Below are 227,121 nucleotides of genomic sequence, written 5' to 3' on the forward strand. Positions count from 1 at the left end.
AGCAGCTGTTTAAGCAGTCGATCATTCTTTCTCGCTTCCGGATCTAGCAACAGCTGTTCAAGCGCTAAAATCTCCAGACGAATATCCATTTCCCTCACCTACCAAGTGTGATTTATATATGTTTCACAGGGGACAATAGATCACATAAGCTAGATCTGTACCCACTGATGCGGCAGCAACTGGCTGATGTCTTTCGACCGTAACGTCGGCAGCCGCGTCAGCACCTCTTTGAGGTAGACATACGGATCATTGAGCAACAGCCCTGGTTGAGGCCTAGATCATGCTGTCACGATTGCCGGGGGAGTAAACGATAAGGCCGCGTTTGAGTCGGGGCACGGCCTCCAGGCCGGCGGTCACTACCCCATGATTTTCCGGTACTCCTGCGGCATGGGTTAGAGATCAATACACCGCCAGATGACCTGGCTCCTTTGGAAAGATTCTATCTGCGGCGTCTTAGCGTGAATCTCCTGATGGCCATGCCAAGCAGGCAGAAAATGGCGCCTGCTGCTGCTTTGGCCAGAAGGAGAGTAGTAGGGTTCTCGCTGGCTGGGATACTGCCTGAAAAGGCAAGCGTGATAGCGACATATACACAAGCAGAGATCAGTACCGAGATTCTGCTCTTGATGAAGAACCCGATAGCCGCGCAAAGGACGAACACCAATGGGTCCAAAAGGGAAGCTGCTAGGCAAGCGATAAACACAACCAAAGCGATCTCCTATCCAATGCCGCCTCCAATGCCATATGACCTTGCCTATGATGCGGTGCTTGTGAGCCTGTAACCCATATACGATGACGCTACGCTTCATCTAGATCAGGTTGAACATCGAGGCTTGCCAGTGCTTCTCGCTGATGATTGCGATGGGATGGCCTTCCTCGCGCAGCTCGACAGCTCGCTTGATCTTGGTTCCATACGTACTGTGTAGCCACTGCTCGTTGCCTATCTCGCCGACGACCAGGTAGTGCACCTTTTTGCTGATGCCTGAGGCTATTCCCCCGCCGCGGTTGACGACGATCTCTTCGCAATGCTTTCTGGGGCCGTAGACCATGACGCCAGTGAAAACGTAGAGATGGCCCGACCACTCAAGCTTGGGAGCTGGATTGTTGAGCGGAAGAGCATTCGATGGAGTAAAGGAATTGTCGCTTGGTTTCGGCTTGGAAGCAGAGAGGCCACCAAACCCTCTAAGAATCTCAAGCAGTTCGGCAGACTCATCAGCGTCTAACACGCCATCGGACAGCATGTCTGAGAGCCTCCGGTAGAGGAGGTTGGTCACTGGATCGTCAAGATGGATCAAGTTCGTAGCGATCCAATCCTGTAGGAACTCGGCCTCATGCTGATTGATATGCCCATCAGCAGTGATCCCAGCGGCCAGTCCTGAGAGCGCATCGACAGACCTTCGGTCTATGCGCTTCTCGTGGAAAATTCGACTTTTCCCAAATTCAGCGTGCCAGTCGACCATTGCTTCTCTCCTTGAACGTCAGGTGTCCATCACAACCTTTTCGCATTCCACACCAGCAGCACCTGGCATGTATGCTGGTCTTGGCCATGCTCGTCGCTTTACAAATCCCCACTCCGCCAGATTACCTTGCCTGTCAAAGCTTTCTGAAATTCCAGGCGCCCAGCACCTTGGCTTGGAAATGGACGTCTTCCATGCGTGCCTTCTGCGGCTCGAAGGACTTGTTGTCCGACACCAGCAGGTAGTGCTCGGCATCGTGGATCTGCACCCGCTTCACGAACAGGTGCTGCAGCCAGGTGAAGACGTAGACGCCTTCCTCGACGAAGTCGGTGATGCCCACGTCGACGAGGATCGGGGACTTGTCCTCGATGGTGCCCAGCATGCTCTGGCCCCACCCGGTGATGATCTTGAGGTTGGCCGGATCGGTGTACTTCAGACCAAGGTCATCCAGTTGGACCTTGTCGACCACCAGATTCCTGACGAACTCGCGGTACTCGGCCGGTACCTGGCCGCCACCCATGGCAGCGCGCACGTCGTACTGGGCGATCGAAATCGTATTTCCTTTCACCAGAGTGGTGCGGTTGAAGTCAGCGTGAATCACGTTCGATGTCGTCGATTGATCGCCATCGAGAGACTCGGCTACTGCCTGCGCGATTTTCTCCTTAGCTTCGCCGCTCAGCCCTTTACCGTGGCGCTGGAGCATCTCCATCACCTTTTCCGCGGCCGATGAGCCAGGGCGCTGAGGCGAACTACCTGGCGCAATAAGCTCCGCCTCCTTTTCGCTCAACCCCCAGTGTTCTGCGCCAACGACGCCTGAGAAGAACGATATCAACTCGATCAGTTTCGCTTTATCGATCCTGCCGGTGTTGATCCATCCCTGGACAGAAGGGGGCTTCACGCCGAACTGCTCTGCGAGAGCCTTTTTCGACATGTTTTTGGCGAGTCTGGCGGCCTCGATAGCGGCGCCGAGTTGGGGTCCGGTAAGCATTGCCTAATTTAACGTCAGTTGTGGTATTGTTAGGCAATGGCTTGCCTGTGATTAGCTATTGACTTACTGTTTTCTCCAACATTCCCCGGAGAAGAGGCATGACTCCAGCAGAAGCAGTGCGCCAGGCCGCCGAGATGTTGGGCAGTAGGGCCGAGTTGGCGCGAAAGCTCAATGTGAGAGCACCCACCGTAAGTCAATGGTGTTCAGGCGTTCGACCAATCCCGGCGAAGCGCGCAGTTGAGATTGAGGCGCTCACCGCAGGTCGGGTCCTTCGAAGTGAACTTTGCCCGTCGTTCCCATGGGGTGCGGCTGCCTGAGCACACCTTACTGGCCAGGAGCCGCCACGTCATGCGAAGCGAATCGCACACCCTGATCTCCACGCTGCTCGGCGTGGTGAACCAATGGCGCCGCCGAGAGGGGTGGAGCCGAGAGACCGTCGTCCAGCACATCGTGGAGGCGCACGAGCGCATCCAGGGAGCGCTGGTCACCGGCATCGTCTTCGACCCGCCAACGCGCGATACAACTGAGCGGATGAAGGTCAACGCTGACCGCGTGTTCCGCTGGCTCGACGACGGAACCAAGGACACCAACCTGGTGCCGGCGAACTTCGTTCCCAGCATCCTCGCGGCGCTGCCGACTGACCTGAAGGTCCAGGCCCTGGGCGACATCCTGACGCCGCTGGGCGTGTCGGTGCGCTTGATCGGCGGCGATGCCGGCCAGCGGCCGGAGGTGCTCTGCATGCTCCGGACACTCATCAAGGAGAACGGTGAGGCGCAGCAGGCCGTGGCCAACCTCGTCGATGGCGCTGATGACCAGGAACTGCAGGAGGCCCACCGGGAGCTCTCCGAATCCAGGGCGGCGGCAGATGAGGCGCTGCGGATGATCGACCAGATGCGCCGGCCGCGCCTTGTTCAGGGGTAGCCGTGCCGTCCTTCCAGATCAACGACGAGGAGTGGGATGCGCTCTTCGACGAGCCGCATCAGCTTCTGAAGGTGTACTGCGCGATCCGGATGTTCATGGACTACAGGACCGGCATCGCTGGCGAAACCCGCCGCCTGAGCGAGCAGATGCTGATTGAGGTTTTGAGCATCCCGGCATCACCTGGGCGTCCTGCGCACAAGGCGACCCGCAAGGAGGCCCGCTACACCATCGATGCGCTGGTGCGCCGTGGCATGGTCGAGCCTATGCCCAGCATCGGTCCTTTCGTTTTCCACCTGCCGAAGGCTTCGCGGGATCAATCCGTCTCGGAGAGGTGGGGCCAGAGGTTTGACCAAGGTGGGGCCAGACCTGGGGCCCTAGGTGGGGCCAAGGATTTAGAGCCAGAAGCCCCGGAACTACTGGGCTACAGCGAAGAGGTTGGAGCAGGTGGGGCCAGAGGTGGGGCCGGAGGTTATCCCGAGGTGGGGCCAGAGGTGGGGCATACATCCGGTCTTCCTCCGATACCTCCTCCGTCACGTAACGCGCGCGAGGCAGAGCCGGTATCTGGTGCTGACCGATTCCCGATGCATGAGGCCTGGGTGCCGAGTGCGAAGGGGTGGGCGGCAACGCTGGTCCGCAACGGAATTGGGAGCTACCAGCTACGCGACGACGAGCTTCTCGAATTCCGCAGTTACTGGATCAACCGCCCCGAGAAATTCCAGTCCCAAGGCCAGTGGGAGCACGAACTGGCACAGAAAATCCGCCGCAACCAGCGCTTCGACCAGAACAGGAGCAGCTATGGAAACCAAGCAGGAAACGCCGAAGGCCAAGCCGGCCATCGTGCCGCAAAGCGCGGCCTCCCACATCGACAGGGCCCTCGCTCAGCCGTCGACCGCGTCAACGCAATCGTCGCCGCCAACGAGGCTGCCCGACAGGCTGCTGGAACGGCTCTGGGTGAAGATGACCGAGATGTACGGGCACCGCTGGACGTCGAGTTTTGGCGACAACCCGAATCCTGACGGCGCCTGGGCTACGGTGCTCCAGGGGCTGACCGGCCAGCAATTGGCCCACGGGCTCAACATGCTGACGTTCATGGGCAGCCGGTTCGACTGGCCGCTGGCGGCGCCGACATTCCGAGAACTCTGCCTGAGCGTCCAACCGGAGTCGCTCGGTCTGCCGGACCACGACACCGCGTTCCACCAAGCTCTGGCGTGCCGCTACCGCCACCAGGTGGTCAAGGCCGCCGCCGAGGCGACCGGCGTTTTCGATCTGCGAGAGCAACCGACGGGACGCTTCGTGCTGCATCGCCGGTCGTGCGTATCGCCAACGTTGATGGGAGCTTGAGACCGGACCTCAACGAACTGGACTTCGAGACTGCGGGGGCTTGGGGTGTAGCCAACGCAGAGGCCCGCGGCGTTACTGTTCAACGGCTCGCCGTTGGCGTCTACAAGGTCTCTGGTAGCCTGGGGCTAGCGAAAGAGGGCTGGCGCGTGATCGACCCTGCGTCTCCCGACGGCGGTCGCCCACTCGGTATCACTGACAGCGAACAGGCTGAGGATGGGACGGTCACCATCCGGCTCTTCAAACAGCGCTGGACACTCAGTGACGACGGCGAAATGGTGCTCGGGAAGGGCGCCCCACTGGATGTCCCGCTCAACAGTTGGATCGATGTCCGATTGTCGATGCCGGCACCTCCCGAGATGCAGCCCGAGACTCTATGACCAGCCCGCACTCTGCGGGCTTTTTTGTGCCTGGAGATCAGCATGCCTATCACTGAGCAGCAACTGCTGCAAATCCTCCCGAACGCCGGCCCTCGCGCCGGCGTTTTTGTTGGTGCGCTGAACCGCGGGATGACGCGCTTCGGTATCACGTCGCCTGTGCGAGTCGCCGCGTTTCTGGCCCAGATCGGCCATGAAAGCGGCCAGTTGACCCGCCTGGTGGAGAACCTCAACTACAGCGCGCGCGGCCTGGCTGCGATCTGGCCGATTCGCTACCTCGGCGCCGACGGGCAGCCCAACGCGTTGGCGCAGCGCCTGGCGCGCAATCCTCGGGCCATCGCCAACAACGCCTACGCCTCGCGCAACGGCAATGGCGACGAGGCCTCCGGCGACGGCTGGCGGTATCGCGGGCGCGGCCTGCTGCAGATCACCGGCCGGTCGAACTACCGCGCCGCCGGCGCCGGGCTGGGCCAGCCGCTGGAGCAGGAACCAGAGCTGCTCGAGCAGCCGGAGTTCGCTGCGCTGTCGGCGGCCTGGTGGTGGGCCAGTCACGGCTTGAACGACCTGGCCGACCGCGGCGAGTTCGCCGCCATCACTCGGCGCATCAACGGCGGCACGAACGGCCAGGCGGAGCGCCTGGCGCTGTGGGAGCGGGCGAAGAGGGTGCTGTCGTGATCTCCGCCCGTGCTTTATCGGTCGCGCTGGCCTGCCTGCTACTGCTTGGCCTCGGCGCCGCCGGCGGTGTCTGGCTCGGCGCGCGGCACTACCGGCCGCAGCTTGATGCTGCGCTGGCGGATCTGGTCGCCTGCCGCGCCGCCAGGGGAGGCCTGGAGGACGCAGTGGCGGAGCAGGTCCGGCAGGTTGCCGCGCTGCGTCAGGCTGGCGAGCAGCGCGCCCGGGATGCCGCGCAGGCTGTGGATCGGGGACGGCAGCAGGCCGCGGAGCAGTATGCCGAAGCCCAGCGCCTGGTACGTGAGCGAACCGCCGGCGGGCAGTGTGCGGCCGCCGAGGCGGTCATTGATCAGGAGTTGGGTCTATGAGGGTGGTGCTAATGCTGGTGATGGGCGCGCTGGCGGGATGCGCCGGCCAGGTCGAGCCTGAGCCGCGCACGGTGCGCGTAGAAGTGCCTGTTGCGGTGCCGTGCCGAGTGCCGGCGGTAGAAGTGCCGGCCTGGGCAGCGGCTGGGCTGAAGAAGAGCGACGACCTACAGACCAAGGTCCGTGCGCTGCTGGCCGAGCGGCGGCAGCGGATTGGTTACGAGGCGCAACTCCTGGCTGCGAACCAGGCCTGTCAGAATTAGGAGTAGACTACGGCCTTTTCCTACGGAGCAGGGCGATGCTGGTCATTCGATTCAAGGGCTGGTCGGTGAAACTCGACCACCAGGTGGGTGGAGCAGGGAAGTTCGGCATCTGGTCATTCCACGGCTCGGAGAGCAGCTACGTCCCAGACATGCAGACGATTCTCCGGCATGCAGCGATCCGGCCGGCGGAGCCGAAGGAAAGCGGCGAAGTCGAGGTATTCATCTGCGACGCGCGCATGCCGCAGAATGAGTGGCGTGCCATAGGGACGGGCGTTGCTGCCTATGAGGCGGAGCGCTGAGTCTAACTCCGTCTGGGTGTGGATGTTGAGAGCTAGCTGTTTTGCTAGTGGTTGCGGTGTTGTTGGCTACCGAAACTGCGCGCTCGAAGCACGGAAGGAACGCCATGGATATCGAACGGACGCATATTCACAGCCAGCACGGCATCAACTTCAGCTTGGCGATCATTCGCCTCGCATGGGCGGAGCGCAGCCGGCTGCTTCACATGAAGTACTGTCCGTCAGTGAAAGCCAGTCACGCGACTGCTGATCTTGCGGTTGAGGTTTTCGACCGGATGCAGGCAAAGGACCGACCTTGCATACTGAGGGTTTTTGTCTCGCTGCCCCTGACCCGAGCTCAGGCTGACTCTCTGAACCAGCAGCGTGTCACCGTTGCTGGCATGGTCGGTATGCTTGCGGGTGTAGCCGGTAAACGCATCAACACTTTTGTTGGAGTTGGCAGCGGCCTTGCAGTTCGTTGGGCGACCCAAGAGAGTCTGCCGACTTACCACTCCGGTGATGTCGTAATCAGCGTTGAAGGGGAGGTGTCCGGCGGGATCGGGCCTCAGCATTCGGTCAAGTCGGAGATCGTCCAGAGCGCGGGAGAGCCCGCATGAATGATGTCATCCAGTTCGCCATCTGGACTGTAGTCATTGTTGCGGTCGGTCACCTAGTGCGCAACAGGGAGGTCCGTAAGTGGCTTGGGATCGCTGTGTTTGTTGCGGCTTGGGTGCTTATTCTTCGATTCTCCTCGGTCAAGTTGGCAGGCTTTGGTCTTGATATCTTGGGGATTTGCCTTGGCATCCTCGGGGTTGACCTTTTTTTTCGACGGGACAAGTTCTCAAAAGCAGATGAATGATGGCGCGCAGGCCGACCGGAGGCTCTAGGGCGGGCCACCGCCACGGTCGGAAATCCGCGGGTATTTGCTCGACGAGTTGCAGCGTGCCGCCGGCGTCGAGTTCGATCAGCAGGCCGCGCACGACGCCCGAGCGCTCAAGCGCCTGTCCCAGGCGCAGATAGGTCATTCCATCCAGCGAATCCCGGCTGATGTAGCCCAGCCGCTGCCGTCCCGGGGCAGGCGCATGGTAGATCCCCTCGCTGTTCACTGTCCCCACCACATGGTCGCCGTCGAGCACGTCGTAGCAGCAGTCCGCGCAGTAGTGCGTCTCGCGTGTGATGCCGTGCTCGATCGCCCAGCCGTACATCCCCAAGGCGTCGGTGACCATGTCGTGGCGGTCCTGCAGGCCCACGATTCCGCACTGGTATAGCTCGTTAGCCTCGGCCACAAGGTACAGGTACTGCTCATCCGCGGCGTACAGCCAGGCGGCATGCTGCCGTATCGCGGCGAGCCATTGGGTGACGCGCTGGTGGTGGCAGATGCGGGGGTCGGAGCAGGACATAGGAAATCTCCGGCGGGCGAGTGGGCCGGAAATTATTCTGTATGAATATCCAGTATACGAGAGCGACCGACGAGCGGAGAGTGGCGCATGGGAATGCCATGGAAGGGGCTGAAATCATTTCCGCAATTTATGCATCGCCCCAGGCAGCAAGCGGCATCCAGAGAATGAGAAATGGCTAAATTGCGGAAACGAAATCCAGCCGAAACCCGCGTAAACCTTGAATTCAGCGATAGACTTGAAAACCGTCGAAGGGGAGACTCTTCCGTGAGTTCGAATCTCACCGCCTCCGCCATATCCGCGTACTGAAAAGCCCCGCTGAGCGGGGCTTTTGCATTTTCGGGGCGCCGCTCTTCCGCACTTCCGGGTCGTTTCCGCAGCCTGCCCGGCGTCGATTCGATGACTCTCCGATTTCGTCGGGTAATGGCTTCAGATCACGAAGAAGCCGTGAGTTCCGTCGCGACCGAGTTGCTCCACCAGGCCGAACTCCCAGTCCAGGTAGCCCTGCATCGCTTCGCGCGGATTGTCGGTACCTTCGTAGGGGCGGCGGTAGCGGTCGATGCGCGGCGACGCCAACAGGCTTTCGCCGTCTTCCGTCGGCAGGCCCGCGGCGACCCAGGCGCTGGTGCCGCCGTCGAGAAGGAACACCGGCTTGCCGCTGAGTGCCTGGACTTCCGCCACGGCGAAGCGCGCCAGCAGGCTGCTGCCGCAGGTGAGTACGTAGCGCTCGGCCGTGCCCAGCCGTTCCAGTGCCTGCTTCAACTGGCTGCGCAATACCCAGGCGGCGCCGGGGATGTGGCGTTTCGCATAGTTGGCGCTGGTGGTGAAGTCGAGCACCCGGGTGCCCGGTTCGCCCAGCCAGTCGGCGAGGGTGGTCGGGTCGATGGTGTCGGCCCGGGGTTGCCTCGGCAGCGGCGCGCTCCAGGCGCCCCTCTCGCTGAAGTCGGCCTCGGAGAGTCCGTCCAGTACCGCGACCTGCCAGCCCATCTGGGCCAGCCAGGAGGCGCTCATGTTGGCGCGTACGCCATCGTCGTCCACCAGTACCAGGCGCGCGCCGCGCACGCTGGCGACATGGTCGGTTTCCTGAACCAGCTGGCCTCCGGGCGTGGAGCGGGAGCCAGGCAGGTGACCGGCTTCGTATTCCTCGGGCGTGCGTACGTCGAGCAGGTAGGTGGTGCGGTCGTGCTCGTCCTGCCATTGGGCCAGACCGGCCAGGTCGAGGCGTTCGACGCCGGCGCGGTCGGCGACGGCACGGGCGCGCTGGGCGGCGGCCTTGCGAGTGTCCTGGGAGATCGCACCGAAGCGTCGCGTCTGGCCGTGTTCCAGTTGCTGACCGGCCAGCGTCCAGCCGATGGTGCCGTTGCGTAATGCCGCCACCGGGTTGGGGATGCCGGCGTTGAGCAGCGACTGGGTACCGATGATGCTACGAGTGCGCCCGGCACAGTTGACTATCACCCGGGTGCGCGGGTCCGGCGCCAGTTCGGCGACGCGCAGCACCAGTTCGGCGCCGGGCACGCTGATGCCGCCGGGGATACTCATGGTCTGGTATTCGTCGAAACGACGGGCATCCAGGATCACCGCCTCGGCCCTGGCGTCGAGCAAAGCCTGTACTTCCTCCGCGGCCAGCGATGGCGTGTGGCGCTCGGCCTCCACCAGTTCGCCGAAGGCCTTGCTCGGCACGTTCACATCCCTGAACAGCTCGCCGCCGGCGTTGCGCCAACCGGACAGGCCGCCATCGAGCAAGGCCACGTCGCTGTAGCCGAGGTCGTGGAGGCGTTGCGCGGCGACCGGCGCCAGGCCTTCGCCGTCGTCGTAGACGGTAATCGGCGTGTCGCGGCGCGGCACCCGGGCATGGATCTCCAGTTCCAGCCTGGACAGCGGCAGGTTGGCGGCGAACAGGGGATGGGCCTGGGCGAACGGGTCCTCCTCGCGCACGTCGAGCAGCGCCAGCTCCCGGCGGGCGAGGAGAGCGGCGCGGATATCGTGGAAGGTGCGTACGGCGATCTGGCTCATGCGGGGTTCTCTTTCGACAGGTCCCAGATATTGGGCAAGCGGCTGTTGGAATAGCCGGAAATGAAGGGTTTTTCCTCACCTTCGGCGCTGAACACGGCACGCCGTACCGCACCGATATTGGCGCCGTAGACGTGGATACTGATGGATGTGCGGTCGCTGAAGGCGTTGCTCACCTGGTGCACGTCGCCAATGCGTGGCGACAGCGCTTCGACCTCGCCGGGCTCCAGGCGTCGACGGGCTCCGCTGGGATGCGGACGCCCCCCCGCATCGAAGGCGTACGGCTGCGAGTATTCGGCCCCGCGGAGCATGCCGATCAGGCCCCAGACCCGATGATCGTGTACCGGTGTGATCTGGCCCGGCCCCCAGACGAAGCTGACCACCGAGAAGCGCTGCCGTGAGTCGACATGCAGCAGGTACTGTTGGTAGCGCTGTGGATCGGGGCGGGCGCAGTCTTCCGGCAGCCAGTCGTCCTGGCGCACCAGCTCGGCCAGCAGGGGGTGGGCTTGGGCGAGCAGGGTGGATTCGTCGGGACGGCTGTCGAGCAGTGTCGCCAGCTCGCCGATGAACTGGCGCAGGCGGTCGAGGCGCAGGATGGATGACATGCGGGGATTCACTCCGGGAAGTTCTGGCGGTACGGTAGCAAACGCTTTTTTATTCCTGAAATGCATTTTGAATCTAAGCTAATATGCGAGAAATGCAATTGGTGCCGGCCCCATGAAAATCGATGACATCGACGCCTTCGTCGCGGTGATCCGCAACGCTTCCCTGAGCCAGGCCGCCGAGAGCCTGGGCCTGACCCAGTCTGCGATCACCCGGCGGGTACAGAGCCTGGAGGAGTCCCTCGGAGTGGCATTGCTGGACCGCAATACCAAGCCGCTCAAACCCACCGCCAGCGGACTGCGGGTCTACGAACAGTGCCGGCGGGTGCTCCGCGAGGTGGATGGCCTGCGTGAACTGGTGGCCGGTGACGCCACACCAAGTGGCGTGCTGCGCCTGGGCGTGCCGCAGAGTATCGGCGAGGTGGTGTTGCTGGATGCCCTTCGGCGGCTGGCCGACGAGTACCCGGAGCTGCGCGCGCAGGTCGGCACTGGCTGGGGCAGCCATTTGCTGGCGCGCCTGGAGAATGCCGAACTGGACGCGGCAGTGGTGTTGTTTCCGCCAAGCAAGGTGTTCCCCGAAGAACTCGGCGCCACGCCCCTAGGGCGCATGGAACTCTGCGTGGTGGTCGCCCGCGACAGTGCCATCCAGGCGCGACGCCTGCTCGATTGCTACCACCATGGCTGGGTGCTCAACCCCGATGGCTGCGGCTTCCGTGCCGGCCTGCAACGGGCCCTGGCCGATCAGGGCCTGGGCCTGCAACTGAACCTCGAGACTTTCGGCAGCGAGCTGCAACTGGGCCTGGTCGCCGCGGGTCGGGGTCTCGGCCTGGTGCCGGCGCCGGCCCTGGCGCGTAGCCGCTACCGCGATCAGTTGCAGGTGCTGCAACTGGAGGATTTCCAGCCGCTGATCCAGCTCTGGCTGGTGCGTCCGCGCCTGCTGGGCAATCTGGAGACGCCGGCACGGCTGTTCGGCAGGGCGGTGGCCGAGGGGTTGGATATGCAAGCCGGTTGAGTAGCGGCGCCGGGAGATCCCCGGGAGACGGGAGCGTGAATGAGAAGGGGCTGCAGTCGGGATCAACATTCCCCTGCGAGCCCCTTTTCGCTTCAGAGGGAAGAGGGAGCGAGGGCTGCTATGCATAGTGTCCGCCTTGGGAAACGCAAAGACGGAAAAGCTAAATATGCGTGTTTAGCATATTAAGATATGACAAAAATGAATTTCCATCATGTAATTTCAGCCTGTAGCTTCTAAGAAAAGCACCCATGCAGATGTTTTTCTTATAACGACAGCCGCCAACCTTATCAGTCGAGCGGCCCAGGCGAGGGCAACAGCGTGAGCGTGGAAATTCTCGGCATGATCACCGCCACACCGAGTTCCGAGGTGGACCAGCCGTTGGGGGAGGCTGTGGACGCCGGTTTCGTCCGGCGTTTCGCCCAGGCCCATGAGGACGCCGGCTTCGACCGGGTGCTGGTGGGGTATTTCAGCAATGCCGCCGAGGGCGCGGTGGTCAGTTCCTTCGTCGCCGCTGCCACCCGGCGCCTTGGCGTTCTCCTGGCCTATCGCCCGGGGGTGATTGCAGCGCCGCTGGCGGCACGCCAACTGGCTACCCTGGATCAGTTCAGCGAGGGCCGCCTGGCCCTGAACGTAGTCAGTGGTGGTAACGACGAGGACCTCGCGCGCGATGGCGACTACCTCGACCATGACCGCCGCTACGCCCGTACCGACGAATACCTGCAAGCCCTGCGTGCTATCTGGACCGCCACGGGACCGGTGGATTTCGACGGCGAGTTCTACCGCTTCCAGGGCGCCTCGCCAGCGGTGCGCCCGCGCCAGTCGCCGCACATACCGATCTATTTCAGTGGCTCCTCCGACGCAGCCATCGAGGTCGCCGCCAGGCACGCCGACACCTACATGCTCTGGGGCGAGCCGCTGGCCGCGGTCGACGGGCATATCCGCCGAGTGCGCGCCGCCGCCAAGGCCCAGGGACGCGATCCGCGCTTCTCGGTGTCATTCCGGCCGATCGTCGCGGATACCGAGGAAGCCGCCTGGAAGCGTGCCGCCGAGGTGCTCGAACAGGTCCGCGAGAACCGTGCGCGCCTCGGTCTGCCGCTGCGCGACCACCAGCCGCAGAACGTCGGTTCGCAGCGCCTGCTGGCCGCCGCCGAGCAGGGCGAGGTGCTCGACAGCCGTTTGTGGACCGGCGTGGCCCGGCTGACCGGGGCGCGCTGGAACTCCACCGCCCTGGTAGGCACCCCCGAGCAGGTTGCCGCTGCGCTTGGCGAGTACTACCGGCTGGGCGTCTCGACCTTCCTGATTCGAGGCTTCGATCCGCTCGGCGACGCCGTGCGCTACGGCCAGGGCCTGATTCCCGCCATACATGACCATATCGCCCGCCTGCCGCTGTTGCGGCACGCCGGTTGAGGAACTCCGATGAAACTCAAGCAATACCTGCTAACCAGCTTCGCCACGCTTCTGCTCGGTGCCTCCCTGGCCCAGGCCGCAGAGCTGCCGACGTTGCGTGTGGGCGACCAGAACTACTACAACGTGCGGGCTTCCATGGAGGCCTCGGGAGTTCTCGAAGGCGCGCCTTACCAGGTCGAATGGAAGCATTTCCAGTCCGCCGCGCCGGTGGCCGAAGGGTTGCAGGCCGGAGCGCTGGACCTGGGTTTCCTCGGCGACTCGGGCTTCATCTTCCTCGCCGCCAAGGGTGCGCCGGTGAAGCTGGTCGGCGTCTCGCGGCAGAACCCCGATACCATAGCCCTGCTGGTGCCGAAGGATTCTCCGGTGCGCAGCATTGCCGATCTCAAGGGCAGGAAAGTCGCCTACTGGCCCGGTGCCTGGAGCCAGCAACTGACCTTGCGCGCGCTGGAGAAAGCCGGCCTGCCGAAGGACTACGTGGAGTTCGTCAAGCTGATGCCGATCGACGCCGCCGCCGCCTTGCCGCGCGGCAGCATCGATGCCTTTCCGGTGTGGGAGCCGTATATCTCGCAGCAGATCGTGGTTTCCGGCGCACGGCCGATTCTCACCGCCCGCGACCTGATGCCGGGGCTGTCCAGCATCGCCGCCAACGCTGCTTCCATCGAGCCCAGGCGCGCGCAGATCGCCGACTTCCTCGGCCGCCTGCGCAAGGCACGGGCCTGGGTCGAGGCACACAAGGAGCAGTACGCCGACCTCTGGGCGCAGAAGGCCAATCTCGACCGGGCAGTCTCCCGCCATTGGATCGGCCAGGCCGGCATGAGCGTCGGCCCGGTAGACGCCCAGGCCGCCACCGACTACCAGGAGACCGCGGATTTCCTGCTGCAGACCGGTGCCTTGCCCAAGCCGTTCGACACTTCCACGGTGATCGACACGTCCTTCAACGAAGCCTTCCACTGAGTACGGACCATGAGCATCCAGTTTCTCGGCATGATCGGCCATCGCCTGGCCTCGGAGACCCTCGCGCCGGTCGGACCTATCCTCGACAAGCCTTACATCGCCGCTTTCGCACGCGCCCACGAAGAGGCCGGCTTCGATCGAATCCTGGTCGGCTACTGGTCGGACCAGCCGGATGGATTCCTGGTGGCCGCCGCCGCAGGCCTGGCCACTTCCCGGATCGGTCTGCTGCTGGCGCACCGCCCCGGTTTCGTCGCCCCGACCCTGGCCGCGCGCAAGCTGGCGACCCTCGAACACCTCCTCGACGGGCGCCTGGCGGTGCATATCATCAGCGGCGGCAGCGACGCCGACCAGCGCAAGGACGGCGATTATCTCGACCACGACCAGCGCTATGCCCGCAGCGACGAATTCATCGAACTGCTCAAGCGCACCTGGACCAGCACCGAACCCTTCGATTTCCACGGCGCGCACTACCGCGTGGAGCACGCCTTCTCGGCCATCCGTCCGCAGCAGAAACCGCACATTCCGGTGTATTTCGGCGGCTCCTCGGAAGCCGCGCTGAAGGTCGCCGGCAAGCAGGCCGATGTGTTCATGCTCTGGGGCGAACCCCTGGCACAGGCCGCCGAAACCATCTCCGCTGTGCGCGAACAGGCGCGCTCGAATGGTCGCGAAGTGGAATTCAGCCTGTCGTTCCGGCCCATCCTCGGGCGCACGGAGGACGAGGCCTGGGCCAAGGCCGAGGCGATACGCGCAAGCGCCGGCGCGCGCCTGGGCGAGGCCGGCTTCCCCAAGGGCAAGCCGCAGAGCGTCGGCGCCCAGCGTCTGCTCAAGGCGGTGGAGCAGGGCGAGCGCCTCGACGAGCGCCTTTGGACCGGAATCGCCAGGCTGGTCGGTGGCGGGCACAACTCCACAGCCCTGGTTGGTACCGCGGAACAGGTGGCCGATGCCCTGCTCGCCTACTACGACCTGGGCGTGCGCAATATCCTCATTCGCGGTTTCGATCCCCTCGCCGATGCCGTGGAATATGGCCGCGAGCTGATCCCGCTGACCCGCGCCAAAGTCGCCGAGCGCGAGCGCCGGCGCGCCACGGCCTGATCCCATGGCCGTCCTGCAGACTCCCTCGGCGGCGTTCGATGAACGGCTGCCAGAACTGACCCGGCAACTGGCGGAAAGCGCCGATGCCCATGACCGCAGCGGAGATTTTCCCCATGCCAACCTGGCCCTGCTGCGACACCACGGGCTGCTCGCCCTGGCCTTGCCGCCTGCGCTCGGCGGTCCCGGCGCCAGCCTCGGCGAGCTGCGCCGGGTAATCGGCGCGGTGGCTCGCGGCGAACCCTCCACGGCCCTGGTGCTGTGCATGCAGTACCTGCATTTGCGGCGCCTGGCCGATAACCCCGATTGGCCCGGCGCGCTCAAGCGGCGCGTGGCGCGCGAGGTGCTGGAGCAGGGGGCGTTGATCAATAGCCTGCGCGTGGAGCCCGAGCTGGGTTCGCCGTCACGCGGCGGTCTGCCGGGTACGCTGGCGCGGCGTGTCGGCGACGGCTGGCAGCTGTCCGGGCACAAGCTCTACACCACCGGCATTCCCGGCCTGACCTGGCTGGCGGTATGGGCGCGCAGCGACGAGCCGACCCCCCGCGTGGGTACCTGGCTGGTGCGCCGCGACAGCCCAGGCATCCGTATCGTGGAGAGCTGGGACCATCTGGGCATGCGCGCCAGCGGCAGCCACGAGGTGCTCTTCGAAGAGGTGGCGGTGCCTCTGGAAAACGCCATCGGCCTGCATCCCCACGACCAGCCTCCGGCGCCGGACCAGGCCGTGCTGCGCGACTTCGCCCAGGCTAGCGCGGTGTTGCTTGGCGCTCTCTACGACGGTATCGCCGGGAGCGCCCGCGAGTGGCTCGTCGGCTGGCTGCGCGAGCGCGTGCCGGCCAGTCTCGGCGCGCCGTTGGCGAGCCTGCCGAGGATGCAGGAGGCGCTCGGCGGGATCGACGGCCTGCTCCTGCAGAACCGCCTGCTGCTCGATGCCGCGTGCTGCGGACAGTTGCCCGCCGGCGACTCCGGGCTGCTCAAGGTCGCGGTCATCGACAACGCGTTGGCGGTGGTCGAGAAGGCCCTGGAACTGAGCGGCAACCACGGCCTCAGCCGGCACAATCCGCTACAGCGGCACTACCGCGACGTGCTTTGCGGACGTGTCCACACGCCACAGAAAGATAGCGTCTGGAGCGCGGCGGGGAGGGCGGCGCTGAGTCTTTGAAACGTACCTCCCACGATTCTCGACCCTGGCCTTGTCGGCGACCGCACCGGCGGAACGGATAGCCCAGGATAGCCCCGGCTCCGTGCGGAGCTGCCTGGAGATTGCCCATGAAACGACCCCTGTGTGTGCTTGCCGGCCTGCTGGCCGCGACCCTGCTGGCTGGAGCCGCCAGCGCCGCCGACCTCATCAGCCTGCGCCTGGGCGATGTGAAGGGCGACCGCTACGCCGCCCTGCGCGCGTCCGGCGAGCTCGACGACCTGCCGTACAAGCTGGAAATGTCGGCGTTCCCCTCCGGTGCACCGGTGCTCGAGGCGCTCAACGCCGGGGCCCTGGACATAGGCTTTACCGGCGACATCCCGTTCCTCTTCGTCTACGCTGCCGGCGCGCCGCTCAAGGCGGTGGGCGCCTGGCACTTCAACCCGGCGACCGTGGCGCTGGTGGTCGGCAAGGACTCGCCGATCCGTTCGGTGGCCGGCCTCAAGGGCAAGCGCATTGCCGTCAATCGCGGCGGCTGGGGGCATTTCCTCGCCCTTGGCGCGTTGCGTCGCGCCGGCCTCGGACCGCAGGACGTAAGCTTTTCCTTCCTTGGTCCGGTGGACGGCCGCGCCGCCCTGGTGCGTGGCTCGGTAGACGCCTGGGTGCCCTGGGAGCCCTATACCTCCAGCGCCGTGCTGCTCGATCAGGCGCGGGTCATCGACAACGGTGCCGGGATCATGACCGGCTACTCCTATGCCCTGGCCAGCGACGCTGCGATCGCCCGCAAGAAGGCCGCGATCAGCGACCTGCTGACCCGCCTGGCGCGTGCCCAGGCCTGGGCCCTGAGGCATCCGGAGGCGTTCGCCGAGGCCCTGGCCAAGGATCTGAACATGCCGCGCGAAGTCACTCGGCGCTGGGTTGGCGAGGCGCGCATCAGTCCTGTGGTCTTCGGTCCGGAGGTTGCCGCCACCTTGCAGACCGCCGCCGATTTCTTCCATGCCGAAGGCGTGCTGCCGAAGTCGCTGGAGGTCGCCCCGGCGTTCGACTTCAGCCTGTCCGCCGGTGCCGCCGAAGTGGCCCGCCAGTTGCCCGCCGACCTCCGCGTCGGCCAGCGTTGAGGAGTTACGGAATGCGTCAGACCCTGAGCCTGTTCCTGCTTCTCTGCCTGCTCGTCGGCCAGGCCTGTGCCGACGAGCGCGTGACCCTGCGCCTGGCCGACCAGAAGGGCAACATGCGCGCCCAGTTGGAGGCTGCCGGCGCGCTGGACGACCTGACCTACGACATCCGCTGGTTCGAATTCCCCGCCGCCGCCCCCCTCGCCGAAGCACTCAATGCCGGTGCGGTGGATGCCGGCATCATCGGCGACGCGCCATTGCTCTTCGCCCTGGCCGCCGGTGCCCGGCTGAAGGCCATCGCCGTCGACAAATCCGATCCCTACGGTACCGCCGTGCTGGTGAGAGGGGATTCGCCGCTGCGCTCGGCCAACGACCTGAAAGGTCAGCGCATTGCCACCGGGCGCGGTTCCATCGGCCACTTCGTCGCGCTCAAGGCCTTGGCCTCGGTCGGGCTGGGCGAGAAGGACGTCGAATTCCGCTTCCTCGGCCCGGTGGACGCGAAAATGGCCCTCGCCAATGGTTCCGTGGATGCCTGGGCGACCTGGGAGCCCTACACCGCGTTCGCGGAGACCGCCGACAAGGCTCGGGTACTGGTCGACGGGCGCGGCCTGTGGGCTGGCAACAGCTTCCTCGCTGCTACCGATAGCGCACTGGCCGACCCGGCGAAACGCGCCGTGCTGCAGGACTACCTGCAACGCCTGGCCAGCGCCCAGCGCTGGGCGTACCTGCACCTGGACGAGTATTCGCGAAGCCTGGCGCAGATCATCGGCTTCCCCGAGGACGCCGCGCGCTTGCAGTTCGAACGCCGGCGCTTGCGTTGGCAGGCGCTGGATGAGCGAACGCTCGGCCAGCAGCAGGAGACCGCCGATTTCTACCAGGCCCATGGATTGATTCCGCAGCGCCTCGATGTGCGGCCGACCTTCGCCAGCGGCTTTGCGGTCAGGCAGGCGTCGGATGCGGATATCCGGTAGGCGCTGCCCGGGCATTAATTGATAACTATAAGTTATTTATCGATTGTTTTTTATTCCAATAATCTATCCGTTCCGTCGCCGGCAGCTGGAACTCCCGTCCCTGCGGGCGCTCGCACCTATCCCAGGAGTCATCGCATGTCTCGTCCGTTCCTGCGTCGCTTGGCCATCGTGTTTGCCGCTTCCGTCGTCCTGTCGGGCATTGGTGGCGCACAGGCCGAGGAGGTCTTGCGCATCGGCTTCCAGAAATCCTCGACTCTGCTGACCCTGATCCGCAGCCAGGGCACCTTCGAGCGCGAGTTGGCCAGGCAGGGCATCCGGGTGTCCTGGCATGAGTTCCCCAGCGGCCTGCCGTTGCTCGAATCGCTCAATGTCGGCAACGTCGATCTCTCCGCCGACGTCGCCGACACCGTGCCGGTGTTCGCCCAGGCGGCGGGTGCTCGCCTGACCTACTTCGCCCGCGAAACACCTTCGCCCGCGGCGCAGGCGATACTGGTCGGCGAACATTCGCCGCTGAAGTCCCTGGCCGAGCTGAAGGGCAAGCGCATCGCCGTGACCAAGGCCGCCGGCAGCCACTACCTGCTGATCGCCGCGCTGGCCAGCGCCGGGCTTGAGTTCTCCGACATCCAGCCAGCCTACCTGACGCCAGCCGACGGCCGCGCCGCCTTCGAGAACGGCAAGGTCGACGCCTGGGTGACCTGGGACCCCTACGTGGCAAGCGCCCAGCGCCAGCAACGCGCGCGGGTACTGGCCGACGGCCAGGGCCTGGCCAGCTACCAGCGCTACTACCTCGCCTCCAGCGACTACGCCAGGAAACATCCTGAAGTGCTCCAGCAGGTCTTCGCCGAACTGCAGCGCACCGGGCGCTGGCTCAAGAGCCACCCGGCCGACGCGGCCAAGGTGCTGGGGCCGCTGTGGGGCAATCTCGATGCCGCTACCGTCGAGCAGGCGAATGCGCGGCGCAGCTACGACGTACAACCGGTGAGCGCAGATGGTCTCGACGAGCAACAGCGCATCGCCGACGCCTTCCACGCCCAGGGACTGCTACCCAAACCGGTGGATGCGCGCGCCGTGGAGGTATGGCAGCCGCGGCACTGAGCGGCGCGGCTGCCCTGTGATGCGCGGCACCGGCGGCCAGCGTAGCTTGCCGCTGGCGCGCGTCCTTCAGGCCAGCCCATAGCTGATCTGCTCGGCCTTGACGTGGAACGCCTGCTCACGGCTCGGAAGATGCTGGTTGGCATCGGCGTTGCCCTGGCGCAGGCGTTCGGACCTCAGCGTCGGCAGGCGGAACACATCCTGCCGCTCGGTCTGCAACGCATTGCCGCGCATCAGTTCCATCAACGGAACCTGCATGGCCGGGGTGCTCTGGCCGAGGAAGTAGTTGGGCACCTCGTCGCACCACAGCAGCATGTAGTCGCTCACCGCATCGTGCTCGGCGTCGAGCACCACGTACTCGACGCGGTGGCGCAGGACCACTTCGGCGTCGATGCTCCAGCGGGTGTCCACGGTGAACAGCGGAACGTGCTTTTCCACGTCCACCAGCAGGCCATTCACCGCCTTGCAGCCGGACTTGCGGCAGGCCACGTGGTAGCGCTTGTCGGGGAGGGGGTGACGCGCCACCACGTCGCGCCCGCCAAGCAGGTGCAGGTCGAACTCCTTGATGCGGATGTCGATCAACTCGCACGGCAGGTCGAACCCCGCAGGCGTCAGCAGCCTGGGGCAGAAATGGATAAGCATGGTTTTCTCCATCAGGCATGCCCGGGGCTTTCCCGCCCTGGGGGAGAGGTATCTCTATCGGTCGCAGGTCAGCCGGCAAGCCGCATCCTGACGGACGAGGCAGAGCCTCGCCCGGTGAAAGACGCGAACGCCGGTCCTGGCGGACCTCGCTGGATTTTTCTGGCTCCGGGCGCTCCCGCGCTTCCAGGGGGCGTCTCGGGCGGGTGTCAGCTCCCGGTCTTGACCCGGCTCCAGACACGGGTACGGATTCTCTCGACCTTCAGTGGCAGGGTTTCCAGCGGGAAGAGGGTCGCCATGGTTTCCTTGCTCAGGTAAACCGCCGGGTTTTCCCGCAGCTTCCGCTCTACCAGCGGCAGCGCCGCCTGGTTGCCATTCGGATAGCCCACGTAGTTGGAGGTCCTGGCGATGACCTCCGGACGCAGCAGGTAGTCGATCAGCGCATAACCCTGCTGCGGATGCGGTGCATCCTTGAGCAGCACCATGTTCTCGGCCCAGACCAGCGAGCCTTCCCGGGGAATGCTGTAGGCGATATGGCGACCGTTCCCGGCCTGTTCGTTGTTGACCTGGGCCATGTAGGCCGTACCCTGCCAGCCGACCACCACGCAGACGTTGCCGTTGGAGAGATCGGTGTCGACTCTGGAGGAGTCGAAATAGCGAATGTAGGGGCGAACCTTCAGCAACAGTTCCTGGGCTTTCTGGTAGTCCTCGGGATTCTGGCTGTTGTGCGGCAGGCCCAGGTAGTTGAGGGCGATGGACACCAGCTCGGTGGAGGAGTCCAGCGTGGCCACGCCGCACTGGCTGAGGCGGGAGATGTTCTCCTCCTTGAAGACCAGGTCCCAGGAGTCGACCGGCGCGTCGGGGCCGAGCAGCTTGCGGACCTTGTCCACGTCGTAGGCGATCCCGGTGGTTCCCCAGAGATAAGGTACGGCATAGCGATTGCCGGGATCGTTGGCCTGAAGCTTCCCGAGGATGTCCGCGTCGAGGTTCTTCCAGTGGGGGAGCCGGTCGCGGTCGAGTTCCTGGAGGACGCCCGCCTTGATCAGCCCGGGCAGGATGTTGGAGGTGATCACCACCACGTCGTAGCCGGAGCGGCCGACCATCAGCTTGCCCTGCGCGGTCTCGGCGCTGTCGAAGGTGTCGAGGACGACACGGGTGCCGGTTTCCTTCTGGAAAGCCTTGGGCGTTTCCGGGGCGATGAAGTCATACCAGTTGTAAAGATGGACGCTGGTTTGCGCAGCCCATGCACTGTCCGCCGCTGTCGCACCGATCGTCGTCAGGATCGATAACGCCAGTGCACAAACTTTTTTCATTGGATTTCCTTTCCGAAACGAAACAAGTTGGATTTTGCACCTACCAGAACTGGTAGTTCTGACCTGTGGCTATCTTCGAAGGCATCGATATTATGCACATTGGAACTCTTCATGACATAACGCCGAGTGACTAATCCCAGAGGAGTAGTTGTGTGGATATCGCATTGCACGGCGGCGCCTGGCACGAGTCACTGGGAAAGTTGCTCGAAGCGCTGGACCGGCCGTTCTTCTGGCGGATCCTGGCGCAGACCCTCGGCCAGTTCGCCCCCGTCGACAACTGGGCGGCCCTGATATTCAGCGATTCCAGTCCCTTGATTCTTTCCTTCATGGAGGAGGAGAGAGAAGAAGTCGAGCCGGACCCGCTGATCAGTCGATATATAACCGGACTTTATCTGCAAGATCCTTTCTACCAGGTATCCAGGAACTGTCGGCGCGGCGGGCTTTTTCATCTTGCGGATATCGTCTCCGAAGATTTCGAAACGACCGAATATTACAATACGTACTTTGCGCATTATGTGGTGACGGACGAAGTTCAATATAACGTCCCGCTGGATGGTGAAAGAACCCTATGCCTGTCGTTGGGCAGCGAGAGCCGCTTCGGTGCCGAGCAGATCGCGCTGTTCGAGCTGCTTCGCCCGTGGGTCATCGCGCTGATGAAAAAACGCATCCACTTCGAGGATGCGGTCAGGGAGGAGGCGAAACCGATCGCAGCGGCGGAGGTGGAAGTCCAGCCCTGGAGAGGGTTGATATCGCCGCTGACTGCGCGGGAGTCGGATGTCATCCGGCTGATGCTGGATGGATACTCGAACAAGGAAATAGCGGATCGGCTGACGCTGTCGATCGCCACTATCAAGGTGCATCGCCGGCACATCTACGCGAAGCTGAACGTGAAGTCCCACTCCGAGATATTCGCGCTGTTGATCAACCCGCCCGCGCCGCGGCTCGCCGACGCACGCTAGTGCGCCGCCTGCGGAGGAACCCGGGCGCATAAGGTTATGCGAAATTCATATTGCCCGACGCTGAAAAAGCCGGCGTCGGATTGCACTCATGGGCGAATTCCATCCAGGACGATTCGACCATGCCCGATGTACGTCTTTCCTCTCGTTCGTTGACCCCCGTGCTCTGTGCGGTGGGGCTCGCCTGCGCGCTGCAGGGCGAGGTGCAGGCCGCCGACGGTGGGCCGCGCGACGCGGCCACGGCGCCCCGGGTATTCGACATAGCGCCCGGCGAACTGGCCGAGGTGTTGTTGAACATCGTGCGCCAGGGACACGTGCCGATCGCCTTCGACCAGCGCCTGGTGGCGGGGTTGCGCGGACCGGATATCCGCGGCCGGCTCAGTGTCGAGGACGCCTTGCGGCGTGCCCTGGCCGGCAGCGGGCTGGCATACGCGCAGGACGAAAGCGGTGCCTTCGTCCTGCGCCGCGGACAGGCGCCTGTGCAGGAGACGCGAGGTGCGGCGGTGGCACCGACCTTGTCCACCGTGGTGGTCACCGGCACGCGCAAGAGCGATGTGAGGGCGCAGGACAGCCTGAGCCCGATCGACGTGGTCAGCGCTACCCAGCTACGTAGCAGCGGCGCGGTCGACCTGCGCGATGCACTGGTCAAACTGCTGCCCTCGCTGACCCGCCAGGCCCAGCCGTTCAACGCCTCGGCGTTGACCCACACGCAGTCGCTGCGCGGGCTGAGCCCCAACCATGTGCTGGTGCTGGTGAACGGCAAGCGTCGCCACGAAACGGCCAATCTCAATATCAGCGGGGGGCTGGAGAAGGGCTCCACCGGCGTCGATCTGGACACCATCCCGATCAACGCCATCGAGCGGGTCGAGGTGCTGCGCGACGGCGCCTCGGCGCAGTACGGTTCGGACGCCATCGCCGGGGTGATCAACGTCATCCTCAAGTCCGCCGACAGCGGCGGGTCGGCGGCCGCTGACGTCGGGCAGACCGGCGACGGCGACGGCTTCACCCATGGCGGCGGGGGGAACATCGGGCTGGCCTTCGGCGATAGCGGCTTCGTCAACCTCACCGCCGAATATCGCGAGCAGGAGCGCACGATGCGCAGCGGCATCGATGAGCGCACCGGTCGGCGCGACAACATTTCCATGGGCGATCCCGCGTTCCACCGGCAATCGTTGGCGCTCAACTCGGGTTTCGGGTTGGGCGACGATATCGAGGTGTACGGCTTCGGCACCTATACCCGGCGCAAGGCCTCCTCGGCGGCCAACTATCGCCTGGCTTCGGTGGCGCCGACGCTGTATCCGGACGGCTTCACGCCGCGCCCGAACAGCGACGAGGACGACTATGCGTTCCTCGCCGGGGTGCGCGGCGAGCGTCTGCTGGATGCCTGGCACTGGGACCTGAGCAGTGGCTACGGCGCCGACCGTCCCGATATCGGCATGACCCAGTCGGTGAACGCGGCGATCTACCGTGAAACCGGCAACAGCCCGAGAAGCTTCGACCTGGCGCGCTACCGCAACAGCCAATGGACCAGCAACCTGGACCTGGGGCGGGAATTCGAACTGGATTTCCTCGCTGCTCCGCTGGCGTTGTCGCTGGGTGCGGAATACCGGCGGGAAAGCTACCGCATCGACGCCGGCGACCCGGCGTCCTACTACAGCGGCGGGGCGGAATCCCTGGCTGGCCTCTCGCCGCTCAGCGAGGGGCAATGGTCGCGGCACGCCTGGGCGTCCTACCTGGACCTGGGTACCTCCCTGACCCCAGCCTGGGAGGTCGACGTGGCGGTGCGCCACGAGAAATTCAGCGACTTCGGCAGCACCACCAACGGCAAGTTCGCCACCCGTTACCAGTTCGATCCGCGGGTGGCGCTGCGCGCCAGCGTAAGCAGCGGGTTCCGCGCGCCGTCCCTGGTCCAGGAGCACTACACCGGCCTCAGCGTCGGCCCGACCATCGCCCTTGGCCTGCTGGCGGCCAACTCGCCGGCGGCGAAGATGCTCGGCGCCGACGAACTGCAACCGGAGAAGTCGACCAGCTTCAACCTTGGCCTGGTACTCAGCCCGTGGGAAAACGTCGGGCTGAACATCGACGCCTACCAGATCAGCATCCGCGACCGCATCGTCGACAGCGCCACCTATTCCGGCCAGGAAGCCATCGATGCCCTGGCCGCGGCGGGGATCTCGTTGCCGGCCAGTGCCAGTACGGTCAGTACCCACTACCTGGCCAACGGTGCCGACACCCGCACCCGCGGTGTCGACATCACCGGTCACTACCTCGTCGCGCTTGGCGAGTACGGGCAGGTCGACTGGGAACTGTCGGCCAACTTCAACCGCACCACCTTGCGCAAGAACCATCGAGGCGCCAACGGCGAGCCGCTGCTCAATGCCCAGCAGGTCGCCTGGATCACCAGCTCCACCCCGCGCAGCCAGGTTTCCCTCGGCGGCACCTGGAGCCGCCAGGACTGGGAGGTCAGCCTGCGCCTGACGCGCTACGGCCGGACCAGCTCGGAACTCGACTACACGGTAGGGCCGGACGCCTGGTCGACGGAGAAATTCAACCATTTCGTCAACGACCCGAAGTACATCACCGACATCGCCGCGCGCTACCGGCTCAGCGCCGACCTGACGCTGACCGCCGGCGCCGACAACCTGTTCGACGTCCGTCCGGACAAGCTGCCCGCGCAGAACACCACCTATGGCGACGTGCTGCGCTACGACACCTATGCCTCGCAGATCGGCTTCAACGGCGCCTTCTACTACCTACGCGCGGCATACCGCTTCTAGAGGGCCAGGCGTGGCGCAACGAGAATTTTCCGCGACCAGCGGCGGTGTGCTGCTGGCGTCGGTGGTGGCGATCATGCTCGGGCCCACCGGCATCCTGCTGAACACCTTCAGTCTGTTCATCGCACCGATGAGCGCCGAGTACGCCTGGGACCGCGCCGAGGTGTCGTTGCTGGTGACGCTGTTCGGACTGGCGGTCGCCATCACCAGCCCGCTCAAGGGCTGGCTGATCGATCGTTGGGGCGCGCGGCGGACAATGCTCGGGCTGACCGCCGCCCTGTCGCTGCCGCTGCTCGGCCTGGCGGCGGTGAATGCCGTCTGGCAACTCTACGCGCTGTTCCTGCTGATCGGCCTGCTGGCGCCAGGCAACCTGCCTTACGGACGTATCCTCGGACTCTGGTTCCGCCAACGCCTGGGCGTGGCCTACGGCCTGCTAGGCCTGGGCTTCGGGGTGGGCGGGCCGCTGGGCCTGCTGGTCGGCCACCAGAGCCTCGAAGCGTGGGGCTGGCGCGGCGCTTTCCTGGTCTACGGCGTGCTCGAACTGGGCCTGGCGCTGCCGCTGCTGGCCTGGCTGTTCCGCGAGCCAGCGCCGGATGCTGGCGTGGCCGCCGGCACGGCCGTAGCGGAAACCGCGCTGAGCGGATCGACGGCGCCCCAGGCCTGGCGCAGCGCCAGTTTCTGGCTGGTGCTGGGCAACCAGGTACTGGCGGTGTTCGTGATGTCCGGGATCATGACCCATGGCGTGCCGATGCTGGTGGAGCGCGGTTTGTCCCGGGGCGAGGCGGGCACCGCGCTGTCGGCGTTGTGGGTCGGCATGATGCTGTCGCAGCCGCTGATGGGCTGGCTTCTCGACCGCGTGGCGACGCCTCGGGTGGCGTTGCCCTTCGCCCTGGCGGCGGTGCTCGGCATGGCCTGGTTCCTGGTGGGCGACACACCGAGCGGTCTATGGCTGGCGGTGTTCCTGGTCGGCCTGGGTGGAGGAGGGGAAAGCGGCACCACCAAGTACCTATTGATGCGCTACTTCGGCCTGCGCAGCTTCGGTGTGATCTACGGTTCGATCCAGCCGTTCACCTTCGCCCTGTCGATCAGTCTCGGCGCTTACCTGCTGGGCTGGCTGTACGACCGCGCCGAAGGCTACGGGACGGCCGAATGGGTGCTGCTCGCGGCTTTTTCCCTGGCTGCGTGCAGCCTGTTCGCCTTTCGCCCCTATCCGCAGAAATTGCCCTGAAGGGAATCATGCCGGCTAGCGTTCGCCCTGGCGCCGCGCGGTCTTGCCGGCGAGGCGGGCCTGGCGATAGTCGTTGGCGCACTGTCCCGTCCAGCGACGGAAGGCGTGGCGAAAACTGGAGGTATCCATGTAGCCCAGCCTCTCGGCGACTTCCTCGATGCGCAGTCGCTCGTCCCGCAGCAGTTGGCGCGCCCTGTCGTGGCGGACCAGATCGAGCACTTCCCGGTAGTTGGTGCCCTCGTCGGCGAGCCGTCGGCGCAGCGTCCGCTCGGTGACCTTCAACTGCCGGGCGACCCAGGCGATGCTCGGGTAGCGGTCCTGTAGCACCTCCAGCAGTGCCACGATGCGTTGGCGGTAGCCGCCCATCTCGCGGGTGACGCGGGTGTTGAAGGCCTTGCTGCCGAGCGCCAGCGAGGCCTGGAACACGGCGGAGTTGGCAGTGGCGATCTCGGCCTCGAGCAATTCCTCGGGGAGGGTGAAGGTGATGCCTGCGCCGGCGAAATACACCGGCACCCGGAAATACTCCTCGTATGCCCGCACGTCGCCGTTCCTTTCCGGGAGGCGCAGGCGGACCAGTTCCAGCTCGCCCAGCAGCAGGTCGCGGAACACCGCGTAGGCGGCCGACGCCAGGACGTTGGCGTGATACAGCCGGGCCGACTGCGGCCAGTCCGGCTTGTCCTGCAGGTCGATATCCACATCCACGGTGTCGCAACTGGAACGTCGCACCGCGATCCCGCGGATATCCTTGCGGAACAGCAGCATGTTGGTCTTGATCAGTTGCAAGGCTTCGCCCACGGTGCCGGCACTCTGCAATGCCAGCCCGGCGACGCCGTAGTCGGAAAGGCGGTAGTGCTCCCCCAGGCTCAGGCCTTCCAGGGGGGAGCGTCCGTTCAGCACGATCCACTCGTAGAGCGCTTCGCTGGGCAGGCGCGGCTCGGCAGCCGAACCCTGACGCATGTCCGGAGGCGTGATGCGTTGCACGGCGAGGTAGTTGTTGAGTGGTCGCCACTCGAAATCGTACTGGATGTTTTCGGACGGGCTCATCGGTTACCTCTTGCACGCGATGCTATCGCCCTGAAGGCGTCAGGGCTTCGTTATTCCATGCGGATGTCGTTTCGGTTGATTTTCGTACGCTGGGCTTCCGGCAATCACTACCTTGCGTAAGGGGTTGACAGGAGCGGGGTCTGCGTATAGCCGCGCCTCCGCGACGCCGTGCCGATCGGTCGTGCATGCTTGCCGTGGCCCGGCTGAGCACTGCCGTCCCGGCCACTCTCGCCGGGGTGGCTGCGCCTGGATGATCGTCGTGGGCGGTGGTGGCGCGGGCCGGTCGCCCTGAGCTTCAGGCGCCATCGCCGCTTGCCGGCGCTCGGGAGGCCGCTGGCCAAGGAAAACCGTAGCGCCGCGGCGGGCGGCGGCTAGCGGGGATTTCCGGCCACGCGTGCCGTGCCCGGGCCACGCTTGCCTTCCCGGCGCGCCGGACTCCCGGTGGCCTGGAGGACAGGAAAAGCGAGCGGCGAGGTGTCGGCGAGCAGGGTCAACTCGATCTTCTGATAGGGTCGGTGGGCTGTCCGGGGCGGCTAGGATGGACATTTTCATCGTCTCGGGCAGGCCTGTCGCGACCGCACGAAGTGGCGACGGATGCCGCTGCTAAGGAGCAACGGATGACCGTTCTTATCCAGGGGGCCGGGATCGCCGGCCTGGCGCTGGCGCGCGAATTCACCAAGGCAGGCATCGACTGGCTGCTGGTCGAGCGGGCCAGCGAGATCAGGCCCATCGGTACCGGCATCACCCTGGCGAGCAATGCGTTGACGGCGTTGTCCAGCACCCTGGATCTCGACCGGCTGTTCCGCCGTGGCATGCCGTTGGCCGGCATCAACGTATACGCCCACGACGGTTCGATGCTGATGTCGATGCCTTCCAGTCTGGGTGGGAATTCCCGCGGCGGCCTGGCGTTACAGCGCCACGAACTGCATGCGGCGCTGCTGGAGGGGCTGGATGAGTCGCGCATTCGGGTCGGGGTCTCCATCGTGCAGATCCTCGACGGACTCGACCACGAACGCGTGACCCTGAGCGACGGCACTGTCCACGACTGTTCGCTGGTGGTCGGTGCGGATGGCATTCGTTCGAGCGTGCGACGTTATGTCTGGCCGGAGGCGACCTTGCGTCATTCCGGCGAAACCTGCTGGCGCCTGGTCGTTCCCCATCGGCTGGAGGACGCCGAGCTGGCGGGAGAGGTCTGGGGGCACGGCAAGCGCCTCGGCTTCATCCAGATCAGCCCGCGCGAGATGTATGTCTACGCGACCCTGAAGGTGCGCCGGGAGGAGCCCGAGGACGAGGAGGGCTTCGTCACCCCGCAACGGCTGGCCGCCCACTACGCGGACTTCGACGGCATCGGCGCGAGCATCGCCCGGCTCATACCGAGCGCCACCACGCTGGTGCACAACGACCTCGAGGAGTTGGCCGGCGCCTCCTGGTGCCGCGGACGGGTAGTGCTGATCGGTGACGCCGCACACGCCATGACGCCGAACCTGGGGCAGGGCGCGGCCATGGCCCTGGAGGACGCCTTCCTGCTGGCGCGCCTGTGGTGCCTGGCGCCGCGCGCCGAGACGCTGATCCTGTTCCAGCAGCAACGCGAGGCGCGGATCGAGTTCATCAGGAAGCAATCCTGGATCGTCGGCCGCCTTGGTCAGTGGGAATCGCCCTGGAGCGTCTGGCTGAGGAATACCCTCGTTCGCCTGGTGCCGAATGCCAGTCGCAGGCGCCTCCACCAGCGTCTTTTCACCGGTGTCGGTGAGATGGCCGCGCAGTAGCCGCCGGTGCCAGTGGCGTCTTGGTCGCCTGTTTTCGACTTCGGCGATGGTCGCTATGGAGAAGTCCCGGGCAACCAGGGCGCTTGCGCTTTACCAGGCCCGGCGTCGCTGGGCTCTCCACAGGTTCGCCGGTTTTTGCTGCGATCCGGTCTGCCGCTCGCCGGGGGCTGGCGGTATACTTCGCAGCGCCCGTTCGATGCCGTCGAATGATGTTTCCATGACGCTTGATTTATGACGCCTTTGCGCCAAGCTAGGTCATGGGATGGCTTTCTGTTAAGGTTGCCGAAATCTCCTGGGGGCCCGTGTGGGCGGTTGTCTGCTAATGCGCGACGAGGTGCAGCGTGATTAAGGTGCTGGTGGTCGACGACCACGATCTGGTACGCACCGGTATTACCCGCATGCTGGCCGACATCGAAGGCTTGCAAGTGGTCGGCCAGGCCGACTGCGGTGAAGACTGTCTGAAACTGGCCCGCGAACTGAAGCCGGATGTCGTCCTGATGGACGTGAAGATGCCCGGTATCGGCGGCCTGGAGGCAACCCGCAAGCTGCTGCGCAGCCAGCCCGACATCAAGGTCGTGGTAGTCACCGTCTGCGAAGAGGATCCGTTCCCCACCCGCCTCATGCAGGCCGGCGCCGCCGGCTACATGACCAAGGGCGCGGGGCTGGAGGAAATGGTCCAGGCGATTCGCCAGGTCTTCGCCGGCCAGCGCTATATCAGCCCGCAGATCGCCCAGCAACTGGCGCTGAAGTCCTTCCAGCCGCAGCAGCACGATTCCCCCTTCGATTCGCTGTCCGAGCGCGAGATCCAGATCGCCCTGATGATCGCCAACTGCCACAAGGTGCAGAGCATCTCCGACAAGCTGTGCCTGTCGCCGAAGACCGTGAATACCTATCGCTACCGCATCTTCGAGAAGCTCTCGATCACCAGCGACGTGGAGCTGGCGCTGCTCGCCGTCCGCCACGGCATGGTCGATGCCGCCAGCTAGATGAGCGCCGTTTTCGACGCAAGCGCTTTCCTCGCTACCTGCAGCAATCGTCCGGGCGTCTACCGCATGTTCGATGCGGACGCCAAGCTTCTCTACGTGGGCAAGGCGAAGAGCCTGAAGAAGCGCCTGGCCAGCTATTTCCGCAAGTCCGGCCTGGCGCCGAAGACCGCTGCGCTGGTGGCGCGGATCGCCCAGGTGGAAACCACCATCACCGCCAATGAAACCGAGGCGTTGCTGCTGGAGCAGACGCTGATCAAGGAGTGGCGGCCGCCCTACAACATCCTGCTGCGGGACGACAAGTCCTATCCCTTCGTGTTCCTCTCCAGCGAGGACGAGTATCCGCGGCTGTCCCTGCACCGTGGCGCGAAGAAGCGCAAGGGGCGTTACTTCGGTCCCTATCCGAGCGCGGGAGCGATCCGCGAGAGCCTCAACCTGCTGCAGAAGGCGTTTCTCGTCCGCCAGTGCGAGGACAGCTATTTCCGCAACCGTACGCGGCCCTGCCTGCAATACCAGATCAAGCGCTGCAAGGGGCCCTGCGTGGGGCTGGTCAGTCCTGAGGAGTACGCCGAGGACGTGCGCCACTCGGTGATGTTCCTCGAAGGAAGGAGCAACGCGCTGGCCGACGAGCTGAACGTCGGCATGGAGCAGGCGGCGATGCGCCTGGACTTCGAGAAGGCGGCGGAGTTGCGCGACCAGGTGGCGATCCTGCGGCGGGTCCAGGACCAGCAGAGCATGGAAGGTGGCAACGGCGACGTCGACATCGTCGCCGCCATCGTCACCCCTGGCGGCGCTTGCGTACACCTGATCAGCGTACGCGGCGGGCGGGTGCTGGGCAGCAAGAACTTCTTCCCGCAGGTCGCGATCGAGGAGGAGGTGGGCGAAGTGCTGCTGGCGTTCCTTGGCCAGTACTATCTCAGCCACCAGGAGCGCGACCTGCCGGCGGAGTTGATCGTCAACGTGACGCACGAGGATTTCCCGGTGCTGGTTTCGGCGATCGCCGAAGCGCGAGGCCGCGAACTGGAGATCAGCTACCGGGTGCGTGGTACCCGCGCCCGCTGGCAGCAACTGGCGGTGACCAACGCCGAACAGGCCCTGGGCGCACGCCTGGCCAACCGCCAGCATGTGGCGGCACGCTTCGAAGCCCTTGCCGAGGCGCTCGATCTGGCGGAGCCGCCGCAACGCCTGGAGTGCTTCGATATCAGTCACTCCAGCGGCGAGGCTACCGTGGCTTCCTGCGTGGTGTTCGGCCCGGAAGGGCCGCTGAAGTCGGACTATCGCCGCTACAACATCGAAGGCGTCACGGCCGGCGACGACTACGCGGCGATGCACCAGGCGCTGACCCGCCGCTTCAGTCGCCTGAAGGACGGCGAGGGGAAGATGCCCGACATTCTCCTGGTGGATGGCGGCAAGGGGCAATTGGCCATGGCCCAGGAGGTGCTCCAGGAACTGGCGGTCGCCGGTCTGATCCTGCTCGGCGTGGCCAAGGGCGTGACCCGCAAGCCGGGGCTGGAAACCCTCTACCTGAACGATGCCTCCCACGAGTTCACCCTGCCGGCCGATTCGCCGGCGCTGCACCTGATCCAGCAGATACGTGACGAAGCGCACCGTTTCGCCATCACCGGCCACCGTGCGCGGCGCGGCAAGGCACGGCGGACGTCGACGCTGGAGGACGTCCCTGGCGTCGGCCCGAAACGTCGGCGCGATCTGCTCAAGCATTTCGGCGGGTTGCAGGAATTGTCGCGGGCGAGTATCGATGAACTGGCCAAAGCCCCCGGTATCAGTAAAAAGCTTGCCGAGCAGATTTATGCCGTCCTGCACAGCGAGTAGAATGCCGGCTCACCTCGCAGCCTAGATGGTCCGATGAATATCCCCAATCTGCTCACGTTACTGCGCGTCCTGCTCATTCCGATCTTCATTCTGCTGTTCTATCTGCCGACGTCCTGGAGCTACCTGACCGCCAGTGCCGTGTTCGCCCTGGCCGCCGCCACCGACTGGCTGGACGGCTACCTCGCCCGGCGCCTCGGCCAGAGCACGCCGTTCGGCGCCTTCCTCGACCCGGTCGCGGACAAGCTGATGGTGGCGGTTGCGCTGGTCTTGCTGGTGGAAGAGCACGCCAACCTGTGGCTGACCCTGCCGGCGGTGATCATCATCGGCCGCGAGATCGTGGTTTCCGCCTTGCGTGAGTGGATGGCCGAACTGGGGGCGAGGGCGCAGGTCGCGGTGTCCAACCTGGGCAAGTGGAAGACCGCGGCGCAGATGCTGGCGCTGGTCATTCTCCTGGCGAATCCGCCGCTGATGACCTTCTGGGTGATTCTCGGCTACGTGCTGCTGATCATCTCCGCGGCGCTGACCCTGTGGTCCATGGTGCACTACCTGCTGGCCGCGTGGCCGCATCTGTCGACCACCCCGAAAGAGAAATAAACTTTTTTGAATCAAGGAGTTGACACGGCGCCGCGATGCTATAGAATGGCGCCCGTCACCAAGACGATGCGGGAATAGCTCAGTTGGTAGAGCACGACCTTGCCAAGGTCGGGGTCGCGAGTTCGAGTCTCGTTTCCCGCTCCAAATATAGATCTATAGAGTTCCAATGAAGTCTGTAGATCATTGAGAAAGGGCCTTCGGGCCCTTTTTTCGTTCCGCCTCCAAGTCCCGTACCCGTTCGTGGAACGTCCGCGCCGAGGGGCGGTTCTCCTTGCCGCTTTCCCGGCGACCGGGGCCGTACGTTTCGCGAAGCCCTTCGTCTCGCCAGCGAGGCGGCTTGCCGCAAGATGCTGCCTCGGCACATCAGAAGTGTGGCTGTCGCACTCCAGGGGGGGGGCTCGATTCATTGCACCTTGGACCGCCTTCGTGCGCCTGTTGCTTTGGCTGCCACGTTCGACCGAGCCGTCCCAAGGCCAGCGCTTCGACGACCACTGAGAAGGTCGGCGAAGGTTGCCTCTGACTTGGGTGATGGAGGTAATAGCCCGGGAATGGATCGCACCAGCCTTCCAGCACGCTACCAGGTTGCCCTCGGCGATGTGCGGCTCGAACTGGGCTTTCGAGTGCAGGCATGCCACGGCCAGTGCGCACGTCATCGCAAGCGGCTTCATCGATCTAGCCGGCGACGCGAAAGAGTCGAGGGTTTTCGCGAGCCGGGCATAAGGCGGCTGCCAGAGCGAGTGTCGACAGGCGTGGGTTCCTGGGAAAAGTATCCATCTACCTGCTAACATGGCGGCATCGTTGCCGATGTATCCGCAGGCTCCGGGTCGCGGATGCGCTGCTTTCTGTCCGGCCGGAGAACTTTGCCATCGTAGACTCGACATGCTGACAAGGTCGTTGCTGTCCGCGGTCTTTTGCCTGTTGCTGATCGCTCTGCAGCCGCTGCCCGTCGAAGCCGAATCCATCCTGCCGGATGGGCGTACGACGACAACGATGCGTCCCTGGCTCGATAAACGAGCCAGGCAGTGGCTGGATGCACGGGAGCCGCTGACGGTAGGCGTGGTTTCCCCCGACTATCCGCCGTTGTCCATCTTCTACGCAGGCTCCTACAAGGGCTTCACGGCCGATTACCTGGCCCTGGTGTTCGAGCGGCCGTTGCGCGTCAGGGACTTTCCGTCGCGGCAGGCGGCAATCGACGCGTTGTCGCAAGGGGAGATCGACCTGCTTGGCGTCGGTAGCGAGGTCGAGGCCCGACAACACGGCTTGCTGGCATCCGCTGCGTATCTTTCCGACCGGCCGGTACTGGTGTCTTCCAGCGGTGCCCCGTTCGATTCGCAGGCGGAGTCCTGGCTGGCCACGGTCAAGGGCTATCTTCCCGCCGAACGTATCAAGGCTGCCTATCCGCACAGCAGGATCATCTGGTTCGACTCGCCGCAGCTTGCCCTGGAAGCGCTGAGCATGGGGGATGTCGATGGCGTGCTGGGGGACGCAGTTTCCACGCACTACCTCATCCAGACCCATTACCTGCTGAACTTGCGCATCGAGAACTTCGCACCCATCGACAGCCAGGGTTTCCGTTTCCTGCTCCGGCCAGGTGACGAACCTCTGCTCGCGCTCATCGATCGCGCCCTGCCGCATATTAGCGGGCGCTACGGCGACGAACTGTTGCGCAGCTGGAGCGCCGGGCGGCGCCTGCGCTTCGACGAGCCCCGGGTGACGCTGTCGCCGGCGGAGCAGCGTTGGCTCTCCGCGCACCCGGTCGTGCCGGTGGTGATCAACCATTCCCTTGGCGCGCTCGGGCAACTGGATAACGAGGGGAGGCTGAGTGGTATCGGGCGTGACTATCTGGACCTGATCGGCAAGCGCAGTGGCCTGCAGTTTTCCTTCACTGGAGCACGCAACTTCGTCGAGACGAAAAGCCGACTGGATGCGGGGGAGGCATTGGTTACGCCGACCATGCCTTCGTCGGAGCGCTTCGATTCCGGCCTCGAAGTGCTGACGCCCTATCTACGCAGCACCACGGTGCTGATGGGCGCCCGCCAGGGTGGCCGGGATGAAAGGGTGGGGCGTGTCCATGGCCTCGCGGACCTGGCGGGCAAGCGATTGGCGACGACGATTGGCTACTTTCTCAACGACTTCATTCGACGCGAGCACCCGGAGATCAAGCTCCAGGTCTATCCGACCTTCCTCGCCGCCATGCGCAGCGTAGACGCCGGCCAGAGCGAGGCCGCCATCAGCAGCGACTATACCGGTCGCTATCTGTCCGCCCAGCATTTCGACAACCGGATCCAGGTCGTCGGTATCCTCGATGACCTCTCCATCCCGATCAGCATCGGCGTGGCGAGGAACCAGCCGGAGCTGCAGGGCATCCTGGAGAAGGCGCAGCTGGCGATCGCTCCGGAAGAAGTGGCGGAAATCCTCCACCGCTGGGAGCCTCGCTTCGCCAAGGGAGGGGCGGACTTCTGGCGCGATCACCGGAGCAAGATTCTGCAGATCGGCGGATTGTTCGGCGTACTGATTTCCATCTCCCTCATCTGGGGTTTCTACCTGATGCGCCAGGTGCGCAAGACCCGCCAGGCAGAAGAGCAAGCCGACGCTGCCAACCGTGCCAAGAGCGTGTTTCTTTCGACGATGAGTCACGAGATCCGCACGCCATTGAATGCGGTCATCGGCCTGCAGGAACTGGTGCTGAAAAAGGGCGAGAAGGGCGTGTTGGACCTAGATTCGCTGAGCATTGCCCAGGAGGCCGCCCAAGGGTTGCTGCTTCTGCTGGGCAATATTCTCGATTTGTCGCGGATCGAATCCGGTCGGTTCGATTCAGCTCCCGAACCAGTGCTTCCTGGCGAGTTGATCAGAGGAATCCTGCCGTTGGTTGGTGGGCTGACGCGGCAGAAGAATCTTTCCCTGGCACTGGAACTCGACGGGGATCTCGAGCACTGGGTGCTGGTGGATCCCCTGCATTTCAAGCAGGTGTTGTTCAACCTGCTGGGCAATGCCATCAAGTTCACCGAGCGCGGAGGGGTAACGGTGCGGGCGGTGGGGCGGCGCGAGGCGGAGAGGCTTCATTTGCTGCTCGAGGTAAGCGACACCGGCCTCGGTATTTCGGAGGAGGACCAGGCCAGGCTGTTCCGGCCATTCTCGCAGGTCGGCTCGCCTGCGCTTGGCCAGGCGTCCGGCAGCGGCCTGGGGTTGTATATCAGCCGACGCCTGGTGCACCTGATGGGCGGCCAGATCAGCCTGCGCAGCGAACTGGGCAACGGCTCCTGCTTCTCGGTCGAGTTCGATCTTCCGCTGACCGGGCCTCCGCCCAGCGAGTCCAGCGAAGCGCGTTCCGGAGTTGCCGAGGTCGAGGAGCGGAAAGAGGCAAGGGCGCTCTCGATATTGCTTGCGGAAGACCATCCGTTCAATCGGCTGACCCTGACCATGCAATTGGAAAGCCTTGGGCACCGGGTGACCTCCACGGAAGATGGCGAGGAAGCATTCGAACGTTGGCAGGGCGAAGACTTCGACGTCGTGATTAGCGACGGCATGATGCCGCGGATGGATGGCTACGAGCTGGCGCGACGGATCCGGTCGCAAGAAGCCCTTGGCGGTCGGCGTCGCTGCTTGGTGATAGCGCTTACCGCCAGCGCCGAGAAGGATGCGCTGGAGCGTTGCCTGGCTGCCGGCATGGACCGGGTCCTGTTCAAGCCGACTACGCTCGATGAGCTCGCTCGGGCGCTGAACGGGGGAGAGCCGCTCATGCCTACGAGCGTCGATTCGCAATGAAAGTGCCCGACTGGTTGCCGTTTTGCGTGCCGCGAGCGGATGTATCGGGTAATCTCTCGCAGAAATGAACCAGCACTAGTGAAGCGAACGATGGGTTTTGAACAACTTGCCGAGCTGAGAGACCGTCTGCGCGCACAGGCGGCGCAGGCTAAACCGGCTCAAACCAAAAGCTCCGCGGGACGCGCGAAGAAACGTGAAGCCGTCGAGCCGGGAGTCGAGGCTATCTGGAGGCTGCAACGGCATTTTCCGCTGGCGTTTCCGAAAAGTCCCGCGGCCAAGGTTCCGCTCAAGCAGGGCATCCTCCAGGATGCGCAGCAGCACCTCGAACTACTGGGAATCACCGCCGAACAACTGAAACAGGCCATCGCCACCTGGTGCCAGGGCAGCCGCTACTGGAGTTGTATGGTGGAAGATGCGCCGCGACTGGATCTGCAAGGCCAGGTTGCCGGCAAGGTAACCGCCGAGCAGGCGGTGTATGCGCGGCGGCAGGCGTCTCGCCGGCAGCGCGAGCAGATGCGCGAGAAGCGCGCCAAGCGTGCACAGGCGGGTGGCGAAGCGCCGGCCGCCACGGAGGCGCCGACGCCTGAAGCGCCCGCAACCGAAGCGAGCCCCGAGGCGAACTGATCGCCGGGGCAGGGCGCGTCGGATCCTGGCGCGCTCCTCGGTTGCCGGTCGCTGCGGGCCCATTTCGCGGACGTCTGGGCCCGTTTCTCCCGGCTTGTGCTACGCAATAGCCTGATCTGCAAAGTTTTTTTCGTAGAGCGCTTGCCAAGCTCGGCGAATCCGTCCATAATTGCGTCCATTCCAGCGATGAGTGAGCTAAAAATCTTTTGAAATCAAAGGGTTATAAGTTCAAAATCGCGCCAGGAAAGAAATTTCAGCGATATGCCAAACGCATGTCGCTTCGCTCAAAGGCTGAGTAGCAGAGTGGTTATGCACCGGATTGCAAATCCGTGAACGCCGGTTCGATTCCGACCTCAGCCTCCAACAGGAAAGCCCCGTAGCTCAGTGAGTTACGGGGCTTTTTTCTTTCCTGTCCGGTATTGCTGAAGCAAGTTCCTTGGGGTGCCCCCATAACGCTTTCATACTTTTACGGTCTCGCAACCGCCTCCCTTTCCCGATAACCGCTCCGTAATTGCTACTTTCCCGGAGTGTCCGAGGAGTACCCCAGCACCTGTCACGTTTTCGGCCGTTGCCTGCAATCCAGCCCCGTGCGCGGCTTTCATCTGGACGCAAGATCCGGTCTGGGTCGGTCATCGGCTGGTCGTCATCGAACATGACCAGCCGAGCCGGTCTGTCCTGCCGCCTGCCTTCCGGGCCTCTATCGATCAACCGTTGTGGCGACCGCGAGCGGAAGGCGCTCGGCGGAGGGCCCGTTTCATCTTGCCTTGCGTTTCAAGGAAACCGGCAGGCCCCAGGTCAGGTCTTCCATGCCTGCTTCGCCGAGTATCTCGGTTTTCATCGGCTGGATGCGCGCGAGCACCTGGCGGCCCGTTTCATCAAGCCTTGGCTGCTCGCGATCGATGAACCTTTTCGTCAGCTCCATGGGCGCTGGCCTCATGAAGACCTGGATATCCTGCAAGGCGCACTTGATGTTTTGCGTGTCCACGGCCTTGCAGGTCTTCCTGTCATAGCTCACGGCCGGGGTCTTCAAGTGGAATCGATCGCTGAGCAGGATCTGCCCAGGCTGAATGGTGAAGGACAGCGGGGCATAGGCGTCGGGTATCTGCGCTTGCAGCTTGATGGAGGGAACATCCTCGATCTTCGTGCCTTCGGCCCAACCGGCATCCGAGACCATTTCCCGCTGGCTGTATTGCTGCTCGGTCCAGCCCACGCATTGGCCGGAGGCCATGTGCACGGCGCTGCAGACATTCTGTGTGTAGGTTTTGTCTGCATAGGAGGCGTCGCGCCAGTAGTTCTCCTTCACGAACCGGCGATACAGCACGGCGGACAGGTTCACCGAACCAAGTGGGCTGGCAGCCGGCTGCCCCTTTGGCGCCTTGATCTGGGCAAGGGTGCTGTCGATCTTGTAGTCGATCCCTCCGGACAGCAGGTAGGTTCCCGGCGGGACGATGTTGACCTCGAGGAAGTCCCACAGATAGACGGCTTCCTTGATCTTCTCCAGGTCGTTGTTGGCAAAGGCCTGCATGTAGGCGATCCCGGGCACGTCCTTGTTCTTGAATATGACCCGATGCGAGTAGCTGGAGAGGTCCGTCACGCTCTTGTTGGGCATGAGTGCCGGTACCAGCACCACGGACATGCCTTCGCGGGTAGCCTCATCGATCATGTTCAGGAGCTGGTTGGTGGGGTTCTGCTGGGAGCCGCCGAGTCCGGCGTTGCCTAGGGAGGCGCAGGCTGACAACAGGCTTGCCGGGAGCAGGATCGCGAAGGGGCTCAGACGCCGAGCGATGGTTTTCATGAGATATCCTTATCTATACGGGCCAATGACTTAAGGCGAGTGCGGGAAGAATCCTAATCTACTCCTTGCGGATTCCCAAGGAGCGTTCGTCCCGCGCGTAGGAAGGAGCGTTTGAGTCGAGCGCGTCACAGCCTGTTGCTGCAATCCTGGGTACTCACATGCGTTCGAATGCTGGCGAGCCAGTGCGTACTGCGTTGGTGATGGCTCGCTGCGGGTAGAGTTCGTGCCGGTCATCGAGGGCTGGCTGCGTGGGGGCGCAATGAAGACGCGCATCCCAGCTCTTCTGGCGATTCGTGAGTGCGGATCAAATCTGTTTTACCGCCGTACGACTTTTTCCGTTCCCTGCGCCTATCTAACCTGCCGCTCTCTTCAACCCGGGATCGGCAGGCATCTCCGCTGCGGTTCCAGCATGTACGGAACACCATGAAAAACATTCTCCTGCTCAACGGCGGAAAGCGTTTCGCACATTCCGACGGTCGCCTCAACCAGACCCTGCACGAAACCGCCCTGGCCCATCTGGACCGCCGTGGCTTCGACCTGCGCCAGACCTTCATCGACGGTGGCTATGACATCCCGACGGAGGTGGACAAGTTCCTCTGGGCCGACGTGGTGATCTACCAGATGCCCGGCTGGTGGATGGGCGCCCCGTGGACGGTGAAGCGCTACATCGACGAAGTCTTCACGGCCGGTCATGGCAGCCTCTATGCCAACGACGGTCGTACCCGCTCCGACAGCACGCAGAAATATGGCAGCGGCGGTCTGGTGCAGGGCAAGCGCTACATGATCTCGGCGACCTGGAATGCACCACGGCAGGCGTTCGACGATTCGAGCGACTTCTTCGAAGGGAAAGGCGTGGATGCGGTGTATTTCCCCTTCCACAAGGCCAACCAGTTCCTCGGCATGTCCGGCCTGCCGACGTTCCTCGCGGTGGATGTGATGAAGCGCCCGGACGTCCCGGCTACCGTCGCTGCCTACCAGGCGCACCTGGACAGGGTGTTCGGGCGCGCCGGCTGAGTTCGACGGCGGGCCTCGTGTCGCTTCGCTGGATGGAGTGGCGGGTCGAAATCCAGGCTCTCGGGACGAGGCCTAATGGTCACGGATCCGCTATCCGGGCTTTTCTCGGCCACGACCCGCGAGTGATCCGAAATTCGATTTTTCCATCGATCCGTCGAATTAGATTTCATCGGGGACGGGCAGGAAAGGATGCTTTGCACGAATATTCGAATGGGCGCATCGTAAAATGAGCGCGCTTCGACCGTGTCGAAGCCACCCCCGACAACGTTGCCGGCAGGTCGCTCATCGATTTCCGACGCCTGCCGCCGAATTCAGGAGATTCACATGTGTCCTTGCCCTCACTCCCAGGCCCAGGGAGAAACGGACGGAGAGGCTGAGTGGCATAACGCCGCCCTGGACTTCACCCATGCGATGAGCTACGGCGATTACCTGAAGCTGGACAAGGTTCTGGACGCCCAGTTCCCGCTTTCGCCCGACCACAACGAAATGCTGTTCATCATCCAGCACCAGACCTCGGAGCTATGGATGAAGCTGATGCTCCACGAACTGCGGGCCGCCCGGGAGCACGTCAAGTCAGGCAAGCTCGGTCCGGCGCTGAAAATGCTCGCCAGGGTTTCGCGGATCTTCGACCAACTGGTACACGCCTGGGCGGTGCTGGCCACCATGACGCCGACCGAGTACAACACCATCCGCCCGTACCTGGGCCAGTCTTCCGGTTTCCAGTCCTACCAGTACCGCGAGATCGAATTCATCCTCGGCAACAAGAACGCCACCCTGCTCAAGCCCCATGCTCACCGTGCCGAGCTGCTGACGGCCCTGGAGCAGGCCCTGCATACGCCGTCGCTATACGACGAAGCGATCCGCCTGATGGCCGCCCAGGGGTTGCCGGTAAGCCAGGAGCGGCTCGCCCGGGACGCGGCGGCCGGCACCTGTTACGAGGCCTCGGTGGAGGCGGCGTGGCGACAGGTCTACCAGGCGCCGGAACGCTACTGGGACCTGTATCAGCTGGCGGAGAAACTGATCGACCTGGAGGACTCGTTCCGCCAGTGGCGCTTCCGTCACGTGACCACGGTGGAGCGCATCATCGGTTTCAAACCCGGCACGGGCGGAACCGAGGGAGTGGGGTATCTGCGCAGCATGCTCGATACCATCCTCTTCCCCGAACTGTGGCGGCTCCGTTCCAACCTGTAGTACCGGATGAGGTGCAGCATCCGCCTGCGCCTCAGTCGTTGCCGGCGCCTCCCGCCGCCCACTCTTGCCGCAAAAGCCCCATGAGAACGACATTCCAGCGTTCCCGGCCGACCCGGGTGGCGGAGCGGCGCAAGCCTTCTTCGCGGAACCCCGCGCGTCGATAGAGATGACGGGCGGCAGCGTTCCAGTCGTACACGTTCAATTCAACGCGCTCGATGTCGGCGTCGGCGAAGGCCTCGGCGAGCAGCGCCTCCAGCATCGGTAGCCCCAGGCCCTGGCCGCGCGCGCTTGGCGCCAGGACTATGCGAGCCAGGCGGACGACGCCGTTGCGGCGGTCGAACAGCAACTGGCAATGGCCGATGACCTGGTCATCCCGGCAAGCGCTCCAGAGCAGGCGCAGCGGCGGTCGCCGGCGGCTTTCCGCGAGGTCTTCATGCATCTGCTCGAGGCTCAGCGGATGCCGCAGGGCGGGGCCGGCCCATTGCACCAGCTCCTTTTCCGTGGCGAACCAGCGTTGCAGGATTGGGAAGTGTTCCAGCTGGAACGGGACGAGTTGCAATTCCGGGACGGAACCCGTGCCGGGTGTGGGCATGCGGAGTGCCTCGCTCAGGTCATCGGGGGGAGCCGGCGTTTAACCGGGGACTTCTTGACGATGGCGGTGTTGGTTTCCGCGTAGCCGTTGATCCTGTCCAGCAGCGTGTCGAGCTGTTCCATCGAACGAACCTGGAGGCGGGCGATGAAGCAGTCGTCACCGGTGACCTTGTCGCACTCGGTGAACTCGGCGATGTCCTGGATCTGTCGCTCGACCTCGTGCAGCCTGCCGGGCAGGGGGCGGATGCGAACGATCGCCTGGAACTGGTAGCCGAAACAGCGGGGGTCGACATCCAGGGTGTAGCCGCGGATCACGCCGCGTTCTTCCAGCTTGCGCAGGCGTTCGGCGACGCTCGGGGCCGATAGCCCGCTGATCTGGGCGAGAGCCTTGAGGGACAGTCGCGAGTCAGCCATGAGGGCGTTGATCAGGCGTTGGTCGATGTCGTCGGTCATGTCGGCCTCGAAAGTTTTTTTTCAAAATAGCCCTGATAAAAAAGGTCGTCACGGGTTTTTGCCTGAGTAGTGCGATGGAGGGCTGGAAGACGACTTTGGATAATCATAGGCCTGTCTTGCGGGAGAGCGCCCATGAACGATCCGATCCGTCGCGGTACGCTGGAAATGACTTCGGCCATGCTGATCTGCGGCACCATTGGCTGGCTGGTGCTGCTCTCCGGGCAGCCCGTGCTGGACGTGGTGTTCTGGCGCTGCGTATTCGGTTTCGCCACGCTGCTGGTCGCCTGTGCCGCGCTGGGTTTCCTGCGCCGCGGCAGCCTGGGGCGCGAGGCGTTCCTGCTGGCGCTCCTCAGCGGGGTGTTCATCGTCGGCAACTGGGTATTGCTGTTCGCATCCTACTCACGGGCTTCGATCGCCATCGGTACCGCGGTCTACAACGTCCAGCCGTTCATGCTGGTGGGGCTAGGCGCGGTGTTTCTCGGCGAGAAGGTCACGGCGCGCAAGCTGGGCTGGCTGGGGCTTTCGTTCGCCGGCATGCTGGCGATCGTCAGCGCCCACGGCGACAGCGACGCCCCGCGCGGGGACTACCTGTTCGGTATCCTCCTGGCGCTCGCTGCCGCGCTGCTGTATGCCTTTGCCGCGCTGATCGTGAAGCGCCTGCAAGGCACGCCGCCGCATCTTATCGCCTTGATCCAGGTGGGCACCGGCGTGCTGATGCTCGCACCGCTGGCGAACCTTGCCGAACTGCCCCGGCACGTTGCTCCCTGGGCCAGCCTGGCGACCCTGGGAATCGTCCATACCGGGCTGATGTACGTACTGCTCTACGGCGCCATTCAGAAATTGCCGACGGCGCTGACCGGTGCCTTGTCCTTCATCTATCCGGTCGCGGCGATCCTGGTGGACTGGCTGGTCTTCGAACATCGCCTGAGCCTGGCCCAGTGGCTTGGCGTGGCTGCCATCCTGCTCGCCGCGGCGGGCATGCAGCAGGGTTGGAGCGTGCGCCTGCCGAGGCCGGCGGTGCGTCGCGGCTGAGGCGCGGGGGAAAGAAAAAGCCCCGCGACGAGGCGGGGCTTTTCTACGGCGATCTCGGCCGATCAGTTGCCGAAGACCTTGAAGCGTTCGCTTTCGGCGATGAAGGCTTTCTCGCCCGCCGGAGCGGCGATGGCGCCGAAAGGCATCTGTGCGCGCAGCTTCCAGCTTTCCGGCAGGTTCCAGGTCTTGTGGGTCTGCGCATCTACCAGCGGGTTGTAGTGCTGCAGGCTGGCGCCGACCTTGTGCTCGGCGAGGGCGGTCCAGACCGCGAACTGGGCCATGCCGCTGGCCTGCTCCGACCACACCGGGAAGTTGTCGGCGTAGAGGGCGAACTGCTCCTGAAGCTGGCGCACTACCGTCTGGTCTTCGAAGAACAGTACGGTGCCGGCACCGGCGGCGAAGGAATTGAGCTTGGTTTCGGTGGCGGCGAAAGCGTCGGCGGGAACGATCTTCTTCAACTCGTCCTTGGCGATGTTCCAGAACTGCTCGTGCTCGGCGCCGAACAGGACGACCACCCGCGAGCTCTGCGAGTTGAACGCGGAAGGGCTGTGCGAGACGGCCTCCTTGACCAGTTCGACGATTTTCTCCTGGGAGACGGGCAGTTGCTTGTCCAGGGCGTAGATGGTGCGGCGGTTCTTGATGGAGGAGAGGAATGCGTCAGACATCGTGAGGCTCCTTGTTTGGAAATTGGATTCGATATTAGCGACGGCCTCGATGAGATCAATGGGAAATAACCGGTGATTCCTATCGGCTGATGCGATGGATACCCGGCTTCCCCAGGAAAGCCGGGTATCCACGGTCCAGCGCGGCCGGCAGCGAGAGACGGCCAGTACGGATGAAAATGGAATATCGAGAAAGTCGATGGGCATAAAACCGCGAGGACTTGGCCTTTGATTCAGGTCAAGCAGGGTGAAGGCGGGGGGGGGGGCGGCCAACCTTTAGTGATGGTGACCTGGCAGCCCGGCTCGGTGATGGTTCGATTGTAGGATTGTCGGACAAAAACTGGAGCGCACGATGTTTGAAAATTTCTCTCCCAGCACCATGCTGGCCATCAAGAAGTACGCCTATTGGCTCTGGTTGCTGCTGGCGTTGTCCATGCCGTTCAACTACTGGATGGCCCAGGACAGCGCACATCCGGCCTTCTGGGCATTTTCCCTGGTGATTGCGGTATTCGGCATCGGGCCGCTGCTGGACATGCTGTTCGGCCGCGACCCGGCCAACCCCGACGAGGAAACCCAGACGCCGCAGTTGCTCGGCCAGGGCTATTACGTATTGCTGACCCTGGCCACGGTGCCGGTGCTCATCGGTACGCTGGTGTGGGCCGCTGGCGTGTTCGTCGCTTTCCAGGGGTGGGGCTGGCTCGGCCGGTTGGGCTGGATCCTCTCGATGGGCACGGTGATGGGAGCGGTGGGGATCGTCGTCGCCCATGAGCTGATCCACAAGGACTCGGCGCTGGAGCAGGCTGCCGGCGGCATCCTGCTGGCCGCCGTGTGCTACGCGGGGTTCAAGGTCGAGCATGTGCGCGGCCACCATGTGCATGTGTCTACGCCGGAGGACGCTTCGTCGGCGCGTTTCGGCCAGTCGGTCTACCAGTTCCTGCCGCATGCCTACAAGTACAACTTCCTCAACGCCTGGCGCCTTGAAGCGGTGCGGCTGCGCAAGAAGGGCCTGCCGGTGTTCGGCTGGCAGAACGAACTGATCTGGTGGTACCTGCTGAGCCTGGCGTTGCTGGTCGGTTTCGGTTGGGCGTTCGGCTGGCTGGGGATGGTTTTCTTCCTTGGCCAAGCGTTCGTCGCGGTGACCCTGCTGGAGATCATCAACTACGTCGAGCACTACGGCCTGCATCGGCGAAAGGGCGAGGACGGGCGCTACGAGCGGACCAACCATACCCACTCCTGGAACAGCAACTTCGTCTTCACCAACCTGGTCCTGTTCCATCTGCAACGGCATTCCGACCATCATGCCTTCGCCAAACGCCCCTATCAGGTCCTCCGTCATTATGACGATAGCCCGCAGATGCCCAGCGGTTATGCCGGGATGGTGGTGCTGGCGCTGATCCCGCCGCTGTGGCGGGCGGTCATGGACCCCAAGGTGCGGGCCTACTATGCGGGCGAAGAGTTCCAGTTGACGGCCGAACAGAGCGAGCGGCCGGCAGCTTCCTGAGAATGGCCGGCGTCCCCGCTCCGTGCCCGAATAGCTCTTCGTTCGGGCAATCCCGCCTTGCCTGGGGTTGACTATCCTTAGCGATATCTCGGCACGGAAAGGAGCCCAGGGATGAACATTCGGCAGAGAATCCTCGCTTCGGGCGCCATCGGCATCGTGGCTGTGGTGCTGCTAGGCGGGGTCGGCTTCTGGGGGCAATTGCGGTTGGGCAAGGCGCTGTCGGAGAACGAGCTGAGCGTCAATGCGCTGCGCAACCACATGGAAGGCGACATGATGCACGACGCCTTGCGCGCCGACGTCCTCGCGGCGTTCGTGGTCCAGCCCGGCGACGGCGCGGCGGCCGAGCAGGTCCGCCAGGACCTGCAGGAGCACAGCCAGTGGTTTCGCAAGGTGGTCGAGCAGAACCAGGGGCTGCCTCTCAACGACGCCATCCACCAGGCGCTGGTCGAGTTGCGGCCCGACCTGGAAGCCTACATCGGCGCCGCCGAGAGCATCGTCGGCAAGGCGTTGCTCGATCCCGTGGCGGCACGGGCCGAGCTGCCGCAGTTCGTCCAGGCCTTCAAGGAGCTGGAAGGGCGCAACGAAGCGCTCAGCAGCCTGATCGAGAAACACGTCGAGCAGACCAACCGGGCGCGCGAAGACAGCATGCGCTATTCCGCCTGGATGCTCGCGGGCGGCATCCTGGTCGCCTGCCTGGTCCTCGGGCAGCTTTGTCGCCAGTTGCTGGGTGCCGTCCTCAAGCCTCTGCGCAAGCTGGTCGCCTCGGCCCGGGTGATCGCCCAGGGCAACCTGCAGGAGCCGATCGGTGTCGACAGCGACGATGAGGCCGGACAGTTGCAGCGGGCCTTGGGCGAGATGCAGGAGAACCTGCGGCAGATGATCACCATCATCCGCCAGGAAAGCGAAGAGCTCCATGACACCTCCCAATCCATCGGCCAGACCTCGCAGTCGATCGTCGACGGTGCCAGCCAACAGGCCGACAGCGCCACCAGCATGGCCGCGAGCATGGAAGAGATGATCACCAATATCTCGCAGATTTCCGACCACGCCGACAACGCCAGGGTGATCTCGGCCAAGTCCGAGGAGCTGGCCAGCAGTGGCGGGCAGGTGATCCTCAACGTGGTGGAAGGGATGAGCCGCATCGCCGACGTGGTCAACCAGTCCTCCACCAGCATCACCGCTCTCGGCCAGTCGTCGGACGAGATCCATTCGATCATCCAGGTGATCAAGGGGATCGCCGAGCAGACCAACCTGCTGGCGTTGAACGCCGCCATCGAGGCGGCGCGGGCCGGAGAGGCCGGGCGCGGTTTCGCCGTGGTCGCCGACGAGGTACGCGGGCTGGCGGCGCGGACCACCCAGTCGACCCAGGAGATCACCGCGATGATCGAGCGCATCCGCGCCAGCACAGGGCAAGCGATCAACAGCATGGAGGCCGGCGTGAGCCGGGTCAACGAGGGGGTGTCGTTCGCCCGCCAGGCAGGGGTGTCGATCAACGAGATCCTCGATGGAACCCGTCATGCCGCGTCGGTGGTCGATGAGATTTCCCAGACCATCCGCGAGCAGTCGCGCGCCAGTGATGAAATCGCCCAGCGCGTGGAACTCATCGCCCAGCGTTCGCAGCAGAACACCCAGGCGATGCACGAGATGGCCGCCACCGCCAGGCGCCTGAACGAGGTTGCAGCGACCATGCGCTCGTCGGTGGAGCGCTTCAAGATCTGACGGGAGCCGCCTAGGTCGTCGACTCCGGGAGGCGCACGAACAGCGTGTAGCGTGCGCCTTCGATCGCTTCGAAGGCGATCAGCTTCTCGATCAGCGCCAGGTTCAGGACCTTGCCCGCGTTGAGCAGCAGCATGCCGTTGTTGGCGGTGAGGTTGCGCGCCAGCACCATGCCCGGAACCAGGTCGCGGGTGCCATGGGCACGGACTTGCGGATCGGCCAGGGTGACATCGGCAAGGGTCGTCGCGCAGACCTGGATGAACGGTTCGATCAGCTCGGGGTCGTACAGCCGGCCGGCGTATTTGCGGATGTACATCAGTGCTTCGTCGCGATTCATGCGCCGTTCGAGGATCAGTCCGCGCTGCAGCTCGACGAAATCCACCGCCAGCTTCAAGAGGCGCGAGCCCAGGGGAATGGCCTCGCCCTTGAGGTGGTCCGGATAGCCGCTGCCGTCCCAGTGCTCCTGGTGATGGCGAATCAGGCGGGCGGCGTCCTGCATCGGTTCCAGCGACATCAGCAGCGACTCGCTGAGTTCCGGGTAGCCGCGGAAACGATCGCGGTCGTGGTGATAGAGCAGGTCCGAGGGCGAGCTGAGCAGGGTGTCGTTCCAGCTCAGCTTGCCGATGTTGTAGAGCGCCGCGGCCATCGCCAGGTCGCGACCATCCGATTCGTCGACGAGGCCGCTGGCACAGCAGGCGCGGACCAGTTCGATGATTTGCTGGTTGGTCTGCTTGTCCTTGGGCAGGCGCTGGTTGACCAGCAGCGAGAAGACTTCGGTGCCGACCACGTAGCTGCGCTTTAGCTCCTCATAGGCGAGGTCGAGCATGTCGGCGGTCTGCTGCAGTTCGGCGGTGCGCGCCTGAACGCGCTTTTCCAGCGTGGCGTTGAGTTGCTGGAGGCGGTCGTTCTGCTCCTGGGTAAGTCGCTCCAGGCGCCGCCGCTCGCGCTCGGAATGCAGGTATTCGAGCGACTGGCGCAGGGTCAGCAGCAACTCGTCGTCGTTCCACGGCTTGCTCAGGTAATGGTGGATGCGCCCTTCATTGATGGCCTTGGCGATGGTTGGCAGGTCGGCATGGCCGGTGAGCAGGATGCGAATGGTTTCCGGGGAGCGGCGATGGATTTCCGCGAGCAGGGCAGCGCCGTCCATGTTCGGCATGCGGGCGTCGGACACCACCAGGTCCACGGGCCGGCTTTCCAGCAGTTGCAGGGCCTGTTCGCCGCTCTCCGCCAGCAACAGGTCGTAGGGCTGGTTGCGTAGCAGCCGGCGCAGGCTGCTGAGGATCAGCGGCTCGTCGTCGACCAGCAGCACGCTGAAGCGGATCTCCGTCTCGTTGGAAGGAGGTGCGCTATCGTTCATGAGTGTCTGTCCACCGGGTGAGTTTTGCCTGAATGCTTCAGGCAAGCATAGTCCGAGTCTGGCCTGGACGAGGGCGCATGCACGCGGCGGCTGGGCGAGCGGAGGTGCGGATCATGGAGACGTTACCCATCAGGAACCGGCGCTTGCTGGTGATCGATGAGCGGCAGGCGGATCGAGACCGTGTATGCGGGTTGTTGCAGGGAACCCTAGGGGCCGAATCGCCTCCCGTGGCGCCTGAGTGGGGCTACCAGGTGGATACGGCGGGAAGCGCCGAGGAGGCATTGGGGCGGATACGCTCGGCCCTCCAGGCCGATGCGCCGTATGCCGTGGTGTTTCTCGGGATGCCGTCGGTAGGCGCGGATATTCCCGTTCTCGAGCGGTTCTGGCGTCTCGACTCCCGCTTGCAGGTCGTGGTGCATGCGCCTCCCGCCGATTTTCCGCTATTGGCGCCGTGGGCTGCGGAAGAGCGCCTGCTGCTCCTCGGCCTGCCTTTGCAGGGACAGGAGGTCCGCCAGATGGCCGGCAATCTCAGCGCCAAGTGGAACGTGACGGCTCACCTCCAGTTGCAGATGAGCCGGATGGAGGCTGCCATCCAGGAGATCACCCGGGAAGTCGGCCAGGCCAAGGAGGCGCTGGAGAAAGAGATCGGCGAGCGCAAGGAACTGGAAAGCCAACTGGTGCAGACGGAGAAGCTTGCCTCGATCGGCCACCTGGCCGCCGGCGTCGCCCATGAGATCAATAACCCCATCAGCTACGTTTCCTCCAACTACACCACCCTGGAGGAGCACGTCAGGCGTTTGCTGGAGGTACTTGAAGCCTATGAAGAGGCTCGCCCCGCGATCCGCGACGAGGCGCTGGCAAGACGCCTGGAGCAGCTCGGCGAGCGGGTCGAACTGGCCTTCGTCAAGGAGGATGTCGCCGTGTTGCTGCGCGAATCCAGGGAAGGTATAGGGCGGGTGCGCAAGATCGTCCAGGACCTGAAGAACTTCTCCCGCGTCGACGCCGAGGACGACTGGCAGTGGACCGATCTGCACCAGGGGATCGAGTCGACCCTCAATATCGTCGCCAGCGAACTGAAGTACCGGGCCGACGTGGTCCGCGAATACGGCGATCTACCCGAGGTGAAGTGCCTGCCGTCGCAGATCAACCAGGTGGTGATGAACCTGGTGATGAACGCGGCCCAGGCGATGGGGCCGGAGCGGGGTCGCATCGTGATTCGCACGGGGCATACCGTGGAGCATGCCTGGATCGAAGTGGAAGACTCGGGGCAGGGTATCTCCCCCGAGATCCTGCCGCGCATCTTCGATCCGTTCTTCACCACCAAGCCGGTAGGCAAGGGGACCGGCCTGGGGTTGTCGCTCTCCTACGGCATCGTCCAGAAACACGGCGGCACCATCGAGGTACGCAGCCAGCCGGGAGTCGGCAGCGCTTTCCGGATCGTGCTTCCCCTGGAATCACCCGGCAACCTGGGCGGAGCCCACGGAAATTAACTGTTGCGCCGGCTAGAGTAACGTAAGACAATGATTTATCTACCGTTTGGGGTGGGTCTCGGGTTGGGATGCCGGTTTGGTTCCCGTTGCCGGCTCACTTGAAGCGAGATCCTGCCCGGATGGCGAAATCGGTAGACGCAAGGGACTTAAAATCCCTCGGGGGTAACCCCGTGCCGGTTCGACCCCGGCTCCGGGCACCATTGTGTTTCCTGGCGTTCAGCCGACTTCTGCGCTCCTTCCCCGATTTTCTTCCGGCCCGCAATCGCGCGGCAGTCAACGAGTCGACGTTGCCTTCTTTCCCTTCTCGGCCTTGGAGGCGTTTCATTCTAGTACGGCTCCGTATAGGGTTCGCCCTGGCTGGTGTGCGGGAGTGTTTGTGCAGCTTGAAGTAGTTGTCTTTGGAAGTTTGATTTTTTGTCGTTATCTTCTGCTCCTGCTTTTTAATTTCCTTTCCGAATATATTCAATTCACTGGCGGAATTATCCTCTTTTCTCCTGCATGAATTGGTAGGCGGTACTTCCTCGTTGCTGTGCTTTGCTGACAGGGAAGGATCGCGAATCAGGGTTTTTCGCCTCTTTCGTTTATGAACAGGAATTCATATATCGGAGATCAATCATGGCTTGGAAAGGTGAGGTTCTGGCTAATAACGAAGCAGGGCAGGTAACGTCGATTATCTACAATCCGGGCGATGTCATTACCATCGTCGCCGCCGGTTGGGCCAGTTACGGACCTACCCAGAAATGGGGGCCGCAGGGCGATCGGGAGCATCCGGACCAAGGGCTGATCTGCCACGATGCGTTTTGTGGTGCGCTGGTCATGAAGATTGGCAACAGCGGAACCATTCCGGTCAATACCGGGTTGTTCCGTTGGGTTGCACCCAATAATGTCCAGGGTGCAATCACTCTTATCTACAACGACGTGCCCGGAACCTATGGCAATAACTCCGGCTCGTTCAGTGTCAATATTGGAAAGGATCAGTCCTGATAACTTGTCTCGGAAAAAAAAGGGCCCGAATGGGCTCTTTTTTTAAATGCAAATAAAGTGAAGTTGCCCGTGTGGCCGTTATGAACGGACAGGCAGCGCTTCGCAGTTGCGACTATCAATGACAAGAGTATCGAACTCCTGGAGCTGCCGCGGTCGTGGGAAACCGAGCGAGTGGGGGCGGGGAACTGCTTCAACACGCTTCGGTCTGAACGGGAATATCGATTCCTGACCCGATTCAGAATTCCGTCCACATAGTAGACAGTACCGAAGCCGATGCCCTGCCGACTTTCCCTGGTTGTATTTCCCGCTCTCTTCTCCATTGCCGCTGGCGCCGCGGAGGAACTCAAGGACATGGCAGGTTCGACCATCGTCGTTGCCGGAAGACTCGAGGCCGTCGAATGCCCTGGCGCAGGCCTGTACGATTGCACGGGGTGGCCTGCCAACCTGTACCGTTTCGAGGGACAGGACGTGTGCCTCAGCATCGAGGCTGGCTGCGATTACAGTTGCGATGGCATTCTCAGCGAGAAGGGCGGCACGCAATCGATCCTGGTTTCCGGCTCCTATCGCGATCACATCCGCAAGGTGGAAGGCACGCAGGTCTCCTGCCCGCGCTAGAGACGCTCGGCCGAGCGCTGGAAACATCGCGAGGTGCAACGGACGGTCTGCCGCCCGCTGAAGAAGGCGAGCGGCGCGGGATGTGCTAGGGTGCCCGTTTGCAGGGAGGTCCCAGGGCATGGAGCACCCATACAAGACCCCAGAGGCGGACCTGGCCGAGGAGAAGCTGACTGCGAGAGGTTTCCTTTCCGGCGGGCAGCCGCTGTGGAAGGCATTCTGGCTGTTCTTCGCTGCGGGTTTCTTATTGCTCAGCGTCGCCGCCAGGCAGGCGATGGTGGCCATTGTCGATCCGCTGATGCAGGAAGCTCCCGGCGAACATGCGGTGGCCCTGACCTTGTGGGGAATGGTCGGTGTCGAGCTGGTTAGGCTGGCCTACCTGTGCCTCAGCCTCGTCGTGGTCTGGCGCTGCGGGCGCAATTCCCGCTGGGTGGCTGCGCGCCATGCCAGCAGGGCGGTGCTGTTGGCACTGATACTCCTGACCCTTTACTCGATCTATCTGGTCTGGGCCTTGCTCGCCAGTCCCTGAGCGACGCGCTGAGGCTGGCGAGCATGCTGGTAGGGCCCATTCCACGTGCCTGCATTGGCTAACGCCGCAGCCAGTCCTCCAGTTGCTCCGGCAGCATCGGCTGGGCGATCAGATAGCCCTGGCCCTCGTGGCAGCCCCAGGCCTGCAGCAGGTGGAAGGTGTCGTGGGTCTCGATGCCTTCCGCGACCACCCGATAACCCAACTGGCTGGCCAGGCCGATCACCGCCTGGGTGACGCTCTGCGCCTTCGGCGAGCCGGCGAGGTCGCGGGTGAACGATTGGTCGAGCTTGATGGCGGTGATTGGCAGATCGCGCAGGTAGGTCCAGTTGCTGTAGCCGGTGCCGAAGTCGTCCACCGCGATGCCCATGCCAAGCTCCCGGGCACGCAGCAGCACCGAGCCGACCGCCGAGGCGTCGCGGATGAGTACGCTTTCGGTGAACTCCAGCTCGAGGGCGGAAAGGTCGATGTCGTAGGTTTTGGCGAGTCTGACGGCCTCTTCCAGGAAGCTGCTGTCTTCCATGTCCGATGCCGATACGTTGATCGCCAGCCTGAGCGGGATGTTCCGTGCGTTCCATTGCGCCAGCTGGGCCATGGCATGGCGCAGCACCCAGTCGCTGAGGGGGCGCATCAGTGCGGTTTTCTCCGCCAGGGGCACGAATTCGGCGGGGCTGACGAAGCCGAGTTGCGGGTGCCGCCAGCGCAGCAGCGCTTCCACGCCCGTACACCTGCCTGTCGGCAGGTCGATTTTCGGCTGATACACCAGATGGAAGCCTTCTTCGGTTCCGATCGCCTGGGACAGCGAGGTCAGCAATGTGAAGGCACGCTGCTGGGCCTGGTCCAGCGGCGGGTTGTAGCGGGCCCAGCCGACACCGCGGTCGCGGGCGTCGTCGGCCGCGCTGACCACCAGGCGCAGCCAGTCCTGATCGCCATCGAGGGGATCGTCGGCAAGCGGTAGTACGCCGAGGCCCACGTTGGCCTTGATCGGGATCCCGCGACATACGACGGGGCTTTCGAAGGCCCGCAGCAGGCGGAGGCAGACCGACTCGGTTTCTTCCTGTTGCTGCCGTGGCAGGAGCAGTCCGAAGCGCGTCGGGCTGATCTTGTAGAGAGTGAAATCCGGCAGTTCCGCGCGGATGCGGTCGCGCGCCTCGAGCATGAGGTCGTTGGAAAAGGGATAGCCCAGCGTACGGATGATGGTATTCAGCAGGGCGAGGGGCAGGAGGTCGGCGGCGATCACGGTGAGGGCGCCGTCGCGCTGCAGGCGCAGGGAAACGTCCTCCTGCAGGCGGAGACGGTTGTACAGGCCGGTTGGCTCGTCGATGTAGTTGGTCGAGCGGAGCGTATGGATACGGGCCATCACCAGCCGGGCGAAGTGCTCGAGCATGGCGACGTCCCGCTCGGCCAGCGGCCCGCGTGGTTCCCGGTCGATGACGCAGAGGCTGCCGAGGTTGAGACCTTCCGCGGTGGCCAGCGGAGCCCCGGCGTAGAAGCGGATGCGCGGTTCGCCTTGCACATAGGGATTGTCCCGGAAGCGCGGGTCGAGAGTGGCGTCGGCCACCTCGAAGACTCCCTTGCCCAGGATCGCATAGGCGCAGAACGAATCCCGTCGCGGCGTCTGCCGGATATCGAGGCCGATGCTCGCGCGAAACCACTGGCGCTGATGGTCGAGGATGGAAATGAGCGCGATGGGCGTCTGGAAGTAGGACGTAGCGGCGGCGAGGATTTCCTCGAATACCTCGTCCGCACCTTCTTCCAGCAGACCGAGTTGGTCGACGTAGGCCTGTCTCGAATGCTCGTCCTCGGGATAGGGTGGGGTTGCCATGCTGGACTCCTGGGCTACTGCGATGTCGGGCATCGGCAATCAATGATGTCATTGTGCCTTTATTTCGTGGAGCGCGGGCTCTTTTCCCAGATTGCAGCGATGAAAGGGCGTGGAGGTTGATCGCGGTCATGCCGGTACGGCCTTCGACGCCGACGCCAGCTCTGCGAAATCGATTACCTGGTAAACGGACTCTTCCTATATCGGCCAGCATCACCGCTCGCTAAAACGGTCGCACATGCTTCCACCGAGAAAAGACATGTCCGACACGCTCTCCTTCGCCTCGCGCCTCTGCAAGTTCGTCATCCTTCTCGTCATCCTGCTGATCGGCGGCGCCAGCCTCTTCCTGTGGTGGCTGGGGCGGCCTTACCAGGACGCCATGTCCGCCTTCGTCCCGTTGCTCATGCCGATGCTGTTTCTGGTGCTGGCGTTCGACACCTTTCGCGCCTTCTCCCGCCCCGGGCGCTAGGCCTCCGGGCGCGCAGGCACCGATGCAGCGCTGTATCCCCGTGCTGCCCCCTGTCAGCACTGATACGTGGAGAGTCTTCGCAGGCCAGCCACTGACCCGGAGGAAGCTTCCGAATCGCCGGATCGCTATAACGCGCCAGCCTGCATGTCGTCATCTTCGAACAGTTCTTCCGCGATTTACTGACGGAGCGGCGGGCTCTCCGCCACAGCGGAAGGGCCAGCCCATGCCTGCCCGCCGAGTGGCGCTTCGCTCAATGGCCGGGGAGAATGTCCACGGCGCCCGGCTTGTCGTAGGCGCCGAAGCGATCGACCAGGGTCGCGCTGGCGGCGTTCAGGCCCAGCACGTCGACCTGCACGCCGCGCTGGCGAAAGCCCAGGACCACCTTGTCCAGTGCCGCGACGGCGGTGACGTCCCACAGGTGGGCGTGGCGCAGGTCGATGAGCACATGCTCCAGCGTCTCTCTCAGGTCGAAGGCGGCGATGAACCTGCCGGACGACGCGAAGAACACCTGCCCGCTCACCTGGTAGTGGCGGCGGGTGCCGTCGGCGGAGCGTTCGCTGTCGATATCGAGGTAGTGCCCGATCTTGTTGGCGAAGAACAGCGAGGCCAGGAGAACGCCGGCGACCACGCCGAAGGCCAGGTTGTGGGTGGCGAGGACCACGCCGACTGTCACCAGCATGACCAGGTTGGTCGATAGCGGGTAGCGCTTCAGGTTGCGGATCGACTCCCAGCGGAAGGTGCCGATGGACACCATGATCATCACCGCCACCAGGGCCGCCATGGGAATCCGCCCGACCCAGTCGCTGAGGAACACCACCATCAGCAGCAGCGCGACGCCGGCCACCAGGGTCGAGAGCCGGCTGCGCCCGCCGGATTTAACATTGATCACCGACTGGCCGATCATCGCGCAGCCAGCCATGCCGCCGAGCAGGCCGGTGGCGATGTTCGCCAGGCCCTGGCCCTTGCATTCGCGGTTCTTGTCGCTGCCGGTGTCGGTCATCTCGTCGACGATGGTGGCGGTCATCAGCGACTCCAGAAGGCCGACCACCGCCAGGGCGGCGGAGTAGGGCAGGACGATCAGCAGGGTGTCGAGGTTCAGCGGCACGTCCGGCCAGAGGAACAGCGGCAGGCTGTCGGGCAACTGACCCATGTCGCCGACGGTGCGGATGTCCAGGCCCAGGTAGATGGATATGCCGGTGAGGACCAGGATGCATACCAGCGGAGAGGGCAGCAGCCGGCCGATCCGTGGCAGGTGCGGGAAGCCGTAGACGATCGCCAGGCCCGCGGCGGTCATCGCGTAGACCGGCCAGCCGACATCGGTGAGTTCGGGTAGCTGGGCCATGAAGATGAGGATCGCCAGGGCATTGACGAAACCGGTCACCACCGAGTGCGAGACGAAGCGCATCAGCGAACCCAGGCGCAGGTAGCCGGCGAGTATCTGCAGCACGCCGCAGAGCAGGGTCGCTGCCAGCAGGTATTGCAGGCCGTGGTCCTTCACCAGGTTGACCATCAGCAGCGCCATGGCGCCAGTCGCGGCGGAGATCATTCCCGGACGGCCGCCGGCGAAGGCGATCACCACCGCCATGCTGAAGGAGGCGTACAGGCCGATCTTCGGGGCGACCCCGGCGATGATGGAGAAGGCGATGGCCTCGGGGATCAGCGCCAGGGCGACGACCAGGCCGGCGAGCAGGTCGCCGCGGAGGTTGGAGAACCAGTTCTGTTTCAGCGTCTGTAGCATCGGGATACCCAGGGGCGAGGCACGGCCCGTGCAGTCGGTCGACAGCGCGGGCCGCGGGATGGCATTGGAAAAAACAAGGGATGACGACAGGCGTTCAGGCGAACGAACGCTGGCCACGGTCGTTCGGACCGTGGCCGGAAGGGGCAGGCATGGCTATGGCGGAGTGGGCAGCCAGGTCATCGGGGAGTAGCGGGTAGTCGCTTGCAGGGAGCGGCAGCATAGCTGATTCGACAGGTTCGACCAAGCCGGCAGCTCGGGCTTTCCCTGGGTTTCGTCGCGATCGACGGCATGGAACCAAACAAGCGAAACGGTTCTAAGCTATCGAGGGATCGTCCTCGCATGGAGAGAACATCATCATGTTCAACACTCGTTCTGTGCTCGCGCTGGTCGTGAGCCTGTCCCTGATCGGCGGTACGCCTGCCGTCCTGGCCGACCCGGGCAATGGCAAGGGCAACCCGCACGGTAACCAGATGGACGGCGGAAAGGGTAACAAGGGCAACAAAGGCAACCAGGGTGGCCACGACAACCATGGCGGCCCCGGCAACAAGGGCGGCGGCGCCGGCCAGAAGGGCAACGGCGGCGGCAACTGGGACTCGGGACCGCGTATCGACGTCGGCGGGGTACGGGTGATCCTCGGCGACAACCGCGGCTACTGGAACCCGGGGCCGGCCCTGCCGCCCGGCATCCAGAAGAACCTGGCGCGCGGCAAGCCGCTGCCGCCCGGCATCGCCAAGAAACTCGACGGCCGCCTGCTAGGCCGGCTGCCGCACTACGACGGCTACGAGTGGATGCAGGCCGGCACCGACCTGCTGCTGGTGGCGGTGGCGACCGGGCTGATCTACGAGGTGCTGGACAACGTCCTCGACTGATCGAACCCTGGCTGTGCATGGCGGATAGCGCCACAACGCTATCCGCCATGACCCCCCGTTGGAGCGGCGGATAATCGCGTTGCGGTTGTCCGCCTTACCTCATGGAAGTCGTTTCCTTACCCCAGGTCAGGCCCGCAGGCGTTGCAGGGCATCGCCCAGTTGCGCGGAGAGGCCGTGGAGATCGCGGCTGGCGGCTTCGGTCTGCTCCACCTGTTCCTGGTTGCTGGAGGCGATCGAGGCGATTTCCGTGAGGTTGCGGGAAATGTCCTCGGCCACGGCGGTCTGTTCCTCGGCGGCGGTAGCGATCTGGCGGTTCATGTCGCGGATCGATTCGACCGAGGCGGTGATCTGGCGCAGCATGGCGCCGGCGTTGGCAACCTGCTCGGCACCGGCCTCGCTGCGCGACTGCCCGCTTTCGATGGCGCGCGCGGCATTCACCGCACCGTTCTGCACGGTATCGATGATCTGGTGGATCTCGGCGATGGACTCGGCGGTGCGCTGCGCCAGGGTGCGGACCTCGTCGGCGACCACCGCGAAGCCACGGCCGGCATCGCCGGCGCGGGCGGCTTCGATGGCCGCGTTGAGAGCGAGCAGGTTGGTCTGCTCGGCGATGCCACGGATCACGTCGAGGACCTTGCCGATCCTGCCGCTATCGCTTTCCAATTGGCGGATGACCTCCACCGTATGGTCGATCTCCTTGCGCATCTCGCCGATGCTGCGAATCGTTTCTTCCATCACGTCTTCGCCGCGCTGGGCGGAATCGTCCGCCTCGTCGGCGGCCCTGGCCGCGTCGCCGGCGTAGCGCGCCACTTCCTGGGCGGTGGCGGACATTTCCTGCATCGCCGTGGCGACCTGGTCGGTGCGGCTGAACTGCTCGCGGGTACCGGCCGCCATCAGGCTGGCGATCGCGTTCAGCGAGCCGCTGGCGCTGTCCAGGTCGCGGGTACTGCGCCGCAGCCGGTCGAAGATGTCCACCAGGAAGTCGCGCAGGGTGTTGGCGGCCAGGGCCAGCTTGCCGAGTTCGTCCTTGCGCCGGATCTCGATGCGCTCGCCGAAGTCGCCATGGCTGAGCTGGGCGATGTGCTCGATCAGGCGTTGCACCGGACGGACCAGGTTGCGGTTGACCAGCCACAGGCTGAGCAGGGCGACGGCCAGGCTGGCGCCGATCAGCACCAGGCTGCCGAGCAGCATGGTGCGCCGGGCCTCCGCGCTGATGGAGGAGGAATGGAGATCACTGGCCTGGTGCAGTTCGTCGCGCAGGGCCTGCATCTGCGCGGTGGTGGCGCGGTCGATGCCGGTCACCGCCTGGTCGCCGGCGATGGGGTCGGCGCCCGCCTCGAGGAACCGTTGCCTGCCTTGTCGGTAAGCCGTACCGAGTCGCCGGTGCTCTTCGCGCAGGCGCTCGACACGATCCTTCAACTCGCCTTCGGCCACGCTGCCCAGGCGCCCGAGGATGTCCTGCACCGCTCGCTCCTGGGCTTCGAACTGGCTCCAGTATTTCGTCTGGGCCTCTGCCTGGCGTCCGCGCAGCAGGACGTTCTTCCATTCCTGGACCTGGCCGCGGAATTGCAGGTTGGCCTCGTCGATCAGTTGCGCCGCCCGCACGGGGCCGCCGAGCAGCTCGCGGTAGGCGCGTACGTCGCCGGTCAGCGAGCCGAAGCAGGCCAGGGCTATGAGTAGCAGCGCCGCCAGGCTGCCGCCGAGCAGGACAAGGATTTGCGCACGTAGGGATTGTTGCAGCATGGAACGCCTCGATGGATTGCCAGGTTGGACCGGCACGCAGGCTGCGACGAGGCAGCCGAGGACGTCCCTGTGGCCCGGCGAGGCGGGCATGGCGCGTGTTCCGGCACGCAGAGTATCGACAGCGGATCTGACAACTTGAGGACGACGCAGGGGCCGGGCCAGAGCCGACGAAGGGAAATAGCTGGCATGGATGTTCTGCGGGGCTTCGGTTAATCTCTGTGACGAATGTCACATTGTGCCAGTCGAAGGATCTGACTCATGGATGTCCCTCCCACCGTTCAGGATGAACAGGCCGTTTCCCGCCAGTTGCACTCGTTGAGTGTGCGCAATCTCGCTCACCTGGCCGCTGCCCTGACCCAGCTCGGCTTCGAGCTGTCGCGCAGCTCCGACCCTGGCACCCGCCAGGCGGCCAATGCCTTCATCGGCCAGTTGGCCAATATCAACCAGGACATTGATCGACAGATCGAGCTGCTCAGCGCGCTGGACGCCGACAACGTGGGGTTTCGCCTGCTGGACGAGGTGCAATACCCGGATGCGCCCGAATGAGCCGACGCCAGGAGCACGCAAAGAGTGGAGGGGGTGTGCGGGCCGAGAGCGGCAGTCTCCCGGCGTGGCGCTGATCAGTCTTCCTGGCGCAGGTCGCTGAGCATCTGCTCCCAGTACTGGTTGGCCTTGCGGTTGAGATCGAAGGCGGCTTGACGCAACTGGTCGTACTCGGCGCCGCTGTAGCCGCTTTCGCGCAGCTTCTGGCGAGCGGCGTCGGCTTCTTCGCGCAGACGGTTGTAGGTCGCCTGGTCGTCCGCCCAGGTCCTGCCTGTGCGCCGGGTGTACTTGTCCTGGGGTTCAGCCATGGGTTCTCCTTGCGGGCCGGATGGGACTTGGAAAAACGCTGCGCTGAACAGACTTTTTCCAATGGCAAAAATTCAAAAAAAACTGACGGATTGCGCGACTTCGCTATTGGTACCGATGTCCCATACCTGTACGCCAGCCGATGAAATTTGTGCGTTCCTCGCCAAGTCGGCTAGCTTGTTCAGGCTTGCGCCTTGGCGCTCGCCGTCTCTCCGGTAAGCTGGGAACGTTGTCGCCATGGGCTCGGAGACTGCGCGGACGGCGCCATGGCGACAGGTCCGACCTTTCCCTCCGATGGGTTTTGCGAGTAAGGAAATGCTATGAGAAGCAAGGCGTCCGGCTTGGCGCTGGTGGTAGTGGCGGGGCTTGTGGCGGGTTGCGCCAGCAGTGGCTATCAGCCCGAGGTCGACTGGCCGGCCGGCTGGCAGGTGATCACCGAGAGCATCCCACCCGAGGCCAGCGACGTGGAGCAACTGGGCTCCCGGCAACTGGCGACCAAGCTCGGGCCGGGAGGCGAGAAGGAAGCCAGCATCGAGTTGCTCAGCCTGAAGATGATGGAAGAGGAGTCGGTGGAGATCGACGGCCAGTTCCAGAGTGTCTTCGATGTCGTCCAATCGGGCTACCGCAAGGCCGGGCTGGGCTCGCGCTGCACCACACCGATCCGCTCGAACCTCGGCGGCCTGGCATCGCTGGAGACCCACTGCCGGATCAGCCAGGGCAACGAGGTGCTGCTGACCCAGATCGTGGCGATGGCCCTGGGACAGCGCGCGATGTACTCCCTGGTATATACCGCCAGTCCGGCCAACAGCGTGGTCTACCGGCAGAGCTACCTGCGCACCCGGGCCAGCCTGGTCCTGCGCTGAAGGGCCAGCCGCTCGACGCCTGGACGCGACCGGCGTCGCTCAGGCTTCCTCGGGCGGCGCCTCGACGCTGAGATAGCGATGGGCGCCGCAACGCCGGCAACGTTGGCGCAGCATCAGGTCGGGGCCTACCGTGACCAGGCTACCTTCGTCCCAGCGGCAACCTCGCAAGAAACAACGCAAGCGCATGACTCCTCCCCGCGGGGCGGCTCGCCCCGTCCACGAAACAGGCAGTGGTGGTGTGGTTCACTCCGGCTTGTTCTTGTCTGGAGGTGGGAAAAGCCTGCGGCGAAGCGTCTAGAATGGGCAACCTAAATTCGCCGGTTCATTCCGCGGCGGGATTCATCACCCAACTGGCGGCGGTGACCTGCGGTGCCAGGCACAGCTCGCCGACCATCTGTTCCACCAGCGAGTCCTCCTTGTGCAGGGTGAACACCACGGCGTTCACTTCCACGTTGCCGCTGCCTTTCAGCGCGTGGCTTTCCAGGCTCTGCAGGTTCAGGCGGTTGTCGCCCATGCGTTGCAGCAACTGCATGCGCACCAGCGCTTCGTTGCGCGCCTCGCAGGACACGCTGATCTGGTAGAAGCGCTCCTGCTCGGCCTCGCCCGAGGTGTGGCGGTCCACCACCCGGCCGAGAGCGGGCAGGAACAGGTTGGCGATGACGATCAGCGCGGTCGTCATGCAGGCCGCCAGGATGAAACCGCTGCCGGCCAGTACGCCGATCGCGCCGGTGCTCCAGATGCTCGCCGCAGTGCTCAGGCCGCGTACGCTGAGGCCGTCGCGCATGATCACGCCGGCGCCGAGAAAACCGATGCCGCTGACTACCTGGGCCGCCATGCGGGTCACGCTGACCTCGTTGTCGAGCAACAGCGGCAGGATCGAGAAGCTGGCCGCACCGAGTGCGACCATCGCGTGGGTGGCCATGCCGGAAGAGCGCTGTCGCCATTGTCGCTCGAGACCGACCAGCGCACCGAGGCCGAGGGCCGTCACCAGGCCGATGGCGATTTCCGGGGTCATGCTGTGCTCCTGTGAAAAACCGCCCATTCTACGCCGTTCCGTTGGGCCGCGCCGGGGCCGACGGCCCTGGGCGGATAAGCCTCTTGCGTTTACCTTTACGTTAACGTAAACATGCTCTTCGACTTCACCGACACCGCTCGCCGGTGTCCGTCGTAGCGCCCTGGCGGCGCAGGACGACGGTTCAGCGACATTCCCAGAACAACCACAACAAGGGAAAGCCATGAATCAGCCGAGCTATACCTCGGGTCGCCAGGATGTCGCCTTGCTGGCGACCACCGTCGGCGACGCCTTCGATGCCACCGTCGCGCGTCATGCCGAGCGCGAGGCGCTGGTGGTGCGGCATCAACGCCTGCGCTACAGCTGGCGGCAACTGGCGGAGCGGGTCGATGCCTACGCCCGCGCCTTCATCGCCCTGGGCCTGCGCCCCGGCGAACGCCTGGGGATCTGGGCGCCGAACTGCGCCGAATGGTGCATTACCCAGTTCGCCAGCGCCAAGGTCGGTGCGGTCCTGGTGAACATCAACCCGGCATACCGCAGCAGCGAGCTGGAATACGCTCTCAAGCAGTCCGGTTGCAGTTGGCTGATCTGCGCCGACGCCTTCAAGACCAGCGACTACCACGCGATGCTCGGCGACCTGCTGCCGGAGCTGGCGCGGGCGCGTCCGGGCGAACTGGCCAGCGAGCGCCTGCCGGAACTGCGCGGCGTGATCAGCCTGGCCGAGCGGGCGCCGGCGGGCTTCCTGCACTGGCAGGGCCTGCCGGGGCTGGCCGCCGCGGTAGGCGCCGAGGAACTGCGCCAGCGCCAGGCCTCGCTGCAGTTCGACGAGCCGATCAACATCCAGTACACCTCCGGTACCACCGGCTTCCCCAAGGGCGCCACCCTCAGCCACTACAACATCCTCAACAACGGCTACATGGTCGGCGAAAGCCTCGGACTCGGCGCGGAAGACCGCCTGGTGATCCCGGTGCCGCTGTATCACTGCTTCGGCATGGTGATGGGCAACCTCGGCTGCGTCACCCACGGCTCGACCATGATCTACCCGGCGCCCAGCTTTGACGCCGAGGCGACCCTGCTGGCCGTGGCCGAGGAGCGCGCCACCGCGCTGTACGGGGTACCGACCATGTTCATCGCCGAGCTGGATCATCCGCGCCGCCGCGAATTCGACCTTTCCAGCCTGCGCACCGGAATCATGGCCGGCGCCACCTGCCCGATCGAGGTGATGCGGCGGGTCATTGGCGACATGCACATGGCCGAGGTGCAGATCGCCTACGGCATGACCGAGACCAGTCCGGTGTCGCTGCAGACCGGTCCGGACGATGGCCTGGAGCTGCGCGTGACCACTGTCGGACGCACCCAGCCGAGGCTGGAGAGCAAGATCGTCGACCAGACGGGCAGGGTGGTGCCGCGCGGCGAGATCGGCGAGCTGTGCACCCGCGGCTACAGCGTGATGCTCGGCTACTGGAACGACCCCCAGGCCACCGCCGAGGCCATCGACCCGGCGCGCTGGATGCACACCGGCGACCTGGCGGTGATGGACGACGACGGCTACGTGCGGATCGTCGGGCGCAGCAAGGACATGATCATCCGCGGCGGCGAGAACATCTATCCGCGCGAACTGGAGGAGTTCTTCTTCACTCACCCGGCGGTGGCCGACGTGCAGGTGATCGGCATCCCCGACGAGCGCTATGGCGAGGAAATCGTCGCCTGGATCAAGCTGCATCCGGGCCACCACGCCGATGACGAACAGTTGCGGGCGTTCTGCAAGGCGCGTATCGCTCACTTCAAGATCCCGCGCCACTTCAAGTTCGTCGACGAGTTCCCGATGACCGTTACCGGCAAGATCCAGAAGTTCCGCATGCGCGAGATCAGCATCGAAGAGATTCGCCTACTCGCGCTGCGCCAGGGGCGCGATTGAGAGGATGGAGCCGCGCCCCGCTCCTGCGCTAAGGTGGCGGGCGGCGCGCAGCGAGGCGAGAGGGGCGGGTGAAGAACGACGGCGAGACTCAGGCGAGCACCAAGGGCACCATCTCGGTGCGCCTGGTCGGCGAGGCGCTGGTGGAGTGGCGCCGGCAGGGCGGCGAGGAGGGTGAGGTCCTCCAGGCCGCCGGTATCGATCCGCAGCTGCTCGGCAAACCCTACGCGCGGGTCACCTCGCACGCCTATTCGCGGCTCTGGCTGGATCTCGCTTGGCGCATGGACGACGAGTTCTTCGGCATGGACTCGCGGCGCCTGAAGAGTGGCAGCTTCGCTTTCATGAGCCGCTGTGCGATTCACGAGCAGACCCTGGAGCCGGCGCTGACCGGCATCCTGCGATTCCTCTGCCTGCAGTTCGACGACTTCCAGCCGCGCCTGCAGCGCCGTGGCGGCCTGGCGGAAATCGTCCTCGACGAGGCACCGGGCCGGTACGGGCGAGCGCTGTCCTACTTCACCCTATGGATGATCACCCATGGCCTGGCCTGCTGGCTGGTCGGCCGGCGCATCCCGATCCTGGCCATCGACCTGCGCTGTCCGCAGCCGGACTACATCGAGGACTACCGGGTGATGTTCAGCGACAACCTGCGTTTCTCCCGTCCCCTCAGCCGTCTGCTGTTCAATGCCGACTGCCTGGTCTTGCCGGTCCGCCGCGACAAGCGGGAGCTGCGGCGCTTCCTGCTCGGCGCGCCGGCCAACATCCTGGTCCGCTATCGCGATCCGCAGAGCCTGGCGGCGCGGATCAAGGCCTACCTGCGCAGCCTGCGGCCGGGACGCTGGCCGGACGCGGACGCGCTCGCCGGGCATTTTTTCATGGCGCCCTCGACCCTGCGCCGCAAGCTGTCCCTGGAAGGGCAGAGCTACCAGGCGCTGAAGGACCAGGTCCGCCGCGACCTGGCCATCGCGCGGCTGGACGCCGGCGCGGCGAATTTCGCCGAACTGGCGCTGGAGCTGGGCTTCGCCGATGGCAGCGCGTTCCACAAGGCGTTCAAGAAGTGGACCGGCTCGACCCCCGGGCGGTACCGGACGCAGGTCGCGGCGGAAACCGCGTCGGCCGAGTCGTCAGGCGTCTTGTCCGAAACGCTCGGCCATCGATAGGGTGAATGCCCGCGCAGCGTCATCCGCCGTATGTCGCGAACGGTTCGGCGGGGCAGGCGGCCAGCACGGATTGTCCAAACCGCTCAGGCAGATTGAAGCCTTTCGACATTGCCCCGCGTCGGCCATGGCGTGAAGATTCCGGCTACTCCATACAAAAACAAGCCGAGGAGTCCTGCAATGCGCGACTACGCCACCACTGCCGCCGGGTTCGACTTGCAGCGGACCGCCGCCGCCACGCTTTCCGGTACGCTCCAGGCGCTCAACGCCTGCGTCGAATGCTGCGACCGGCATGCCCTGCCGGGACGGATCGCGTTGTTCTGGGAGGGCAAGGATGGCAGTCGCGCCAGCTATACCTTCAGCGAGCTGAAAGCGCTCTCCGGACGTTTCGCCAATTTCCTCCAGGCCCAGGGCGTACGCCCGGGCGACTGCGTCGCCGGCCTGTTGCCGCGCACGCCCGAGCTTCTGGTCACCATCCTCGGCGCCTGGCGCCTGGGCGCGGTGTACCAGCCGCTGTTCACCGCCTTCGGCCCGAAGGCTATCGAACACCGCGTGGCGACCGCCGGCAGCAAGGTGCTGGTCACCGATGCGGCCAACCGCGACAAGCTCGACGAACTCGCCGATCCGCCTCTGGCCGTCACCGTCGGCGGACCGAAGGGGCAGGGCATCCGTCGCGGCGATTTCAGCTTCTGGGCCGAGCTGGAGCGCTATCCGGCCGAATTCGAGCCGGTTCCGCGCAGCGGCGAGGATCCGTTCCTGATGATGTTCACCTCCGGCACCACCGGCCTGGCCAAACCGGTGCCGGTGCCGCTCAAGGCGATCCTCGCCTTCGTCGGCTACCTGCGCGAGGCGGTGGACCTGCGCCCCGAGGACGCCTTCTGGAACCTCGCCGATCCGGGCTGGGCCTACGGCCTCTACTACGCTGTCGCCGGTCCCCTCGCCATGGGCCATCCGACCACCTTCTACGAAGGGCCGTTCAGCGTGGAAAGCACCTGCCGGATCATCCGTGACTACGGCATCACCAACCTTGCCGGATCGCCCACCGCCTATCGCCTGCTGATGGCCGCCGGCGCGGCCGCGGAAACTGCGCTGAAGGGGCGCCTGCGCGCGGTCAGCAGCGCCGGCGAGCCGTTGACGCCGGAGGTGATCCGCTGGTTCGCCGACAGGCTCGGCACCACCATCCACGATCATTACGGGCAGACCGAGCTGGGCATGGTGCTGTGCAACCACCATGCCCTGGCGCATCCGGTGCGGGTCGGCGCCGCCGGGTTCGCCTGTCCCGGGCACCGGGTAGTAGTGCTGGACGACGATCTCAACGAACTGCCGCCCGGCCAGCCAGGCATCCTCGCCCTCGACCGGCGGCGTTCGCCGCTGATGTGGTTTCCCGGCTACCAGGGCCTGGAAACCGCAGCCTTCGTCGGCGACTACTACCTGAGCGGCGATACCGTCGAACTCAACGAAGACGGCAGCATCAGCTTCGTCGGCCGCGCCGACGACGTCATTACCACCTCTGGCTACCGGGTCGGCCCGTTCGATGTGGAGAGCGCGCTGATCGAACACCCGGCAGTGATGGAGGCGGCGGTGATCGGCAAGCCCGACCCGGAGCGCACCGAACTGGTCAAGGCCTTCGTCGTGCTCTGCGCCGGCCACCGGCCGACGCCGGAACTGGCGGACGCATTGCAGCGATACGTGCGCCAGCGCCTGTCGGCGCACGCCTACCCGCGGGAGATCGAGTTCCTCGAGGAACTGCCGAAGACTCCCAGCGGCAAGATCCAGCGCTTTCTCCTGCGCAACCAGGAGATCGCCCGGCAACGCGAGGCGGCCCCACGGGCGGCCGCCGCGAACTGATTCAGCAGGAGAAAACGACGTGCGTATCGAAAATCGAGTGTTCCTGGTTACCGGCGGCAGCTCCGGCCTCGGCGCCGCCACCGCGAAGATGCTGGTGGAGCAGGGTGGCAAGGTGGTGCTGGCCGACATCAACGCCGAGGCCGGCGCGGCCAAGGCCGCCGAGCTTGGCGCCCAGGCGCGCTTCGTCAGGGCCGACATCGCCAGCGAGGCCGACGGCCGCCAGGCCGTGGCCGCTGCACTGGAGGCCTTCGGCGGCCTCCATGGCCTGGCCAATTGCGCGGGCGTGGCGCCGGCCGAGAAGGTCCTCGGACGCAATGGCATCCATGCCCTGGAGAGTTTCCGCCGGGTCATCGACATCAACCTGGTGGGTAGTTTCAACATGCTGCGCCTGGCCGCCGAGGCCATGTCCCAGGGCCAGCCGGACGAGGGCGGCGAGCGCGGGGTGATCGTCAATACCGCCTCGGTGGCGGCGTTCGACGGGCAGATCGGCCAGGCCGCCTATTCCGCCTCGAAGAGCGGGGTGGTCGGCATGACCCTGCCCATCGCCCGCGAGCTGGCGCGCTTCGGCATCCGGGTGATGACCATCGCCCCGGGCATCTTCGAGACACCGATGATGGCCGGCATGCCCCAGGAGGTGCGCGACTCCCTCGGCGCCAGCGTGCCGTTCCCGCCGCGCCTGGGGCGTCCGGACGAATACGCCGCGCTGGTCCGGCAGATCATCGAGAACAGCATGCTCAACGGCGAAGTGATTCGCCTCGACGGCGCCATCCGCATGGCCGCCCGCTAATACAGGAGGAAGATCCCATGACCCGCGAAGATCCGATCGTCATCGTCAGCGCCGTCCGCACCCCGATGGGCGGCTTCCTCGGCGACTTCAAGGACGTCAACGCCGCTACCCTCGGTGCCGCGGCGGTGCGCGCCGCGGTGGAGCGGGCGCGCCTGCAAGCCGACGAAGTGGACGAGGCCGTGCTCGGCTGCGTGCTCGCCGCCGGCCAGGGCCAGGCGCCGGCGCGCCAGGCGGTGCTTGGCGCCGGACTGGCGCGCGGCACGCCGTGCTCGACGCTGAACAAGATGTGCGGCTCGGGCATGAAGGCGCTGATGCTCGCCCATGACACGTTGCTCGCCGGCAGCGCCGGGGTCGCACTGGCCGGGGGCATGGAAAGCATGTCCAACGCGCCCTACCTGCTGGAGCGCGCCCGTAGCGGCTACCGCATGGGCCACGGCAAGGTGCTCGACCACATGTTCCTCGACGGCCTCGAAGACGCCTACGACAAGGGCCGCCTGATGGGCACCTTCGCCGAGGACTGTGCCAAGGCCTACGGCTTCACCCGCGAAGCACAGGACGAGTTCGCCGTGGCCTCGCTGACCCGCGCGCAGCAAGCCATGCGCGACGGGCGCTTCCAGGCCGAGATCGTGCCGCTGACGGTCACCGCCGGCAAGACCGAGCGCCTGGTGGATAGCGACGAGCAGCCGCCGAAGGCCCGGCTGGACAAGATCCCGACCCTGAAGCCGGCGTTCCGCGAAGGCGGCACGGTGACCGCGGCCAACTCCAGTTCGATTTCCGACGGCGCCGCCGCGCTGGTCCTGATGCGCCTTTCCGAGGCCGAGCGACGCGGGCTCGCGCCGTTGGCGGCGATTCGTGGGCATGCTTCGTTCGCCGACGCGCCGAACCTGTTCCCCACCGCGCCGGTCGGTGCGGTGAAGCGCCTGATGCAGCGTACCGGCTGGTCGCTGGGCGAGGTCGACCTGTTCGAGGTCAACGAAGCCTTCGCCGTGGTCGGCATGGCGGCAATGCGCGACCTCGACCTGTCCCACGAGCGCCTCAACGTCCACGGCGGCGCCTGTGCGCTGGGCCATCCGGTCGGCGCGTCCGGCGCGCGGATCGTCGTGACCCTGCTCAACGCCCTGCAGCAGTACGACCTGGAACGCGGCGTGGCGGCGGTCTGCATCGGCGGCGGCGAGGCGACCGCGATCGCCGTCGAGCGCTTGCGCTGATGCAGGCAGTGAAGAAGAGGAACCCGCGATGATTCCCTGCGAAGAAGAGATCCAGATCCGTGACATGGCGCGGCAGTTCGCCCAGGAACGGCTGAAACCGTTCGCCGCCGATTGGGACCGCGAGCACCGTTTCCCGGCCGAGGCGATCCGCGAGATGGCCGACCTCGGCTTCCTCGGCATGCTGGTGCCCGAGGAATGGGGCGGCGCGCAGACCGGGCACCTGGCCTACGCCATGGCCCTCGAGGAGATCGCCGCTGGCGACGGCGCCTGCTCGACCATCATGAGCGTGCACAACTCGGTCGGCTGCATGCCGATCCACAAGTTCGGCAGCGCCGAGCAGAAGGAGCGCTTCCTCCGTCCGCTGGCCCAGGGTTCGATGCTCGGCGCCTTCGCCCTGACCGAGCCGCAGGCCGGTTCCGACGCGAGCTTCCTGAAGACCCGCGCCCGCCGCGACGGTGACCACTACGTGCTGAACGGTGCCAAGCAGTTCATCACTTCGGGCAGCCACGCGGGGATGGTGATCGTCTTCGCGGTCACCGATCCGGATGCCGGAAAGCGCGGCATCAGCGCGTTCATCGTGCCCACCGACACGCCCGGCTACGAGGTGGTGCGGATCGAGGACAAGCTCGGCCAGCACGCCTCGGACACCTGCCAGTTGGCCTTCAACGACCTGCGTATCCCGGCCACGCTGCGCCTGGGCGAGGAGGGCGAGGGTTACCGCATCGCCCTGGCCAACCTCGAAGGCGGCCGCATCGGCATCGCCGCCCAGGCGGTCGGCATGGCGCGCGCGGCGTTCGAGGCGGCGCGCGACTACGCCCATGAGCGGGAAACCTTCGGCAAGCCGATCATCGAGCACCAGGCGGTGGCCTTCCGCCTGGCCGACATGGCCACCCGCATCGCCGTGGCGCGGCAGATGGTCCACCACGCCGCCAGCCTGCGCGAAGCCGGTCTGCCGTGCCTGACCGAAGCCTCGATGGCCAAGCTGTTCGCCTCGGAGATGGCCGAGGAAGTCTGCTCCGCGGCGATCCAGACCCTCGGTGGCTATGGCTACCTCAAGGACTTCCCGGTGGAACGCATCTATCGGGACGTGCGGGTCTGCCAGATCTACGAGGGCACCAGCGACGTGCAGCGCCTGGTGATCGCGCGCAGCCTGTAGCGGCGACTATCCGTCGTTTCCGCAACGGCGCCTTCTCCCTTCAGGGAGAGGGCGCACTGAGGCACCTCGGAAGCAAATGCCCGAGCCTCGTTCGCCCTACGCCCCTTGGCAGGCGCTCACGCCGGCTGCGCCGCCTTGTTCTCGCGCGCGGTGACCTGCTGGCACAGCTCGATGATCTGCTCGCGCATCCAGCGGTTGGCCGGGTCCTGATCGGTGCTCTCGTGCCAGTACAGGTGGGTTTCCAGCTTCGGCACGTCGCTCACCGGCAGCACCGCGTAGTGCAGGTCGTGGTGACGGGCGAAGCGTTCCGGCACGGTCATCGCCATGTCGGTCTGCTGGACCACCGTGGAGGCCATCAGGTAGTGCTGCGAGCGCAGCGCGATCTTGCGCTGGATGCCCATCTTGCCCAGCGCCAGGTCGATGTAGCCGAGGCCGCTGCGGCGGCTGGAAATATGGATGTGGGTCAGGCCCAGGTAATCGTCCAGGGCCAGCTTCGGCTTGCCCGCCAGTGGGTGGCCGCGGCGCATGGCGCAGACGTAGCGGTCCTCCATCAGCTTGACGTGGCGCACCTGGGGATCGGTGTTCAGCGGCGCGTCGACGGCGAAGTCGAGGCGGCCGGCGGCGAGTTCCTTGGTGGTCTCGCGGCGCTTGGCGAGGAAGCTCTCGATATGCACGTTCGGCGCCAGGCGGCGCAAGCGCTGGAACAGCGGGGGGAGGATGACCGCTTCGGTGAGGTCGGTCATGCTGATGCGGTAGGTCTTGTTCGCCTGCTGCGGATCGAAGCTGCGGCTCTCCTGCACCGAAACCCGCAGCAACTGCAGCGCGTTGCGCACCGGGCCGATGATGTTCTGCGCCATAGGGGTCGGCACCATGCCTTGGGCGGTGCGCACGAACAGCGGGTCGTTGAAGGTCTCGCGCAGCCGGGAAAGGGCGTTGGATACGGCTGGCTGGGTGATGCCGACGATCTGCCCGGCGCGGGTCAGGTTGGCTTCGGTATAGATCGCATCGAACACGATGAACAGGTTCAGGTCGACTTTGTTCAGGTTCATGGCACTGGCTCCGCGACTTTTCTTGTTATTGGGGGCTTGGATGACCCCCATATGGATCATGAATGTTCATGGACGGAAAAAATAGACTGGGCAAATCTTAAGCCCTGTTCCGGCATCGTTACCAGCGCCTTTGTCCGATGCCTCGCCTGCCAACCCGTCAGAAGGTATCCCCCATGGATTTCGCCTATTCCCCCAAGGTCCAGGAGCTGCGTGAACGCGTCAGCGCGTTCATGGAAGCGCATGTCTATCCCGCCGAAGCCGTGTTCGAGCGCCAGGTCGCCGAGGGCGACCGCTGGCAGCCGACGGCGATCATGGAAGAGCTTAAGGCCAAGGCCAAGGCCGAAGGGCTGTGGAACCTGTTCCTGCCCGAGTCCGAGTACGGTGCCGGGCTGGCCAACCACGAATACGCGCCGCTGGCGGAAATCATGGGCCGTTCGCTGATCGGGCCGGAACCCTTCAACTGCGCCGCGCCGGATACCGGCAACATGGAGGTGCTGGTGCGCTACGGCAGCGAGGAGCAGAAGCGCACCTGGCTGGAACCGCTGCTGAGCGGCGAGATCCGCTCGGCCTTCGCCATGACCGAACCGGGCGTGGCCTCGTCCGACGCCACCAATATGGAGGCGCGCGCCGAGCGCCAGGGCGACGACTGGGTGATCAACGGGCGCAAGTGGTGGACTTCCGGCGCCTGTGATCCGCGCTGCAAGATCCTGATCTTCATGGGCCTGACCAACCCGGACGCGCCGCGCCACCAGCAGCACTCGATGATCCTGGTACCGGTCGACACCCCCGGGGTGAAGATCCTCCGCCCGCTGCCGGTGTTCGGCTACGACGACGCGCCGCATGGCCATGCCGAAGTGCTGTTCGAGAACGTGCGGGTGCCCTACGAGAACGTCATCCTCGGCGAGGGCCGCGGTTTCGAGATCGCCCAGGGGCGCCTCGGCCCGGGCCGCATCCACCACTGCATGCGCTCCATCGGCATGGCCGAACGCGCCCTCGAACTGATGTGCAAGCGCGCGGTCAGCCGTACCGCGTTCGGCAAGCCGCTGGCGCGCCTGGGCGGCAACATCGACCACATCGCCGACTCGCGGATGGAGATCAACATGGCGCGCCTGCTGACCCTGCAGGCCGCCTACATGATGGATACCGTGGGCAACAAGATCGCCCAGAGCGAAATCGCCCAGATCAAGGTGGTGGCGCCCAACGTGGCGTTGAAGGTGATCGACCGGGCGATCCAGATGCATGGTGGCGCCGGGGTTTCCAACGACTTCCCGCTGGCCTACTGGTACGCCATGCAGCGCACCCTGCGCCTGGCCGACGGTCCGGACGAGGTGCACCGCGCGGCGATCGGCAAGTTCGAGCTGGGCAAGTACGTGCCCAGGGAGATGCTGCGCAGCAGCCGCTGACGGCTGTGGTATAGGGGAAAGGCCCGCGGATGCGGGCCTTTTTCATTCCGGGGACTCCGCCCCTTTTTCCTCGGCGTTGCGTTCCAGCTGCCACGCGCGACGGCTGTGCAGCAGGGCGGCGAACTCGCGGGCCGCCCGCTCGTTGCGGAAGCAGATCCCGCGCGTGCCGAGGCGGACCCGCCAGAAAGGTTCAGCGTGGGTGTCCAGACGTTCGATCCAGAGCGTGTTCGGCATTCGGTTCGGCCTTGTCCTCGACGGTGGCTTTCGGTGTGCGGGTCTTCAGCAGGGAGAGCAGGATGCCGCCCGCCAGCAGGCCGAAGGTTACGCCAAGCGAGAGGCCGGCGGGAATCTTGCCGATCACACCGTGGAGCATGATCTTCGCACCGATGAACACCAGCACCAGGGCCAGGGCGTATTTCAGGTAGACGAAGCGGTGGATCATCGCCGCCAGCGAGAAGTACAGGGCGCGCAGGCCGAGGATGGCGAAGATGTTCGAGGTGTAGACGATGAACGGGTCCTGGGTGATGGCGAAGATCGCCGGCACGCTGTCCACCGCGAACACCAGGTCGGCCAGCTCGATCAGCACCAGGGCGAAGAACAGCGGGGTGGCGTAGCGCACCAGCTTGCCGCTGGCGTCCGGCAGGCGGACGAAGAAGTGATGCTCGTGCAGTTCCTTGGTCACCCGCATGTGCTTGCGCAGGAAGCGCAGCACCGGGTTGTGCTCCAGGTCGGGTTCTTCCTCGTGCTTGTTGAACAGCATCTTCACGCCGCTGAACAGCAGGAAGGCGCCGAACACGTACATGATCCAGTCGAATTCCTTCACCAGCGCGGCGCCCAGGCCGATCATGATCGCCCGCAGGACGATGGCGCCGAGGATGCCCCAGAACAGCACCTGGTGCTGGTAGCGGCGGGGGATGCCGAAGAAACTGAAGATCATCGCCATGACGAACACGTTGTCCATCGATAGCGACTGTTCGACCAGGAAGCCGGTGTAGTACTCCACCGCGCTGGTGGGGCCGAAGGCGTACCAGACCCAGCCGCCGAAGGCCAGGCCGCAGGCGAAGTAGCCGGCGGACAGCAGCAGGCTTTCGCGCACGCCGATTTCGTGGTGGTCGCGTTGCAGCACGCCGAGGTCGAGGACCAGGAGAACGATGACGATGGCCAGGAAGGCCAGCCAGAACCAGGTAGCCGTACCGAGGAACGGTTCGGTGAGAAATGCATGCAGAGCTGCCATTGGGCCCCCTCGCTTCGAATTGTCGGATGGTCATGTGACTCCGACATGGCGGCAATTGCTTACCGTCAGAGGGGCCCGCAGTCACTCGGAAAAAATAAACCAGGCTCCGGGCGCCGGCAAAACGGCGAGGTTACAAAGTGCTACAGCGTTCAGTAGACCCAGACTTCCACCCGCCGGTTCTTCTGTCGGCCCAGTTCCTGGTCGTTGCTGGCGACCGGCAACTCGTCGCCGAAGCCGGCGATCTCGCGGAAACTCACGCCGCCGCGGGCCAGTTCGCGGCGCACGGCCATGGCGCGCAGGCGCGAAAGCAGGACCGAGCGCTCGGCGTCGGACTTGGGATCGCCGAAGCCCACCAGCACGGTGCGCTCCTGCAACTTCCGATTTTGCCGCAGGTAGTCCAGCAAACGCTGTACGTCGAGCAGTGCCTTGTTGTCGAGCAGCGCGCTGCCTTCCTGGAAGCGGAAGTTCACCGTCAGGCGCCGCGCCTGTTCCGCGAGCTTGCGGTATTCGGCGGGCATCTGCGGGCGCGGTGCGATCTGCACCGCCTGGATCTTCTGCGCGACGAAGCCGCTGCGGGTGACGATCGCCTGGCCGCGCGGGCCCTGGGCGAAACGTACCAGGGCCTGGGCCCAGGGGTTCTTCTCGCCGGGCTTCAGGTAGAGGAACAGGCGGCGCGACAGCGGGTAGTCCTCGGTGGCGATCAGGCTTTCCTGGGGCGCCATCGGCAGCGATTCGCCGTCGGCGATGGCCAAGGCGCGGGCCCGGCCCACCGACGCGATGCCGACGAAGCCGATGGCGTGCGGATCGGCGCTCACCGCGGCCGCCAGCCGATCGTTGGATTCGAAGCGGCGGGCGTCGCTGGCCAGGCTTTTGCCGTGACTGGCCAGCACCAGTTCCTTGAAGGTGTCGTAGGTGCCGGACTGCTCGTCGCGAGCGTACAGGCGGATGGCGCCGCCCTTGCCGCCCAGTTCTTCCCAGGTACGCACCTCGCCGGCGAACACCGCCGCCAGTTGCGCGGTGTCCAGCGAGGCCAGCGGGTTGTCCGGATGCAGGATGATCGCCAGTCCGTCGATGGCGATCACCTGCTCGGCATATGGGCTGCGCAGGTCGCCGAAGCCGGCCAGGGCGCGAACTTCGCTGTCCTTGACGGGACGCGAGGCCGCGGCGAGTTCGGCGTGGCGTTCGAGGAGGGCGGCGAAGCCGGTGCTCGAACCGTGGGCGGATAGCTCCACCCTCACCAGGCGGCCGTCGCGGCTCTTGCCGATCAGATGGAGTTCGTTTTCCCGTTCTCCGGGGGTACGGCGGATATCCTCCAGGCCTTCCTCTTCCATCAGGCCCTCGACCAGGGCCGGCAGGAGCTTCGCGCCGATGGTGTTGGAACCCTGGATGCGCAGCGCCGGCGTGTCGTCCGTGGGGATCGGCAAGGGGGCGGCGAATACCGACCAGGGGAAGGCGTAACAGAGGAATCCGAGGAAAACCAGGCTCAGGGTACGGCTCCAGAGGTCTTTGTCACTGGCGCGCTGGCGGTGTGGCATCGCGGGCATCGTCTTCTATGGGGGAAGGGATTTGCCGGCGAGATTAAGTCAGACGGGTGACGCTAAGGTTACAGCGTTGGGGAATCATGGCCCTGCGCCATTGTCTCGGTCAGGAAGTCGAGAAACACCCGGGTCTTGCCGGCCAGTTGGCGCGATGGATAGACCGCGTGGATCGCCGTCTCGTCGGCCTTCCAGTCAGCCAGCAATTCAACCAGGCGGCCTTCGGCCAGTTCCGCCTGTACGTACAGCTGTGGGATCAGGCTCAAGCCGAAGCCGGCGAGCAGGGCATCGCGCACCGCCAGGCTGGAGGACACCCGGTAACGGCCGGCGATAGGCACCGCTATGCACTCGCGGTCCTTGCGGAAGGTCCAGCGGTCGGCATGGCCAGAGAGGCTGAAGCGGATGCACTCGTGTTCGCGCAGGGCCTCCGGCCGCAGCGGCTGGCCATGCTGACTGAGGTAGGCCGGCGCCGCGCAGAGCACGTGCTCCAGGACCAGCAGCGGGCGGGCGACCAGGCCGGAGTCCGCAACCCGGTCGCTACCACGCAGGGCCAGGTCGATGCCTTCGGCGATCAGGTCCTGGCGGCCGTCCTGCAGGAGCAGTTCCAGGCGCAGGTCCGGATAACGCTGGAGAAAAGCCGGAATGGCCGGGGTCAGGCAAGTGAGGGCGAGGGTCAGCGGGGCGCTGACCCGCAGCAGGCCGCTGGGGCCCTGCTGCATCGAAGTGAGCGCGGCGTCGGCGGCCTCGAGGTCGTCGAGGATGCGCTCCAGGCGCTGCCGGTAGACTTCGCCGGCCTCGGTCAGGCTCATGCTGCGGGTGGTGCGATTGATCAGGCGCACCTTGAGGTGCGCTTCCAGCTCGGCGACGTTCTTGCTCACGGCGGCCGGCGAGAGATTCATCTGCCGGGCCGCGGCGGCGAAGCCGCCATTCGCGGCCACGGCGCGGAAGACCTTGAGAGCGGTGAGGTGATCCACGGGGATAATTCACTGTCAGTAATCAATGAATCAGGGATTAAACCATTATCAACCCGAGGTGTGCTGGCTAAAGTCTTGCCATAGTCCACGGTCCAAGAGGTGAATGACCATGCAACCCTTCGTCGTTGAACGTCTCGATCACATCGTCCTGCGGGTCCGTGACCTGGAACGCAGCATCGCGTTCTATCGCGATGTCCTCGGTTGCGTGGTGGTGAAGTGGCGCGACGACCTGGAGCTGGCCCATCTGCGCCTGGGCACGTCGATGCTCGATCTGGTCGCGGTGTCCGGGGCGCTCGGCCGGGAGGGCGGTGCGGCTCCGGGTGGGGAAGGGCGCAACGTCGACCATTTCTGCGTGCGCATCGAGCCGTTCGACGAGGCCGCGCTGGTCGCCCATCTCGAGGGGTTCGGCCTGGTCCCGCAGGTTCCCGCGGAAATCCGCTTCGGCGCCGAGGGCGACGGCTGGTCGCTGTACTTCTTCGACCCGGATGGCAATCGAGTGGAGCTGAAGGGGCCGCGGGTGGACAATCCTGCCTGAGGGAAAGGCCCCGCGCCGGATAGGGGGGCGGCGTCGGCGAGATCGCCCGGACCAGGTAGCGATCGCCTGAAGGCTCATCCGGGGGATGAGCCTTTTCCTTGGGCTGAGCCTCAGGCCAGTTCCAGCCAGATCGGGGCGTGATCGGAGGGCTTCTCCATGCCGCGCAGGTCGTAGTCGATGCCGGCGTCCTTGAAGCGCGACTGCAGCACCCGGCTGGCCAGGATCACATCGATGCGCAGGCCGCGCTTGGGGTTGTCCTCGAAGCCACGGCTGCGGTAGTCGAACCAGCTGAAGCGGTCGTTCACCTCCGGATTCAGGGCCCGGAAGCTGTCGACCAGGCCCCAGTTCTTCAAGGTAGCCAGCCATTCGCGCTCTTCCGGCAGGAAGCTGCACTTGCCGGTCTTCAGCCAGCGCTTGCGGTTTTCCTCGCCTATGCCGATGTCGCAGTCCTCCGGCGAGATATTGATGTCGCCCATCACCACCAGGGCCTGCTCGGGCTTGAAGCTGTTCTCCAGCAGCGACTGGAGATCGGCGTAGAAGCGCTGCTTGGCCGGGAACTTGGTCGGATGCTCGCGGTTCTCGCCTTGCGGGAAGTAACCGTTCATCACGGTGATCGGGTTGCCCTGGGCGTCGCTGAAGGTGCCCCAGATGAAGCGCCGCTGGGATTCCTCGCCGTCGCTCGGGAAGCCGCGATGCAGTTCCAGGGGCGCCTGGCGGGAGAGCAGGGCGACGCCGTAGTGGCCTTTCTGCCCGTGGTAGTGGACGTGGTAGCCGAGCGCCTCGATCTCGGCCTGGGGAAACTGGTCGTCGGCGACCTTGGTTTCCTGCAGCCCGATCACGTCGGGCTGGTGCCGCTCGATCAGCGCCGCCAACTGGTGCGGCCGGGCGCGCAGACCGTTGATATTGAAAGAGACGATTTTCATGGTGGGCGTCCTGGCAAAAACAGGAATGCTAGCCCAGCCGGGGGATGCCTGGCGACCCTGAAGGCGCTGTGCTAGTGTCCGCCGGGTACCCGATGGCTGTGTGGCTTGGCGCCTTGCCGGCCCTGTGGTCTGCCGCGGACGGGGATGGCCAGGCCATCCGCTCGACCAATCGCCGTGGCGAAGCGTGCGTGTCGCTGCGCCTGCGGCCGACAAGGAATGCGTTCCATGCCTGATCAGGTCTCCGATGTTCGTCTGCTCGACGACGGCTATAGCCGCGAAGTCCGCTCGCTTTTCTACCACGCCTACCGCCACGAACCGACCTTCGCCTACCTGATGGATGCGCAGCGCGCCGGCTACGACCAGCGCGTGCGTGCCTGCGTCCGGGAGATGGTCGAGCGCCATCTGGGCGAAGAGTTGCCGGCCATCGGCCTGTTCATCGACGATCGGCTGGTCGCGGCGGCCCTGATCACGCCGCCGCAGCGGCGCCTGGATATCACCGAGAGCTGGAGCTGGCGCCTGCGCATGCTGTTCAGCGTCGGCCTGGCCGCGACCCGGCGCTACCTGGATTACCACCGGGCGGTGCAGGCCTGCCTGCCGGTCGGCCCCCACCACCAGTTGCCGATGCTCGGCGTGCATCCCGAGTACCAGGGCAGGCAGATCGGCGAGCAGTTGCTGGCCGCCGTGCAGCGCTGGTGCGCCGAGGACTCCGCTTCGCAGGGGCTGGTCCTGGATACCGGCAATGCGCGCTACCTGGACTTCTACCAGCGGCACGGCTACCGCGAGATCGGCGAGGTGACGCTGGGAGCGGTGCGCGAGCACGTCCTCCTGCATCCTGGCGAGACGCCGGCGGCGACCTGAGCGTTCCCCCGGACGCGCGAGAAAAGCCATGCCTGTCAGGCGCTTGGCGTCATAAAACCCGAATGTCAGGAGGTGGTCGGCGGCGTCCGCGCAAATCTGGACGCGCGCCACCCGCCTGCGTAGCATCCGCGCCATGAGACTGACTCAAGGATTGTTCCGGTTCCCGCTGGCCGGGCTGCTGTGCCTGAGTACGGCCGCCTTCGCGGAGAGCCAGCTTAGCGTGCGCGTCACCCCCGCCAATGCCGCCCTGAAGGCCAATATCGAGGCCTATGTGGGTAGCCTCGGCGAGCGGGACGAGGCGGCGTTGCAACGTTTCCGCCGCAATGCCGAGGCGCAGGCGGAAAAGGCGGCCCAGGCGCTCGGCTACTTCCAGGCGCAGATCGACAGCGAGGTGAAGGACGGCAAGCCGCCGAAGCTCACGCTCAAGGTAGTGCCCGGCGAGCCCGTGCGCCTGCGCCAGGTGAATATCCAGGTGCTCGGCGAGGCCGCCAGCCTGGAGAGCTTCCGCTTGCCGTCGGGCAAGCAGCTGAAACCGGGCGCGAAGCTGAACCAGGGCGTCTACGAGGACGCCAAGCGGCTGATCCAGAACCAGGCCTCGCGCTACGGCTTCTTCCAGGGCCGCTTCAGCACCCAGCGCCTGAGCATCGATCCGCGCGCCGGCATCGCCGACATCGACCTGGTCTACGACAGCGGCCAGCGCTACACCTTCGGCAAGGTGAGCTTCGACGGCGACTCGATCATCGAGGAAGAACTGTTGCGCCGCATGGTGCCGTTCAAGGCCGGCCAACCCTATGACTCCGAACTGATCGCCGAACTCAACCAGAATCTGCAATCCAGCGGCTACTTCGAGGGCGTGCGGGTCGACGCCGCGCCGACCCAGGCGCAGGCCGACGGCGCGCGCCAGGCGATCCCGGTAGCGGTCCGGCTGGAGGCGCGCAAGCCCCGGACCATGGGCGTCGGCCTCGGTTTCTCGACCGACGTCGGGGCGCGCGCGAGGTTCAACTGGACCCGCCATTGGGTGAATGCCGAAGGACATAGCCTGGGATTCGAGTCGGAAATCTCCGCACCACGGCAGAACGTCGGCGCCTGGTACGAGATTCCCCTCGATCCGCCGCTCACCGACAAGCTGCGCTTCACCAGCGGCTACCAGTTCGAAGACCTGGTCGACACCGAGAGCAAGCTGCTGACCCTTGGCGGCGAATGGCACAGCAAGCGGCCCGATGGCTGGCAGCGGGTGGTTTCGCTGAACTGGATGCGCGAGGAGTACAAGCTGGGCGACGACTCCGGGCTGAGCAGCTTCCTGATGCCGGGGATCGGCTACTCGCTGCTGGAGACCGACAACAAGGTCGACCCCAGCCATGGCTACCGCCTGCAGTTCAACGTCAAGGGGGCGAAGGAAGGCCTGCTGGCCGACGCCGACGTCCTCCATGTCGACGCCATGGCCAAGGGCCTGACCAGCTTCGCCGGCGGCCATCGCCTGCTCGGCCGCCTGCAGGTAGGCGGAATCGCCACCAACGACTACAAGTCGATCCCGCCCTCGCTGCGCTTCTTCGCTGGCGGCGACCAGAGCGTGCGTGGCTACGACTACCGGACGCTGTCGCCGGAGAATTCCGATGGCGACAAGATCGGCGGCCGCTACATGATCGCCGGCAGCGTCGAGTATCAATATCCGCTGGCCGAGCGCTGGCGCCTGGCGACCTTCGTCGACCAGGGCAACGCCTTCAACTCGCTGGACTTCCCGTCGATCAAGACCGGGGTCGGCTTCGGCGTGCGCTGGGTCTCGCCGGTCGGCCCGTTGCGCCTCGACCTGGCCCATGCGCTCGACGACGACGGCGGTTTCCGCCTGCACTTCTCCATGGGGCCAGAACTGTGAAGGCGCTGAAGATCACCTTGCTGGCCATAGTCGGGCTGCTCCTCGCGCTGCTCCTGGGACTCGCTGCGCTGCTCGGCACCCAGACCGGCAGCGCCTGGCTGCTCGGCCGCGTGCCGGGCCTGCAGGTCAGCGGCTTCGAGGGTCGCCTCGGTGGCGCCTGGCAGGCACAGCGACTGTCCTGGGCGCAGGACGGTACGCAACTGGTCGTCGAGCGGCCGGAACTGCGCTGGTCGCCGGCCTGCCTGGCGGGGCTGCGCCTGTGCCTGCAGCGGGTGGCCGCCGAACGGGTCGCGCTGGACCTGCCGCCGAGCGGCGACAGCGCCGACAGCGGGCCGATCAGCCTGCCGACGCTGAAACTGCCGCTGAGCATCGAGCTCGGCGAAGTGGCGGTCGGCAGCTTCCTGCTCGACGGCAACCAGCAGGTCGCCGAACTCAAGCTGGCGGCCCATTGGCTGGCCGATGGCCTGCACATCGACTCGCTGACGGCGCGGGGCTTCGGCCTGGACCTGGCGCTCCAGGGGCGCTTGCAGCCGAGCGGCGACTGGCCCTTGCAGGCCGAAGCCACGCTCGGCCTGCCCGCTCCCGAAGGCAAGCCGTGGAAGCTGGCCGTCCAGGTCGGCGGTGAGCTGCAGCAGGCGCTGACCCTGAAAGGCCGCAGCAGCGGTTACCTGGACGGCAGCCTGGAAGGACAGTTGCAGGCGCTGGCGGAAAACCTGCCGGCACGATTGCTGATCCGCGCCGACGGTTTCAAGGGGGCGGCCGGACTACCGGACACCTTGACCCTGAATGCCATCCAGCTCGATGCCGGCGGCGATCTCAAGAGCGGTTACCTGATCCGCGGTGGCGCCAGCCTGCCGGGCGAGGGTGGGGCGGTGGCGTTGAGCCTGGACGGGCGGGTCGACGCCCAGGGCGCGGATATCCGCCAACTGCGCCTGGACGCTGGCGGCGAGCAGCGCCTGGAGCTGGTCGGACGCCTGGACTGGCGCGAAAGCCTGGCCGCCGACGCGACCCTGGACTGGAAGGATTTCCCCTGGCTGCGCCTGTATCCGCTGGCGGAGCCGCCGCCGGTGACGCTGAAGACCTTCAAGGCGGAAGTGCATTACCAGGACCAGCGCTACCTGGGCAATTTCAGCGCGGCGGCGAGCGGTCCGGCGGGCGACTTCACGCTGGCCAGCCCGGTGTCCGGCGACCTCGTCCAGCTCAACCTGCCGTCGCTGCAGCTCCGCGCCGGGCAAGGCCAGGCCGAGGGGCGGGTGACGTTGCGTTTCGACAATGGCGTGGCTTGGGATACCGCCCTGCAGCTCAGCGAACTGAACCCGGCTTACTGGGTCGCCGAGCTGCCGGGTTCACTGGCCGGTCCCTTGCGTAGCCAGGGAAGTGTTCGCGACGAGCGGCTGGCGTTGGGCGTGGATCTCGACGTCAAGGGCCGCCTGCGCGGCCAGCCGGCGCTAGTCCAGGCGCGCGCCGAAGGCGAGGGGCAGCGCTGGACGCTGGGCAACCTCGACCTGCGCCTGGGGGATAACAAGGTGCAGGGCAGCGGGGCGCTCGACCAGCGCCTGCAAGGCCGCCTGGACATCGCCCTGAACCGTCTCGGCCAGCTTTGGCCGCAACTCTTCGGTCGCCTCGACGGACGCCTCGACCTGGCTGGCAGCCTCGCGGCGCCGCAAGGCAGGCTGAACCTCAAGGGACAGCAGATCGCCTACGCCGAGCAGCGCATCGCCGGCCTCGACCTGCAGGCGAACCTCGATGCCCGGCAGAATGGCACCCTGGCGCTGGTCGCTTCCGGCCTGCGCAGCGGCGAAACCGATCTCGGCCTGTTCAAGGCCAATGCCCGCGGCGACCAACGCCGCCAGCAACTGGAACTGGACCTGCAAGGTGCCTTGCTCAAGCTCGGCCTGGCCTTCGACGGGCAACTGGAGCGCGGCAACTGGCGCGGTCGCCTGGCGCGCGGCGAGTTGAGCAGTGGCGGCCAGGACTGGAAGCTACAGCAGCCGGCGCGCCTGGAGCGGTTGGCCGACGGCAGGGTCAATTTCGGCGCACATTGCTGGGTATCCGGCGCCGCCAGCCTCTGCGGCGGCGAGCAGCGCCTGCTGCCCGAGCCGCGGCTGCGCTACACCCTGCGCGACTTCCCGCTGGACAGCCTGAAGCAATGGTTCCCCGAGGACTTCGCCTGGCAGGGCAAGCTGAACGGCGACCTGCAACTGGACGTTCCGGCCCGCGGCCCGAGCGGCGTGGTCAGCCTGGACGCCGGCAGCGGTACGCTGCGCCTGCGCGACCAGGGCCAGTGGGTCGACGTCGGCTACGACAGCCTGCGCCTGGAGAGCCGGTTGGCGCCCAACCGCGTCGATACCTCCCTCGACTTCCGCGGACCGAAGCTCGGCGAGTTGCGGGTGCAGGCGCAGATCGACCCGCGCCCGGCGAGCAAGCCGCTGAGCGGCGAGTTCAGCCTGGCCGGCCTCGACCTGTCGGTGGCGCGCCCGTTCGTGCCGATGGTGGAGAAACTGCAAGGCAGGCTGAACGGCAGCGGCCGGCTGTCCGGCGGCCTGCTGGCGCCGCGGGTCGACGGACGGGTGACGCTGAGCGACGGCAACATCGGCGGCGGCGAGCTGCCGACCAGCTTCGAGAACCTTTCCCTCGACGCTCGCATCGCTGGCGAAAGCCTGGAACTCGGCGGCGGCTGGCGCAGCGGCAGGTACGGCCAGGGCAGCCTGTCCGGCAACCTGAGCTGGGGCGAGGCGCTGAACGTCGCCCTGAACATTCGTGGCAACCGCCTGCCGGTGGTGGTCGATCCCTATGCGCAACTGGAGGTGGAACCGGACCTGAAGATCGGCATGGCCGGCCAGGAGCTGGCGATCTCCGGCAAGGTCCTGGTGCCGCGTGGCGACATCACCATCCGCCAGTTGCCGCCATCGACGGTCAAGGTCTCCGACGACGCGGTGATCGTCGGCTCCGAGCAGCCCGAGCAGCAGCCGCTGAAGATGAAGATGGACATCGATGTCGAGGTCGGCCAGGACAAGCTGGCGTTCTCCGGCTTCGGCCTCAGCGCCGAACTGGCCGGCCACCTGCACATCGGCGACAACCTGGATACCCGCGGCGAGCTGAACCTGAACAAGGGCCGCTATCGTGCCTACGGCCAGCGCCTGACGATTCGTAGGGCGCGGCTGTTCTTCGCCGGACCGATCGACCAGCCGTACCTGGATATCGAGGCGATCCGCCGGGTCGACGATGTGGTCGCCGGCCTGCGCCTGACCGGCAGCGCCGAGCAGCCGACCAGCGCGGTATTCTCCGAACCGGCGATGAGCCAGGAGCAGGCGCTGTCCTACCTGGTGCTGGGGCGGCCGATGAGCACCGGCGAAGACAGCAACATGCTCGGCGAGGCGGCCCTGGCCCTGGGCCTGGCGGGTAGCGCACCGCTCACCGGGGAAATCGCCAAGCAGCTCGGCATCCAGGACTTCCAGCTGGACACCGAGGGCACCGGCAACAGCACCAGCGTGGTCGCCAGCGGGAATATCACCGACAAGCTCAGCCTGCGCTATGGTGTTGGAGTGTTCGAACCGGCAAATACCATCGCCTTGCGCTACCAGTTGACCAAACGCCTCTATCTCGAAGCGGCGAGCGGCCTGGCCAGTTCGCTGGACCTGTTCTTCAAGCGCGATTTCTGACGGATGCGCTGATACGGACCATGCGTAACGCATAAAAGTGTGTCACTTTTAGCGGCGCATCGACGTCGTAGAATGGAGCGGGCGCCGACCGCCAGGTCGGTGCCCGAAGCAACTCGGCACAAGGACTGGCTGACATGATTTCCGTCTATCAACTCAAACCGCGCTTTCAGAATCTTCTTCGTCCCGGCGTGCAGCGCCTCTACCAGCGCGGCATCACTGCCAACCAGGTGACCCTGGCGGCCTGCCTGCTGTCGCTGCTGGTCGGCGCGCTGGTCGCCGGTTTCGCCAGCCATCTCTGGCTGTTCGCCCTCGTTCCGCTGTGGATGTTCCTGCGCATGGCGCTGAACGCGGTGGACGGCATGCTCGCCCGCGAGTTCGGCCAGAAATCCGACCTGGGCGCCTACCTCAACGAACTCACCGACGTGATCGCCGACAGCGGCCTGTACCTGCCGTTCGCCCTGTTGCCGGGAGTCAACCCGCTGTGGGTGGTGCTGGTGGTGCTGCTGGCGGTGATCAGCGAATATGCCGGCGCGCTGGGCACCATGGTCGGCGCTTCGCGCCGCTACGACGGCCCGATGGGCAAGAGCGACCGGGCGCTGTGTTTCGGCGTGATCGGCGCCGGGGTGGCCAGCGGCCTGTTGCCGCTGGCCTGGATCGACTGGCTGATGTTGCTGATCGCGGCCCTGCTGTTGCTGACCATCGGCAACCGCGTGCGCCAGGGCCTGGCCGAGCTGGCCGCGAGTCGACAGGGCAGCGACGGCCAGGCCTGAGAGGGAACGGGCGAACGCCATGGAGGTGGGCGCCCGCAGGAAGCAACCCCGCCGGGATCCCGGCCGGGGCAACGACATAGGGACATCACATGCGCGACGTACAGGAATTGCGTTTCACCACCCACGACGGGGTAGAGCTCTTCTACCGCCACTGGCCGGCCAGCCGCCCGGCGCCGGACGGCACGCGCCAGGCGGTGCTGCTGTTCCACCGCGGCCATGAGCACTCCGGGCGGATCGCCCACCTGGTCGACGAACTCGACCTGCCGGAACACGACTTCTTCGCCTGGGACGCCCGTGGCCACGGCCTCTCGCCAGGCGCCCGCGGCGACAGCCCGAGCTTTGCCACCAGCGTGCGCGACGTACAGACCTTCGTCGACCATATCCAGGCCGTCCACGGTATCGCCGAAGAGCGGATGGCGGTGGTGGCGCAGAGCGTCGGCGCGGTGCTGGTTTCCACCTGGGCCCACGACTACGCGCCGAAGGTGCGCGCACTGGTGCTGGCTTCGCCGGCGTTTCAGGTCAAGCTCTACGTGCCGTTCGCCCGCAGCGGGCTGAAACTGATGCGCTTGTGGCGCGGCAATTTCTTCGTCAACAGCTATGTCAAGGCACGCTTCCTCAGTCACGACCCGCAGCGGATCGCCTCCTACGACAGCGACCCGCTGATCGCCAAGGCGATCTCGGTGAACGTCCTGCTCGGCCTCTACGAAGCTGCCGAGCGGGTGGTAGCGGACGCACAGGCGATCCAGATTCCCACCCAACTGCTGATTTCCGGGGCCGACTTCGTCGTCCACCGTGCGCCGCAGGAGCGCTTCTTCGAGCGTCTCGGCAGCCTGCGCAAGGAAAAGCACATCCTGCCCGGCTTCTTCCACGACACCCTTGGCGAGCGCGATCGTCACCTGGCCGTCGGCCGTGCCCGGCGCTTCCTCCTCGAGGCATTCGCCACGGCCCCCGAACGACCGAGCCTGCTCGATGCCGACCGCCTGGGTCATACCTGCGCCGAGGCCGAGGCGCTGGCCGCGCCGTTGCCGAAGAACTCGCCGCGCGATCTCTACTGGCGCGCCACCCGTGCCGGCCTGCGCCTGGGCAGCCTGTGGTCGGACGGGGTCAAGCTGGGCTTCGACACCGGCTTCGATTCCGGCAGCACCCTCGACTATGTCTACCGCAACCAGCCCTGCGGCAGCGGCCCGCTGGGTCGCCTGATCGACCGCAACTACCTGGACTCCATCGGCTGGCGCGGCATCCGCCAGCGCAAGCTGCACGTCGAGGAACTGCTGCGCCTGGCCATGCAGCGGTTGCGCGAGGAGCAGCGCGAGGTGCGCATCGTCGACATCGCCGCCGGCCACGGCCGCTACATCCTCGAAGCCCTGCAAGGCGTCGAGCCGCTGCCGGAAAGCATCCTCCTGCGCGACTACAGCGAGATCAACGTGCGTGACGGCAGCGCCCTGATCGAAAGCAAGGGCCTCGCCGGCATCGCCCGCTTCGTCAAGGGCGATGCCTTCGATCGCGCCGACCTGGCGGCGCTGCAACCGAAGCCGAGCCTCGGGGTGGTTTCCGGGCTCTACGAGCTGTTCGCCGACAACCGCATGGTCGGCGACTCCCTCGCCGGCCTCGGCGAGGCGCTGGAGGAGGGCGGCTACCTGGTCTACACCGGACAGCCCTGGCACCCGCAGCTGGAACTGATCGCCCGCGCGCTGACCAGCCACCGCCAGGGCCAGGCCTGGGTGATGCGGCGCCGGACCCAGGCGGAAATGGACCAGCTGGTGGCCGCCGCCGGCTTCCGCAAGATCACCCAGCGGGTCGACCAGTGGGGCATCTTCAGCGTATCGCTGGCGCAGAAGGTCGCCCGCTGATGGCGCCGCGCGAGCCGGGGGTACTGAAGCGGGCGGTGCTCTGGCTGCTGTTCCTCGGCCCGTTCTTCTTCGCCAGCTATGGCCTGGCCAACTGGTTGACCAGCCAGCGCGGCGACGTCGGCAGCCTGGTCTTCGACTGGGAACGCGGGATGCCGCTGTGGCCCTGGACCATCCTGCCGTACTGGTCGATCGACCTGCTCTACGGCCTGTCGCTGTTGTTGCCGCGGGACAAGCGCGAGCTGGACACCCACTGCCTGCGCCTGCTCAGCGCCCAGGTGCTGTCGGTGACCTGCTTCCTGCTGTTCCCCCTGCGCTTCACCTTCGAACGGCCGGAACTGGGCGGCGTGTTCGGCTGGCTGTTCGACGTGCTGATGGGGTTCGACAAACCGTACAACCAGGCACCGTCGCTGCACATCGCCCTGCTGGTAGTGCTCTGGGTCTGCTACGCGCGCTACGCCAGCGGCGCCTGGCGCTGGCTGCTGCATGGCTGGTTCGCGCTGATCGGGCTGTCGGTGCTGACCACCTGGCAGCACCATTTCATCGACGTGCCCACCGGCGCGCTGGCCGGTTGGCTGTGCGTCTGGCTGTGGCCGCAGGCGCAGCCCGCGCCGTTCGCCCGCGCCAGTCTGAGCCGCGACCGGCAACGGCGGCGGCTGGCCGCTCGCTACGGCCTCGGCGCGCTGGCCTGCGCCGCCGTCGCCTTTGCCGTCGGCGGTGCGGCGTTGTGGCTGTGCTGGCCGGCGCTGGCGCTGGCGCTGGTGGCGCTGAACTACCTGCTGTTCGGCGCCGCCGGCTTCCAGAAGGGCAGCACTGGCCGCCTGAGCGCCGCCGCGCGCTGGCTGCTGGCGCCATATCTGCTTGCCGCGCGGATCAACGCCTGGCTCTGGACCCGTCGCCGGCCGCAGCCGGACGAGGTGCTGCCGGGCCTCTGGTTGGGGCGCCTGCCGTCGTCCGCGGAACTGGCCGACGGCCGCTTCCGCGCATTGCTCGACGCTACCGCCGAACTTTCCTGCGAGCCGCAGGGGCTGGCCTATCGCAGCCTGCCGTTGCTCGACCTGGTCGCGCCGGACGTCGAGGACTGCCGGCGCGCAGCGGTGCTGATCGACGAACTGCTGGCGCAAGGGCCGCTGCTGGTGGCCTGTGCCCTGGGCTATTCGCGCAGCGCCACGCTGGTCGCCGCCTGGCTGCTGCTCAGCGGCCGCGCGGCGGACGTCGAGTCGGCCGTGGCCGTGTTACGTCGGGCGCGACCGCAAGTGCTGCTGGGCGAGGCCCAGCGGCGGACCCTCGCGGCGCTGAGCGGGAGCGTGCCGGAGCCATCGGCGGAACTGGGCGAGGTGCGCCATGCCTGAGCAAACCCTGGCCCTGGTGGCGGCCCTGCTGCGCCGTGGCCGCGAGCTTGACCGGCTGTCCGCCGCACTGACCCTGCTGGCCATCGGGCTGGGCCTGTACCAGGCCGTGCAGGGCATCGGCTGGCGCTATTTCGCTGCGGCGATGCTGGCGATCGCCCTGCTCGGCCTGTGGCAGAAGTACTGGGCGCTGCGAGTGGCCCTGGACGCCGAACTGTTCGAACGTTTCAGCCGCGTCGGCGACAGGCTGGAAGCGCAGACCCAAGACCTGGACCGGGCCCTGGCCGATCTCGGCCTGGCCCGAGCGGACGCCGCAGGGCGCACCTGGCACCAGCGCAGCCGCGGCGCCCTGCGCCTGCTACGCTGGCAGGCGCTGGCCTGTGGCGCCCAGTTCCTGCTGGCCTTGTCGTGCCTGTTGTCGATCCCTCTATTCAACGCTCAAACCTGAAGAGTCTTCCCATGCTCGAATCAGTCGTCGCCTATGGCATCATCGCCGGCGCCCGCGCCATCACCGGCTTGCGCAGCCTCTGGCTGGGCACCACGCCGATCCCCAAGCAACGCATCTATTACGCCAACCACAGCAGCCATGGCGACTTCGTCCTGCTCTGGGCCTCGCTGCCGCCGGAGGTGCGGCGGCGTACCCGGCCGGTGGCGGGCGCCGACTACTGGAACAAGGCCGGCCTGCGCAGCTACGTGATCAACAAGGTGTTCAACGGCGTGCTGGTCGACCGCCAGCGCAGCGAGGCCAATGCCAATCCGCTCGAACCCCTCGACCGCGCCCTGGACGGCGGCGATTCGCTGATCATCTTCCCCGAGGGCACCCGCAACCTGGACGACGAGGTCAAGCTGTTGCCATTCAAGAGCGGTATCTACCACCTGTCCCTGGCCCACCCGGACGTCGAGCTGGTGCCGGTCTGGCTGGCCAACCTCAACCGGGTCATGCCCAAGGGCCGCATGCTGCCGTTGCCGCTGCTCTGCACCCTGAGCTTCGGCAAGCCGCTGGTCGCCACGGCGGAAGAAGGCAAGGAGGCGTTCCTCGAACGAGCGCGCATGGCCTTGCTGGACCTGGCGCCGGAAGAGGAGGCCTGAGATGAACGAACAGACCTGGATGCTCTTCGGCGGGATCGGCGCGCTGCTGCTGCTCGCCTCGCTGGTCGGCTTCGTCCTCAAGTGGCGCGCCGGTCCCGGCCCGAACGCGGTGATCGACAACCTGAACGCGCGGATCAACGCCTGGTGGGCGATGGTCCTGGTGATCGGTTTCGCCTTCTGGCTTGGCCAGGCGGCGGTGATCCTGCTGTTCTATGGCGTGTCGTTCTACGCCCTGCGCGAGTTCATCACCCTCACCCCGACCCGGCGCAGCGACTACCCGGCGCTGGTGGCGGCGTTCTACTTCGTGCTGCCGATGCAGTACCTGCTGATCTACATCGACTGGTACAGCATGTTCTCGATCTTCATCCCGGTGTACGTGTTCCTGCTGTTGCCGATCCTCGCCTCGCTGGGCGGCGACACCAAGCACTTCCTCGAGCGCGCCTCGAAAGTGCAGTGGGGCCTGATGCTGGCGGTGTTCTGTATCTCCTTCGTGCCGGCGCTGCTGACCCTCGACATCCCCGGCTTCGAGGGGCGCAACCTGCTGCTGATCGCCTACCTGGTGATCGTCGTGCAGCTCTCCGACGTGATGCAGTACATCTGCGGCAAGCTGTTCGGCAAGCGCAAGATCGCTCCCAACCTGTCGCCGTCGAAGACCGTCGAAGGCTTCGTCGGCGGCATCGCCCTGGCCACCGCCATCGGCGCCTCGCTGTGGTGGATCACCCCGTTCAACCTCTGGCAGGCGGCGTTGATCGCGCTGCTGATCAACCTGCTGGGCTTCTTCGGCGGCCTGGTGATGTCGGCGATCAAGCGCGACCGTGGGGTCAAGGACTGGGGGCACATGATCGAAGGCCACGGTGGCATGCTCGACCGCCTGGACTCGGTGTGCTTCGCCGCGCCGATCTTCTTCCACGTGGTGCGCTACTGGTGGACGCCCTGAGGTTCGCCTGGCGCCGAGGGGAGCGGGGCGGTTGCCGATGGCGGCCGCCCCGTCGTCGTTTTCCCGCCGTGTAGGCAGCCAGGAAATTGCGAGCGATAGAGACCCGTAGGGCGGATACCGCCACAGGCGGTATCCGCCGAAACCCCGGATAAGCGGCGGATAACCGCAAGCGGTGATTCGCCCTACAACCAGGCTCCGGCATACGGGGACGTGACCGCAGCTTCACTGTCTCAGAGATTGACCAGGCGCATGCCTTCCTCGCTATAGCGACTGCCGGCGACCGCCTCGGCGGGGAAGATCGCATCCAGCTCGGCCAGTTCCGCCGCGCTCAGGCGCAATTCCGTCGCGGCGACGTTCTCCTCCAGGTAGCGCCGCTGCTTGGTGCCGGGAATCGGGATCAGGTCATCGCCCTGCGCCAGCACCCAGGCCAGCGCCAGTTGCGAGGGTTTCACGCCCTTGGCTGCGGCCAGTTCGCCGACCTTGTCCACCAGCTTCAGGTTCTTCGCGAAGTTCTCGCCCTGGAAGCGCGGGCTGAAACGACGGTAGTCGTCGGCGGCGAAGTCTTCCGGGCGCTTCAGGGTGCCGGTAAGGAAGCCTCGACCCAGCGGGCTGTAGGGGACGAAGGCGATGCCCAGGCGACGGCAGGCGGCGAGCACCCCGGTGTCCTCCGGATCGCGGGTCCACAGCGAGTACTCGCTCTGCAACGCGCTGATCGGGTGCACCCGGTGGGCACGCTCGAGGGTTTCCGCCGAGGCTTCGCTGAGACCGATGTGGCGGATCTTGCCGGCCTTCACCAGGTCGGCGAGGGCGCCGACGCTGTCCTCGATGGGTACCTGCGGGTCCATGCGGTGCTGATAGTACAGGTCCAGGCGGTCGGTACCGAGGCGCTTCAGGCTGCCTTCGATGGCGCGGCGGATGTACGCCGGGCTGCCGTCGACGCCGCGCGCCCGGGGATTGGCAGGGTCGCGGACGATGCCGAACTTGCTGGCCAGGAACACCTGCTCGCGTTTGCCGCGCAGGACCTCGCCGAGCAGTTCCTCGTTACTGTGCGGGCCGTACATGTCGGCGGTATCGAAGAAGTTCAGCCCGAGTTCCACGGCGCGATGCAGGGTGGCGATGGCCTCCTGGCGGTCGCCGCCGGTGGTGTAGAAGTCGGTCATGCCCATGCAGCCGAGGCCAATGGCGGAGACGGAAGGGCCGTTGTGGCCGAGTTGACGGGTTTTCATGTGTCGAGCCTCGCGGGAGGGAAGGAAAACGTCGTCATTCTTCGCTCTGCATTGGTCTGGATAAAGCCCATAATTACGGTTTTACCATTCGTATTTTCCAAATAATCGAGGGTGTCCGATGGATCGTTTCCAGGCCATGCAGGCCTTCACCCGCATCGTCGAGCTGGGCGCCTTCGGCAAGGCCGCGGACAGCCTGGAGCTGCCGCGCGCCAGCGTGACCCAGGCGATCCAGCAACTGGAGGCGCACCTTGGCGTGCAGTTGCTGCAGCGCACCACCCGCCAGGTCAGCCTGACCCTCGACGGGCAGGCCTACTACGAGCGTTGCGTGCGCCTGCTGGCGGACCTGGAGGAGGCGGAAAGCTGCTTTCCACGCGTCCTGAACAACCCGCGCGGGCGCTTGCGGGTCGACCTGCCGGGCGCGCTGGGGCGGATGCGGGTGATTCCGTTCCTGCCGGAGTTCTGCGAGCGCTACCCGGAACTGGAGCTGCAGTTGAGCAGCAACGATCGCCTGGTCGACCTGCTGCGCGAGGGTGCGGACTGCGTGCTGCGGGTCGGCGAGCTGCACGATTCCAGCCTGGTCGGCCGGCACCTGGCCGACCTGCCGCAGGTGACCTGCGCCAGCGCCGCCTACCTGGAGCGTCATGGCCATCCGCGGCAGCTCGCCGAGCTCGGCGGGCACCTCGCGGTGAACTACCAGTCGCCTTCCAGCGGGCGTACCTTCGACTTCGAGTTCAGCGTCGACGGGCGTCTGCGCACGTTGCCGATGCGCAGCCGGGTCAGCGTCAACAACGCCGATGCCTACGTCGCCGCCTGCCGGGCCGGGCTCGGGCTGATCCAGGCGCCGCACTATCACGTCGCCGCCGGCCTGGCCGACGGTAGCCTCCGACAAGTGCTCGGAGAATGGTTGCCGCCATCGCTGCCGCTGCATGCCGTGTATCCCTCGCAGCGCCAGTTGTCGCCGCGGGTGAGGGTGTTCGTCGACTGGCTGGTGGAACTGTTCGGTCGCCAGGCGGCCGGCGAGACGCAATGAGACGCAGGCTTTCCGGGCGAAGATTTTTCTCGATTTCGCCGAGAGAACCTCGTTAGGATCGGCAGCCTTGGCCTGTCGAGCAGGGATGTTCGTCCGAGTTCCGGATGCCCGCTGCCGCCAGGCCGCATTCATTCGAACAAGAATAAGGATCGCTGATGGAAAGCTTGCAGAAGTGGGTGGTCGACCTGAACGGCGTGGTCTGGGGGCCGTTGATGCTGGTGCTGATTCTCGGCACCGGCCTGTACCTGATGCTGGGGTTGAAGTTCATGCCCCTGGTGCGCCTGGGAGTCGGCTTTCGCCTGCTCTGGCAGGGGCGTAGCAAGGATGACGAGAGCAGCGGCGAGATCAGCCCGTTCCAGGCGCTGATGACCTGCCTGGCGGCCACCGTCGGTACCGGCAACATCGCCGGGGTGGCCACGGCGATCTTCCTCGGCGGCCCGGGCGCGCTGTTCTGGATGTGGTGCACCGCGCTGGTGGGAATGGCCACCAAGTTCTCCGAAGTGGTGCTGGCGGTGCACTACCGCGAGAAGGATGAGCGCAACGAACACGTCGGCGGTCCGATGTATGCCATCAAGAACGGTCTGGGCAAGCGCTGGGCCTGGCTCGGCGCGGCCTTCGCGCTGTTCGGCGGGCTCGCCGGCTTCGGTATCGGCAACATGGTCCAGGTCAACAGCATGGCCGATGCCCTGGAGGTTTCCTTCGGCGTGCCCGACTGGGTCACCGGGGTCGCCACCATGCTCGTCACCGGGCTGGTGATCCTTGGTGGCATCCGCCGTATCGGCAAGGTCGCCGAAGCCCTGGTGCCCTTCATGTGCGTCGGCTACATCGTCGCCTCGGTGATCGTCCTGGTGGTCCATGCCGAGGCGATTCCCGGCGCGTTCCAACTGATCTTCACCCACGCCTTCACGCCGATCGCCGCCACCGGCGGCTTCGCCGGCGCAGCGGTGATGGCGGCAATCCGTTTCGGCGTCGCACGCGGGATCTTCTCCAACGAGGCCGGCCTCGGCACCGCCGGCATCGCCCAGGCCGCCGGCACGACCCATAGCGCGGTGCGTTCGGGCCTGATCGGTATGCTCGGCACCTTCATCGATACCCTGATCATCTGCAGCCTGACCGGCCTGGCGATCATCACCTCGGGCGTCTGGACCAGCGGCGCCAGCGGCGCGGCGCTGTCCTCGGCGGCGTTCGAGGCGGCGATGCCGGGCGTCGGCCACTACATCCTGTCGCTGGCCCTGGTGGTGTTCGCCTATACCACCATCCTCGGCTGGAGCTACTACGGCGAGCGCTGCTGGGAGTACCTGGCGGGCACCCGGGCGATCCTGCCGTTCCGGATCGTCTGGACCCTGGCGATTCCGTTCGGCGCCATGACCCAGCTGGACTTCGCCTGGCTGGTGGCGGATACCCTCAACGCGCTGATGGCGATTCCCAACCTGATCGCCTTGCTGCTGCTGAGTCCGGTGGTGTTCCGCCTGACCCGGGAGTATTTCGCCAAGGCCAGGAGTTGAGCCTCGGGGGACGGCGACGCTCAAACCCGAGGTTTTCGCTCGGGTAAAGCGTGCTAGCATCGTCGCCGGCCCCGAATGCTTCCGCCGCCGGCCACAGGGCCGGCGGCTTCTCACTGACTAGAAGGATCAACGCAATGGCTCAAGTGACTCTCAAGGGCAACCCGGTCAACGTCGATGGCCAGCTCCCGCAGAAAGGCGCCCAGGCTCCGGCCTTCAGCCTGGTCGGCGGCGACCTCGCCGACGTGACCCTGGAAAACTTCGCCGGCAAGCGCAAGGTGCTGAACATCTTCCCCAGCGTCGACACCCCGACCTGCGCCACCTCGGTGCGCAAGTTCAACGTCGAGGCCGGCAAGCTGGCCAACACCGTGGTGCTGTGCATCTCCGCCGACCTGCCGTTCGCGCAGAAGCGCTTCTGCGGCGCCGAAGGCCTGGAGAACGTAGTCAACCTGTCGACCCTGCGCGGTCGCGAGTTCCTCGAGAACTATGGCGTGGCCATCGCCAGCGGCCCGCTGGCCGGCCTGGCCGCGCGCGCCGTGGTGGTGCTCGACGAGCAGAACAAGGTGCTGCACAGCGAACTGGTCGGCGAAATCGCCGACGAGCCGAACTACGCGGCGGCCCTGGCGGCTCTCTGAGCCCCACGGCCAACCCGCTTCGTCCCATGACTGTCAGCCAGGCTGGCTGGTAACGGGCGAACCCGAATCCCTTGGCTGCTCGCTTCGGGCCATGAGCAGGGCGGATAATCGCGGCGCGGTCATCCGCCCTGCGTCGCAGAGACGCAGCGCTAGCGCATGGCGACCTGGTGGCGCCGGCTGACGCTGGCGAAGGCGCTCCGGAACGCCTGCATCTCTTCCTCGCTGCCTACCGTCACGCGGACCCAGTTGGGCCAGGAGGCCCACGGGCGGCCAACGTGCACCCGCTGTTTCTCCAGTTCGGCGATGACCAGCTCGGCGGGACGGCGCATATCCACCATGAAACAGTTGGACTGCGAGGCGGTGCAGCGGAAGCCCTGCTGGCGCAGCCAGGCGATGGTGCGCTCGCGGACCTCTGCGTTCTGCTGCTTGCGCCGTGGCACCAGATCGTCGTCACGCAGGCTTTCCAGCCCGGCGTGGGCGGTCGGCGAGGGCACCACGTTGTGGCCGCCGAAGCGCTCCAGCCGCGCCAGCAGCTGCGGATGCCCGATGGCCAGGCCGAGCCGGGCGCCGGCCATCCCGTAGAGTTTCGAGAAGGTACGCAGGACCAGCACATCCTGGCGCTGGACGGCCAGGCCGACGACGCTGGGTGCGTCGGAAAAATGGATATACGCCTCGTCGACCAGCACCACGCTGCGCTCGGGCTTGCGTTCGATCGCCCTGACGATCCGCTGGTGCGGGGTGAGGGTGCCGGTCGGGTTGTTCGGGTTGCAGATATAGATCAGCCCGGCGTCGCGTTGCGCGGCGGCGAGCATGCGCTCGATGTCGTGGGCCGCCTCGGCGTCCAGCGGCACGGCAGCGACCTTCGCCCCCTGGGCCTGGGCGGCGCCAACCACGGAGTCGTAGGAGGGATCGGCGATGACCAGGCCGCGCTCCTTGCCGGTGAACGCCGCGACGGCGTATTGCAGCGGCTGGCGCGAGCCGCAGTAGGCGTGCACGCATTCGGCGGGGATGCCGTTCTGCTTGGCGAACAGGCCGACCAGGGCGTCCTGCGCGTCGTAGTCGTAGCGACCGCAGAGCGCGGCCGCCCGCTGCATGGCGGCCCTGGCCTTGGCGGAGGGGCCGTAGGGGCTTTCGTTGAAATCCAGGAAGGTCTCTTGCGGCTTGCCGGCGGCGCTTGTCGCGCCGCTCCCGGCGAAGGCTCGCGGGCTCAGCAGGATGCTGCTGGAGGCCAGGGCGGTCAGGGTCACGAACGAACGACGACTCAAAGCGGGCATAGCTTCACCTCCGTGTACCGAATGGGATATGCGTGCGGTGGGTTCCTCTCGGGCGTGTGTCACCAGAGTGGATAACGAGGAGGGAGTCGGTCCGTTTATGGTGGCGTGATAATGGCGCCGGAATATCGGCGGTCGTTCTTCGGATTGCGCACGCGGCGCTCCCGGGCGGCGAACCGCCGGGGAGCGCCGTGTGGATTCAGAGCGTGAGGGTGAAGCGCCCGGTCAGCGCGCCCGGCAGGTGCATCGAGTCGGTCTGGCGTTCGCCGTAGGTATTGCTGGACAGGCGCAGTTCGCGCTCGTGGCTGAGGTCTTCCAGATGGGCGCCGAGGAAGCTGTACAGGCTGTCGTCGAAGCGCATGGTGCTGACCGGCGCCCGGATCTGGCCGTTCTCCACCCAGAAGGTGGCGAAGCGGGTCATTCCGGTCAGGCGTGCGGCGGGCATGTCCGAGTAGTTCAGGTACCACAGGTTGCCGATGTACAGGCCGGTATCCAGGGCCTCGAGGATACGCGCCTGTTCCAGGCTGCCGCCGGCCATGTCCAGCGCCGTGGGCGCCTCGTTGGCGCCGGCGCCATTGGCTACCAGGCCGTATTCGCGGGCGCTGCGCGAACTCACCAGGCGTCCGCTCAGGCGGCCGTTGCCGACCAGTTCGACCTCGGCGCGCGGCGAGCCTTCCGCGCTGAATGCCGGGGAGGGCGAGGTGGCAGGGCGCTCGGCGAGGTTCAGCAGCGGGCTGAGCAGGGCGTCGCCGTTCTGCAGGCGTTGCAGGGGGCTTTCGCCGGTAGCCAGGGCGCGCGCGGAGAAACCGCCCCAGCAGAGCATCTGCATGACTTCCTCGAGCGCCGCCGGCGCCAGGTAGGCGCGATAGTCGCCGGGGCGCAACTGGCGTAGCGGCTTGCCCAGGTGGCCGAGCTGCTCCCGGGCCTGTTCGAAGCGCCGGGCGAAGGCTTCGTCGTCCCAGCGCTGGCCGGCGTAGTCGGCCTTCACCGCCTGGCCGTTGCCATGGAACAGGCTCCAGTCGAAGTTGAAGCTGCTGCCGGCATGCCAGCCGAAGGCGCCCCAGGAGTTGGCGAAGCCACGGAACAGCGGTCCGGCGGCATAGATGCCGACCAGGTCGAGGTCGCGCGCCCGGCGTTCGAGGCTGGCCAGCAGCGCGCCGCTGTCGGGCGCTGCGCCGAGGTCCTGGTTCTCTCGCTGCCAGGCCGAGGTGTCGAGCAGCAGATAGGGATCGGCGGGAATCCAGGCCAGGCTCTGGCGCAGTTGCCGAAGGCCTTCGGCCAGACGCTGGCGGTCTTCTTCCGGCGCGCCGGAGAGCGTCAGGTCGAGGCTCGCCTGGCGTTCGTCGCGGATCAGCCGGAGCAGCGCGCTGGCCTGGCGCACCCGGCCGGCCTGGCGCACCCGCGCCCGGTTGAAGCGGATGAACTCGGAGTCCTCGGCGCTGTACCAGAGGGTGAAGTCCTCGCCCTCGGCCAGATGCCGGCGCAGGTCCTCGGCGAGGGCTTCGAAATGCTGTCTCTGGTGCATCAGGTATCTCCCCCGAATACGTCCACATCGCTGAATACGCAGGCCGGCGAGGCGTGGCCGACACGGATCACCTGGTTCGGCTCGCCCTTGCCGCAGTAGGGCGTGCCGAGCACCTCGAAGGTGCCGGCGTCGCCCACCGCGCTGAGGTTGCGCCAGAACTGCGCGGAGATGCCCCGGTAGTTGGGGTTCTTCACCACGCCCTTGAGTTCGCCGTCCTCGATCAACTGGCCCCATTCGCAGCCGAACTGGAACTTGTTGCGTGCGTCGTCGATCGACCAGGAGCGGTTGTAGGACATCAGCACCCCGCGCTCGATACCGGCCACCAGCTGCGCGAAGCTCTTGTCGCCGGGCTCCAGGTTGAGATTGGCCATGCGGTCGATGGGCGCGCGGTTCCAACTGCTGGCGCGGCTGTTGGCGACGCCCTCCAGGCCGCTGCGGTGTTGCGACAGGGCGCCGCCGAGCGGACGCAGCAGGCGGCCTTCGCGGATCAGGTATTCCTTGCGCGCGGGGCTGCCGTCGTCGTCCTGGCGGTAGCTGGCCAGCTCCTCGGGGATTTCCGGGTCGAAGCTGACGTTGAGCAGGCTGGAGCCGTACTGGTAGCGACCGAAGTCCTCGGTCTTGATGAAGCTGGTACCGGCGTAGTTGCGCTCGTCGCCGAGGATGCGATCCAGCTCCAGCGGGTGGCCGATCGACTCGTGGATCTGCAGGATCATCTGGTCCGGCATCAGCAGCAGGTCGCAGCGGCCGCTCGGGGTGTTCGGCGCCGCCAGCAGTTGCAGGGCCTGGTCGGCGATGCGCGGCGCGGCGCCGACCAGGCCGAGGCGCTCGATCACTTCGGCGCCGCCCTGCTGGCCGGCATGGTGGCCGCCGAAACTGCGGGTCTGGCTGTCATGGCCGTCGTAGGCGGTGACGCTGGCGCCGGGATAGACGAAGCGCTGCTCGTGGTATTGCTCGGCGCCGGCGCTGTTCAGGTAGAGCTGTTCCTGGCGGCTGACTTCGAGGAATACGCTCCAGTTCACCAGGCGCTCGTCGCGCGGCACCTTGGCGGACTCCTCGGCGAGCAGTTCGTAGCACTCGGCGAGGGAGGGGAAAGGGGCGTCCTGGTTCGGCGAGCGATACTGCGAGCGGCCGCTTGCCGGCGGCAATCCGCGGACGTCGAACAGGGCGTGCCGGGCGATCCGCTCGGCTTGCCGTTCGGCCTGCTCCAGGGCGGCCTGCAGGCCGGCCGCGGAGAGATCGTTGGTGGCGGCGTAGGCTTCCACGCCGTTCAGCCGTACGCAGAGCATGGCGCCGCGGTCCTGGCTGAAGTGCGGCGGTTCGCTGACGTTGCGGCGCACCGAGAGGTACTCGCCGCTACGCTGGACGTAGCGCAAGGAGTGGAATTCGGCGCGACTGCGGAGCGCCGCGAAGCGGTGTTTCAACGGGTCGATCATCTGTGCGTCCCTGGCCGATTGCGGAGTGGGCGAATGCAGAACGCTCTATTTCAAGCCTTCGCCCGTAACGGAGCAAGCCGTTTGTTGTCATAGCCTGGTGCCAGGCTGCGGGTGGCTCGCCGAAGCATGCGGGCGGAATGCCTAACTATCGGTAAAGCAAGGGTAAATAGCGGGTAAAGAGGCTTTGCCTGGGCCCCTGCAATGCTTATCGTGCAGCCTGGAAAAAGCGCCTCCGTTCTAAGCCTGAAGAAGAACCATGACTCCAACGACCGGTAAATCCAAGTTCCGTACCCTGCGCCCGTGGCTGATCACCGCCCTGGCCTTCGCCGCCGTGATCGGCCTGGTGATGTGGCTGGCGGCGCCCGCCTCGGCACCGTCCTCCGACGGGCGACCCGGTCGCGGCGGCAAGCCGGGCGCCGCGCTGCCCAAGGCCAACGCGCTCACCGTCGGCGTGGCCAGGGTGGAGCAGGGCGACCTGGCGCTGCATTTCAACGCGCTTGGCACCGTCACCGCCTTCAACACGGTGAACGTCAAGCCGCGGGTCAACGGCGAGCTGGTCAAGGTGCTGTTCCAGGAGGGGCAGGAGGTCAAGGCCGGCGACCTGCTGGCGGTGGTCGACCCGCGCACCTACAAGGCGGCGCTGGCCCAGGCCGAGGGCACGCTGATGCAGAACCAGGCGCAACTGAAGAACGCCGAGATCGACCTGCAGCGCTACAAGGGGCTGTATGCCGAGGACTCGATCGCCAAGCAGACCCTGGATACCCAGGAAGCCCAGGTCCGCCAGTTGCAGGGCACCATCCGTACCAACCAGGGCCAGGTCGACGACGCCCGCCTCAACCTGACCTTCACCGAGGTCCGCGCACCGATTTCCGGGCGCCTCGGCCTGCGCCAGGTGGACATCGGCAACCTGGTCACCAGCGGCGATACCACGCCGCTGGTGGTGATCACCCAGGTCAAGCCGATCTCGGTGGTGTTCAGCCTGCCGCAGCAGCAGATCGGCACCGTCGTCGAGCAGATGAACGGCCCCGGCAAGCTGGCGGTCACCGCGCTGGACCGCAACCAGGACAAGGTTCTCGCCGAAGGCACCCTGACCACCCTGGACAACCAGATCGACACCACCACCGGCACGGTCAAGCTCAAGGCGCGCTTCGAGAACGCCGACGGCAAGCTGTTCCCCAACCAGTTCGTCAACGTGCGCCTGCTGGCGCAGACCCTCAAGGGCGTGCTGACCATTCCGGCCAACGCCGTGCAGCGCGGCACCAACGGTATCTATGTCTACGTGGTCGGCGCCGACAACAAGGTCAGCCAGCGCAGCGTCGCCATCGGCACCAGCGAGAACGAGCGGGTGGTGGTGGAAAGCGGCCTGAAGGCCGGCGAGCAGGTGGTGGTGGAAGGCACCGACCGCCTGCGCGACGGTATGGAAGTGCGTGTCGCCGAGGCCTCCCCGCAGGTCCTCGAGGGCGAGCCGCAGAAACCGCAGACTGGCCGCCCCAGCGGCCTCCAGGGCGACTCGGTGGGTAGCGGGAGCGCTGAATGAACCCGTCCCGCCCGTTCATCCTGCGGCCGGTCGCGACCACCCTGCTGATGGTGGCGATCCTGCTCTCGGGCCTGATCGCCTACCGCTTCCTGCCGATCTCGGCGTTGCCGGAAGTGGACTACCCGACCATCCAGGTGGTCACCCTGTACCCCGGCGCCAGCCCGGAGATCATGACCTCGTCGATCACCGCGCCGCTGGAGAACCAGCTCGGGCAGATTCCGGGGCTCAACGAGATGTCTTCCAGCAGTTCCGGCGGCGCCTCGGTGATCACCCTGCAATTCAGCCTGCAGAGCAACCTCGATGTCGCCGAGCAGGAAGTCCAGGCGGCGATCAACGCCGCGCAGAGCCTGCTGCCCAACGACCTGCCGAACCAGCCGGTGTTCAGCAAGGTGAATCCGGCGGACGCACCGATCCTGACCCTGGCGGTGATGTCCGACGGCATGCCGCTGCCGCAGATCCAGGACCTGGTGGATACCCGCCTGGCACAGAAGATCTCGCAGATCTCCGGGGTCGGCCTGGTCAGCATCAGCGGCGGCCAGCGCCCGGCGGTGCGGGTGCGCGCCAACCCGACGGCGCTGGCGGCGGCGGGGCTGAGCCTGGAGGACCTGCGCAGCACGGTGACCAGCAACAACCTCAACGGCCCCAAGGGCAGCTTCGACGGCCCGACCCGTGCCTCGACCCTGGACGCCAACGACCAGTTGCGCTCGGCCGACGCCTACCGCGACCTGATCATCGCCTACAAGAACGGCTCGCCGCTGCGCATCCGCGACGTCGCCAGCGTCGAGGACGACGCCGAGAACGTGCGCCTGGCCGCCTGGGCCAACAACCTGCCGGCGGTGGTGCTGAACATCCAGCGCCAGCCGGGGGCCAACGTGATCGAGGTGGTCGACCGGATCAAGGCGCTGCTGCCGCAGCTGCAATCGACCCTGCCGGGCAATCTCGACGTGCAGGTGCTGACCGACCGCACCACCACCATCCGCGCCTCGGTCAAGGACGTGCAGTTCGAGCTGGCGCTGGCGGTGGCGCTGGTGGTGATGGTCACCTTCCTGTTCCTGCGCAACGTCTACGCCACCCTGATTCCCAGCTTCGCCGTGCCGTTGTCGCTGATCGGCACCTTCGGCGTGATGTACCTGTCCGGCTTCTCGATCAACAACCTGACCCTGATGGCGCTGACCATCGCCACCGGCTTCGTGGTCGACGACGCGATCGTCATGGTGGAGAACATCGCCCGCTACCTGGAGCAGGGCGACTCGCCGCTGGAAGCGGCGCTCAAGGGCTCGAAGCAGATCGGCTTCACCATCATCTCGCTGACCTTCTCGCTGATCGCCGTGCTGATCCCGCTGCTGTTCATGGGCGACGTCGCCGGGCGGCTGTTCCGCGAGTTCGCCATCACCCTGGCGGTGGCGATCCTGATTTCCGGCTTCGTCTCCCTGACCCTTACGCCGATGCTCAGCGCCAAGCTGCTGCGCCACATCGACGAGGACCAGCAGGGCCGCTTCGCGCGCGCCGCGGGGCGGGTCATCGATGGCCTGATCGCACAATACGCCAAGGCCCTGCGGGTGGTCCTGCGGCACCAGCCGCTGACCCTGCTGGTGGCCATCGCCACCCTGGCGCTGACCGCGCTGCTCTACCTGGCCATGCCCAAGGGCTTCTTCCCGGTGCAGGACACCGGGGTGATCCAGGGCGTCGCCGAAGCGCCGCAGTCGATCTCCTTCCAGGCCATGTCCGAGCGCCAGCGCGCCCTTGCCGAGGTGGTGCTGAAGGACCCGGCGGTGGCCAGCCTGTCCTCCTACATCGGCGTCGACGGCAGCAACCCGACCCTCAACACCGGCCGCCTGCTGATCAACCTCAAGCCGCACAGCGAGCGCGACGTCACCGCCAGCGAAGTGATCCAGCGCCTGCAGCCCGAACTCGACCACCTGCCCGGGATCAAGCTGTACATGCAGCCGGTGCAGGACCTGACCATCGAGGACCGGGTCGCCCGCACCCAGTACCAGTTCACCTTGCAGGACGCCGACCCGGACGTGCTCGCCGAGTGGGTGCCGAAGCTGGTGGCGCGGCTGCAGGAGTTGCCGCAGCTCGCCGACGTCGCCAGCGACTGGCAGGACAAGGGCTTGCAGGCCTACCTGAACATCGACCGCGACACCGCCTCGCGCCTCGGCGTGAAGCTCTCCGACATCGACAGCGTGCTCTACAACGCCTTCGGCCAGCGGCTGATCTCGACCATCTTCACCCAGGCCACCCAGTACCGCGTGGTGCTGGAGGTGGCGCCGCAGTTCCAGCTCGGCCCGCAGGCCCTGGAGCAGCTCTACGTGCCGTCCAGCGACGGCACCCAGGTGCGCCTGTCGAGCCTGGCGAAGGTGGAGGAGCGGCATACCCTGCTGGCGATCAACCATATCGCCCAGTTCCCCTCGGCGACCCTGTCGTTCAACCTGGCCAAGGGTTACTCCCTGGGCGAGGCGGTCGAGGCGATCCGTGGCGTCGAGGCCAGCCTGGAGCTGCCGCTGAGCATGCAGGGCAGCTTCCGCGGCGCGGCGCTGGCCTTCGAGGCCTCGCTGTCGAACACGCTGCTGCTGATCCTCGCCTCGGTGGTGACCATGTACATCGTCCTGGGCATCCTCTACGAGAGCTTCATCCATCCGGTGACCATCCTCTCGACCCTGCCCTCGGCCGGGGTCGGCGCGCTGCTGGCGCTGATGCTGGCGGGGCAGGAGATCGGCATCGTGGCGATCATCGGCATCATCCTGCTTATCGGCATCGTCAAGAAGAACGCGATCATGATGATCGACTTCGCCCTCGACGCCGAGCGCAACGAAGGCAAGCCGCCCCATGAGGCGATCTACCAGGCCTGCCTGCTGCGCTTCCGGCCGATCCTGATGACCACCATGGCCGCGCTGCTCGGCGCGCTGCCGCTGATGCTCGCCGGCGGCGCCGGCGCCGAGCTGCGCCAGCCGCTGGGCATCACTATGGTCGGTGGCCTGCTGCTGAGCCAGGTCCTGACCCTGTTCACCACCCCGGTGATCTATCTCTACTTCGACCGCCTGGCCCGTCGCTGGGCGGCCTGGCGCAAGCAGCGCGGGCTGGACCTGAACACCGAGGCCGGGTTCGACGGGGACGCCGGGCGATGAGTCTGTCCACGCCCTTCATCCGCCGCCCGGTCGCCACCACGCTGCTGACCCTGGCGTTGCTGCTGGCCGGCACCCTGTCGTTCGGCCTGCTGCCGGTGGCGCCGCTGCCCAACGTCGATTTTCCGGCCATCGTGGTCAGCGCCAGCCTGCCGGGCGCCAGCCCGGAAACCATGGCCTCGTCGGTGGCCACGCCGCTGGAGCGCTCGCTGGGACGGATCGCCGGGATCAGCGAGATGACCTCCAGCAGTTCGCTGGGCTCGACCACCGTGGTGCTCGTGTTCGACCTGGAGAAGGACATCGACGGCGCCGCCCGCGAGGTGCAGGCGGCGATCAACGGCGCGATGAGCCTGCTGCCCAGCGGTATGCCGAACAATCCCAGCTACCGCAAGGCCAACCCCTCGGACATGCCGATCATGGTCCTCACCCTGACCTCGGAGACCCAGAGTCGCGGCGAGATGTACGACCTCGCCTCGACCGTGCTGGCGCCCAAGCTGTCGCAGGTGCAGGGGGTAGGGCAGGTGAGCATCGGCGGCAGCTCGCTGCCGGCGGTGCGGGTCGACCTCAACCCGGATGCCATGAGCCAGTACGGGCTGTCCCTGGACAGCGTGCGCACGGCCATCGCCGCGGCCAACAGCAACGGCCCCAAGGGCGCCGTCGAGAAGGACGACAAGCACTGGCAGGTGGACGCCAACGACCAGTTGCGCAAGGCCCGCGAGTACGAGCCGCTGGTGATCCACTACAACGCCGACAACGGCGCCGCGGTGCGCCTCGGCGACGTGGCCAAGGTCAGCGACTCGGTGGAGGACGTGCGCAACGCCGGCTTTTCCGACGACCTGCCGGCGGTGCTGCTGATCGTCACCCGCCAGCCCGGCGCCAACATCATCGAGGCCACCGACGCCATCCACGCGCAACTGCCGGTGTTGCAGGAACTGCTCGGGCCGCAGGTCAAGCTGAACGTGATGGACGATCGCAGCCCGTCGATCCGTGCGTCGCTGGAAGAGGCCGAGCTGACCCTGCTGATCTCGGTGGCGCTGGTGATCCTGGTGGTCTTCCTGTTCCTGCGCAACGGCCGCGCCACGCTGATCCCCAGCCTGGCGGTGCCGGTCTCGCTGATCGGCACCTTCGCGGTCATGTACCTGTGCGACTTCAGCCTGAACAACCTGTCGCTGATGGCGCTGATCATCGCCACCGGCTTCGTGGTGGACGACGCCATAGTGGTGGTGGAGAACATCGCCCGACGCATCGAGGAGGGCGATCCGCCGATCCAGGCGGCGATCACCGGCGCCCGCCAGGTCGGTTTCACCGTGCTGTCGATGACGCTCTCGCTGGTCGCGGTGTTCATCCCGCTGCTGCTCATGGGCGGCCTCACCGGACGGCTGTTCCGCGAGTTCGCGGTGACTCTCTCGGCGGCGATCCTGGTGTCCCTGGTGGTATCCCTGACCCTCACGCCGATGCTCTGCGCGCGTCTGCTGCGTCCGCTGAAACGGCCCGAAGGCGCTTCCCTGGCGCGGCGCAGCGATCGCTTCTTCGCCGCCTTCATGCTGCGCTACCGCGCCAGCCTGGGCTGGGCGCTGGAGCACTCGCGGCTGATGGTGGTGATCATGCTGGCCTGCATCGCCATGAACCTCTGGTTGTTCGTGGTGGTGCCCAAGGGCTTCCTCCCGCAGCAGGACTCCGGGCGCCTGCGCGGCTACGCGGTGGCCGACCAGAGCATCTCGTTCCAGTCCCTGAGCGCGAAGATGGGCGAGTACCGCAAGATCCTCTCTTCCGATCCGGCGGTGGAAAACGTAGTCGGCTTCATCGGTGGCGGCCGTTGGCAGTCGAGCAACACCGGTTCGTTCTTCGTCACTCTCAAGCCGATCGGCGAGCGCGACCCGGTGGAGAAGGTCCTCACCCGGCTGCGCGAGCGGATCGCCAAGGTGCCCGGCGCGGCGCTCTATCTCAACGCCGGCCAGGACGTGCGCCTGGGCGGCCGCGACAGCAACGCGCAGTACGAATTCACCCTGCGCAGCGACGACCTGACCCTGCTCCGCGAATGGGCGCCGAAGGTCGAGGCGGCGATGCGCAAGCTGCCGCAGCTGGTGGACGTCAACAGCGACTCCCAGGACAAGGGCGTGCAGACCCGCCTGGTGATCGACCGCGACCGCGCGGCGACCCTGGGGATCAACGTGGAAATGGTCGACGCGGTGCTCAACGACTCTTTCGGCCAGCGCCAGGTGTCGACCATCTTCAACCCGCTGAACCAGTACCGGGTGGTGATGGAGGTCGACCAGCAGTACCAGCAGAGCCCGGAGATCCTCCGCCAGGTCCAGGTGATCGGCAACGACGGCCAGCGCGTGCCGCTGTCCGCGTTCAGCCACTACGAACCGAGCCGGGCACCGCTGGAGGTCAACCACCAGGGCCAGTTCGCCGCCACCACGCTGTCCTTCAACCTGGCACCGGGCGCGCAGATCGGCCCGACCCGCGAGGCCATCATGCAGGCCCTGGAGCCGCTGCACATCCCGGTGGACGTGCAGACCAGCTTCGAGGGCAACGCCGGCGCGGTGCAGGACACGCAGAACCAGATGCCCTGGCTGATCCTCCTGGCGCTGCTGGCGGTGTACATCGTCCTCGGCATCCTCTACGAGAGCTACGTGCACCCGCTGACCATCCTCTCGACCCTGCCTTCGGCCGGGGTCGGCGCGCTGCTCGCGCTGATCCTCTGCCGCAGCGAGCTGAGCCTGATCGCGCTGATCGGCATCATCCTGCTGATCGGCATCGTCAAGAAGAACGCGATCATGATGATCGACTTCGCCCTGGAGGCCGAGCGCAACCACGGCCTGAGCCCGCGCGAGGCGATCCTCGAGGCCTGCATGATGCGCTTCCGGCCGATCATGATGACCACCCTGGCCGCCTTGCTCGGCGCCTTGCCGCTGATCTTCGGCATCGGCGGCGACGCCGCGTTGCGCCGGCCGCTGGGCATCACCATCGTCGGCGGGCTGATCGGCAGCCAGTTGCTGACCCTGTACACCACCCCGGTGGTCTACCTCTATCTCGACCGCCTACGCCACTGGGTCAACCAGAAACGCGGCGTACGCACGGACGGTGCGCTGGAGACACCCCTATGAAACACACCCCCTCGTTGCTCGCCCTGGCCCTGGTCGCCGCCCTCGGCGGCTGCGCCATCGGCCCCGACTACCAGCGACCGGACCTGGCGGTGCCCGCCGAATTCAAGGAAACCGAAGGCTGGCGCCGCGCCGAGCCGCGCGACGTGTTCCAGCGCGGCGCCTGGTGGGAGCTGTACGGCGACCAGACCCTGAACGACTTGCAGATGCACCTGGAACGTTCCAACCAGACCCTGGCCCAGTCGGTGGCGCAGTTCCGCCAGGCCGAGGCGCTGGTGCGCGGCGCGCGGGCGGCGTTCTTCCCGTCGATCACCGGCAACGTGGGCAAGACCCGCAGCGGCCAGGGCGGCGGCGACAGCACCGTGCGCCTGCCCGACGGCTCCACTGTGAGCAGCGGCGGTGGTTCCGGTGCGATCAGCAACAGTTACTCGACCAGCCTCGGTGTCAGTTGGGAGGTCGACCTCTGGGGCAAGCTGCGCCGGCAACTGGAGGCCAACCAGGCGAGCCTGCATGCCAGCGCCGCCGACCTCGCCGCGGTGCGCCTCAGCCAGCAGTCGCAACTGGCGCAGAACTACCTGCAACTGCGGGTGATGGACGAACAGATCCGCCTGCTCAACGACACGGTGACGGCCTACGAGCGTTCGCTGAAGGTGGCCGAGAACAAATACCGCGCCGGCATCGTCACCAGGGCCGACGTGGCCCAGGCCCGCACCCAGTTGAAAAGCACCCAGGCCCAGGCCATCGACCTGAAGTACCAGCGTGCCCAGCTGGAGCACGCCATCGCCGTGCTGGTCGGCCTGCCGCCGGCGCAATTCAACCTGCCGCCGGTGGCGAGCGTGCCGAAGCTGCCGGACCTGCCGGCAGTGGTGCCGTCGCAATTGCTCGAACGACGGCCGGACATCGCCTCGGCGGAACGCAAGGTGATTTCCGCCAACGCCCAGATCGGCGTGGCCAAGGCCGCCTATTTCCCCGACCTCACCCTGAGCGCCGCCGGCGGCTACCGCAGCGGCAGCCTGAGCAACTGGATCAGCACGCCGAACCGCTTCTGGTCGATCGGCCCGCAGTTCGCCATGACCCTGTTCGACGGCGGCCTGATCGGCTCCCAGGTGGACCAGGCCGAGGCGACCTACGACCAGACCGTGGCGACCTACCGGCAGACCGTGCTCGACGGTTTCCGCGAGGTGGAGGACTACCTGGTGCAATTGAGCGTCCTCGACGAGGAGAGCGGGGTGCAGCGCGAAGCCCTGGAGTCGGCCCGCGAGGCACTGCGCCTGGCCGAGAACCAGTACAAGGCCGGCACCGTCGACTACACCGACGTGGTCACCAACCAGGCCACCGCGCTGAGCAACGAACGCACCGTGCTGACCCTGCTCGGCAGCCGCCTGACCGCCAGCGTCCAGTTGATCGCGGCAATGGGCGGCGGCTGGGACAGCGCCGACATCGAGCGGACCGACGAGCGGCTCGGCCGGGTCGAGGAGGGCCTGCCGCCTTCGCCCTGAGTTCTTCTCGCTGCCTGTTCCTGACGAATGCCTTTCCCCGCTATTGCGCTTGCATGACACACCGCCGTCCGCGTCTCGGCTAGAGTGCGGCGGCGGATGTGGAGGTGAATACGTGTCGGGGAAGTTTCCGGAAAAGCCCTCGCGCCGAGGCTACTGGCTCGGCTGGTTGTGCCGCCTGGCCATGCTTGGCGGCGTCGCCGCGATGTTCTGGGCGCTGCTGCAATGCTTCGTCCTGCTGCACGGTGAACCGCCGCTCCAGCGCGCCCCGCTGCGGACGCCCTGGACCCTGCTGGCGCTCGGCCTGGCGCTGTTCCTCGCCGGTTTCTGCGGCGAGTACCGGCTGTGGCGGCGCCGCGCCGGTTGCTGAAACCGGCGTCAGGCAGCGCCCGTCGAAGGGAACAGCAGGCGCAGGTGGGTCTTCTGCTGCGGTACGCTTTCCGCTTCGGCGCGGCCGCCGTGGTAGGCCATGATCGATTGCACGATGGCCAGTCCCAGGCCGGTGCCGGCCTGGGCTCCAGTCTGGCGTCCGGCGCGGCGGTAGAAGCGCTCGAACAGGTGCGGCAGGTACTCCGGCGGGATGCCCGGACCGTCGTTGCTGACCCTCACCTCGGTGTGCCCCGCGCGTTCCCCGATCCGCACGTCGATGCGCCCGCCTTGCGGGGTGTGGCGCACGGCGTTGGACACCAGGTTGGAAATGGCGCGCTGGATCATCAGGTTGTCGCCGTGGGCGAAGCCGTTGCCGGACAGGCGCAGTTCGACGCCCTTGTCCTCGGCGACCATCTCGTACAGGTCGATGACCTTGGCCGCCTGCTCGTGCAGGGCGACGCAGCCGAACTGGGCCTGGATCGCCGGGTTGTCCACCTGCACCAGGAACAGCATGTCGGTGACGATCCGCGACAGCCGCTCCAGTTCCTCGGCATTGGACTCCAGGGCTTCGCGGTATGCCGCGCCGTCGCGATGCTGGCTGAGCAGCACCTGGTTGCGCACCAGCAGGTTGCAGATCGGCGCGCGCAGTTCGTGGGCCAGGTCGTCGGAGAACTGCGAGAGCTGGCGTACGCCATCCTCGAGGCGGCCGAGCATGTGGTTGAAGCTGCGGGCCAGGCTGTCCAGCTCGCGCGGCAGGTTCTGCTCGGGGATGCGGTAGGAGAGATCCTGCGGGCTGACCTGGGCGGCCACCCGGCGGAAGCGGTTCAACGGTTCGAGGCCGGCACGCACCACCCACCAGGCGGCCAGGGCGATCAATGGCAGGAGGAAGGGCAGGGCCAGCAGGGTGGCGCGGAGGAAACCGTCGAGCAGGCGCTCGTCGGCGTTGCGCTCGCTGCTCAGCAACACCTGTACCGGGGTGCCGTTCTTCATGCGCATGGAAGCGCCGATGCTCAGCAGGCGCTGGTCGTTGCCGGTGCTCCAGCTCTGGAACACCGGCTGGCGGGCGTCCGCCTGCAAGCGGGCGAGAAGCGCGCGGTTGGCCGCGACGCTGGCCGCAGCCTGGTCGCCGAAGCTCATCAGCGGCTGGCCGCTGCGGCTGTCGAGAATGCTCAGGTGCAGGCCGCTGTGCGCCACCAGTTGGTCCTGCAGGGCATGCGCCTGTACGGCCGGGTCGCTGCGCAGGTCGAGATCGTCTTCCAGGCTGTGGCGGATCTGCTCCAGCTTCAATTGCAGGTTTTCCCGCTCGCGGGCTTCCAGCTCGCGGCCGAGGTTCCAGTGCGCCATTGCGCCGAGTGCCAGGGCCAGCAGCGCGCCGAGGGCGCCGACCAGCAGGGCCAGGCGCAGCGACAGTCGGCCTGGTGGCGTCATCGGCGCGCTTCCAGGACGTAGCCGACGCCGCGAATGGTATGGATCAGCTTGAGGTCGAAGCCGTCGTCGATCTTCGCCCGCAGGCGGCAGATGGCGACTTCCACCACGTTGGAGTCGTTGTCGAAGTTCATGTCCCAGATCAGCGAGATGATCTGCGTCCGGGTGATGACGTCGCCGTTGCGCCGCATCAGCAGGTGCAGCAGGGCGAACTCCTTGGTCGTCAGGTTGATCCGCACCCGGCCGCGGAAGGCCCGGTGGCGGCTGGCGTCCAGCTCCAGGTCGGCGACCCGCAGGACGTCCTGCATCGGTGCCTGGTCGTGGCGGCGCAGCAGCGAGCGGACCCGCGCCAGCAGTTCGGGGAACTGGAACGGCTTGACCATGAAGTCGTCGGCGCCGAGATCGAGGCCGCGCACCTTGTCGGTCAGCCTGCCATGCCCGGTGAGCATCATCACCCGCGCGCTGCTGCGTTCGCGCAGGCGGCGGAGCAGGTCCCAGCCGTCGATGCCGGGCAGGTTGACGTCGAGGATCACCAGTTCGTAAGGGTGTTGCAAGGCCATGTGCAGGCCGTCGATGCCATCGTTGGCGCGGTCGACGATGTAGCCGCTTTCGGTCAGGCCCTGGTGCAGGTAGTCGGCAGTCTTGACTTCATCTTCGATAATAAGGATGCGCATGTTCGCCCCTATATAAAGTATGGATTCATTTGCAAGTAAATGTTTAAGTGCATTGCTATAAAGTTACATTGCGGGCGTTGCCTGGATAGAATCCTGGAAATGTAATTTCATATCGTTGCGCTGCTTCGATGATAATTATCGAATGACCGGGTAGTTCTCCCGGGAGTCCGCCTGAGAACTTTGGAAATGTCCGCGGCGCAAGCACCGCTGGGCGTGAGAGGCAATGCCTTTTGTAAGCGCATGTTGCTTTTGTCCCTATGTTTCATCCAACTATTGCCAGTCTCTTCGAAGGTTGCCGAAGTGTAACCGCTAATTGTCCGTGGAGAATATTCATTACCGACTTGTAATTCTTCCGTCACCTTGCCGATAAGCCCCGCTACCTAACATCTGCCGCATCCCGGAAGTGCAACTTCGAATATCGCCGGCGAGATATCGCCGATGAACGGTTGCGTGGTTCCGGGCCGGTAATGGATCGCCGTCGCCGACGACGATCAGCAGACGAGGAGCGGAACATGCCGATACTTCGGCCACTGGCCAGCGCGGGGAAACGCGCCTGCTGGCTACTGATGGGACTCTACCTGGGCCTGCCGGCCCTGGCGAACGAGGCGCCGGTGAGTTTCAACGGCACTTCGATCAGCCTCGAGCAGGCGTTGGAGCGAGCCCTGCGGAGCAACCCCGAGCTGGCGGCGGTGGGGCGCGAGACCGAGATCGCCAGCGGCGCGCGGCAGCAGGCCGGGCTGATCCCCAACCCGGATCTGTCCTGGAGCGTCGAGGACACCCGCCAAGGCAATCGCCAGACCAGCGTCAGCATCGCCCAGCCGCTGGAGCTGGGCGGCAAGCGCGGTGCGCGGGTGGAGGTGGCGAAACGCGGCAGCGAGATCGCCTGGACCCAACTGGAAGTCCGTCGCGCCGAACTGCGCGCCCAGGTCCGCGGCGCCTACTACGCGGCGCTGACCGCGCAGGAGCGGGTGCGCCTGGCGAAGACCTCCCTGGACCTGGCCAGGCGCGCGCTGCAGGCCGCCGACCGACGGGTCAAGGCCGGCAGCATCTCCTCGGTGGAACGGGTTCGCGCCCAGGTCCTGGCGGACAACGCCCAGCTCGACCTGAGCCAGGCGGAGCTGGAGCAGCAGCGCACCTATGTGCAGCTGTCGAGCACCTGGGACGAGCCGCAGCCAGGCTTCGCCAGGGTCGGCGGCGCGCTCGACGCGGTGCCGGCGAGCATCACCCGTGGCGCCTTGCTGCGCCATCTCGACGAGTCGCCGACCCTGCGCCTGGCGGCCCAGGAGGTAGCGCGCGGCGAGGCCCAGGTCGACCTGGAGAAGCGCCAGCGCATCCCCAACCTGACGGTCAGCATCGGCAGCAAGTACGACCAGACCGCCCGCGACGGACGTGGCGAACGGGTCAACCTGATCGGCCTGTCGATGCCGCTGCCGCTGTTCGACCGCAACCAGGGCAACATCTACGCCGCCCAGAGCCGCGCCGACCAGGCCCGCGACCTGCAGCGCGCGACCCTGCTGCGCCTGCGCAGCGAAGCGGTACAGGCCTACGACCAGTTGCGCACCTCGGAACAGGAGCTGGCGCTGGTCCGTCGCGACCTGCTGCCCGGCGCACAGAGCGCGCTGGACTCGATGACCCGCGGCTTCGAGATGGGCAAGTTCAACTTCCTCGACGTGCTCGATGCCCAGCGCACCCTGGTCGGCGTCCGTGCCCAGTACGTGCGCGCGCTGGACGCCGCGGCACAGGCGCGGGTGAGCATGGAGCGCCTGCTCGGCGAAGACATCGGCCACCTCGGCCAGTGAGATTTCCGGGGCGGGCCGCCGGCGCGCCCCCCGAACGGTTCGGGAGAACAGAATGGGCAAGAAGACGATTATCGCGGTGACCGCACTGGCACTGCTCGGCCTGGGCGGCGGCGCCTACCTGGAGCTGGGCGGGAAGGCGCCGGCCGGCGCCGGCGAAGCGGCCGCCGAGGGCGAGGGCAGCGGACCGCGCGGCGGCATGTTGTTGCGCCAGGGCGACCTGACCCTGGAACTGCTGGTGCCGGAGGACGGCAGCCCGCTCAAGGCCTGGGTCGAGCGCGGCGGCAAGGCGCTGGCGCCGCAGGAGGTGGTCCTCGGCGCCGACGTCGAGCGTGCCACCGGCGAGGTCGAGGACCTGCTGTTCAAGGCCAGCGGCGATGGCCTGGTGGCCAATGCCGGGATCGCCGAGCCGCATGCCTTCACCGCGCGCCTCAAGCTGATGGCCGGCAAGCAGGGCTACGACTTCGCCTTCACCCGCGAGGAGGGCAAGCTGGAGCTGGATGCCGAGCAGATCGAGGCCGCCGGCATCACCCTCGATACGGCGCGGACGATCAGCCTGGCCCAGGTGGTCTCGCTGCCCGGCGAGATCCGCTTCAACGAGGACCGCACCGCGCATATCGTCCCGCGCCTGCCGGGGATCGTCGACAGCGTGCCGGCCAATCTTGGCCAGGCGGTGAAGCAGGGCGAGCTGCTGGCGGTGATCAGCAGCCCGCAGTTGTCCGACCAGCGCAGCGAATTCGCCGCCGCCCAGCGCCGCCTGAGCTTGGCGCAGAGCACCTACAAGCGCGAGCAGCAGCTGTGGAAGGAGGGCATTTCCGCCGAGCAGGAATTCCTGCTCGCCCGCCAGGGTTTGCAGGAAGCCGAGATCGCGCTGAACAACGCGCGGGCGAAGATCGCCGCGCTCGGCGGCAATCCCAGCCTGCAGGGCGGCAACCGCTACGAGCTGCGCGCGCCGTTCGCCGGGGTGCTGGTGGAAAAGCACCTGACCCAGGGCGAGCCGGTGGACGGCACCGCCAACGTCTTCACCCTGTCCGACCTGTCCTCGGTCTGGGCCACCTTCAACGTGCCCGCGCAACTGCTCGGCCAGGTCCGCGTCGGCAGCAAGGTCAAGGTGCTCGCCCAGGCGCTGGATAGCGAGGTGGAGGGCACCGTGTCCTACATCGGCGACCTGCTCGGCGAGCAGACCCGCGCGGCCACCGCCCGGGTCACCCTGAGCAACCCCGAGAGCACCTGGCGCCCGGGCCTGTTCGTTTCCGTGCAGGTGGCCGAGGCGACCCGCAAGGAAGTCCTGACGGTCGCCGACGGCGCGGTGCAGAACGTCGACGGCGAGGACGTGGTGTTCGTCCGCGTGGCCGATGGCTTCGTGGTCCAGCCGGTCAAGCTGGGCATCAGCGACGGCCAGCGCGTCGAGGTCCTCGAGGGCCTGCGCGCCGGCAGCCAGGTCGCCGCCAGCGGCAGCTTCATCCTCAAATCCGAACTGGGCAAGGGCTCGGCGGAACACGGTCACTGAGTCCCGCTCCAGGAGTCTTCGCATGTTCGAACGCATCATCCAATTCGCCATCGAGCAACGCTGGCTGGTCCTGCTGGCGGTGCTGGGGATGGCCGGGGTCGGCATCGGCAGCTACCAGAAGCTGTCCATCGACGCGGTCCCGGACATCACCAACGTCCAGGTGCAGATCAATACCGCCGCCCCCGGCTACTCGCCGCTGGAAGTGGAGCAGCGGATCACCTACCCGGTGGAGACCGTCATGGCCGGCCTGCCGGGTTTGCAGGAAACCCGTTCGCTGTCGCGGCCGGGGATTTCCCAGGTGACGGTGATCTTCGAGGAGGGCACCGATATCTACTTCGCCCGCCAGCAGGTCAACGAACGCCTGAGCACGGCGCGCGAGCAACTGCCGGAAGACATCTCGCCGACCCTCGGGCCGATCTCCACCGGTCTCGGCGAGATCTACCTGTGGACGGTTGAGGCCGAGGAGGGCGCGACCAAGGAGGACGGCAGCGCCTACACGCCCACTGACCTGCGCACCATCCAGGACTGGATCATCCGTCCGCAGTTGCGCAACGTGAAGGGCGTGGCCGAGATCAACACCATCGGCGGCTACGCCAAGCAATTCCTCATCGCCCCGGATCCGAAGAAGCTCGCGGCCTACAAGCTGACCCTCGGCGACCTGCAGAACGCCGTGCTGCGCAACAACGAGAACGTCGGCGCCGGCTACATCGAGCGGCGCGGCGAGCAGTTGCTGATCCGCGCGCCGGGCCAGGTCAAGGACATGGACGATATCCGCGGGATCATCGTTTCCAACGTCGACGGCGTGCCGATCCGTATCCGCGACGTCGCCGAGGTCGGCCTGGGCAAGGAGCTGCGCACCGGCGCGGCCACCGAGAACGGCCGCGAAGTGGTGCTCGGCACGGTGTTCATGCTGATCGGCGAGAACAGCCGGGAAGTGGCCCAGGCGGTCGGCCAGCGCCTGGAGGAGATCAACCGGACCCTGCCCAAGGGGGTCAAGGCGATCACCGTCTACGACCGCACCACCCTGGTGGACAAGGCCGTGGCCACGGTGAAGAAGAACCTGGTGGAAGGCGCGGCGCTGGTGATCGCGGTGCTCTTCCTGTTCCTCGGCAACATCCGCGCGGCGTTGATCACCGCCACCATCATCCCGCTGTCGATGCTGTTCACCTTCACCGGGATGGTCGGCAACAGGGTCAGCGCCAACCTGATGAGCCTCGGCGCGCTGGACTTCGGCATCATCGTCGACGGCGCCGTGGTGATCGTCGAGAACGCCATCCGCCGCCTGGCCCACGCCCAGGCCCACCACGGCCGCCAGCTGACCCGCGCGGAACGTTTCCACGAGGTCTTCGCCGCGTCCAGGGAGGCGCGCCGGGCGCTGGTCTTCGGCCAGATCATCATCATGGTGGTGTACCTGCCGATCTTCGCCCTCACCGGGGTCGAGGGGAAGATGTTCCACCCGATGGCGTTCACCGTGGTCACCGCGCTGCTCGGCGCGATGATCCTCTCGGTGACCTTCGTCCCGGCGGCGATCGCGCTGTTCATCACCGGCAAGGTCAAGGAGGAGGAGAACTTCGTCATGCGCCGCGCGCGTCTGGCCTACGAACCGGCGCTGCGCTGGGTGCTCGGGCACCGCGCGCTGGTGGTCGGCGGCGCCCTCGGCGCGATCCTGCTCACCGGGCTGGTGGCCTCGCGGATGGGCAGCGAGTTCATTCCCAGCCTCAGCGAGGGCGACTTCGCCATGCAGGGCCTGCGGGTGCCGGGCACCAGCCTGACCCAGTCGGTCGAGATGCAGCAGACCCTGGAGAGGAAGCTGATGGGCAAGTTCCCGGAGATCGAGCGGGTCTTCGCCCGCACCGGGACCGCCGAGATCGCCTCCGACCTGATGCCGCCGAACGCCTCCGACAGCTACGTGATGCTCAAGCCGCAGAGCCAGTGGCCGGACCCGAAGAAGTCGCGGGAGGCGCTGCTGGAAGAATTGCAGGCCGCGGCCCTTGAGGTGCCGGGCAGCGTCTACGAGTTCTCCCAGCCGATCCAGTTGCGCTTCAACGAACTGATCTCCGGGGTGCGCAGCGACGTCGCGGTGAAGGTCTTCGGCGACGACATGCAGGTGCTCAACGACACCGCGGAGAAGATCTCCAAGGTGCTGCAAGGCATCGACGGCGCCTCCGAGGTGAAGGTCGAGCAGACCACCGGCCTGCCGGTGCTGACGGTGGACATCGACCGCGACAAGGCGGCACGCTTCGGCCTCAATGTCGGCGACATCCAGGACACCGTGGCCACCGCCCTCGGCGGACGCAACGCCGGTACCCTGTTCGAGGGCGACCGCCGCTTCGACATCGTCATCCGCCTGCCGGAAACCCTGCGCGCCGACCTGCCGGCACTGTCCAACCTGCTGATCCCGCTGCCGCCGAACAACCTGGCGCGGATCGACTTCATCCCGCTGTCGGACGTGGCGCGCCTCGACCTCTCGCCGGGACCGAACCAGATCAGCCGGGAGAACGGCAAGCGGCGCATCGTGGTCAGCGCCAACGTGCGCGGCCGCGACATCGGCTCGTTCGTGCTGGAAGCGCAACAGAAGCTGCAGGACGGGGTGAAGATCCCGGCCGGCTACTGGACCACCTGGGGCGGCCAGTTCGAACAGTTGCAGTCCGCCGCCAAGCGCTTGCAGGTAGTGGTGCCGGTGGCGCTGCTGCTGGTGTTCACCTTGCTCTTCGCCATGTTCAACAACGTCAAGGACGGCCTGCTGGTGTTCACCGGCATCCCCTTCGCCCTCACCGGCGGGGTGCTGGCCCTGTGGCTGCGCGGGATACCGCTGTCGATCTCGGCGGCGGTGGGTTTCATCGCCCTGTCCGGGGTGGCGGTGCTCAACGGCCTGGTGATGATCTCCTTCATCCGCAACCTGTTGCAGGAAGGACGCAGCCTCGACCAGGCGGTGTGGGAGGGCGCCATCACCCGCCTGCGTCCGGTGCTGATGACCGCCCTGGTGGCGTCCCTCGGTTTCGTGCCGATGGCCCTGGCCACCGGCACCGGCGCCGAGGTGCAGCGGCCGCTGGCGACGGTGGTGATCGGCGGCATCCTGTCCTCGACCATGCTGACCCTGCTGGTGCTGCCGGTGCTCTATCGCTGGACCCACGGGCGCGACGCCGGACCGCGCGAGGAGACGCCGGCGGCCGGCTGAAGCGGGCGCGCAAGCGGGCCGGCAGGGGAAACCCTGGCGGCCCTTTTTCTTTGGCCGTTGGACGGATTCCGTTCGATTACCGCACGCGATTGCCGGCCCGGATTGTCGCCGGCGGAGGGCTTGCGTAGTGTGGGTGGACGTTCCGCGCCCGGCGCTTGGCGCCGCGCGGCGATAACAACAACGATAGCAGCCTGAGTGTCCTGCCCATGAATGCCTCCTTGCTCAGCGAGCGCAGCCGGGTGTTCGAACGTGCCGACCCCTATGCGGTGTCCGGCTATGTCAACCGGCACGTCGGTACGCACTGCATACGCCTGCCGGCCGCCGGCAGGCCGCAAGCCAGCCTCGACCACCGCACCTTCGCCAGCCTCGACCTGTGCCGGATCAGCTACGGCGCGGCGGTACGGGTCACCTCGCCGGCGCTGGAGAGCATCTTCCACCTGCAGATCCTCCTGCGCGGCCACTGCCTGTGGCGCGGCGGCGGGCAGGAACACGCCCTGGCGCCGGGCGAGCTGTTGCTGATCAACCCGGACGATCCGGTCGACCTGACCTATTCGGCGGACTGCGAGAAATTCATCGTCAAGCTGCCCTGCGCGCTGCTCGAAGCGATCTGCGCCGAGCAGCGCTGGAGCCATCCGGCGCGCGGCGTGCGTTTCCTCGAACATCGCTATCGCCTGGACCAGCTGGAAGGCTTCGTCGGCCTGCTCGCCCTGGTCTGCCGCGAGGCCGAGTCCGGCGAGCGGCTGGCGCGGGTCGACAGCCACTTCGAGCAGATCCTCGGCAGCAAGCTGCTGACCCTGCTGAAGACCAACGTCAGCCGCGAGGACCCCGGCGATGCGCAGGTCGTCTTCGCCCGCCTCGATGCCTACATCCGCCGCCATCTGCAGAGCGAGATCGAGGTCGCGGCGCTGGCCGAGCAGGCGCACATGAGCACCCGTTCGCTGTACGCGCTGTTCGAGCGCCAGCTTGGCGAGAGCCCTCGGCAATACATTCGCCGGCTGCGCCTGGAGCGCATCCGTGCCTGCCTGGAAGACCCCGGCTGCCGGGTACGCAACCTCACCGAACTGGCCCTGGACTTCGGTTTCGCCCACCTCGGCCGCTTCGCCGAGCAATATCGCCGGCAGTTCGGCGAGCTGCCTTCGGAAACCCTGCGCCGGCGCGCCTAGCGCCGACCGCCACGGCGTGCAGGAATCGGCCAGCGATCCGCAGGCAACGGATATCCCCAGCAGCACGCGCTACCTAACCTGACCGGGCCTGAACAATAACAACGGAGGCCCCGGCCATGTCCCTGGGTAGCGATTACTTGCGTTCTCTGCTCGAGGAAGACCCCGAGCGCGGCGTCTACCGCTGCAAGCGGGAGATGTTCACCGATCCACGCCTGTTCGAACTGGAGATGAAGCACATCTTCGAGGGCAATTGGGTCTATCTCGCTCACGAAAGCCAGGTTGCCGGAGTCAACGACTACCTGACCACCCAGATCGGCCGCCAGTCGATCGTCATCGCGCGCAACCGCGACGGCCAGCTCAACGCCTTCATCAACGCCTGCAGCCACCGTGGCGCGATGCTCTGTCGGCACAAGAGCGGCAATCGCAGCAGCTATACCTGTCCGTTCCACGGCTGGACCTTCAACAACTCCGGCAAGCTGCTCAAGGTCAAGGACCCGGCCGAGGCCGGCTACCCGCAGGGCTTCAACTGCGAGGGCTCGCACGACCTGACCCGGGTGGCGCGCTTCGAGTCCTACCGTGGCTTCCTGTTCGGCAGCCTCAACCCCGATGTCAGGCCGCTGGCCGAGCACCTGGGCGAGTCGGCGAAGATCATCGACATGATCGTCGACCAGTCGCCGGAAGGCCTCGAGGTGCTGCGCGGCTCTTCCAGCTATGTCTACGAAGGCAACTGGAAGCTCACCGCCGAGAACGGCGCCGACGGCTATCACGTCAGTTCGGTGCACTGGAACTACGCGGCGACCCAGAGCCAGCGCCAGCAGCGCGACGCCGCGGACCCGCTGCGGACCATGAGCGCCGCGGGCTGGGCCCGGCAGGGCGGCGGCTTCTACTCGTTCGAGCATGGCCACATGCTGCTCTGGAGTCGCTGGGCCAACCCCGAGGACCGGCCGGCCTTCGAGCGCCGCGCCGAGCTTGCCCGCGACTTCGGCGAGGCCCGCGCCGACTGGATGATCGAGAACTCGCGCAACCTCTGCCTGTACCCCAACGTGTACCTGATGGACCAGTTCAGCTCGCAGATCCGCATCGCCCGGCCGCTGTCGGTGGACCGCACGGAAATCACCATCTACTGCATCGCGCCGAAAGGCGAGAGCGCCGAGGCGCGCGCCCGGCGCATCCGCCAGTACGAGGACTTCTTCAACGTCAGCGGCATGGCCACCCCGGACGACCTGGAGGAGTTCCGTTCCTGCCAGCAGGGCTACCAGGGCAGCGTGGTCGGCTGGAACGACCTGTCGCGCGGCGCCGAACACTGGATAGAGGGCGCCGACGCGGCGGCCGCGGCCATCGACCTGCGGCCGCGCCTGAGCGGCGTGCGCACCGAGGACGAAGGGCTGTTCGTATTGCAGCATCGCTACTGGCAGGAGGCGCTGCTCGCCGCCCTGGAGCGCGAACGGACGCAGCGCGTGGCGCTGCGGGAGGTGGCGTCATGAGCCTGGGCTACGACGCCCTGCGCGATTTCCTCTACCGCGAGGCGCGCTATCTCGACGACAAGGATTGGGACGCCTGGCTGGCGTTGTACGCCGCGGACGCCAGTTTCTGGATGCCGTCCTGGGACGACCGCGACCAGCTCACCGAGGACCCGCAGCGGGAAATCTCGCTGATCTGGTACGGCAACCGCGGCGGCCTGGAGGACCGGGTATTCCGCATCCGCACCGAGCGCTCCAGCGCGACCCTGCCGGACACCCGCACCTCGCACAACCTGAGCAACATCGAACTGCTCGGCGAGGACGACGGCATCTGCCGCGCGCGCTGCAACTGGCACACCCTGAGCTATCGCTACAAGACCGTGGACAGCTACTTCGGCACCACCTTCTACGACCTCGACGTACGCGGCGAGAGTCCGCTGATCAAGGCCAAGAAAGTGATCCTGAAGAACGACTACGTTCGCCAACTGATCGACGTCTACCACGTCTGACGCCCGCGCCGGCGGGCTGTCGAGGGACATGCCATGAACCATCGGATCGCACTCAACTTCGAAGACGGGGTGACCCGCTTCATCCATGCCGCGCCCGGCGAGACCGTGGCCGACGCGGCCTACCGCCAGGGCATCAACATCCCCCTGGACTGCCGCGACGGCGCCTGCGGCACCTGCAAGTGCCTGGCCGAGGCCGGGCGCTATGCGCTGGGCCAGGACTACATCGACGATGCCCTCAGCGCCGAGGAAGCCGCCCGCGGCTACGTGCTGACCTGCCAGATGCGCGCCGAAAGCGACTGCGTGCTGCGCGTGCCGGCGTCCTCGACCCTGTGCAGGACCGGCCAGGCGCGCTACGAGGCGCGCATCAGCGAAGTCCGGCAACTGTCGCCGAGCACCATCGGCCTGTCGCTGCGCGGCGAGGCGCTGGCCAGCCTGGCGTTCCTGCCCGGGCAGTACGTCAACCTCCAGGTGCCCGGCAGCGAGCAGCGCCGCGCCTACTCCTTCAGCTCGCTGGCGAAGGACGGCGAGGTCAGCTTCCTGATCCGCAACGTCCCCGGCGGGCTGATGAGCGGCTTCCTCAGTGGCACGGCCAGGGCCGGCGACAGCCTGGCGATGGACGGCCCGCTGGGCAGTTTCTACCTGCGCGAGATTCACCGGCCACTGCTGATGCTGGCCGGCGGCACCGGCCTGGCGCCGTTCACCGCGATGCTCGAACGGATCGCCGAGCAGGGCAGCGCGCACCCGCTGCACCTGGTCTACGGGGTGACCCACGACGTCGACCTGGTCGGGCTCGAGCGCCTGGAGGCGTTCGCCGAACGGATTCCCGGCTTCACCTGGAGCGCCTGCGTGGCCAGCGCCGACAGCGACTATCCGCGCAAGGGCTACGTGACCGAGCACATCGCCGCGCAGCACCTGCACGAGGGCGACGTTGACATCTACCTGTGCGGGCCGCCGCCGATGGTCGAGGCGGTCGAGCGCTACCTGCGCGAGCAGGGCGTGCGCCCGGCGAATTTCTACTACGAAAAGTTCGCTGCCAGCGCGGCCTGAACCCGAGCAGCCAAGGAGATTCCCATGAACGACAGATTCCGCGACAAGGTCGCCTTGGTCAGCGGCGCCGCCCAGGGCATCGGCCTGGGCGTGGCCCGGCGCCTGCTGGAGGAAGGCGCGCGGGTGGTGGCGGTGGACCGCTCCGAGCTGGTCCACGAACTGGCCGGCGACGCCTGCCTGTGCCTGACCGCCGACCTGGAGCGCTACGCCGAATGCCAGCGGGTACTGGAGCGGACCCTGGAGCGTTTCGGCCGGCTGGACATCCTGGTCAACAACGTCGGCGGCACCCTCTGGGCGAAGCCCTACCAACACTACGCCGAGGACGAGATCGAGGCCGAGCTGCGGCGTTCGCTGCTGCCCACCTTGTGGTGTTGCCGAGCGGCGCTGCCGGCGATGCTGGGGCAGGGCAGCGGGGCGATCGTCAACGTCTCGTCGGTTGCCACCCGCGGGGTCAACCGGGTGCCCTATGGCGCCGCCAAGGGCGGGGTGAACGCGCTGACCGCCTGCCTGGCGTTCGAGACCGCCGACCAGGGCATCCGCGTCAACGCGGTGGCGCCGGGCGGCACCGACGCGCCGCCGCGAAGGATTCCGCGCAACGCCGCGGCGCAGAGCGAGGAGGAGCGGCGCTGGTATCGACAGATCGTCGAGCAGACCCTCGACAGCAGCCTGATGAAGCGCTACGGCAGCATCGACGAGCAGGTCGCGGCGATCCTCTTCCTCGCCTCCGACGAGGCGTCCTACATTACCGGCGTGACCCTGCCGGTAGCTGGCGGCGACCTCGGCTGAGCGCTTCAGTCGCCGCTTTCGGTGAACTTCTCCAGGTACAGCCGCAGATGCTCCAGGGAGTGCTCGCGCAGCCACTGGCGGACCGCCTCGACCATCGGCGGCGGCCCGCACAGGTAGAGGTCGAAAGCTTCGTCGCGCAAGCGGGCGGCGTCGAAATGCTCGTGCAGGTAGCCGCGCCGGCCATCCCAGTCGGCGTCCGCCTCGCTGAGCACCGGGACGAAGCGGAAGCCGGGAAGCCGCTCGGCGTAGCCGGCGATCCGTTGCAATTCGCAGAGATCGGCGGCGCGGCGTACCCCGTAGTAGAGATGCACCGGCCGCTCGCAACCGCGCTCGGCCAGTTCGTCGAGCATGCCGAGGAACGCCGACAGGCCGGTGCCGCCGGCCACCAGCAGCAACGGGCGCTCCACCTGGCGCAGGTAGAAGGTGCCCAGCGGCGCCTCGAAGCGGATCTCGTCGCCGACCCGGCAACCTTGGCGCAGGTAGTCGCTCATGGCGCCGCCCGGGAGCAGGCGGATGAGGAACTGCAGGTGGTTCTGCGGATTCGGCCGGTTGGCGAAGGAGTAGGCGCGCCGGCAGTCGCTGCCGGGTACTTGCAGGCGCGCGTACTGGCCGGGCAGGAAGTCCAACTGGCGGCCCGCGGCGCCGGCGTCGAGGCGGAGCAGCGCGGTGTCCTCGGAGAGCAGGCGCAGTTCGCGCACCACGCCGCTGTGCGCCTGGGCCGCGGCGGCGTGGCAGAGGGTCGAGGCGAAGTCGAAGTAGAAGGCCGCGTCGGAGCGCACCCGGGTCTGGCAGGCGAGCACCTTGCGCTGCTCCAGGTCGGCGGCGGAGAGGGTGTCCTCGTCGGCGTAGTCCAGGCTGTAGCTGCCCGCCTCGCAGCGGCCCATGCAGGTGCCGCAGACCCCTTCGCGGCAGTCCAGCGGCAGGTTGATGCCGTGGCGCAGGGCGGCGTCGAGGAGCAGGTCGTCGTGGCCGACGGGCAGGAACAGGGTCTTGCCGTCGGCGAAGCTGAGGGCGACTTTGTGATTCATCGTGACGGGGCCCGCCGTTCAGAGGTGGTAGAAGTCGAGGACCGAGTCGATCCGGTCGTTGAGCAGGACGATGTGCTTGCGCGCGATCAGCCAGGCCTCTCCATGGGGTTTCAGGCGGTAGGTGGCATGGCCGAAGAAGCTGCCGGTCTGGTCCAGGCGCTGGAACAGGGTCTGCCAGTTGACCCGCACTCGCAGCAGGCCGTCGCCTTCCTCGGCGATGCGCACGTTGCCGATCTGGTGCAGGGTGCGCGGCATCGGCACGGTGGACGCGGCCTTGCCGGTGCGGATACGGAACACCCGGTCTTCCAGGCCGGCACGGCTGGGGTAGTAGATCAGCGACATCTCGCGCTTCGGATCGCGGGTGTAGCGCTGCTCGGACTCCCACTGCGGCAGGTGGAACTCGCACTGTTCGTCGAACTGCGCGAGGTAGCCGTCCCAGTCCTGGGCATCGCAGAGTTCGGCGTGGCGGTAGAGGAACTGTTCGACGCGGTACTGCAGTCCGGCGTTCATGGGGTCACCTCCTTCGCGCGCAGGGCCAGGCGCTCCAGGCCGTCGAGGAGGAAGCGCCGCCAATGCGCGTGCTGGTTGACGTAGAGGCCTTCATGGGTGATCTCGGTGCCGGTCAGCAGCGGCGCGATACCCAGCGCCTGGCTGTTCGGCGTCGCGCCTTCGAGCCACTTGCCGTGGCCGCGGGAGATGTCGCTCCAGCGCTCCAGGCGGGCCTGGAAGCCACGCTGGGCTTCGCGGAACTCCACCAGGTCGTCGGGCGTGCCCATCCCGGAGACGTTGAAGAAGTCCTCGAACTGGCGGATCCGGTTCTCCCGGTCGGCGTCCGACTCGCCCTTTACGCCGATGCACTGGCTGACGATCTCGGTACGGTTCCAGGCCAGCGGGCGGACGATGCGCAGCTGCGAGCTGATCTGGTCGATGACGAACAGGCTGGGGTAGAGATTGAGGTTGCGCAGGCGATGCATCATCCACTCGGCGCGGGCCTGGCCGTATTCCGCCACCAGCCGCGGCATCACGCTGGCGTAGCCGGGGCGTACGGCGGGGTTGGGCATCTCGCTGAAGAGCACGCTGTGGCCGTTGGCGAAGGAGAACCAGCCGTCGTCGGTGGCCGCGTCGCCGGCGCCGAGCTTGCTGTAGTCGAGGGTGGCGGCCACGCCGCCGCGCTCGGCCTCGACCTGCTGGCGGTGCTGCACGGTGGCTACGTAGTTGTAGTGCACTGTGCTGACGTGATAGCCGTCCAGGCCATTCTCGTTCTGCAGCTTCCAGTTGCCTTCGTAGGTGTAGGTGGAGGTGCCGGGCAACACTTCCAGCTCGCCGCTGGGAGACTGCGCCACCAGCATGTCGAGGAACACCCGGGCGTCGCCGAGGAAGTCCACCAGGTCGTCCTCGCCGGCGACGTCCAGGCTGACGAAGACGAAGCCCCTGTAGCTCTGGATGCGCGCTTTCTTCAGGCCGCGGGTGGCCTTGTCGAAGCCTTCCGGGTATTCGCCCGGCGCCTTGACCTTCACCAGCCGGCCGTCGTTCTTGTAGCACCAGGCATGGAACGGACAGGTGAAGGTCGACTGGTTGCCCTTGCCGACCCGCACCAGGGTCGCGCCGCGATGCTGGCAGGCGTTGACCAGCGCGTGCAACTGGCCGTTGCCGTCGCGGGTGACGATCAGCGGCTGGCGTCCGGCGCGCAGGGTGACGAAGTCGTGGGGCCTGGCCAGTTCGCTTTCGTGGCAGGCGTAGATCCAGTTCTTTTCGAAGATCAGCTCCATCTCCAGGTCGAACAGCTCCGGTTCGGTGAACATGTCCCGGGCGATGCGGAAGATGCCTTCCTCGGGACGGAAGTCGAGGCAGCCGCCGACATAGTCGCGCCACTGTTCGAGGCTTCTGCGGGTAGCGTTCATGCGTTCTCACCCTTGTGCGTTGTCGTTATGGGTGACCCATTCAACGGCCGCGAGCGGGGGCGGGCTATCCGCTTAGTCGACGATGCGCATCCCGAAAATCCGCAGCCGCCGAGGAGCGGCCGGGGGGCTCGCGGAGGGCTCGGCCGAGGTTCGAGCGGCGCTTGCGGCGGACGCTTTGTCCGGAAAGTCGGCGAACGCTATCCGGATAGTGGAGGATGCGGGGAGCCGGCCTTGCGCCGGCATATGCCTTGCATTTTGCTGAAAACAGAGCGCCAGCAGAGCGCACCCCCAGCCTTGCCGTGTCGAGTGCCGAACCATGATGAGGACCCATCCCGTCGCCGATCGTGGCGATCTCCATGCCGACCACCTGGACCTGGCCGCCGCCCGTTCCTGGATGTCGAAGGTCTGCGGGCCGCACCGGCTCGAAGCGGCGAGCCCGGGACTGGTGCAGTTCCAGCACCACGGCAACGTGCTGAAGTCGATGTGCACCACCCTTGGCTACATCGGCTACGGTACCGACGTCACCATCACCGTCGAGGATGCCGCGGCGTTCAACGCCTACAGCCTGAGCCTGCCGCTCAGCGGCGAGCAGGAGCTGTGCCGGGGCGGGCTGCGCCTGCTCTCCGACGTCCGCCGCGGGGTGATCATCGCGCCCAACGAGCGCCAGGAGCTGAGCATCGCCGGGGACTGCCGCAAGCTGCAGGTGGTGATCGGCCGCACGGCGATGCGCAAGGTCCTGGAGGAGATGTTGCAGCGGCCGATCGATACGCCCTTGCGCTTCGATCCGGAGATGGATGCCCTGGACGGCGCCTCCGCGTCCTGGTGGCGCACCGTGCGGCACATCAGCGAGGAGATGGCGCGCAGCGAACTCTACGCCCAGGCGTTTTTCAGCAGCGACCTGGAACGCGCGCTGATCAAGGGACTGATCCTGGCCCAGCCGAACAACTACAGCGAGGCCCTGCAGCAGGGCCTTGGCGGGCGCCCGCCGCACTACCTGCTGCGCGCCCGCGAGTTTCTCCAGGCCAACGCCCGCGAGACCCTGAGCCTAGAGGACGTGGAACGCGCCGCCGGGGTCTCGCGGTTCAAGCTGTTCGAGGGCTTCCGTCGCTACTTCGGGGTGTCGCCGATGAGCTACCTGAAGCACTACCGGCTCGCCGCGGTGCGCGAGGAGATCCTCGCCAGCGGCGGCGCCCGCAGCATCTCGACGATCGCCCTGGGCTGGGGCTTCAGCCACCTCGGACGCTTCTCCGTGGACTACCGCAAGCGCTTCGAGGAAACCCCGAGCATGACCCAGCGCCGCGCTGCGCGGCCCTCCTGAGAGGGCACTCAGGCGTCCTCGCGGCCGATCAGCGCCAGGCAGCGCCGCAGGTGCGGGGAGCCGTCGCCCTGGCGCCGGCTGACGATGATCGGCGAGGTCAGGGAGGCGTCGGCCAGGGCCTGGTAGGCGACGTCGTCGCGGTGCTGCAACTGCACCGAGGCCGGCACCAGGGTCGCGCCGAGTCCGGCGGCGACCAGGCCGATGGCGGTCTGCATCTCGTTGGCCCATTGCGTCACGCGCAGGCTCAGGCCGTGGGTGGCGAACAGCGCCAGCACGTGGTCGGCGTAGCTCGGCCGCGGCTGGCCGGGGTAGAGCACGAACGGCTCGCGCGACAGGCGCTCCAGGCTCAGCGGCTGGCCGAGCAACGGGTGCCCGGCGGGCAGGGCGGCGACCAGCGGCTCTTCGCTGAGCACGCTCTGGCGGATCGCCGGGTCGTCGATGCGGATGCGTCCGAAACCGATGTCGATACGCCCGCTCTTCAGCGCCTCGACCTGTTGCAGGGTGGTCATCTCCAGCAGGCCCAGCTCCAGCTCCGGGTCGCCGCGCAGGTGGCGGATCAGCTCCGGCAGCACGCCATACAGCGCCGAGGGCACAAAGCCGATGCCGAACCACTGGCGCTGGCCCTGGCCGATCCGCCGGGTGCTGTCGCAGATGCTTTCCAGTTGGTCCAGGAGCGTCGCGCTCTGTTCGTGGAAGAAGCGCCCGGCTTCGGTCAGGCGCAGCGGCCGGCCGCGCTCCAGCAGGGCCACCCCGAGCATTTCCTCGAGTTGCTGGATCTGCCGGCTCAGCGGTGGCTGGGCGATGTGCAACTGCTCGGCGGCGCGGGTGAAGTTGAGGGTCCGGGCCAGCGCCTGGAAGTAGCGCAGGTGACGAAGCTCCATGATACCTCCAGGGTATGGTTCGAGAGGAAGATGATATTGGACCCCAGTGAAGAAGGCGATGGATGCTTGGCCGAGACAACGGCGAAACCCGCTCGGTATCGAGCGAGCCTTGAGCGGCGAACCGTCGAAAACCCGACCGCAACCCTGGTGGACCCCCGAGAATGAGCCAAGCCGTGATCCAAAGCCTCGAGTCGATCATCGTCGACCTGCCGACCATCCGCCCGCACAAGCTGGCCATGCACACCATGAACCGGCAGACCCTGGTGATCCTCCGCCTGCGTTGCAGCGACGGCATCGAGGGCCTCGGCGAAGCCACCACCATCGGTGGCCTGGCCTACGGCAGCGAGAGCCCGGAGAGCATCAAGAGCAATCTCGACGCGCATTTCGCCCCGTTGCTGCTGGGCCAGCCGGCGGACAACGTGAATGCCGCGATGCAGCGCCTGGACCGACACATCAGGGGCAACACCTTCGCCCGCTCGGCGGTCGAGACCGCCTTGCTCGACGCCCATGGCAAGCGCCTCGGCCTGGCCGTCAGCGAACTGCTCGGCGGCCGCCTGCACGACAGCCTGGAGGTGGCCTGGACCCTGGCCAGCGGCGACACCGGCCGCGACATCGAGGAAGCCGAGCGGATGCTCGACCTGCGCCGCCACCGGCACTTCAAGCTGAAGATCGGCGCCGGTGAGGTGGATGCCGACGTGGCCCACGCGATCGCCATCAAGCGCGCCCTCGGCGAGCGCGCCAGCGTGCGGGTGGACGTCAACCAGGCCTGGGACGAAGGCGTTGCCCAGCGTGCCTGCGCGACGCTCGGCGACAACGGCATCGCCCTGATCGAACAGCCCATCGCCCGCCACAACCGCGTCGGCCTGGCGCGCCTGAGCAGCCGCGGCGGCGCGCCGATCATGGCCGACGAGGCCATCGAGAGCGTCGAGGATGCCTTCCACCTGGCTCGCGAGGGCGCCGCCCCGGTGTTCGCCCTGAAGATCGCCAAGAACGGCGGACCGCGCGCGGTGCTGCGTAGCGCGGCGATCGCCGAGGCGGCCGGGATCGGCCTGTACGGCGGGACCATGCTCGAGGGCGGCATCGGCACCCTGGCCGCCGCCCACGCCTTCGTCACCCTCGACCGCCTGGCCTGGCACAGCGAACTGTTCGGCCCGTTGCTGCTGACCGAGGACATCCTCCTCGAGTCGCCGCGCTACCAGGATTTCCACTTGCACGTGCCGCGTGCGCCGGGTCTCGGCCTGGCGCTCGACGAGGAGCGCCTGGCGCGCTTCCGCCGGCGCTGAAGCCGTCCCGCAGACAGAGGAGAAACGACCGATGCTGTTCCACGTGAAGATGACCGTGAAGTTGCCCGTCGACATGGACCCGCAACAGGCCGAGCGGCTCAAGGCCGAGGAGAAGGAAATGGCCCAGCGCCTCCAGCGCGAGGGCAGCTGGCGGCACCTCTGGCGGATCGCCGGGCACTACGCCAACTACAGCCTGTTCGACCTGCCCAGCGTCGAGGCGCTGCACGACACCCTGACCCGGCTGCCGCTGTTTCCCTACATGGACATCGAGATCGACGGGCTTTGCCGGCATCCCTCGTCGATCCATGCCGACGACCGCTGAGATTCCCTTCCCACGCCCGACAACAACAAGCAGAGGCAAACGCCATGACCGTGAAGATTTCCCAGACTGCCGATGTCCAGCGCTTCTTCGAAGAGGCCAGCGGCCAGCTCAACGAACGCGGCGATCCGCGCACCAAGGCCCTGGTGCGGCGCATCCTCGACGACACGGCGAAGCTGATCGAAGAAATGCAGGTCACGCCCGACGAATTCTGGAAAGCGGTGGACTACCTGAACCGCCTGGGCAGCCGCCAGGAGGCCGGCCTGCTGGCCGCCGGGCTGGGCCTGGAGCATTACCTGGACCTGCTGCTCGACGCCCAGGACGCCGAGGCCGGCCTCACCGGCGGCACGCCGCGCACCATCGAAGGGCCGCTGTACGTCGCCGGCGCGCCGCTGAGCGACGGCGAGGCACGGATGGACGACGGCCGCGACGCCGGCACCGTGATGTTCCTCCAGGGCCGCGTCAGCGGTCCCGATGGCCAGCCGCTGGCCGGGGCCATCGTCGATGTCTGGCACGCCAATACCCAAGGCACCTATTCCTACTTCGACAGCAGCCAGTCCGAATACAACCTGCGCCGGCGCATCCGCACCGACGCCGACGGCCGCTACCGTGCGCGCAGCATCGTGCCGTCCGGCTACGGTTGCCCGAGCGACGGCCCGACCCAGGAACTGCTCGACCGCCTCGGCCGCCACGGCCAGCGGCCGGCGCACATTCACTTCTTCGTCTCGGCGCCCGGCCATCGCCACCTGACCACCCAGATCAACCTGGCGGGCGACCGCTACCTGTGGGACGACTTCGCCTATGCCACCCGCGATGGGCTGATCGGCGACCTGCGCTTCAACGACGACCCCGCCGCGGCCCGCGACCGCGGCGTGGAGGGCGGACGCTTCGCCGAACTGGATTTCGACTTCCAGCTCCAGTCCAGCCCGGCGCCCGCCGCCGAGCGCCGCAGCCAGCGGCCGCGGGCATTGCAGGAGTAAGGTGGGAAACGGGGAGGGCGGCTGGTCGCTGGCGACCATGCCGCCTTCTTCCGCCAGGCGCGACGGCGGATAAAAAAAGGCGCCATGACTGGCGCCTCAGGACTTGTCCAAAGGAGCAACCCAAAAAGGACAAGTGTATTGCTCGGTGAAAGGCTGCTCAGCCGTTGCCGTTCTTGCGCTCGGCGCATTTGCTGCGGTCGGTCTTCTGCGCTTGCGCTTCCAGTTGTTGCTTCTGCAGGCGCTTTTCGCGCAGTTCTTTCTGCGCGGCGCGGAATTCGGCGTTGTACTGCCAGGAGCGTTCGCTGCCGTCCTGGGCCTGGGTAGTGGCGGCGGCGGTCGCCAGCAGGGCGGCCAGCAGCATCGGGATGATCTTCATGGCAAACCTCTCGGGTTGGCTCGTCGCCGGGGCGAGGTATTCGTCCCGTTTGAGCAAAGAGTAAGAGCGGACGGATTACCCGAGGGTGAGTGGAAAATTACGTTTCCGATAACTTCGGCGATGCTCCGTTGCATGGCGGAGGAGTCTGCGCGAAGCGCATTAAGTGCGAGTTAAGATTGCGGAAAAGTAATCCCCGCCTCATGTCTGCGTCATTTCCCCGGTTCCAGAATCAGCCCCACGGTCAATGCCGGTTGCGGCAGGACTGCGCGGGGGCGCGATCGACCAGAAGTTCACGCACAGCCAGCGCCGCAAGGCATGGCCGCAGAAGAAAAACAGACATGAACCGATCTGGAGCAATCGCCATGCAAGGGGATGGAAAGAAACGACTGTGGACGCTTCCACTGCTGCTGGGCGCCGGACTGATGGCCTCGGCCGTCGCCGAGGAGAACGCCGAGCGGAGCAAGGAAGGTTTCATCGAGGGCAGCGAGGTCAACCTGCTGCTGCGCAACTTCTACTTCAACCGCGACTTCCGCAAGGGCCAATCGAGCCCGGCGGGCGGCGGCTACACCGAGGAGTGGGTGCAGGGCTTCATGGCCAACTTTTCCTCGGGCTTCACCCAGGGCACGCTGGGCGTCGGCATCGACGCCTTCGCCCAGCTCGGCGTGCGCCTGGACAGCGGCGGCGGGCGTTCCGGCGCCGGCGGTAGCGTCGACCTGCTGCCCTATGACGACCAGGGGCGGCCGCAGGACGACTATTCGCGAGCCGGCGGCGCGGTCAAGCTGCGCTGGTATGGCACCGTGCTGCGGGTCGGCGACGTGTTCCCGGAAACCCCGGTGATCCAGTACGGCAACAGCCGGCTGTTCCCCTCCAGCTTCCGTGGCTTCACCCTGGTCAACGACAGCCTGGCGAAGGGCCTGACCCTGCAGGCCGGCAAGCTGAACTCGATGACCCAACCGAACAGCACCAGCGGCAGCGACGACTTCTACAGCTTCTACACCGGCCGGCGCATCGACTCGCCGTGGGTCGCCTACGCCGGCGGCGACTACCAGGCCACCGAGCACTGGAGCGTCAGCCTCTACGGCAGCCGCCAGAAGGACGCCTGGGACCAGTACTACGCCGGCACCAGCTTCAACTATCCGCTGGACGACAAGCTGTCCCTGCTCGGCGGCGCCAACTACTACAAGGTCAAGGACCAGGGCAGGCAGGTGATGGGCGAACTCGACAACGACATCTGGAGCGTGCGCGGCGGCTTCGCCTACGGTCCGCACCAGGTGCTGCTGTCGTACCAGCGCAACAACGGCGACGACGACTTCGACTACCTGCGCCAGACCGACTCCATCTACCTGGACAACTCGATCCAGTACAGCGACTTCAACTCGCCCAAGGAACGCTCGCTGATGCTCCGCTACGACCTCGACATGGCCGCCTTCGGCGTGCCGGGGCTGAGCTTCATGACCCGCTATGGCAAGGGCTGGGACGCCGATTATTCGAATGCCAACAGCGTCTACATGCGCACCGACGCCAACGGCAACCCGCTGACCAACCAGGGCCGCTGGGAACGCGACGTGGAGGTCAAGTACGTGGTGCAGGGTGGCGCGGCCAAGGACCTGGCGTTCCGCGTGCGCCAGGCCACCGTGCGCTCCGACAGCTTCGAGTCGGACCTCGACGAAGTCCGCCTGATCGTCGAATACCCGCTGCAAGTCCTCTGAAGGCGCGCCGCCGCCCCGTCCGGGGCGGCGCTCTGCGACAGCCCGTTGCTGGCGGCTGCGCGGCGGCGCTGCTACTTTCCTCTGGGTAGGCGGGCCGAAGGGCGGTTCCTGGCCGGGCATGGCTTCGACCTGCCGGTGGGCGCCGCGACCCGAACCTCGGCCACGCCATTCCACCCATGCCGCCCGGGCACCGGCGTGCCCGTGGCAGCCCAGGCTACGGGCGCCGCGTAGCCAGCCAAGCGGGAGTCGACATGGCCTCGTGGACCTTGGTGGACGCCAGTGCGATCGCTGTCCGCCATCCCTACACCTTCTACAAACCGGACGCGGAGACCATCGACCGGGTCGCCGCCGGGGAAAGCGTCAAGCTGATCTTCGCCTTCGATACCGACAACCCCGATGCGCCGCGCGCCGAGCGGCTCTGGGTGACGGTCGAGGGCATCGAGGCGGATGGCGCCTTCAGCGGCCGCCTGGACAACTATCCGCAATACATCCGCGACCTGTCGCTGGGCGAGCGCATCGTCTTCGAGGCGCGGCACATCATCAACACCGAGCACGACCCGCGGGAAACGCCGATCTCGCGCTATGCTCGGCGCTGCTTCGTGACGCGCCGGGTGATAGACGAGGGGAAGGCGGTCGGCTACCTCTACCGCGAGGCGCCGGAAGAGGAAAACGACAGCGGCTGGCGGCTGATGGCCGGCGACGAGTCGGACGACTACATGAATACCGCCGGGACCACCGCCTACGTCAGCCTGGGCTCGGTGCTGAACGCCGACGACAGCATCCTGCCGCTGCTCGACGCGCCGCCGGGACGGGCGTTCGAGCGGCTGGCCGACGGTTCCTTCATAGAGGTGCAGGGACCGGAGGGTTGAGCCTCAGCCAGGCAGCTCGGCGAGGAAGCGCTCCAGGCGCTCGGCCAGGGCCAGGTAGTCGTCGGGACTGCGGTTGCTGCCCATCTTTCCCGACCTGACCCGCCTGGCGTCGCTGCGCTCGCGCTCGGCGCGGCTGGCGAGGGCCAGACGCAGGGCGCTGGCCCTCGCCGGCGACTCCTCCAGCAGCGGTCGCGCCATGATCCGCGCGGCGTCGGCGTCGCCGTATTGCAGGGCGAGGAGCACCGTATTCGGGTCGGAGATCGCGCCGAGCCGCAACAGGCGTTCGGCCAGGACCGCATCGAGGTGCGCGGCGCCAATCTGCAGGCTGTCCTGGTGCACCGCGACGCCTTGGTCGAGCAGCCATCTGGCGGCCTCCAGGCGCCCGCGGGCGAGGCAGGCCTCCAGCACACCGCCGCGTCCGCGCAAGGTTTCGGCGAAGTCGCAGCCGGCATCGCGCAGGCGTTGCAGCAGGTCGATGTCGCCGTCTTGCGCAGCTTCGGCCAGGGCCAGTTGACGCAGCCTTGGCTCGGCGGCCAGGCTGCCGTCGGCGAGGGCCGGCCGCCAGTCGAGGATGCGCTGGCGCAGCAGGACTTCCAGGCGGCCCTTCAGCGCCTTGCCGGGCTCCCCAGCGGCCTCCAGGGCGTCCAGCGCTTCCAGTAGCTCGTCGGCCACGCCGCAGGCGTTCTCGGCATCGAACGGATCCTGTTCGAAGGACAACAGGCGGAACAGCCCGCCGACATCGTCGGCCAGGCGCGTCACCGAATCCTGGTGCAGGCGTCCGGCCCAGGCCGGCGGCAGGCCGTGGCTCCAGGCGATTACCGCGCCATGCTCGGGGCCGGGTTCGACGCAGACGTAGAGCCGCTCCAGGTACTCGAAGCCACCGAACGGCAGGTAGGCCAGCTTGCCGTTCCAGTCGCGGCCTTCTTCTGCCGCGGCTTCCGCCGCCAGCTCGCGCTCGTGTTCGATCCAGCCCCAGAGGTCGTGGTAGCCGTCGCTGTCCGGATAGAACAGTTCGCTGAAAGAGAACGGGTGGCGGTGGCCGTCGTAGTCGACTTCCAGGTCATAGCCGAGGCGCCCGCCGAAACAGGTGCGCCAGAGGCGTAGCAGGTCTTCTGGAATCGGTCCGGCCAGGCCTTCGGCAAGACGCTGGACGTGTTCGGCGGACACCGGCGGTTGGGCGTCGTACACCACGCAGCCGTCGAACACGGCCAGGCGATGGGCCAGCAGGAGTTGGCGTTCGGCGGGGGAGAGTTCCATTCTCTGTGGTCCTGTCGATTCGGGGCGGCCACTCTAGCACGGCGAGGGTGCGCGTTCCGCAACGCCTTGGCTATCATGCGCGGCTTTCCATCCGCCCTGGCCGGAGTCCGTCGAACCATGCACACCTTGCAGCAACTGCGCAGCGGCGAACTGGCCGGCGCCACGCGCCTGGACCTGTCCTGCGGCCTGCGCGAGTTCCCCCGGGAAATCTTCGAGCTGGCCGACTCCCTGGAGGTGCTCAACCTCAGCGGCAACGCCCTGGACAGCCTACCGGACGACCTCGGCCGGCTGCATCGTCTCAAGGTGCTGTTCTGTTCCGCCAACGACTTCGCCGAATTGCCGGCGGCGGTGGGCGACTGTCCGGCGCTGAGCATGGTCGGCTTCAAGTCCAACCGCATCGAGCGGGTGCCGGCCGCGGCCCTGCCGCCAGCGCTGCGCTGGCTGATCCTCACCGACAACCGGATTGCCACGCTGCCCGAGGAACTGGGCCGCCGGCCGTTGCAGAAGCTGATGCTGGCCGGCAACCGCCTGGAGGCCTTGCCCGAGAGCATGGCCGCTTGCGAAGGCCTGGAACTGCTGCGGATCGCCGCCAACCGTTTCCAGCGCCTGCCGGCCTGGCTGGCGACGCTGCCGCGCCTGGCCTGGCTGGCCTACGCCGGCAACCCGTTGTGCCGTCTGCCGGCGCTGGCCGACAGCGGCATCGCTGCGCTGGACTGGAGCGAGCTGAGCCTGGACGGTTTGATCGGCGAAGGAGCCTCCGGGGTCATCCATCGCGCCGGCTGGCACCAGCCGGACGGCTCGACGCGCACGGTGGCGCTGAAGCTGTTCAAGGGCGAAGTGACCAGCGATGGCACCCCCGCCAGCGAGATGGCCGCCTGCCTGGCGGCGGGGCGCCATGCGCAATTGATCGAGGTGCTCGGCCAGCTCGCCGGGCATCCGCAAGGGCGCGACGGGCTGGTGCTGGAGCTGCTCGACGACGCCTATCGCAACCTGGCGGGGCCGCCGAGCCTGGAGTCCTGTACCCGCGACGTCTATCCGCCGGGACTGCGCTTCGAGCTGGCCACGGCGCTGCGCCTGGCGGCCTCGCTCGCCGCGTTGATGGCCCATCTGCATGGACGCGGCATCAGCCATGGCGACTTCTATGCGCATAACATCCTCTGGCGCGAGGATGGCGCCTGCCTGCTGGGCGATTTCGGCGCCGCGTCCTTTCTCCCGGACGACGCCGTGCTCGCCGGCGCCCTGCGGCGCCTGGAAGTACGTGCCTTCGCCTGCCTGCTGGAAGAGTTGCTCGAGCGCAGCGAGGCGCCGCCGGGGCAGGCCTCGCTACGTGCGGCGCTGGTCGAGTTGCAGCGACGTTGCGCGCTGCCACGGGTGAGCGAGCGGCCGGACTTCGGCGAGATCCAGACGATCTTGCGCGACCTTGCCGCTCGCAGCCAGGCGTTTCCTCAAGTTCGATGAATTTGTCCGAAATTGACCGCAGGCTGATAAATATCAACGTAGTTCTAGCGGGCTTGGAGCTAGACTGACAAGTATGTCAGGAACGCGGCCAACGAGGGTAAACATGGATTCCTACGGCGTCACTTTCGCAATCATCGTGCTGGGCATGCTCTTCATCGGCACGGGTTTCACCAAGCGCGACACGCCGTTCGGCCTGTTCCTCATGTGGGTCGGGGTGATCTGCATGCTGGCCATCATCAGCTACCGCATCTATATCGCCACCCATTACTGAAGCGCCACCCGCGCCTGCAATGGCGGGCGCGGAGGTCCGCCGCTCAGTCGCGCGTCTCGCCCATGGCCCGGGCATAGCCGGACGGGGCGAAGCGCAGGGTCACCAGCAACATCGCCACCACGCTCGCCGCGAGCAGCAGCCAGGAGGCCTGGAAGCTGCCGGTGACGTCGCGCAGCCAGCCGGTCAGGTAGGGCACGATGCCGGTGATGATGAAGCCGATGCCTTGCACGAAGGCCGCCAGGCTTCCCGCCGCACGCGGCTCGTGGAGGTGGTCGAGGGTCAGGGTCAGGCTGAGGGCGAAGCAGGCGCCCAGGCCGTAGCCGATCAACGCCACCCACAGCGCCGCGTGCTGCAGCGGCATCAGCAGCAGGCCGCAGAAGCCGCCGAGCTGGACCAGCAGCGCGGCCAGCAGCCAGGGCCGGCGGTCGAGGCGGCGGCGAATCAGCAGCGGCACGCTGAGCGCGGCGAGCACCTGGAAGATGGTCATGATCCCGACCAGCCCGCCGCTGTCCTGGGCGCTCCAGCCGAGCTGGCGGTAGTACACCGGCAACCAGGCCACCATGCTGGTGTAGCCGCCGTTGATCAGCCCGAAATACACCGCCAGCAGCCAGCCACGGCGATTGCCGAAGAAGTGCCGGACCGGCCCCTCGCCAGCGCTCGGCAGCACCTCCCTTGGCCGCGCGAACATCCACAGCAGCAGCGCCAGCAGGGCCGGTACGGCCCAGGCGCCGAGGCCGGCCTGCCAGTTGGAGAAGTGTTCGGCGATCCGCGGGCTGAGCACCGCCGCGGTTCCGCCGCCGGCCATCAGCGAGGCCGAGTAGAGGCCCATCGCCGCCGGGACCCGCCTCGGGAACCAGCGCTTGACCACGCCCGGTACCAGCGCCTGGATGATCGCCACGCCGCTGCCGGCCAGCGCGGCGCTGGCGATCAGCGCCAGCCCGCTATCCAGTTCCAGGCGCCAGAGGCAGGCTGCGGCGATGGCCAGCAGTCCGCAGACGATGCCGCGGTGCTCGGCCAGCCAGCGCCCGAGCCAGGGCAGGAACAGCGCCACCAGGCCCATGCAGAGCACCGGCAACACCGTCAGCAGCGACGCGCCCTGGAAGCCGAGACCGGTGCCGGCGGTGATTTCCTCGAGCAGCGGGCCGATGCCGGTGAGGATCGGTCGCAGGTTGATGCCGAGGCAGAAGATCACCAGCAGGCCGACCCAACTGACCTCCGCCGCGCCGACGCCGGTGGCGGCCTGGCCGCCGGAAGGGATTCGCGCGCTCATGCCTGGCGTTGCCGCCATTGCCGGTACAGACCCTCTTCGCCGGCAGGACGCAGGGCGCGTAGCGGCAGGCTTTGCCGCTGTGGCGGGCGCGCCATCTCGGCGTAGAGCGTGGCCGTGGACAGGCCGAACGGTTCGCCGTCCTCGTTGGAATAGGCGAACCAGGCCGCCTGGATGCCGCAGAGATGCATGGCGGCCAGACACATCGGGCAGGGATGGCCGCTGGCGTAGATCACACAACCGTCCAGACGCGGGCTGCCGAGCGCCTGACTGGCCTGGCGGATCGCCTGCAGTTCGGCGTGGGCGCTGGGATCGTGGGTCTCGTGGATCTGGTTGACGCCGCGGGCCAGGACCCGCCCGTCGCGCACCAGCACGGCGCCGAACGGGCGGCCGCCGGCCTCGACGTTGGCGCGGGCGAGGGCGATGGCCTCGCGCATGAAGATTTCATCGGACATGTCTTTCTCCTTCGCTTTCATTGGGCGCCGGCGGCCAGCAGCAGCCGCTCGATCCCGCCCTGGCCGCGCTGGCGGGCGTGGGCCAGCGGGCTGACGCCGTCGGCATCGGCCAGGTTGATGTCGGCGCCGGCGTCGATCAGCAGGCGCACGATCTCCTGGTGGCGCGGACCACCGTCACTCAGCAGGATCGCCTCGAGCAGCCCGGTCCAGCCGAGCTTGTTGACATGGTTGGGATCGACCCCGGCTTGCAGCAGCGTCTTCACCACTTCCACATGGCCGCGTTCGCAGGCCGGGATCAGCGCGGTGCCGCCATAGCGGTTGGTACTCTTCAGGTCGGCGCCGTGGAGCAGGGTCAGGCGCAGGATTTCCAGGCGGCCCTCGGCGCCGGCCAGCAGATACGGGCTGTCGAGCCGGCTGTTCTGCCGGTTGACGTCGGCGCCGGCCTCGATCAACTGGCGCGCCACCGCCAGGTGGTCGTTGGCGGTGGCCAGCAGCAGCGGGGTGCTACCGTCGGCGCTGGGCGCGTCGACCTCGACCTTGCGTTCGAGCAGGCTGGCGACCTGCGCGGTATCGCCGCGACGCGCGGCTTCGAGCAATGCTCCGGCGTCGCTCGCGCCGGCGCCTCCGCTGAATGCTGCGCAGACCAGCATGGCTCCGCTCCTGCATAGATTGGCCAGGGACATGTCGATGGGCTCCGATAGGCGTTGGCGAAAAGTATGGCGTCGATGTCATGTATGCTGAAATTAAATGATGTAATGCCTTTCAGTGGGAGTGTGCATGCTCGATCTGGTCCTGCTCCGTACCTTCGTCAGCGTTGTCGACACCGGCAACTTCACCCGCGCCGGCGAACACCTGCATCTGACCCAGTCCACCGTCAGCCAGCAGGTCATCCGCCTCGAACAGAACCTCGGTTGCCGCCTGCTCGACCGCAGCCAGCGGCAGGTTTTGCCGACCGAGGAAGGCGAGCGTCTGCTTGGCTACGCGCGGCGCCTGCTGCGGCTCTCGGACGAGGCCAGCGAGGCCCTCAGCCCGGCCCATGGCGACGGCGTGCTGCGCCTCGGCGTGCCGGAAGACCTCGCCGGCGAAGTGCTGATGCCGGTGCTGACGCGCTTCACCGAAGAGCGTCCGCGACTGCGCCTGGAGGTCGAGAGCGGTCTCAGCCATCACCTGCTGCGCCTCTATCGCAGCGGCGAGCTGGACCTGCTGCTGGTCAAGCAGTGGGGGGCCGACAGCGACTGCCATGCACGCTGGGCCGAGCCGCTGGGCTGGTTCGGCAGCGCCACGCGGCCGTTCGGCGAGGGTTCGCCGGAGGAGCCGGTGCCGCTGGTGGTGTTCCCGGTCGGCGCGCTGTATCGCCAGGAGATGATCCATGCCCTGGAGAGCATCGGGCGTCGCTGGCGCATCGGCTATTCCAGCGCCAGCCTGGCCAGCCTGGTGGCCGCGGTCGGCGCCGGACTGGGGGTCAGCCTGCTGCCGCTGGGCTGCGTCGGGCCCGAGCATCGCCTGCTTGGCGCGCAGGCCGGCTTCCCGCCCATCGCTGGCCTGGAGCTGGCGCTCTACGCGCGGCCCGAGCTGGACAGCGCCGGGCGCACCCTCCGCGACCGCCTGCGCGACCTCTGCGATGCACGCCTGGAAGGGTTGCAGGGCGAGCGCTGAGCGCTGTCTCCGGGCTATGATCCGGCTCCCTCAGCGAATGGACACGGAAGCCCGCCACATGTCCCGACCCACCCTGCAAGTCGACCTGCTGGTCGAGTCCTTCAACTACAAGGCCTGGTCCGACCGCCGCACCCTCGATGCCATCGCCCGGATCGACGCCGAGGCGTTCCCGGCCTCGCTGGCCTTCGCCTTGCAACAGCTCAATCACATGGCGATCGTCGAGGAACTGTTCAGGGCACGCCTGCTGGGCGAGCCGGCGCCCCACCAACAGACCAACAGCGAGGTGGTGCCTGGCTACGACGTCCTGCGTCGCCGGCTGGAGGATTCGGCCGCCTGGTTCGCCGGCTATGTCGCCGAGCTGCCGCTGGAGCGTCGCGGCGAATGGCTGCGCTTCCGCTTCGCCGATGGCCGCGACGGCGGCATGACGCGCCAGGAGATCCTCTTCCATATCGTCAACCATGGCACCTACCATCGCGGCGCCATCGGTCATGCCCTCGACCTGGCGGGCGCGCCCCGGCCGGCGGATACCTACACCCTGTATATCCACTCCGCGCAGCCGGAGCGGCGGGAATAGCCCGCGGCAATGGCCGCCGAGCCTCTACGCCATCGCCGAGAAACGACGTGGGGCTCGACCGAGCCCCCGCGCTGCGCATAAAAAAGCCCCGCGACCAGGAGCTGCAATCGCGGGGCTGGAGTGGCCGATTTCCATCGGCCGGGGGATAGCCGGTTCAGGCGCTGGGTTGCCAGCCACCGCCGAGGGAGCGGTAGATCGCCACGATGCCGCGGTACAGCTCGACCTCGGCCTGGGCCTGGGCATCTTCGGCGGAGAGTTGCTCGCGTTCGGCGTCCAGCAGCACCAGGAAATCGGTGGTGCCTTCGCGGTAGCGGATCGCCGCCTGTTGCGCGGCGGCGCGGCTGGCTTCCGACTGGCGGACCAGCGAGACCAGGCGCTCCTGGCGCTTGCCATAGTCGCTGAAGGCATTCGCCGATTCTTCCAGGGCCAGCAGCACCTGCTGTTCGTAGCTGGCCAGCGCGGCGTCGGCGTCGGCCTTGGCGCCTCGCAGGCGGGCACGCACGCTGCCGAGGTCGAAGGCGGCCCAACTGATGCTCGGGCCGACGCTCCAGGCGCGGGCGGCGCTTGAGCCGATCTGCGAGCCCCGCCCGGCGGTGAAGCCGAGGAAGCCGCTGAGGCTGACCCGCGGGAACAGGTCGGCGGTGGCCACGCCGACGTCGGCGGTGCTGGCGGCCAGGCGCCGTTCGGCGGCGCGGATGTCCGGCCGGCGGCGCAGCAGCTCGCCGGGATCGCCGATCGGCAGGGCCTTGGTGATCGCCGGCAGGTCGCGCGGCGAAAGGTCCACTGTCAACTCTTCCGGCCGTTGGCCGAGGAGGGTGGCGATACGATGCCTGGCGCGCTCGGCTTCCGCCTGCAGTTGCGGCACGCTGGCGGCGGTGGCCGCCAGGCGCGCATCGGCGCGCAGTACGTCGAGTTCGGCACCGACCCCGGCGTCGCGCAGTTGCTCGGTGAGCTGGCGCGACTCCTTCTGGTTCTCCAGGTTGCTCAGGGCAATCTTCTCGCGCAGTTGCGCGCCGCGCAGTTGGCCGTAGGCGTCCACCAGCTCGGCGATCAGGCTGACCTGCAGTTGCTGCAGGTCGGCCTCGGCCGCTTCGCTGAGGGCGTCGCTGGACTCCAGCTGACGGCGGATGCGCCCGAACAGGTCAAGCTCCCAGGCGCTATCCAGGCCAAGGTCGTAGCGCTCGCTGTTGACCCGGTCCTCGGTCACTCCCGGTTGCTGGCCCTTGCCGATGTCGGCGCTGGCGCGGCTGGTGACCACCGGGAAGCGATCGTTGGCCACGTCGTCGCGCAGGGCGCGGGCGGCGCGCAGGCGGGCGAAGGCCACGCGCAGGTCGCGGTTGCCGCTCAGCGACTGTTCGACCAACTGGTTCAGGGTCGGATCGTCGAACTGTTTCCACCACAGGCTTTCGAAGCGGCTGCGGTCGTAGGGCTTGCTCGCCGTGGCGTCGATCTTCGCCGCCGCGGTGTCGGGGGTCCGGTAGTCCGGACCCACCGTGCAGGCGCTGAGCGCCAGCAGACTGAACAGACCCAGGGCGGACGCGAGCCCGCTCCGGATCGACTGCGCGTGAATCATGCATGCACCTCTGGCAGGCCTTTGTCGTTGGCGGCGCGGCGCGCTTCGCGGTTCTCCACGAAGCGGCGGATGAGGACGTAGAACACCGGCGTCAGCAGCAGGCCGAAGAAGGTCACCCCGATCATCCCGGAGAACACCGCCACGCCCATCGCATGGCGCATCTCGGCGCCGGCGCCGGTGGAGATCACCAGCGGCACCACGCCCATGATGAAGGCGATGGACGTCATCAGGATCGGCCGCAGGCGCAGGCGGCAGGCTTCCAGCACCGCGGCGACGCGGTCCATGCCTTCCTCCTGCTTGTCCTTGGCGAACTCGACGATCAGGATCGCGTTCTTGCACGCCAGCCCCACCAGAACGATCAGGCCGATCTGGGTAAAGATGTTGTTGTCGCTGCCGGCCAGGATCACCCCGGTGATCGCCGACAGCAGGGTCATCGGCACGATCAGGATCACCGCCAGCGGCAGGCTCCAGCTCTCGTACTGGGCGGCCAGCACGAGGAAGGCCAGCAGCACGCAGAGCGGGAAGACGAACAGCGCGGTATTGCCGGCGAGGATCTGCTGGTAGGTCAGCTCGGTCCACTCGTAGGTCATGCCGTTGGGCAGTTCCTCCTTCAGCAGCTTCTCGATCGCCGCCTGCGCCTGGCCGGAGCTGTAGCCCGCGGCCGGGGCGCCGTTGAGTTCGGCGGTGATGAAGCCGTTGTAGTGCATCACACGGTCCGGACCGGAGGTGTCGCTGACCTTGATGAAGGACGCCAGCGGGACCATCTCGCCGAGGTTGTTGCGCACCTTCAACTGGCCGATCTGCTCGGGTTCGAGGCGGAACTGCTGCTCGGCCTGGACGTTGACCTGATAGGTACGGCCGAAGCGGTTGAAGTCGTTCGCGTACAGCGAGCCGAGGTAGACCTGCAGGGTGTCGAAGATGTCGCTGATCGCCACGCCGTGGGTCTTGGCCTTCTCGCGGTCGATGTCGGCGTCGATCTGCGGCACGTTGACCTGGTAGCTGGAGAACACCGAGCTGGGTTCCAGCTCAGGCAGCGCACGGGCCTTGGTGATGATGTTCTGGGTCTGCTTGAACAGCTCCTCGTAGCCCTGGTTGCCACGGTCCTCGATCTGCAGGCGGAAGCCGCCGATGGTCCCCAGCCCCTGTACCGGCGGCGGCGGGAAGATCGCGATGTAGGCGTCCTGGATGTCGGCGTACTTGGCGTTCAGCGCGGCGGCGATGGCCCCGGCCGACTGGCTCGGGTCCTTGCGCTCGTCGAACGGCTTCAGCGGGGTGAACACGATGCCGCTGTTCGGGCTGTTGGTGAAGCCGTTGATCGACAGGCCGGGGAAGGCCACCGAGTCCGCCACGCCGGGCTGCGCCAGGGCGATCTCGGACATCTGCTTGATCACCGCCTCGGTACGGTCCAGGCTGGCCGCGTCGGGCAACTGGGCGAAGGCCACCAGGTACTGCTTGTCCTGCTGCGGGACGAAACCGGTCGGCGTGCTGGAGAAGCCGAAGTAGGTCAGCACCATCAGTCCGCCGTAGACCAGCAGGGCGATCGAGCTGCCGCGCAGGACCCGGTTCACCGTGCCGACGTAGCCATGGCTGGCGCGGTCGAAGAAACGGTTGAACGGACGGAACAGCCAACTGCCGAGGAGCTTGTCGAGGAACACCGAGAAGCGGTCCTTCGGCTCGTGGTGGCCCTTGAGCAGGACCGCCGCCAGCGCTGGCGACAGGGTCAGCGAGTTGAACGCCGAGATCACCGTGGAGATCGCGATGGTCAGGGCGAACTGGCGGTAGAACTGCCCGGTGAGGCCGGAGATGAACGCGGTCGGGATGAACACCGCGCAGAGCACCAGCGCCGTGGCGATGATCGGCCCGGTCACCTCGCGCATGGCACGCTTGGTGGCTTCCACCGGCTTGAGGCCGAGGCCGATGTTGCGCTCGACGTTCTCCACCACCACGATGGCGTCGTCCACCACGATGCCGATGGCCAGCACCAGGCCGAACAGCGACAGCGCGTTGAGCGAGAAGCCGAGCATGTGCATCACCGCGAAGGTGCCGATCAGCGACACCGGCACCGCGGCCAGCGGGATGATCGAGGCGCGCCAGGTCTGCAGGAACAGGATCACCACCAGCACCACCAGCACCAGGGCTTCGAACAGGGTGTGCACCACCGCCTCGATGGAGCCGCGGACGAAGATGGTCGGGTCGTAGACGATGGAGTAGTCCATGCCTTGCGGGAAGCTGTGCTTCAGCTCGGCCATCTTCTCCCGCACCAGGTTGGAGATCTCGATGGCGTTCGAGCCGGGACGCTGGAAGATCGGGATCGCCACCGCCGGCTTGTTGTTCAGCAGCGAACGCAGGGCGTACTGGTTGGAGCCCAGCTCGACCCGGGCGATGTCGCGCAGACGGGTGATCTCGCCGTTGGCGCCGGCGCGGATGATGATGTTCTCGAACTCTTCCTCGGTGACCAGGCGACCCTGGGTGTTGATCGACAACTGGAAGCTGGTGTCGCTCGGCGCCGGCGGCGCGCCCAGGGTGCCGGCGGCGACCTGGCGGTTCTGCTCGCGGATGGCGTTGACCACGTCGGTGGCGGTGAGGTTGCGCGAGGCGACCTTGTTCGGGTCCAGCCAGACGCGCAGCGAATAGTCGCCGAGGCCGAACAACTGGACGTCGCCGACGCCGTCGAGGCGGGCCAGTTCGTCCTTCACGTTGAGCACCGCGTAGTTCGACAGGTAGAGCATGTCGTAGCGGTTATCCGGCGAGGTCAGGTGCACGACCATGGTCAGGTCGGGCGAGGCCTTGTCGACGGTGATGCCGAGCCGGGTCACTTCTTCCGGGAGCTTCGGCTCGGTCCGGGTGACGCGGTTCTGCACCTGCACCTGGGCGTTGTCCAGGTCGGTGCCGAGGGCGAAGGTGATGGTCAGGGTCAGCTTGCCGTCGGAGGTCGACTGGGAGGACATGTAGAGCATGTTCTCCACCCCGGTGATCGCCTGTTCAAGGGGAGAGGCGACGGTCTCGCCGATGACTTTCGGGTTGGCGCCGGGGAAGTTGGCGCGGACCACGACGGTCGGCGGCACCACTTCCGGGTATTCGCTGATGGGTAGCTGGAACAGGGAGATGGCGCCGCCAATCAGGATCAGCAGCGACAGCACCGCGGCGAAGATCGGCCGCTGGATGAAGAATTGGGAGAAATTCATCGGTTCTTCCTATCGCCGCGCTCAGCCGCGCGGCTCGTTGCGAGTGGCGTTGTCCTTGGACGCCGCCACCTTCGGTGGTTCGCTGTCGCCGACCGACTGCCGCAGGCGCGCGAGGGTGGCCAGGGTGTCGGCGCTGGCCATCTCGACCTTCTGCGGATCCACCTGCATGCCCGGGCGGACCCGCTGCAGGCCATTCACGACGATCCGGTCGCCCTTGCTCAGGCCGCTGCGGACGATGCGCAGGCCCTCCAGCTTCGGTCCCATCTCGACGGTGCGGTAGACGGTCTTGTTGTCGCCATCCAGGACCAGCACGAACTTCTTGCCCAGGTCGGTGCCGACCGCTTCGTCCTTGACCAGGGTGGCGGCGTAGGTCTTGCTGCCGACCAGCTTCAGGCGCACGTAGAGGCCCGGGGTGAACTCGCCCTTGGCGTTGTCGAACACGGCGCGGCCGCGGATGGTGCCGGTACGCGGGTTGACCTGGTTGTCGAGGAAGTCCAGCCGGCCCAGGTGCGGGTTGCCGTCCTCGCTGCTCAGGCCGAGGTACACCGGGCTCTCGCTGCGCGTGTCGCGACCGGCCTGGCGGGCCAGCTCGACGTACTTGAGGAACACGCGTTCGTCGGCGTCGAAGTAGGCGTAGACCTTGTCGGTGCTGACCAGGGTGGTGAGCAGGGTCTCCCCGGAGTTGACCAGGTTGCCGGCGGTGACCTCGGCGCGGCTGACGCGACCGTCGATCGGCGCGGTGATCCGGGTGAAGCTCAGGTTCAGGCGCGCCGCGTCCAGTTGCGCCTGGGTCGCGGCGACCGCCGCCTTGGCTTCCTGGGCGGCGGTGGTGCGGGCGTCGGCGAGTTCCGCGGAGATCGCGTTGCTGGCGCGCAGGCGTTCGCCGCGCTGGGCTTCGTTGACGCTCCGCGCCTGGGCCGCGCGGGCCTGTTGCAGCTGGGCTTCGAGGCGCTTGACCTCGGCCTCGAACGGGCGCGGGTCGATCTGGAACAGCAGGTCGCCTTTCTTCACCAGTGCGCCTTCATGGAAGGCCACGCGGTCGATGTAGCCCGACACCCGCGGGCGCAGCTCCACCGACTCCGGGGCCTCCAGGCGGCCGGTGAATTCGTCCCACTCGTTCAGCGGTTGTTCGATGACTTCGGCGACGCTGACCTTGGGCGCCGCCATGCCTTGGGTGGTTTCCGGGGCCTTGCCGCAGGCGCTCAGGACCAGTACGGCCGCGAGTGCGAGGGGGTAGCGCCAGGAGAAGTGGGATGACTGTTCCATGCTTGACTCCGCCAGTCGGTTTTTCGGGATTGGCGAAGTCTGCGGGCTGCTCCGGCAGGGAACTAATCGAACGATGAGATTTTGATTATCACGAACAGTGATACATGGTTTTTCGTTTTCTGTAACAGTCGATGGTTATGGACAGTGCTTTCGATGGAATAAGCCACAGGCTCGCGGTGCGCGATCGATTTTCCCGTTGCGACGCCTCGTGCGGGTAGCTGCCGGAGGGCTCAGAGACTGTCCGGATCGCCGATGAACATGCTGATCCGCGAGCGCAGCCAGCGTTCGGCCGGATCGTTGTCCTGGGCGCCGCGCCAAGCCATCGACAGTTCGAAGGCGCGGGTCTCGAACGGTGGGTCCTCGGCGCGTAGGCCGCCGGCGGCGATCAGCGCCTGGGCGGCGTAGTCGGGCACGGTGGCGATGATGTCGGTGCCGGCCAGGAGGGTGCCGAGGCCGTTGAACTGCGGCACCGCCAGGACCACCTTGCGCTTGCGGCCGAATTTTTCCAGCTCCTCGTCGACGAAGCCGCTGAGGTCGCCTGCGAAGGACACCAGCGCGTGCGGTCGCGCGCAATAGTCGTCGAGGGTCAGCTGGCCGGGCGCGGAGTCGGCGCGGAGGATCTTCGGCTTGCTGCGGCGCACGGTCTTGCGCTTGGCGTTGGCCGGCAGTTCGTCGGTGTAGCTGACGCCCACCGAGATCTCCCCCGAGGCCAGCAGGTTCGGCATCAATAGATAGTTGGCGCGGCGCACGACGAGGACGATCCCCGGCGCCTCCGCGCGCAGGCGGCGGAGCAGGGGCGGCAACAGGCCGAACTCGACGTCGTCGGAAAGGCCGATGCGGAACACCGCGGTGCTGGTCGCCGGATCGAACTCGCTGGCGCGACTCATGGCGGTGGAGATGGAATCCAGCGCCGGCGACAGGTGGGCGAAGATTTCCTGGGCTCGCGCGGTGGGTTCCATGCTGCGTCCGGTACGGACGAACAGCGGGTCGTCGAACAGCGTGCGCAGGCGCGACAGCGCGGCGCTGATGGCCGGCTGGCCGAGGAACAGTTTCTCTGCGGCGCGGGTCACGCTGCGTTCGTGCATCAGGGTCTCGAACACGATCAGCAGGTTCAGATCGACGCGGCGCAGGTCGTTTCGGTTCATGGCGTTCCTCGTTTCCAGGGGCTAGAGGCTGCAACCGCGGGGGCTCGCCGTCAAGCCTTGCGTGCGAGACGGGGCGGGGCCTGGCGAGGTGCCGGAGGGGCATAGGATCACTGACAGGCATAGCCATTATCAATAACGACGGGTGGTTTTGTCAGGCATGGGCGGATACAGTCACAACCCATGAGGTTATTCACCCCGTGATGCACTGCAGAGGTTTGCGATGTCCCGAGTGATCCGTTTTCATCAGTTTGGCCCGCCAGAGGTCCTCAAATGCGAAGAGCTGCCGACCCCGGCGCCGGCCGCAGGGGAAGTCCTGGTGCGTGTCCAGGCGATCGGCGTGAGCTGGAAGGATGTGCTCTGGCGTCAGAACCTGGCCCCGGAGCAGGCTGCGCTGCCGTCCGGTCTCGGCTTCGAACTGGCCGGCGAGGTGCTGGCGGTCGGCGCCGGCGTCGGCGACCTGCCGCTGGGTTCCCGCGTGGCCAGTTTCCCCGCCCATACCCCCGATCATTATCCGGCCTATGGCGACGTGGTGCTGATGCCGCGCGCGGCCCTGGCGGTCTACCCCGAGGTACTCACCCCGGTGGAGGCCAGCGTCTACTACACCGGCCTGCTGGTGGCCTATTTCGGCCTGGTCGACCTGGCCGGGTTGAAGGCCGGGCAGACCGTGCTGATCACCGAGGCGGCGCGCATGTACGGGCCGGTCTCGATCCAGTTGGCCAAGGCTCTCGGCGCGCGGGTGATCGCTTCCACCAAGTCCGCCGAGGAGCGCGAGTTCCTCCGCGAGCAGGGCGCCGACAAGGTGGTGGTGACCGACGAGCAGGACCTGGTCCTGGAAGTCGAGCGCTTCACCGAGGGCAAGGGCGTCAATGTCATCCTCGACGAATTGGGCGGCCCGCAGATGACCCTGCTCGGCGATGTCTCCGCCACCCGCGGCAAGCTGGTGCTGTATGGCTGCAACGGCGGCAACGAGTCGGCGTTCCCGGCCTGCGCCGCGTTCAAGAAGCACCTGCAGTTCTACCGCCACTGCCTGATGGATTTCACCGGTCATCCGGAGATGGGCCTGGAACGCAACGACGAGTCGGTGAGCAAGGCCCTCGCGCACATCGAGCAACTGACCCGCGATCGCCTGCTCAAGCCGGTGGTCGACCGGGTATTCGAGTTCGACCAGGTGGTCGAGGCGCACCGCTACATGGAAACCTGTCCGAAGCGTGGCCGGGTGGTGATCCACGTCGCCGATTGAGGACGACCCGCAGCGAAAGAGCCCGGCCATCGAGCCGGGCTTTTTCATGGGCGCGGTTTCAGATCCACAGATCGTTGACCGCCGTCCGCTCGCCGCCCTGGTCGCCGGTATTGCGCACGCCGCAGGGCTCCACCAGGAGCATGCGCACCTCGCCCTCGGCGAACGGCTTGTGCTCCACGCCGCGCGGCACCACATACATCTCGCCGGGGCCCAGGTGCACCGCGCCGTCGCGGAAATCGATGCGCAGGCGACCGGCGAGGACGATGAAGGTCTCGTCGGTGTCGGCGTGGCTGTGCCAGACGAAGTCGCCTTCGATCTTCACCAGCTTGAACTGGTAGTCGTTCATCTGGGCGATCACCCTGGGTTGCCAGCGGTCGTCGAACAGGGCGAGCTTGGCGGCGAAGTTGATCGCTTGGGTTGTGCTGGTGGACATCGGTGCGCTCCGGTGGTTGGTCTCTGGCGCCAGGGTAGGCGGCTACGGAGCGGGCGGTCTTGGATGATCGTGCAACCTGGCTAGGCGCGGCCGAGCATACGCAGCCAGCGTGCCGGCGGCAGGCCGTAGCTCTGGCCGAAATGGCGGGTCATGTGGCTCTGGTCGGCGAAACCGGCGGCAAGCGCGGCTTCGGCCAGCGTCTGGCCGCCGAGCATCAGCCGGCGGGCGATGTCCAGCCGGCGCTGGATCAGGTAGCGGTAGGGGCTGGTGCCGAACAGCGCGCGGAAATCGCGCGACAGGCTCCAGCGTTCGCGCTGGGCGACCTGCGCCAGTTCGTCGAGGCCCAGCGGGCGCTCCAGGTGCGCGTGGATGTACTGCCGGGCGCGCTCGGCGGCGACGAAGTCGAAGTGGCGCCTGCCGCGCGCCCGGTTGCCGGCCACGGCGTCGAGGGCGTGGGCCAGTTCGAACAGGGCGTCCTGTTCTTCCAGCGGCTCCAGCGGGGTATCCATGGCCTGTAGCAGGGCCCGGCTGGCGGCGATCAGGCGCGGGTCGTCGGACAAGCCCCCGCGCACGAACGGCAGCGGCCGGCCGCCGAGGGCCTGCTGGATCAGCGCCGGCTCGACGTAGAGCATCCGGTAGCGGAACCCTTCCTGGCTGCCGGCCTCGCCGTCGTGCAGCTCGTCGGGATGCAGCACCAGGCAGCCGCCCGGCAGGCTGTGGCGCTGGCTGCGGCGATAGCGGAAGCTCTGCACCCCGGCCAGGGTCTGGCCGATGGCATAGGTGTCGTGGCGATGCGGATCGTAGCCGTGGCCGGCGAAGTAAGCCTCGATGCGTTCCACCGCACCGTGTTGCGGGGCGCGTCGAACCCAGTCGCGGGGCGTATTGGCGTGGCTCATGGGGAAAGGCTCGTGGCGCGGAAGGTTCAGGCTAGCGCTTCGTTGGCGCGACTGGAATAGCCGGACGGCGTCTCGCCGAATACTGTGCGGAAGGCACTGGCGAAGCTGCTCGGGCTTTCGTAGCCGAGCGACCAGGCGACCTCGCCGACCGCCTGGCCCGCTGCCAGCCGTTCGACGGCCGCGTGCAGTCGCGCCAGTTGCCGCCATTGCGCGAAGCTCATACCGGTCTCGGCGCCGAACAGCCGGCTCAGGCTACGGCTGCTGAGGCCCGCCCAGCGTGCCCATTCGGCCGCCGGCCGCGGATCGCCGGGGTTGGCCAGCAATGCCTCGGCGATCCTGCGCAGGCGCGAATCCCCCGGATAGGGCAGGCGGGTCCGCTGGGGCACGGCGTGGCGCAGTTCGTCCAGCAGCACGCGCAGCAGGTTCTCGCGTTCGGTGCTCCAGGCGGAGCCGGTCGGCCAGCGGGTGGCGCGTTCGACGATCAGCGCCACGAAAGCCGAGCAGGCGAGCACGCCGGGGTGCCGGGGCAGGTCGCGGCAGTGTTCGGCGGCGAGGTAGGCGCTCCAGCCCGCCAGGCTGCCGTGGGAGTGCGCCGAGTGTGGGTGACCCGGTGGGATCCAGGCGATCTGGCGCGGAGGCAGGGCCTGGCGGCCATGCTCGTCCTCGACCACCAGAAGGCCGCGCTCCAGGCAGTAGAGCTGGCCGCAGGCATGGCGGTGGGAGGCCGTGCGGCTGGCTGCGCGGTCGATGCGCAGGGCGAAGAGCGGGACGGGCAGGGGTTCCGGAAGCATTTGGCGGAAAAGCGACGATGATTGGCTCGGGATGGATAATAGGCCATTCGACTGCGGATGTAGCCTGGCGGCTCATCATTCTTGCCTGGAGCACGCCATGAAAGCCGAAGACATCCTTCCCGACCGACAGGACCGCATCCGCCTGGGCGGCGTGGAGATACGCAAGGGCAGCGTCGGCGCGTTCATCGCCAACGCCCGGCTGCTGCTTGAGGAGGAACTGCCCGCGGCGCAACGGCGGCAGGCTGAAGAAGACCTGCGCGCCCTGCTGCCGGCGATCCGGGCACTGGGGCTGCTGGAACTCTTCGAACTGCGCGACGCGCGACTGCGGACGCTGGTGGCGGATTGGGAAAACGCCGCTGGCCGCTCCTGAGAGCGGCACACGGGCACTGGAGGTATCAGTCGTCGATGCAGCTTTCGATCAGGCGTTGCAGGGCTTCGCGCTCACTGACCGGCGTGCGCATCGGCATGTGCGCGAGGCTGCCGTCGCGGCGCTCGATGATGTACTCGGTCTCGAAGTGCAGGGTGCAATCCTCGAGGCTCACATAGGTGACGCCATAGGTCGGGGCCTTGCGGGAGCGGGCTGAGAGCATGGATGCCTCCTTGGGTTCATTTCTTCTCGCTGGTCGATGCGGGCGCGCTGGCCTGAACCGGGCGAGTAGGGGTCACTGCATTGCTGTAGAACGCGGAAGCGGCGAAGTAGCTGGCGAGGGCGCTGAAGCTGGACATGATCGGTTCTCCTGGGGAAGGGTGGGCGTCTGCCCTTGGAGAGCATGTTTGCCCAGCGGGAGAACCGGCAGAAGTAAAAAGCCTGCATGGTGTATATCGAGCGCGGTGATGGATCAAGCGACCCCCTCCAGCCTTGCGACTGTTCGCCGGTGTTACCATATGACGTGTTTTTTTCTCAGGAATTCCCATGGCCAAGCGTGGACGCCCCTGCGGCTTCGATCGTGAACAGGCATTGCGCCGGGCGCTCGACGTGTTCTGGGAGGCCGGTTACGAAGGCGCGACCATGGCCGCGCTGAAGGAGGCCATGGGTGGCATCTGCGCGCCGAGCATGTATGCCGCCTATGGTTCCAAGGAGGCGCTGTTCCGTTCGGCGGTGGAACTCTACCTGAGCCAGGAGTGCCAGCTTTCCAAGGGCGCCTTCGCCCTGCCGACGGCGCGCGAGTCGATCGCCGCGCTGCTGGAAAGCGCCGCCGTCAGCTACACCACGGAAGGCAAGCCGCGCGGTTGCCTGGTCGACCTCAGCACGACCAATTTCTCGCCGGCCAACAAAGGCGTCGAAGACTACCTGCGCGATCACCGGCGGCGCGCCGCGCGCCTGCTGCGCGAGCGTTTCGCACGAGGCGTGGCCGACGGCGACGTGCCGGCCGGAGCCGATCTCGACGCGCTCACCAGTTTCTACAGCAGCGTGCTCCAGGGCCTGTCGATCCAGGCCCGCGACGGCGCCAGCCGCCAGCAGTTGCTGGCCATCGGCCGCTGCGCGATGGCGGCCTGGGATTCCCTGCTGGCGGTCGAGGCCGCCTGACGCCACAGCGCGCCTTGACTGGAAAAAGCCCATGGATTCTCCGTGGGCAAAAACTATAACGCGTGATATAGAATTGATCCAAACCCCGGGCGAGGTCCTTCCGCGCGTGTCTCGCGCCCCGGCCATCGCCCGCTGCCGATTGGAGCTTTCATGACAACGCTTGCTGATATTCCCCTGTCCATGCTCGACCTGGTGCCGGTGCGCACCGGCGGCAGCGTGGCCGAAGCCCTGCACAACTCCCTGGACCTGGCGCGCCATGTGGAGCGCCTGGGCTTCAACCGTTTCTGGCTGGCCGAGCACCACAACATGGATGGCATCGCCAGCTCCGCCACCGCGCTGCTGATCGGCCATATCGCCGGCGGCACCTCGCGGATCCGCGTCGGCTCGGGTGGGGTGATGCTGCCGAACCATGCGCCGCTGGTGGTGGCGGAAAACTTCGGCACCCTGGAGACGCTCTACCCGGGCCGCATCGACCTCGGCCTTGGCCGCGCCCCCGGCGCCGACCAGGCGACCATGCGCGCCTTGCGTCGCGACCGCCTGGGCAACGGCGACGACTTCCCCGAGCAGGTCGCCGAGCTGGAAATGCTGCTCGGCCCGCGCCGTTCCCAGCAGAGCCTGCTGGCGGTGCCGGGCGAGGGTACCCAGGTGCCGATCTGGCTACTCGGTTCGAGCCTGTTCAGCGCTCACCTGGCGGCGCAGAAAGGCTTGCCCTATGCCTTCGCTTCGCATTTCGCACCGCGTTACCTGCACGAGGCGCTGCGCATCTACCGCAGCAACTTCCAGCCCTCGGCGGTACTCGACAAACCTTACGCGATGATCGGCGTGCCGCTGATCGCCGCACCTACCGACGAAGAGGCCGAGTTCCTCGCCACTACCGCCTTCCAGCGCGTGCTGGCGCTGATCCGCGGCGAGAGCCTGAAACAGAAGCCGCCGGTGGAAAGTATGGCGCCGTTGTGGCTGCCCCACGAGCAGGATGCGGTCGGCAGCTTCTTCGGCCTGGCGGTGATCGGCGGTCCGGAGAAGGTTCGTGCGCGCCTGGAGATCCTCCTGGAGCAGACCGGCGCCGACGAGCTTATCTTCACCAGCGACTTCTACGAGCACGCCCATCGGCTGCGCTCTTGCGAAATCGTCGCGGGGCTGAAAGGGGCGTGATCCGGGGCCTGTAGGGAAAATGATGTAGACCTGCGTGCGGTAGGGTCTTTCGGCGATAGGTTTTTTGGTTCTAAACTTAGAACTAAAAACAATAAGCCAGAGAGGAACCCTGCCATGCCGGTTGCACACCGACTGCTGTTTTCATTGACCGCCTTGCTGGCGGCGACGGCCCAGGCCGCCGTCGACGGCCAGAAACTCTACACACAGGGCGGCGCCAACCCGGCCGCCGCGGCCTGCGTCACCTGCCACGGCGCCGATGGCATGGGCCTGGCCGCCGCCGGCTTTCCGCGCCTGGCGGGCCTTCCCGCCGCCTACCTGAGCAAGCAACTGCACGACCTCAAGCAGGGCGGCAGTCGCGAGCACCCGGTGATGAAGGGCATAGCCGATGCTCTCGGCGACGACGAGATCCAGGCGCTCGCCAATACCCTCGCGGCAATGCCGGCGCCCAAGCCGGTGGCGCTGTCGCGCGTGGCCACCCCGCGCAGCCCCGGCGAGACCCTGGCGGTACGTGGCGCCTGGGAGCGCAACATTCCCGAGTGCGTGACCTGTCACGGTCCGGCCGGCAGCGGCGTGGGGGAGGCCTTCCCGCCGTTGCAGGGGCAGGGCGAGATGTACCTGAGCAACCAGTTGCGCGCCTGGCAGCTTGGCACTCGCCGCAACGACCCGAACGATCTGATGGGACATATCGCCAAATCCCTCAGCGAAGAGGAGATCCGCAGCGTCAGCCAGTTCTTCGCCACCCTCGGTCAGGCAGGAGGCCAGCCATGAACATGCCGTCGATCCTTTCCCTGGCCGTCGCCGGCCTGCTGGTCGCTCCCGTCCACGCGGCAACGGCGCCCTCGGAGCCGTTCCAGCCGCCGGCGGAAAGCAGCCTCCCGGACAACGCCTTCGGCGAAATGGTCCGCCAGGGCCAGGCGCTGTTCGTGGAAACCCGGAAGAACGCGCCGCATCTGGTCGGCAACCAGCTCAACTGCGTCAACTGCCATCTCGACCAGGGCCGCCGGGCCAACTCCGCGCCGCAGTGGGCGGCCTACCCGGTCTATCCGGCGTTCCGCGCCAAGAACAACAAGGTCAATACGTTCGCCGAGCGCCTGCAGGGCTGTTTCCAGTTCAGCATGAACGGCAAGGTGCCGGCGGCCGACAGCCCGGAGATCAAGGCCCTGACCGTCTACGCCTATTGGCTGGCGAGCCAGGCGCCGACCGGGGTCAGCCTGCCCGGACGCGGCTATCCGGACGTGGCCCCGCCGGAAGGCGGCTACAGCATCGAGCGCGGCGCCAAGGTCTATGCCGCGCAGTGCGCGATCTGCCACGGCGCCGACGGCCAGGGCCAGATGGCTCTGGGGCAGACGGTGTTCCCACCGCTGTGGGGCGCGCAGTCGTTCAACTGGGGCGCGGGCATGCACCGCATCAACACCGCGGCTTCCTTCATCAAGTACAACATGCCGTTGGGCAAGCCCGGTACCCTCAGCGACCGCGACGCCTGGGACGTCGCCGCCTTCATGAACAGCCACGAGCGCCCGCAGGACCCGCGCCTGGTGGACGGTTCGGTGGAGAAGACGCGGCAGAAGTTCCATGCCAACGACGGCGTCAACCTGTATGGGCAGAAGGTCAACGGCGTGCTGCTGGGACAGGGAATCTGACCCTCGTGGCCTGGCGTCCGCAGGACGGAGACCCGGTCCGGCGGAAGCAGGTCGGCGCGGGGGTAGGGCGGATAACGCCAACGGCGTTATCCGCCGATGCCTGGGCCTCGGTCCGGCGGATAGCCGCGGGCGGCTATTCGCCCTACGGGGGCCGGTTGGCGGGTGGGCCCGCGCATCACTCGCGCAGCGGCATTTCCAGCGTCACCCGCAGGCCGTCCGCGCGGCTGTCGAAGTCCAGCCGGCATTGGCAGCGTTGCACGATAGCCTGGACGATGGCCAGGCCGAGCCCGCTGCCGCCGCTCTTGCCGTGGCGCCAGAAACGCCGGGTGAGGTGCGGCAGGTCGGTTTCGGCGATGCCCGGACCGTGGTCGCGGACGTGGAAGCGCGCGCAGCCTTGCGCGGTTTCCACCGCCAGCTCCACCCGGGTGCCGGCGGCGGTGTGGCGCAGGGCGTTGTCCAGCAGGTTGCGCAGCGCGGCGATGGCCAGCACCGAGGGGACTTCCAGCGGCGCCTCGGACAAGCCGTCGGCCAGCTTCAGCTCGAACATCCGCACGTCGCCGTGGCCGGCGTCGTGCATGGCTACCCGGGCGGCGTCCTCGGCGCTGCATTGCACGCCGTCGTCGAACGACAGGCTGCCTTCCACCCGCGCCAGCAGCAACAGCTGGTCCAGCGTCCGGTGCAGACGGTCGGCGCCTTCCTCGGCGTGGGCCAGGGCCTGCTCGGCGGCGGCGCCCTCGGTCATGCGCGCGACCTGCAGGTGGGTCTTGATCGCGGTCAGCGGGCTGCGCAGCTCGTGGGCGGCATCGCCGGTCAGGCGTCGCTCGCGTTCGATGGCCTGGGCGATGCGCTGGAACAACTGGTTCTGGGTTTCCACCAGCGGCTTCAGTTCGCTCGGCAGGGCCGCCAGCTCCAGTGGCTCCAGCGAGTCGGCGCCACGTCGGGTGAGGGCGTCGCGAATCCGCTTGAGCGGCGCCAGACCCTGGCCGGCGCCGAGCCAGAGCAGGGCCAGGCTGCCGAGCAGGGCGACCGTCACCGGCACCGCGGCGGCCACCACCACCGAGCGTTGCAGCACGTCGCGCTCTTCCAGGCGGTCGGCGGTGCTGACCCGCAGATCGCCGGCCTGCACGGTGAAGCTGCGCCACAGCACGCCGTTGATTTCCTGGTCGCGGAAGCCGCTGGCGGTGCTGTCCAGCGCCCGCTCCGGGGTGGCATGGCTCTGCGCCAGGACTTCGCCGCGCAGTGAGCTGACCTGGCAGGCCATGCCGTTGGGAATTCCCAGTTGCTCCGCGCTCAGGCGCGTGGTCTGGCCGTCCGCCGGCTGCGGCTGCGGCAACTGCTGGAGCAGGCCGGCAACCATCCGCGCCGAGGCCGCCAGGCGTTGGTCGAAGGAGCGCATCATCTGCCCGCGCAGGTCGCAGAGCATCCAGGCCGCGGCCAGCGACCAGAGCAGGATGAAGGCCGAGCCGAGGATCAGGGTCAGGCGCAGGCGCAGGCTCATGCGTCGTCTCCGTCGCCGCGCGCCGGCCCGAGGCGGTAGCCGAGGCCGCGCACGGTCTGCACGATGGCGTTGCCGAGCTTGCGCCGCAGGTGATGGATGTGGACGTTGAGGGCGTTGCTCTCGACCTCGTCGCCGAAGCCATAGACGCTGTCCTTGAGCTGCTCGCCGCTGAGGATCCGCCCGCGGTTGTTGAGCAATGCCTGCAACAGCGCCTGTTCGCGTCGCGACAGTTCCACGGGGCGGCCGTCGAGCCAGGTTTCGCGGGTGCTCGGATCGTAGCTGAGGCGGCCGTGTTCGATGACGTTGACGCAACGCCCGGCGGAGCGCCGCTGCAAGGTATGCAGGCGGGCGCCGAGTTCGCGCAGGTCGAAGGGCTTGAGCAGGTAGTCGTCGGCGCCGGCCTGCAGCCCGGCGACCCGGTCGGTCACCGCGTCGCGCGCGGTCAGCACCAGCACCGGCAGGTCGACGCCCTGCTGGCGCAGGCGCTGCAGCAGGCGCAGGCCGTCCTCGTCGGGCAGGCCGAGATCGAGGACCAGCACGTCGAAGCGCGCCACCTGGAGCAGCGCCTGGGTATCGGCGGCGCTGGCCACCCGGTCCACGGTCAGGCCCTGGGCGTTGAGGCCGGCGACGATGCCGCTGGCGATCAGGTCGTCGTCTTCGGTGAGCAGTACATGCATGGCGGTATCGCTGGTTAAAGGGATAGGAGTCTGAAGCGGGCGAATTAAGCCAGGATTATGCCCCGCCCGGCGCGTCGCCGGGGTTTTCCCGTGGCCGCGTTAACGGCCTGTTAATCGTCGCTGGCCATGCTGCCGCCGAGTTCATCGTAAAAGGCGTTATCCATGCGTGTGTTGATCCTGCTCCTGATGCTCCTGCTGCCGGGCCTGTCCCAGGCGCAACCGGGCGACGACCTGTTCGCGCCGCGCGGCGCGACGCAGACGGATTTCCTGCCGGTGGAGAAAGCCTTCCGCTTCACCTGGGAGCGCCTCGACGACGGCCAGGTGCAACTGCGCTGGCAGATCGCGCCGGGCTACTACCTGTACCAGAAGCGCCTGCGCTTCGACGGACTCGACCCGGCCTTGCAGCCGCAGCTGCCGCCCGGCGAAAGCCACAGCGACGAGTTCTTCGGCGAGTCGCAGGTCTATCGCCAGAGCCTGGAACTGACCCTGCCGGCGGCCGCCGCCGGACAACTGCGCCTGGGCTGGCAGGGCTGCGCCGATGCCGGCCTGTGCTATCCGCCGCAGAGCCAGGCGCTCGACCTGGGCGGTACCGGCCCTGCCGCCGCCGGGACGAGCGGCGAAGTCGCCGAGGACCAGGGCCTGGCCGGCAGCCTGCAGGCCGGCAACCTGGCCTGGAGCCTGTTGCTGTTCTTCGGCCTCGGCCTGCTGCTGGCGTTCGCTCCCTGTTCGCTGCCGATGCTGCCGATCCTCGCCGGGCTGGTGGTCGGCAGCGGCGCCGGCCCTCGTCGCGGCCTGCTGCTGGCCGGTAGCTACGTGCTGAGCATGGCGCTGGTCTACGCCGGACTCGGGGTGGTCGCGGCGCTGCTTGGCGGCAACCTGCAGGCCTGGCTGCAACAGCCGTGGCTGCTGGGCAGCTTCGCCGCGCTGTTCGTGTTCCTCGCGCTGCCGATGTTCGGCTTCTTCGAACTGCAACTGCCGGCTGCCCTGCGCGACCGCCTCGACGGTCTCAGTCGCGGCCGCAAGGGCGGCAGCCTGGCCGGCGCGGCCGCGCTCGGCGCGTTGTCCGGGCTGCTGGTGGGGCCGTGCATGACCGCGCCGCTGGCCGGCGCCTTGCTCTATATCGCGCAGACCGGCAATGCCCTGCATGGCGGCCTGGTGCTGTTCAGCCTGGGCCTCGGCATCGGCATGCCGCTGTTGCTGCTGGTGACGGTCGGCAGCCGCTTCCTGCCCAAGCCCGGTCCCTGGATGAACCTGGTCAAGGGCGTGTTCGGCTTCCTTTTCCTCGGCACCGCCTGGATACTCCTGCGTCCGCTGCTCGGCGAGGCGCTGTGGATCGGCCTTGGCGGCGCGTTGCTGCTGGTCCTGGCCTACGCCGCGCTGCACACGGCGCGAGGCCTGGCGCGGCACGCGGTGCTGTTCGGCGCGGCGGGCTGCATCTTCGGTCTCTGGGGCGCGGCGATGTTGCTGGGCGCCGCGGCCGGGGCCGACGACCCCTGGCGTCCGCTACAGGTGTATGCGGCGGCGAACCGGGGCGCTACGCCGACGGCCAGCGCCCACGAGGCGTTCCTCACGGTGAGCCAGCCGGCCGAGCTGGACCGTCAGTTGGCTGCGGCCAAGGCCGAGGGACAATGGGTGCTGCTCGACTACTACGCTGACTGGTGCGTGTCCTGCCGGATCATGGAGAAACAGGTGTTCGCCAAGCCCGATGTGCTCGCCGCCCTGCAGGGCGTGCGCCTGCTGCGGCTCGACGTGACCGCGGATAACGCCGCCAGCCGCGAGCTGCTGCACCGCTACCAGGTACCCGGCCCGCCGAGCCTGATCTGGATCGGCCCGGAAGGCGAGGAGCGCCGCGCGCGCCGGTTGACCGGCGAAGTCGACGCCGGCGGCTTCCTCGCCCATTGGCAGGCGACCCGGGAGCGCGGCTGATGCTGAGTTTTTCCCTGGGGCCGCTGGTGGTCTCGCTGCAACACCTGCTGCTGTTCCTCGCCCTCGGCGCCGCGCTGCTCGGTGGTTGGCTGGCGGCGCGCGGCGGCGGGCGCAACGCCGAGCCGGTGCTGTTCAACCTGTTGTTGCTCGGCCTGCTGGTGGCGCGCCTGGCCTTCGTGGTGCGCTACTGGCCGCAGTACCGTGGCGACTTCGCACAGATGCTGGATATCCGCGATGGCGGTTTCCTCGCCTGGCCAGGCCTGCTCGCCGCCGTGCTCGGCGCGCTGTTCTGGGCCTGGCGGCGACCGGCGCTACGTCGCTCGCTGGGTGTCGGCGCCAGCCTCGGACTGGCGTTCTGGCTGCTTGGCAGCCTGGGCCTGGGCATCTACGAGCGCGGTACGCGTCTGCCCGAACTGAGCCTGCGCAACGCCGCCGGCGAGTCGGTGCAACTGGCCGATTTCCGGGGCCGCCCGCTGGTGATCAACCTCTGGGCCAGTTGGTGCCCGCCGTGTCGGCGCGAGATGCCGGTGCTGCAACAGGCGCAGGCGGAGAATCCCGACGTAGTGTTCCTCTTCGCCAACCAGGGCGAGAGCGCCGAGACCGTGCGCCATTTCCTCCAGGGCGAGAACCTGCGCCTGGACAACCTGCTGTTCGACAACGGCGGGCAGCTTGGCCAGCAGGTCGGCTCGGTCGCCTTGCCCACCACCGTTTTCTACACCGCCGAGGGCCGCCTGCTGGGCAGCCATCTCGGCGAACTGTCCCGCGGCAGCCTGGCGCGCTACCTCGAAGCCTTCGAGCCGGCCGCTGCCGCCCCCGCAACCAGGAGTTCCGAATGAGACTGCCGCGCAACCTGATCACCCTTGGCCTGGGCCTGACCCTCCTCAACGCCGGCCTGGCCACGGCGGCGGAGGAGCTGCCGGCGCCGATCCGCATGGTCCAGGAGAAGGGCGCCCGCATCCTCGGCAGCTTCGACGCCCCGGATGGCCTGCGCGGCTATGCCGCCGAATACCAGAACCAGGGCATGGCGCTGTACCTGACGCCCGACGGCAAGCACGTACTCACCGGCCACCTGTTCGACGCCCAGGGCAAGGACCTCAGCCGCGAACCGCTGGAGCGCCTGGTGTATGCGCCGCTGGCCAAGGAAATGTGGCAGAAGATGGAGCAGAGCGCCTGGATCGCCGATGGCCGTGCCGACGCGCCGCGCGTGGTCTACCTGTTCAGCGACCCGAACTGCCCGTACTGCACCATGTTCTGGGAGCAGGCGCGACCCTGGGTGGATGCCGGCAAGGTGCAGTTGCGGCATATCATGGTCGGCATCATCCGCGAGGACAGCGAAGCCAAGTCCGCCGCGCTGCTGGCCAGCAAGGACCCGCAGAAGGCCCTGCACGACCATGAGCAGGCGGGCAAGGCCAGCACCCTGAAGCCGCTGGCGAAGATCCCGGCGGCGGTGCGCAAGCAGCTCGCCGGCAACATGGAACTGATGGAGTCGATGGGCGCCGCGGCGACCCCGGCGATCTTCTATCTCAATGCCGAGGGGCGCATGCAGCAGCAACAGGGCGCGCCGCAGCCGGACCAGTTGGCGGAGATCCTCGGTCCGCGCTGATCCTCCGGGCCGGCGCCGAGCCGCCGGCCATCTATACTCCCTGCGTTACGCCAACCCAGCGGAGCAAGGGCCATGGACGACGCATTCAGCGAGGAAGGCAGCGCGCAGCCGCGCCATGACGCTCAGCGTCCGGCGCTGGCCCCGCGGAGCGACGGTTTCGACATCCACACCTACCATCCCGACTTCGTCGCCGATCCCTATCCGCTGTTGCGGCTGATCCGCTCCCGTGCGCCGGTCTGCCGCGACCAGGCCTCGATCTGGTGGATCAGTCGCTATGCCGATGTTTCGGCGTGCCTGCGCGACCGCCGTTTCTCCGCCGACCCCGCTCGCCTTGGCGCCGCCGGCGTCCGCCAGGGCGGCGCCAGCTGGTTCGGCCACCAGCAATTGCAACCGCTGGCGCGCTTCTACGACAACTTCATGCTGTTCAACGACGCGCCGCGGCACACCCGCCTGCGCAGGCTGTTCGCTCCGGCCTTCGGCCCCGACGCCGTGCGCCGCTGGGAAGCGCGCATCGAGGTGCTGGTGGAAGAACTCCTCGACAGCTTGCTGGAGCGCCGCGAGCCCGATCTGCTCAGGGATTTCGCCGAACCGCTGACGATCCGGGTGGCCGCCGAGCTGTTCGGCTTTCCCCGCGAAGATACCGGGCAACTGCTGCCCTGGGGCCGCGATCTGGCCGCCGGGCTCGATCTCGCCGCCAGCCACGGCGATGCCGGGCAGATCAACCGCAGCGCGGCCGCCTTCAGCGACTACCTGCAACGCCAGGCGCGCGGCTGGAGCGATGGCTCTTCGCGCCCGCCGTCCGGCGCGGCGCCGAGCATCCTCGACGGCGCCGCGATGCTGGAGGCCGGACTGGGCCTCGAGGACCTGGTAGCGGCCTATGCCATGGTGTTCATGGCCGCCTTCGAAACCACCATCAGCATGGTCGGCAACGCTACGCTGGCGCTGCTCACCCATCCCGACCAGCTCGACCTGCTGCGGCGGTGCCCGGAGCTGGCGGCGAACGCGGTGGAGGAACTGCTGCGCTTCGATGGCGCGGTGCGCGGCGGCGTGCGTTGCACCCTGGAGGAGGTGGAGATCGGCGGCCAGCGGATTCCGCCTGGAGAGAAGGTCTGGCTGAGCTTCCTCGCGGCGAACCGCGACCCGGAGATGTTCGCCGCCCCCGACCGCCTGCAGTTGCAGCGAGCGAACGCCAAGCAGCACGTGGCGTTCGCCCATGGTCCGCACTACTGCCTGGGCGCGTACCTGGCCCGGCTCGAATTGCAATGCGCATTGCGCGGCCTGGTGCGTCGCCGTTTCGCCCTGGCCTCGGAACCGACGGACCTGCGCTGGCGGCGCAGCTCGGTGTTCCGCACCCTGGAGCGCTTGCCGATCGTCCCGGAAGGCGACGCTCAGAAGACCTGCGAGTAGCGCAGGATCAGCCGGCTGCCCTCGCTGCGGTTGCGTGCGCCGTATTCGTGATAGGCGTTGAGGAACAGCCGCGACTTGCCCCAGCCGAACATCAGCGCCGGGCCGATGGCATCGACCCGCTCGCGGGAGTCCGGGCGGTCGTGGCCGTCGACCCGCTCGTTGGTGATCTGTCGCAGGCTGTAGCCGGACAACCCGAGCCGCCAATGCGCATCCAGCGCCAGCGATACCGAGTAGTTGGCGTGGAACGCCTGGCCCGGTTGCAGGTAGTCGTCGGCCAACGGCGGCGCCGGGTCGCGATTCTTGCCCGGCAACAGGTACTGCAGGCGAGCGCTGGCTTCCCAGCCTTCGGCGAATTCCCAGGTCAGCGCGTAGTGCGGGTTGAAGCTCCAGTGGTTGCTGCCGGGATTGATCGCCCGATGCCTGTCGTAGCGCCCGGTGGGTAACTGGAAGGCGAGGTTCAGGCGCTGCCAGTAGGGCCGGCCGAACAGCTCGGTCTGCGGCCATTGCAGGATGAACGGACTGACGATCAGGTTGCCGAGGCCGTTGGCGCTGCCGGCGTGGGGTTCGAAGTCGGGATCGGCGAGCAGCACCGGGACGAGGATTTCCGCGCCGTAGTAAGCGCCGAACAGCTGGTGCTGGCTGATGTGGGCGAAGTGGCTGGTAGCGAGCAGGGTGCGCAGGCGGTTGTCGAGCGGGCGCCGGTGTCCGTTGGCGTCCATGAAGTCGTCGGCCTCGTAGATATTCACGAACTGCTGGAACAGCGTGCCGGGCAGGGCCTTGCCGTCGAGGAAGGAGGTCTGGCCGAGGTTCATCCCCGGCAGCGCGGCGATAGCCTGGAACGGAGGCAGCAGCAGGGGCAGGGCCAGCAGGCTGGCCCGGATGCGGGTGGTCATGGGCGTGTCCTTCTTGTTGTTGTTTTCCACGGGGCAGCGCGTCAGTCCGGCAGGTAGTCGGGCTGGCGCTCGGGGCTGGCGCGCTGGAAGGCTTCGAGCGCCAGGCAGCGCCCCTCCAGTTCGAGCAACGCCGGGTAGGGCGCCAGGACACAGCCCATGCGCCGGGCGTTGGCCAGTTGCGGCACCAGGCAGCACTCGACGATGCCCGCTGCGGTGCCGGCGAAGAAGGCGCCGCGACGGTGTCGGTTCAGCAGGGTCTCCGCCGCCGCCAGGCCCTCGGCGACCCAGTGCGCGTACCAGCGCTGGCGGTCCTCGGCGTCTATGCCGAGGACCTGGGTCAGGTACTTGAGCACCCGCACGTTGTTCAGCGGATGGATGTCGCAGGCCACCAGCAGGGCCAGTTCCAGCGCCTGGGCGCGATGCAGTGGGTCGAGAGGGATCAGGCGCGGTTCGGGCTGCACGGCGTCGAGATAGTCGATGATCGCCAGCGACTGGCTGAACCGACGGCTGTCGGCGTCGACCAGGGTCGGCAGCGCGCCCATCGGGTTGCGCTGGCGGTCGGCCGGGCGCAGTTGCTCGCCCTGCCGCAGGTTGACCGGCACTACCTGGTAATCCAGACCTTTCAGGGCCAATGCGATACGCACCCGATAGGACGTGGAGCTGTTGAAGAAGCTGTAGAGCTGCATGGGAAGTCCTGTTCAGAGAGTGACGGAAGAAGGCCTGGCCCGGCGCCGGCCCAGGCGATGCACGGCCACGGCGGCGAGCAGCGCCGGGATCACCAGCAGGGCGAGGATGCCGCTGAAGCCCAGGCCCAGGCCGAGCAGGGCGCCGCCGCTGAGGGAGCCGACGATCGAGCCGATGCGGCCCAGGCCGAGGGCCCAGCTGACCCCGGTGGCGCGGCTGCGGGTCGGATAGAAATCGGCGGCCAGGGCGTTGGCGCCGACCTGCGAGCCGCTGATGCAGAAACCGACGCCGGCGACGCACAGCGCCAGCAGGGCGAAGCTGTGGTAGAGGCTGGCGATGCCGAGGATGAACAGGGCGCCGCCGACGTAGGCCAGGCTCAGCACCCGGTGCGCGTCGAAGCGATCCATGGCGCTGCCCAGGAGGAGTGCGCCGAGGGTGCCGCCGAGCTGGAACATGGCGCTGATCGTCGCCGCCTCGCCGAGACTGAAGCCGGTGCCGCCGATCAGCGTCGGCAGCCAGTTGGTCAGCAGGTAGATGATCAGCAGGCCCATGAAAAAGGTGGCCCAGAGCAGCAGGGTGCCGCCGCGCAGCTCGGCGCCGAGGATCTGCCGCAGGGGCGAGGTGCCGTCGGACTCGTCGGCGGGCAGTTCGAGGCGTCCGGCCCAGCCGTCGGGCAGGCGCCCCAGGCGTTCGAGGATGCGCCGCAGGCGCGCCGCGTCCGGTGCGCGGCGGGCGAGGAAGCGCACCGACTCCGGCAGGCATGCCCAGAGCAGCGGCAGGCTCGCCAGGGGCAGGCCGCCGCCGAGCAGCAGCACGCTTTCCCAGCCCAGCGCCGGGACCATCCGCGCGGCGAGCAGGCCGCCCAGCGCCGAGCCGAGGGTGAAGCCGCAGAACATCGCGGTGACCATCAGCGCGCGGTGCCGGCGCGGGCAGTATTCGGAGGTCAGGGTGATCGCGTTGGGCATCGCCCCGCCCAGGCCGAGGCCGGTGAAAAAGCGCAGCAGGGCCAGGGTTTCCACCGAACCGGCGTAGGCCGAGGCGAGGCTCCAGCCGCCGAAGAACAGCACCGAGAGCAGGAGCACGCTCTTGCGTCCGAAACGGTCGGCCAGCGGGCCGGCGGCGAAGGCGCCGAGGGCCAGGCCGGCCAGCGCGGCGCCGAGGATCGGGCTGAGTTGCGCCGGGCTCAGTTGCCAGTCGTGGGCCAGGGCCGGGGCGATGAAGCCGATGGCGGCGGTGTCGAATCCGTCCATGGCGACGATCAGGAAGCACAGCGACAGGACTCGCAACTGGAAGGCGGAAACCGCCTGCGCATCGATGAAGGCCTGGACGTCGATCTTGTTGTTCTTGTCGGGCGTAGGCATGAGCGTTCCTCGGCCGTCGCCGTGGCGACAGCCCGGATGAAGGGCAGGGTGGGCCCGCGCCGTGCGCGGGCGGTGGGTCAGACCACGCGGACGCTGAGTTCGCCGAGGCCGTCGATGGCGCCGAGCATCCGCTCGCCGCGCTCGACCGCGCCGACGCCTTCCGGGGTGCCGGTGAAGACCAGGTCGCCGGGGCGCAGCTCGAAGAAGCGCGACAGGTAGCTGACGGTTTCCGCCACCGACCAGATCAACTGGTCGATGTCGCTGCGCTGGCGATCCTCGCCGTCGACCTGGAGGCTGATGGCGGCGTGGCGCGGATGGCCGACCTGGCTGGCAGGGTAGAGCGGGCCGATCGGCGCCGAGCGGTCGAAGGCCTTGCCGATCTCCCAGGGCCGGCCCATCTCGCGCATGCGCATCTGCAGGTCGCGGCGGGTCATGTCCAGGCCCACCGCGTAGCCCCAGACGTGTTCCTCGGCCTGCTCCAGGGGAATGTCGCAGCCGCCCTTGCCGATCGCCGCCACCAGTTCGATCTCGTAGTGGTAGTTGCCGGTCTGGCTCGGGTAGGCCAGCTCCAGGGTGCTGCCGGCGGCGACCGGGACCACCGCGTCGGCCGGCTTGCAGAAGAAGAACGGCGGCTCGCGCTCGGGATCGAAGCCCATTTCCCGGGCGTGGGCGGCGTAGTTGCGGCCGACGCAGTAGACCCGCCGCACCGGGAAGGTCTGGTCGCTGCCATGGATGGTGAGGCTGACGGGTGCTTCGGGCGCGAAGAGATGGTTCATGGGACGGGTCCTTCAGTGGGCGAGGGTTTCGCGGGATTCGCGGAGGATGCCGAGCGCCTGCTGCACTGGGCGGTCGGAGAAACTGAACAGCACGCAGTCGGTGGCGCCGGCTTCCAGGCGCAGCTCGACCCAGGAGGGCACGACGAACAGATCCTTGGCCTCGAAGGCGAAGCGCCGGTCGCCGATCTGCGCCACGCCGCTGCCTTCCACCACCGAATAGACGCTGGCGTCGGTGCTGCGCGCGGGCTGCCCGAAGAAGCCGGCCGGCAGCAGTTGCAGGCAGGTGGCGATGGTCGGCATGGCCCAGCCGCCGGTGGCCGGGTTGACGTAGCGCAGCTTGTGGCCTTCCCAGGGATCGGGCCGTTCGAGGCGCGCCAGGCGCTCGAGGACCTCGCGGCTGCGCGCGTAGGGGTAACTGAACAGCGGCGAGGTCGGCGTCGTCGGCTGGTGGCGCAGCGGCAGCATGTTGCTGCCGTAGCGGGCGAGGCTGTCGCCTTCGCCACGTCGCAACGGCTGCACCGGTTCGCCGTAGCTCTCGGCGAAGGTGGCGCCGAAGAAACGCAGCATCGGGATGTCCAGGCCGTCCAGCCAGACCACCGGCTCGCCGCCTTCCGCGGCGGCGCGGTTGCCGTGGTCGTGCCAGGTCCAGGACGGGGTGATGATGAAGTCGCCCGGCTCCATGCGGGTGCGTTCGCCGTCCACCGAGGTGTAGGCGCCGTAGCCCTCGACGACGAAGCGCAGGGCCGACTGGGTGTGCCGGTGGCTGGGGGCGATCTCGCCCGGCAGGATCAGTTGCAGGCCGGCGTAGAGGCTCGGGGTGATCGCCGACTGGCCGGGAAGGTCCGGGTTCTCCAGCACCAGCACGCGGCGCACCGCTTCCTCGGCGCTGATCAGGTCGCCTGCCTCGAGCAGGAACGGGCGCAGTTCGCGATAGCGCCACAGCGCCGCCTGGCAGCCGCCGGCGGGTTGCGCCGGGACCAGGCTGTGCAGGGCTTCCCAGAGCGGGGTGAGGTGCTGCTGGCGGATGCGTCGATAGAAGTCGGCGCGCTTCTCGGTGGAATTGTCGTTATGCATACCGATGAATCTCCGGCGGGAGGAGGCGGGGCCGCCTCGGTCTGGTAGTCATTATTCGAGGTGAAGGCATAACCGAATAATGATATTTAGACATCGACCTATACGTATTTGAGGATGGCTTGCGATGGACTGGACCCGCCGCCTGCGCCTGCAACACCTGCAACTGCTGGTCAGCCTGATGGAGACCGGCAACCTCAGCGGCACCGCCCGGGCCGCACACACCACCCAACCGGGCCTGTCGAAGTGGCTCAAGGAACTGGAGGAGGACGTCGGCGCGCCGCTGTTCGAGCGTCACGCCCGTGGCCTGCGCCCGACGCCCTATGGCATGACCCTGTTCAACCACGCCCAGCGCGTGCTCACCGAGATGGAGCGGGCGCGGCAGAACCTCGAGGCGATGCGCAGCGGCAGCGGCAGCCGGGTGCTCCTCGGCACGTCGCCGGCCTCCGCGCCGAGCCTGGTGCCGCGCGCATTGCGGGCGTTCCTCGGACGCTACCCCGGGGCCCAGGTGGAACTGCTCGAAGGCACCATGAACGGCCTTCTCGAGCGGCTGGAGAAACGCCAGCTCGATGTGGTGGTGGGGCGCCTGGACAACTATGCGCCGCGCGCCAGCCTGCGCTGCGAGGTGCTCTACAGCGAGGCGATCGTGGTGATGGCGCGCCCCGGTCACCCCCTGGCCCAGGCCGCCGCGCTGGACTGGGAAGACGTGCGGCGCTACGACTGGATCGTCTGGCCGCCCGGCTCGCCGATCCGCAGCAAGCTCGACATGGCCCTGACCCAGGGCGGCCGGCAGCCGCCGGCCTACCGCCTGGAGTCATCGTCGATGCTGGCCAACATCGAATTGTTGCGTGGCAGCGACATGCTGTCCATCGGCTCGGCGCGGGTGGTCGAGCACCTTGCCGGGCTCGGCCTGGTGGCCAGGCTGGCGCTGGAGATTCCCGGCGAGGGCGCGGTGGGCATGTGCTGGCGCGACGAACCGCACCGCGACCGTGCCAGCGAAGACCTGCTGGCCTGCCTGCGCGAAGGCGCGGCGGCCGAGTAGGGCGCCGGCCGGCGGGTGCTATTGCAAAAAGGCCGCGGCTTCTCGACAATGCGATTCATTATCATTCATGTGTCGCCCCGACTTTCCCATGTCCGCCCCGATCCTTCTCAGCGCCCACCATCGCGCCATGCATGCGCTGTACAGCGAGCACCATGGCTGGTTGCAGAACTGGCTGCGCGGCAAGCTGGGCTGCGCGGCGGACGCGGCGGACCTGGCCCAGGACACCTTCCTGCGCATCCTGCTCAAGCGCGAACTGCGCGAGATCGGCATGCCGCGCGCGTTCCTGCGGACCATCGCCCGCGGCCTGGTGATCGACCACTGGCGTCGCGAGGAACTGCAGCGCGCCTACCTCGAAAGCATCGCCCACCTGCCCGAGGCACAGGCGCCGTCGCCCGAGGCGCGGGAACTGGTGCTGGAACTGCTGGAGGAAATCTCGCGGATGCTCGAAGGGCTCAAGCCGAAGGTCCGCACCGCCTTCCTCCTGGCCCAGTGCGAAGACCTCAGCCACCGGCAGATCGCCGAACGCATGGGGGTTTCCCAGCGTAGCGTCGAGCGCTACGTGGCCGAGGCGCTGTACCACTGCTACCTGCTGCGCTACGGCGAATGAGCGGAGCCGTGGACGGGACGCGCGGTAGGGTCGACGAAGCGGTGGTCAGGCAGGCCATCCACTGGCTGGTCCGCCTGCGCTCGCAGCCGGCCGACGATCGCCTGCAGCGCGCCTGCGCGGCCTGGCGCGCGGAGCACGGCGAGCACGAGCGGGCCTGGCAGCAGGTCAGCGCGCTCAACGAAGAACTGCAAGGACGCTTCAAGGCGCTGCCCGGCGGGGTCGCCTACGGCACCCTGGACAGTAGCGCGCAGCGCCTGCAGCGGCGCCAGGCGCTGAAACTGCTGTCGTTGCTGGTGGCCGGCGGCGCCGTGGCCTGGGTCGGTCGCGATAGCCTGCCCTGGCAGCGCCTGAGCGCCGACTACAGCACCGCCACCGGCGAGCGGCGCAGTATCGAGCTGGTCGACGGCACCCGCCTGCAACTGAACACCGACAGCGCGGTCGACGTGCGCTACGACGCCGGCCAGCGCCTGATTCTCCTCGCCCGCGGCGAGATCTTCCTCGCCAGCGGCGCCGATACGCAATCGCCCACGCACAGGCCGCTGCGGGTACGTACCGCGCAAGGGCTGTTCGAGGCCCTCGGCACCCGTTTCAACGTACGCCTGCAAGATGCCGCCACCTGTCTCAGCGTCAGCGAGGGTTCGGTGCGCATCGATGCCTTCGGCGCGCGTCCGCTGCAGGCTCCGGTGGCCGAGGCGGGGCAGAGCTATCGGATCGCCGCCGACGGCGTGCGGCGCCTCGAACGGCCGCAGATGGACGCCGTGGCCTGGGCCGATGGCCTCATCGTCACCCGCGACATGCGCCTGGCCGATTTCCTCGCCGAGGTCGCCCGCTACCGCAACGGCTACCTCGGCTGCGCCGCGGAGGTCGCCGACCTGCGCCTGTCCGGGGTCTATCGCCTGGACGACACCGACAAGCTGCTGCAGGTGCTCGCGCGGACCCTGCCGGTGCGCCTGCAGCGACATACCCGCTGGTGGGTGAGGGTGGTCGCCGCCTGAGTCGCGCCGGCGGCCGCGTGGACGCTTGCTTTCGTCCGGAGCGAAACGCACTGAAAATTATTTTCATTATTTTTGTCGGCTTTCCGCGACTGGTCCGGCTTTACCGATTGAACACCCTTCAACGACTCCAACGGATCCCGTTCATGACCGCCACCGCCGTCGTCCTCCGCAATGCCCCGTCGTCCCTCGATTTCCCCCGCGCCTCGCGCCTGAGCCGTTCGGTGCGCGCGGCCCTGCTGTCGTTGGCCATGGCGGCCGGCGCGGCGCCGCTCTGCGCCTCGGCCGCCGAAGCGGCGGCGGAACAGGCGCGGCCCTATGCGATCCCCGCCGGACAGTTGGGCGACGTGCTCAACCGCTTCGCCCGCGAAGCCGGCATCACCCTCTCGGCCACTCCGGCGCAGACCGGTGGCTACAGCTCCCAGGGGTTGCGCGGCAGTTTCACCGTGCAGCAGGGCCTGGCCCGGCTGCTCGCCGACACCCCGCTGGAAGCGGAAGACCAGGGCGACGGCAGCTTCGTCTTGCGCGAGGCGCCGGCAAAGGACGGCGATGTGCTGAACATGCAGGCGGTGGAGGTCTTCGCCCTCGGCAACAACCTGGGCAGCACCGATGGCTACCTGGCCACCCATAGCCAGATCGCCACCAAGACCAGCAAGCCGCTGCTGGAAACCAGCCAGACCGTCTCGGTGATCACCCGCGAGCAGATCGACGACACCGCCTCCAAGACCGTGCAGCAGGCGATGCGCTATACCCCCGGCATCTTCACCGGCCAGGTCGGCGCCTCCAACCGCTACGACTACGTGGTGATGCGCGGCTTCGCCGACAACAGCGTGGACAACATCTACCTCGACGGTCTCAAGGCCATGGGCGACAGCGGTACCTTCAGCTCGATGCAGGTCGACCCGTACTTCCTCGAACGCATCGATGTGCTCAAGGGGCCGTCCTCGGTGCTCTACGGCCGTAGCCTGCCGGGCGGCCTGGTGGCGCTGACCAGCAAGAAGCCGTTGTACGAGGACTACCGCCAGATCACCGGCAGCATCGGCAACATGGGCCAGAAGGAGATGGGCTTCGATTTCAGCGGGCCGCTCGACGAGGAGAAGCGCATCGCCTACCGCCTGATCGGTCTCGGCAAGGGCTCGGACACCCAGTTCGATCACGTCAAGGAGGAGCGCTACGCCATCGCCCCGACCCTGGCCATCGACTTCAGCGACGACACCACCCTGACCCTGCAAGGCTACCTGCAACACGATCCCAACGGGGGCTACCACGGCGGCGTACCGGCCGACGGCACCCTGTCGCACCACAACGGCCGGCACATCTCCCGCGAGTTCTTCGATGGCGAGCCGAGCAAGGACGACTTCGACCGCACCCAGCGGATGTTCGGCTACCAGCTGGAGCACCGCATCGACGACGTCTGGTCGGCGCGGCAGAACTTCCGCTACCTGGACTCCGACGTCGACCTGTCGCAGGTCTACGCCTACGGCTGGAGCGCCAGCGAGCCGAACAAGCTGAACCGCTACTTCAGCGGCGCCCGCGAGCACCTGCAGGCGTATATCGTCGACAACATGCTGCAGGCCGAATTCGCCACCGGCGCGGCGCGCCACACCCTGCTCACCGGCCTCGACTACCAGCGCCGGCGCACCGTGGTCGACTGGCGTTCCGGCTCGGCCTCGGCGCTGGACGCGTTCAACCCGGTCTACGGCGACGACGCCATCAGCTATTTCCCGGACGACAACCACACCCGCCGCCTGGAGCAGACCGGCGTCTACCTCCAGGACCTGATCGACATCGACCAGTGGCGCTTCTCGCTCGGCCTGCGCCAGGACTGGGTCAGCGTCACCGACAAGAACCGCAGCACCGGCAGCAAGGCCGACGACGACTGGGAGAAATTCACCGGGCGGATCGGCGCGCTGTACCTGTTCGACAACGGCCTGGCGCCCTACGTCAGCTACTCCGAGTCGTTCAACCCGAACGCCTATTCCGACGCCTCCGGCACGCCCCTGGCGCCCACCGAGGGCAAGCAGTGGGAACTCGGCCTGAAGTTCCAGGCGCCGGGCAGCAACAGCTTCTACACCGCCTCGCTGTTCCATATCACCCAGGAAAACGTCGCCTCCAAGGAACCCCAGGACAACTTCTACACCTCGGTCGGCGAAGTGCGCTCCCAGGGGCTCGAACTGGAGGCCCATACCCAGCTCAGCGACAACCTGAAACTGCTCGGCAGCTACACCTACACCGACATCACCTACACCAAGTCGCTGGACGGCAACCAGGGCCATACGCCGAACCAGGCGCCCAAGCACATGGCTTCGCTGTGGGCCGACTATGCCTTCGACGCCGGCCCGCTCAGCGGTCTGAGCATCGGCGGCGGCGCGCGCTACGTCGGCGAGACCTGGGCGGACAAGGAAAACACCTTGCGGGTGCCGGACTACACCCTGGTCGACGCGCGGATCGGCTACGACCTCGGCAAGCTCGGCCTGAAAGGCCTGGACGTCAGCCTCAATGCCAACAACCTGCTGGACAAGGACTACGTGGCGTCCTGCTACAGCCTGGACTTCTGCTACTTCGGCGAGAAGCGCAACGTCACCGCGACGGTGAACTACCAGTTCTGACCGTCCACCCGGGCCCCGGCGCCAGCGCCGCGGTACCGGCCAAGCAGCCCGGCGCGCGACGTACGCGCCGGGCATTCGCCGGCGTCGCCGGCCGTACCCTGGTTACCTGGAGCCCCCATGCGCCCCGTCCTGGTCCTGCTGCACCGCTATGTCGGTCTGGCTACCGCGCTGTTCCTTTTCCTCGCCGGTCTCACCGGCAGCCTGCTGGCCTTCCATCATGAAATCGACGAATGGCTGAACCCCGGCTTCTACGCCGTGGGCGAGGGCGGCGAGCGCCTTTCCCCGGGCAGCCTGGTGCAACGCGTCGAGTCACGCTATCCGCGACAACTGGTGTGGTACATGGAGTATCCCGAGGCGGGCGGGCATCCGGCGTTGCTCGCCACCGTGCCGCGCGAGGCCGGCGCCAAGGTCGAGCACGACGTGTTCTACCTCGACCCGGTCAGCGGCGAGGAAGTCGGCAAGCGCCTCTGGGCGGCCTGCTGCTTCCAGCCGGCGAACCTGGTTCCCTGGGTCCTGGAGTTCCACCACAACCTGACCCTGCCGGGGAACTGGGGCCTGTACCTGATGGGCGGGGTGGCGATGTTCTGGTTCCTCGACTGCTTCGTCGGCGCCTGGCTGACCCTGCCGCGCGGCCGGCCGTTCTGGAGCAAGTGGACGACAGCCTGGAAGATCAAGCGCGGCAACGCCTACCGCTTCAACTTCGACCTGCATCGCGCCGGCGGCCTCTGGCTCTGGCTGCTGCTGGCGCCGGTGGCGCTGAGCAGCGTCGCCCTGAACCTGCCGAGCCAGGTGTTCAAGCCGCTGGTATCGCTGTTCTCGCCGATCGAACCGAGCGTCTACGAGGCGCGCGGGCGGCTGCCCAGGGAGCAACTGGGGGAGACCCGCCTGGACTACGACCGCACCTTCCAGTTGGCCAGCGTCGAAGCGGCGCGGCTGGGCATCGCCGAGCCGATCGGCGAGCTGTACTACAGCTTCGAATACAACTTCTTCGGCGCCGGCTTCGGCGACCACGACGACCCCATGGGCAAGTCCTGGCTGTTCTTCCACGGCAGCGACGGCCGCCTGCTAGGCCAGGAAGTCGCCGGGCAGGGCAGTTGGGGAGAGCGTTTCTACCGCTTGCAGTACCCGATCCACGGCGGGCGCATCGCCGGCCTGCCGGGACGCATCGCCATCGCCGCCCTCGGCCTGGCCATCGCCGGGCTGTCGCTGACCGGTGTCTACATCTGGTGGCGCAAGCGCCGGGCGCGCCACTGGAACGGCCGCTAGACGGCTGTTAGTCTGGCTGCCTCCCACACCACCAGAGGATGGACGAATGAACGCAAGGATCGCCGCATTGGGACTGCTCCTGCCCCTGGCCGCCGGCAGCGCCGTGGCCGCGGAGGAGGGCAGCTCGGTCAAGGATGCGGCCAAGGCCGCGGTGTCCTCGGCCATCGAGACTGGCAAGAACCTCCTCGGCGGGGTCAGCGAGGGCATCACCAGCGGCCGCCAGTCGGCCCAGGGCGCTGATGGCGCCAAGGTGGTCTCCGACAACGCCGGCTTCGCCGAGATCGGCCAGGTCGAAGTGCTCAAGACCGAGCCGCGCGACCAGCAACTGGCCGTCACCCTCGGCTTCAAGAACGACAGCGACGCCACCGTGCGCCTGATCAACCTGACCCAGACCGGCGCGCTGCTGGTGATCGACAACGACGGCTACTCCAACGCCCTGGTCGCCCTCGCCAACCCCGACGACGTCACCGTTCCGGCCAAGGCAGGCATCCGCCAGACCTTCGTCTTCGAAGGCGGCGCGGAAGGGATCAAGGCGGTGCGCCTGTGGGGCAAGGACCTGCCGGTGAAGTGAATTCGAGTCTGCGTCAAAGCAGCCCCGCCTTGGCGGGGCTTCTTTCTGCCGGGCCACGAGCGCAAATAATCAGCTCACCAGAACCCGGCCGAGCGCTGCCTGGAGACCGATAGGTCCTTCCCATTACGAAAATGACGACATCGCATCGATCCTGAAACGTCCGTACAGCCAGGACGACGCAATGAAGGCAAAGTGCCATTCCCTCCTGTCCCTGTTTGGATTAGCATTCCTACTTTTGGACTAATCCCCCCTCAACACGCCCATGTCGTTTAGCTATGCGGTGGATATTGAAGGGAACTCGCAGGACATCGGATGTTGCGTTCTAGCTATCGAGCGGTTGTCGCTGGCTTGGTTTTACTGCCGCTGCTTGCCAGCGCCGCCCCCTTCACCTCCCCCGGCGACCGCGACCTGATCCGCGACCGCCAGCAGCGCCTGCTGGACGAACAGCGCAAGCGCCTGGAGGAACTCCAGCAACTGCCCGGCAAGGGAGCGCCCGCCGCTGCGGATGCCTCCGGCGACGACGAGCGCTGCTTCGAGATCCGCCGCATCGAGCTGGAGGGCGCCGGGCACCTCGGCGAAAGCGCGCGTCGCCAACTGCTGGCGCCCTACCAGGGGCGCTGCCTGGGCGTCGGCCAGCTCAATGCGCTGCTCAAGGCCGTCACCGACCATTACCTGGATCGCGGCTACGTCACCACCCGCGCCTACCTGCCACAGCAGGACCTGGCCTCCGGGACCCTGCGCATCATCGTCGTCGAAGGCCGCCTGGAGGGCCTGGACAGCTCCGCGCTGGCCAGCCCGCGCGAACTGGCGATGAGCTTTCCGGGCAGGACCGGCGAGCTGCTCGACCTGCGCGAACTGGAGCAACTGGTCGACCAGTTGAGTCGCCTGCCGTCGCGCCAGGCGCAACTGGAGCTGGTGCCCGGCAGCGAGGTCGGCGGCAGCCGGGTGCGTCTCAAGGGCGAGCGCGACAAGCCCTGGCGGGTCTCCGCCACGCGCAACAACGACGGCGACGTCAGCACCGGCGAGCAGCAGATGGGCCTGGGCCTGGACTGGGACAGCCCGCTGGGCCTGGCCGACCAGCTCAACCTGCGCGCCAACCGCGACGCGGTGACTGACCGCTGGCGCCATTCCGACAGCCAGAGCCTGTTCTACAGCCTGCCCTGGGGCTGGTGGACCTTCACCTACGGCTACAGCCAGAGCGACTACCGCACGCGCAACGAGGCCAGCGGCTTCCCCTTCAAGCTCGATGGCGACAGCCGCAGCCACCAGTTCCGCGCCGAACGCGTGCTGCACCGCGACGGTGTGAGCAAGACCGCCATGAGCCTGGGGCTCAGCCACCAGCGCACCAACAACTATGTCGAAGACACCCGCCTGGAAGACCAGAGCACGCGGATCACCGAGACCCAGCTCGGCTTCAACCATGGCCGGCGGATCGGCAGTGGCTTCGTCAACCTCGACCTCGGCTGGCAGCAGGGCATCGGCGCCCTTGGCGCGCAGGGTCGCGGCCACCCGCACGCGGGCGATCCGAATGCGCGCTACGACAAGTACAGCCTGACCCTCAGCTACCTGCAGCCGTTCCAGCTATGGGGCGAGCGCTTCAGCTTCGACAGCCTGGCCACCGGGCAGAGGAGCGAGGACGTGCTGTTCAGCCCGCAGCGCATCAGCCTCGGCGGCAACAGCTCGGTGCGCGGCTTCAAGGACCAGACCCTGACCGGCGACAGCGGCGGCTACTGGCGCAACCAGTTGCGCTGGCGGCGCGCGGTGGAGTGGGCGCCGCTGCGGCCCTGGCTGCAGGAATACGGCGTGGCCTTCGCCTACGACGTCGGCGTGATCCGCCACGACCGCTACAACGACGGCGCCAGCGGGCGCATGAGCGGCAACGCCATCGAACTGGATGCCCGCGGCCGCTATTTCGCCGCCAGCGTCGGCTTCGCCCGCTCGCTGGAGCGGCCCAGCGCCATCGAGCGGCGCGAGCACCCGATCTATTTCCGGGTCGACGCGTTCTTCTGAAGACGCGGCGACCTCCTGAACGCTTTAGGAAAGCGCCTACCTGCATCGAGGCCCTTTCCTTGGAAAACCTTGCTTAACCTCGCCGGGCCCCTACCCGCCAAGGAGTAACGATATGGACATCCGCAGCCCGCTGAACCAGTGCATCGCCCTGTCCCTGGCCGGCATCCTGTTCCTCAACCCGATCGTCGCCGCGGCGGCGGGGCTGGCGCTGGACAAGGCCGCCGGCGGCAACACCGGCCTGGGCCAGGCGGGCAACGGCGTGCCCGTCGTCAATATCGCCACGCCCAACGGCGCCGGGCTGTCGAACAACCATTTCCGCGACTACAACGTCGGCGCCAACGGGCTGATCCTCAACAACGCCACCGGCAAGACCCAGGGTACCCAGCTCGGCGGGATCATCCTCGGCAACCCCAACCTCAAGGGCCAGGCGGCGCAGGTGATCCTCAACCAGGTCACCGGCGGCAACCGCAGCACCCTGGCCGGCTACACCGAGGTGGCCGGGCAGTCGGCGCGGGTGATCGTCGCCAACCCGCACGGCATCACCTGCCAGGGCTGCGGCTTCATCAACACGCCGCGCGCGACCCTCACCACCGGCAAGCCGATCATGGACGGCCAGCGCCTGGAGCGTTTCCAGGTGGACGGCGGCGACATCGTCGTCGAAGGCGCCGAACTGAACGTCGGCAACCTCGAACAGTTCGACCTGATCACCCGCAGCGCCAAGCTCAACGCCAAGCTCTACGCGAAGAACCTCAACATCGTCACCGGCCGCAACGACGTCCAGGCCGACAGCCTGCAGGCCACGCCGCGCGCCGCCGATGGCAGCGAGAAGCCGCAGCTGGCGATTGACAGCTCGGCCCTGGGCGGGATGTACGCCGGGTCGATCCGCCTGGTCGGCACCGAGCAGGGCGTGGGGGTGCGGCTGGCCGGCGACATGGCCGCCAGCGGCGGCGACATCCGCATCGACGCCAGCGGCAAGCTGAGCCTGGCCCAGGCCTCCAGCCAGGGCGACCTGAAGATCGCGGCCCAGGCCGTGGAGCTGAATGGCAAGACCTACGCCGGCGGCAGCGCCGAGATCCGCAGCGCGGAGGAACTGGTCAACCGGCAGAGCCTGGCGGCGCGCGAACGCATCGCGCTGGAGGCGGCGCATATCGACAACGCCGGGGTGATCGAAGCCGGCGTCGAGCCAGACGAGCGGCGCAACGCGCGCGGCGACCTCGAGCTGCGCAGCGGCACCCTGCGCAACGCCGGCAGCCTGGTGGCCAGCCGCGCGCTGGAAGCGAAGGCGAGCCAGGCGCTGGACAACCAGGGCGGCAGCCTGAAGGGGGCGACCGTCCGGGTCGACGCCGGGCACCTGGACAACCGTGGCGGCAAGCTGCTCGCCGAGGGCGAACTGCGGGTCGAGGCGAGCAGCCTGGACAACCGCCAGGACGGCCTGTTGCAGAGCCGGGACCGCGCCGTGGTCAAGACCCGTGGCGATCTCGACAACCGTGGCGGCCAGGTCGTCGGTCTGAACGAACTGCAGGTCCAGGCTGCCGCACTGGACAATCGCAGTGCCGGTCTCCTTTCCAGCAAGGGAGACATGGACATCGAGGTCGCTCGTCTGGACAACAGTGCGGGCGGCAAGCTGGTCAGCGAGCGCCGTACGCTCCTGAAGGCGGATCGGCTCGATAATCGCAGCGGTCGCATTGTCGCCGGCCAGGATCTCGACTTGAGCTCTCGGTTGATCGACAACCGAGCGGGCGATATCTCCAGCACGTCGAGGGTGGTGGCGAGCGCTCGCGAACAGTTGGACAACCGCGGTGGCAAGATCGTCGGTGACAGTGGCCTGGACATCACAACGCCACGCATGCTCAACCAGGACAAGGGGGTACTCGCCAGCCGCGATGGGCTGCGCCTGAGTGCTACGGAGTTGTTCAACGGCGCGGGGGGCCTGCTGTCCAGCCAGAAGGGTATCGACGTCTCCCTGGCCGGTGCGTTCGATAACCAGGCCGGCAGCCTGGACAGCCGGGGCTTCCTGACGGTGAAGTCAGCCTGGCTCGACAACCAGGGCGGTACGCTATCCAGCGCAGGGGCATTGGCAGTGACCAGCCAGGGCGCCCTGAACAATCAGGGCGGCAGACTGGCGAGCGACGCCGGACTTAGCTTGAGCAGCGCCAGCCTCGACAACAGCCAGACCGGTGCGATCAGTGGCAAGGGGGCCGTGGAAATTCGTACCGGCAACCTGAACAACAGCCGGAAAGCCAGTATCGGCAGCGATGCGGGACTCACCCTGGTCGCCGCTCGGGTAGACAACAGCCAGGCGGGCCGGATCGCTGCCAAGGGTGCGATCGATGCGGATCTCCAAGGGTTGGACCAGCATGACAGGGGCAATCTGGTCAGCGATACCGGCATTACGCTCGATCTGAACAAGGGAAGCCTGGTCAATCGCGCTCAAGGCCTGATCGCCACGCCTGGCACTTTGCTCCTGCGCCAACTCGGCGTGGTGGACAACAGCGGTGGGGAAATCTCCAGCGACCGCGCGTTCACTCTTGCCACCTCCGCGTTGAACAACCAGGGGGGACGCCTGCTCAGCGGCGGAGCCCTGACCTTGCGTATTGCGCAGGCCCTGGACAACAGCCTCGAGGGGATTGTCTCCGGTGCCGGAGGTCTGGATATCCAGGCATTCGTCCTGGACAACCGTAGTGGCTCCATCGGCAGCAAGGGCGCCATCGATATCGGTGTGACCCACCTGGAAAACGACGCTGGCACGCTGATCGCCGAACGCGGCCTGAAGCTGGTAGCCGATGAGGCGAACAGTTCCAAGGGGCGTATCGCCGCCAATGGTAGCCTGCATGCCAAGGTTGGCACGCTGAGCCAGAAGGGAGGAGAACTGACCAGTCAGGACTCGCTGACTCTCGACCTGGGCATCCTAAACAACAACGCTGGCCGTATCGCTGGCAACCAGGGCGTGGACATCACGGCCCGGCAGGTGGACAACAGCGTCGGCGAGATTGCCAGCCAGGGCGTGGTGGCGCTGAACCTCACTGAGCAGTTGGACAACCGTGGCGGCAAGATCGTCGGTGACAGTGGTCTGGGCATCACCGCGCCGCACGTGCTCAACCAGGACAAGGGGGTACTCGCCAGCCGCGATGGGCTGCGCCTGAGCGCTACGGAGTTGTTCAACGGCGGGGGAGGCCTGCTGTCCAGCCAGAAGGGTATCGACGTCTCCCTGGCCGGTGCGTTCGATAACCAGGCCGGCAGCCTGGACAGCCGGGGCTTCCTGACGGTGAAGTCAGCCCGGCTCGACAACCAGGGCGGTACGCTATCCAGCGCAGGGGCATTGGCAGTGACCAGCCAGGGCGCCCTGAACAATCAGGGCGGCAGACTGGCGAGCGACGCCGGACTTAGCTTGAGCAGCGCCAGCCTCGACAACAGCCAGGCCGGTGCGATCAGTGGCAAGGGGGCCGTGGAGATTCGTACCGGCAACCTGAACAACAGCCGGAAAGCCAGTATCGGCAGCGATGCGGGACTCACCCTGGTCGCCGCTCGGGTAGACAACAGCCAGGCGGGCCGGATCGCTGCCAAGGGTGCGATCGATGCGGATCTCCAAGGGTTGGACCAGCATGACAGGGGCAACCTGGTCAGCGATACCGGCATCACGCTCGATCTGAACAAGGGAAGCCTGGTCAATCGCGCTCAAGGCCTGATCGCCACGCCTGGCACCTTGCTCCTGCGCCAACTCGGCGTGGTGGACAACAGCGGTGGGGAAATCTCCAGCGACCGCGCGTTCACTCTTGCCACCTCCGCGTTGAACAACCAGGGTGGACGCCTGCTCAGCGGTGGAGCCCTGACCTTGCGTATCGCGCAGGCCCTGGACAACAGCCTCGAGGGGATTGTCTCCGGCGCCGGAGGTCTGGATATCCAGGCATTCGTCCTGGACAACCGTAGTGGCTCCATCGGCAGCAAGGGCGCCATCGATATCGGTGTGACCCGCCTGGAAAACGACGCTGGCACGCTGATCGCCGAACGCGGCCTGAAGCTGGCGGCCGATGAGGCGAACAATTCCAAGGGGCGTATCGTCGCCAAGGATGAACTGCGTGCCAAACTCGGTGCGCTGGTGCAGAACGGGGGAGAGCTGACGACTCAGGGCGCGCTGGCCCTCGACGCCGACAAAGTCGACAACGGCGCTGGTCGCATCGCCGGCAACCGAGGTGTAGTCATCGATGTCCGGCAGGTGGACAACCGTGCCGGCGAGATTGCCAGCCAGGGCGTGGCGACGCTGAACCTCACTGAGCAACTGGACAACCGTGGCGGCAAAGTCGTCGGTGACAGTGGTCTGGGCATCACCGCGCCACGCGTGCTCAACCAGGACAAGGGAGTACTCGCCAGCCGCGATGGGCTGCGCCTGAGTGGTACCGAATTGTTCAATGGCAATGCCGGACTGCTCAGCAGTCAGAGACATATAGAGGTCACTCTGGACGGCGTGCTGGACAATCAGGGCAAGGGCGCGCTGCTCAGCGACGGCACCCTGACGGTGAGCGCCGGGCGCGTACACAACCAGGACGCCACGCTGTCCAGCGCCGGTGCGCTGAGACTGAGCAGCCAGGAGGCGGTGGACAACCGTGGCGGCAAGTTGGTGACGGACTCCAGCCTGCGCCTGACCAGCGCCAGCCTGGACAACAGCCGATCAGGGATCATCAGTGCCAACGCTGCGGCGGAGATCCATACCGGGGTTCTGAACAACAGCCAGAAAGGCAATCTTGGCAGCAATGACGGGCTCGGCCTGATTGCTACTGAGGTGGATAACAGCCAGGAAGGTCGGATCACTGCCAAAGGCATGATCGACGCAAATATCAAGGGACTCGATCAGCAGGGCAAAGGGCGGCTGGTCAGTAATGCCGGCATCATACTCGACCTGAACGAGGGAACCCTGGCCAATGGCGCTCAGGGCCTGATCGCCACGCCTGGAACCTTGCTCCTGCGCCAACTCGGCATGGTGGACAACAGCGGCGGGGAAATTTCCAGCGACCGAGCCTTCACACTCACCACCTCCGCGCTGACCAACCAGGGTGGCCGCCTGCGCAGCGGCGGTGTACTGACGTTGCGCATCGCCCAGGCTCTGGACAACAGCCTCGAAGGTGTTCTCTCCGGCACCGGAGGCCTGGATATCCGGGCGCTTGCCCTGGACAACCGCAGTGGCTCCATCGGCAGCAAGGGCGCCGTCGATATCGACGTGTCCCGTTTGGAAAACGATGACGGCGACCTGCTTAGCGAAGGTCGTCTGAAACTGACTGCCGAGCGAGCGAACAGTGTCAGGGGACGGATCGCGGCCAGGGGTGACCTGCACGCCAGCGTGACAGCCTTTAACCAGGCGGGTGGCGAATTGAGCAGCGAGGGTGCGCTGATGCTCGAGGCCGATAGCCTCGACAACCGCAGCGGCGGTCTGGTCAGTGCTGATGGCAACATGACCGTTTCCGCCCGGAGGATCGACAACCGTGCGGGCGAAATCGCCAGCCCGGGCCAGGTGACACTGGACGTCGCCGAGCAGTTGGACAACCGAGGCGGCAAGGCCATCGGCGATAGCGGACTTCGCCTCGTCGCGCCACGGGTACTCAACCAGGACGGCGGGGTACTCGCCAGTCGTGATGGGCTGCGCCTGAATGGCGCCGAACTGTTCAATGGCAACGGCGGCCTGCTCAGCAGCCAGCAAAGCATCGACGTCATTCTGGACGGCGTATTGGGCAATCAGGCGGGCAGCTTGAGCAGCCAGGGACGCCTGAGCGTGAAGAGCGGTCGGCTGGACAACCAGGGCGGTGCAGTCTCCAGCGCCGGGACCCTGTCGCTTTCCAGCCAGGGTGCGTTGAACAACCAGGGGGGCAGGGTGGTCACCGACGCCGGTGCCGTCCTGCGCAGCGCCAGCCTCGACAACAGCCAGGGCGGCATCGTCAGCGCCAAGGGGGCCGCGGAGATCCGTACTGGCAGCCTCAACAATAGCCAGAAGGGCGGCATAGGCAGCGGTGCCGGGCTCGCGCTGGTCGCGGACCTGGTGGACAACAGCCAGAACGGCCGGATCACTGCCAAGGGTGCGATCGATGCCAACCTGAAGGGGCTGGATCAGCAGGGCAGCGGCAGGCTGGTCAGCGATACGGCCATCGCGCTCGATCTGCGCGGGGGAGAACTGGTCAACCGTGCTCAGGGCCTGATCGCCACGCCTGGAGCCTTGCTGCTGCGGCAACTGGGTGTCGTGGACAACAGTGGCGGTGGCGAGATCTCCAGCGATCGAAGCTTTACCCTCGCCGCGACCGCGCTGAGCAACCGGGGTGGCCGCGTGATCAGCGGCGACTCCCTGACCCTGCGCATCGCCCAGGCACTGGACAACAGCCTCCAAGGCGTTCTTTCCGCAAGCGGAGGGCTGGATGTCGCTGCACTCGTCTTCGACAACCATAGCGGCATCGTTGGTAGCAAGGGCGATACACGCATCGGGGTGAACCGCCTGGAGAACGAGGCAGGCCGCGTGGTCAGCGAAGGCGCCCTGGATCTGACCGCCAAGCAGGTGAGCAGCGCCAAGGGGCGCATTGCCGCGAAGGGCGATCTGCAGGTCACGGTTGGCACCCTCGAGCAGCAGGGTGGAGAACTGGCCAGTCAGGGGACGCTGACTCTCGACGCCGATAGCCTGGATAACCGCAATGGCGGCCTGGTGAGCGCCGATGGCGGGGTCACCGCCGAGGCACGCCAGATCGATAACCGCGGTGGGGAAATATCCAGCGTGGCCAAGGTGGCTCTGGCTGTCCGGGAACAACTGGACAACCGGGGGGGCAAGGTGATCGGCGACAGTGAGCTGAGCCTAACCGTGCAGCGCCTGCTGAACCAGGCCAAGGGTGTGCTCGCCAGTCGCGATGGATTGCACCTGGACGGCGCGGAACTGCTCAATGGCGATGGCGGCCTGCTCAGCAGCCAACGCCTGGTGGATGTAACGCTCAGTGGTGCATTGGACAACCAGGGGAGCGGTGCACTGGTCAGCGAAGGGTCGCTGACAGTGAAGGCCGACCAGGTCAATAACCAGGCGGGGACTTTCTCCAGTGCGGGTAGCCTGCTCGTTACCAGCCGGGGCGAGTTGAACAACCAGGGTGGCAGGTTGGTGACCGATGCTGGAGCCACCCTGAACAGCACTGGCTTCGACAACAGCCGTGCGGGCCTGGTCAGTGCGAAAGGGGCTGTGGCCATTCGTACCGGAGCCCTGAACAACAGTCAGAAGGGATCCATTGGCGGCAATGCGGGCGTCACCCTGGTCGCCGGGTTGGTCGACAACGGCCGGGAAGGACGGATCAGCACCAAGGGTACGCTCGACGCCAACCTGAAAGGGTTGCTTCAGCAGGGGGGAGGCTCGCTGGTCGGCGAGCGCGGTGTCACCCTCGACCTCAACGGTGGCACCCTGGACAACCACGACCTCGGTCTGGTTTCAACGCCTGGCGCGCTCCTGCTGCGCCAACTCGGCATGGTGGACAACAGCGTCGGCGGAGAGATATCCAGCGACCGTGCTTTCACCCTCGCCGCCAACACACTGAACAATCAGGGCGGGCGGCTGATCAGCAGCGAAGCTTTGACCCTGCGCATCGCCAAGACACTGGACAACAGTCTCAAGGGGCAGGTCCTGGCGACCGACGGACTGGCCATCGAGTCTCAGGTCTTGGACAACCGTGCGGGAACCATCGGCAGCAAGGGTGATGCCCGTATCAGCGTGACCAGCCTGGACAACGCCGAACAAGGCAGCCTGGTGAGTGAAGGCCGCCTGGAGCTTGTAGCCGACCAGGTGAGCAACGGCAACCAAGGCCGTATCGCCGCCAGAGGCGTGCTGGAGGCGGCGGTCGGTACGCTGCTCCAGCAAGGCGGCGAGCTGGTCAGCCAGGGGAGCCTGGACCTTCGCGCCGACATGCTCGACAACAGCCAGTCCGGGCTGATCGCCGCGAATGGCGGCATCGCTATCGAGGCGCGGCAGGTCGACAACCGCGCCGGCGAGATTTCCAGCACCTCGAAGGTCGCCGTGAACGCCCGCGAGCAACTGGACAACCGCGGCGGCAAGGTCATCGGCGACAGCGGCCTGCGCCTCACCGTGCAGCGCCTGCTGAACCAGGCCAAGGGGGTGCTGGCCGGGCGCGACGGCCTGAGCCTGGACGGCGGCGAACTGTTCAACGGCGACGGCGGTCGGCTCGACAGCCAGAACAGCCTGAGCGTGAGCCTCGGCGGCGTGCTGGACAACCAGGGCGGCGCGCTGGTCAGCGAAGGCAGCCTGACGGCGCGCGCCGCGCGCCTGGACAACCGTGGCGGGACCTTCTCCAGCGCCGGTGCGCTGGCGCTGACCAGCCAGGCCGCGCTGGACAACCAGGGCGGCAGGCTGCTCAGCGATGCCGGTGTGACGCTGAAGGGCGCCAGCCTCGACAACAGCCGTTCCGGCGTGATCAGCGCCAAGGGTGCGGTGGATATCCGCACCGGCGTGCTGGACAACAGCCGCAACGGCGGCATCGGCAGCAACGCCGGCATCACCCTGGTGGCCGCCCGGCTGGACAACGGCCAGCAGGGACGGGTCAGCGCCAAGGGCCTGCTCGACGCCAACCTGAAAGGCCTCGACCAGCGCGGAGGCGGCGTCCTGGTCAGCGAAACCGGCGTCACCCTCGACCTCAATGGCGGCACGCTGGTCAACCGCGACGGCGGCCTGATCGCCACGCCCGGCGCGCTGCTGCTGCGCCAGCTCGGCGCGGTGGACAACGGCGCCGGCGGGGAAATCTCCAGCGACCGCGCCTTCACCCTCGCCGCCGCCAGCCTGGACAACCGCGGCGGGCGCCTGATCGGCGCCGCCAGCCTGACCCTGCGCATCGCCCAGGCCCTGGACAACAGCCTGGCCGGGGTGATCTCCGGCGCCGCCGGCCTGGACATCGCGGCCGCTCGCCTGGACAACAGCGCCAAGGGCACCCTGGCCAGCCGCGCCGGCATCGACCTGCGCGTCGACGGCGCGCTGGACAACCACGCCGAAGGCACCGTTTCCGGCGCCCGCCTGACGCTCGCCAGCGCCTCGCTGGACAACAGCGGCAAGGGCCTGCTCTCCGGCAACGCCGGCCTGACCGTCGTCACTGGCGCGCTGGACAACGCCGAGGGTGGCCAACTGATCAGCCAGGGCGTGCTGGACGTCAGCAGCGCCGACCTCGACAACCGTGGCGGCGCCCTCAGTGGCAAGCAGTCGCTGCGCCTGAGCGCCGCCAACCTGGACAACCGTGGCGGCCTGCTCACCAGCGACGGCGAACTGGAACTGACGGCAGGGCGCGTCGATTCCGCCGACGGCGGCGAAATCTCCGCCCGGGGCGACCTGCGCCTGACGGTCGAGCGCCTGGTGCAACGCCAGGGCCGGCTGATTGGCGAGCGCGGCGTCAGTCTCGACCTGCGGGGCGGCGACCTGGACAACCAGGGTGGCCTGATCAGTGCTCGCGGCCCGCTGAGCATCGAGCGGCTGAACGTCCTCGACAACCGCCAGGGCGGCGAGATTTCCAGCCAGCAGGGCTTCGAGCTGCTGGCCAGACGCATCGACAACGGCCAGCAGGGGCGCATCATCAGCGCCGGGAAACTGCGCCTGGACGCCGACGCGCTGGGCAACGCCGGCGCCGGCCTGCTCTCCGGATGGCAGGGCCTGACGGTGACAGGCGGGAGCCTGGACAACAGCGCCGGCGGCACCCTTTCGAGCAAGGACGGCGAGCTGGCCATCAGCCTCGGCGGCGCGCTGGACAACCACGGCCAGGGCGCGCTGGTCAGCAAGGGCGCGCAACGGATCGACGCCGCCAGCCTGGATAACGCCCAGGGCATCGTCTCCGGCGAAAGCGACGTGACCCTGAGCATCGCCGGGAAGCTGGACAACGGCCAGGGCGGCCTGGTCTCGGCGCAGCGCGCGCTGAGCTTCGAGCGCGACGATACGCTGCTGAACAACGCCGGCGGCCGGATCAACGGCGGCAGCCTGCTGCTCAAGGGCGCCAGCCTGGATAACAGCGACGGCCAGTTGATCAGCCAGGGCCGGCTCGACGCCATCCTCGGCGGCGCCCTGGTCAACGCCGGCGCGGCGCGCCTGGCCAGCGGCGGCGACCTGCTGCTGCGCAGCGCCAGCGTCGACAACCGCGGCGGCAAGCTGGTCAGCCAGGGGCTGCTGGAGATCAGCGCCGGCAGCCTCGACAACAGCGCCTCCGGCACCCTCGCCAGCCAGGCCGGCATGAGCCTGCGCCTGGGCGGCGGCGCCCTGCGCAACCAGCAGGACGGCCTGATCTTCAGCCAGGCCGGCGCCCTCGACGTGCAGGCTGGCAGCCTGGACAACCGCCAGGGCACGCTCCAGGCCCAGGGCGACAACCGGCTGCGTATCGGCGGCGCGCTGGACAACCAGGGCGGCCGCCTGGACAGCCGGGCCGGCAACCTCGACCTGCAGAGCGGCAGCCTCGACAACGGCGCCGGCGGCGTGCTCAACAGCGCCAAGGGTTGGCTGAAGCTGGTCACCGGGCTGTTCGACAACAGCGCCGGCGTCACCCAGGCGCAGTCGCTGGAAATCCGCGCCGGGCAAGGCGTGCGCAACCAGCAGGGCCATCTCTCGTCGCTGGGCGGCGACAACCGCATCGTCACCGCCGACTTCGACAACCAGGGTGGCGGCCTCTACGCCAGCGGCCTGCTCAGCCTCGACGGCCAGCGTTTCCTCAACCAGGGCGCGGCGGCGGGTCAGGGCGGCAAGGTCGGCGCCGGGCGCATCGACTTCAGCCTGGCCGGCGCGCTGGCCAACCGCTTCGGCCAGTTGGAAAGCGAAAGCGAGCTGCACCTGCGCGCCGCCGCGATCGACAACAGCGGCGGCAGCCTGCGCGCCCTTGGCCGCAGCGGCAGCACGCGGCTGGTCGCTGGCGGCCTGAACAACGCCTACGGCGTGCTGGAAAGCGCCAACCAGGACCTCGACCTGCAACTGGGCAGCCTGGCCAACGCCGGCGGGCGCATCCTCCACACCGGCAACGGCACCTTCGGCCTGGATTCCGGGCAGGTGATCCGCGCCGGCGGCGAACTGACCAGCAATGGCCTGCTGGACATCCGCGCCAGCGAATGGACCAACAGCAGCGTGCTGCAAGCCGGACGCCTGAACCTGGACATCGGCACCTTCCGCCAGACGGCCGAGGGCAAGCTGCTGGCGGTGCAGTCCTTCACTGGCCGCGGCGGCGACTGGAGCAACGACGGCCTGCTGGCCAGCGACGGCAGCTTCCGACTCGACCTGAGCGGCGGCTACCGTGGCAACGGCCGCGCCACCAGCCTCGGCGACTTCGCCCTGAACGCCGCCAGCCTCGACCTCGGCAATGCCGCCAGCCTCGCCGGCGGCGCCAATGTCACGCTCGGCGCCGGCAACCTGCTGGTCAACCGTGGGCGGATCACCGCCGCCGGCGACCTCGTGGCCAGCGCCGCGAGCCTGAACAACTACGGCACCCTGGGCGGCGGCGGCAACCTGCGATTGAACGCGCCCGCCCTGCTCAACGAGCGCGGGTTGCTGTTCAGTGGCGCCGACATGACCCTGCGCGCCGGCGACATCACCAACCTCTACGGGGATGTGTACAGCCTCGGCAGGCTGGATATCGCCCGCGACGATGCGGGGGGCTGGGCGAGTAGTGTAAATAATCGCTCGTCTACGATTGAGGCAGTGGGTAATGCCACTGTGCGTGCTGAAATTTTTGAGAATAAGGTCGATGCTTACAGCTCTTCTGAGACCTTGGAGTATGGAGATATAACGTTTGATCAATTAGACGGTGGGCGCACGAATGTCTTTTATGTTGATGAATTTTATAAATCAAATTTTGAGCTGGCCTCTCCTGTTTCTAGCTTTAGCGTTGGCGGAGCGCTAAAGGGGTGGTTCAAGGAGTTCAATAATTTTGGCTCGACGGTATCTGCTGGAGGTGATGTTGAGCTTTCTGCTGAAAACTTCAGCAATCTTTCGATAGCATCGGGTGATTACACTCGAAATCGAGTTTTCAAGGGACCTACAGACAGATGGTCAGAAGATAAACTAATAGAGTTGCTTAATGACGGCGGAGGGATTGAGACCTATCAACGCAGGAACTCCAAGCTGATACATGATTACTACTCTGTGAACTGCATGGAGGGTAGTTGTCAGACTGTACCCTACGAGAGGAAATATCAGGGAGGGGGCAAGGTAAATCCACTGTACGGGAAAGGGAATGCGGTAGATATACCTAAAGAGTTCAACAGCTATACGCTTATCAGTGATGCAAAAGTTTTCCGGGAGGGGGGGTATCTACCTTCTGTTATCGAGTCCGGCAGGACAGTTTCACTGGTCGCAAGCGGGAATCTTTATAATGGCGACATAAAGCAGTGGCAGGACTACACGGCTTCGAGAAAAGACTTGGGGTCTACGACGGTTGGTAAGTCTTCAAGCGTAGTTGATATCGTACTTCACTCTCAGTTACCTCCAGATCTAGCTCGGCAACAGATCAATCCTCTCACCTTGCCGGGCTTCAGCCTGCCTCAAGGCCAGAATGGGCTCTTCCGCCTGGCGTCCCAAGGAGCCCAGGTGAACCAGGCAAGTGGTGCTCTGAAATCCGCCAGCGATCTCACCCAGAGCGGCCATGGCGTATCTGTATCCGCACAGACAGGCAGTGGCGCAAGTGGCTGGAGTACCCAGGCGCGTCGTGTCGGCGATGATCGTGTCACCTCGCTTGCCGGTTCCGCCTATCAAGGCCGGGTAGCTGAGGCTATCGATGCGCTACGGGCTTCCGCGCCAATCTCGGGCGACGGGGGAAACACTGGCCGTTTCCAGGCCGGTGAGCACCAGGCGACCACGGGACTGGGTGGACTCGTCGAGGGCAATGCATCGGGTCACAGCGGCAATGGCGTCATCCTCGCCGATCTGCGCGGTGGTCTACCCTCGTTCTCAAGCCTTCCCGCGGCTGATCGTATTCAAAGCACAGTGCCCGGTCACGATGGGAATGGAACTATTCTCGCCAATTGGCAGGGTGCGCAGGCGACGGTCCAGGCCTCGCCTTCGACAGTGCGTGTAGAGGGGGTAGTCTCCAGTCCAGGTGGCAATGGCAGCATCCTTGCCGATCTGCCGGCTGAACAGTCGTCGGTGCAGGCACTGCCTTCGGCCGTTAGGGCTCAGGGCAGCCTGCCTCGCCTCGAAGAGCGGAGCGCCGTTCTTGCCGAGCCTCCGGTTGGGCAGCCGGCGTTGCAAACCCTGCCGTCGGTTGCGCGCGTTGAGGGCGTGCCCAGCAATGCCACACCGAGCAACAGCCACAAGTATCTGATCGAGACCAACCCGGCGCTCACCGAGCTGAAGCAGTTCCTCAACTCGGACTACCTGCTCGGTGGCCTGGGTATCAATCCGGACGATAGCAAGAAGCGCCTGGGCGACGGTCTATACGAGCAGCGCCTGGTACGCGAAGCGATCGTCCAGCGTACGGGGCAGCGCTTCATCGCCGGATTGAACAGCGACGAAGCGATGTTCCGCTATCTGATGGACAACGCCATCGCCAGCAAGGACGTATTGGGACTGACCCCTGGCGTCACCCTCAGCGCCGCCCAGGTGGCCGCGCTGACCCACGACATCGTTTGGCTGGAAGAAGTCGAGGTGAATGGCGAGAAGGTCCTCGCCCCCGTGGTCTACCTGGCCCAGGCCGAGGGGCGGTTGGGCCCGAACGGCGCGCTGATCCAGGGGCGCGACGTGAACCTGATCACCGGCGGGGACCTGAGGAACGCCGGTACCCTGCGCGCGCAGAACGACCTCAGCGCGACAGCCGGCAACATCGACAACAGCGGCCTGATCGAGGCCGGCAACCGCCTCGACCTGCTGGCCAGCGGCTCCATCCGCAATGACCAGGGCGGCATCATTGCCGGGCGCGAGGTAAGCCTCTCCGCCCTTACCGGAGACGTCATCAATGAACGGACGGTGACCCAGCACCAGTCCTCCTACAGGGGAACCGGTACCACTGAGGCATTTGCCGATAGCGCCGCGCGTATCGAGGCTGCGCAGAAGCTGACCGTTTCGGCAGGACGCGATGTAGCCAATATTGGCGGTGTCATCGACAGCAAGGGCGACCTCGCCTTGCAAGGCGGCAGGGATGTCCTGGTTTCGGCTGCGGTAGCGGAGCGGGGCTGGACGGCAGGAAGCCAGGCATACCAGACCCAGACGACCCAGATGGGCGCCGAGGTCGTGGCGGGGCGCGATATCAGCGTCAGCGCCGGACGCGATATCAGCGTCGCGGGCAGCCGCATCGACGCTCGTCGCGACGTGACATTCGAGGCGGGTCGCGATGTGGGCCTGGTCGCGGCTGCCAACGAAGAGCATGCCTATGGCAAGACCAAGAAGGTCACTTTCCAGGACGACAAGATCACCCAGCAGGCCACTCGCGTGGACGCTGGCGGCGACCTGGCGATCAATGCCGGACAGGACCTGCGGCTGGTCGCGAGCCAGGCCAGCGCCGGCGACGAAGCCTACCTGGTGGCCGGCGACAAGCTGGAGCTGCTGGCCGCCAACGACAGCAGTTACTACCTCTACGACAAGAAGAGCAAAGGCAGCTTCGGTAGCAAGAAGACCCGGCGCGACGAAATCACCGATGTGACGGCAGTGGGCAGCCAAATATCCAGTGGCGGCGACCTCACCCTGCTCAGTGGCGGCGACCAGACTTACCAGGGCGCGAAGCTGGAATCGGGCAACGACCTGGCCATCGTCAGCGGCGGCGCGGTGACCTTCGACGCGGTGAAGGACCTGCACCAGGAAAGCCACGAGAAGAGCAAGGGCGACCTGGCGTGGCAGTCGTCGAAGGGCAAGGGCCAGACCGACGAAACCGTACGCCAGAGCCAGCTCGTCGCCCAGGGCAACCTGGCGATCAAGGCCGTGGAAGGGCTGAAGATCGACCTCAAGCACATCGACCAGAAGACCGTGAGCCAGACCATCGACGCGATGGTGCAGGTGGATCCGCAACTGGCGTGGCTGAAGGAGGCCGAGCAGCGCGGGGATGTGGACTGGCGCATGGTGCAGGAGGTGCACGATAGCTGGAAGTACAGCAACTCGGGGTTAGGGGCTGCGCCGTCACTGGCCATTGCCATCGTTGCAGTTGCTTACCTCGGCCCGGTGTATGGCGCAATGGCCAGCAACCTCGCCATTGGCACCATCAACAATGGCGGTGACCTTGGCAAGGGGCTGCAACAGGCCACCAGTGCTGACAGTCTGAAAGGGTACGCCATCGCAGCGGCCACGGCTTATCTCGTCAGCCCGCAGTTGGACAAGGCTTTCGGCGTATCCAGTGACAACATCAACAAAGTCACCAAAGGATTCAAGCTCAGCACAGTTGAGGGAATCGGTGGATTTGCTGCCTACAGCATTGCCCAAGGCTTTGCTCAATCGGTCATGCAGCAGGCCGCCTATGGCGGCAGCTACATCGACAACCTCGGTAATGCCATGGCAGGTCAGGCGCGCAACCTGGGAATGGCGGTAGGTTTCAATTTCATTGGCGACTCGGTCAAATACCCTGATGGCAGCCCGCCGAAAATCATGGCTCACGCCCTGATGGGAGGTCTGCTGGCCGAAGCCTCCGGCAGTGACTTCAAGACTGGAGCGGCGGCCGCTGGTGCCAACGAGGCCATGATCAACCTCCTTGGGAAAATGGTAGGTGGCGATCAAAACCTCGAACTGATGGCCTCGCAACTCGTTGGCGTAGCCGCGGCAAGTGCGGTCAATGGCGATGTGAGTCTGGGCGCCGAGATCGCCAAAAGCGGGACGGCGTACAACCGGCAGCTACACCCAGATGAAATCAAATTCGCATCGGATGTGAAGCGCGTCAAACGTTATGCCCAGGAAAATGGGCTGAGCGAGGACACTGCCCGCAAAGAGCTTCTCAGCACGGCCGCCATGATGGTGGACAATGGCTGGAACCAGGCCTTGGCCGGCACAGACATCAACGCTGCCCGGGCTGCTCAGTATCTGCGTACGGAGCTGGGCACAGGCCCGGACAGTAATCTCTTCCAGGTGACCCAGGCTGACTACTACAACGAGCGGGTGGGGCTGACGGCGCTATTCAAGAACAAGGAGGCCCTGACCAGCGTTCTGGAAAACATAGCCCTAGCGAATCCCGCGAGCTATACGAGGGACCCCGCGAACCGTGCGGAAGTGCTGAATGCCAAAGGTGAAGGTAGCCAAGCGGGCTTTGGGCTGGCACTGGAAGGGATCGTCAGCGCGCCTTCAAAAACTGCCTTGTGGTTGATGGGTGCGCTAACCTGTTCAAGCTGTGCGGAGCGGGATATCCAGAACGCTTGGAACTCGGTTGCCTCGTTACCTGAAGACATCCGTATGAAAGGCTATCTGGATGCCTTGCACACCATGCAAGGCCAGGGTGCCAGCGTGGTGCGGGACAACGCCGCGAGTTCGACTGCATTGGGAGTTGAGGTTGGGCTGGCCATTGATGGAGGGTTGGCAGGGGCAGGCAAGGGCGTCGTTACGGATGGTCCGAAAGAAATACCTAAAGACTTAGGCAAGGTTTCTTTTGATGCGTCTAATGGTGTGGGAACTATTTATTCCCCCAGAGTCACCTTGAATTCCGGTGAGATAATATTTGATGGGTTCTCTGTAGGTACTTCGAAGGGACTCATTGGCGTCGGGGCTGATGGGGCGGCAGAATTGGTCGGGCCATTGAGAAAAATGCTCTCTTACTCTCAGTCCCAAGGCGCGCAGACAATTACCTTGAAGGGGCACTATGCATCCGAGCAAGGATCGATGTTAGGAACCGGCAGCGTTAATAATGTGAATCAAAAATTTTCCTTTAGTTTTCCCGCAACTACTGATGGGTTGAAAGCGTTCTTGAAGGAGCTCGGGAAGTGAAAATTCGTCGGTCTATTGAAAAAAGAATGAAGGATTTGGAGGGTTCAGGGCGAGGATGTTTTTATGAGAGGGAAGAAGAGGGGCAGATTTTGTTCTCCACCCACCTTGAAGAGGGGAGGCTGGATATATATATAAATGGGTTCGCTTTTGGGGTGGAAGGGAGGATGCGAAAGCTTCTATTTTCAGAGGTTGTTCGCATTGTTAGTCATTTGAGTATTGAGATGTTTTCAAGCGCTGGAGATCAGGGTGACTTGGATTTTTACGTTCCTTTAGATGTTGAGTGTGAGTCTCTTAATGTTACCTTGTCAGTGCCGTTTCTGGCTTACTCGAATATTATGAATATCCTGCTTGGACTTAGAGAAGACTGGATTAAACGAGACTATTCTGATGGCTAGTTGGTGCAAGAGCGACTTTAAATGCCGACTTGATTGTTAACTTGGTAAGCAGCCAAGGGCACAGCATATTTTGCTGGAGGATGCTGCTGGCGGAGGAAATCTGTGGCCGGGAGCCTCAGGAAGAACAGCTTTCCCTGCCTCTCTTTTTGAGCATAAAGGAGCAGATTTACTTTCGCTACTCTAGAAATAAAAGGTAGATAGGCTTTCCTCGTTCAGTAATTCCCTGTTCTTTAATAATTTACTTTTTCGATTTTAAAAGAAAAGCACTGACCTCCCTTTCGCTACTTCCGCAGAGTCCTGAACCTCCGGCCCCGCCATCCCTGGCGGGTCGCTCGCCGGGGCAACGTATGCGTTGCCTGGAGAAGAAGGGCCTGCTGACCATGAGTTCGCAGTTGATCGGCGTGCTGGCAGCTTCGACGCAGGGCGATGCGGACGCCAAGAGCTTGCAGACGGGAGCCTGGGTGGCGGGGAATGCCACCCAACACAACTACCTCAGTCATTGGCAGGAGGAGAAGAAGCGGCAGGAGGTCGATGGCTGCAAAGACAAACAGCTCTGCAAAACCGGAATAGAAGCCAAATGGGCAATTATTTCGGCCCAGCAGGATGTCGGTATCGTCGTAGGTGTTGGAGGAGGCATCGGTCTTTCGACAGCTGAAACCGCAGTGGGTGTTTATGAGCTGGTCAAGAACTGGAGGGAAACCTATGCAGCTCTGGAGCAGTTGGCCACTTCGCCAGAGTTTCGGCAGCAGTTTGGCGATAACTACCTGAAGGGGCTGGAAGAGCGCGCCGCATTCTTGACCCAGGCATACGAGGATGCCGGCTGGCAAGGTTCGGTCACAGCTGGTGTCGAGGGCGGTAGGTTCGCTGCGGAACTTGTTGGCGTTCTGACGGCAGTGAAAGGTGGCGCGCAGATAACCGCCAAGCTGCCAACAGCAGCCAAGAACCTGGTCAACGCGATTGCGGAGTCACCGGTTTCCGGTAGTATGAGTTCGCAGCTCGGGGCAGTGGGGGACTTGGGTAGGCTGGGTGGGGGTGCAAAAGCGACTGCGACGGTGATCGATACCGCTCCGATGGCCCAGCGGGTCATGGATGTTCGAGCTGGATTGCCGTCTAATTTAAGGCGCAGTGGTAATGTAGCTATCGCAGAAATAGATATTCCCGGAATACCTAGGCAGATGGCTGCGCACAGCCAAGTCTCTGATGCCGGTAAAGGGCTTATTGGCTCTGGAAGTGGAAATTTTGTGGCTCAATCTGTACCCAACAAGGCCGGAGATATGGTTTATCGGGGAATAGATACGGAATACAAAATACTAGACAATATTGCTGATCAATTAGGAAGCAACACCTCCGCAAGAGGGACTGTAAATATTCTAACGGAGAAAGCAGCTTGCGCAAGTTGTCTGAACGTGGCTGAGCAGTTTAAGGCGAAGTATCCCAATATCACAGTTAATATTCTTGATAATCAGGGCGTTATGCTCCGTCCGCCGAGGAAGACGCCGTAATGGAAGAACGTGTGACTTATGGAGAAATCCGGGCTTGGTTTCTGGGCAGCTATTACAACTATTGCAGGGTCAAACTCAACCACCAAAGCCCATGGGTTGAGGGAGAAAGTGAAGTAGGCTATGCCTACAGTGAGCTTGAAAACTCCTTTGATTTGCCTATTGAGAAATTAATGTTGGAAGTTTTAGCGCTTATTCTCTCGGCGGGCAGGTCTTCGGATAAAGTTAAGAGATATCATCTTGATATTATTCATGGATTGCTAAAGGAGATCAAGCTGTCTTCTGTTCTGGATGATTTGCCTTCTGATGAGGCAGCAGAGCTAAGAGACGATCTCAGAGTGTTAGGTCTTTATTAATTAGCCCAGGGCGGGTTATTTACTTGGTGCAAAAGGAACTGCTAATTTCCCGGAAGGGATGAGCTTCAATCCCAACATCAAGAATCACCTCAGCAATTTTGATGGCCTGACGCAGAAGAGTGGGATTATAGCATAAAGGGGACAGATTTATTTTCCCTACTCTAATTCTCTGAGCAGGGAGGCTCCAGTGCAGACGCCGTAAGGAGGCTCCGCGAAGCCTAGGCAGAGGCGAGTGGTTCTACTGAACTATCCGTTTCACGTGGTTCAGTGTGGGTAAGATCGGCAGTGGTATACAGTGGGAATGAGAAATATAAATACTAGCCAAAACTAGAGTAGGAGGAATAAATCCGTCCCCTTTTTGCTTATACTCTCATGACGAGTTTTTGAAGGAGTTTGGGAGATGACTCAGTGGCAATTGTTAGCTGATGATTTGTGGGGGGGTGAAAAAAATATATGCTTTTTTGTTCATTCTGGTGCGTGCTTCTGGGTTGTGGATGATAAGTTCAACTTCATCTTGGATGCGGAGAAGGACTATCGTGCATACCTTGATAAGGGTCATATAACTCAGGAGCAATATGCGTCGGCATGCATGACGTTTAGAGGTGGGGTGCTTAAACTTACTGCTGAGAATTTTTTGAAATATTTGAGGGCGGAGGAACGGTGGGTGTTGTCGCGGCAAGACCTAAAAGATATGTTTGTGTGCGGGCTTGATATGAGCGAGTCTTTGCATGGAAGAATTGAAGGTTACTATCTTTCTGGTGTTGAGTTGAGTGCAAGCTACTTTCATGACGCTAATACTGTTGCCTCTAGGCTTCCAATGTTCTATGTGAATTTCGATCGCAAAATTTACATGCATATGGACTGTAATCGGGCGCATGAAGAATTGGCTTACTCAGACTGGCTTGCTAAGTGTTCGGATTTTTGCCATTTAGTACCCGACAGGGAGAGGTATTGGGTTTTAGAGGGTATGGATTATTGGAAGTATAGATTTTTGCAATCGGCATAAGATGCAAAAGGAACTGCGAATACTGCTGAAGCCTCTATTCAAGTTCCTGGACGTGTTCAGTCACGTGTTAACTTGATGGCCGGTGGCAAGATGCGGGTTGAGCGAATAAAGGGGGCAGATTTATTTTCCCTACCCTGATTTCTGAGCAGGGAGGCTCCAGTGCAGACGCCGTAAGGAGGCTCCGCGATGCCTAGGCAGAGGCGAGTGGTTTTACTGAACTATCCGCTTTACGTGGTTCAGGGTGGGTAAGATCGGCGGTGGTATACAGTAGAAATGAGAAATATAAGCACTAGACAAAACTAGAGTAGGGAAAATAAATCTGTCCCCTTTTCCCGAGATAATAGGTGGTTCTATGAATGAATTATTTGGTCAGCCATACAACGAGGCTGACCCGTGCTGGGTAGTTATGTGCTACATGGATATAATGTACTCGGATGGTAGGTTTATTAGAGCCATTGAGTGCGTTGTAAATAGGTGGGGCTATAGCACGGATGGGGCGTACTGTAATTTTCCTGATGAAAACAGTCCGTTTGATGAGGAGCACTTTGAGGGGGTTGAGTTTTCTTATGGCTATCCCCCTAAGGATGAAGACGCCATTGTTGTGAGCGAGGCTGTTTGTTCTAAGTTCATTCGGCTCGCTTGTGAAAAGTATCTTCAGCGCCATCCTGAAGATACTGAGAAAGTAAAAGAGCTTTTAGATAAACTCTCTTTCTGGCCGTAAAGGGGACAGATCTGAATGGCACTTACTTAACCCTTTTGGGATGACCGTGTTTCTTGATCGCTGCCCGAGCAGATTGACGTGTGCAGGTCAGTAATAAGCATAAAGGGGGCGGACTTATTTTCACTGCTCTAGAACTAAAAGGTAGGTAGATCTTCCCCGTTCAGTAATTCCCTGTTTTTTAAAAATTTACTTTTTCGATTTTAAAAGAAGAGCACTGACCTCCCTTTCGCTACTTCCGCAGAGTCCTGAACCTCCGGCCCCGCCATCCCTGGCGGGTCGCTCGCCGGGGCAACGTATGCGTTGCCTGGAGAAGAAGGGCCTGCTGACCATGAGTTCGCAGTTGATCGGCATGCTGGCGGCTTCGACGCAGGGCGATGCGGACGCCAAGAGCTTGCAGACGGGAGCCTGGTGGCGGGGAATGCCACCCAACACAACTACCTCAGTCATTGGCAGGAGGAGAAGAAGCGGCAGGAGGTCGATGGCTGCAAGGACAAACAGCTCTGCAAAACCGGAATAGAAGCCAAATGGGCAATTATTTCGGCCCAGCAGGATGTCGGTATCGTCGTAGGTGTTGGAGGAGGCATCGGTCTTTCGACAGCTGAAACCGCAGTGGGTGTTTATGAGCTGGTCAAGAACTGGAGGGAAACCTATGCAGCTCTGGAGCAGTTGGCCACTTCGCCAGAGTTCCGGCAGCAATTTGGCGATAGCTACCTGAAGGGGCTGGAGGAGCGCGCCGCATTCTTGACCCAGGCTTACGAGGATGCCGGCTGGCAAGGTTCGGTCACAGCTGGTGTCGAGGGCGGTAGGTTCGCTGCGGAACTTGTTGGCGTTCTGACGGCAGTGAAAGGTGGCGCGCAGATAACCGCCAAGCTGCCAACAGCAGCCAAGAACCTGGTCAACGCGATTGCGGAGTCACCTGTTTCCGGTAGTATGAGTTCGCAGCTCGGGGCAGTGGGGGACTTGGGTAGGCTGGGTGGGGGTGCAAAAGCGACTGCGACTGCCGGAAAAGTGGCCGATGAGTTCATTCCACCAGGAATGGAACGTCCGTTCCGTCCAGTTAATCCGGAGTTCCCACCAAACAAAGCTGTAGTGGATGCGATGGAAAGCCCGCGCATTAAAGGAATGACGGCTTGTGATGGTACAGACTGCTCAGAAATTGCGAGTAAGTTGCTTGCGGCAGCAGGCGGGAAGGGGAAAGTTATTGAGGTTAGGCCAACTCAGCGGAGTAACCTAAATTTGTATGAGAATGGTAATGAAGTCCCAGGGCAAGCTTATCACCAAGTCTATACAGATGGGCGGTACGTGTATGACCCTCGGCTGTCATCTCAGCCAATACCTAAAGGCGACTGGGAACAGCATATAAAAGGCATGAATCCTGATGGGGTCACTATTTCTGATAAGTTGCAGGGGTTGCGATGAATACTCCTGAAATCAAAAGAGAAAGTAGCTCCTTGCTTGAGTTAATCGAGGCTCTCGGTGAAACTGAATGGCGAAAATGTGTAAATAGCCAATTTGTCAATAAAGAGCGTGGGGAGTGGGTGATTAAAGATCAGTCCTCACATCCTCCTAGGGTTTGGTTTAGGTTCATACAGGAAGATCCCGCCATAATTTCGCGCCTGCGAGTGGCTATAGAAAGCTATCAGGGGAGAGTTAAGTGGGTTCTTGATGAGCATAAGAGGGTTGATCTTCCTGGAACAAACTGGGGCATAGTGCCGAGCCGCTTATTAGAAGTCTGGGATCTTGCTCGTGCGTTAGATTTAGCCCCTAATCAATATATGGCTAAATACGAGCCGGAATTCGGGCCGATTGCCTATGAAGATATCATTGATCTGACAGAGCACATCCGCCGAGCCTTTCCTGAAGTTACAAGCAAAAACCCCAGCTTATGAGTTGGGGTTTCCTTTGCGAGCATAAAGGGGACAGATTTATTTTCCCTACTCTAATTCTCTGAGCAGAGAGGCTCCAGTGCAGACACCGTAAGGAGGCTCCGCGATGCCCTAGGTAAGGGCGATTGGTTTAGCGAGTTATTCGCTTTGAGTGGTTTGACGTGGGCGGTTGCTGAAATTATAGTAGTAAAAATAAATCTGTCCCCTTTTTCCTTTAATAACGACTACTCCGGGGGTTGTTAAGTGAAATTAATTGGAAGCCTTGCGGAGCAATCTTGTCGTGAAGAGCTATCTAAGTCATGGGGCGGGCTTAGAGAATCGGGAAATCAGTTGTTCTCTATCTTGGCGGACAGGCTCGGCTTGATTGGTAGCGCATTTGTGTTGAGTTGGACGCCTGAGCAAGCTGAGGATTTATATACGATCCTAGTTAATGAGAGTGAAGTGGTTTGGCTTGAGGTTTCAAGGTCTAATGGGGAGGTAGTGGACTTTCAAACTACTAGTGTGAAGGAGTACGAGAGGTCGCTTCGTTCACGACAGAGTAGGATCAAATTGGCGGTTGCTCTTGATTTAGCACGTCAGCATTGAAAAGCCCCGGCCTTGCCGGGGCTATTTATTTCACTCTGCGGTAATCACCAAGCAGCCCTGCATGACTCTGATTCTGACTTTCTCGTTGACCTCGAATCCAGCCAGCGAATAAAGGGGACGGATTTATTTTCACTGCTCTAGAACTAAAAGGTAGGTAGATTTTCCCCGTTCAGTAATTCCCTGTTCTTTAAAAATTTACTTTTTCGATTTTAAAAGAAGAGCACTGACCTCCCTTTCGCTACTTCCGCAGAGTCCTGAACCTCCGGCCCCGCCATCCCTGGCGGGGCGCTCGCCGGGGCAACGTATGCGTTGCCTGGAGAAGAAGGGCCTGCTGACCATGAGTTCGCAGTTGATCGGTGTGCTGGCGGCTTCGACGCAGGGCGATGCGGACGCCAAGAGCTTGCAGACGGGAGCCTGGGTGGCGGGGAATGCTACTCAGAACAACTATATTGAACACTCGGATGTTCTGGCTTTTGCCGAAGACATGAGGTCTTGCGGCAAAGACGAAGGTTGCCAAAAGGACAAGTGGGAGAAAGAAAGGTACAGCGACGAAAGTAAACTCAATGTACAGGAGGCCCAAAATACCTATGGTCCGCTGAGAGCAAAGGAGAAAAGGCTCCAAATCGTCGAGAGCATGGACACATTGGTGTCCATCCAGTGCGTGACGTCGCGATGCGAGTCGTACAAGACGGAATTGTTGGAGCAATCAGTCGATAGCTATATACACCTGAGCAAGGTCCTCGATGAATGGGCGCCGACGCTGGACCGATTGGCGCTTATCGGAGGTGCTGCTGCAGGTAAGCAGATAGACTCGAAAGTCAAACGTCCGGGTATGCCGGAGCCTGTAGAGCTTGCGCAGGTTCAGAAGGCTGTGGATTATCTTGCAGCCCTAAAAGCGACTGGGGCATCAGGAAAACCGCTGGTTTCAAAGGGCTCAGAGGTGACCCCTGAAGTTATTCAAAAAGCATTGCAGGGTGATCGTGTTATTACTGCGCAAGGCGCTGTGTCATTACCTGCGGTGCAAAGATATGTTGATCGGCTTCTTAAGGGCGATGTTGCCCCGGCAATAAAAATGGATGGCAATGTGATTGTTGATGGGAATCATCGTTATATCGCAGAAAAAATATTAGGGTGAAATCTAGATGTGACACCGGGGTCTTTATCTCCTAATAAAGTCCATCAAACCAAACCTGTGTCTGAGCTGAAGATAGATCAAGTGGATTGGGGGAACAAATGATAACTATTTTTTTTGAAACTGGTGAAGAGCTGGATTTGCCTTTGGCTAGTTTTGCTAAGTCAAACTTAAGTGGGCTAGAGCTGCATCGGGCAATTTTTGATGGTTTAGATCTTTCAGAGGCTGATTTTACTGCCTCAAATTTGAGGAACGCTTCTTTTAATCATGCTCTGTTGGGTGGTGCTGTAATGAATAGTGCAGCGCTTATGAATGCAAGTTTTGTTGATGCTATAATGAAAGGTGTAAAGCTTGTGGATGCTATGGCGGCTTATGCTGATTTTTCAGGGGCAGATCTTTCCATGGCTAGTCTAAAAAATGCTGATATAGGCGGTTCTAATTTCATAAATTCCAATTTGCGAGATGTTAATATTGATGTAGCGAGGATAGATGGCGCTGTTTTTCGGGGTGCCATATATAATGATAGAACGATTTGGCCTAAAGGATTTATTCCGGAAAATTTTGGTGCGATTAAAGGCTAATTTGACAGGGCCGTAAAGGGGCCGTAAAGGGGGGGGGGCCCTGCTCTAATGCTCTGAAAAGGAGGCTCTAGACGCCGTAAGTGAATAAAGGGGACAGATTTATTTTTCGGTGTTTATGAGCTGGTCAAGAGCTGGAGGGAAACCTATGCAGCTCTGGAGCAGTTGGCCACTTCGCCAGAGTTCCGGCAGCAATTTGGCGATAACTACCTGAAGGGGCTGGAGGAGCGCGCCGCATTCTTGACCCAGGCATACGAGGATGCCGGCTGGCAAGGTTCGGTCACAGCTGGTGTCGAGGGCGGTAGGTTCGCTGCGGAACTTGTTGGCGTTCTGACGGCAGTGAAAGGTGGCGCGCAGATAACCGCCAAGCTGCCAACAGCAGCCAAGAACCTGGTCAACGCGATTGCGGAGTCACCTGTTTCCGGTAGTATGAGTTCGCAGCTCGGGGCAGTGGGGGACTTGGGTCGGCTGGGTGGGGGGGCAAAAGGAGTTCAAAAACTTCCTGAACTCGGTGGGGTTGATACGTTTCTTAGCTCTCAAGCAGCAAATTTAAACAAGAAGTTGGGTGCGAAAATAGGTGAGGGCAGACTGCCTTACGAGGCCAGTCGCGCTGGTGTTGAGCAGGCCAAGCTAGCAGTTAAAGAAACATTGGAGAACGCTACCGCTGTTAGTGACATAATTCCTAAGTCGGCTGTCCGAGGGGATTATGACCTTGTTCATGTTTACAGCTCTAAAACTAATAGCACTGTTAGCCTACGAGTGTTGCCCGGCGGCAAATATGAATTCGACACTTTGATTTCAGAGAAATCCTCAAAATTTTAGTCGCGGGGTTTGGCCTTATGATCATTGGTGAGAAGATTTTTGAGTTTAGATTTCGGTCGTTCTTTATGTCGGGGTCTTTGGTTTGTAAAATGTTGGTTCTGTTTCTTAGGTTTTCAAGATCGGGGTGGGTTTCATTAGATATTGGGGAAGGTGTGTTAAGGATTTTGTCTTTTGGCTCTGAACCAAAGCTGTTGGGGCTGGATGAGATTTCCGATGACTTTGCGTACCCGATCCAGAGTTCGAATGAATTGGATAGATATTTTGGCAAGGACCTGCTTGCTGTTTACAAGTATCTTATTTCGGATGTGGAAGATAGTTGTGTCGGCGTGTATTTCGATTTTGGAGATTGTGGTTTTAGCGTTTTGGAGTCAGAGGATAACTTGTCCATAGTTGATGGCGTGGTTAGAGTTTCAGATGACGTGGCTTTATCTAAGTTAGAGATTTAGATGGGGCAAAAGCAACAGGCGGGAAGCCCACCGTTGAGCTGTTCGGCGGGAAGAATGCGCAGACTCTCGGCGCAATAAACGTAGATATCCGCGCCGATATTCAGACCATAAAGGAGACCATAAAGGGGACAGATTTATTTTCCCTACTCTAATTCTCTGTAAGAATAAAGGGGACAGATTTATTTTTCGGTGTTTATGATCTGGTCAAGAGCTGGAGGGAAACCTATGCAGCTCTGGAGCAGTTGGCCACTTCGCCAGAGTTCCGGCAGCAATTTGGCGATAACTACCTGAAGGGGCTGGAGGAGCGCGCCGCATTCTTGACCTAGGCTTACGAGGATGCCGGCTGGCAAGGTTCGGTCACAGCTGGTGTCGAGGGCGGTAGGTTCGCTGCGGAACTTGTTGGCGTTCTGACGGCAGTGAAAGGTGGCGCGCAGATAACCGCCAAGCTGCCAACAGCAGCCAAGAATCTGGTCAACGCGATTGCGGAGTCACCTGTTTCCGGTAGTATGAGTTCGCAGCTCGGGGCAGTGGGGGACTTGGGTCGGCTGGGTGGGGGTGCAAAAGGAACTACTCCCACTGTAACTGCCGAAGGGCGTATTGGTAACTCTGTATTTACCGACGTTAACCAAACTGCCAGGCCTGCCGCTCAAGCGAATCCCAATCAGCCGACTTTGATTGCGGACCGAGTGGATGCAAAGATTGCGGCTAATGGAAAACCTCACCCGAATGGAAATATGGCGGATGCTCATGCCGAAATTGGAGTTATTCAGCAAGCATATAATGCAGGGAAAACCACTGGTGCAGATATGGCCTTGAAGGTTGAAGGTAAAGCTGTTTGCAGCTATTGCCGTGGTGATATCGCGGCAGCGGCAGAAAAGGCTGGTTTGAACTCTCTACAGATAAACGAAGTGACTACAGGAAAAACTCTATATTGGAAGCCTGGTATGCGGTCTTTGAGGGAGCTTGAATGATGGCTGCTTTCTCGCTGTCTTGGGTTTTTGGCGTGGGTGCTCAAGCTAAGGGGGGAAGGAATAGATTTCCCTCTTGGGATGATGTCCTCTCTTGTCTAGAGCTAATCAGAGAAGGTAAAGGTTCGGTCACTCTTGAACTTATTTCCAAGACGGCTGTGGGGCCGCAGTCGCTACAAGTACAGTCTGAAGGCGGAAAGTATGTCGTCTCTTTGGGGGAAGACGATGGGGTGGACTATATTGTTCGATCTTATAGAAATTTAAAGCTGCAAGGCATACCCTTCGAAGTGTTGGGGGATGTTTGGGATGGCGTCTTGATATGCGATGAATTTTCTATACTGAAAAATATATTTGAAGAATTCTTCCTAACAGGTGACGTCAGTAAGGAGCTTCTCAATTAAGATTTTTTCTTAATAAAAACTCCAGCCAAGACCATAAAATGTGATAGCTATGACTTGATCTGACATTATTGTTGCTCGAAGAGAGCGAAAGACCATAAAGGGGACAGATTTATTTTCCCTACTCTAATTCTCTGAGCAGAGAGGCTCCAGTGCAGACACCGTAAGGAGGCTCCGCGATGCCCTAGGTAAGGACGATTGGTTTAGCGAGTTATTCGCTTTGAGTGGTTTGGCGTGGGCGGTTGCTGAAATTATAGTAGTAAAAATAAATCTGTCCCCTTTTTCCTTAGAGTCGGTTGAAATAACCGGTGCGAAGGTTTCCAATAAAATCACAGATGCTCGTTTCCCTGGGATTGTTGAGTACAGCTATCAGTTGCCTAGAACTAACACTAAGGGCGAATTTATTGGTGGGTATAAGTCTGTATCCACGAAAACGACTTACGACCCCAAAATTCTGCCAGATAGTAAAGTGGCTGATATGTCTAGTCGCGCGGCAGTCCAGGCGGAATCTGTATTCAAAGCCAATCCGGCCTTGAGGGAAACTAGTATCAAGGTTGATGGCTATTACTTCCAGGTGACACGTAACAGCAAGACTGGCGAAATAACAAATTCCTTCATCGCTATGCCTCCGAGGATAAAATGATGGCTTGTTTGTCTTGGCTTGAAAAGCTCAAGGAATCATTCGCTTCCACTGGTCTGGACTATGAAGACCTATACGAGATAATAGAGGCATCTATAACGAGGAAGAGGACTAACTTCCCTGCGTTTATAAATGAGGCTTCGAAGGGGGTTGGCTTCTCTGTGGGTGAGGGACATTTCTACTCTCTTGATCAGGACTGGGATGATCCTGAAGAGTTTAATGAGGTCAGTTTCTTTTTGGGGGAAGTGGAGACCTCAAGTATTCCACTGCTCGACTATGTTTTTTTGATGAAGATTGCAGCCGATGTTTATTCTGATTTCTTCCCCGAGGAGAGGGATAGTGTTCTAAGTTCGGCTAGAAAATTGGAGGAGCGTTACTCAAAGAGATTCCCGGTCTAGCCGGGGGTTCTTATTTCACTCTAGTAAAGGGGCGAATAAAGGGGTAGATTTATTTTCCCTGCTCTAATTCTCTGAGCAGGGAGGCTCCAGTGCAGACACCGTAAGGAGACTCCGCTATGCCTAGGCAGATGCAAGAGGTTTTACTGAACTATCCGCTTCACGTGGTTCAGTATGGGTAAGATCGGCAGTGGTATTATATAGTGGGGATGAGGAGTAAGCACTAGCCAGAACTAGAATAGGGAAAATAAATCTGTCCCCTTTTCCGATCGGGCTGGGTATGACGTTGAGCAGTTACCAAATATAAAGAAAAATTCAGCTAACCCCGACCTTAAGATAAATGGAGAGTTTGCAGATGTATTCTCTTCCAGAGCCAATAGTCCGGTTTCAGTGCTAATGACTGTGACTGAAAAAGTCGAGAAGCAGGCTCAGAATATTGTAGTGAATTTGGCTGATTCCCCATTGACCTTCAAGCAGATAGAAAATGCACTGAGCGTTAAGCCAGTCGATGGTTTGAAGAATTTGTATCTTCTGAAAGACGGTCAGTTTAAGGTTATTGAGGTTGGGCGATGAGCATAACAATGGCGCTTGAAATTCAAGTTGGAGCGACTCTGGAGAGTATAGCTAGCACTCTGTCGTCTTTGGGGGAGAGCAGCAGTCTGGGCGATACTAGATTGGACGCAAATTTCGAGAGTTCAGGTTGTCAGTTTTCGGTTCGTAGTTTGGAGCAGCCTGAGGGGGTCGTGGCTGAAGGATGCTCCATGAGCTGGAAAGTTGGTTTGAGAGGGGCGTTTCATTGTCGAGGAAGTAATCTTTCTGAAAGTTGGGTTGATATAAAGTTATTTCTTCAGGAGTTATCATTGAATATTGAATTTGGCTTTGTCTTATCGTTTCAATATGAAAGTATTTACGCTATTAGGGATTCTGATGGGTTGTCTTTTAAGAGAAGTATGATCGATTGAATGGCTGCAAAAGGGCCAAAAGCAACTGCAGTTCCCCAAAGCGAATAAAGGGGTCAGATTTGAATGGCACTTACTTAAGCGCTAAGCGACTGATTCAGAAAAGAAAGGCTGCTCTTGGTCTACGGTGATAGTTGCGAACACACACCGAGCCCAAGGAGCAGCCCAGATGGGCATAAAGGGGACAGATTTATTTTCCCTACTCTAATTCTCTGAGCAGGGAGGATCCAGTGCAGGCGCCGTAAGGAGGCTTCGCAAGCATAAAGGGGACGGATTTATTTTCCCTACTCTAATTCTCTGAGCAGGGAGGCTCCAGTGCAGACGCCGTAAGGAGGCTCCGCGAGGCCTAGGCAGAGGCGAGTGGTTTTACTGAACTATCCGCTTCACGTGGTTCAGTGTGAGTAAGATCGGCAGTGGTATACAGTGGGAATGAGAGATATAAACACTAGTCAAAATTAGAGTAGGAAAAATAAATATGTCCCCTTTTTTCGCTCCGGTTGCATGTGAGTACGTATCTAATGGTGAGCAATCCCCTCTTCTATAGAGACGTAATTTTCCGTAATTCTCAGTTCCTGCAGATGGGCCGCTAATGTATATATAGTCAAATCTGCAGTCGCGAGTTTTACTTGAGACGTATTTTGTCCTGATTTCCGTAATTGCTATCTGGCCACCGGCCCCAGGCCTTTCATAAGAATCCATTTTGCGCTGTTCTGCATAGTAATTACATAGTTCGCTAGGGGTTTTTATTTTTTTGTCTTCAGTGCCAACACCATGCCAGTAAATTTCCGCCGTTGCGGCTTGAGAGATAGATAGGAATGCAAGGAGTTGCAAGGTTTTCAGTTTGAATTGCATGGTTCGAAATAATTTCTCAGGGTTATGCGTTGAGTATCTGATAAACAAGATGAACATCCTCCGGCTCCAACCGATACAACTCCTCATCCGGTTCCATGCACAGCCGGCATCCGAGTCTCATATAAAAATCCACCGTGTTCTGCGACGGCGTAGCCGAAACGTAGAGCGCGCTGGCGCCGAGGTGGCGGGCCTGGGTGGCGGCGAGGTGGAAGAGGTGGGCGCCGAGGCCGCGGCGGCGGTAGGCGTGGCTGAGGTGGAGGAACTTCAGTTGCAGCCAGTCGCGCTCGGGGCCGAGGCGGTGTGGGTCGAGGACTACCGCGCCGATCAGGCGGCCCTGGTCGAACAGGCCGAGGAACCAGCCGCCGCGGTCGAAGCAGTCGAGCAGGATCGGCGTGTAATGCTCGGCCTCGCCCTCCGGCCAGCCGCGCATGTCGTAGAACTCGGGGCGCAGCACCAGTTGGCCGGCCTCGACGGAATACAGGTGTTCGATCACTTCGCTGCGGTCGATCTCCCAGACCAGGGGGATTTCGTCGCGGCGCAGCAGGCGTTCTTCGGTCATCGTGGTTTCCTTGCGCTGAGGCCGTACATCAGCGGCAGGCGCGGACGATCGGCGGGCGGCAGCATGCGTCCGCCGCCGCCGTCGCGCATGCCGTCGAAGCCGGCCCAGCCGTTGGCGTAGGGGTATTCCTCCAGCCGTTCGAGTTGCAGGCCGGCGCCGAGCAGGGCGCCGATCACATCGGCCAGGCCCCACTGGAACTCGTAGCTGGGATGAGGGTTGCTGAAGTTCTCGACGCCGGCGTGGTAGCCGGAGGGCGCCAGGCTGGCGCCGGACTCGGCGACATAGTCGCTGACGCCGCTCTCGGCGATCGGCTCGCGGCTGAAGTAGTCGTAGGCCGGTTGCCAGTGTGGGTCGAAGTACAGGGCGAAAGGATGGAACTCCACCAGGACGAAGCGCCCGCCGGGAACCAGCACCTGGGCGATGCCGTCGGCCCAGCGCTTGAGGTCGGAGAGCCAGACCAGCGTGCCGTAGGAGGCGAAGACCCGTTCGAAGCGTTCGCCGCGGGTGGCGGCGACGGGCAGCCAGCGGAGGATGTCGTCGCGCTGGAAGTCGGCGGCGATGCCGCTGTCGCGGGACAGCTGGCGGGCGAAGTCGATGGCGCTGTCGGCGATGTCGACCCCGGTGACGCGGGCGCCAAGGCGCGCCAGGCTCAGGCTGTCCTGTCCGGCGTTGCATTGCAGATGCAGCAGGCGCAGGCCGTCGAGATGGCCGAGCAGTTGCAGTTCCTCGGGATAGAGCGTGGAACCGCCGTTGCGGAAGAAGGCGGCCTGGTCGGCCTTGTGGCTGTTGTGCGCCCGGGTGGCGGCGTTCCACGACAGCCGGTTGGCCTCGTGCAGGTCGGATCTCATGGTTCGACTCCTTCCCTGGAGTGCGCCACCGCGCGGATGGCGGGTCCGGGGGATTACATGTCCTTGATGCTGCGCACCTGGTCCTTGTTGACGCGGGTGCGCTTGCCGTCCAGTTGCTCCAGTTCGTAGAAGCCGGAACTACGATCATAGCGCGGGGTATCCACCGCCTGGATCTCGCGGCCATCGTTGAGGGTGACGATGGTCGGGGTGGAGCAGCCGGCCAGGACGGCGAATGCGGACGAGAGCAACAGGGCGGGCAGCAGACGGGAGGTCATCGGAATTTTCCTTCGGACGGTTTTCGAGGCGGCGGATTCTACTCCAGTCGCGGCGCAACCGCTCTAGCCTGGATCACAGCGGCAAATTTCCGCTGCGATCGTACGTCTCTTCCGGTGAGCCGCCCGGATGGCGGCGCCTCTTCGAAGGGAGATTCCATGTCTGCCGTTTCCACCTCGTTGTTGCTTTTCCTCAACCTGCTGACCCCGGCCCAGGCCGCCCAGCCCGTGCCGCTGGCCGATGGCCGCATCGAGATCGCTGCCGGCGAGAGCCGCCAGCGCTACCTCGACCTTGCCCCCGGCGAGTTGCAGTTGCTCGACCTGGAGGTCGACCGCGGCCGCGTCCGCCTGCGCGCCACCACGCCCGACGGCAAGGCGTTGCGCGCGACGGAGCTGGCCGGACGCCAGTCGCTCGGCCTGCAGGCCGGCGAGCGCCAGGGCCTGCGCCTGACCTTCAGCGCCGACGAAGACACCGCACTGACCCTGATCCCCACCCAGCGCCTCACCCCGCAGACCCCGGCGCTTGATTCGCCGGCGCCGCAGAGCCCGACCCTGCAACGCCTGCAGGCGGAGCTTGCGGAAAAGCGCCCCGGCGCGCTGAAGGCGTTCTGGAAGCAGGTAGCGAAGCAGGGCACGCCGCTGGTGGAGCCGCTGGATGCCGAACGTGTGCTGGTCACCTTCCTCTGGCGCCAGCAGCGTCCCGGCGACGTGCGCCTGCTGTGGCCGACCCCGGAGGTCAACACCCGCCGCTTCGAGGCCCTGGCCGGCAGCGACGTGCGCTACCTGAGCCTGCCGCTGCGCCGCGACGCGCGGGTTTCCTACCAGCTCAGCGCCGACCTGCCGGACCTGCAACAGGCCGATCGCGGCACCTTGCGCCTGGCGTTGCAGGCGGCGGCGCGGCCGGACCCGCTGAGCCGTACGCCGTGGCTCAATAGCCGCGCGCTGCCGCGGGCCGAGCAGGCCTCGCTGGTGCAGCTCGGCGGCGCCCCTGCCGAGACCTGGGACCAGCCGCGCAAGGACGTGCCGCGCGGCAAGGTGGAGCGCCTCGGCTATACCAGCCAGGCCCTGGCCAACCAGCGCCAGCTGACGCTCTACACGCCGCCGGGCTACGACCCAGAGGGCCAGCGCTATCCGCTGCTGGTGCTGTTCGACGAGGACCACTACGCGCGCGACGTACCGACCCCGACCATCCTCGACAACCTGATCGCCGCCGGGCGCATCCGCCCGACCCTGGCGGTGATTGTCGGCAATGTCGACGCCAGCAGCCGGGGCCGCGAGCTGCCCTGCAACGAGGCCTTCGCCGACATGCTCGCCCATGAGCTGCTGCCCTGGTTGCAGCAGCGCTATGCATTGAGCGAGGAGCCTGCCGATCGCGTGCTTTCCGGTTCCAGCTACGGCGGGCTGGCCTCGGGCTGCATCGCCTACCGTTATCCGGAACGCTTCGGCAAGGTGCTGAGCCTGTCCGGCTCGTTCTGGTGGGGGCCGGACGAGCAGCAGCCGCAGTGGCTGGTACGGCAGTTCGCCGCTGGCGAGCGTTTGCCGCTGGCGTTCTTCCTCAGTTCCGGCCTGCTCGAGGAGCCCGAGGCGGACGGCATTCTCGGCAGCAACCGCAGCCTGCGCGCGGCGCTGCAAGGCAAGGGCTACCCGCTGCACTACCGTGAGTTCCCCGGCGGTCACGACTACGCGGCGTGGAGCCTGGAGCTTGCCGAAGGGTTGCAGGCCTTGTTGCCGGCGCATTGAGCCGGCTGGCTGGCGTGGGGCGGATAGCCGCTTGCGGTTATCCGCCGTGCCGCGGCCTGGAGGTGGGGGAAGGCTGTCTGGAGCGTGTCCGCAATGCCCACCGCGTTGCGGAATCGGAAAAAATCGTCCAGGGCCATTTGCCAGCGTCGGCGGATAGGGGACAATCGGCGTTCGCCTCAATCGAACGACAAGGATGTTCTCGATGCGCCGACTCTTGCGCCCGGTATTCTGCGCCGCGCTCTTCTGCCTGTACCCAGCGCTGGTCCAGGCTGCCGCCGAAAGCGAAATCCTCGGCCTGTTCCAGCGCTGGCAGGCCGCCCACGGGCAGCGCAGCGGCAAGGCCCTGGAAGGGGTCTATGCGCCGCGCCTGGACTACTATGGCCGCGCGCAGACGCGCGAGCGCACCCTCTCCGCCAAGCAGGCCTTCTTCGCCCGCCATCCCGACTTCGAGCAGCGCATCGTCGCTGCGCCGCAGATCGTGCCGGGCGACCAGGAAGGCCGCTACGAGGTGCGCTTCGTCAAGCAGGTACGCCTCGACGGACGCCTGCGCAACTATCCGGGGCTGCTCCTGGCCGAGCGCGCCGGGCCGGGCGATACCTGGCGCTTCGTCGGCGAGAGCGACGAGATCACCCGCTACGCCGTCGACCCGCGGTACACCCCGCTGGCTCGCGGCCGCTTCGCCGGTGCCGAAGCGGACTTCGCCTGGGTAGTGGCCCACGCGCCGAACAGCGCCGCCTTGTGCGACGAATACGAGGATTGCCGCTGCGACCTCTGGAGCGCCGACGCGCGCGTCCCGCCCAAGCCGCTGGGCAGTTGCACCGGCGCGGTGCTCAGCGTCCTCGGCGGCCTCGACGACAGCGGCCGCGAGCGCCTGCAACTGCTGCGTACCTGGTGGACCAGCACCTGGACCAAGTCGTCGCTGCTGGAAATCCGCGACGGCCAGTGGGTGCGGGTGCTGCCGGACATCTCCACCACCTGGGACGACGCCGAGGCCGAACTGGTGCTGTACAAGGCCGACCCGCAGCAGCCGGGCCGAGTGCTGGTGACCGAAACCGTGATGGACGACGAGGGCGACTGGAGCCACCGCACCCGCAGCGAGGCGCTGCGCCCCGTACCCTGACGCCGGCCCCTTGGGCTGGGCGGCGCCAGGCCGTACAATCGACGGCTTTATGGCGAGCGTCGCCGCAGTCCAGGTTCCCGCATGCGCATCCACGTCTCCTTCATCGACCGTGTCGGCATCACCCAGGAGGTGCTGGCGCTGCTGGGTGGGCGCAACCTGAACCTGGATGCGGTGGAAATGGTGCCGCCGAACGTCTACATCGACGCGCCGACCCTCAGTCCCGAAGTGCTGGAGGAACTGCGCGCAGCGCTGCTGGGCATCCGTGGCGTGCAGGCGATGACCGTGGTCGACATCCTTCCCGGCCAGCGCCGCCGCTTGCAGCTCGATGCGTTGCTGGCGGCGATGGCCGATCCGGTGCTGGCGGTGGACGGCAAGGGCCTGGTGCTGCTGGCCAACCCGGCCTTCAGCGAGCGCTGCGGACGCGACCCGGCCGGCGAGAGGCTGGCCAGCCTGTTCGACGATGAAACCCTGGAGGATGCGCTGGTCGAGCAGGGCTTCCGCCTGCCGCTGCGCGAAGTGACCTTCATGGGCCAGGCCCTGCTGCTCGATGCCACGCCGATCACCGAAGGGCCGGGCGAGGGCGAGCGGCACCTGGCCGGCGGCCTGTTGACCCTCTACGAACCGAACCGCATCGGCGAGCGCCTGGCGGCCTTGCACCATGACCATGCCGAGGGGTTCGAGATGCTCCTCGGCGATTCCCAGCCGATCCGCACCCTGAAGACCCGTGCGCAGCGCGTGGCGGCGCTCGACGCGCCGCTGCTGATCCACGGCGAGACCGGTACCGGCAAGGAACTGGTGGCGCGCGGCTGCCATGCCCTGAGTGCGCGGCACAACTCGCCGTTCCTGGCGCTGAACTGCGCGGCGTTGCCGGAGAACCTGGCCGAAAGCGAGCTGTTCGGCTACGCCCCCGGCGCCTTCACCGGCGCCCAGCGCGGCGGCAAGCCGGGCCTGCTGGAGCTGGCCCACCAGGGCACGGTGTTCCTCGACGAGATCGGCGAGATGTCCCCCTATCTGCAAGCCAAGCTGCTGCGCTTCCTCAGCGACGGCAGCTTCCGCCGGGTCGGCGGCGACCGCGAGGTGAGGGTCGACGTGCGGATCCTCAGCGCCACCCACCGCAACCTGGAGAAGATGGTCGCCGAGGGCAGCTTCCGCGAGGACCTGTTCTACCGCCTCAACGTGCTCAGCCTGGAAGTCCCGCCGCTGCGCGAGCGCGGCCACGACATCCTGCTGCTGGCGCGGCACTTCATGCAGCAGGCCTGTGCGCAGATCCAGCGCCCGGTGTGCCGGCTGGCACCGGGCACCTACCCGGCGCTGCTGAGCAACCGCTGGCCGGGCAACGTGCGCCAGTTGCAGAACGTGATCTTCCGCGCCGCTGCGATCTGCGAGAGCAGCCTGGTGGATATCGGCGACCTGGAGATCGCCGGCACCGCCGTGGCGCGGCAGAACGACGGCGAGGTGGGCAGCCTGGAGGAGGCGGTGGAGGGCTTCGAGAAAGCCCTGCTGGAGAAGCTCTACGTCAGCTATCCATCGACCCGCCAGTTGGCGGCGCGCCTGCAAACCTCGCACACCGCCATCGCCCACCGCCTGCGCAAGTACGGCATCGGTCCGCGCGCCTGAAGCGGGCTCAGCCCTCGCTGGAATACACCGGCTTGCCGGCGAACCAGGTCTTCAGCACCTTGGTTTCGCCCAGTTGCGTCTCCGGCACCTCGAACACGTCGCGGTCGAGGACGATGAAGTCCGCCTGCTTGCCCGGCTCCAGGCTGCCGATCCGGTGTTCCAGGCCGATGGTCCGCGCAGCGTTGCGGGTGTAGGCGTAGAACATGGTCTGGCGGTCCAGGCGTTCGCCGGCGTTGAGCACGCCCTGCGGGCCCTTGCGGGTCACCGCCTGCTGGATGGCCTTCCACGGCGACAGGCTGGACACCGGCCAGTCGCTGGCCCCGGCGATGGTCGCGCCCTTGCTCAGCAGGGAGTGCGCCGGGTACTGGTAGCGGTAGGCGAAGGCACTGATATAGGGCTTCATCAGGTCCACCGTGGTTTCGTCGGCGGCGGCCCAGTACAGCTGCATCGAGGCGATCACGCCAAGCGGCCTGAAGCGCTCGAACTCCTTGGGATTGACCAGTTGCAGGTGGGTGATCGAATGGGCGATGCCGCTGTCGCGGTCGCGCCGCGCCTGCTGCATGCCGTTCAGCGCCTCGCGCACCGCGCGGTCGCCGATGGCGTGGACGTGGACCAGCCAGCCGCGGGCGTCGGCGGCGCTGACCAGTTCGCCGAAGTGCGCCGGGTCGATCAGCAGTTCGCCCGTCTTCCTGCTGTTGCGATAGGGCTCGAGGAGCGCGGCGGTCTGCGCCGGGTATTCCGGTACGCCGTCGGCGAACACCTTGATTCCCGGCAGGGTCAGGTTGGGGCTGCCGAGGAAGCGCTGGCGCACCTTGTCCAGCACCTCGAGGTCGGCCGGCCGGCTGCGTGGGTTGGCGACCAGGAGGGCGGCGACGTGGGCGCTGAGTTCGCCGCCCTTGGCCAGCCGCTGGTAGACCGGTAGCACGCCGACGGTGTTCTCGTCGGGCCTGAGGCTGAACAGGGCGTCGCCCGGCGAGCCATTGGCGGCCGGGTCCATCCATGCGGTCAGGCCCAGCGAGTTGCTGTAGCGCACCGCGCTGCGTCCGGCTTCTAGCATCTGTTCCGCGCTCGGCGCCGGCAGTACCGCGAGCACCGCGTCGAGACCGGCATCGGCGAGGAAGCCGTTGGGGGTGGCGTCGGCGTCGTGGCCGATGGTGTTGCGCTGTTCCTCGGGCAGGGCGCGGACCCGCGCGGCGTCGATGCCGGCGCGTTTCAGCATGGCGGCGTTGGCCCAGCCGGTGTGGTGGTCGCTGCCGATGAAGGCCAGCGGCTGGTCGGCCCATTCGCCGTGGTCGAAGCGCGCGCGGAAGTCCTTGACCTGGCTCCAGTAGGCGGTATGCATGCCGCTGACATTGAGCATGTCGCCATGTCGCGCCTTGCCGTTGTCGCGCCAGGCGCGCAGGCGCCGTTCCAGTTCGTCGAGGCCGACCTGTTCGTTGCCCATGTCCGCGCCGGCCAGCTCCAGGCCGCCGAACACCGCGTGCGAATGGGTGTCGATCAGGCCGGGCATCAGGCGCTTGCCGCCGAGATCGACGACCTGGCTGTCGCCATCGGCCAGGGCGCGCAGCCCGGCCTCGTCGCCGACCGCGAGGATCCGCCCGTCCTCTACCGCCAGGGCCTCGGCGAAGGGTTGCTGCGGATTGGCGGTGAAGATCCTGGCGTTGACCACCAGCAGGTCGGCGGCGCCGAGGGCGTGCAGGGGGATGGCCAGGCAGGCGCCGGCGAGGAGGGTGGGAATCCGTTGCTTCATGGTGGTTTCCTTTGCTTCTTGGTCTTGTGTAGCGTGGCCCGGGCAAGGCGAGACTAGCCAAAGCGCCGGCCCGGCAGAACCGGGCGCGGCGCACAACACTTGTGCCGGAACGGAAGGAGTCGATGGACAAATTGAATGCCCTGGCGATGTTCGTCGCCACTGCCGAAACCGGTAGCTTCAGCCGTGGCGCCGAGCGCCTGGGCAAGACGCCCTCGGCGCTGACCAAGGCCGTCGCCCACCTGGAAGCGGAACTCGGTGCCCGCCTGTTCGAGCGCACCACCCGCAGCCTGGCGCTGACCGAGGCCGGGCAGATCTACCTGGAGGCGGCTCGTCAGTCCCTGGAAACGCTGCGCACGGCGGGGCAGGAGATCGAACTGCTGGAGTCGGAGTTGCGCGGCGAACTGCGCCTCGCCGCGCCGCCGTCGTTCGCCGCGGCGTTCCTCCAGCAGGCCTGCGCCAGCTTCCTCGAGGCGCATCCGCGGATCAGCCTGCGGGTGGACCTCGACGAAACCTTCCTCGATCTCAGCGAAGGCGGCTACGACCTCGGCCTGCGCGACGGCCCCATTGACCTGCCGGGGCTGGTGGCGCGGCCGCTGGCGCCGAACCAGATCGTGCTTTGCGCCAGCCCCGCCTACCTGGCGCGGCAACCCGCGCCGCAAGGCCCGGAGGACTTCGAGCGGCACGCCTGGCTGGTCTTCCAGCACCCTTCGCTGAACCAGAACTTCTGGTGGATGGAGCGCGACGGCGCCCGCCAGCGTATCGACCAGCCGCGCCCGCGACTGGCCAGCGACAACTACGACTTCCTGCTCGCCCACCTGCTGGCCGGGCTGGGCCTGCAGTTCTGCCCGCAGTGGAGCGTCGCGCCGCTGCTCGGTGAAGGGCGGCTGGTGCGCCTGCTCGGCGACTACCACTTCGACCCGGGGCCGTTCGGGCCCTCCATCCATGTCCTCTATCCGGGGCACCGGCGCAACACGCGGAAGGTCCGCGCGTTCCTCGAGCACCTGCGCGCCAGCTTGCAGCGACAGGGGCTGTGCCATCGGCTGTAACGCTTCGGTTACGAGTGGAACGAATTCGTTCCGATTGCCGGAAAAACCTTTGCTGTCAGGCGTTTGCGCTCTGGTTCGGGAAATGTCCGGCGGGTCTGTAACGAAAGCGTTCCATGGCGGCCCTGTCCGGGTTTCCCCCGCGCCCGGCCACGCCCCGTGGCGACAGGGCCGGGGCCGCTTGGCACCCTGCTTGCTACGGGCAGCCGCAGAACAAAGTCCCGTCCCGACCGGGCGACCCGCTGACAATGAGGATCCAGCATGAGCAAGTTGCGCTTTACCACCGACCACGAATGGCTGCGCCAGGACGACGACGGGCTGCTGACCGTCGGCATCACCGCCTACGCCCAGGACGCCCTCGGTGACGTGGTATTCGTGCAGTTGCCGGAACTCGGCGAACACGCCGCCGGCAGTGAAGTGGCGGTGCTGGAGTCGGTCAAGGCCGCCAGCAACATCCTGATGCCGCTGGACGGCGAGGTGGTGGCGATCAACGACGCGCTGCCGGACGCCCCGGAGCTGGTCAACCAGGATCCGCTCGGCGAGGCCTGGTTCTTCCGCTTCCGTCCGGCCGACGCCGGCGCCTGGGAAAAGCTGCTCGACCAGGCCGCCTACGACCGCCTGCTGAACGCCAACGCCGACGCCTGAGGATCCCGTCATGACCGATAACCTGAACCTCGGCGCCATCGACCTGGGCACCGACGACGAATTCATCGCCCGCCATATCGGCCCGCGTGCCGCCGACACCCAGGCCATGCTCCAGCGCCTGGGCTACGACTCGCTGGACGCGCTGATCGGCAACGTGATCCCCGACAGCATCAAGGGCAGCAGCGTGCTCGACCTGCCGGCCGGCATGGGCGAGGCCGAGGCGCTGGCCAGCCTGAAGGCGATCGCCGCGCGCAATCGCGCGTTGCGTTCCTTCATTGGCCAGGGCTACTACAACTGCCACACCCCGGCACCGATCCTGCGCAACCTCCTGGAGAACCCGGCCTGGTACACCGCCTACACGCCGTACCAGCCGGAAATCTCCCAGGGCCGCCTGGAGGCGCTGCTGAACTTCCAGACCCTGGTCAGCGACCTGTCCGGCCTGCCGATCGCCAACGCCTCGATGCTCGACGAGGCGACCGCCGCCGCCGAGGCCATGACCTTCTGCAAGCGTCTGTCGAAGAACCGCACCAGCCAGGCATTCTTCGCCTCCCGCCATTGCCACCCGCAGACCCTCGACGTGCTGCGCACCCGTGCCGAGCCGCTGGGCATCGAGGTGGTGGTCGGCGACGAGAGCGCCATCGAAGACTTCTCCGCCTACTTCGGCGCGTTGCTGCAATACCCCACCTGCGACGGCGAGATCGTCGACTATCGCGAACTGGTCAGCCGCTTCCATGCGGTCGATGCGCTGGTCGCGGTGGCCGCCGACCTGCTGGCGCTGACCCTGCTGACCCCGCCGGGCGAGTTCGGCGCCGACGTGGCCATCGGCAGCGCCCAGCGCTTCGGCGTGCCGCTCGGCTTCGGCGGGCCGCACGCGGCCTATTTCGCCACCCGCGACGCCTTCAAGCGGGACATGCCGGGACGCCTGGTCGGCGTCTCCATCGACCGCCACGGCAAGCCGGCCTACCGCCTGGCCATGCAGACCCGCGAGCAGCACATCCGCCGCGAGAAGGCCACCAGCAACATCTGCACCGCCCAGGTGCTGCTGGCCAACATCGCCAGCATGTTCGCCGTCTACCACGGCCCGCAGGGCCTGCTGCGCATCGCCCGGCGCACCCACCGGCTGACCGCGATCCTCGCCGCCGGCCTGGAGCGCCTGGGCGTGGCCGTCGAGCAGAAGCATTTCTTCGACACCCTTAGCCTGGCCACCGGCGCGCGTACCGCGGCGATCCATGCCAAGGCCCGCGCCGCCGGGATCAACCTGCGCGAGATCGATGCCGGCCGTCTCGGCCTGTCGCTCGACGAGACCGTCCGCCAGGCCGACGTGGAGACCCTCTGGGGCTTGCTGGCCGAAGAGGGCCAGGCGCTCCCGGACTTCGCCGCCCTTGCCGCCAGCAGCGGGGACCGCCTGCCAGTCGAGCTGCTGCGCCAGTCGGCGATCCTCAGCCACCCGATCTTCAACCGCCATCACTCGGAAACCGAGCTGATGCGCTACCTGCGCAAGCTGGCGGACAAGGACCTGGCGCTGGACCGCACGATGATCCCGCTGGGCTCCTGCACCATGAAGCTGAACGCCGCCAGCGAGATGATCCCGGTGACCTGGGCCGAATTCGGCAACCTGCACCCGTTCGCCCCGGCCGAGCAGAGCGAAGGCTACCGCCAGCTCACCGACGAACTGGAGGCGATGCTCTGTTCCGCCACCGGCTACGACGCCGTGTCGTTGCAGCCCAACGCCGGCTCCCAGGGTGAGTACGCCGGCCTGCTGGCGATCCGTGCCTACCACCAGAGCCGCGGCGACAGCCAGCGCGACATCTGTCTGATCCCGTCCTCCGCCCACGGTACCAACCCGGCTACCGCCAGCATGGTCGGCATGCGCGTGGTGGTGGTGGCCTGCGACGCGCGCGGCAACGTCGACGTCGAGGACCTGCGCAACAAGGCCAGCGAGCACAAGGAACGCCTGGCCGCGCTGATGATCACCTATCCGTCCACCCACGGCGTGTTCGAGGAAGCGATCCGCGAGATCTGCGCCATCGTCCACGACTGCGGCGGCCAGGTGTACATCGACGGCGCCAACATGAACGCCATGGTCGGCCTGTGCGCCCCGGGCAAGTTCGGTGGCGACGTTTCCCACCTGAACCTGCACAAGACCTTCTGCATCCCCCACGGCGGCGGCGGCCCGGGCGTCGGCCCGATCGGCGTGCGCGCGCACCTGGCGCCGTTCCTCCCCGGCCACGCTCGCGGCGAGCGCAAGGAAGGCGCGGTGAGCGCGGCGCCGTACGGCAGCGCGAGCATCCTGCCGATCACCTGGATGTACATCCGCATGATGGGCGGCGAAGGCCTCAAGCGCGCCTCGGAAATGGCCATCCTCAATGCCAACTACATCGCCCATCGCCTGGAGGAGCACTACCCGGTGCTCTACGCCGGCGGCAACGGCCTGGTCGCCCACGAATGCATCCTCGACCTGCGTCCGCTCAAGGACAGCAGCGGGATCAGCGTCGACGACGTGGCCAAGCGCCTGATGGACTTCGGCTTCCATGCGCCGACCATGTCCTTCCCGGTGGCCGGCACGCTGATGATCGAGCCCACCGAGAGCGAGTCGAAGGCCGAGCTGGATCGTTTCTGCGACGCGATGATCCGCATCCGCGAGGAAATCCGCGCGGTGGAACGCGGCGAGCTGGACAAGGAAGACAACCCGCTGAAGAACGCGCCGCACACCGCCGCCGAACTGCTCGGCGAATGGAACCACGCCTACAGCCGCGAGCAGGCCGCCTATCCGCTGGCCAGCCTGGTGGAGGCCAAGTACTGGCCGCCGGTGGGCCGCGTCGACAACGTCTACGGCGACCGCAACCTGACCTGCTCCTGCCCGCCGATCGAGGCGTACAGCGAGGAGTGACGGACGAGGAGGGCGCCGCCAGCGGCGGCGTCCTTCCGTTTCCGGCGATACCCCTTTCCCGGCGCCGCGCTTGCGTAGCGGCGCCGCGGCCACGCTCGCGCCAGCGAGCGTCCTGACACCGACACGACAAGAGGCCAGCGCCATGTTCAGCAAGCACGACCAGCTCCAGGGCTACGACGACGAACTGCTCGCCGCGATGGACGCCGAAGACCGGCGGCAGGAAGACCACATCGAACTGATCGCCTCGGAGAACTACGCCAGCAAGCGGGTCATGCAGGCGCAGGGCAGCGGCCTGACCAACAAGTATGCCGAGGGCTATCCGGGCAAGCGCTACTACGGCGGCTGCGAACACGTCGACAAGGTCGAGCGGCTGGCCATCGACCGCGCCAGGCAACTGTTCGGCGCCGACTACGCCAACGTCCAGCCGCATTCCGGTTCCTCGGCCAACGCCGCGGTGTACCTGGCGCTGCTCAACGCCGGCGACACCATCCTCGGCATGAGCCTGGCCCACGGCGGCCATCTCACCCACGGCGCCAAGGTGTCCTCCTCCGGCAAGCTGTACAACGCCGTGCAGTACGGCCTGGACACCGCTACCGGGCTGATCGACTACGACGAAGTCGAGCGCCTGGCCGTGGAGCATAAGCCGAAGATGATCGTCGCCGGCTTCTCCGCCTACTCCAAGACCCTCGACTTCCCGCGCTTCCGCGCCATCGCCGACAAGGTCGGCGCGCTGCTGTTCGTCGACATGGCCCACGTCGCCGGGCTGGTCGCCGCCGGCCTCTACCCGAATCCGATCCCCTTCGCCGACGTGGTCACCACCACCACCCACAAGACCCTGCGCGGCCCGCGCGGCGGCCTGATCCTGGCGCGCGCCAACGAGGAGATCGAGAAGAAGCTCAACTCCGCGGTATTCCCCGGCGCCCAGGGCGGCCCGCTGATGCACGTGATCGCGGCCAAGGCGGTGTGCTTCAAGGAAGCGCTGGAGCCGGGCTTCAAGGACTACCAGGCGCAGGTGATCCGCAACGCCAAGGCGATGGCCGAGGTGTTCATCGGGCGCAGCTACGACGTGGTTTCCGGCGGCACCGACAACCACCTGATGCTGATCAGCCTGGTGAAGCAGGGGCTGACCGGCAAGGCCGCCGACGCGGCGCTCGGAGCGGCGCACATCACGGTGAACAAGAACGCCGTGCCGAACGATCCGCAGAGCCCGTTCGTCACCTCCGGCATCCGCATCGGCACCCCAGCGGTGACCACTCGCGGTTTCCGCGAGGGCGAGTGCCGCGAACTGGCCGGCTGGATCTGCGACATCCTCGACGATATCGACAATCCCGAGGTCGGCGAACGGGTCAGGGGCCAGGTCGGCGAATTCTGCCGGCACTTCCCGGTCTACGCTGATTGAACAGGAGCGCCGCCATGGTGGCGGCCAATCCGCAAGCGGAGACGAGCATGTCCCTGAGTGTCTTCGATCTGTTCAAGATCGGCATCGGGCCGTCCAGCTCCCACACCGTGGGGCCGATGCGTGCCGCCGCGCGCTTTGCCGAGGGGCTGAGGCGCGAGGGGTTGCTGGAGGCCACTGCCAGCATCAAGGTCGAGCTGTACGGCTCGCTCGGCGCCACCGGCAAGGGCCACGGCAGCGACAAGGCGGTACTGCTCGGCCTGGAGGGCGAGCAGCCGGACACGGTGGATACCGCCGCGATTCCCGCTCGGCTCGATGCCATCCGTTCCAGCGGCGAGCTGCGCCTGCTCGGCGAGCGGCCGATCCGCTTCGTCGAGAAGGAACACCTTGCGCTGATCCGCAAGCCGCTGGCCTACCATCCCAACGGCATGATCTTCCGTGCCTTCGACGCTGCCGGCCTGCAGGTCCGCAGCCGCGAGTACTACTCGGTGGGCGGCGGTTTCGTGGTCGACGACGAGGCCGCCGGCCTCGACCGCATCGTCGAGGACCGCACGCCGCTGGCGTTCCCCTTCAAGACCGCGCGGCAACTGCTCGACCATTGCGCCCGCGAAGGCCTGTCGATCAGCCAGTTGATGGCCGAGAACGAGAAGGCCTGGCGCCCCGCCGAGGAAACCCGCACCGGCCTGCTGCGTATCTGGCAGGTGATGCAGGACTGCGTCGAGGCCGGCTGCCGCAACGAGGGCATCATGCCCGGCGGGCTGAAGGTCAGGCGCCGTGCGGCGGCGCTCCACCGCCAGTTGTGCCAGCGGCCGGAGGCCGGCCTGCGCGATGCCCTCAGCGTGCTCGACTGGGTCAACCTCTACGCCCTGGCGGTGAACGAGGAGAACGCCAGCGGCGGCCGCGTGGTGACTGCGCCGACCAACGGCGCGGCGGGGATCATTCCGGCGGTGCTGCATTACTACGCGCGCTTCATCCCCGGGGCCGACGACGACGGCGTGGTGCGCTTCCTGCTCACCGCGGCGGCGATCGGCATCCTCTACAAGGAAAACGCCTCGATCTCCGGCGCCGAGGTCGGTTGCCAGGGCGAGGTCGGCGTGGCCTGCTCGATGGCTGCCGGGGCGCTCTGCGAAGTGCTCGGCGGTAGCGTGCAGCAGGTCGAGAACGCCGCCGAAATCGGCATGGAGCACAACCTCGGGCTGACCTGCGACCCGGTCGGCGGGCTGGTCCAGGTGCCCTGCATCGAACGCAACGCGATGGCTTCGGTGAAGGCGATCAATGCGGCGCGCATGGCTCTGCGCGGCGACGGCCAGCATTTCATCTCTCTCGACAAGGTCATCCGTACCATGCGCCAGACCGGCGCCGACATGAAAAGCAAATACAAGGAAACCGCGCGCGGCGGCCTCGCCGTGAACATCATCGAATGCTGAACCGCGCCGCTGCGCCGGCGCTTCTTTTTTCTTTCCCGACAATCGATCGCGGCTCTCCGGCAGACAGGAGGCCGGGATGCCATGGAGTGAAACATGACCGCAGAAACCCTCGCCAAGACGCCCCTGCACGCCCTGCACCTGGAACTGGGGGCGAAGATGGTGCCCTTCGCCGGCTATGACATGCCGGTGCAGTACCCGGCCGGGGTGCTCAAGGAGCACCTGCACACCCGCGAGCAGGCCGGTCTGTTCGACGTTTCGCACATGGGCCAGATCCGCCTGGTGGGCGCCGATGCGGCGCTGGCCCTGGAAAGCCTGGTGCCGGTGGACATCCTCGACCTGCCGGTGGGCCAGCAGCGCTACGCGTTGTTCACCGACGAGCAGGGCGGGATCCTCGACGACCTGATGGTGGCCAACCTCGGCGATTGCCTGCTGCTGGTGGTCAACGCCGCCTGCAAGCACCAGGACCTGGCGCACCTGCGTCGTCACCTGGAAGACCGTTGCAGCGTCGAGCCGCTGTTCGAGGAGCGTGCCTTGCTCGCCCTCCAGGGACCGGCGGCGGTGCGGGTGCTGGAGCGCCTGGCGCCGCAGGTGGCGCAGATGACCTTCATGCAGTTCGCCCGCGTCGAGCTGCTCGGCCAGGACTGCTACGTCAGCCGCTCCGGCTATACCGGTGAAGACGGCTACGAGATATCCGTGCCCGCCGCCCATGCCGAGGCCCTGGCGCGGCGCCTGCTGGCCGAGCCGGAAGTGGCGCCGATCGGCCTCGGCGCGCGCGACTCGCTGCGCCTGGAAGCCGGCCTGTGCCTCTACGGCCACGACATGGACAGCGCCACCACGCCGGTCGAAGCCAGCCTCGGCTGGGCCATTTCCAAGGCGCGCCGCGCCGACGGCGTGCGCGCCGGCGGCTTCCCCGGCGCCGAGCGGATCTTTGCCCAGCAGGCGCAGGGCGTTGCCAGCAAGCGCGTCGGTTTCCTGCCGCAGGGGCGGATGCCGGTGCGCGAGGGCGCCGAGATCGTCGATGCCCAGGGGCGGGCGATCGGCAAGGTCAGCAGCGGCGGTTTCGGTCCGAGTCTCAACGCGCCGCTGGCCATGGGCTACGTGCCGAGCGAGCTGGCCGGCCTGGGCAGCGAGGTGACGGCGATGGTGCGCGGCAAGCCGGTGACCCTGGTGGTCAGCAAGATGCCCTTCGTGGCGCAGCGCTACTACCGCGGTTGAGCACTGGCCCTCTCTCGCCTCGGCGGGAGAGGGCGGCGACCGGCCTCACGGGTGTTTCGGCCGCTGCCGTTGCAGGCCCAGCTTCTTGGCCCGGTGGAATACCGCCGCGCGGGTCTTGCCGGTCTGCTGCGCGCACCATAGCGAACCGCGCTGCTGGTAGTGCTGGCGCAGCAGGTCTTCCTCGGACTTGCTCCAGATCGCATTGTTGCGGTCGCGCTGGCTGTGCGGGGAAAGCTCCTCGGCCTTGCTGGCGACACTCTGGTAGCTCCGGCCGAGCATGTAGGCGCACCAGGCCAGGCTGCGCTTGCTGCCGTGGCGGCGGATGAACTCGACCTCTTCGCTGGACCAGGCGGCCGGTGCCTTCGGCGGCGCCTTGCGGTCCAGCGAGCGGGCGAGGGCGGCGCGGGCGCGCGCCACCGCCTGGTCGCCGGGATTGTTGCGGCGGGTCACGCCGAGGGCGCGGCGCCAGCGTCCCACCAGGCTCGGACTGAAACCCCACCAGAACTGCACCGACTCGGCGCATTCGGTACGTACCGCGCGCAGCAGGTCGCCGCAGAGAATCGGCGAAGGGCGGCCGCTGCGCTTGCGCGTCGGCCAGCGGAACAGGCCGTCGGTGAAGCCGCCGACTTCCACGGCGCCTTCCAGTTCGTCGACCAGCCAGTCACCGGGGATCACCAGTGGGCTGGTGTAGGGCGCGCCGAGCAGCAGGTGGTTGATGGTAGCGACAGAGGTAGGGGTGTCTGCAGTCATGGGACGATCCTTGCTGATACCGGGCCAGCTGGGCTGGCCATATCCCTGAGAGCGGCGTCGCTGCGGCGTGGCGGGCGACGGCGCGTTCGCTTCCCGTGGTTCGGGCGGTCTTCCGGCGGAGGGCGACTGCCTGTCGCGCCTCCTTGGGAACGGGTTGGAGGCCGTGCTCATGGACGGGCTCCACGATAGATTCGCCAGGCCAGCCGGCCGGGACGGGCGGCGATCGCCGCGCCCACCTCGATGCGCGGCAGGTCCAGCGGGTCGCAACGGGTATCCACCAGGCCATTGCGCGCGCCGAAGGCGAAGCGGTAGCCAAGCCGACCGAGGGCGGCGCGCAGGCCGGGTTGCGCGGCGGGTGTGGTGCGAGCTTGGCAGAACACCGGCAGGGGGGCGGCGCAATGCTGCTGGAGCTGGCGGTGGGCGCGGCCGAGACAGTCCTCGGCGCAAAGGCCTGCCGATGGGTGCGGCTCCTGTCCGCGCAGGCCGAAGCGAAGCAGGCCGCTGTTTTCCAGGCGGCGGACCCGCTCCCAGTCGCCAGCGCTGTACGGTGCGGGAACCGGGCAGGCCGCGTGCAAGGCCTGCTGCGAGGCCGGGTCGAGGCGTTCCAGCTTGCGCAGGAGGAGGTCGAGGTTGCGGCTGCGACGCTGGTCGTCGCCGGTGCGTTCGAACACCGCCATGAGTGCCGCGCCGCTGTAACCCTCCAGCAGTTCCAGCAAGGGTCCGGCGGCAGTCGCATCGGCCTGCCAGAGCGTCTCGGCCACCGCTTCGCGCCAACTGCGCGGGTCACCGCCGATGAAGGCGCTCGCCGGCATTTCGTAGCGTTCCAGCAGCGGATAGACCAGCTCGGCCAGTTCCGCAGGGTTGCCGTCGACGCTCAGGGCGATCCGCAGGCAGGCTGGAGCGGGGCCTTCGAGCAGGTGTTCCAGGGGCACGCAGAGGAAGTGCCGCTGTAGCCACAGCAGCAGGGTCTCCAGGCCCTGGCGGTCGAGGCAGCGCCCTTGCCGGTGCGGCAGGGCCGCGCGCCGGCGATCCGCGACTACCCGTCCCAGGCGCAGCACGATGCCGTTCTGGCGCAGCCGGCGCTGGCCTACGGAGGAGTTCAGGAACGTCATCCCGATCAGGCTTCGCATGGCATTCCCCGGCTCATCGACGATCCGTCACCGGCGATGGTTCCGCGTGCGCGGCAGGGCTTTCGCCAGCCTGTCCGGACGCTGCGCCGTGAACTCCGGCCCCGGCGGTCGATTCGGTCATGGGCGAGCCTCCTGGGTAATCCGCACAAACGTTTGCTGCGGCCACGCCAACGCGTGGCTCGAACCGGGGCTTGGCGGGGACCCGGCGGGTGTTCGGTAAGGACTGCATGGCACCGGATAACGCTGCAAAGGATCGATGTGATTCTTTTTTGACGCTACCACAGTCGATAGTCGAATTATTGACGCTTTGCCGCTGTTATAAAACCGTCAGGCTATGCGAAAAGTCCTGCTGGCTACGCGTGGAGGCCCGGAGCGGCGTGCCTTTGAGGGGGAAGCGGGGGAGCCGGCAGGCCTATGCGGATTGGTTATAAGAAATCCGTTTCGAATGAAAATTGCCGACGAATGGTCGTTTGCGCGGATGTCCGGTGGTTTTTCCCGACTGCTTAGAACCTTTCGGTTGGTCGGGGGCTTGCCAAGTGGGCTGCCCCCAGTCTTTCGTCTTCCAGTCAAGAGCCTGGGGATGCAGACTGTTTTTCAAATCATGACAACTTCTTAACGCGCATTGTTATAAAGTTGCGGGCGTTTGCGCCGGCCTGGCCGGTACCTTCGAGTTTTGCCTGGAGTGAAGATGAGAGTCGACCTGGACGCCGAGGGCGTCGCCGCCGAATCGCTGCCGCGTTTCCAGCAGGCGCCCCGGCAGTTGCGCCAGCTGTGGCGATGGGCAGCGGCCAGCGTCGCCTTGGCCGCCGCCTGCGCCGTGCTGGGGTTCTTCATCGGCCTGTTCGCCGCCGACTCGCTCTGGCCGCCGCTGCTGTACAACCTCGGCGCGGCCTGGCTGGTCCTGTTCGCCGGTCTGCACGCGGCCTACCGGGTCGCGGCCTGGCGTTGCGTGGTCCTCGGCGCGGAGGCCAGCGCGCGGCCTGCCTGGCTGCGCTGGCAGCGGGACGAACCCGACGCCACCGCCGACAGCGCCTATGAACGGCTGCTGGAGCGCCTGGGCCAGGCCATCGCCCACGGCCTGGCCCAGCTCGGGCACGCTGCGCTGTGGCTGGCGGCGAGCGCGGCGCTGGCGTTGTGCCTGGTAGCCGCCGGCTGGCGTCTCGACCTGCCGCCGGCCAGTTCCGGGCAAGCGGCCGACCTCGCCATCGGGATCTGCCTGCTGCTGGCCTTCGCGGTGCTGGTGCTGGAACGTCGCCTCGCCAGCCAAGGGCCGGTGCAGTGGCCGGAAGCCCCGGTCCTCGGGCAACTGGCGCGGGCGTTGATCGGTACCCTGGTGCTGGCCGCCCTCTGTCTGTTCCTGGCTCGCCAGGGACACCCCTGGGCCCCGCGCCTGGCGGTACTGCTCGGCCTGTTGCCGGCGGCGCTGGCGCTGGAGTTGCTGGGCAGGGCGATCCTGGCGATGTTCGCGCCGCAGCGTGCCGGCCTCGAACCGCGCCTGGTCGCCACCAGCCTGCTGGCCGACCTGTTGCGCTGGCCGCCGCGTCCCCTGCAGGGTCTGCAGCATGAGTTGCACCAGCGCTTCGGCATCGACCTGCGCCAGGTCTGGGCCTTCGGTTTCATGCGGCGGGCGTTCCTGCCGGTGCTGGCGGTGGTGTCGCTGAGCGGCTGGCTGCTCAGCGGCGTACGCGAGATCGGCATGGATGCACGGGGTGTCTACGAGCGCTTCGGCAAGCCGGTCGCGGTGCTCGGCCCCGGCCTGCACCTGGGGCTACCCTGGCCGCTGGGGCGGGTGTTGGCGGTGGAGAACGGGGTGGTCCACGAGTTGGCCACCAGCGTCGCCGCCGGCGACGGCGGAGCCGAGCCGCTCGCGCCCGCCGAAGGTCCGGCCCCGGATAGCGCCAACCGCTTGTGGGACGCCTCCCACGTCAGCGAGAAATCGCAGGTCATCGCCAGCCTGGCCGACCATCGGCAGAGCTTCCAGATCGTCAACATGGACGTGCGCATCGTCTACCGCATCGCTCTCGACGACGCATCGGCGCTGGCGGCGACCTACCGCAGCGCCGACGTGCCGACGCTGGTGCGCAGCACCGCCAGCCGCGTACTGGTGCATGCCTTCGCCTCGCGGACCCTCGACGAGGTCCTCGGCGAGCAGCGTGCGGGCCTGGCCGAGCAGATCGGCCAGGCCGTGCAGGCCGATCTCGATCGCCTCGGCAGCGGCGTCGAGGTACTGGGCGCGGCGGTCGAGGCGATCCATCCGCCGGCCGGTGCGGCGAATGCCTACCACGCGGTGCAGGCCGCGCAGATCACCGCCCAGGCGCTGATCGCCCGCGAGCGCGGGCAGGCCGCCGCGCAACGCAACGAGGCGCAACTACAGGCCAGCGTGGCGCACGACCGGGCCAGCGCGCAGGCCCGCGAGACCCTGGCCGCCGCGCAGGCCGCCGACCGGCGCTTCGCCGCCGAGCGGGAAGGCTATGCCGACGCCGGCCAGGCTTTCCTGCTGGAGGCCTACTACCGCCAACTCGGACGCGGCCTGGGCAAGGCCAACCTGCTGCTCATCGACCACCGCATCGCCGGCGCCGGCGCGCCGACCATCGACCTGCGCAGCTTCGGCCTCGGCCGCCTGGATTCCCCGTCTTCGTCCCGTCCGTCCGCCGCTCCGGCGTCCGCGGCCGGGCAATCCGCACCATGAGGAGAGCGCTCTTGAGCCTCGGTCACTCCCACTCGCACAGCCACCACGAGCATCATCACGATCACGGCCATGGCGCACAGGCCGCGCCGCCCTGGCGCCGGCTGCTGGTCGCCGCGCTGCTGGTGCTGTTCGCCGTCGCCGCCGCTTGCCTGGTGCAGGTGCGTTCCGGCGAGGCGATGGTCATCACCCGTTTCGGCAACCCGGCGCGGGTCCTGCTCGAACCGGGTCTGGCCTGGCGCCTGCCGTTGCCGTTCGAGAGTGCGATCCCGGTCGACCTGCGCCTGCGCACCACCTCCAGCGGCCTGCAGGACGTCGGTACCCGCGATGGCCTGCGGATCATCGTCCAGGCCTACGTGGCCTGGCAGGTCCAGGGCGACGCCGACAACGTGCAGCGCTTCATGCGCGCGGTGCGCAACCAGCCGGACGAGGCTGCCCGGCAGTTGCGCACCTTCGTCGGCTCGGCGCTGGAAACCACCGCCAGCGCCTATGACCTGGCCGACCTGGTGAATACGGAGGCGTCGCGGGTGCGTATCGGCGACTTCGAAGCGCGCCTGCGCGAACAGATCGACCATCAGTTGCTGGCGACCTACGGGGTCAAGGTGGTGCAGGTCGGCATCGAGCGCCTGACCCTGCCCAAGGTGACCCTCGGCGCCACCGTCGACCGCATGCGCGCCGAGCGCGAGACCATCGCCACCGAGCGTACCGCCGAGGGCCGTCGCCAGGCCGCGGAGATCCGTTCGGCGGCGGAGCGCGACGCCCGGGTGATCCAGGCCGAGGCTTCGGTGAAAGCCGCGGAGATCGAGGCCCAGGCACGGGTCGAGGCGGCGCGCATCTACGGCAAGGCCTACGCCGGTTCGCCGCAGCTATACAACCTGCTGCGCTCGCTGGACACCCTCGGCACCATCGTCAACGGCGATACCCGGCTGGTCTTG

188 protein-coding genes, 3 tRNA genes and 8 pseudogenes (2 of these 199 cut by a window edge) are annotated in these 227,121 nt (G+C 65.8%); 134 read left to right on the forward strand and 65 right to left on the reverse strand.

Annotation, left to right across the window (positions count from 1 at the left end; genetic code table 11):
• Together ACYAF3_RS23400 and ACYAF3_RS23405 are read right to left on the reverse strand one after the other, a co-directional pair.
• Positions 1-89, reverse strand: partial view of a nuclear transport factor 2 family protein gene (locus ACYAF3_RS23400; RefSeq protein WP_071536349.1) — the beginning only. 271 nt of this gene lie to the left of the window's left edge; only the first 89 of its 360 coding nucleotides appear in the window; it begins with the start codon at positions 87-89; its stop codon lies off the left edge, out of view.
• A gap of 60 nt (positions 90-149) precedes the next feature.
• Positions 150-251: pseudogene (locus ACYAF3_RS23405) on the reverse strand (transposase domain-containing protein); the annotation flags it as partial.
• Between the two features lie 207 nt (positions 252-458).
• Between ACYAF3_RS23405 and ACYAF3_RS23410 the strand changes: the two are divergent.
• Positions 459-779, forward strand: coding sequence for a hypothetical protein (locus ACYAF3_RS23410; RefSeq protein WP_153562506.1), 321 nt, complete (start codon positions 459-461; stop codon positions 777-779).
• 27 nt (positions 780-806) lie between these two features.
• On the opposite strand, the gene ACYAF3_RS23415 is transcribed toward ACYAF3_RS23410, so the two are convergent.
• Both ACYAF3_RS23415 and ACYAF3_RS23420 read right to left on the reverse strand, forming a co-directional pair.
• Positions 807-1,457: a BRCT domain-containing protein gene (locus ACYAF3_RS23415; protein WP_031755477.1), complete on the reverse strand. Its 651-nt coding sequence runs from the start codon at positions 1,455-1,457 to the stop codon at positions 807-809.
• Between the two features lie 133 nt (positions 1,458-1,590).
• The gene (locus ACYAF3_RS23420) at positions 1,591-2,442 is read right to left on the reverse strand and encodes a S24 family peptidase (RefSeq protein WP_021263391.1); all 852 of its coding nucleotides are present in this window, start codon (positions 2,440-2,442) and stop codon (positions 1,591-1,593) included.
• Between the two features lie 134 nt (positions 2,443-2,576).
• Here ACYAF3_RS23420 and ACYAF3_RS23425 point away from each other — a divergent pair, with 134 nt between their 5' ends.
• The 10 genes and pseudogenes from ACYAF3_RS23425 to ACYAF3_RS23470 all read left to right on the forward strand — a co-directional run bounded on the left by ACYAF3_RS23425 (position 2,577) and on the right by ACYAF3_RS23470 (position 7,270).
• Positions 2,577-2,759, forward strand: a complete 183-nt coding sequence (locus tag ACYAF3_RS23425) for a transcriptional regulator (protein WP_400573785.1) — start codon at positions 2,577-2,579, stop codon at positions 2,757-2,759.
• Positions 2,760-2,790: 31 nt separating this feature from the next.
• Positions 2,791-3,363: a hypothetical protein gene (locus tag ACYAF3_RS23430; protein WP_023088261.1), complete on the forward strand. Its 573-nt coding sequence runs from the start codon at positions 2,791-2,793 to the stop codon at positions 3,361-3,363.
• A gap of 581 nt (positions 3,364-3,944) precedes the next feature.
• Positions 3,945-4,079: pseudogene (locus ACYAF3_RS23435) on the forward strand (DnaT-like ssDNA-binding domain-containing protein); the annotation flags it as partial.
• Between the two features lie 79 nt (positions 4,080-4,158).
• Complete coding sequence (locus ACYAF3_RS23440) at positions 4,159-4,704, forward strand: hypothetical protein (RefSeq protein WP_023088262.1); 546 nt, start codon at positions 4,159-4,161, stop codon at positions 4,702-4,704.
• Complete coding sequence (locus ACYAF3_RS23445) at positions 4,674-5,081, forward strand: phage tail fiber protein (RefSeq protein WP_223309039.1); 408 nt, start codon at positions 4,674-4,676, stop codon at positions 5,079-5,081. The genes ACYAF3_RS23440 and ACYAF3_RS23445 overlap by 31 nt, the downstream gene beginning before the upstream one ends.
• Before the next feature lie 42 nt (positions 5,082-5,123).
• Positions 5,124-5,753 (forward strand): glycoside hydrolase family 19 protein, encoded by a 630-nt coding sequence (locus ACYAF3_RS23450; protein ID WP_031755475.1) that lies wholly within the window; start codon positions 5,124-5,126, stop codon positions 5,751-5,753.
• The gene (locus ACYAF3_RS23455; protein ID WP_031755474.1) at positions 5,750-6,118 is read left to right on the forward strand and encodes a hypothetical protein; all 369 of its coding nucleotides are present in this window, start codon (positions 5,750-5,752) and stop codon (positions 6,116-6,118) included. The genes ACYAF3_RS23450 and ACYAF3_RS23455 overlap by 4 nt, the downstream gene beginning before the upstream one ends.
• Positions 6,115-6,378, forward strand: a complete 264-nt coding sequence (locus ACYAF3_RS23460) for a hypothetical protein (RefSeq protein ID WP_003130908.1) — start codon at positions 6,115-6,117, stop codon at positions 6,376-6,378. Before ACYAF3_RS23455 ends, ACYAF3_RS23460 begins: the two co-directional genes overlap by 4 nt.
• Before the next feature lie 35 nt (positions 6,379-6,413).
• A complete protein-coding gene (locus tag ACYAF3_RS23465; protein ID WP_003160542.1) occupies positions 6,414-6,677 on the forward strand; it encodes a hypothetical protein in 264 nt (87 codons plus the stop codon).
• 104 nt (positions 6,678-6,781) lie between these two features.
• Complete coding sequence (locus ACYAF3_RS23470; protein ID WP_021263881.1) at positions 6,782-7,270, forward strand: hypothetical protein; 489 nt, start codon at positions 6,782-6,784, stop codon at positions 7,268-7,270.
• A gap of 273 nt (positions 7,271-7,543) precedes the next feature.
• On the opposite strand, the pseudogene ACYAF3_RS23475 reads toward ACYAF3_RS23470, so the two are convergent.
• The 3 genes and pseudogenes from ACYAF3_RS23475 to ACYAF3_RS23485 all read right to left on the reverse strand — a co-directional run.
• Positions 7,544-8,053: pseudogene (locus ACYAF3_RS23475) on the reverse strand (hypothetical protein); the annotation flags it as partial.
• 426 nt (positions 8,054-8,479) lie between these two features.
• Entirely contained in the window at positions 8,480-10,063 is a 1,584-nt protein-coding gene (locus tag ACYAF3_RS23480) for a rhodanese-related sulfurtransferase (protein WP_031755470.1), read from the reverse strand.
• The gene (locus tag ACYAF3_RS23485) at positions 10,060-10,665 is read right to left on the reverse strand and encodes a 3-mercaptopropionate dioxygenase (protein WP_003097613.1); all 606 of its coding nucleotides are present in this window, start codon (positions 10,663-10,665) and stop codon (positions 10,060-10,062) included. The genes ACYAF3_RS23480 and ACYAF3_RS23485 overlap by 4 nt, the downstream gene beginning before the upstream one ends.
• 112 nt (positions 10,666-10,777) lie before the next feature.
• Between ACYAF3_RS23485 and ACYAF3_RS23490 the strand changes: the two genes are divergently transcribed.
• From ACYAF3_RS23490 to ACYAF3_RS23525, 8 genes are all read left to right on the forward strand, one after another.
• Positions 10,778-11,674, forward strand: coding sequence for a LysR family transcriptional regulator (locus ACYAF3_RS23490; protein WP_003090383.1), 897 nt, complete (start codon positions 10,778-10,780; stop codon positions 11,672-11,674).
• Positions 11,675-12,013: 339 nt separating this feature from the next.
• Positions 12,014-13,081, forward strand: a complete 1,068-nt coding sequence (locus ACYAF3_RS23495; protein ID WP_003130938.1) for an LLM class flavin-dependent oxidoreductase — start codon at positions 12,014-12,016, stop codon at positions 13,079-13,081.
• 9 nt (positions 13,082-13,090) lie between these two features.
• Complete coding sequence (locus ACYAF3_RS23500; RefSeq protein WP_003097609.1) at positions 13,091-14,035, forward strand: ABC transporter substrate-binding protein; 945 nt, start codon at positions 13,091-13,093, stop codon at positions 14,033-14,035.
• Positions 14,036-14,044: 9 nt separating this feature from the next.
• Positions 14,045-15,127, forward strand: coding sequence for an LLM class flavin-dependent oxidoreductase (locus tag ACYAF3_RS23505; protein WP_003097607.1), 1,083 nt, complete (start codon positions 14,045-14,047; stop codon positions 15,125-15,127).
• Positions 15,128-15,131: 4 nt separating this feature from the next.
• Positions 15,132-16,283: an acyl-CoA dehydrogenase family protein gene (locus ACYAF3_RS23510; RefSeq protein WP_088003586.1), complete on the forward strand. Its 1,152-nt coding sequence runs from the start codon at positions 15,132-15,134 to the stop codon at positions 16,281-16,283.
• Between the two features lie 107 nt (positions 16,284-16,390).
• The gene (locus tag ACYAF3_RS23515) at positions 16,391-17,377 is read left to right on the forward strand and encodes an aliphatic sulfonate ABC transporter substrate-binding protein (protein WP_003113358.1); all 987 of its coding nucleotides are present in this window, start codon (positions 16,391-16,393) and stop codon (positions 17,375-17,377) included.
• A gap of 11 nt (positions 17,378-17,388) precedes the next feature.
• Positions 17,389-18,345, forward strand: a complete 957-nt coding sequence (locus ACYAF3_RS23520) for an ABC transporter substrate-binding protein (RefSeq protein ID WP_003097601.1) — start codon at positions 17,389-17,391, stop codon at positions 18,343-18,345.
• A 135-nt stretch (positions 18,346-18,480) separates the two neighbouring features.
• Positions 18,481-19,440, forward strand: coding sequence for an aliphatic sulfonate ABC transporter substrate-binding protein (locus ACYAF3_RS23525; protein ID WP_003097598.1), 960 nt, complete (start codon positions 18,481-18,483; stop codon positions 19,438-19,440).
• A gap of 66 nt (positions 19,441-19,506) precedes the next feature.
• Here the strand turns inward: ACYAF3_RS23525 and qteE are convergent, their stop codons facing one another.
• Positions 19,507-20,079, reverse strand: a complete 573-nt coding sequence (gene qteE, locus ACYAF3_RS23530; RefSeq protein ID WP_003090369.1) for a quorum threshold expression protein QteE — start codon at positions 20,077-20,079, stop codon at positions 19,507-19,509.
• A 206-nt stretch (positions 20,080-20,285) separates the two neighbouring features.
• Positions 20,286-21,389, reverse strand: coding sequence for a polyamine ABC transporter substrate-binding protein (locus tag ACYAF3_RS23535; RefSeq protein ID WP_003090368.1), 1,104 nt, complete (start codon positions 21,387-21,389; stop codon positions 20,286-20,288).
• Between the two features lie 152 nt (positions 21,390-21,541).
• Here ACYAF3_RS23535 and vqsR point away from each other — a divergent pair, with 152 nt between their 5' ends.
• The 3 genes from vqsR (at position 21,542) to ACYAF3_RS23550 (ending at position 26,347) form a co-directional block, all read left to right on the forward strand.
• Positions 21,542-22,348, forward strand: coding sequence for a transcriptional regulator VqsR (gene vqsR, locus ACYAF3_RS23540; protein WP_003097562.1), 807 nt, complete (start codon positions 21,542-21,544; stop codon positions 22,346-22,348).
• Positions 22,349-22,467: 119 nt separating this feature from the next.
• Positions 22,468-25,122, forward strand: coding sequence for a TonB-dependent receptor (locus ACYAF3_RS23545; RefSeq protein ID WP_017001947.1), 2,655 nt, complete (start codon positions 22,468-22,470; stop codon positions 25,120-25,122).
• Between the two features lie 10 nt (positions 25,123-25,132).
• Positions 25,133-26,347, forward strand: a complete 1,215-nt coding sequence (locus ACYAF3_RS23550) for an MFS transporter (protein WP_003113355.1) — start codon at positions 25,133-25,135, stop codon at positions 26,345-26,347.
• 15 nt (positions 26,348-26,362) lie between these two features.
• Here the strand turns inward: ACYAF3_RS23550 and ACYAF3_RS23555 are convergent, their stop codons facing one another.
• Positions 26,363-27,391, reverse strand: a complete 1,029-nt coding sequence (locus ACYAF3_RS23555) for an AraC family transcriptional regulator (RefSeq protein WP_003097554.1) — start codon at positions 27,389-27,391, stop codon at positions 26,363-26,365.
• A 617-nt stretch (positions 27,392-28,008) separates the two neighbouring features.
• On the opposite strand from ACYAF3_RS23555, the gene pqsH reads away from it, so the two are divergent.
• From pqsH to ACYAF3_RS23595, 8 genes are all read left to right on the forward strand, one after another.
• Positions 28,009-29,157: a 2-heptyl-3-hydroxy-4(1H)-quinolone synthase gene (pqsH, locus tag ACYAF3_RS23560; RefSeq protein WP_003090354.1), complete on the forward strand. Its 1,149-nt coding sequence runs from the start codon at positions 28,009-28,011 to the stop codon at positions 29,155-29,157.
• Between the two features lie 341 nt (positions 29,158-29,498).
• Positions 29,499-30,143: a response regulator transcription factor GacA gene (gacA, locus tag ACYAF3_RS23565; protein ID WP_003090351.1), complete on the forward strand. Its 645-nt coding sequence runs from the start codon at positions 29,499-29,501 to the stop codon at positions 30,141-30,143.
• Positions 30,144-31,970, forward strand: coding sequence for an excinuclease ABC subunit UvrC (gene uvrC, locus ACYAF3_RS23570; RefSeq protein ID WP_003097551.1), 1,827 nt, complete (start codon positions 30,144-30,146; stop codon positions 31,968-31,970).
• 33 nt (positions 31,971-32,003) lie between these two features.
• Positions 32,004-32,564 carry a CDP-diacylglycerol--glycerol-3-phosphate 3-phosphatidyltransferase gene (gene pgsA / locus ACYAF3_RS23575; protein WP_003090349.1) on the forward strand — a complete coding sequence of 187 codons (561 nt, stop codon included), beginning with the start codon at positions 32,004-32,006 and terminating at the stop codon, positions 32,562-32,564.
• A gap of 68 nt (positions 32,565-32,632) precedes the next feature.
• Positions 32,633-32,708, forward strand: a tRNA-Gly gene (locus tag ACYAF3_RS23580).
• A 642-nt stretch (positions 32,709-33,350) separates the two neighbouring features.
• Entirely contained in the window at positions 33,351-36,329 is a 2,979-nt protein-coding gene (locus ACYAF3_RS23585) for an ATP-binding protein (protein ID WP_105579282.1), read from the forward strand.
• Positions 36,330-36,419: 90 nt separating this feature from the next.
• A complete protein-coding gene (locus ACYAF3_RS23590) occupies positions 36,420-36,953 on the forward strand; it encodes a ProQ/FINO family protein (protein ID WP_003099002.1) in 534 nt (177 codons plus the stop codon).
• Positions 36,954-37,242: 289 nt separating this feature from the next.
• Positions 37,243-37,316, forward strand: a tRNA-Cys gene (locus ACYAF3_RS23595).
• Between the two features lie 391 nt (positions 37,317-37,707).
• Here the strand turns inward: ACYAF3_RS23595 and ACYAF3_RS23600 are convergent.
• Positions 37,708-38,748, reverse strand: a complete 1,041-nt coding sequence (locus tag ACYAF3_RS23600) for a hypothetical protein (RefSeq protein ID WP_003102461.1) — start codon at positions 38,746-38,748, stop codon at positions 37,708-37,710.
• 423 nt (positions 38,749-39,171) lie between these two features.
• Here ACYAF3_RS23600 and mdaB point away from each other — a divergent pair, with 423 nt between their 5' ends.
• Both mdaB and kynA read left to right on the forward strand, forming a co-directional pair.
• Positions 39,172-39,762, forward strand: coding sequence for an NADPH:quinone oxidoreductase MdaB (mdaB, locus tag ACYAF3_RS23605; protein WP_003120043.1), 591 nt, complete (start codon positions 39,172-39,174; stop codon positions 39,760-39,762).
• A gap of 324 nt (positions 39,763-40,086) precedes the next feature.
• Positions 40,087-40,953 carry a tryptophan 2,3-dioxygenase gene (gene kynA, locus ACYAF3_RS23610; RefSeq protein ID WP_121377729.1) on the forward strand — a complete coding sequence of 289 codons (867 nt, stop codon included), beginning with the start codon at positions 40,087-40,089 and terminating at the stop codon, positions 40,951-40,953.
• Between the two features lie 31 nt (positions 40,954-40,984).
• Here kynA and ACYAF3_RS23615 read toward each other — a convergent pair whose 3' ends face one another.
• A complete protein-coding gene (locus ACYAF3_RS23615) occupies positions 40,985-41,545 on the reverse strand; it encodes a GNAT family N-acetyltransferase (protein ID WP_003120045.1) in 561 nt (186 codons plus the stop codon).
• A 14-nt stretch (positions 41,546-41,559) separates the two neighbouring features.
• Complete coding sequence (locus ACYAF3_RS23620) at positions 41,560-41,997, reverse strand: Lrp/AsnC family transcriptional regulator (protein WP_121377728.1); 438 nt, start codon at positions 41,995-41,997, stop codon at positions 41,560-41,562.
• 132 nt (positions 41,998-42,129) lie between these two features.
• Between ACYAF3_RS23620 and ACYAF3_RS23625 the strand changes: the two genes are divergently transcribed.
• A complete protein-coding gene (locus ACYAF3_RS23625) occupies positions 42,130-43,029 on the forward strand; it encodes a DMT family transporter (protein WP_003116840.1) in 900 nt (299 codons plus the stop codon).
• Positions 43,030-43,091: 62 nt separating this feature from the next.
• On the opposite strand, the gene ACYAF3_RS23630 is transcribed toward ACYAF3_RS23625, so the two are convergent.
• Positions 43,092-43,694: a nitroreductase family protein gene (locus ACYAF3_RS23630; protein WP_003113348.1), complete on the reverse strand. Its 603-nt coding sequence runs from the start codon at positions 43,692-43,694 to the stop codon at positions 43,092-43,094.
• Between the two features lie 349 nt (positions 43,695-44,043).
• Here ACYAF3_RS23630 and alkB1 point away from each other — a divergent pair, with 349 nt between their 5' ends.
• Together alkB1 and ACYAF3_RS23640 are read left to right on the forward strand one after the other, a co-directional pair.
• On the forward strand, positions 44,044-45,192 hold the full coding sequence (gene alkB1 / locus ACYAF3_RS23635; RefSeq protein ID WP_031690268.1) for an alkane 1-monooxygenase AlkB1: 1,149 nt from the start codon (positions 44,044-44,046) through the stop codon (positions 45,190-45,192).
• A 111-nt stretch (positions 45,193-45,303) separates the two neighbouring features.
• Positions 45,304-46,911 (forward strand): methyl-accepting chemotaxis protein, encoded by a 1,608-nt coding sequence (locus ACYAF3_RS23640; RefSeq protein WP_010793075.1) that lies wholly within the window; start codon positions 45,304-45,306, stop codon positions 46,909-46,911.
• A 10-nt stretch (positions 46,912-46,921) separates the two neighbouring features.
• Here ACYAF3_RS23640 and nosR read toward each other — a convergent pair whose 3' ends face one another.
• Positions 46,922-48,265, reverse strand: a complete 1,344-nt coding sequence (nosR, locus tag ACYAF3_RS23645; protein WP_003102481.1) for a response regulator c-di-GMP phosphodiesterase, NosR family — start codon at positions 48,263-48,265, stop codon at positions 46,922-46,924.
• A 77-nt stretch (positions 48,266-48,342) separates the two neighbouring features.
• Here nosR and ACYAF3_RS23650 point away from each other — a divergent pair, with 77 nt between their 5' ends.
• From ACYAF3_RS23650 to ACYAF3_RS23670, 5 genes are all read left to right on the forward strand, one after another.
• Complete coding sequence (locus ACYAF3_RS23650; RefSeq protein ID WP_031629074.1) at positions 48,343-49,755, forward strand: ATP-binding protein; 1,413 nt, start codon at positions 48,343-48,345, stop codon at positions 49,753-49,755.
• A 113-nt stretch (positions 49,756-49,868) separates the two neighbouring features.
• Positions 49,869-49,955 (forward strand) — tRNA-Leu (locus ACYAF3_RS23655).
• A gap of 415 nt (positions 49,956-50,370) precedes the next feature.
• Positions 50,371-50,739 (forward strand): PA-I galactophilic lectin, encoded by a 369-nt coding sequence (lecA, locus tag ACYAF3_RS23660; protein WP_003102492.1) that lies wholly within the window; start codon positions 50,371-50,373, stop codon positions 50,737-50,739.
• A 273-nt stretch (positions 50,740-51,012) separates the two neighbouring features.
• Positions 51,013-51,354: a hypothetical protein gene (locus ACYAF3_RS23665; protein WP_003120049.1), complete on the forward strand. Its 342-nt coding sequence runs from the start codon at positions 51,013-51,015 to the stop codon at positions 51,352-51,354.
• 118 nt (positions 51,355-51,472) lie between these two features.
• Positions 51,473-51,880 (forward strand): hypothetical protein, encoded by a 408-nt coding sequence (locus tag ACYAF3_RS23670; RefSeq protein ID WP_003102495.1) that lies wholly within the window; start codon positions 51,473-51,475, stop codon positions 51,878-51,880.
• A gap of 58 nt (positions 51,881-51,938) precedes the next feature.
• Here the strand turns inward: ACYAF3_RS23670 and ACYAF3_RS23675 are convergent, their stop codons facing one another.
• A complete protein-coding gene (locus ACYAF3_RS23675; RefSeq protein WP_003102498.1) occupies positions 51,939-53,702 on the reverse strand; it encodes a cyclic di-GMP phosphodiesterase in 1,764 nt (587 codons plus the stop codon).
• Between the two features lie 256 nt (positions 53,703-53,958).
• On the opposite strand from ACYAF3_RS23675, the gene ACYAF3_RS23680 reads away from it, so the two are divergent.
• Positions 53,959-54,168 carry a hypothetical protein gene (locus ACYAF3_RS23680; protein WP_003102501.1) on the forward strand — a complete coding sequence of 70 codons (210 nt, stop codon included), beginning with the start codon at positions 53,959-53,961 and terminating at the stop codon, positions 54,166-54,168.
• A 250-nt stretch (positions 54,169-54,418) separates the two neighbouring features.
• On the opposite strand, the gene ACYAF3_RS23685 is transcribed toward ACYAF3_RS23680, so the two are convergent.
• A complete protein-coding gene (locus tag ACYAF3_RS23685; protein ID WP_033998469.1) occupies positions 54,419-55,906 on the reverse strand; it encodes a SulP family inorganic anion transporter in 1,488 nt (495 codons plus the stop codon).
• 356 nt (positions 55,907-56,262) lie between these two features.
• Between ACYAF3_RS23685 and ACYAF3_RS23690 the strand changes: the two genes are divergently transcribed.
• Positions 56,263-56,775 (forward strand): anti-virulence regulator CigR family protein, encoded by a 513-nt coding sequence (locus ACYAF3_RS23690; RefSeq protein WP_003090028.1) that lies wholly within the window; start codon positions 56,263-56,265, stop codon positions 56,773-56,775.
• Between the two features lie 126 nt (positions 56,776-56,901).
• Here the strand turns inward: ACYAF3_RS23690 and ctpH are convergent, their stop codons facing one another.
• The gene (ctpH, locus tag ACYAF3_RS23695) at positions 56,902-58,608 is read right to left on the reverse strand and encodes a methyl-accepting chemotaxis protein CtpH (RefSeq protein ID WP_003124541.1); all 1,707 of its coding nucleotides are present in this window, start codon (positions 58,606-58,608) and stop codon (positions 56,902-56,904) included.
• Between the two features lie 168 nt (positions 58,609-58,776).
• Here ctpH and plzR point away from each other — a divergent pair, with 168 nt between their 5' ends.
• Positions 58,777-59,064 carry a type 4 pili assembly inhibitor PlzR gene (gene plzR, locus ACYAF3_RS23700; protein WP_003102510.1) on the forward strand — a complete coding sequence of 96 codons (288 nt, stop codon included), beginning with the start codon at positions 58,777-58,779 and terminating at the stop codon, positions 59,062-59,064.
• A gap of 74 nt (positions 59,065-59,138) precedes the next feature.
• On the opposite strand, the gene srfA is transcribed toward plzR, so the two are convergent.
• Positions 59,139-59,369, reverse strand: coding sequence for a stress response facilitator SrfA (gene srfA / locus ACYAF3_RS23705; protein WP_003090022.1), 231 nt, complete (start codon positions 59,367-59,369; stop codon positions 59,139-59,141).
• Between the two features lie 318 nt (positions 59,370-59,687).
• Between srfA and ACYAF3_RS23710 the strand changes: the two genes are divergently transcribed.
• On the forward strand, positions 59,688-60,230 hold the full coding sequence (locus ACYAF3_RS23710) for a DUF4946 domain-containing protein (protein ID WP_003090018.1): 543 nt from the start codon (positions 59,688-59,690) through the stop codon (positions 60,228-60,230).
• A 39-nt stretch (positions 60,231-60,269) separates the two neighbouring features.
• Here the strand turns inward: ACYAF3_RS23710 and ACYAF3_RS23715 are convergent, their stop codons facing one another.
• Together ACYAF3_RS23715 and ACYAF3_RS23720 are read right to left on the reverse strand one after the other, a co-directional pair.
• Positions 60,270-60,416 (reverse strand): PSPA7_2676 family Cys-rich small protein, encoded by a 147-nt coding sequence (locus ACYAF3_RS23715; protein WP_003090016.1) that lies wholly within the window; start codon positions 60,414-60,416, stop codon positions 60,270-60,272.
• 136 nt (positions 60,417-60,552) lie between these two features.
• Entirely contained in the window at positions 60,553-61,245 is a 693-nt protein-coding gene (locus ACYAF3_RS23720) for an MgtC/SapB family protein (RefSeq protein ID WP_003102512.1), read from the reverse strand.
• Between the two features lie 220 nt (positions 61,246-61,465).
• Between ACYAF3_RS23720 and ACYAF3_RS23725 the strand changes: the two genes are divergently transcribed.
• The 6 genes from ACYAF3_RS23725 to ACYAF3_RS23750 all read left to right on the forward strand — a co-directional run bounded on the left by ACYAF3_RS23725 (position 61,466) and on the right by ACYAF3_RS23750 (position 69,310).
• A complete protein-coding gene (locus tag ACYAF3_RS23725) occupies positions 61,466-63,160 on the forward strand; it encodes an AMP-binding protein (RefSeq protein ID WP_003113337.1) in 1,695 nt (564 codons plus the stop codon).
• A gap of 68 nt (positions 63,161-63,228) precedes the next feature.
• A complete protein-coding gene (locus ACYAF3_RS23730) occupies positions 63,229-64,314 on the forward strand; it encodes an AraC family transcriptional regulator (protein WP_023130680.1) in 1,086 nt (361 codons plus the stop codon).
• Between the two features lie 177 nt (positions 64,315-64,491).
• On the forward strand, positions 64,492-66,159 hold the full coding sequence (locus ACYAF3_RS23735; RefSeq protein WP_003102517.1) for an acyl-CoA synthetase: 1,668 nt from the start codon (positions 64,492-64,494) through the stop codon (positions 66,157-66,159).
• 19 nt (positions 66,160-66,178) lie between these two features.
• The gene (locus ACYAF3_RS23740; protein ID WP_003102518.1) at positions 66,179-66,946 is read left to right on the forward strand and encodes a 3-hydroxyacyl-CoA dehydrogenase; all 768 of its coding nucleotides are present in this window, start codon (positions 66,179-66,181) and stop codon (positions 66,944-66,946) included.
• A 17-nt stretch (positions 66,947-66,963) separates the two neighbouring features.
• Entirely contained in the window at positions 66,964-68,154 is a 1,191-nt protein-coding gene (locus ACYAF3_RS23745; RefSeq protein WP_126558696.1) for an acetyl-CoA C-acyltransferase, read from the forward strand.
• 28 nt (positions 68,155-68,182) lie between these two features.
• Complete coding sequence (locus ACYAF3_RS23750; RefSeq protein ID WP_003090001.1) at positions 68,183-69,310, forward strand: acyl-CoA dehydrogenase family protein; 1,128 nt, start codon at positions 68,183-68,185, stop codon at positions 69,308-69,310.
• 116 nt (positions 69,311-69,426) lie between these two features.
• On the opposite strand, the gene ACYAF3_RS23755 is transcribed toward ACYAF3_RS23750, so the two are convergent.
• Entirely contained in the window at positions 69,427-70,359 is a 933-nt protein-coding gene (locus ACYAF3_RS23755) for a LysR family transcriptional regulator (protein WP_003090000.1), read from the reverse strand.
• A 173-nt stretch (positions 70,360-70,532) separates the two neighbouring features.
• Between ACYAF3_RS23755 and ACYAF3_RS23760 the strand changes: the two genes are divergently transcribed.
• On the forward strand, positions 70,533-71,762 hold the full coding sequence (locus ACYAF3_RS23760; protein WP_003089998.1) for an acyl-CoA dehydrogenase: 1,230 nt from the start codon (positions 70,533-70,535) through the stop codon (positions 71,760-71,762).
• Between the two features lie 42 nt (positions 71,763-71,804).
• Here ACYAF3_RS23760 and ACYAF3_RS23765 read toward each other — a convergent pair whose 3' ends face one another.
• The 4 genes from ACYAF3_RS23765 to ACYAF3_RS23780 form a co-directional block, all read right to left on the reverse strand.
• Complete coding sequence (locus ACYAF3_RS23765; protein WP_003160407.1) at positions 71,805-71,996, reverse strand: hypothetical protein; 192 nt, start codon at positions 71,994-71,996, stop codon at positions 71,805-71,807.
• Positions 71,953-72,996 carry a TerC family protein gene (locus ACYAF3_RS23770; protein WP_003104462.1) on the reverse strand — a complete coding sequence of 348 codons (1,044 nt, stop codon included), beginning with the start codon at positions 72,994-72,996 and terminating at the stop codon, positions 71,953-71,955. Before ACYAF3_RS23770 ends, ACYAF3_RS23765 begins: the two co-directional genes overlap by 44 nt.
• Positions 72,997-73,145: 149 nt before the next feature.
• A complete protein-coding gene (locus ACYAF3_RS23775) occupies positions 73,146-74,540 on the reverse strand; it encodes a substrate-binding domain-containing protein (protein WP_073671398.1) in 1,395 nt (464 codons plus the stop codon).
• Between the two features lie 59 nt (positions 74,541-74,599).
• Positions 74,600-75,514: a LysR family transcriptional regulator gene (locus tag ACYAF3_RS23780; protein WP_079392610.1), complete on the reverse strand. Its 915-nt coding sequence runs from the start codon at positions 75,512-75,514 to the stop codon at positions 74,600-74,602.
• 94 nt (positions 75,515-75,608) lie between these two features.
• On the opposite strand from ACYAF3_RS23780, the gene ACYAF3_RS23785 reads away from it, so the two are divergent.
• Positions 75,609-76,040: a VOC family protein gene (locus ACYAF3_RS23785; protein WP_003124543.1), complete on the forward strand. Its 432-nt coding sequence runs from the start codon at positions 75,609-75,611 to the stop codon at positions 76,038-76,040.
• Positions 76,041-76,150: 110 nt separating this feature from the next.
• On the opposite strand, the gene xthA is transcribed toward ACYAF3_RS23785, so the two are convergent.
• The gene (xthA, locus tag ACYAF3_RS23790; RefSeq protein WP_003104469.1) at positions 76,151-76,963 is read right to left on the reverse strand and encodes an exodeoxyribonuclease III; all 813 of its coding nucleotides are present in this window, start codon (positions 76,961-76,963) and stop codon (positions 76,151-76,153) included.
• Positions 76,964-77,107: 144 nt separating this feature from the next.
• Here xthA and ACYAF3_RS23795 point away from each other — a divergent pair, with 144 nt between their 5' ends.
• From ACYAF3_RS23795 to ACYAF3_RS23835, 9 genes are all read left to right on the forward strand, one after another.
• A complete protein-coding gene (locus ACYAF3_RS23795) occupies positions 77,108-77,821 on the forward strand; it encodes a GNAT family N-acetyltransferase (RefSeq protein WP_004350004.1) in 714 nt (237 codons plus the stop codon).
• Positions 77,822-77,954: 133 nt separating this feature from the next.
• Positions 77,955-79,694, forward strand: coding sequence for an autotransporter assembly complex protein TamA (locus ACYAF3_RS23800; RefSeq protein ID WP_004343881.1), 1,740 nt, complete (start codon positions 77,955-77,957; stop codon positions 79,692-79,694).
• Positions 79,691-83,356, forward strand: a complete 3,666-nt coding sequence (locus tag ACYAF3_RS23805) for a translocation/assembly module TamB domain-containing protein (protein ID WP_073658716.1) — start codon at positions 79,691-79,693, stop codon at positions 83,354-83,356. Before ACYAF3_RS23800 ends, ACYAF3_RS23805 begins: the two co-directional genes overlap by 4 nt.
• Before the next feature lie 134 nt (positions 83,357-83,490).
• Positions 83,491-84,126 (forward strand): CDP-alcohol phosphatidyltransferase family protein, encoded by a 636-nt coding sequence (locus ACYAF3_RS23810; protein ID WP_073658717.1) that lies wholly within the window; start codon positions 83,491-83,493, stop codon positions 84,124-84,126.
• Between the two features lie 89 nt (positions 84,127-84,215).
• The gene (locus ACYAF3_RS23815) at positions 84,216-85,976 is read left to right on the forward strand and encodes a bifunctional alpha/beta hydrolase/class I SAM-dependent methyltransferase (RefSeq protein ID WP_016253364.1); all 1,761 of its coding nucleotides are present in this window, start codon (positions 84,216-84,218) and stop codon (positions 85,974-85,976) included.
• On the forward strand, positions 85,976-87,325 hold the full coding sequence (locus ACYAF3_RS23820) for a phosphatase PAP2/dual specificity phosphatase family protein (RefSeq protein WP_003116853.1): 1,350 nt from the start codon (positions 85,976-85,978) through the stop codon (positions 87,323-87,325). The genes ACYAF3_RS23815 and ACYAF3_RS23820 overlap by 1 nt, the downstream gene beginning before the upstream one ends.
• Positions 87,318-87,770: a hypothetical protein gene (locus ACYAF3_RS23825; RefSeq protein ID WP_023128141.1), complete on the forward strand. Its 453-nt coding sequence runs from the start codon at positions 87,318-87,320 to the stop codon at positions 87,768-87,770. Before ACYAF3_RS23820 ends, ACYAF3_RS23825 begins: the two co-directional genes overlap by 8 nt.
• Positions 87,771-87,781: 11 nt before the next feature.
• Positions 87,782-88,411, forward strand: a complete 630-nt coding sequence (locus ACYAF3_RS23830) for a lysophospholipid acyltransferase family protein (protein ID WP_003113327.1) — start codon at positions 87,782-87,784, stop codon at positions 88,409-88,411.
• A gap of 1 nt (position 88,412) precedes the next feature.
• Positions 88,413-89,348 carry a phosphatidate cytidylyltransferase gene (locus tag ACYAF3_RS23835; RefSeq protein WP_003089962.1) on the forward strand — a complete coding sequence of 312 codons (936 nt, stop codon included), beginning with the start codon at positions 88,413-88,415 and terminating at the stop codon, positions 89,346-89,348.
• Positions 89,349-89,578: 230 nt separating this feature from the next.
• On the opposite strand, the gene ACYAF3_RS23840 is transcribed toward ACYAF3_RS23835, so the two are convergent.
• Positions 89,579-90,574 (reverse strand): aldo/keto reductase, encoded by a 996-nt coding sequence (locus ACYAF3_RS23840; RefSeq protein ID WP_105579281.1) that lies wholly within the window; start codon positions 90,572-90,574, stop codon positions 89,579-89,581.
• Between the two features lie 118 nt (positions 90,575-90,692).
• Here ACYAF3_RS23840 and ACYAF3_RS23845 point away from each other — a divergent pair, with 118 nt between their 5' ends.
• From ACYAF3_RS23845 to tpx, 3 genes are all read left to right on the forward strand, one after another.
• Positions 90,693-91,604: a LysR family transcriptional regulator gene (locus ACYAF3_RS23845; RefSeq protein WP_003120066.1), complete on the forward strand. Its 912-nt coding sequence runs from the start codon at positions 90,693-90,695 to the stop codon at positions 91,602-91,604.
• 155 nt (positions 91,605-91,759) lie between these two features.
• Positions 91,760-93,109 carry an alanine/glycine:cation symporter family protein gene (locus tag ACYAF3_RS23850; RefSeq protein WP_003113324.1) on the forward strand — a complete coding sequence of 450 codons (1,350 nt, stop codon included), beginning with the start codon at positions 91,760-91,762 and terminating at the stop codon, positions 93,107-93,109.
• Between the two features lie 134 nt (positions 93,110-93,243).
• Positions 93,244-93,741 (forward strand): thiol peroxidase, encoded by a 498-nt coding sequence (gene tpx / locus ACYAF3_RS23855; protein ID WP_003089950.1) that lies wholly within the window; start codon positions 93,244-93,246, stop codon positions 93,739-93,741.
• Positions 93,742-93,890: 149 nt separating this feature from the next.
• Here tpx and ptaA read toward each other — a convergent pair whose 3' ends face one another.
• From ptaA to ACYAF3_RS23870, 3 genes are all read right to left on the reverse strand, one after another.
• Complete coding sequence (gene ptaA / locus ACYAF3_RS23860) at positions 93,891-95,015, reverse strand: pyoverdine biosynthesis transaminase PtaA (protein ID WP_010793064.1); 1,125 nt, start codon at positions 95,013-95,015, stop codon at positions 93,891-93,893.
• A 196-nt stretch (positions 95,016-95,211) separates the two neighbouring features.
• Positions 95,212-96,537 (reverse strand): TldD/PmbA family protein, encoded by a 1,326-nt coding sequence (locus ACYAF3_RS23865; RefSeq protein ID WP_003113322.1) that lies wholly within the window; start codon positions 96,535-96,537, stop codon positions 95,212-95,214.
• The gene (locus ACYAF3_RS23870; protein WP_003113321.1) at positions 96,537-97,970 is read right to left on the reverse strand and encodes a TldD/PmbA family protein; all 1,434 of its coding nucleotides are present in this window, start codon (positions 97,968-97,970) and stop codon (positions 96,537-96,539) included. Before ACYAF3_RS23870 ends, ACYAF3_RS23865 begins: the two co-directional genes overlap by 1 nt.
• A gap of 256 nt (positions 97,971-98,226) precedes the next feature.
• Here ACYAF3_RS23870 and muxA point away from each other — a divergent pair, with 256 nt between their 5' ends.
• From muxA to ACYAF3_RS23895, 5 genes are all read left to right on the forward strand, one after another.
• Entirely contained in the window at positions 98,227-99,507 is a 1,281-nt protein-coding gene (muxA, locus tag ACYAF3_RS23875) for a multidrug efflux RND transporter periplasmic adaptor subunit MuxA (RefSeq protein WP_003111498.1), read from the forward strand.
• Entirely contained in the window at positions 99,504-102,635 is a 3,132-nt protein-coding gene (gene muxB / locus ACYAF3_RS23880) for a multidrug efflux RND transporter permease subunit MuxB (RefSeq protein ID WP_003089920.1), read from the forward strand. Before muxA ends, muxB begins: the two co-directional genes overlap by 4 nt.
• Complete coding sequence (gene muxC, locus ACYAF3_RS23885) at positions 102,632-105,742, forward strand: multidrug efflux RND transporter permease subunit MuxC (RefSeq protein WP_003089914.1); 3,111 nt, start codon at positions 102,632-102,634, stop codon at positions 105,740-105,742. Before muxB ends, muxC begins: the two co-directional genes overlap by 4 nt.
• Entirely contained in the window at positions 105,739-107,238 is a 1,500-nt protein-coding gene (gene opmB / locus ACYAF3_RS23890; RefSeq protein ID WP_023130668.1) for a multidrug efflux RND transporter outer membrane subunit OpmB, read from the forward strand. Before muxC ends, opmB begins: the two co-directional genes overlap by 4 nt.
• A 112-nt stretch (positions 107,239-107,350) precedes the next feature.
• The gene (locus tag ACYAF3_RS23895; protein ID WP_003158535.1) at positions 107,351-107,605 is read left to right on the forward strand and encodes a hypothetical protein; all 255 of its coding nucleotides are present in this window, start codon (positions 107,351-107,353) and stop codon (positions 107,603-107,605) included.
• A gap of 8 nt (positions 107,606-107,613) precedes the next feature.
• Here the strand turns inward: ACYAF3_RS23895 and ACYAF3_RS23900 are convergent, their stop codons facing one another.
• Together ACYAF3_RS23900 and ACYAF3_RS23905 are read right to left on the reverse strand one after the other, a co-directional pair.
• Complete coding sequence (locus ACYAF3_RS23900) at positions 107,614-109,032, reverse strand: sensor histidine kinase (RefSeq protein ID WP_003113318.1); 1,419 nt, start codon at positions 109,030-109,032, stop codon at positions 107,614-107,616.
• Complete coding sequence (locus ACYAF3_RS23905) at positions 109,029-109,703, reverse strand: heavy metal response regulator transcription factor (protein WP_003089900.1); 675 nt, start codon at positions 109,701-109,703, stop codon at positions 109,029-109,031. Before ACYAF3_RS23905 ends, ACYAF3_RS23900 begins: the two co-directional genes overlap by 4 nt.
• Positions 109,704-110,215: 512 nt before the next feature.
• On the opposite strand from ACYAF3_RS23905, the gene ACYAF3_RS23910 reads away from it, so the two are divergent.
• The 8 genes from ACYAF3_RS23910 to ACYAF3_RS23945 all read left to right on the forward strand — a co-directional run bounded on the left by ACYAF3_RS23910 (position 110,216) and on the right by ACYAF3_RS23945 (position 121,152).
• Positions 110,216-111,502, forward strand: coding sequence for a TolC family protein (locus tag ACYAF3_RS23910; RefSeq protein WP_016253372.1), 1,287 nt, complete (start codon positions 110,216-110,218; stop codon positions 111,500-111,502).
• A 52-nt stretch (positions 111,503-111,554) separates the two neighbouring features.
• Complete coding sequence (locus tag ACYAF3_RS23915) at positions 111,555-113,009, forward strand: efflux RND transporter periplasmic adaptor subunit (protein WP_003109532.1); 1,455 nt, start codon at positions 111,555-111,557, stop codon at positions 113,007-113,009.
• Between the two features lie 22 nt (positions 113,010-113,031).
• Positions 113,032-116,187 (forward strand): CusA/CzcA family heavy metal efflux RND transporter, encoded by a 3,156-nt coding sequence (locus tag ACYAF3_RS23920; protein WP_003115707.1) that lies wholly within the window; start codon positions 113,032-113,034, stop codon positions 116,185-116,187.
• 206 nt (positions 116,188-116,393) lie between these two features.
• Positions 116,394-117,350 carry an AraC family transcriptional regulator gene (locus tag ACYAF3_RS23925; RefSeq protein ID WP_003109534.1) on the forward strand — a complete coding sequence of 319 codons (957 nt, stop codon included), beginning with the start codon at positions 116,394-116,396 and terminating at the stop codon, positions 117,348-117,350.
• Between the two features lie 116 nt (positions 117,351-117,466).
• The gene (benA, locus tag ACYAF3_RS23930) at positions 117,467-118,834 is read left to right on the forward strand and encodes a benzoate 1,2-dioxygenase large subunit (protein WP_003113315.1); all 1,368 of its coding nucleotides are present in this window, start codon (positions 117,467-117,469) and stop codon (positions 118,832-118,834) included.
• Entirely contained in the window at positions 118,831-119,319 is a 489-nt protein-coding gene (benB, locus tag ACYAF3_RS23935; RefSeq protein WP_003120077.1) for a benzoate 1,2-dioxygenase small subunit, read from the forward strand. Before benA ends, benB begins: the two co-directional genes overlap by 4 nt.
• 33 nt (positions 119,320-119,352) lie before the next feature.
• Positions 119,353-120,366: a benzoate 1,2-dioxygenase electron transfer component BenC gene (gene benC, locus ACYAF3_RS23940; protein WP_003109537.1), complete on the forward strand. Its 1,014-nt coding sequence runs from the start codon at positions 119,353-119,355 to the stop codon at positions 120,364-120,366.
• A gap of 24 nt (positions 120,367-120,390) precedes the next feature.
• On the forward strand, positions 120,391-121,152 hold the full coding sequence (locus tag ACYAF3_RS23945; RefSeq protein WP_003113313.1) for a 1,6-dihydroxycyclohexa-2,4-diene-1-carboxylate dehydrogenase: 762 nt from the start codon (positions 120,391-120,393) through the stop codon (positions 121,150-121,152).
• A gap of 5 nt (positions 121,153-121,157) precedes the next feature.
• Here ACYAF3_RS23945 and antC read toward each other — a convergent pair whose 3' ends face one another.
• From antC to antA, 3 genes are read right to left on the reverse strand one after another with little or no spacing between them, the layout of a single operon-like run.
• Positions 121,158-122,180, reverse strand: coding sequence for an anthranilate 1,2-dioxygenase electron transfer component AntC (antC, locus tag ACYAF3_RS23950; RefSeq protein WP_003116863.1), 1,023 nt, complete (start codon positions 122,178-122,180; stop codon positions 121,158-121,160).
• A gap of 18 nt (positions 122,181-122,198) precedes the next feature.
• On the reverse strand, positions 122,199-122,690 hold the full coding sequence (gene antB / locus ACYAF3_RS23955; RefSeq protein ID WP_003158531.1) for an anthranilate 1,2-dioxygenase small subunit: 492 nt from the start codon (positions 122,688-122,690) through the stop codon (positions 122,199-122,201).
• On the reverse strand, positions 122,687-124,081 hold the full coding sequence (gene antA, locus ACYAF3_RS23960) for an anthranilate 1,2-dioxygenase large subunit (RefSeq protein WP_003113310.1): 1,395 nt from the start codon (positions 124,079-124,081) through the stop codon (positions 122,687-122,689). The genes antB and antA overlap by 4 nt, the downstream gene beginning before the upstream one ends.
• Before the next feature lie 316 nt (positions 124,082-124,397).
• Between antA and ACYAF3_RS23965 the strand changes: the two genes are divergently transcribed.
• Positions 124,398-125,399: an AraC family transcriptional regulator gene (locus tag ACYAF3_RS23965; RefSeq protein ID WP_019395968.1), complete on the forward strand. Its 1,002-nt coding sequence runs from the start codon at positions 124,398-124,400 to the stop codon at positions 125,397-125,399.
• Between the two features lie 8 nt (positions 125,400-125,407).
• Here the strand turns inward: ACYAF3_RS23965 and ACYAF3_RS23970 are convergent, their stop codons facing one another.
• Entirely contained in the window at positions 125,408-126,280 is an 873-nt protein-coding gene (locus ACYAF3_RS23970; RefSeq protein ID WP_003089870.1) for a LysR family transcriptional regulator, read from the reverse strand.
• Positions 126,281-126,441: 161 nt separating this feature from the next.
• Between ACYAF3_RS23970 and ACYAF3_RS23975 the strand changes: the two genes are divergently transcribed.
• Genes ACYAF3_RS23975 through catA form a run of 3 tightly spaced genes read left to right on the forward strand, consistent with a single transcriptional unit; the run spans position 126,442 to position 128,862 of the window.
• On the forward strand, positions 126,442-127,563 hold the full coding sequence (locus ACYAF3_RS23975; RefSeq protein WP_003120080.1) for a muconate cycloisomerase family protein: 1,122 nt from the start codon (positions 126,442-126,444) through the stop codon (positions 127,561-127,563).
• Positions 127,564-127,594: 31 nt separating this feature from the next.
• Positions 127,595-127,885 (forward strand): muconolactone Delta-isomerase, encoded by a 291-nt coding sequence (gene catC, locus ACYAF3_RS23980; RefSeq protein WP_003089864.1) that lies wholly within the window; start codon positions 127,595-127,597, stop codon positions 127,883-127,885.
• 44 nt (positions 127,886-127,929) lie between these two features.
• A complete protein-coding gene (gene catA / locus ACYAF3_RS23985) occupies positions 127,930-128,862 on the forward strand; it encodes a catechol 1,2-dioxygenase (RefSeq protein WP_003122649.1) in 933 nt (310 codons plus the stop codon).
• 157 nt (positions 128,863-129,019) lie between these two features.
• Here catA and ACYAF3_RS23990 read toward each other — a convergent pair whose 3' ends face one another.
• Complete coding sequence (locus ACYAF3_RS23990; RefSeq protein WP_023084196.1) at positions 129,020-129,238, reverse strand: hypothetical protein; 219 nt, start codon at positions 129,236-129,238, stop codon at positions 129,020-129,022.
• A 362-nt stretch (positions 129,239-129,600) separates the two neighbouring features.
• Between ACYAF3_RS23990 and ACYAF3_RS23995 the strand changes: the two genes are divergently transcribed.
• Together ACYAF3_RS23995 and ACYAF3_RS24000 are read left to right on the forward strand one after the other, a co-directional pair.
• Positions 129,601-130,947, forward strand: coding sequence for an OprD family porin (locus ACYAF3_RS23995; protein WP_003109544.1), 1,347 nt, complete (start codon positions 129,601-129,603; stop codon positions 130,945-130,947).
• A gap of 251 nt (positions 130,948-131,198) precedes the next feature.
• On the forward strand, positions 131,199-131,816 hold the full coding sequence (locus tag ACYAF3_RS24000; RefSeq protein WP_003089860.1) for an immunity protein Imm33 domain-containing protein: 618 nt from the start codon (positions 131,199-131,201) through the stop codon (positions 131,814-131,816).
• 3 nt (positions 131,817-131,819) lie between these two features.
• On the opposite strand, the gene ACYAF3_RS24005 is transcribed toward ACYAF3_RS24000, so the two are convergent.
• Complete coding sequence (locus tag ACYAF3_RS24005) at positions 131,820-133,073, reverse strand: SMI1/KNR4 family protein (protein ID WP_003116870.1); 1,254 nt, start codon at positions 133,071-133,073, stop codon at positions 131,820-131,822.
• A gap of 117 nt (positions 133,074-133,190) precedes the next feature.
• Between ACYAF3_RS24005 and ACYAF3_RS24010 the strand changes: the two genes are divergently transcribed.
• Both ACYAF3_RS24010 and ACYAF3_RS24015 read left to right on the forward strand, forming a co-directional pair.
• Positions 133,191-134,531, forward strand: coding sequence for a leucine-rich repeat-containing protein kinase family protein (locus ACYAF3_RS24010; protein WP_003158528.1), 1,341 nt, complete (start codon positions 133,191-133,193; stop codon positions 134,529-134,531).
• Between the two features lie 103 nt (positions 134,532-134,634).
• The gene (locus ACYAF3_RS24015) at positions 134,635-134,802 is read left to right on the forward strand and encodes a hypothetical protein (protein WP_003089849.1); all 168 of its coding nucleotides are present in this window, start codon (positions 134,635-134,637) and stop codon (positions 134,800-134,802) included.
• 43 nt (positions 134,803-134,845) lie between these two features.
• Here ACYAF3_RS24015 and ACYAF3_RS24020 read toward each other — a convergent pair whose 3' ends face one another.
• Genes ACYAF3_RS24020 through ACYAF3_RS24030 form a run of 3 tightly spaced genes read right to left on the reverse strand, consistent with a single transcriptional unit; the run spans position 134,846 to position 137,174 of the window.
• Complete coding sequence (locus ACYAF3_RS24020) at positions 134,846-136,072, reverse strand: CynX/NimT family MFS transporter (RefSeq protein WP_003158527.1); 1,227 nt, start codon at positions 136,070-136,072, stop codon at positions 134,846-134,848.
• The gene (locus ACYAF3_RS24025; RefSeq protein ID WP_003122651.1) at positions 136,069-136,524 is read right to left on the reverse strand and encodes a nucleoside deaminase; all 456 of its coding nucleotides are present in this window, start codon (positions 136,522-136,524) and stop codon (positions 136,069-136,071) included. The genes ACYAF3_RS24020 and ACYAF3_RS24025 overlap by 4 nt, the downstream gene beginning before the upstream one ends.
• A gap of 17 nt (positions 136,525-136,541) precedes the next feature.
• Positions 136,542-137,174: an ankyrin repeat domain-containing protein gene (locus ACYAF3_RS24030; RefSeq protein ID WP_003122652.1), complete on the reverse strand. Its 633-nt coding sequence runs from the start codon at positions 137,172-137,174 to the stop codon at positions 136,542-136,544.
• Positions 137,175-137,301: 127 nt separating this feature from the next.
• Between ACYAF3_RS24030 and ACYAF3_RS24035 the strand changes: the two genes are divergently transcribed.
• On the forward strand, positions 137,302-138,180 hold the full coding sequence (locus ACYAF3_RS24035) for a LysR substrate-binding domain-containing protein (protein ID WP_003122653.1): 879 nt from the start codon (positions 137,302-137,304) through the stop codon (positions 138,178-138,180).
• Between the two features lie 58 nt (positions 138,181-138,238).
• Positions 138,239-138,754 (forward strand): DinB family protein, encoded by a 516-nt coding sequence (locus ACYAF3_RS24040; RefSeq protein WP_003089838.1) that lies wholly within the window; start codon positions 138,239-138,241, stop codon positions 138,752-138,754.
• Between the two features lie 154 nt (positions 138,755-138,908).
• Here ACYAF3_RS24040 and oprN read toward each other — a convergent pair whose 3' ends face one another.
• The 4 genes from oprN to mexT all read right to left on the reverse strand — a co-directional run bounded on the left by oprN (position 138,909) and on the right by mexT (position 145,923).
• Positions 138,909-140,327 (reverse strand): multidrug efflux RND transporter outer membrane subunit OprN, encoded by a 1,419-nt coding sequence (gene oprN, locus ACYAF3_RS24045; protein WP_003113303.1) that lies wholly within the window; start codon positions 140,325-140,327, stop codon positions 138,909-138,911.
• The gene (mexF, locus tag ACYAF3_RS24050) at positions 140,324-143,512 is read right to left on the reverse strand and encodes a multidrug efflux RND transporter permease subunit MexF (RefSeq protein WP_003089834.1); all 3,189 of its coding nucleotides are present in this window, start codon (positions 143,510-143,512) and stop codon (positions 140,324-140,326) included. The genes oprN and mexF overlap by 4 nt, the downstream gene beginning before the upstream one ends.
• Positions 143,513-143,533: 21 nt before the next feature.
• Complete coding sequence (gene mexE / locus ACYAF3_RS24055) at positions 143,534-144,778, reverse strand: multidrug efflux RND transporter periplasmic adaptor subunit MexE (RefSeq protein WP_474726483.1); 1,245 nt, start codon at positions 144,776-144,778, stop codon at positions 143,534-143,536.
• Positions 144,779-145,008: 230 nt separating this feature from the next.
• Entirely contained in the window at positions 145,009-145,923 is a 915-nt protein-coding gene (gene mexT, locus ACYAF3_RS24060; RefSeq protein ID WP_003089829.1) for a multidrug efflux system transcriptional regulator MexT, read from the reverse strand.
• A 220-nt stretch (positions 145,924-146,143) separates the two neighbouring features.
• Between mexT and mexS the strand changes: the two genes are divergently transcribed.
• Complete coding sequence (mexS, locus tag ACYAF3_RS24065) at positions 146,144-147,163, forward strand: oxidoreductase MexS (protein ID WP_003103552.1); 1,020 nt, start codon at positions 146,144-146,146, stop codon at positions 147,161-147,163.
• Positions 147,164-147,221: 58 nt separating this feature from the next.
• Here the strand turns inward: mexS and ACYAF3_RS24070 are convergent, their stop codons facing one another.
• The 3 genes from ACYAF3_RS24070 to ACYAF3_RS24080 form a co-directional block, all read right to left on the reverse strand.
• Complete coding sequence (locus ACYAF3_RS24070) at positions 147,222-147,596, reverse strand: cupin domain-containing protein (RefSeq protein ID WP_003089825.1); 375 nt, start codon at positions 147,594-147,596, stop codon at positions 147,222-147,224.
• 80 nt (positions 147,597-147,676) lie between these two features.
• On the reverse strand, positions 147,677-148,492 hold the full coding sequence (locus ACYAF3_RS24075) for an AraC family transcriptional regulator (RefSeq protein WP_003113300.1): 816 nt from the start codon (positions 148,490-148,492) through the stop codon (positions 147,677-147,679).
• Positions 148,493-148,518: 26 nt separating this feature from the next.
• Positions 148,519-149,283, reverse strand: a complete 765-nt coding sequence (locus ACYAF3_RS24080) for an AraC family transcriptional regulator (RefSeq protein ID WP_003122659.1) — start codon at positions 149,281-149,283, stop codon at positions 148,519-148,521.
• A gap of 97 nt (positions 149,284-149,380) precedes the next feature.
• Between ACYAF3_RS24080 and ACYAF3_RS24085 the strand changes: the two genes are divergently transcribed.
• Positions 149,381-149,653 carry a hypothetical protein gene (locus ACYAF3_RS24085; RefSeq protein ID WP_003089816.1) on the forward strand — a complete coding sequence of 91 codons (273 nt, stop codon included), beginning with the start codon at positions 149,381-149,383 and terminating at the stop codon, positions 149,651-149,653.
• A 25-nt stretch (positions 149,654-149,678) separates the two neighbouring features.
• Here the strand turns inward: ACYAF3_RS24085 and ptrC are convergent, their stop codons facing one another.
• On the reverse strand, positions 149,679-149,873 hold the full coding sequence (gene ptrC, locus ACYAF3_RS24090) for a type III secretion system co-regulatory protein PtrC (protein WP_003089814.1): 195 nt from the start codon (positions 149,871-149,873) through the stop codon (positions 149,679-149,681).
• 16 nt (positions 149,874-149,889) lie between these two features.
• On the reverse strand, positions 149,890-150,009 hold the full coding sequence (locus ACYAF3_RS24095; protein WP_003116878.1) for a PA2485 family small membrane protein: 120 nt from the start codon (positions 150,007-150,009) through the stop codon (positions 149,890-149,892).
• Positions 150,010-150,196: 187 nt separating this feature from the next.
• Here ACYAF3_RS24095 and ACYAF3_RS24100 point away from each other — a divergent pair, with 187 nt between their 5' ends.
• From ACYAF3_RS24100 to ACYAF3_RS24115, 4 genes are all read left to right on the forward strand, one after another.
• The gene (locus ACYAF3_RS24100; protein WP_003089808.1) at positions 150,197-150,811 is read left to right on the forward strand and encodes a TetR/AcrR family transcriptional regulator; all 615 of its coding nucleotides are present in this window, start codon (positions 150,197-150,199) and stop codon (positions 150,809-150,811) included.
• 150 nt (positions 150,812-150,961) lie between these two features.
• On the forward strand, positions 150,962-151,963 hold the full coding sequence (locus tag ACYAF3_RS24105) for an LLM class flavin-dependent oxidoreductase (protein WP_003089806.1): 1,002 nt from the start codon (positions 150,962-150,964) through the stop codon (positions 151,961-151,963).
• A gap of 114 nt (positions 151,964-152,077) precedes the next feature.
• Positions 152,078-152,731 carry a c-type cytochrome gene (locus ACYAF3_RS24110; RefSeq protein ID WP_003103563.1) on the forward strand — a complete coding sequence of 218 codons (654 nt, stop codon included), beginning with the start codon at positions 152,078-152,080 and terminating at the stop codon, positions 152,729-152,731.
• Entirely contained in the window at positions 152,728-153,603 is an 876-nt protein-coding gene (locus tag ACYAF3_RS24115; protein ID WP_003103565.1) for a c-type cytochrome, read from the forward strand. The genes ACYAF3_RS24110 and ACYAF3_RS24115 overlap by 4 nt, the downstream gene beginning before the upstream one ends.
• A gap of 175 nt (positions 153,604-153,778) precedes the next feature.
• Here the strand turns inward: ACYAF3_RS24115 and ACYAF3_RS24120 are convergent, their stop codons facing one another.
• Complete coding sequence (locus ACYAF3_RS24120; RefSeq protein WP_003103567.1) at positions 153,779-155,101, reverse strand: ATP-binding protein; 1,323 nt, start codon at positions 155,099-155,101, stop codon at positions 153,779-153,781.
• Entirely contained in the window at positions 155,098-155,778 is a 681-nt protein-coding gene (locus tag ACYAF3_RS24125; RefSeq protein ID WP_003103570.1) for a response regulator, read from the reverse strand. The genes ACYAF3_RS24120 and ACYAF3_RS24125 overlap by 4 nt, the downstream gene beginning before the upstream one ends.
• 162 nt (positions 155,779-155,940) lie before the next feature.
• On the opposite strand from ACYAF3_RS24125, the gene dsbD reads away from it, so the two are divergent.
• The 4 genes from dsbD to ACYAF3_RS24145 all read left to right on the forward strand — a co-directional run bounded on the left by dsbD (position 155,941) and on the right by ACYAF3_RS24145 (position 160,714).
• A complete protein-coding gene (gene dsbD / locus ACYAF3_RS24130; protein WP_003103572.1) occupies positions 155,941-157,704 on the forward strand; it encodes a protein-disulfide reductase DsbD in 1,764 nt (587 codons plus the stop codon).
• Positions 157,704-158,540, forward strand: coding sequence for a TlpA family protein disulfide reductase (locus ACYAF3_RS24135; protein ID WP_003089792.1), 837 nt, complete (start codon positions 157,704-157,706; stop codon positions 158,538-158,540). The genes dsbD and ACYAF3_RS24135 overlap by 1 nt, the downstream gene beginning before the upstream one ends.
• A complete protein-coding gene (gene dsbG, locus ACYAF3_RS24140) occupies positions 158,537-159,307 on the forward strand; it encodes a thiol:disulfide interchange protein DsbG (RefSeq protein WP_003089790.1) in 771 nt (256 codons plus the stop codon). Before ACYAF3_RS24135 ends, dsbG begins: the two co-directional genes overlap by 4 nt.
• Positions 159,308-159,379: 72 nt before the next feature.
• A complete protein-coding gene (locus ACYAF3_RS24145; protein WP_003116880.1) occupies positions 159,380-160,714 on the forward strand; it encodes a cytochrome P450 in 1,335 nt (444 codons plus the stop codon).
• Here the strand turns inward: ACYAF3_RS24145 and ACYAF3_RS24150 are convergent.
• The 5 genes from ACYAF3_RS24150 to gtdA form a co-directional block, all read right to left on the reverse strand.
• Positions 160,696-161,607 (reverse strand): SphA family protein, encoded by a 912-nt coding sequence (locus ACYAF3_RS24150; RefSeq protein WP_003451365.1) that lies wholly within the window; start codon positions 161,605-161,607, stop codon positions 160,696-160,698. The genes ACYAF3_RS24145 and ACYAF3_RS24150 overlap by 19 nt on opposite strands.
• A gap of 41 nt (positions 161,608-161,648) precedes the next feature.
• Positions 161,649-162,293: a maleylacetoacetate isomerase gene (maiA, locus tag ACYAF3_RS24155; protein WP_088003629.1), complete on the reverse strand. Its 645-nt coding sequence runs from the start codon at positions 162,291-162,293 to the stop codon at positions 161,649-161,651.
• Positions 162,294-162,305: 12 nt separating this feature from the next.
• Positions 162,306-163,652: an MFS transporter gene (locus ACYAF3_RS24160; RefSeq protein WP_003139140.1), complete on the reverse strand. Its 1,347-nt coding sequence runs from the start codon at positions 163,650-163,652 to the stop codon at positions 162,306-162,308.
• Positions 163,653-163,729: 77 nt separating this feature from the next.
• On the reverse strand, positions 163,730-164,428 hold the full coding sequence (locus ACYAF3_RS24165) for a fumarylacetoacetate hydrolase family protein (protein WP_003089781.1): 699 nt from the start codon (positions 164,426-164,428) through the stop codon (positions 163,730-163,732).
• A 12-nt stretch (positions 164,429-164,440) separates the two neighbouring features.
• Entirely contained in the window at positions 164,441-165,502 is a 1,062-nt protein-coding gene (gene gtdA / locus ACYAF3_RS24170; RefSeq protein WP_016852839.1) for a gentisate 1,2-dioxygenase, read from the reverse strand.
• Between the two features lie 124 nt (positions 165,503-165,626).
• Here gtdA and ACYAF3_RS24175 point away from each other — a divergent pair, with 124 nt between their 5' ends.
• The 15 genes and pseudogenes from ACYAF3_RS24175 (at position 165,627) to ACYAF3_RS24245 (ending at position 197,326) form a co-directional block, all read left to right on the forward strand.
• Positions 165,627-166,541, forward strand: a complete 915-nt coding sequence (locus ACYAF3_RS24175) for a LysR family transcriptional regulator (RefSeq protein ID WP_003089777.1) — start codon at positions 165,627-165,629, stop codon at positions 166,539-166,541.
• Positions 166,542-166,629: 88 nt separating this feature from the next.
• On the forward strand, positions 166,630-167,148 hold the full coding sequence (locus ACYAF3_RS24180) for a sigma-70 family RNA polymerase sigma factor (protein ID WP_003120096.1): 519 nt from the start codon (positions 166,630-166,632) through the stop codon (positions 167,146-167,148).
• Positions 167,149-167,156: 8 nt separating this feature from the next.
• A complete protein-coding gene (gene foxR, locus ACYAF3_RS24185; RefSeq protein ID WP_003113290.1) occupies positions 167,157-168,143 on the forward strand; it encodes an anti-sigma factor FoxR in 987 nt (328 codons plus the stop codon).
• A 143-nt stretch (positions 168,144-168,286) separates the two neighbouring features.
• Positions 168,287-170,749 carry a ferrioxamine receptor FoxA gene (gene foxA / locus ACYAF3_RS24190; protein ID WP_003113289.1) on the forward strand — a complete coding sequence of 821 codons (2,463 nt, stop codon included), beginning with the start codon at positions 168,287-168,289 and terminating at the stop codon, positions 170,747-170,749.
• Between the two features lie 117 nt (positions 170,750-170,866).
• Positions 170,867-172,015 (forward strand): PepSY-associated TM helix domain-containing protein, encoded by a 1,149-nt coding sequence (locus ACYAF3_RS24195; RefSeq protein WP_003113288.1) that lies wholly within the window; start codon positions 170,867-170,869, stop codon positions 172,013-172,015.
• A gap of 46 nt (positions 172,016-172,061) precedes the next feature.
• The gene (locus tag ACYAF3_RS24200) at positions 172,062-172,586 is read left to right on the forward strand and encodes a hypothetical protein (protein WP_003120098.1); all 525 of its coding nucleotides are present in this window, start codon (positions 172,062-172,064) and stop codon (positions 172,584-172,586) included.
• A gap of 312 nt (positions 172,587-172,898) precedes the next feature.
• The gene (gene tpsB1, locus ACYAF3_RS24205; RefSeq protein ID WP_004349961.1) at positions 172,899-174,596 is read left to right on the forward strand and encodes a two-partner secretion system transporter TpsB1; all 1,698 of its coding nucleotides are present in this window, start codon (positions 172,899-172,901) and stop codon (positions 174,594-174,596) included.
• A 112-nt stretch (positions 174,597-174,708) separates the two neighbouring features.
• A complete protein-coding gene (locus ACYAF3_RS24210) occupies positions 174,709-191,460 on the forward strand; it encodes a two-partner secretion domain-containing protein (RefSeq protein WP_474726502.1) in 16,752 nt (5,583 codons plus the stop codon).
• On the forward strand, positions 191,457-191,855 hold the full coding sequence (locus tag ACYAF3_RS24215; protein WP_123789288.1) for a hypothetical protein: 399 nt from the start codon (positions 191,457-191,459) through the stop codon (positions 191,853-191,855). The genes ACYAF3_RS24210 and ACYAF3_RS24215 overlap by 4 nt, the downstream gene beginning before the upstream one ends.
• Before the next feature lie 359 nt (positions 191,856-192,214).
• Positions 192,215-193,357: pseudogene (locus ACYAF3_RS24220) on the forward strand (deaminase domain-containing protein); the annotation flags it as partial.
• The gene (imm2, locus tag ACYAF3_RS24225) at positions 193,357-193,710 is read left to right on the forward strand and encodes an Imm2 family immunity protein (protein WP_004349959.1); all 354 of its coding nucleotides are present in this window, start codon (positions 193,357-193,359) and stop codon (positions 193,708-193,710) included. The pseudogene ACYAF3_RS24220 and the gene imm2, both read left to right, overlap by 1 nt.
• A gap of 400 nt (positions 193,711-194,110) precedes the next feature.
• Positions 194,111-194,716 (forward strand): hypothetical protein, encoded by a 606-nt coding sequence (locus tag ACYAF3_RS24230; protein ID WP_012614106.1) that lies wholly within the window; start codon positions 194,111-194,113, stop codon positions 194,714-194,716.
• 352 nt (positions 194,717-195,068) lie between these two features.
• Positions 195,069-195,437, forward strand: coding sequence for a ribonuclease toxin immunity protein CdiI (gene cdiI, locus ACYAF3_RS24235; protein WP_105579378.1), 369 nt, complete (start codon positions 195,069-195,071; stop codon positions 195,435-195,437).
• 307 nt (positions 195,438-195,744) lie between these two features.
• Positions 195,745-196,856 (forward strand): annotated as a pseudogene (locus ACYAF3_RS24240) (hypothetical protein); the annotation flags it as partial.
• Positions 196,853-197,326, forward strand: coding sequence for a hypothetical protein (locus ACYAF3_RS24245; protein ID WP_124075052.1), 474 nt, complete (start codon positions 196,853-196,855; stop codon positions 197,324-197,326). The pseudogene ACYAF3_RS24240 and the gene ACYAF3_RS24245, both read left to right, overlap by 4 nt.
• Before the next feature lie 612 nt (positions 197,327-197,938).
• Here the strand turns inward: ACYAF3_RS24245 and ACYAF3_RS24250 are convergent.
• Entirely contained in the window at positions 197,939-198,031 is a 93-nt protein-coding gene (locus ACYAF3_RS24250; RefSeq protein WP_071534560.1) for a SymE family type I addiction module toxin, read from the reverse strand.
• A 193-nt stretch (positions 198,032-198,224) separates the two neighbouring features.
• On the opposite strand from ACYAF3_RS24250, the pseudogene ACYAF3_RS24255 reads away from it, so the two are divergent.
• From ACYAF3_RS24255 to ACYAF3_RS24305, 11 genes and pseudogenes are all read left to right on the forward strand, one after another.
• Positions 198,225-198,366: pseudogene (locus ACYAF3_RS24255) on the forward strand (VENN motif pre-toxin domain-containing protein); the annotation flags it as partial.
• A 775-nt stretch (positions 198,367-199,141) separates the two neighbouring features.
• On the forward strand, positions 199,142-199,621 hold the full coding sequence (locus ACYAF3_RS24260; RefSeq protein ID WP_031754280.1) for a pentapeptide repeat-containing protein: 480 nt from the start codon (positions 199,142-199,144) through the stop codon (positions 199,619-199,621).
• Positions 199,622-199,729: 108 nt separating this feature from the next.
• A pseudogene (locus tag ACYAF3_RS24265) lies at positions 199,730-200,107 on the forward strand (hypothetical protein); the annotation flags it as partial.
• A 422-nt stretch (positions 200,108-200,529) separates the two neighbouring features.
• Complete coding sequence (locus ACYAF3_RS24270; protein ID WP_169057971.1) at positions 200,530-200,886, forward strand: hypothetical protein; 357 nt, start codon at positions 200,530-200,532, stop codon at positions 200,884-200,886.
• A gap of 188 nt (positions 200,887-201,074) precedes the next feature.
• Positions 201,075-201,482: pseudogene (locus ACYAF3_RS24275) on the forward strand (hypothetical protein); the annotation flags it as partial.
• A complete protein-coding gene (locus ACYAF3_RS24280) occupies positions 201,483-201,857 on the forward strand; it encodes a cytidine deaminase-like fold-containing protein (protein WP_418889129.1) in 375 nt (124 codons plus the stop codon).
• Entirely contained in the window at positions 201,854-202,255 is a 402-nt protein-coding gene (locus ACYAF3_RS24285) for a DUF6911 family protein (protein WP_123789290.1), read from the forward strand. Before ACYAF3_RS24280 ends, ACYAF3_RS24285 begins: the two co-directional genes overlap by 4 nt.
• Positions 202,256-202,472: 217 nt before the next feature.
• A complete protein-coding gene (locus ACYAF3_RS24290; RefSeq protein ID WP_123789292.1) occupies positions 202,473-202,895 on the forward strand; it encodes a CdiA family toxin C-terminal domain-containing protein in 423 nt (140 codons plus the stop codon).
• Positions 202,895-203,290 (forward strand): hypothetical protein, encoded by a 396-nt coding sequence (locus ACYAF3_RS24295; RefSeq protein WP_019396134.1) that lies wholly within the window; start codon positions 202,895-202,897, stop codon positions 203,288-203,290. Before ACYAF3_RS24290 ends, ACYAF3_RS24295 begins: the two co-directional genes overlap by 1 nt.
• A gap of 333 nt (positions 203,291-203,623) precedes the next feature.
• Positions 203,624-203,860 carry a CdiA C-terminal domain-containing protein gene (locus tag ACYAF3_RS24300; protein ID WP_223684072.1) on the forward strand — a complete coding sequence of 79 codons (237 nt, stop codon included), beginning with the start codon at positions 203,624-203,626 and terminating at the stop codon, positions 203,858-203,860.
• Positions 203,861-203,868: 8 nt separating this feature from the next.
• Positions 203,869-204,249: a hypothetical protein gene (locus ACYAF3_RS24305; protein WP_123789294.1), complete on the forward strand. Its 381-nt coding sequence runs from the start codon at positions 203,869-203,871 to the stop codon at positions 204,247-204,249.
• Between the two features lie 871 nt (positions 204,250-205,120).
• On the opposite strand, the gene ACYAF3_RS24310 is transcribed toward ACYAF3_RS24305, so the two are convergent.
• From ACYAF3_RS24310 to ACYAF3_RS24320, 3 genes are read right to left on the reverse strand one after another with little or no spacing between them, the layout of a single operon-like run.
• Positions 205,121-205,657 carry a GNAT family N-acetyltransferase gene (locus ACYAF3_RS24310; RefSeq protein WP_031756190.1) on the reverse strand — a complete coding sequence of 179 codons (537 nt, stop codon included), beginning with the start codon at positions 205,655-205,657 and terminating at the stop codon, positions 205,121-205,123.
• On the reverse strand, positions 205,654-206,505 hold the full coding sequence (locus ACYAF3_RS24315; RefSeq protein ID WP_031756192.1) for a class I SAM-dependent methyltransferase: 852 nt from the start codon (positions 206,503-206,505) through the stop codon (positions 205,654-205,656). Before ACYAF3_RS24315 ends, ACYAF3_RS24310 begins: the two co-directional genes overlap by 4 nt.
• A gap of 53 nt (positions 206,506-206,558) precedes the next feature.
• Positions 206,559-206,780: a YgdI/YgdR family lipoprotein gene (locus ACYAF3_RS24320; protein WP_003089729.1), complete on the reverse strand. Its 222-nt coding sequence runs from the start codon at positions 206,778-206,780 to the stop codon at positions 206,559-206,561.
• Positions 206,781-206,936: 156 nt separating this feature from the next.
• On the opposite strand from ACYAF3_RS24320, the gene ACYAF3_RS24325 reads away from it, so the two are divergent.
• The 3 genes from ACYAF3_RS24325 (at position 206,937) to ACYAF3_RS24335 (ending at position 211,254) form a co-directional block, all read left to right on the forward strand.
• Positions 206,937-208,517 (forward strand): alpha/beta hydrolase, encoded by a 1,581-nt coding sequence (locus ACYAF3_RS24325; RefSeq protein ID WP_023103125.1) that lies wholly within the window; start codon positions 206,937-206,939, stop codon positions 208,515-208,517.
• 202 nt (positions 208,518-208,719) lie between these two features.
• Entirely contained in the window at positions 208,720-209,637 is a 918-nt protein-coding gene (locus tag ACYAF3_RS24330) for a hypothetical protein (protein WP_003119399.1), read from the forward strand.
• Positions 209,638-209,718: 81 nt separating this feature from the next.
• Positions 209,719-211,254 (forward strand): sigma-54-dependent transcriptional regulator, encoded by a 1,536-nt coding sequence (locus ACYAF3_RS24335; protein ID WP_003105794.1) that lies wholly within the window; start codon positions 209,719-209,721, stop codon positions 211,252-211,254.
• A 7-nt stretch (positions 211,255-211,261) separates the two neighbouring features.
• On the opposite strand, the gene ACYAF3_RS24340 is transcribed toward ACYAF3_RS24335, so the two are convergent.
• Positions 211,262-213,004, reverse strand: a complete 1,743-nt coding sequence (locus ACYAF3_RS24340; RefSeq protein WP_003111567.1) for an amidohydrolase — start codon at positions 213,002-213,004, stop codon at positions 211,262-211,264.
• A 122-nt stretch (positions 213,005-213,126) separates the two neighbouring features.
• Here ACYAF3_RS24340 and ACYAF3_RS24345 point away from each other — a divergent pair, with 122 nt between their 5' ends.
• The 6 genes from ACYAF3_RS24345 to gcvT all read left to right on the forward strand — a co-directional run bounded on the left by ACYAF3_RS24345 (position 213,127) and on the right by gcvT (position 221,620).
• Positions 213,127-214,050 (forward strand): LysR family transcriptional regulator, encoded by a 924-nt coding sequence (locus tag ACYAF3_RS24345; protein ID WP_003089722.1) that lies wholly within the window; start codon positions 213,127-213,129, stop codon positions 214,048-214,050.
• Positions 214,051-214,308: 258 nt separating this feature from the next.
• Positions 214,309-214,692, forward strand: coding sequence for a glycine cleavage system protein GcvH (gene gcvH, locus ACYAF3_RS24350; RefSeq protein ID WP_003089718.1), 384 nt, complete (start codon positions 214,309-214,311; stop codon positions 214,690-214,692).
• Between the two features lie 10 nt (positions 214,693-214,702).
• Complete coding sequence (gcvP, locus tag ACYAF3_RS24355) at positions 214,703-217,582, forward strand: aminomethyl-transferring glycine dehydrogenase (protein WP_003160368.1); 2,880 nt, start codon at positions 214,703-214,705, stop codon at positions 217,580-217,582.
• Between the two features lie 142 nt (positions 217,583-217,724).
• Positions 217,725-218,981 carry a serine hydroxymethyltransferase gene (gene glyA / locus ACYAF3_RS24360; RefSeq protein WP_034022559.1) on the forward strand — a complete coding sequence of 419 codons (1,257 nt, stop codon included), beginning with the start codon at positions 217,725-217,727 and terminating at the stop codon, positions 218,979-218,981.
• A 47-nt stretch (positions 218,982-219,028) separates the two neighbouring features.
• Positions 219,029-220,405 (forward strand): L-serine ammonia-lyase, encoded by a 1,377-nt coding sequence (locus ACYAF3_RS24365; protein ID WP_003113084.1) that lies wholly within the window; start codon positions 219,029-219,031, stop codon positions 220,403-220,405.
• A 93-nt stretch (positions 220,406-220,498) separates the two neighbouring features.
• On the forward strand, positions 220,499-221,620 hold the full coding sequence (gene gcvT / locus ACYAF3_RS24370; RefSeq protein WP_003122380.1) for a glycine cleavage system aminomethyltransferase GcvT: 1,122 nt from the start codon (positions 220,499-220,501) through the stop codon (positions 221,618-221,620).
• Between the two features lie 45 nt (positions 221,621-221,665).
• Here the strand turns inward: gcvT and ACYAF3_RS24375 are convergent, their stop codons facing one another.
• Positions 221,666-222,541, reverse strand: a complete 876-nt coding sequence (locus tag ACYAF3_RS24375; RefSeq protein ID WP_003136336.1) for a hypothetical protein — start codon at positions 222,539-222,541, stop codon at positions 221,666-221,668.
• Positions 222,538-223,500 (reverse strand): polysaccharide deacetylase family protein, encoded by a 963-nt coding sequence (locus ACYAF3_RS24380; RefSeq protein ID WP_034022562.1) that lies wholly within the window; start codon positions 223,498-223,500, stop codon positions 222,538-222,540. Before ACYAF3_RS24380 ends, ACYAF3_RS24375 begins: the two co-directional genes overlap by 4 nt.
• A gap of 688 nt (positions 223,501-224,188) precedes the next feature.
• Here ACYAF3_RS24380 and hflK point away from each other — a divergent pair.
• Together hflK and hflC are read left to right on the forward strand one after the other, a co-directional pair.
• Positions 224,189-226,189, forward strand: coding sequence for a protease modulator HflK (gene hflK, locus ACYAF3_RS24385; protein WP_023088349.1), 2,001 nt, complete (start codon positions 224,189-224,191; stop codon positions 226,187-226,189).
• 11 nt (positions 226,190-226,200) lie between these two features.
• Positions 226,201-227,121, forward strand: the 5' portion of a protein-coding gene (gene hflC, locus ACYAF3_RS24390; protein ID WP_031690510.1) for a protease modulator HflC. The gene runs 87 nt beyond the window's last position; the window shows 921 of its 1,008 coding nt (coding positions 1-921); it begins with the start codon at positions 226,201-226,203; the stop codon falls past the right edge of the window.

The organism is Pseudomonas sp. TZ252 (assembly GCF_056110345.1).

Excerpts from the sequence above, each read along its gene's own strand:
- ACYAF3_RS23415 (WP_031755477.1), bottom strand. The coding sequence starts at position 1,457 with ATGGTCGACTGGCACGCTGAATTTGGGAAAAGTCGAATTTTCCACGAG.
- ACYAF3_RS23420 (WP_021263391.1), bottom strand. The coding sequence starts at position 2,442 with ATGCTTACCGGACCCCAACTCGGCGCCGCTATCGAGGCCGCCAGACTC.
- ACYAF3_RS23425 (WP_400573785.1), top strand. The coding sequence starts at position 2,577 with ATGTTGGGCAGTAGGGCCGAGTTGGCGCGAAAGCTCAATGTGAGAGCA.
- ACYAF3_RS23430 (WP_023088261.1), top strand. The coding sequence starts at position 2,791 with ATGCGAAGCGAATCGCACACCCTGATCTCCACGCTGCTCGGCGTGGTG.
- ACYAF3_RS23440 (WP_023088262.1), top strand. The coding sequence starts at position 4,159 with ATGGAAACCAAGCAGGAAACGCCGAAGGCCAAGCCGGCCATCGTGCCG.
- ACYAF3_RS23450 (WP_031755475.1), top strand. The coding sequence starts at position 5,124 with ATGCCTATCACTGAGCAGCAACTGCTGCAAATCCTCCCGAACGCCGGC.
- ACYAF3_RS23460 (WP_003130908.1), top strand. The coding sequence starts at position 6,115 with ATGAGGGTGGTGCTAATGCTGGTGATGGGCGCGCTGGCGGGATGCGCC.
- ACYAF3_RS23465 (WP_003160542.1), top strand. The coding sequence starts at position 6,414 with ATGCTGGTCATTCGATTCAAGGGCTGGTCGGTGAAACTCGACCACCAG.
- ACYAF3_RS23470 (WP_021263881.1), top strand. The coding sequence starts at position 6,782 with ATGGATATCGAACGGACGCATATTCACAGCCAGCACGGCATCAACTTC.
- ACYAF3_RS23480 (WP_031755470.1), bottom strand. The coding sequence starts at position 10,063 with ATGAGCCAGATCGCCGTACGCACCTTCCACGATATCCGCGCCGCTCTC.
- ACYAF3_RS23485 (WP_003097613.1), bottom strand. The coding sequence starts at position 10,665 with ATGTCATCCATCCTGCGCCTCGACCGCCTGCGCCAGTTCATCGGCGAG.
- ACYAF3_RS23490 (WP_003090383.1), top strand. The coding sequence starts at position 10,778 with ATGAAAATCGATGACATCGACGCCTTCGTCGCGGTGATCCGCAACGCT.
- ACYAF3_RS23495 (WP_003130938.1), top strand. The coding sequence starts at position 12,014 with ATGATCACCGCCACACCGAGTTCCGAGGTGGACCAGCCGTTGGGGGAG.
- ACYAF3_RS23500 (WP_003097609.1), top strand. The coding sequence starts at position 13,091 with ATGAAACTCAAGCAATACCTGCTAACCAGCTTCGCCACGCTTCTGCTC.
- ACYAF3_RS23505 (WP_003097607.1), top strand. The coding sequence starts at position 14,045 with ATGAGCATCCAGTTTCTCGGCATGATCGGCCATCGCCTGGCCTCGGAG.
- ACYAF3_RS23510 (WP_088003586.1), top strand. The coding sequence starts at position 15,132 with ATGGCCGTCCTGCAGACTCCCTCGGCGGCGTTCGATGAACGGCTGCCA.
- ACYAF3_RS23515 (WP_003113358.1), top strand. The coding sequence starts at position 16,391 with ATGAAACGACCCCTGTGTGTGCTTGCCGGCCTGCTGGCCGCGACCCTG.
- ACYAF3_RS23520 (WP_003097601.1), top strand. The coding sequence starts at position 17,389 with ATGCGTCAGACCCTGAGCCTGTTCCTGCTTCTCTGCCTGCTCGTCGGC.
- ACYAF3_RS23525 (WP_003097598.1), top strand. The coding sequence starts at position 18,481 with ATGTCTCGTCCGTTCCTGCGTCGCTTGGCCATCGTGTTTGCCGCTTCC.
- qteE (WP_003090369.1), bottom strand. The coding sequence starts at position 20,079 with ATGCTTATCCATTTCTGCCCCAGGCTGCTGACGCCTGCGGGGTTCGAC.
- ACYAF3_RS23535 (WP_003090368.1), bottom strand. The coding sequence starts at position 21,389 with ATGAAAAAAGTTTGTGCACTGGCGTTATCGATCCTGACGACGATCGGT.
- ACYAF3_RS23545 (WP_017001947.1), top strand. The coding sequence starts at position 22,468 with ATGCCCGATGTACGTCTTTCCTCTCGTTCGTTGACCCCCGTGCTCTGT.
- ACYAF3_RS23555 (WP_003097554.1), bottom strand. The coding sequence starts at position 27,391 with ATGAGCCCGTCCGAAAACATCCAGTACGATTTCGAGTGGCGACCACTC.
- pqsH (WP_003090354.1), top strand. The coding sequence starts at position 28,009 with ATGACCGTTCTTATCCAGGGGGCCGGGATCGCCGGCCTGGCGCTGGCG.
- uvrC (WP_003097551.1), top strand. The coding sequence starts at position 30,144 with ATGAGCGCCGTTTTCGACGCAAGCGCTTTCCTCGCTACCTGCAGCAAT.
- pgsA (WP_003090349.1), top strand. The coding sequence starts at position 32,004 with ATGAATATCCCCAATCTGCTCACGTTACTGCGCGTCCTGCTCATTCCG.
- ACYAF3_RS23585 (WP_105579282.1), top strand. The coding sequence starts at position 33,351 with ATGGCGGCATCGTTGCCGATGTATCCGCAGGCTCCGGGTCGCGGATGC.
- ACYAF3_RS23590 (WP_003099002.1), top strand. The coding sequence starts at position 36,420 with ATGGGTTTTGAACAACTTGCCGAGCTGAGAGACCGTCTGCGCGCACAG.
- ACYAF3_RS23600 (WP_003102461.1), bottom strand. The coding sequence starts at position 38,748 with ATGAAAACCATCGCTCGGCGTCTGAGCCCCTTCGCGATCCTGCTCCCG.
- mdaB (WP_003120043.1), top strand. The coding sequence starts at position 39,172 with ATGAAAAACATTCTCCTGCTCAACGGCGGAAAGCGTTTCGCACATTCC.
- kynA (WP_121377729.1), top strand. The coding sequence starts at position 40,087 with ATGTGTCCTTGCCCTCACTCCCAGGCCCAGGGAGAAACGGACGGAGAG.
- ACYAF3_RS23615 (WP_003120045.1), bottom strand. The coding sequence starts at position 41,545 with ATGCCCACACCCGGCACGGGTTCCGTCCCGGAATTGCAACTCGTCCCG.
- ACYAF3_RS23620 (WP_121377728.1), bottom strand. The coding sequence starts at position 41,997 with ATGACCGACGACATCGACCAACGCCTGATCAACGCCCTCATGGCTGAC.
- ACYAF3_RS23625 (WP_003116840.1), top strand. The coding sequence starts at position 42,130 with ATGAACGATCCGATCCGTCGCGGTACGCTGGAAATGACTTCGGCCATG.
- ACYAF3_RS23630 (WP_003113348.1), bottom strand. The coding sequence starts at position 43,694 with ATGTCTGACGCATTCCTCTCCTCCATCAAGAACCGCCGCACCATCTAC.
- alkB1 (WP_031690268.1), top strand. The coding sequence starts at position 44,044 with ATGTTTGAAAATTTCTCTCCCAGCACCATGCTGGCCATCAAGAAGTAC.
- ACYAF3_RS23640 (WP_010793075.1), top strand. The coding sequence starts at position 45,304 with ATGAACATTCGGCAGAGAATCCTCGCTTCGGGCGCCATCGGCATCGTG.
- nosR (WP_003102481.1), bottom strand. The coding sequence starts at position 48,265 with ATGAACGATAGCGCACCTCCTTCCAACGAGACGGAGATCCGCTTCAGC.
- ACYAF3_RS23650 (WP_031629074.1), top strand. The coding sequence starts at position 48,343 with ATGCACGCGGCGGCTGGGCGAGCGGAGGTGCGGATCATGGAGACGTTA.
- lecA (WP_003102492.1), top strand. The coding sequence starts at position 50,371 with ATGGCTTGGAAAGGTGAGGTTCTGGCTAATAACGAAGCAGGGCAGGTA.
- ACYAF3_RS23665 (WP_003120049.1), top strand. The coding sequence starts at position 51,013 with ATGCCCTGCCGACTTTCCCTGGTTGTATTTCCCGCTCTCTTCTCCATT.
- ACYAF3_RS23670 (WP_003102495.1), top strand. The coding sequence starts at position 51,473 with ATGGAGCACCCATACAAGACCCCAGAGGCGGACCTGGCCGAGGAGAAG.
- ACYAF3_RS23675 (WP_003102498.1), bottom strand. The coding sequence starts at position 53,702 with ATGGCAACCCCACCCTATCCCGAGGACGAGCATTCGAGACAGGCCTAC.
- ACYAF3_RS23680 (WP_003102501.1), top strand. The coding sequence starts at position 53,959 with ATGTCCGACACGCTCTCCTTCGCCTCGCGCCTCTGCAAGTTCGTCATC.
- ACYAF3_RS23685 (WP_033998469.1), bottom strand. The coding sequence starts at position 55,906 with ATGCTACAGACGCTGAAACAGAACTGGTTCTCCAACCTCCGCGGCGAC.
- ACYAF3_RS23690 (WP_003090028.1), top strand. The coding sequence starts at position 56,263 with ATGTTCAACACTCGTTCTGTGCTCGCGCTGGTCGTGAGCCTGTCCCTG.
- ctpH (WP_003124541.1), bottom strand. The coding sequence starts at position 58,608 with ATGCCCGCCTCGCCGGGCCACAGGGACGTCCTCGGCTGCCTCGTCGCA.
- plzR (WP_003102510.1), top strand. The coding sequence starts at position 58,777 with ATGGATGTCCCTCCCACCGTTCAGGATGAACAGGCCGTTTCCCGCCAG.
- srfA (WP_003090022.1), bottom strand. The coding sequence starts at position 59,369 with ATGGCTGAACCCCAGGACAAGTACACCCGGCGCACAGGCAGGACCTGG.
- ACYAF3_RS23710 (WP_003090018.1), top strand. The coding sequence starts at position 59,688 with ATGAGAAGCAAGGCGTCCGGCTTGGCGCTGGTGGTAGTGGCGGGGCTT.
- ACYAF3_RS23715 (WP_003090016.1), bottom strand. The coding sequence starts at position 60,416 with ATGCGCTTGCGTTGTTTCTTGCGAGGTTGCCGCTGGGACGAAGGTAGC.
- ACYAF3_RS23720 (WP_003102512.1), bottom strand. The coding sequence starts at position 61,245 with ATGACCCCGGAAATCGCCATCGGCCTGGTGACGGCCCTCGGCCTCGGT.
- ACYAF3_RS23725 (WP_003113337.1), top strand. The coding sequence starts at position 61,466 with ATGAATCAGCCGAGCTATACCTCGGGTCGCCAGGATGTCGCCTTGCTG.
- ACYAF3_RS23735 (WP_003102517.1), top strand. The coding sequence starts at position 64,492 with ATGCGCGACTACGCCACCACTGCCGCCGGGTTCGACTTGCAGCGGACC.
- ACYAF3_RS23745 (WP_126558696.1), top strand. The coding sequence starts at position 66,964 with ATGACCCGCGAAGATCCGATCGTCATCGTCAGCGCCGTCCGCACCCCG.
- ACYAF3_RS23750 (WP_003090001.1), top strand. The coding sequence starts at position 68,183 with ATGATTCCCTGCGAAGAAGAGATCCAGATCCGTGACATGGCGCGGCAG.
- ACYAF3_RS23755 (WP_003090000.1), bottom strand. The coding sequence starts at position 70,359 with ATGAACCTGAACAAAGTCGACCTGAACCTGTTCATCGTGTTCGATGCG.
- ACYAF3_RS23760 (WP_003089998.1), top strand. The coding sequence starts at position 70,533 with ATGGATTTCGCCTATTCCCCCAAGGTCCAGGAGCTGCGTGAACGCGTC.
- ACYAF3_RS23765 (WP_003160407.1), bottom strand. The coding sequence starts at position 71,996 with ATGCCGAACACGCTCTGGATCGAACGTCTGGACACCCACGCTGAACCT.
- ACYAF3_RS23770 (WP_003104462.1), bottom strand. The coding sequence starts at position 72,996 with ATGGCAGCTCTGCATGCATTTCTCACCGAACCGTTCCTCGGTACGGCT.
- ACYAF3_RS23775 (WP_073671398.1), bottom strand. The coding sequence starts at position 74,540 with ATGCCCGCGATGCCACACCGCCAGCGCGCCAGTGACAAAGACCTCTGG.
- ACYAF3_RS23785 (WP_003124543.1), top strand. The coding sequence starts at position 75,609 with ATGACCATGCAACCCTTCGTCGTTGAACGTCTCGATCACATCGTCCTG.
- xthA (WP_003104469.1), bottom strand. The coding sequence starts at position 76,963 with ATGAAAATCGTCTCTTTCAATATCAACGGTCTGCGCGCCCGGCCGCAC.
- ACYAF3_RS23795 (WP_004350004.1), top strand. The coding sequence starts at position 77,108 with ATGGCCAGGCCATCCGCTCGACCAATCGCCGTGGCGAAGCGTGCGTGT.
- ACYAF3_RS23800 (WP_004343881.1), top strand. The coding sequence starts at position 77,955 with ATGAGACTGACTCAAGGATTGTTCCGGTTCCCGCTGGCCGGGCTGCTG.
- ACYAF3_RS23810 (WP_073658717.1), top strand. The coding sequence starts at position 83,491 with ATGATTTCCGTCTATCAACTCAAACCGCGCTTTCAGAATCTTCTTCGT.
- ACYAF3_RS23815 (WP_016253364.1), top strand. The coding sequence starts at position 84,216 with ATGCGCGACGTACAGGAATTGCGTTTCACCACCCACGACGGGGTAGAG.
- ACYAF3_RS23820 (WP_003116853.1), top strand. The coding sequence starts at position 85,976 with ATGGCGCCGCGCGAGCCGGGGGTACTGAAGCGGGCGGTGCTCTGGCTG.
- ACYAF3_RS23825 (WP_023128141.1), top strand. The coding sequence starts at position 87,318 with ATGCCTGAGCAAACCCTGGCCCTGGTGGCGGCCCTGCTGCGCCGTGGC.
- ACYAF3_RS23830 (WP_003113327.1), top strand. The coding sequence starts at position 87,782 with ATGCTCGAATCAGTCGTCGCCTATGGCATCATCGCCGGCGCCCGCGCC.
- ACYAF3_RS23835 (WP_003089962.1), top strand. The coding sequence starts at position 88,413 with ATGAACGAACAGACCTGGATGCTCTTCGGCGGGATCGGCGCGCTGCTG.
- ACYAF3_RS23840 (WP_105579281.1), bottom strand. The coding sequence starts at position 90,574 with ATGAAAACCCGTCAACTCGGCCACAACGGCCCTTCCGTCTCCGCCATT.
- ACYAF3_RS23845 (WP_003120066.1), top strand. The coding sequence starts at position 90,693 with ATGGATCGTTTCCAGGCCATGCAGGCCTTCACCCGCATCGTCGAGCTG.
- ACYAF3_RS23850 (WP_003113324.1), top strand. The coding sequence starts at position 91,760 with ATGGAAAGCTTGCAGAAGTGGGTGGTCGACCTGAACGGCGTGGTCTGG.
- tpx (WP_003089950.1), top strand. The coding sequence starts at position 93,244 with ATGGCTCAAGTGACTCTCAAGGGCAACCCGGTCAACGTCGATGGCCAG.
- ptaA (WP_010793064.1), bottom strand. The coding sequence starts at position 95,015 with ATGCCCGCTTTGAGTCGTCGTTCGTTCGTGACCCTGACCGCCCTGGCC.
- ACYAF3_RS23865 (WP_003113322.1), bottom strand. The coding sequence starts at position 96,537 with ATGCACCAGAGACAGCATTTCGAAGCCCTCGCCGAGGACCTGCGCCGG.
- ACYAF3_RS23870 (WP_003113321.1), bottom strand. The coding sequence starts at position 97,970 with ATGATCGACCCGTTGAAACACCGCTTCGCGGCGCTCCGCAGTCGCGCC.
- muxA (WP_003111498.1), top strand. The coding sequence starts at position 98,227 with ATGACTCCAACGACCGGTAAATCCAAGTTCCGTACCCTGCGCCCGTGG.
- muxB (WP_003089920.1), top strand. The coding sequence starts at position 99,504 with ATGAACCCGTCCCGCCCGTTCATCCTGCGGCCGGTCGCGACCACCCTG.
- muxC (WP_003089914.1), top strand. The coding sequence starts at position 102,632 with ATGAGTCTGTCCACGCCCTTCATCCGCCGCCCGGTCGCCACCACGCTG.
- opmB (WP_023130668.1), top strand. The coding sequence starts at position 105,739 with ATGAAACACACCCCCTCGTTGCTCGCCCTGGCCCTGGTCGCCGCCCTC.
- ACYAF3_RS23900 (WP_003113318.1), bottom strand. The coding sequence starts at position 109,032 with ATGACGCCACCAGGCCGACTGTCGCTGCGCCTGGCCCTGCTGGTCGGC.
- ACYAF3_RS23905 (WP_003089900.1), bottom strand. The coding sequence starts at position 109,703 with ATGCGCATCCTTATTATCGAAGATGAAGTCAAGACTGCCGACTACCTG.
- ACYAF3_RS23910 (WP_016253372.1), top strand. The coding sequence starts at position 110,216 with ATGCCGATACTTCGGCCACTGGCCAGCGCGGGGAAACGCGCCTGCTGG.
- ACYAF3_RS23915 (WP_003109532.1), top strand. The coding sequence starts at position 111,555 with ATGGGCAAGAAGACGATTATCGCGGTGACCGCACTGGCACTGCTCGGC.
- ACYAF3_RS23920 (WP_003115707.1), top strand. The coding sequence starts at position 113,032 with ATGTTCGAACGCATCATCCAATTCGCCATCGAGCAACGCTGGCTGGTC.
- ACYAF3_RS23925 (WP_003109534.1), top strand. The coding sequence starts at position 116,394 with ATGAATGCCTCCTTGCTCAGCGAGCGCAGCCGGGTGTTCGAACGTGCC.
- benA (WP_003113315.1), top strand. The coding sequence starts at position 117,467 with ATGTCCCTGGGTAGCGATTACTTGCGTTCTCTGCTCGAGGAAGACCCC.
- benB (WP_003120077.1), top strand. The coding sequence starts at position 118,831 with ATGAGCCTGGGCTACGACGCCCTGCGCGATTTCCTCTACCGCGAGGCG.
- benC (WP_003109537.1), top strand. The coding sequence starts at position 119,353 with ATGAACCATCGGATCGCACTCAACTTCGAAGACGGGGTGACCCGCTTC.
- ACYAF3_RS23945 (WP_003113313.1), top strand. The coding sequence starts at position 120,391 with ATGAACGACAGATTCCGCGACAAGGTCGCCTTGGTCAGCGGCGCCGCC.
- antC (WP_003116863.1), bottom strand. The coding sequence starts at position 122,180 with ATGAATCACAAAGTCGCCCTCAGCTTCGCCGACGGCAAGACCCTGTTC.
- antB (WP_003158531.1), bottom strand. The coding sequence starts at position 122,690 with ATGAACGCCGGACTGCAGTACCGCGTCGAACAGTTCCTCTACCGCCAC.
- antA (WP_003113310.1), bottom strand. The coding sequence starts at position 124,081 with ATGAACGCTACCCGCAGAAGCCTCGAACAGTGGCGCGACTATGTCGGC.
- ACYAF3_RS23965 (WP_019395968.1), top strand. The coding sequence starts at position 124,398 with ATGATGAGGACCCATCCCGTCGCCGATCGTGGCGATCTCCATGCCGAC.
- ACYAF3_RS23970 (WP_003089870.1), bottom strand. The coding sequence starts at position 126,280 with ATGGAGCTTCGTCACCTGCGCTACTTCCAGGCGCTGGCCCGGACCCTC.
- ACYAF3_RS23975 (WP_003120080.1), top strand. The coding sequence starts at position 126,442 with ATGAGCCAAGCCGTGATCCAAAGCCTCGAGTCGATCATCGTCGACCTG.
- catC (WP_003089864.1), top strand. The coding sequence starts at position 127,595 with ATGCTGTTCCACGTGAAGATGACCGTGAAGTTGCCCGTCGACATGGAC.
- catA (WP_003122649.1), top strand. The coding sequence starts at position 127,930 with ATGACCGTGAAGATTTCCCAGACTGCCGATGTCCAGCGCTTCTTCGAA.
- ACYAF3_RS23990 (WP_023084196.1), bottom strand. The coding sequence starts at position 129,238 with ATGAAGATCATCCCGATGCTGCTGGCCGCCCTGCTGGCGACCGCCGCC.
- ACYAF3_RS23995 (WP_003109544.1), top strand. The coding sequence starts at position 129,601 with ATGCAAGGGGATGGAAAGAAACGACTGTGGACGCTTCCACTGCTGCTG.
- ACYAF3_RS24000 (WP_003089860.1), top strand. The coding sequence starts at position 131,199 with ATGGCCTCGTGGACCTTGGTGGACGCCAGTGCGATCGCTGTCCGCCAT.
- ACYAF3_RS24005 (WP_003116870.1), bottom strand. The coding sequence starts at position 133,073 with ATGGAACTCTCCCCCGCCGAACGCCAACTCCTGCTGGCCCATCGCCTG.
- ACYAF3_RS24010 (WP_003158528.1), top strand. The coding sequence starts at position 133,191 with ATGCACACCTTGCAGCAACTGCGCAGCGGCGAACTGGCCGGCGCCACG.
- ACYAF3_RS24015 (WP_003089849.1), top strand. The coding sequence starts at position 134,635 with ATGGATTCCTACGGCGTCACTTTCGCAATCATCGTGCTGGGCATGCTC.
- ACYAF3_RS24020 (WP_003158527.1), bottom strand. The coding sequence starts at position 136,072 with ATGAGCGCGCGAATCCCTTCCGGCGGCCAGGCCGCCACCGGCGTCGGC.
- ACYAF3_RS24025 (WP_003122651.1), bottom strand. The coding sequence starts at position 136,524 with ATGTCCGATGAAATCTTCATGCGCGAGGCCATCGCCCTCGCCCGCGCC.
- ACYAF3_RS24030 (WP_003122652.1), bottom strand. The coding sequence starts at position 137,174 with ATGCTGGTCTGCGCAGCATTCAGCGGAGGCGCCGGCGCGAGCGACGCC.
- ACYAF3_RS24035 (WP_003122653.1), top strand. The coding sequence starts at position 137,302 with ATGCTCGATCTGGTCCTGCTCCGTACCTTCGTCAGCGTTGTCGACACC.
- ACYAF3_RS24040 (WP_003089838.1), top strand. The coding sequence starts at position 138,239 with ATGTCCCGACCCACCCTGCAAGTCGACCTGCTGGTCGAGTCCTTCAAC.
- oprN (WP_003113303.1), bottom strand. The coding sequence starts at position 140,327 with ATGATTCACGCGCAGTCGATCCGGAGCGGGCTCGCGTCCGCCCTGGGT.
- mexF (WP_003089834.1), bottom strand. The coding sequence starts at position 143,512 with ATGAATTTCTCCCAATTCTTCATCCAGCGGCCGATCTTCGCCGCGGTG.
- mexE (WP_474726483.1), bottom strand. The coding sequence starts at position 144,778 with ATGGAACAGTCATCCCACTTCTCCTGGCGCTACCCCCTCGCACTCGCG.
- mexT (WP_003089829.1), bottom strand. The coding sequence starts at position 145,923 with ATGAACCGAAACGACCTGCGCCGCGTCGATCTGAACCTGCTGATCGTG.
- mexS (WP_003103552.1), top strand. The coding sequence starts at position 146,144 with ATGTCCCGAGTGATCCGTTTTCATCAGTTTGGCCCGCCAGAGGTCCTC.
- ACYAF3_RS24070 (WP_003089825.1), bottom strand. The coding sequence starts at position 147,596 with ATGTCCACCAGCACAACCCAAGCGATCAACTTCGCCGCCAAGCTCGCC.
- ACYAF3_RS24075 (WP_003113300.1), bottom strand. The coding sequence starts at position 148,492 with ATGAGCCACGCCAATACGCCCCGCGACTGGGTTCGACGCGCCCCGCAA.
- ACYAF3_RS24080 (WP_003122659.1), bottom strand. The coding sequence starts at position 149,283 with ATGCTTCCGGAACCCCTGCCCGTCCCGCTCTTCGCCCTGCGCATCGAC.
- ACYAF3_RS24085 (WP_003089816.1), top strand. The coding sequence starts at position 149,381 with ATGAAAGCCGAAGACATCCTTCCCGACCGACAGGACCGCATCCGCCTG.
- ptrC (WP_003089814.1), bottom strand. The coding sequence starts at position 149,873 with ATGCTCTCAGCCCGCTCCCGCAAGGCCCCGACCTATGGCGTCACCTAT.
- ACYAF3_RS24095 (WP_003116878.1), bottom strand. The coding sequence starts at position 150,009 with ATGTCCAGCTTCAGCGCCCTCGCCAGCTACTTCGCCGCTTCCGCGTTC.
- ACYAF3_RS24100 (WP_003089808.1), top strand. The coding sequence starts at position 150,197 with ATGGCCAAGCGTGGACGCCCCTGCGGCTTCGATCGTGAACAGGCATTG.
- ACYAF3_RS24105 (WP_003089806.1), top strand. The coding sequence starts at position 150,962 with ATGACAACGCTTGCTGATATTCCCCTGTCCATGCTCGACCTGGTGCCG.
- ACYAF3_RS24110 (WP_003103563.1), top strand. The coding sequence starts at position 152,078 with ATGCCGGTTGCACACCGACTGCTGTTTTCATTGACCGCCTTGCTGGCG.
- ACYAF3_RS24115 (WP_003103565.1), top strand. The coding sequence starts at position 152,728 with ATGAACATGCCGTCGATCCTTTCCCTGGCCGTCGCCGGCCTGCTGGTC.
- ACYAF3_RS24120 (WP_003103567.1), bottom strand. The coding sequence starts at position 155,101 with ATGAGCCTGCGCCTGCGCCTGACCCTGATCCTCGGCTCGGCCTTCATC.
- ACYAF3_RS24125 (WP_003103570.1), bottom strand. The coding sequence starts at position 155,778 with ATGCATGTACTGCTCACCGAAGACGACGACCTGATCGCCAGCGGCATC.
- dsbD (WP_003103572.1), top strand. The coding sequence starts at position 155,941 with ATGCGTGTGTTGATCCTGCTCCTGATGCTCCTGCTGCCGGGCCTGTCC.
- ACYAF3_RS24135 (WP_003089792.1), top strand. The coding sequence starts at position 157,704 with ATGCTGAGTTTTTCCCTGGGGCCGCTGGTGGTCTCGCTGCAACACCTG.
- dsbG (WP_003089790.1), top strand. The coding sequence starts at position 158,537 with ATGAGACTGCCGCGCAACCTGATCACCCTTGGCCTGGGCCTGACCCTC.
- ACYAF3_RS24145 (WP_003116880.1), top strand. The coding sequence starts at position 159,380 with ATGGACGACGCATTCAGCGAGGAAGGCAGCGCGCAGCCGCGCCATGAC.
- ACYAF3_RS24150 (WP_003451365.1), bottom strand. The coding sequence starts at position 161,607 with ATGACCACCCGCATCCGGGCCAGCCTGCTGGCCCTGCCCCTGCTGCTG.
- maiA (WP_088003629.1), bottom strand. The coding sequence starts at position 162,293 with ATGCAGCTCTACAGCTTCTTCAACAGCTCCACGTCCTATCGGGTGCGT.
- ACYAF3_RS24160 (WP_003139140.1), bottom strand. The coding sequence starts at position 163,652 with ATGCCTACGCCCGACAAGAACAACAAGATCGACGTCCAGGCCTTCATC.
- ACYAF3_RS24165 (WP_003089781.1), bottom strand. The coding sequence starts at position 164,428 with ATGAACCATCTCTTCGCGCCCGAAGCACCCGTCAGCCTCACCATCCAT.
- gtdA (WP_016852839.1), bottom strand. The coding sequence starts at position 165,502 with ATGCATAACGACAATTCCACCGAGAAGCGCGCCGACTTCTATCGACGC.
- ACYAF3_RS24175 (WP_003089777.1), top strand. The coding sequence starts at position 165,627 with ATGGACTGGACCCGCCGCCTGCGCCTGCAACACCTGCAACTGCTGGTC.
- ACYAF3_RS24180 (WP_003120096.1), top strand. The coding sequence starts at position 166,630 with ATGTCCGCCCCGATCCTTCTCAGCGCCCACCATCGCGCCATGCATGCG.
- foxA (WP_003113289.1), top strand. The coding sequence starts at position 168,287 with ATGACCGCCACCGCCGTCGTCCTCCGCAATGCCCCGTCGTCCCTCGAT.
- ACYAF3_RS24195 (WP_003113288.1), top strand. The coding sequence starts at position 170,867 with ATGCGCCCCGTCCTGGTCCTGCTGCACCGCTATGTCGGTCTGGCTACC.
- ACYAF3_RS24200 (WP_003120098.1), top strand. The coding sequence starts at position 172,062 with ATGAACGCAAGGATCGCCGCATTGGGACTGCTCCTGCCCCTGGCCGCC.
- tpsB1 (WP_004349961.1), top strand. The coding sequence starts at position 172,899 with ATGTTGCGTTCTAGCTATCGAGCGGTTGTCGCTGGCTTGGTTTTACTG.
- ACYAF3_RS24210 (WP_474726502.1), top strand. The coding sequence starts at position 174,709 with ATGGACATCCGCAGCCCGCTGAACCAGTGCATCGCCCTGTCCCTGGCC.
- imm2 (WP_004349959.1), top strand. The coding sequence starts at position 193,357 with ATGGAAGAACGTGTGACTTATGGAGAAATCCGGGCTTGGTTTCTGGGC.
- ACYAF3_RS24230 (WP_012614106.1), top strand. The coding sequence starts at position 194,111 with ATGACTCAGTGGCAATTGTTAGCTGATGATTTGTGGGGGGGTGAAAAA.
- cdiI (WP_105579378.1), top strand. The coding sequence starts at position 195,069 with ATGAATGAATTATTTGGTCAGCCATACAACGAGGCTGACCCGTGCTGG.
- ACYAF3_RS24245 (WP_124075052.1), top strand. The coding sequence starts at position 196,853 with ATGAATACTCCTGAAATCAAAAGAGAAAGTAGCTCCTTGCTTGAGTTA.
- ACYAF3_RS24260 (WP_031754280.1), top strand. The coding sequence starts at position 199,142 with ATGATAACTATTTTTTTTGAAACTGGTGAAGAGCTGGATTTGCCTTTG.
- ACYAF3_RS24270 (WP_169057971.1), top strand. The coding sequence starts at position 200,530 with ATGTTGGTTCTGTTTCTTAGGTTTTCAAGATCGGGGTGGGTTTCATTA.
- ACYAF3_RS24285 (WP_123789290.1), top strand. The coding sequence starts at position 201,854 with ATGATGGCTGCTTTCTCGCTGTCTTGGGTTTTTGGCGTGGGTGCTCAA.
- ACYAF3_RS24295 (WP_019396134.1), top strand. The coding sequence starts at position 202,895 with ATGGCTTGTTTGTCTTGGCTTGAAAAGCTCAAGGAATCATTCGCTTCC.
- ACYAF3_RS24305 (WP_123789294.1), top strand. The coding sequence starts at position 203,869 with ATGGCGCTTGAAATTCAAGTTGGAGCGACTCTGGAGAGTATAGCTAGC.
- ACYAF3_RS24310 (WP_031756190.1), bottom strand. The coding sequence starts at position 205,657 with ATGACCGAAGAACGCCTGCTGCGCCGCGACGAAATCCCCCTGGTCTGG.
- ACYAF3_RS24315 (WP_031756192.1), bottom strand. The coding sequence starts at position 206,505 with ATGAGATCCGACCTGCACGAGGCCAACCGGCTGTCGTGGAACGCCGCC.
- ACYAF3_RS24320 (WP_003089729.1), bottom strand. The coding sequence starts at position 206,780 with ATGACCTCCCGTCTGCTGCCCGCCCTGTTGCTCTCGTCCGCATTCGCC.
- ACYAF3_RS24325 (WP_023103125.1), top strand. The coding sequence starts at position 206,937 with ATGTCTGCCGTTTCCACCTCGTTGTTGCTTTTCCTCAACCTGCTGACC.
- ACYAF3_RS24330 (WP_003119399.1), top strand. The coding sequence starts at position 208,720 with ATGCGCCGACTCTTGCGCCCGGTATTCTGCGCCGCGCTCTTCTGCCTG.
- ACYAF3_RS24335 (WP_003105794.1), top strand. The coding sequence starts at position 209,719 with ATGCGCATCCACGTCTCCTTCATCGACCGTGTCGGCATCACCCAGGAG.
- ACYAF3_RS24340 (WP_003111567.1), bottom strand. The coding sequence starts at position 213,004 with ATGAAGCAACGGATTCCCACCCTCCTCGCCGGCGCCTGCCTGGCCATC.
- ACYAF3_RS24345 (WP_003089722.1), top strand. The coding sequence starts at position 213,127 with ATGGACAAATTGAATGCCCTGGCGATGTTCGTCGCCACTGCCGAAACC.
- gcvH (WP_003089718.1), top strand. The coding sequence starts at position 214,309 with ATGAGCAAGTTGCGCTTTACCACCGACCACGAATGGCTGCGCCAGGAC.
- gcvP (WP_003160368.1), top strand. The coding sequence starts at position 214,703 with ATGACCGATAACCTGAACCTCGGCGCCATCGACCTGGGCACCGACGAC.
- glyA (WP_034022559.1), top strand. The coding sequence starts at position 217,725 with ATGTTCAGCAAGCACGACCAGCTCCAGGGCTACGACGACGAACTGCTC.
- ACYAF3_RS24365 (WP_003113084.1), top strand. The coding sequence starts at position 219,029 with ATGTCCCTGAGTGTCTTCGATCTGTTCAAGATCGGCATCGGGCCGTCC.
- gcvT (WP_003122380.1), top strand. The coding sequence starts at position 220,499 with ATGACCGCAGAAACCCTCGCCAAGACGCCCCTGCACGCCCTGCACCTG.
- ACYAF3_RS24375 (WP_003136336.1), bottom strand. The coding sequence starts at position 222,541 with ATGAGCACGGCCTCCAACCCGTTCCCAAGGAGGCGCGACAGGCAGTCG.
- ACYAF3_RS24380 (WP_034022562.1), bottom strand. The coding sequence starts at position 223,500 with ATGCGAAGCCTGATCGGGATGACGTTCCTGAACTCCTCCGTAGGCCAG.
- hflK (WP_023088349.1), top strand. The coding sequence starts at position 224,189 with ATGAGAGTCGACCTGGACGCCGAGGGCGTCGCCGCCGAATCGCTGCCG.